Below are 165,945 nucleotides of genomic sequence, written 5' to 3'. Positions count from 1 at the left end.
CCCTACAGGGGAGGAAAGCGTGGATGCCCCTCTCTCCCCCCGAAGGGGGGAGTACCGCCGCAGGCGGGGAGGGGGGAGCCCAAACCCTACGAAGACCCCGCGACGCGATCCTCCACGATCGCCTTCCACGCGTGCTCCCCGATGTTTCCCCCGCTCACCACGACGACCGTCGGGCCGTCGAGGGGTAGTCGGCCCGTCAGGACGGCGGCGACGCCGACCGCTCCCCCGCCTTCGACCTTCAGGTCGTGGTCGCGGTGGAGCAGCCTGATCGCCTCCGCCATCTCGTCCTCGCTCACCAGGACCACGTCCTCTACCAACTGGCGGCATAGATCGAACGTGTAGTGGTTCTCCTCACCCAGGCCACCGGCGAGGGCATCGGCGAGCGTGTCCTCCTCGACCACGTCGACCAGCCGACCTGCTCGGAGGCTGTCGTGCATGGCCGGACCCCGATCCTGACTGGCGCCGAACACGCGGACGCCGCTCTCCTCGGGTTCGACGGCCAGGCCGATCCCCGCAATCAGCCCGCCGCCTGACAGCGGCACCACCACGCAGCGAGCGTCCGGCACCTGAATGAGGATCTCGAGACCGACCGTGCCCTGACCGGCGATCACCGACGGGTCGTCGAACGGGTGGACGAACACCAGACCCTCTGCCTCCACCAAGCGACGCGCCTCGGCCTCCGCGGACTCCTGGGTGGGCCCAGCCACCACGACGCGGGCGCCGAGATCGGCAATGGCGTCCCGCTTGTGAGCGGGAACCCTCTCGGACAGGCAGATGACAGCCGGGATCCCGAGCGATCGGGCCACATGGGCCACCGCACGCCCGTGGTTGCCGGACGACACGGCGACCACCCCCGGGACCGCGCCCCGTTCGCTCAGCAGGGTGAGCGCGTTCGCCGCCCCCCTCACCTTGAATGACCCGGTCACCTGAAGGCACTCCGCCTTCAGCCAGATCGGGACCCCGGCGGCCGCGGCCAGGGAGACGGACGGGATCACGGGGGTGACCTCGGCGATGCCGCGCACCCGACGCCGGGCGGCGGCCACGTCAACGGCCGTCGGAAGGGATCGATCCATGGGAGACGACGATACTCACCGACCTACCATGCACTCCCGTGACAACCCTGAGGGTGGCATGACCCAACTGCCGACCGGTACCGTCACGTTCTTTTTCAGTGACATCGAAGGCTCCACCGCCCTGCTGCAGCGCTTCGGAGCCGACGCGAGCGCGCTCCTCGACGCTCACGATGCCATCCTCGAGGCCGCCATCGACGCCCGCCGGGGGACGACCCTGCGGACCGAAGGGGACTCATTCTTCGCCGTGTTCGCTTCGGCGCCCGATGCCGTCGCCGCTGCCGTCGACGCCCAGCGCTCCCTGGCCGCCCACCCCTGGCCGGACGACGGCCAGGTTCGCGTCCGCATCGGTCTGCACACGGGGGCGGGCGAGCTCGGCGGGGCCGACTACCGCGGCATCGACGTGCATCGCGCCGCACGCATCGGCGCCGCCGCCCACGGCGGACAGATCATCATCTCTGAGAGCACCGCCGCCCTCCTGCCACTCTCCCCCGACGCACCGGAGCTGATCGAACTTGGCGCGCACCAGTTCAAGGACCTCCTGCAACCGATCGAGATCCACCAGGTCGTCGCCGATGGCCTCGACCGCGACTTCCCGCACATCCGTTCGCTCGACGCCACCACCCACAACCTTCCGGCGGAACTCACCAGCTTCGTCCCCCGCCCCGAGGTCGGCCGGATCACCGCACTGCTCGACAGCCGCCGTTTCGTGACGCTGACCGGGCCGGGAGGCACCGGCAAGACCCGCCTCGCCTTGCAGGTCGCTGCCGAAGCGTCTGATGACTTCGAAGCCGTCTACTACGTCCCCCTCGCCCCGGTGACCGACCCGGAGCTCGTCGCCGCCACCATCGCCTCGACACTCGGCCTCACCCGCAGCTCGGCGTCGGCCGAACGTCTCGTCATCGACTACTTCAAGGGGCATCGGACACTGCTGGTCCTCGACAACTTCGAGCAGATCCTCGACGCAGCACCGCTGGTCGCCCGGCTCATCGCCGCCGCCGACGGACTCAAGGTCCTGGTCACATCGCGCGCTGCCCTCCAGTTGAGCGGCGAGCAGGAGTTCCCCGTCCCACCCCTCGCCCTTCCCAACGGCGAGACGAGTGTCGAGGCCCTGAGCAAGAAGGCGGCGGTGGTGCTCTTCGTGGACCGGGCCGCCGCCTCCCTCCCCGACTTCACCCTGACCGACGACAACGCCAGCGCGGTCGCCGAGATCACCCGACGCCTCGACGGGCTTCCCCTGGCGATCGAACTCGCCGCCAGCCGGGTCAAGGTGCTCGCCCCCAGGGTCATGGCGGAACGCCTGCGCGCCAGCTTCGACGTGCTGTCCACTACCCGACGCGATCTTCCCGCCCGTCAGCAGACCCTGCGCAATGCGATCGCCTGGTCCTACGACCTGCTCTCGCCGACTGAACAGCGTCTGCTGCGGGGGATGTCGGTGTTTCGTGGCGGAGCCGTCTTCGAGGCGATCGACTCGGTGTGCGGTCGGGTACTCGGCGACGAGCATTCGGACGTCCTCGACCCGCTGGAGGTCCTGGTACACCACAGCCTGGTGCGGTACGACCCGACCCAGCCGACGCCGCGCTACGCGATGCTGGAGACGATCCGCGAGTTCGCCTGGCAACGACTCACCGAAACCGACGACTGCAGGGCCATCCAGGATGCCCACCTCGACACCCACGTCGAGCTCGCCGAGGAGGTCGGACCCCATCTGACCGGTCCCGAGCAGGCGTATTGGCTCGATGCCGTCCAGCGGGAGCGGGACAACTTCCGGGCCGCCTTCGCCTTCGCCGAAGAGTCGGGCCGCTTCGACGCCGCGGCACGGATCGTCTCCAGCCTGTGGCGCTACCTCCAGGCACGCGGCCTGATCCCCGAGGGGCGGGACTTCGCCAGCCGCGTCCTCGTCGCCGACGATCTAGACGACGCGCTCCGGCTCCGGGTGATCAGTGCCGCCGGAAGCCTCGCCTATTGGGCCGCCGACATGGATGATGCACTTCGACACTACGAGGCCGCGGTGGCGCTGGCACGCACCCTTGGGGAACCGAGAGCCCTCGCCGAAGCCCTCTACGACTTCGCCTTCCCCCACCTGCTCGGAGACCGTGACCATGACGCTGCCCACGGCGCCCTCGACGAGGCCGCACAGGTGTTCGCCGAGCTCGGAGACAGCCACGGCGCGGCTCGAGTCACCTGGGCGCGCGGGGTTGGTGCGATGTATGTCGACCAGCCGCACCTCGCGCTGGAGGCGACACTCGATGCGCTTCCCGACCTCGAGGCGGCCGGGGACATGACCATGGTGGCGTGGTCGCATCACATGGCGACCGTGGCCCTGCTCGCGATGGACCGGATCGATGAGGCCCTGCCTCACATCAAGGCGGCACTCGACCTTTTCGAGCCGGTACGCGACATCGCTGGCCTGACCCTCCAGCTCCAGAACCTCAACCAGCTCAGCCTGCGGACCGGCGACCAGGAACAAGCAGTCATCATGGCGGGGGCAGTCGCCAATCAGCAGCACGCCACCGGCATGAACCTCTCCGAAGTCGCCGCCAATGCCGTCTTGGGTCTCGAGGAAGCCTACGACGCTCTCGGCGAGCAGCGCGCTGGCGAGCTATTCGATCAGGGCATGAACACAAGCCTCGCCGAAGCGCTCGCCCTCGCCAGGGAGATCACCGGCTGAAGCCCCGACCCTGGGCTGTCGGCGCGGCGTAGCATCGGCGGCGATGGCAAAACCGATCATCATCACCATCGACGACGATCCGCAGGTCCTCGCCGCGGTCGAACGGGACCTGCGGACCCGCTACGGCAAGGACTATCGGATCGTCAAGGCGGAGTCGGGCGCCGCCGCCCTCGAGGCCATAAGCGAGTTCAAGCGACGCGGCGACACCGTGGCCCTCATGGTCGCCGATCAACGAATGCCAAAGATGACCGGAACCGAGTTCCTTCTCGAAGCGCTCCAGATCTACCCGATGGCGCGCCGGGTTCTCCTCACCGCCTACGCCGACACGACGGCTGCGATCCAGGCGATCAACGAAGTAGGACTCGACCACTATCTGATGAAGCCGTGGGACCCACCTGAGACCCACCTGTACCCCATCCTCGACGATCTCCTCGAGGACTGGCAGGCGGCCCACAACGCCGGCTTCGACGGCATCCGTGTCATCGGGACGACGTGGTCGCCGACCACGTTCGAGGCCAAGGACTTCCTCGCCCGCAACGAGATTCCCTACCGATTCATCGATATCGAGCGCGACGACGAGGCGACGAGCACGGCGAAGGCGCTCGACGGCCTGGAGCGGCTTCCTGTGGTGTTGTTCCCTGACGGCAGCCACCTGCTGGAGCCATCCCGCCGGGACCTCGCCGCCAAGCTCGGCATGCAGACCGAGGCAACCGGGTCGTTCTACGACGTGCTGGTGATCGGTGCCGGTCCGGCGGGGCTCGCCGCCGGCGTCTATGGCGCCTCGGAGGGCCTCAGCGTCGCCATCGTCGAACGGGAGGCGACCGGCGGCCAGGCTGGCACCAGCGCGCGGATCGAGAACTACCTGGGTTTCCCCAAGGGGATCGCCGGCGTGGACCTGGCCCGCAGGGCGGCAGCGCAGGCCACCCGATTCGGCGCAGAGATCGTCACCGCGGGGGATGCCCGCAAGGTGCGGGTGGAGGGACCGACCAAGGTGGCCAGCCTCGCCGACGGGACCGAGCTGCGGGCGAAGGCGCTCATCGTGGCCAGCGGGATGACGGTACGCCGCCTCGGCGCCGACGGCGTGGAGCGGCTCACCGGGGCCGGCGTGTACTACGGGGCGGCCATCGCCGAGGCACCCCTCTACACCGGAGCCGATGTGGTCGTCGTAGGAGGCGCCAACTCGGCCGGCCAGGCGGCGGTGATGCTGTCACGCTTCGCCAGCAAGGTGACGCTGGTGGTGCGGGCCGACTCGGTCCGCAAGGGCATGTCGAGTTACCTGGTCGATCAAATCGAAGCGATCCCATCCATCGAGATCGTCACCGAAGCCTCGGTGGCCGACATCCGAGGTGAGCGGCGCGTCGAGGGCGTCGTGCTCCGAACCGGCGACGGTGACGAGGAGCGGGCGGTGTCGGCGGTCTTCGTGTTCATCGGCGCCCTTCCCCACACTGACTTCATGGAGGGGGTCGTCGCCCTCAACAAGAGCGGGTTCGTGCTCACCGGTCCCGACCTCGGTGAGCACGGACGACGACCGAAGTGGCCATTGGAGCGCAACCCTTATCTCATGGAGACCAGCGAGCCCGGCATCTTTGCCGCCGGCGACGTACGCCACGGCGCGGTTCGCCGGGTCGCCTCCGCAGTAGGTCAGGGTTCGGTGTGCGTGTCATTCGTCCATCAATACCTGGAGACTGTGTGAGCGTCATCGATGCGCTGCGCACCGTCGACCTGTTCGCCGCACTCGACGACGCCGACCTCCAGGCCCTCGCCGACTCGGCGGAAACGGTGACCCTCGAGCCAGGAGAAGCGCTGTTCCAGGAGGGCGACTCGGGAGACACCGCCTTCGTGATCACCGGAGGCGCCGTCGAGGTCCTCAAGAGGGGGCCGTCGGGAAGCGAAGTGTTGCTGGCAGTGCGCGGCGAGGGCGAGGTGATCGGGGAGATGGCCCTCGTCGAGTCGGCCGCCCGCAGCGCCACGGTTCGGGCGCGCTCAGCGGCGACGCTCCTGCAGCTGCCCAAGGGGGAGTTCGACCGCAGGATCGAGGGCAGCGCCACTGCGGCGAAGGCCCTGTTCGCCGCCCTCTTGCGCCGGTGGCGCGAGACCGAGGCGCGCCTGCGGCAATCGGAACGAATGGCGCAGCTCGGCACCCTCAGCGCCGGAGTCGCCCACGAGATCAACAACCCCGCCGCCGCCGTGCAGCGCGCCGCCCGGGACCTGGAGGATGCGGTCGGCGCCTACGCCGCAGCGATGCGCACCGTCGCTGCGGCCGGGATCCCCGAGGAACTCGACACGGTGTTGCAGCGGATAACGCGCGGCGAGCCACCAAAGCGACTTGATGGGATCGCCCGAAGCGACGCCGAGGCAGTCTTCGAAGAGTGGCTCGACGGGCACGGCGTCAGCGAAGCGTGGTCCGTCGCCAGCGCACTCGTCGAAGCCGGCGTGTCCGTCGATGACCTCGACGCGATATCGGATCCCGCCGACGCCCTCCCCTCGCGTGTCGCCCTCCTCGCCAGTGCCGGCACCGTGCAGGGGTTGCTGTATCAGATCGGTGAAGGGTCGGCGCGCGTCTTCCAGATCGTGCGGGCGCTCAAGGGGTACTCCTACCTGGACGAGGCACCCATCCAGGACGTGATGGTCACCAAAGGGCTCGACGACACCCTCCTGCTGCTGCAGAGCAAGCTCTCCGGCCTGGAGGTCGTCCGGGAGTACCAGGACGACCTTCCCGAGATCGTGGCCCACGGCAGCGAACTAAACCAGGTGTGGACCAACCTCCTCGACAACGCCGTCGACGCGGTCAAGGACGGTGACGGTGGCCGCATCATCGTGCGGGCGTTCACCGAGGCCGACTGCCTCATCGTGGAGGTCGAGGACGACGGCCCAGGCATCCCCGATGAGGTGCTCCCCCGCGTGTTCGACTCGTTCTTCACCACCAAGGAGCCCGGCCGGGGCACCGGGTTGGGCCTCGACATAAGCTACGGCATCGTCACCCACCGCCACGGCGGCGAGATCACCGTCCATCGCACGGGACCCGAAGGCACCACCTTCCGCGTACGGCTGCCGTTGAGCGGAGTCACCTCGAGCCAATAGGCGGTCCCGACGCCCGGACCGCGCTGAGGTCCGCGGCACCGAGTACCCGCCGCCGACCCAGTCACCGACCGCTGATTTCACGATGGCGCACTCGGCCGGCGAGCGCAGTTAGGGCGCGCCTGCGGGCGGGCACCGGAGTGTCCGCCCGCGAGCGCTGAGTGGAGGCGACTCCTTACGCGGGTACCCCGGCTGCTGGGATATCCACCGGCCGTTCGCTGCGCAGCCACAGCCCGACGGTCGTCAGACCGGCGCCCATCAGACCGAGAGCGACGAGCAACGCCGGTACCACCCAGCCGAACAGCCCGTCATCGCCCGGGTCCAGCCGCACTTCGAACCACCAGAACAGGGCGGACGTCGCCACCGCACCGACGGCGATCATGGTCCCTGCGGCCCGCGGAACCAGCGACGCTCTGTTGAGCCCTATCAGGAGTGCCAGCCCGAGGGCGGCGAGGATCGTGGACCACACCACAACCGCCCATGCCGGTAGGGCTGAGAGCATCAGCAGGATCCCGAGCCAGGTGGCAACCCTTCCCGCAATACCCATCGTCCCCCCGTGGCGCCGGACCAGTCCCACCACGCCGACGAACAGCGTGGCTGCGGCGGCGATCAGCAGGCTCTGAAACACCAGGAACAGGTTTTGGGGGAGTCCCTCCCACGGCCTGGTGCGGTCGACGAGACTGCTGGCATACATGAATCCGAGTGCGGCGAGCCAGAGAGCGCTCGATACGATCATGAACACGCCACTGCGGCGTGTGAGGTTGGTAGGCACGGCGATTCCTCCTGTAGTCGTGGAGGCGAACGCACGCCCGACCAACCTGGGATCACCGAACTCGGCCAAACCGCGGGCCTCCGCGACCGGCCCGTCGAGGCCGGATCGGAGGTTGGCAGCGACGGCCTCGAGCAGGTGGTCGGTCACCTCATCGAGGATCGCCTCGGCTTGAGCAAGTCGTCCGATCTCGCGTCGGAGGGTGCCCAGGTAGGCGTCGATCATGGCGTAGTCGGCCATGGCACCCCCCTGAGAACGCTGCCAACGGCGATCGAGAACTCGTCCCATGAAACGCGCGCGGCGTCGAGTGCGGTGGTCCCCTTGCTGGTGAGCGAGTAGGTCCGCCTCTTTCTTCCCTGCACCTCGCTCCAGCCGCTCTCCAGGTAGCCGGCCTTCTCGAGCCGGTGGAGGGCCGGATATACGGTCCCCTCCGGATGGTCGAAGGCGCCGTCACTGCGGAGCCGAAGCTCCTCGATGACCGCGTACCCGTGCTTGGCGCCGTCCGCCAGGACGGCCAGCAGCAAGAGGTCGAGATGCCCTTTCATCGCCTGGCCACTCATACCTAGATACTCTAGGTTTATGACTCCTAGGTGTCAAGCACGACTCGACCCGCGCAGTCGTCCTCGCCGTAGAGTGACCCGAATGGACATGACCGCCGACCGCTGGGACTACATCTCCGACTACATCGACGAGGTGTTCGGAGGCGAGGATGACATCCTCCGCACCGCCACCGCGGAGGCGGATGCTGCGGGCCTTCCCCCCATCGCGATCTCGGCCTCGGTGGGACGCCTTCTGCTGATGCTGACTCGGGCATCCAGAGGGCGCCTCGCCGTCGAGTTGGGCACCCTCGGCGGCTACTCGGGAACCTGGATCGCCCGCGGCCTGCCTGAGAACGGGCGGCTGATCACCGTCGAGGCGGACCAGCACCATGCCGAGGTGGCCGGTCGCCAGTTCGACCGCGCTGGCCTCGCCGAGCAGGTCGAGATCCGCCGCGGCCGCGCCCTCGACGTCCTCGACGAGCTGGCTTCCGAGCTTGCGGACTTCAGCGTCGACCTCGCCTTCGTCGACGCCGAGAAGGTCGAGTACCCGGAGTACGCCCGGAGACTGCACCCGCTCATCGCTCCCGGCGGCTTCTATGTCGCCGACAACGTCCTCGGCACCGGGGGTACCTGGATCGGGGATCTCGACCACGAGGGGGTAGCCGCCATAGACACCCACAATCGGCTCGTGGCCTCGTGGCCCGACTTCGACTCGGTGATCGTGCCCCTCCGGCAGGGCGTCCTCGTGGCACGGCGCAAATGACTACTCCTCCCGGCGGGTTCCCAGTTCGTCGCAACACCCTGCTGCTGGCAGGAGGGATGGCGGTCAACTCTGCATCGCTCCAGCTGGTGGCGGCGATGGCGGCGATCACCTTCGGGCTCGTGACCGGCGTCACCGCTTTGCTCGGTCTCGGGCCGGCGATCTTTCTCACCAGCGGGGCGATGACCGCAGCGGTAGCCGGGCGGCTGATGGACCGCTTCGGCCGTATCCCGGTGCTCACCGTGGGCTTCGTCCTGGGTTCGATCGGCTCGGCACTCACCGCACTCTCACTGAGCACCCTGGAGCCGCTCCTCGCCATTGTCGGCTTCGCCCTGATCGGATCGTCGGGCGGCATCATCAACCTATCCCGCGCCGCCGCCGGCGACATGTACCCGCCGGAACGGCGCGCCCGCGGCATCGCCTGGGTGCTCTTCGGCTCTGTGTTCGGGGCGATCCTGGGACCTGCCGTCTTTGCTCCGCTCTTCGCGGGCCGCGAGGTGGCCGCCGAGGCGTTGGTGTTTCCTTGGCTCGTCGGCTCCGGGATCGCTCTGGTGGGGATGTCGATCGTGGTCTGGGTGCGACCCGACCCGAAGGTGATCGCCGAGTCGTTCCGCACTGCCGACGAACCGCCTCCGGGGCCAGCCGATCCGCTCGGAAAGATCCTGCGGCGCGAGGGCGTGGTGCCCGCCCTCCTGTCGGGACTCGTCTCGTACGCGGTCATGGTCGCGGTGATGACCCTCACCGCCTACGTGGTGGTCGGCCACCACCATCACGCTCAGCATCTGGTGTTCCCGATCATCGGCGCCCACGTGTTGGGCATGTTCGGGCTGGCGCCGGTGATCGGCAGCATCATCGATCGCACGGGCCGCCGTCCCGCCCTCGTCGGCGGCCTCCTCGTGGTCGCTGCGTCGTCTGCAGGCCTCATCTGGGTGAGTGGCGTGTGGGGCATAGCGATCCTGCTCTTCGGCCTGGGTGTCGGCTGGAACCTGTCGATCGTGGCGGCCACGGCATCCCTCGCCGACCTCGCCGCTCCCAGCGAGCGCGGCAAGCTGCTCGGGTTCCACGACATGATGGGGGGTCTCCTCGGCGCCACCCTCGTCCTGCTCGGCGGCTGGGTGCTCGACGCCGTCGGCGTCTACGCCCTGGCGTCGGGCGCCGCTTTCGTGGCACTGGTGCCGGTAGTGATCATCCTGTTCGGCTCACGCCGAGGAGGCTCTCCGCTACCGATTGCCGGCCTGCCGGCCGAGGAGCGCGTGTAGGCCCACCAGTAGTTGCAGTTCGATCAGGTTCCAGCGCTGATGACGGCGCTCGGAACCTCCAACCGGCCGACCCTCAGACGACGATGGTGACCGCCCCGATCCGCGGATTGAGCGGCTGCTCGTGGTTCACCACCACGGTGGTGACCCTCCAGGCGCCGCGAGTGTCGGCGTGGAGGGCGGCACCGTCGTACACCTTCGCGCTCTTCTTTCCCCGAGCCTCGGTCGCCTTCCGATAGTCCGCCTCGTACTCTTCGGGGCCGGCGAACTTCACGATCTCGATCTCGAGGTGTCGGTCGGGGGCATCGATCGCATCGAGCACTCCCTCGGCGCTGAGCACCCGCAGCGGGTCGTAAAGGAACGCCCTCCATGCTTCCGGCTCGAGGCCGGTGTCGAATTCGCCGTAGATCAGGGTCTTACCTCTGCCCCCGCACAGGTCAAGGGCCGACCGCGACATCGGAAGCGATGTCTGGAAGAAACGACCCGTCGAGCCGATGGGCTCCCAGCCCTGATGCTCGTCGCTGCCCATGTTGTTCACGTCCTCTCTCGATCCTTTGCGGCCGCGGCGACGCCACCAAGAGGCAACCTTGCGACGCCAGGAGCTGCGACCAGCCATTGCCACGAAACCTAGCCTGCTTCGACTCGCCGTGCCGGGTGGCGGCGGGTCGCCGAGTAGATTTGGCGCGGTGGAGGAGCGACGCGACCCCACCGCCGACACGGACGCCCATAGGCCCGCAGGCCAGTCGCGGGCGGATGCCGCCGAGTCTCTGTTCACCAGCGGGACCGTCACCTTCCTCTTCACCGACGTCGAGGGATCGACCCGCATGTGGGAGGAGGATCCGGTCGAGGCGGGGGTGGCGATGGCCCACCACGAGCGGCTGCTGCGCTCGCTGGTGTCGGCCCATCGAGGCAGAGTCGTCAAGGGCACTGGAGACGGAGTTCTCGCGGTGTTCGAGTCGGCGCACGACGCCCTCGCCGCCAGTGTCCGCATCCAGCTCGACCTGAACAGCGACAGCACCCTTCGGGTGCGAATCGGCATACACACCGGGGAGGCCCAGCTCCGCCGGGGCGACTACTACGGGACCACCCTCAATCGCTGCCAGCGGGTGATGGACGCCGGCCACGGCGGCCAGATCCTGCTCACCCTGGCCACCGAGGAGGTGCTGACCCGCCCGCTGCCCGAAGGGGTGACTCTCCTCGATCTCGGCCCCCACCGGCTGCGCGACCTCCCCGAGCCGATGCGGCTGTTCCAGGCGGTGCATGACCGCCTCCCCTCGAAGTTCCCCGCACTACGCGGCGGCGACGCCTTCGAGCACAACCTGCCGGTGCAGCTGACCACCTTCGTCGGGCGAGAGGAGGAGCTGGCCCGCTCCTCCGACCTCCTCGCCGACTCCCGAATCGCGACCCTCACCGGGATCGGCGGCTGCGGCAAGACCCGCCTGGCGCTCCGAGTGGCCGCCAACCACCTGACCGAGTTCCCCAGCGGCGTGTGGCTCGCCGAGTTCACCTACGTCAGCGACGCCGATCTGGTCCCGCGCATCATCGCCCAGGCGGTGGGGGTCCCCGACGAGCCGGGTCGTGACCTGCTCGACTCGGTGGCGATGCGGCTGCGGCAGGCTCCGGCGCTGCTGGTGTTCGACAACTGCGAGCACCTGCTCGGTCCCCTGGCTTCAGCAATCGACCATCTACTCCGCGCGGCTCCCGCGCTGAAGGTGTTGGCGACGAGTCGGGAACGACTGGGGGTCCCCGGTGAAGCCGTGTACGTGGTCCCTCCAATGTCGTCCCCGAGCCGGGAGGACTCCGAGTCCGCCGAACGAGCGATGGAGCACGATGCGGTCCGCCTGTTCGCCAGCCGCGCCAAGCTTGCCCGGGCCGGATTCGAGGTGGACGACTCGAACGCCCGCGATGTGGGCCGGATATGCCGAGCGGTCGACGGGATCCCCCTGGCCATCGAACTCGCCGCCGGACGGGTTGGCGCCCTCAGCGTCAGTCAGGTGGCGACTCTCCTCGAAGGCAGGCTCGAGATCCGGGGCAGCGGCACTCGCACCGGCGACCGCCGCCACCAGACCATGGAGACCACGCTCGACTGGAGCTACCAGTTGCTGACGCCCTTCGAGCGCGAGGTCCTCGCCCAGCTGGCGACCTTCGCGGGGAGCTTCGCCCTCGACCAAGTGGAGGCGGTGTGTGGCGTCGCCGACGGGGATGACGGGACCCTCCATGCGGTCATGGCGCTCCTCGAGAAGTCACTCGTGACCGGCGACACGACAACGGGCAGGTATCGCCTGCTCGAGCCGGTGCGTCGCTACGCCGGGGACAAGCTGGCCGCATCGGGTCGCCAGGCCGAACTGACGCGGCGCCATGCCCAATTCTTCAGGGACCTGGTCGAAACCGCGCAAGACGAGGCCAAGGGCGCCACCCAGGCCGAGTGGCTCCACCGCCTGGAGAAGGACCACGACAACATCCGAGCGGCGCTCCGCTGGGCGATCGAGGGGGGCGAGGCGGATCTCGCCCTGCGCATCGCCGTTGCCGTATGGAACTTCTGGAAGCTCCGCGGCAGTCTCGTGGAGGGGCGCGATTGGCTCGAGCAGGTGATCCATTTGGCTGAGGACGCCACACACCCGCTGCTCGCCCGGGCTCTCTACGCGGCGGGCGACCTCGACGCCGGCCTCGGGTATGTCGATGAGGCGCGCCGGCACCTCGAAGCCTCGCTCGCCCTCACCGAGGAGTTGGGCGACGATGGCGCCGCTGCTGCCTGCCTCACCAGGCTGGCCGGGCTCGCCTATCGCCAGGCAGACCTTCCGGCGGCGACCCGGCTGTTCGAGGAAGCCCTGGAACGCGCCCACCGGGCAGCCGATCCGCGCCGTGAGGGGCAGATCCTGACCAGTCTTGCGCTGCTGTCGGAGGAGCAGGGGCGTACTGCCGACGCCGACGAGTATGTGGCGGGGGCGCTCGACGCCTGCTCGCGGAAGGACGACCTGTACGTGGCACTCGACGCGCTGCTCGCCGACGGGGAGATCGCCATCAACCGTGAGGACTGGGGTCGGGCGCGCCGTGCCCTGACCGAGACGCTGGAGACCGCCCGGTCCGCCGGCTTCACCGATCTGATCGCCTGGTCGACCGCCTACCTGGGCAAGCTGGCGCTCGGCGAGGGGCGGGCCGAGGACGGCGAGCAGCGGCTGTCGGAGAGCCTGGCCATGTTCCAACGGCTCGAGATCCCACTCGGGCAGTCGTGGGCGATGCGCCACCTGGGGCGCACCGCGCTCGCCCAAGGGGACGATGCCCGTGCCTCGGCGCTCCTTACCGGAGCCTTGAGCATCTCGCTGGAGCAGGTGCGCCCCGATGCGCCGATGGTCCTCCAGGCTCTGGCCGAGTTGGGGGCGCGCCGCCCCGACCCCGAGCCGGCCGCGGTGCTGTTGGGAGCGGCCCAGGTGGCGCGCCAACGGATCGGCCTGACGTTGCCGGTCGGCGAGCAGCGGATCGCCGACGAGACGGAGGCGACGCTGCGCCACCGGATCGCCGACGCCAGGTTCACCGAGCTGGTCGCTCAGGGGGCGGCGCTGACCCTCGACGACGCTGCCGACTTCGCCGCCGCTCAGATCTAGGGAGCCGTCATGGCCCGGCCTCGGGCCCGAGGCCTCCGGCGACCACTCATCTATAGTGGCGCGATGGGCCCAATAACGCTGTCGCGCGCCAATCGGACGAGCCGAATCCCCGACCACCGCCTCCTGTTTACCCGGTCGGGTCCGCCAGCGACCTGCCACGGCTCGATCGGGTGCGACACCGCCGCACCAAGGGACGCACGCTTCGGAATAGGGTCTGGGTGATCGATCTCGGACCGACAGAGGTGATCGTCTTCGGCGTAGCGTCGATCCTGGTCCTGATCCTGATGTGGCTCGGCTTCCGCCTGCGGAGGCGAAAGCGATCACCGGCCCCGCCGATTGATGCGCCCGCCGAGGCCACGCCGAGCATTCCGTTGGAGGTCATGGCCAGCGTTCTCTTCCAGATGGTCGATCTGGTCTTCGAAGACGCCGAGCATCGCGATCGGGAGCTGCGCGAGCGGGTGGCCGAGGCGTCCTCCGAACACAGCCGCCTCCGGGAGCGCATGGAGAGGGCGCAGCAGGAGGCTGCCGAGGCGCGGGCGCTCGCCCGGGAAGCACTGCTACGCGCCAGTGAGGCACCGGACGACGACGCATGGACGAAGAAGGCGCAAGGAATCGGCCTGAGGATGCAGGCAGCGGAAAGCGACCTGGCATCGGTGCAGCGACAGTACGACTGGTTGTCCGCCAGGTTGGAGGAAGCCACCGGGGCCGTCGAGCAGAACGGCCGGCAGTTGCAGGACCTGGCCGCCAGGCGGATGCAGTTGGCCGCCCTGGTGGAGAAGACCACCGGCGGACCACCCGATGTTTCGCCCGAGCCGACGCCGAAATCGTCGGGCCTTCCAACGCTCACAGTGCCGCCGCCGCCGCCTGAGCCACCGCCCCGGGATGCTGTGCACGAGCCGGACGAGGGCGAACCGGAGGATCCTGCGTCCACCGAGCCGCCCCGATACGCCTGGTGATGAGCGAGATGGAAGGAGCGATGCACCCCGAGGGCACGGCCCACCGCACTTCGGACGCACGGACCGCCGACGACATCGTCGCCGAGGCACGTCGCCGCGCCCACGAGATCATCCGTCGGGCCGAGGAGCCCGGCGGCCCTCTGCAACCGTTGATCGGGTCCGGCGGCGGCATCAGCGGACTCTTCGCCTCCATCGACGCCCAGATCGATCGCCTTGCCACGACGGTGTCCTTCGAGGGCTTCCCCGCCGAGCCCGAAGCCGAGCCGGTGCCGGTGGTGGTCCCGACGGAGTTGTGGGGGAACGACGGGGAGAGCACAGAAGAACCAGACTCGGAGGCGACCCCAGACAGTCCGCCCGACGAGCCCGGACCCGTGGAGGACGGCCTGGAGCCACCGCCGCCGGGTCGCCGCATCATCCAAGTCGAGATGTTCCCGGTGCCGTCGGCGGCGGCTGTGGCCGACCTCGAGCGCGACCTGGTGGGCATCGCCGGAGTGTCCGGGGTGAGCATCCACCGGCGAGACGAAGAACGAGTGACCTTCCTCGTGGGGGTCGACGTCCCCGACACCGAACTCGACTTCTCGTCGCTTCTCGACCGGGGCGCCCAGCTCGAGTCCGCCGAGAGCGACCGCATCGTGCTTCGTCTCAAAGCCCCTTAGGCCGCCCGGTTACCCGCTCTTACCTCCCCCGCCGGAGCAGAGCGCAGGTTGGGGAGGTGCTGCGCCGAAGGCCACAGGGAGGGGGCCACCGCCCGAAGTCAGAAGCGCCCCGGCACCGGTGAGGGAACAAGGCCGCGGATTTTGCCGGCAGCCGGTAGCTGGCAGCCTGTGGCTCTCAGTAGCTGCACCCGCTGTCGGGCGCCCCGACCGGGCTGAGGGCGATGCCCAGCCACCAGGCCTCGAGCGGGCCCTGGGGACAGATGAGTCTGCCTCCGGGATCGCGAATCTGGAAGTGGAGGTGGGGGGCTGAGGAGCGGCCGGTGTTGCCGGAGAGCATGATGGTCTCCCCGGTGCCCACGACGACCCCGGGGTAGATGTGGGCCGCCAGCGCGCTGCCGTGGCAGTAGGTGTAGACGTGACCGTCCTGACCGGCGATGGTCACCCCCAGGCCGCATCGATCCTTGTCCGGGTCCTCGCTGGGGATGGAGATGCGCTCGACGACTCCGGCGTGCGCGGCGTAGATCGGGGTGCCCTCGGGAACGTTCATGTCGGAGGCGGGATAGGTGTGGTGGTTGCTGACAATCTGGCCGAGGCTCACCGCTTCGACGGGGAGGGGGAAGGCGTACAGCCCGTTGACGACGAGAGCGCCGATGCTCACCGTGACCTCACTGGCGGTGGCGACGATGGTCCCGTCGCGGGCCAGTACGGCTACCGCCGGACTCACCGAGAACGTCCGACCGGCGGCGAACCGGGACGGTGCGGCGGCGCCGAACCACTGGGACACGACACCGACGCTGCCGCTGACGGCGACGACACCATCACCGGCAAAGGCCGCGGCCCCGATCACTTCTACCCGGGCCCTGGCCGTCGCCGACCCGTTGCTCGCCACCACGCTGGGGAGGGCGGCGGCCACCGTCGCCGCCGCCAGCAGCCACAGCACGAGGATGCGGACCCGCGTCACACGCCTCACGACGGCGTCGCGCTCCGATAGTGGTACAGGTGGGGCTCCTGCAAGCGATAGCGATACAGGTCGGGGGCTGCAGCGCCCGCACCTCGAGGCGCCCGAGGATGCCCAGCCGGGCGAATTCGGAAAAAACCTCGGCCCTGGAGCGGCCGATGGCGACCGCCGCCCTGTCGGGCACTACCAGCGACCATTCGGCGTATGCCTGCTCCGCCAGGTAGTCGATCAGCGCCGCCGCCCGATCGGGCTCACGCAGGGTGGAGACGGTCCGGCCGAGGCGCTCGGTGACCGCCGCCAGGCTCTGCGAGGCGGCACTCATGGAGCGGAGAATCTCGGTGTGGCTGCGCAAGTGCTCGCCATACTCGCTGACGGCGCCGACCAGCTCCTCCAGACGCTCGCCGTTGCTGTGCGTCTCCTCGGCGAGATACTCCATCGCCACGCGGGGACTCTCCAACTCGGCCGCCTCCTGGCGGCGCTCGATGGCGGCGATGAGAAAGTACCCGATGACGGCGATGGCGAAGGCTGACAGGAAGATCAGGCCCTGCGACGAGCGGAAGAACAGCACCGGATACCCCAGGCCTGGGTAGTGGGCGATGACCTTCCCCCGGATGTTGTCGGGGAACACGCGGAACGGATCGGCCTGCGGGTTGTTGTCGCCCTTGGTGGTGAACTCGACGAATCCCCCGATGCGGGTGATGTCGATGACCCGGTGCACCACCTCCTGGGGGAAGCCCCTCTCCTCGACGAAATCGGCAGGGGTCAGGATGGCGACGACGTCGCCCACCTCGATCTCGTGGGTGGGCAGGGCCTTGATGACGACGAGGTCGCCCGGGCTGTGCGCCGGCCGCATCGACTGGCCGCTGACGACGGCGAACGGCGGCGTGGTGCCCAGCGCCACCGAGGCCGCGAGGTAGCCAGCCACCATCAGGATGGACACGGCGGGGATCGCCACCCAGAAGACGATCCCCAGCCCCGCGCGCAGCCGGGGCAGGAGCCCGCGCCGCCCGTCGCCGACCGGCGGCGCGTCCGCGTCGGAGATGTCGGCCCAGGTAGTCATCCCCTCGCCTCCAAATGGATCGAACACAGATTCGGAAGCAGGCCGATGGTATACGGGAATGGCCGGATCGACGCGGATTTCGGCCGGGCTATCCGCCGACGGACTGCGTCGACGCCTTGATGTGCAGGTCGAGTGTGATGTCGGGCTGCGAGCCCGGCGGCGGGACGTTGCCCGGGTTGAGCAGGCTGGCGATCACCCACAACTGGCGCTTGTCGGCGTTGCCGTCGAGGTAACAGGGGGTGGTGCCGATGGTGGTGCACGCCCCGGCCGCGCTCTGGTCGATCTGGGGCCGTAGGCTGGCCACGATACGGCTGACCGCCAGCAACTGGGTGCCCCGTAGATCGCGCGGGTTCTGTACCTGGGCGACGCCCGGCCCTATGGCGGTGATGTCCCGGTAGAAGCAGTGGTCCACGCTCGAGATGGCGACCGTTACCGCATGGGCCTCATCGGACCCCGAGCATGCCGTGGTCCGCACCGGGTAGTACAGGCCCACGGAGATCTGCCACCCGGCCACGTTGGTCTGCACCGAGAACTGCTTGCCGTTGGTCCAGCTCAACGAGATGCGCACCCGCTGGTGGTAGTTGGCGGCCACGTCGACGCGGGCGAACTGCACCCCGGCCTGCAGGTTGGCCGCTCCGGTGGGCACGGTGACGGTGTCTGGCGTCACCGGGGTGACCTCGGCCACCTGCCCGCTGCCCCCCAGGCCGGGGATGAGGCTGGCGCCTCCGCTTGCGCCGCCGCTGCCGGACCCGAAGAACGACGCCAGGCTCCAGGCGAAGGCCACCGTGACCACCCCGATCAGCAGCCCGCGCCGCTGCCGGGCCGCCCGACGGCGCAGGTCACGGGCGGGACCGGGCGCCGGCGACCGGGTGTGCGCCGGGGACACGCTCGGGGCCAGCGGCAGGCCAGGCGCCGGCGCCACCGGGGTCTTCAGGGCGGTCAAGGCTGCCTCCTCGACCTCACAGCTCGGAGGCTTGGACGAAGAACGCCGGCTGCAGGTCGGCCGGGTCGGAGGGGACGGCCACGGCGTAGCAGGCGCCCTCGTCCAGGGTCAGGTTGAGATAGTGGTTGCCGCCGGTGATGTCGACCACGAAGGTGGCGGAGCCCCGGTCCGACTGGATGCGCTGGCTGGCGACCGACGACGTCCACGGGCCGGTGAGGGAAGGCGCTTGATACACGTGCATCTCGAAGCTCCACGACGAGTAGTAGGCGGCGAGCACGTCGAGGTTGGTGACGAACACGCTGATCATCAGCTTGGTGGTGGTGGTGTCGCTGGCGTCGAGGAAGATGAGGTCGCCGGGGGCGTTGTTGGCGTCGCCCGGGGCGCTGAACGCGCAGGAGGCGCCCGCTCCCACCTGCCACTTGGGGACCTTCACCGCGGACCAGTTGCTGCTCCCGCCGGTGGAGGCGGAGCCCCACTTGAGCACCACGTCGTCCGCCGGTGAGACCACTCCCTGCGGGGCGGTGCCGGCAGAGCTGCTGACAGCGAAGGCGGACACCCCGGCCGGCAAGGCCACGCTGACCGTGGAGGTGCCGGCATCCTGGGCGAATCCAACGCCGAGGACGGCGAGGAGGGAGGCGAGCATGGCGACGCTGACAAGCATGAACCGCCGACGCAGCTTGGAGCGGCGCGCCAGACCGTTCCTATGGCCGACATGGCTCACCGGAAGGCCCGGCAACCCCGAAGGGCCTGCCTGGCGCGTCATCGGCGATCTCGTGTCCATCTAGGACTCCCCTGCCGTCATCCTCATCCAGGCAACCGAACAGATCCAGGCCGCTGCCCATGTACCGGCGGCACGCCCAGTGAGGAATTCATGAATACGCGTGTGATTCGCCGAAATGGTAGGGCAAAAGCGCGTGAACGGCAAGGACTATTCCCGCCCAAGCCTACGGACTAGTGCTCCCGTCGTATGCCATGGCGGAGGCATGTCGGGCACCGATCACATGCCGAACGGCGTCGGCACGCCCTTGTCTGCCCCGGCGAACCGCGGGATCCGGTAGCGGAGGAAGTCCGCTGACAGCGAACCCCGCACCTCGATGCGCCCGAGCAGGGCGAGCCGCAGGATCCCGGAGAGCACCTCGGACGGCGTCTGGCCGAAGTCGTCCGCTGCCCTGTGGGGCACCAGCGACCACTCGGCATAGGCCTCGTCCGACAGGTAGGAAATCAGCCCCGCGTCGTCCAGTTCCCTCGGCCCACCGTCGAGCGCCGGCTCCATGGCGACCGCGGCGGCGATCGGAAGGGCCGGCTGGGCGATAGCCGGCTCCGGTACGACCGACAGCCCCCGCCACAGCACCAGCACCAGGAGGGCGGCGGCGGCGAGGAGGGCCAACCACGCCAGCCATCCGATCCCGAACCCGCCACCTGGGGAGCCCGGGAGGCCGGCCGCTGCCACGCCGAACCCGATCTCCCAGGTCGAGGCCCGGGTGCTGAACACGGTGATCTCCAGGTCGTCACCCGAGGTCCCTCGGGAGGACACGCACGGATCCGGCGCGGCCGCGCCCGGTCCCCAGCAGTCCCTCGCCAACACCCCGTCGCGGAATACGGCCACCGTCTCGGCGCCGAAGCCCTCCGGCACCACCGAGGAGTCGACCAGAAACACCAGCACCAGCGGGTTGACCACCGTGGCGTCCGGGGCGGTGATGATCAGCCTGGTGCCCACCAGCGTGAAGCTCTCCGGGTCCCGCATCACCGGCTCATTCGATACGGAAACCGCGCCCCCGGTGGGTGTGGTGACCGACACCTCCAACGGGACGTCGGGGGTCGCCCCGTCGCCCGAATGGTCGGTGGAGACCGTCTCCCCCGGCTTCGCGTCCGGCCAGAACCCCTGACCGTCCGGCCCGGTGGTCGAGGCGGCGCACCGCCAGCCGAACGACACCTCACCGAACAGGCCCCAGGGGTCGGCGGCCCGAACCGTCACCGCGTAGGAGCCGGCGGCGCCGGACTCGATGGTCCCCGAGATCACCCCGGTGCTCGGGTCGATCGACAGGCCCGAAGGCAGCTCGAGCGCCGACCAGGTGAGAGCGGTGCCGGTGGAGCTCCACCCGGCGACCGGCAGAGAGACCGCGTCACCCTCGGTGCTGGACTGGTCTCCCGGGTCGATCACCGTCGGCGCCTGGTTGTCACCCGGGGCCGTGGTGGTCGTCGTGTCCGTCCCATCCGGGGCCGTGGTGGTCGTCGTCGTCGGCGGAACCGTCGGCGTGGTGCTACGCGGGATGGTCGTGGTGGTCGTCGGCGGGATGGTCGTGGTGGGTGCCGATACCGTCCAAGTGAAGGGCACCTCGTCGTCGAGGCCGCCGGGGTCGGTCGCCTTCACCATCACCGAGTAGGTGGCGGCAGCGCCCGACGAGATGGTTCCCGAGATGACCCCGGTCGAGAGCCCGATCGACAGGCCCGGAGGCAGTCCGTTCGCCGTCCAGGTGAGGTCGTCGCCGTTGGGGTCCGACCAGGCGACCGGCAGGGAGATCGTGTCGCCCTCGTTGTGGGACTGGTTCCCGGGGTTGGTCACCGTCGGTGTTCGGTTGACGGCCCAGGTGAAGGTGGTCTCGCCGAACAACTCGCCGGCATCCCGGGCCCGCACCGTGATGTCGTAGGAGACCTCGCCGCCCACCTCGATGTCGATTTTCCCGGAGATGACCCCGGTGACCGAGTCGATCGCCACTCCCGAAGGCAGGACTTCGGCCGACCAGATGAGGTCGTCGCCGTTGGGGTCCGACCCGGTGACCGGCACCGGGACGATCTCTTGGCCCTCGTTATCCGACTGGTCGGCCACGGGATCCACCACCGGGGTTCGGTTCACGGCCCAAGTGAAGGCGACCTCGTCGAACAGGCCGTCGGGGTCGGTGGCCTTCACCGTGACCGAGTAGGAAGCGTCTGCGCCCAACGAGATGGTCCCCGAGATCACCCCGGTGCCCGGGTTGATCGACAGAAGAGAAGGCAGCCCCGTCGCCGACCAGGTCAACGCATCCCCGTCGGGATCCGACCCGGCCACCGTGAGCGACACCGAGTCGCCCTCGTTGCTCGACTGGTTCCCCGGGTTGGTCACCACCGGTTTGTTGGCGAGCCGGATCTGGACGTTGTCCGCATACAGCACGTGCCCGCTGTTGCCCCCCTTGTTGTTGGTGAACCTGAGGCACGTCGTCGAGCTCATGGCAAACGCGTCCCCAAACGCGCTCCCCAGCTTGAACGTCGAGCTCCCGGCGTCGGCCGCAGTAAACGTCTTGAGCACGGTCCAGCCGGCCGTCTCCTCGCTCGAGATGTCACATCCGGTCGCCCGTATCTCGGCACGATGGGTGGCGCTCCCCGTTCCGACATACTTCCAGTCGAAGGTGAGGACCGCGCCATCCGCCCCGGAGAGGTCGGCGACTCGCTGCGCCCTCTTCACGCCACTGAAGTCGCCGATGAACAGGCACTTGCCCGAAGAACAGTTGACGTCCGAGACGACCTTGACCTGTCCGGCCGCCGGCCCGTCGCTCTCCGGCGCCTCCGACCAGGGTCCCGACCAGGCCTTGGTGCCGTTGCTGCCATCGAAGGTGCCCGACTCGAAACGGTCAAGGTAGATCCCGGCGGACGCCGCCTGCGCCGACGGGACGGCGACGAGCACGCTGGCGGCGGCCAGGGACAGGCCGACGAGGGCGGAGACGAGACGCCGCGAACGCAACCGCACCGCCCAGGCACCGGCGAAGGGACCGCGTAGTGAGGCTCGGGCGAACCGGATCATCCTCCACCCACCGTGGTGACCCGTCGACCGGGACCCCCGCAGGCGGGTGAGAACGCGGACGCGACGAAGACCATCGCCGCGTCGAACACGACAACGGTCGTCATGGAAAGCACAGACGGCGTGAGGCCGATGAGCGCGAACGCGCCCAAGCCTCGGCCCCGTCGTACGCCCTCGATCGGGGTCACCCCCGAGAGTGTACTTACCTCACTCGCCCTACACGAACTTTGCGAAGGGGAAGATATCGGTCCCGCTCGACGTCCCCTTGAGCGAGAATCGGTGCGCCGACACGCCCCGAGCCCGGCCCGCCCCAAGAACTCAGGGCAAGTGCAGATCGCGACTGGTAACTGGTAACTGTTAGCCGCGGCGCCGAAGGCGCCGCCCTGTGGGCCTAATAGGATGGAACGCGAACCAGCCCGGCCGATACCGCGATGAGGCGTCAGCCAAAGAGCCATGAGCGCTGCCTTAACTGGACAGAACGCGAACCAACTGTTGACGTTGGCGATGGCGCCTTGGTCGGTCAGGCGGCGCAGCAGCTGAGCATGCTGATGTCCTTGTTGAATCCCTGTGCGGCGAGTTTGAGAGCCTCGGCCATGGTGAGGTAGGGGTGGTAGGTCGAGGCGATCTCTTCGATGGTGGCTCGGTACTTGAGCGCCATGACTGCGGCCTGGATCACATCGCCGGCGCCGTCGGCGATGATATGGGCGCCCAGCAGTTGGCCCGATGTCTCGTCGGCGACGAGTTTCACCAGTCCGCCGGTTTCGTGGTCGACGATGGCACGAGGCACCACATCGATGGGCAGCACCGAGGTGATGACCTTCTTCCCTGCTTCACGTGCTTGTTCCTCGGTGAGTCCGACCGAGGCGATGGCCGGGGTGGTAAAGGTGACCCGGGGCATGGTGGTGAAGTCGATCTTGCGGCTGGTTCCCCGAATGGCGTTCTCGGCGGCGATGTTGCCTCCGAGGGCGGCCACGTAGACGAATTGGGGATGGTTGGTGACGTCTCCGACGGCGTAGATACGGTCGTTTGACGACTGCAGGCTGTCGTTGACCATGACCTGCCCGCGGGGGTCGGTTTCAACCCCGGCTAGGTCGAGCCCAAGGTCCGCGGTGCGAGCGCGACGACCGGTCGCCATCAAGACTCTGTCTGCTTCCAGCCGAACGGCACCGTCTCTTGAGCCGATATCGAGCCAAACCCGCCCATCCGCCACTCCCGCCCGGGTGATGCTGGCGCCGGTGTGAATCACCGCACCCTGTGACCGGAGATGGGTGTCGATGGCGGCGGAGATCTCCGGCTCCTCGAATGGTGCCACCCGCTCGAGGGCCTCGACGAAGGTGACCTTGGAACCGAGATGAACAAAGAGCTGCCCGAGTTCGAGGCCGATCGCATTGGCACCGACGACGATCAACTCGCCGGGCACCGCTTCGAGTTCGAGGGCCGAGGTCGACGTGAGGTAGTCGATCGTGTCGATCCCCTCGATCGGGGGAACCCATGGTGCCGCGCCGGTGGCGATCAAGAAGCGGAACCCCTTCAGGGACCTGCCCGCGACCGCGACAGTGTCCCGACCTACGAACGTTGCCGATCCGCGGATGAGGTCGATCTCATAGTGGGTGAGCAGGTCCTCGTACTTCTCCTTCCGCAGCTTCGCGACGATGGCGTTCTTCTGCGCGACCAGGGACCGAAGATCAACGTTGGTAGCCGTGGTCTCGACGCCGGCAAACGGACTGTGTCCGGCCTTCCAGAACAACTCGGCGGCGCGCAGCAGTGCCTTGGAGGGGACACAGCCGATGTTGACGCAGGTTCCGCCCACTAGATCTCGCTCGACCATGGCCACCCGGGCTCCGAGTTCACGGGCTTTGATGGCGGCGGCGAAGGCACCGGAGCCCGATCCGATGATCACGAGGTCATACTCGTCCGTGGCCGCCACTGGTCTCGCATCCTCGGCAGGTGCCTCGACCAGCTTGTAGCCGGTCGCCGCCACCTGCTCCGCTGCCGACTCGATCGTGAATCCGGCTGAAGGAAGGCCGGTTGCCGTACCGCGACGCCAGTCGACTCTCACTTCGGTGAGCCCGGCTCTGCTGAGCGCCGCTCCGACGGTGGTCTCGCAGCCGTCGCAGTGCATGCCCTCGATCTCCAATTCGGTCTTCGCGGTCATGCGCGCACCTTTCGTCGGGTCTTCTTTGGTGTGGTGCTCTCGGCTTCGACGATGTGGCACACGCAGTCGCCGCCGGGCCAATCGTCGGCGACCTGGTCGGCGAGCTTTCGGAGTCTGAGCAGCTCGTCTCGAAGGGCGTGCAATTCCTCGATACGAGACTCGATCATCGCCGCCTCACGGGCCATGGCGTTGCGCACCACGTCACATGGCGCCTGACCGCGGGTACGGAGCTCGACGATCTCGCGCACATCATCGAGGGGGATTCCCAGGCCCCGCGCCCTGCGGACAAACCGGAGCAGAGCGACGTCCGTCTCCGTGTAATCGCGGTAGCCCGAGTCGGTGCGTTCCGGCTCGGGGAGCACACCGTGCTTCTCGTAGAAACGAATCGCGGTTGGCTCCAAACCGGCTTCCGCCGCGGCTTCACCGATCCGCATGTTGAGGTCTTTGGTTGTTCATACCATCACACTAAACCTTAGAGTCACTCGAAGGTCAAGACCATTCGTGACGCGATCTCTCGTGCAACAGAGACACGACTGCACCACCGACTAGCGCGACGTGGGATACCTCGAGACGAATCCCACCGGCCTCACCAGCAGCACGGGTTCAGACATGGGGTGTCAGGTACCCGGATGGGCGCTCATGTGAGAACGCCAGATCACCCCTGAGAAACAAGGCGATCTACGCCCTGGCTTCTGGGGCGGCCGCCGCTGGCCGCGCTCGCCACCGCCAGGGAGGTGCCGACCTTGTCTACGAGGCCTACAGCGTTGACATCGGCGCGCGAGGATGAGCTCGCCGACGGGGCCTCCAATGGACCATTGGCCCTGTTCGGCTCGAGCCTTCGAAACTAGCCTCTCCTGATGACCGCCAACGCCCGGGTGCAGAGCACGATCGACGGGAACGAGGCGGCGGCCATGATCGCCCACCGCCTCAGTGAGGTGATCGCTATCTACCCGATCACGCCGGCGTCCCCCATGGGCGAGCTCGCCGATACCTGGTCCCATCACAATCGGCCCAACCTCTGGGGTGTGGTCCCCCGGGTCATCCAACTCCAGTCGGAGGCTGGTGCTGCCGGGACACTCCACGGCGCCCTTCAGACGGGGGCACTGGCGACGACCTTCACCTCATCGCAGGGCCTTCTCCTGATGCTCCCCAACATGTTCAAGATCGCCGGAGAGTTGACCCCGGCAGTGATCCACGTGGCGGCTCGAACGGTGGCCACCCATGCCCTCTCGATTTTCGGAGACCACTCCGACGTGATGGCAGCCCGTCAGACCGGGTTCGCCATGCTCTCCTCATCGTCGGTGCAGGAGGCCCACGATCTCGCCCTGGTAGCCCACCTCGCCACCCTGGAGTCCCGGGTGCCATTCCTCCACTTCTTCGACGGGTTCCGCACCTCGCACGAAGTCGCCAAGATCGGGTTGATCAGTGACGAAGCCCTCCGCGACCTGATCGATGAGGACCTGATCGCAGCCCACCGGGCGCGCTCGCTGAACCCCAACAGACCCGTTCTGCGAGGATCTGCCCAGAACCCCGATGTGTTCTTCCAGGCACGGGAGGCTGCCAACCGGTTCTACGAGGCGGTGCCAGGGATCGTGACCGCCGCCATGGACCGGGTCGCCGAGCACACCGGCCGCCAACACCGGTTGTTCGAGTACCACGGATCCCCGGAGCCCGAGCGCGTCATGGTCTTGATGGGCTCGGCCGCGGGGGCTGCCAAGGAGGCGGTCGACCGGTTGCTCGCAGACGGAGCCGAGGTGGGCCTCGTAGTGGTAAAGCTGTATCGCCCGTTCGACCCTGCAGCCCTAGCCGAGGCGATACCGGAGAGCGTGACCAAACTCATGGTCATGGACCGAACGAAGGAGCCCGGCGCTCCCGGCGAACCGCTCTACCTGGACGTTGTCGCCGCCCTTGCCGAACAGGGGAGGTCGGACATCTCCGTCTACGGATGTCGCTACGGCCTCTCCTCGAAGGAGTTCACCCCGGCCATGGTCGCCGGAGCCTTTGCCGAGATCGACCGCCAAGCCCCCAGAAGGCACAGCACCGTCGGAATAGTCGACGACGTCACCCACACATCGATCGATTACGACCCGGAGTGGTTCTCGGAGCCCGAGTATGTGACACGGGCCATGTTCTACGGTCTCGGATCCGATGGCACTGTCAGCGCCAACAAGGCGACGGTCAAGATCATCGGCCAGACGACCCCCATGCACGCCCAGGGGTACTTCGTGTACGACTCGAAAAAGGCCGGAGCGCGGACCGTCTCCCATCTTCGGGTCTCACCGCACCCGATCGAGTCCACCTACTTGATCGCCCGAGCGGACTTCGTCGGCCTCCACCACTTCGAGTTTCTCGACGGTACCGACGCCCTGGAGCGGATCGCACCCGGAGGCAAGCTGCTGCTGAACAGCCCGTACCCCAAAGGTGAGACCTGGGAGCGCATCCCGCCGACAGCCCAGCGTGTGATTCTCGACAAGGGCATCGACGTGTGGGCGGTGGACGCTCTCACCATCGCAGGCGACGCCGGCCTCGGGAACCGGATCAACACCGTCCTCCAGGCTTGCTTCTTCCATCTGAGCGACTTCCTACCGGCGGACCGGGCGATCGAGGCGATGAAGGAGCAGATCGAGAGCAGCTACGGCAAGGGTGGCCAAGGCATCATCCGCCGGAACATCGACGCTATCGAAGGTGCGTTTTCCGGCCTGTACCAGGTGACACCCGGCGCCGTCGGGACGATTGAGCAACCCCGCCCACTCGTGCCGGACATCGCCCCCGACTTTGTCCAGAGGGTGACGGCCATGATCATGGCCGACCAGGGCGACCGCCTGCCCGTGTCGGCCCTGCCCGTCGACGGCACCTTCCCGACAGGGACGACGAAATGGGAGAAGCGCTCTCTGGCAGCGGAGATCCCCATCTGGGATCCGAGCCTCTGCATCGACTGCGGCAGATGTGCCCTTGCCTGTCCCCATGCCGCCATACGGATGAAGGCATTCGATATCGGCGTCGAGGCCCCCGACGGGTTCGCCTCGAAGGACCCCACCGGCAAGGACTTCGAAGGCATGCGGGTGGTGGTCCAGGTCGCTCCCGACGACTGCACAGGGTGTGGAATCTGCGTCGACATCTGCCCGGCCAAGTCCAAAGAGATCGTCAAGCACAAGGCGATCAACATGGAGCCCAAGGGGCCCCACCTCGAGCGGGAGAGAGCCAACTTCAGCTTCTTCCTCGATCTTCCCGAGGTGGACAGGGGGCAGGTCAACGCCCCCACCGTCAAGGGCTCGCAGTTCCTGGAGCCCCTCTTCGAGTTCTCCAGCGCCTGTGTCGGGTGCGGCGAGACCCCCTACCTGAAGCTGATGACCCAGCTCCTGGGCGACCGGGTGATCGTCGCCAACGCCACCGGATGCTCCTCGATCTTCGGGGGCAACCTTCCGACCACACCATGGACGACCAACAGCCAGGGCCGCGGTCCCGCATGGTCCAACAGCCTGTTCGAGGACAACGCCGAGTTCGGCCTCGGAATGCGCCTCGGCCTCGAGTCACAGCGGGACGATGCCCTGCTCCTGGTGACAGCGTTGGCCCCGGAACTGGGAGACCTCGCCAGCCGCATACTGGAGACGGCAGAAGTGAAGGACAGAGCCAACCTGGACAAGCTCGTCGATGTGCAGCGCGAACAGGTGGCCGAACTCAGGGAGAAGCTGGCCGGTATGGAGGGGCGTCTCCCGCGACGTCTCGAAGGAGTCGTCGATGCACTGATCACCACCAGCATCTGGATCGTCGGGGGCGACGGTTGGGCCTACGACATCGGGTTCGGAGGGCTTGACCATATTTTCGGTTCGGGGCGCGATGTCAACATCCTGGTCCTCGACACCGAGGTCTACTCGAACACCGGAGGCCAGGCGTCGAAGGCAACCCCCAGGGCGGCCGTCGCCAAGTTCGCTTCCGGGGGCAAGACAACCGGGAAGAAGGACCTGGGCCAGATCGCCATGGCCTACGGGGATGTCTACGTGGCACAAGTGGCAATGGGGGCCAACCCGACCCAGACGGTGCGGGCCTTCGCCGAAGCGGAACAACATGAAGGCGTGTCCCTCATCATCGCCTACAGCCCCTGCATCGCCCACGGCTACGACCTGTCCAACCAGATCGAGCATCAGAAACTGGCGGGTGCGACGGGATACTGGCCGCTCTACAGGTACGACCCGGCCCGTGAGGTCCAGGGTGAGCCCGGTCTCCGCTTGGACAGCAGAAAGCCGACGGCCCCGTTCAAGGCTCTGGCCGAGTCAGAGGCCCGGTTTTCGATGCTGGCCAGGGTCAACCCGGAGCGGGCCGCCGAGCTGAGCGAACGAGCCCAACGTGACATCGACGACCGTTGGAATCTCTATGAGCAGATGGTCCACATCCATAGGACAGCTGAGTACGGGGAGGTAGAGGAGTGAGCGTCGACCTTTCGACCAGCTATTTGGGACTGAAACTCGCCCACCCCATAGTGCCTTCGGCGTCGCCGCTGACCGGCGACATCGACCGGATTCTCGCCCTCGCAGATGCCGGCGCTCCAGCCGTGGTGCTGGCGTCCATCTTCGAGGAGCAGATCGAACACGACCTCATCACGATGAGCGGCGGGGCCGACCCCGGCACCGGCGCCTCCGGCGAGGCACCCTCCGGCTACCTGCCCCGCCTCGACGCCCACAACCCCGGCACCGCGGGCTACCTCGACCTGATAGGGCGGGCCAAGGACGAGGCAGGGATCCCCGTGATCGCAAGCCTCAACGGGGTCAGTCTCGGGGGATGGACCAACTACGCACGAGACATCGCCGAGGTTGGAGTGGACGCCCTCGAGCTCAACATCTATCGGGTTGCCGCCGGTGTCGACGAGACTTCGGAGGCCGTGGAGTCCGACTACCTGCGGCTGGTTGAGGCTGTGCGCGGCTCGATCGACATACCACTGGCGATCAAGATCGGCCCCTACTTCACGGCGATGGCCTCGATGGCCCGTCGGTTTGCGGACGCCGGGGCCGACGGCCTGGTGTTGTTCAACCGCTTCTATCAGCCCGACATCGACCTCGACTCGTTGAGTGTTGTTCCCAACCTGGTCCTGTCGACCAGCGCCGAACTCCGTCTCATCCTGCGTTGGACCGCGATCCTCCATGGAAGGGTCGACATCGACCTGGCGGCCACCACCGGGATCCACCAACCCGACGACGCAGTGAAATCTCTCCTGGCCGGGGCAACAGCGATCATGATGGCCTCAGCCCTGCTCCGCCACGGGCCGGGCCATCTGGGAGTCGTCCGGGACGGGCTCGCCGACTGGCTCGCCGCCAACGACTACTCGTCGGTGAGCCAGGCCCGGGGCTCGCTGAGCCAACTGGCGGTGGACGACCCGGCTGCTTTCGAGCGGGCCAACTACATGAAGAGCCTCGCCTCGCACGTGCCCACCTGGTGATCACCCTCTACGGAGCCTGACAATCCCGAACCCTCGCTGAGAACCCCGGACCCCCCTTGGGCCGTCAGATCACCCACCACCCCATTACAAGGCAAGAACCGTCCGAACCGCTCGACGTGTCGGCGAGTTCGCCGCCTAAAAGGCGGCGAACGAAGGCGTGCTGTGGGCCCAACAGGACAGAACGCGAACCAATGCGTCGTCCTGCTCCAAGGGCTCTAAGACCACCTGGGGAGGTCTGAAGCACTGAGGGACTGGCCGGTTCGGTACCTGGTCCCGCAACTTCTTCGGGATGCCCTAGAGGCAGGCGCTCTTGGAGGCGGTCCATGCCTGCTACGGTCGGTGACCTGGTCGGCAGACGTCCCCCGCCTCCAGCACCGTCTGAAGCGGCCCGCCGGGTGCGGTGAATTCAACTAGCGGACGCCTCGCCCAAGGCGAAGTCGAGAGCGTTACCATCGTGAGACTGACGGCGATGGAGCTCGCCGAAACTGCCGAATTGGCTGATGGCTCCTACTGCATCAAGGAGGAGCCATACCGTTGGTTGCTGGGAGTCGTCCCGCATCGCTAGAGAGGGTTCTCGCGGTGCTGGCCGGGGGGCTGGTGGGCTCGGCGGCGCGGCTCGGGGTCGGGGCGGCGCTCGGGTGGGAACCCGGAGGATGGCCTGTGGCCACCCTGGCGGTGAATGTGGTGGGTGCGGGTGTGCTCGGCTGGTACCTGGCTCGACGTGCTCGGTCTGCGTCACCGTGGTGGTCCTTAGGCTTCTGGGCGATCGGGGTGCTCGGTTCATTCACCACGTTCTCGGCGCTAGGTGTCGAGGCGGTCGCTCTCCTCGAGGCAGGGCGCGTCGTGGCGGCCGGGTGCTACGTGGTGGTGTCGGCGCTGGCCGGGTTGGTGGTGGCGGGCGTCGGTTACCGCCTCGGGGAGGGGCGATGACGGAACTCGCTGTGGTGGTGGCCGGAGGGGTCGGGGCTGCCGGGCGCTACTGGGTTGCCGGGATGGTCCAGCGGAGCACCTCAGGACGCTTCCCGGTGGGCACCCTTGCCGTGAATCTCTCTGGGAGCTTGCTGGCGGGGTTCGTCCTGGCGGCTACCCCAGCAGGAAGCATCGCCAGGGTGTCCCTCATCGGCTTCGCCGCCGGGTTCACCACGTTCTCCACCTGGAGTACCGAGAGCCTCGCCATGCTTCAGACGGGGGAAAGGGTGAGGGCGGCAGTCAACCTGGCGGGGATGCTGGTGGCTGGGATAGGGCTCTGCGTACTTGGCTATGTGATGGCAGACTGAGACGACTCGGGAAAGGACGGCCAATGGATACTCCCATCATCGATGCGGAACGGTCGGTCCGCGGCTCCGACGACGAGCGGTTACTGCTGCGAATCTTCATCGGCGAGGACGACCGCCATGAGGGTCGCCCCTTGTACCAAGCCATAGTCGAGACTCTGCGAGCGAACGACCTGGCTGGCGCCACGGTACTCAAGGGCATCGAGGGGTTCGGCAAGTCGAGCCGGCTCCACACCTCCTCGGTGCTACGGCTGTCGGAGGACTTACCCATCCTCATCGAGTGCGTCTCACGCACCGACAAGATCGAGCAAATCCTCCCAGTGCTCGACGCGATGATCGGTGACGGTCTGATCACCACCCAGCCTGTCACAGTCCGTGTGTATCGAGCGGAAGGGCCCGCCCGCCCGGCCGACCGGTAGGGGGAGTTGCGCAGTAGGCAGAGTGAGTACGCGGCCAGAACCCGAGCGGCCTCGCTTGTCACCCTGGCGGTTTGTGGTCACCTTCGGCGTCGTCAGTCTGCTGGTGGACGTTGTCTATGAGGGTGCCCGCTCTGTCGCCGGGCCGTTCCTTGGCTCGCTGGGAGCATCGGCGCTGATGATTGGCGCCATCACGGGGGCTGGCGAGGCAACGGCTCTGATTCTCCGCGTGGTCAGTGGTCCGGCTGCCGATCGGTCCCGGCGGTACTGGGCTTGGGTGATTGCTGGCTACGTAATCACCGTCGTCGCTGTGCCTGCCCTGGCCTTACCGGTTGGTCTGTTTGGTGCGTCAGCCCTGATCATTATGGAGCGCGTCGGCAAGGCGGTCCGCAGCCCGGCCAAGGATGCTCTGATCGCCAACGCCGGAAGCAGCACTGGTCGCGGGAAGGCGTTTGCAGTTCACGAGGCACTGGATCAGGCGGGCGCCTTCATCGGCCCCCTAGTGGTAGCTGCCGCTCTGGCCGCAACGGGCGGCTACCGCTTGGGCTTCGGAGTACTCGCAGTCCCGGGATTGATGGCCGTCGTCATCCTTGTCTGGCTGGCGCGCAGAGTCCCCAACCCGGCCGTCTACGAAGAGCGCACTGCCGACATCCAGGCAGGCGATGCCCCAGCGGCGAAGCTACCGCCTGCCTTTTGGCGCTATGCGGTGTTCACCAGCCTGACCATGGCCGGGTACGCCACATTCGGCCTGATCGGGTACCACCTGTCATCTCGGGAACTGGTGCCTGCGGCCGCGGTGCCCCTGATCTACGCGCTGGCAATGGGAACAGACGCTCTGGCTGCCCTGGTAACCGGACACCTGTATGACCGATATGGCTTTCGAGTCCTGATTGTTCTGCCTGTCCTGGCAGGGTTGGGCACCGTGCTGGCCTTCAGCGGTACCGCCGCAGTCGCCATCTTCGGTGTTGTGGTCTGGGGAATGGCGATGGGGGTGCAAGAGAGCACGCTACGTGCCGGTGTGGCCGATCTGGTGCCCGCAGCAAGACGAGCGAGTGCCTACGGCGTCTTTGCAGCGGCCTATGGCGGGGCCTGGTTCGTCGGGAGCACTGTGCTGGGCTACCTGTACGGGAGAACGGCAACGGGTTTGATAGTCGCTTGTCTGGTACTGCAGCTTTCTGCACTTTTCGTGCTGCTGGCCACAAGAAGTTCAACGCCCGGTCCGAGCTGAGGAGCCAATACTCATAAGATACGCCCCACGGTCAGCCGGCTGACAGGGTCCCGTGATTTATGTCCATCCTGAGATCGATCGGACTGTTCGTCATCGCCGCCATCGCCGAGATCGGCGGCGCCTGGCTCGTCTGGCAAGGCTTCAGGGAGAAGCGAGGGCTCGCGTTCATCGGCGCGGGAGTGATCGCCCTCGGCCTCTACGGGTTCTTTGCCACCTTCCAACCGAGCCCCCATTTCGGACGCATCCTCGCCGCCTACGGCGGAGTCTTCGTTGCGGGTAGCCTCGCTTGGGGATTCGTCTTCGACGGGTTCCGACCCGACCGCTACGACATCATCGGAGCAGCCGTCTGCCTCCTCGGAGTAGCCGTCATCATGTACGCCTCACGGCCAGGGGGGTGAACCCACCACCCGTACCACTCCCTCGGGTCGTGAGCCGAATCCAGGGTAAAGGTCTGCTAGGTGAATGCCTGCTCAGAGCCACACAATTGGCGTCTCCCCCACAGTCGTGGTCGTGAGCAGAACGGCAGCCTCGTCGTTGTGAACTCGACAACGCTTGGTGGGCCTAACACGATGGAACGCGAACCACGCGATCACGGCCACCGCAGGGCTGGGTACCCGCTCGTGGAGGAGGGCCGACCGGCGTCTCTGGTGGGCCCACCAGGATGGAACGCGAACAAGGGCAACGGCGCGGCACCAATCCCTATGGACTTCCCCGTGGCGAGAGCCTCCCGGGAGCAGTGTCAAGAACAAGGACACGAGGATGGATGAGATCTAGCGACATCCGGTCCAATCCTCTAGTCCCCGCTTCGGCAACTGCCAGCGGAGCGCTAAGAGCCCGCGGCTTCCTGCTCAACACGGGCAATGAAATCGGCGACGACTGTGACATGAGCATCCTGGTTTTCCAGCAGCCAACGGCAGACCGTCCGGGCTCAGGGCCACGGTGTAAAGGAGCTCCATAGCTGCGTCAGGTAGGCGCTCGGCATTGGCGAGGATGACGTTCTGGATGGTCGACGGGAGGTCGCGGTCGGGATGACGCAGCACCTCCTCGACATAGAATGGGTTGCCGCCGGTCAGCTCGTAGGTCCGCAAGGGATCAACACCCCGACCCCGGGTCATCTCCTCGACTCCGGCGAGGCTCAACGAGGGGAGCTCGACCCGGAGCGCCGTCGGACCGAGGTCGGCGACCACCAGGCGAAGGGGAGGATTGAGCGCCAGCTCCTCCGGCCTGAAGGTGACAATGAGGGTGCTGTTGGTCGCTTGGATACGCCGCCCCAGATAGCGGATCAGACCGAGGGTGGCCTCGTCGGCCCAATGCACATCCTCGATAGCCAAGACCACCCGATCGTTCTTGATGAGGTCGAGCATCCCGGCGTACACCCCGGGGCGTCCGGTTCCAGAGCGCACGTCGGCTCTGAGATCGTCGGGAAGGTCGTCGAGAAGATCGAAGAGGGGGGCGAAGGCTGCTGGAATCCCCACCGGCTCGCATGCCGCCGTCAACAGCCGGTAACGGTGGTCCAGATCCTTCAGCACATGGTCGAGGAGTGAGGTCTTGCCGTGGCCAGCCTCGCCGGAGAGGAGCACCACCCGCCCAGCTTCCGCCGAGCCTTTCACAGCCTCCATGACGGCAGCGAGATACCCGTCTCTCTCGACGAGCGTCGGACTCGTAGCCATCATGAGCCGAGCATACAGAGGGTGACATCCGGACGCTGCTGGCCATCCGAGGGGAGCTTGTCATCGGGCTCAGCACCGACCAACGACAGGGCAGCAGCAAGGGTCCGGCATCTCGGTTGAGATCGCGGCGACTCGGAGTGGTCATCCCCGAAGACCAGCGGCCGCAAAGCCCCCGCACGGTGGGCCTAATAGGACAGCTTTCACACCTGAAGATTTCTGGAAGACTGACGCCAGAACCCGCCGAGTCGCTGTGCCAACGCGGAGTCGCCGTTAGTATGCCCATGAGCAACTCGCGAGTTCTCACCGGCTCCAGTGGCGACAAAGGCGCCGTGAGGGCTGGCATCCGAACCTCCACGCTTCGGGTTATGAGCCAGATGAGGTCGGTCCCGGGGCATGCCCTCCCTGCTTATTGCCTCCTGTCAGGCGCCACAATGGAATCCGAGGACTTTCGTCCCCTCACTTACTCTCCCGTGGCTGCTGGTCCCTCGGCGTTCGTGATCATTCTGTGATCCCACAGGACACCTTGAGGTCTCCGAATGCGCCGACTGCTGAGCCAAGCGAACGAAGCTCTGACGCCAGCCATACCGGATCAATGTTCCACTCCGTGGAACAGGCAGGTTATGCTCTGAACCACCCGACGTGAGCTTGACAGAACCTTGGCACAAACCATCACAGCTGTAGAACGAACCGCCGATATCCTCGCTGCATTCGTCCGCTCTGACAGCCCAACGCTGGGAGTCACGGAGATTGCTCAAGAGTTAGGACTATCCAAGGCAGTGGTACATCGCACGCTCAACAGTCTCAAGGAGAAGGGCTTTATCGAGATCGAGCTGGCGTCTCGACGCTATGCGCTCGGTCCTGCTGCGCTAAATGTCGGGCTGGCATTCCTACGCCACGTTGACGTGCGCTCTCTTGCTCGTCCGGTGATGAAAGAGTTGTCGGAGTCAACACGAGAGACTGCCACGCTCTCCATCCGGTCGGGGTGGGATCGCATCTATATCGACCAGATCACGCCGCTCCGCGAGGTCAAGATGACAGTCGAACTCGGCAAGCCTTTCCCTCTTCACGCCGGCAGCTCGTCCAAGTCGCTCCTCGCGTCCCTGCCAAGTGACGACATCGACGAGTACCTCAGCAGGCTCGACCTCCACCGATTCACCGACCTGACCATCACCGACCCGGACCTCTTGCGCCTGGAACTGGCAAAGGTGCGCGCTTCGGGTTTTGCCGTCTCCATGGGTGAACGACAAGCTGATGCGGCCTCCGTTGCCGCTCCTGTCTTCGACCACACAGGCCGACCCATCGCATCAATGAGCCTTTGCGGACCGGTGGAACGATTCGGCGGTCAGCTCCATGAGGCTGCCCCTCTCATCGTCGCAGCGACGCGACAACTCGCCGCGCGGTTAGGTTTTCGACCGGAGACCGGCTGATCTCACCTGGTCGGACGGGACAGGTACCGCCCAGTTGCTCCGCCGATAATCCGGCCGCTGTCAACGATCTGAGCTCCCCGCAAGAACACATGCTTGGTTCGACCGGTCAGCTCCTGCCCCTCAAGAGGCGAATACTCCTGAGTCGATTCAGAATCAGCAGCGCGCACTGTGAAGGTCTCGGTCGGATTCACCAGCACCAGATCGGCGTCGTATCCCTCAGCGATGGTGCCTTTCTGGAGCAGGCCATAACGCTGCGCTGGGTTCCACGAGACCAGCTCGGCGACACGATGGAGAGGTAGCCCGCGCTTGGTGCCTTCACTGAGCAAGCCCGAGAGGAGGAATTCAGTGCTTCCAAACCCCGACTTCGCCAACCACACATTGTCAGGGTCATCACCATCCAACTTCACTTCCTCGCGGCAGCAAGCGTGATCACTCACAACCCAGTCGACATTGCCCTCCAGAACCGCGTCCCACAGCGCGTCGACGTCCTCTCTCGAACGGATCGGAGGGTTGACCTTTCCGTAGTTACCGTTGGCAGTGTCGAAGTCGACCAGAAGGTGGTTGACCGTCACCTCTCGGCGAAAGTCAATTTGAGGAAACACCTGCGCCATACGCATCGCGGCATCCAACGCCTTGGCTGAGCTCAAATGAAGAAGATTGATGTTCGTGCAATCTGTTTCATGAGCGAGATAGGAAGCAATCGTGATCGCCAGACCCTCGGAATGAGGTGGCCTCGCCGCGTCATATGCCGCTAGACCTGACAGCTCACCTGCTTCCTCGACCATCGTGGTGTAGGCGCGCATGATCTCCGCTGTTTCGCAATGCAATGACACTGAGATGTAGGCGGCCTTGTCGGGGAATCGGTCCATGGCCGCTCGAACGCCACGCATGATGAACTCGAAGTGAGCGATGTCGTACCGCTCACCGGGCGGTGTCATGAGGAACGTGCTTTGCTCGTCCGACCGGCCGTGGAGGCCATGGCTTCCATAGAACATGAAGATCTTGTAGGACGAGACTCCAAAACATTCTATCAACTCGGGGATCTCGTCGATGTGCTCAGCCATCATCGGAGCCAGGTGATAGCCGTAGTCCACATACGAACGACCCTTGCTCATTTCGAGCACATCTGGAAAAAAGTCACCGTACGACCCGCCCTTGTTCAGGTAGTACTGACCGGTCCGCATGTAGCTCAGGCCGCTCGTGACCCCACCTGTGGCAGCCGCCCGGCTCTCTGACTCGATGTCCTCACTCAACGGGTGATAGATGCCGAAGTGCATATGGGCATCGACGACACCGGGGAACGCCAAGAGGTCGGAAGCATCCACGACCTCGGTCGCTTCTGACGGATCAACGTCCGGAGCCAAACGAGCAAAGGTTCCATCCTTGATGGCAATGTCGAGTGCCTCCACCTCGGGATGGTTGGGTCGAACGACCCTCGCGTTCTTTACAACGAGATCGAACATGTCATCTCCTCGCTCGAGCAGGCGTCAACCCACATGATGGTCTTCCTTCAGTCCTCATGTCCGCTGTGGCGTCCGGCGAGATATCCGAGCCCCAGAGCCGACAGCAAGCCGTTGCCGGCCAAGTAGCCAGCAGCACCATGGCCCGATATCCCAGCGGCTGCTCCGCCGGCTGCATACACCCCAGGGATCGGCGCACCGTCGCGCAACACGCGGGCGTTCTCATCAACTCGCAGACCGCCTTGCGTGTGGAAGAGGGCCCCCGTCACCTTGATCGAGCCAAAAGGTGGACGAAGAGGCTCCTCCCAAAAGCTCCGACCAAACGGGTCCTCACGCGTTCCAGCGGCGGCTTCGGCGGCAGCGGCCAGAGTGGCTTCAAGTTGCCCCGATGGTGCACCAATCATCCGGGCGAGTTCTCCCGCTCCGTCTGACCAGCGAACGGCTTCAGCCTCCAGAAGGTCTTGATAGTCCTTGAAGACCCGGCACGATTGATCAATACGCTCGTCCAGTATCACCCAGGCAACCCCATCGGACTGCCTCAACACAGGTACGGCGTACTCCGAGTATCCGGTTGTCTCGTCACCAAACCGGCTACCGGCGCTGTTGATCAACATGCCACCGTGCATCACGGTTGCCCACGTCACAAGTATCCCGTGGGGAGTGGCCACCGATCCGTGGCCCTGATATGCGTCGAGGTACCCCGAGTCGGCGCCAAGCGATTCACCAATAGCGAGTGCGTCGCCTGTGCTGCCATCACCGCCGTGGTATCGGGCCCCCCAAATTTCGGGGATATGGCGTGCCACCAGGTCGCTGCGGGCGCCAAACCCATTGGTGGCCAACACCACGCTACGGGGGGTGACCTCTTCGCTGCCCCCGTCGGGGGTTTCGAGGCGTACCGAGATGAGCTGCGTTTGATCATGGCTCACCTCCGCCAGCTTCATCGGTGCAATCAGTGTGACATCGGGCCGTCGTGCGATCTCCTCAAGAAGATATCGGTGGAGCGTGCTCCCTGCTCGATCAAAGACACCAAGGCACCGATCTCGAGAATGACCTGGATATTGAAAGTCGGTAACAAGCTCGAATGGGACGCCTGCACCGTCCGCCATCCACGCCACCAGATCTGGCGCCAGTCTGGTCAACGCTGCGGCGACCACGGGATCAGCCGCGCCCTTCGTTTTGTTCATGATGTCTTCGTAGAACAGCTCCGGAGAATCGTCGATGCCGGCATCGATCTGCCAGCGACTCCCCCCCGCCGGAACCATCGCAGTGCTCATGGCAGTGTTGGAGCCGACTCGGAACGTCTCCTTGGCCTCAACCACTACGACCTGCTGTCCGCGGTCAGCAGCTGCGAGAGCTGCGGCCAAACCAGCAGCGCCAGCCCCCGCCACGAGAACATCCAGCGACCCCTCGCTCACGCCCGATCTCCCGACAACACTTTGACCCGCATCCCGATCAGCCGGAGCGCAAGCCCAGTCGGGTCCACAAGTGGCGGTCCTTCAGTCGAGTGCACCTCAACTGCGGAGCACCCATTGATGATGGCGTCTACCCCGTCGAAATCGCCGGCTGTCGCCCGCTCCGCGACGATCCGGTTCCAGAGGCCGGTGTCGCCGATGTCCTCGAGTGCAAGGTCAAGAATGAGGACGCCTTCAAGGTGAGACGACCAGCCGTAGGCACTGATGCGGGCAGTCAATTCATCGGCTATCGCCTTGTTGCGGGCAACGGCTGCCATTCGCAGGTCGAGCGATCCAAGAAGCGTCGATACCAGTCGAGTAATCCCAAACACCGGAATTGGAGACTCCGCTTGAAGCTGCTCCAGCGCCGGATCGAGCACACAGTCCAAGAAGATGCCGTCGAAGTCGCTGTCGGTTCGCAGTGCCTCGCGATGGACGAGTCGCTCGGAGTCTCGGATCTGACCGGCGGTTTCGAGTCGCTCCGGACCGTCCAGAAGGTTGTCGAGATGGATCGTTACTCCGCTCGGAGCAAGTGCGTCATAGCGAACCTGCCGACGAGCGAGTTCTTGCTCAGGTACGACGATCGGGGTGATGGCGCGCAGCTTCATGTCATCTCCTTGTCACAGCCTGAAAGAGGGGGCCAACACCCTGGTCCTCCAGAAGACGAATCGAATCCTCGAGATCCACGGTTCGCTCGTGCCCGATGAGATCTTCGATCTTGGCGCGCACCTCCGGCCACCCAAATGAGCCTTCAGCGGCATCACCGACCGGCTGTTTGATCTCAGCGACTCGCCGAGAACCATCCTTCATCTGCACTGAGACTCGAGCACCACGCCGTTCCGGAAGTCGCTCCTCGAACTCGTCAGTGGCAACCACATTGACCCGCTCCGCGAGGTTCTTGACGATGAGACTGCTGCGATGAGATTCATCGGCTGAGGTCGGCCCGAACGCTCCTTCGAGCATCGTCACCGCAACAACGAAGGGCACTGAGAACATCGCAGCTAGACGGGTCGGTAGCTCGGTTCGGTTGAGCCTGGCGGCGATCTGATAGGTCTCCACCGTCACCGAATCGATCTCCTCTGCCGGAAGCGGCTCTTGTCCAAGCAGCTTGAGGACGGCATCGGCAGCGGCATGCGTATAGGCACACGCGGCGTGCCGTTTGAAGTAGCCACTCATGATCTCGAACGGTTCTTCGAGGTCAGCAACCAGTGGATCAGGGTCGAAACTGCCGAGGAGATCACCATAAGTAGTGGCAGCCGTCCCATCTACTTTGCCGAATCCGGATGCAGCCAAACGAGCTGCTGCCAAACCAGCGGCGTTGGCTGCTCCAACCCACAAGTTTCTCACTGGATGTCCGGTGAAGGCCGTCTCGAAGTGCGGAGCGAGGCTGAGGCCGGTCGCTGCGTCGATCGCCATAGCGACACCGTCGCCGTCGAGACCCAGAAGCCTGGCTGCCGCTGCGGCCGCGCCAGTCGCACCCCACGTTCCGTGGGGATGGACACCATCGTGAAGTCGAGTGGCCCGACCGAACCTCGCTGCAACCTCATACCCCACCAAGACCGCTTCGAGCCATAATATGCCGTCGTCGGCTCCGAGGGCCAACGCTGCGGGGATGACGTGCGCAGCCGGATGGCCGCGGGCGTATTTGCTACCTTCGTCGAGCTCGAGCGAACAGACGGAAGCTCCATTCACCCAACAGGAATCAACAGCCGTGCCCCATCTCTCGAGTCCGGCAAATGGCGCCGGACCATTCTCCGGGTGACGCTCGGCGAAGGCTTGGCTCTCGGGGGCGGCAGCTCCGGCCATCATGACGCCGAGGGTGTCGAAGACGACGAGCAGGGCGCGATCTCGCACCGATCCTGGCGCATCAGTCCATCTGAAGCCCGCGCACCGAGCGCCCAGCGTCGTGACCGCTTCAGCAACTGACGTCATCATGCCCGATACCGCAAAGTTCAGAGACCAAGGTAGGCCGACCGGACTCGATCATCTCCGAGCAGCTCCTTTCCGGTCCCCTCCAACACGATGTTGCCGCTCTCGAGTACGTACCCGCGGTCAGACAGCTGAAGGGCTTGAGCGGCGTTCTGTTCGACAAGCATCACTGTGACCCCCCGCTTTCCGATGTCGCGGATCACGTTGAAGATGTCGGCTACCAGCATCGGAGCCAGGCCAAGCGACGGTTCATCGAGCATGAGCAATCGAGGTCGCGCCATCAGAGCTCGGCCGATGGCCAGCATCTGCTGTTCTCCACCGCTCAGCGTCGAGACGGTCTGATCAAGGCGCTCCTCGAGGAGCGGGAACAGCTCAAAAACCTCGACAATGGTCCTGTCGGCCTCTTCTCGGCCGCGCCGGTAGGCACCGAGGTGCAGGTTCTCATTCACAGTGAGGTCCGGAAACAGCTTGCGGCCTTCCGGAACCTGCACGAGTCCACCCGCGACGACCCGGCGTGGCTGCCATTCGTGAATCAGAGAACCGTCATAGCTGATCGACCCGGCTGAGGAGCGTACGACACCGGATATGGTCTTCAGGGTTGTGGTCTTGCCAGCTCCGTTGGCGCCGATCAGGGCGACGACTTCCCCTTCCCTCACCTCGAGATCGATCCCGTGGAGGATCTCGAGATCTGCGTAGCCCGCACGGAGACCCTCAATCTCGAGCAATTTGGAACTCCTTTCCGAGGTAGGCCTCCACCACTTTCGGATCCTTAGCAATCTCGCTTGGCAATCCGACGGCCAGCAACTCGCCGTGATGAATCACAGCAATGCGGTCCGACAGAGCCATGATCGCCGCCATCACATGCTCGATCACTACGACCGTTACGCCTCCGTCACGAATCGCCTTGACCAGGGTCACCATCTCTGCACTCTCAGTGGGAGTCAGCCCTGCCAGAACCTCATCGAGAAGAAGAACCTTGGGGTCCGTCGCCAAGGTTCGGGCAAGCTCTAGGCGCTTGCGCCCAGCGAGCGTCAGGCCCTTCGACTGACGATCTGCGAACGCACCCAGCCCTACATACTCAAGTACCGAAGTGGCGTGAGCGGCCGCCTCGATTGGGTCGGACCGACGCAAAAACGCCGCCACCAAGACATTCTCGAAGACCGTCAACCCCCCGAATGGCTTGACGATCTGAAACGTTCGGACCAGACCGCGTTCAGCGATGATGTACGGCGCCAATTGATCGATTCTCTCGCCGTTGAAGACGACCTCACCTTCGTCAGGCGAGATCGCCCCCGAGATCAGGTTGAACAGCGTGGTCTTGCCGGCTCCGTTCGGTCCGATGATTCCGAGAATCTCGCCCTCGGCCACATCGACGCTGATGCCGTCGACCGCAGTGAGGCCACCGAAACGCTTGATGACCCCCTTGACTTCAAGAATCGTGCTCACTGCGCGCTCCTCGTTCTAAACCGATGGAACCAGCCGAGTACCCCGTCGGGAGCGCGGATAATCACCAGAACAAGAATCAGCCCGAATACGACCTGATCGAGCCCATTGGCCCCCTCGATAACTTGGAGGAAAGAAGGAGGATCTCGAACGAGGCTCCGTGTCACCTCTCCGAGCACCGAGAGGATGGCGGCACCCACGACCGGTCCCCATATGGTGCCGACTCCGCCCACAATCGGTCGCAGCAAAATAACGACGGAGACAAAGGGCCCGAACGCCAGGTCGGAGTCGACGAACATGAGAAACATGGCGTAGTAGCCACCGGCAACGGCAGTTATGAAACCACTCGCAGCGATTGCTACCAGCTTGGCTCGCAGCGGATTGATCCCCAGCGATGCCGCTGCATCTTCGTCCTCGCGCACCGCCAGCATCCTGCTCCCCACGCGCGATCTCTTGATGATGATCACTGCCAAAGTGCCAAGAGCAACGAGGCCAAGCGCCACGAAGTATCGAATGGCCGGAGTGTCCTCGAATTGCAGTGATCCCCAGGAATCCCCGCCAGCAAGCGGAATTGTGATTCCGATCCCAGCTCCGACGTAATCAAAGTTGTTGAAAGTCAGCCGAAGCAACTCTGCCAAGGCAAAAGTGGCGAGGGCGAAATAGGCACCCTTAAGCCCGAACCGGAAGGAAATCCAACCTGTCAAGAGCCCAAAGATCGCTGCGACCAGCCCCCCGAGCACAAGACCCAACCATGGAGATATCGAATACTTCGTAAAGATGACGGCGACGGTGTAGGCACCCAGACCAAAGTAAGCGGCGTGTCCGAACGAGAACTGCCCTGCAAACCCTGAAAGCACGTTCCACCCGATTCCGGCCAACGCAAATATGAGGGCTGTCGTGGCTACGGACAGGGTGAAGGTCGAGACCCCGAGCGGCACGAGAGCCAGGACCGTGACCACACCCAGCAGAATGATAAGGTCCTGGGACGAGGCCGCAACAAGCTTTAATAGCCTCGTCATCGCCGGACCCGTCCAAAGATGCCCTCAGGGCGGAACAACAACACCGCAAGGAAGACAACAAAGACTCCGAGGAACTTCGACCCCGGTACGAACAGCTGAGTTAGCTCCTGTGTCAAGCCAATCACGAGCCCACCGACAAGAGCGCCCGGAATCGAGCCCATCCCGCCTAACACCACCACGACGAACGCAATGATCGTAAAGGTCGCGCCGGCTGTCGGGGCGACGAAGAGGAACGGAAGAACCAACGATCCAGCTGCGCCCACACAAGCGGCGCCTATCCCGAACGTGATCATATAGATGCGGCGAACGTCGATCCCGACGAGCTCCGCCCCCTCGGGCTCCTGCGCCGAGGCTCTGATGGCAGTCCCGAGTTGGGTGCGTTGTATGAGCAGGTAGAGGACACCAGCGAGCACCAACGCCGCCAGGAACGCAACCAACTTCGGGAGGCTCACCACGGCGCCAAACACCTTGAGAGGAAAATCAAGAGTCACGACTCCTAGGTCGAACTCGTTCCTTGCGTATGCGAGTTCGATCGACCGAGGAGTGCCGGTGAACAACACAAGCGCAAGGTTCTCGATCATGATCGCAATCCCCAACGTCAACAGCAGTTGGTTGTGGACCGGTGCGTCCATCACCGGATTGATAGCGAATCGTTGAATACCGACACCCACGATGAACAACAGTGGGATGGTGATCAAGAGCGATACGTAGGGGTCCACCCCATAGTTCTGAAAGAGCAAGTAGCTGGCGTAGATGGCGATCGTCATCAGCGCCCCATGAGCGAAGTTGATGATGTCCAGGACACCGAACACCAGGCTCAAACCCATAGCCACCAGGCTGTAGACCCCACCGATCAACAGTCCCGACACGACCGCCTGGGCAAACACCGTGTGGTTCAGGTCCCACCACGCCGTCTGCGGGACGACGCCCGCCATAACGACTGCGAGGCCGGCCCAGACTACTTTGCTGGACCGACCTCGCATGTCGCTTCTTATCTCCTACCGGTTAAGTGCTCAGCTGCCCCACGAGGTGCCGGGGAACACCGGGTCGGTCTCCCTCAGTCCAATTGGGAGGACTTGCTGTACCTTGCCGTCGATCACCTGCATCAGCACCGGCTCGGCGTTTATGTTCTCGCCGGTGTCGTCGAATGTGATCGGGCCTGGATAAGCCAGGAAGTGATCCGCGATGTTCGTCGTGGCAAGTGCTGCCCGAACGTCGGCTGGATCAGAGGACCCAGCCCTCTCTAGGGCGTCGGCAACGACATAGATGGCCTGGTAGGCGAGCATCGCCTCTGTGTCCATCGCCTCGCCGAACCTCGCCTCGAACCTCTCCAAGATGCCAGCCACTGTTGGGTCCGACGAGTTGAAGTGGTAGTTCGAGTTGAAGAACAACTCAGCATCAGCACCGAAGTCCTCGACGAACTGTGGCGTGTGGAAGGCACCCTGAGCGATGCCAACAATGGCCTTTACATCAACTTCCAAATCGATGGCTGCACGAGCTGCCAGCAATCCGTCGTTGTAATACCCGGTAATCACGATCACATCCGGGGACCCGGCTGCGGCCTGGGCCATCTCCGTCGTAAGGTCTGTGACCGAGAACGGAGCATAAGTGATGTCGGTGATCACTTCGATCCCGAGGGCAGCCGCTGCAGTCGTAAAGGCTTCAGAAACTGACACACCGAATCCGGTGTCGTCATGAAGATAGGCCACGGTCTTGATCTCGTCACCGCCGAGCTCGCTAAGGAACTTGGCACCGTTGGTTCCCATACTGGTCGCATTCGGCTGAAGCCGGAACGTGTAGGTGTATCCCTGATCAAGGATCGAATCATCCACAGCAACATCAATCACAAGTGGAACACCCTCGCGCTCAGCGATGGCCGCCACATTGGTGGTCACTGCAGACTGATAGGTACCGATGATTGCTGAAACGCCGGCGCTGATGAGGCGTTCGGCCTCGGACTGGCCTACGTCGGGTGCTCCTGTCGAATCGGCGGAAATCAACTCCAGGGGGGCGCCCCCGAGCGACGTGATGCCGCCTGCAGCGTTGATCTCATCGACAGCCATCCTGGCCCCGTTGTCCATGCGGTTGCCGGCACCAGCCAGACCGCCCGTAAGTGGGTGGATCGCGCCGATTAACACCGGCGCTGGCGGCACCGTCGTTGTAGTCTCTTCTGCCGCGGGCTGTGTCGTCGTAGATGCCGCAGCAGTTGTCGTGGTCCCCGCATCATCGTCTCCGCAGGCCGCCGCGACCAGCACCAACGAGAGCAGCAGGGATAGGAGAATGTTCATTCTTTTCATGCCGACCCTTTCTAACGCTTTCCCCATCTGTTCCGTTCAGCGAAACAGCGTTTCGGAGAGGGATAGAGTGTAGCATAAGCCAAGAGCGGGTGCCAACGGAAAGGTAGGGCCCATGCCAACAAATCCGGTGGAACTCGTACGTGAGTATCTGCTCGCAATGGGGCGACGAGATACGGAGCAAGCTGCCACCTACCTATCCGTCGACCTTCTGCTGGTGTTCCCCCAGGGGCGGTTCGACGGACTCGAACAGCTGACGGCTGCGCTGGCGGACCGGTACCGCTCACTCAACAAGACCCATCACACCTGGGACGTATCCGACCTTGACCCGGAAACTTCGGTCGTGGTCACCACGGGTGATCTCGACGGGATCAACTGCCACGGTGTCGCCTTCAGCAGAATCCGCTTTTGTGACCGCTTCGTAGTCCGCCACGAACTCATCGTGGAACAGCATGTCTGGAATGACCTTGCCGAGTCCGGCGTCTTGTTGCAACACCCCTGAGGGGCACTCCGCGGCATTCGAACCGCAGAATGGAAGGGTTGGAGTCAGCACTTCTCGGTTCATCGCTGCGGAGCCAAAGGCTCACGGGATGGCAGTCCGGCGACCCCCATCCAAGAACAAGGTCGACCCGTTCATGACAGTGGCTGCATCGTCGAGCAGGAGCGAGACAGCCCAGGCCACATCTTGGGGAGTAGCGAAGCGCCCGACCGACGCCTCAGCCAAAAGACGGGAACGCGCTTCTTCAGAAGTCACGTCGGCGGAAATCGCCACGTGCTCGACTAGGCGGTCGACACGCGGGCTGTCAACCGGACCCGGCGCTACCGCGTGACAGGTGATTCCGCGCGGTCCATAGGCGCGGGCCAACTGGCGCACCAATGCGGCCAACGCCGCATTTGCGACGCCCGCGGTGACAGAAGCCGGGATGGGGTCATATCCCAGGTTTCCGGTCACAGCCACGATCCGGCTCCCAGGTACAAAGTGGCGGTCGACGGCTCGGACCAGCCGCAACAAGCCATTCACCTTGATGTCGACGGCGGCAAGCACCGACTGAGGATCGACGTCGGCGATGCCGCCCGCCAAAGGCGGTCCGGCTACATGGACCACGATGCGGACCGGGCCGCTGACGTGATCGCCCACGGCTGCGACAGACGTATCGTCCGTGAGATCAACCTCGATGAGACCCGCTCCTGGGTGGCGAGCCAGCCCAAGTACGCTGAACCCGCGTTCGCTCAGACTCTCCGAGATGACGGTTCCCAGCGCCCCGCTGGCACCCGCCACCACGGCCCACTCCTGATTCATAGCGTTCTCCTGTTTCAGTGCGTGAGTTGCATTAAGCTCGCGATCGACTCCGAGGTTTCGAGCGACCAGATGGCGGCCTCGAGACCGGCAGTCTGTTCGGCCGGAACGCTACGGCGGGCGTTCAGACGGAATTTGAGAGCCAGTTCTTCTGGTGAGAGGGGCCGGTCCGGACCCCCGCGGTTGTGCGTAACCCTCTCGGAGACCTCGGTTCCGTCTCGCAGTCCAAGGGTGAGCACCGCCGGGAACTGATGAGGGAACGCGGCCGTAGCCTCTTCGTCAGCAAAGCAGCGCACCAAACCCGCCAGACGGAGACGTTCTGGATCACGCAATGTCTCGTCGGTGAAGTCGTCGGAATACACCCCGAGGCCACCTCCTCCGATCAACGCAGTGGCCACGGTAAAGGGACCGCTGAACTTGGCGTGATACGGGGTCAGTGGATGAGCCTTCTGCTCGGGGGGTTCAGCGATGGTTCGCAGCACGGGCGCTGGCACGCCGAGGTGGATGGCCACGATATCTGCTGGGTCTACTCCTCGAGAGCGCAGCGCCAACGCAGCATCAATGCCAGCGTGGGTGAAGTGGTTGGTTGGATATGGCTTGTAGAAGATGCGGGGCAACTCCCAGGTTTCACCCAGGCCATTCAGAATCGCTCCTTGGTCAAAACGCCCATCTGAGTACGCCCGGAAGAACCCAAAACGGCCCTCCAGGACTGTCGGAGGCCCGGTCAATCCGTGACGGGCCATCATGGCCGCGTTTACACCAGCGTGAGCCGCCCAACCGCAGTGGACTCTCTTGACTGAGCCGCCGGTCCGGTTGGCCTCGAGCAAACCTGCTCCCATGCTGGACGCAATCCCGATGGCGTGGGCGATCTGTTCTGCATCCAAGCCAAGCAAGGTCGCCGCTGCTGAGGCAGCTCCGAGGGTTCCCACGATGGATGTTGCGTGAAGGCCCTTCTCGAAAAAGATCGAGTTCTTGATCTCGGGGTCATAGGCCGCCATTCCCAATCGCACACAGATTTCATCGCCAATAGCGACAGCCGTCAGAAGATCGCCCCCAGAAGAGCCCTCTGTCTCAGCGACCGCCAAAGCTGCCGGAATGATGGACGCAGACGGGTGCAGGACAGACGGGAGGTGTGTGTCGTCAAAGTCCAGGGCATGAGCCAGCGTCCCATTTACAAGAGCGGCATTCGCGGCGGGCAACCGATCGGCCTGACCCATCGCGGTGGCCTGCTCGGCTCCCCCAGCCTCACGGGCAACTGCGAGAACAATCTGGCTCGGTTGTTCGCTGGTCGCAGCCAACGCGTTGCCGATGATGTCCAGGAGCCGTTCCTTGGCGTCCTGCACAAGATCCGCACCAAGCCCAGCGGATCGGGTGCTCGCAGCGAAGTTACCGAGCGCATGGACGAGTCCGTCAGCCATCGATGATAGCCAGCGGTCGGATCGGAGACCCTGTTCCACCCACGAGTTTGAGAGGGGCGGCGACGAACAGAAACTCCTGCGTTCCCGCCGTTGCCAGCTCAATCAGATTCATGGCCTCCATTATGTGAATACCGAATTCAACCAAGAGAATGCGATGTACCGGCAAGGTGGTGTGTCCGGCACCGGGGCGAATGACCTCATAGGCGATCGTCTCGGCGCCGGTGACGCGAACTTGGCGATCGGCCAGCCACCGACCAGCAGAATCACCTGGTCCGGGAGCCCCGTGTGCTTGCCCACCAAACACCACTGGGTCTTCCCAGTGCACCGACCAACCTGTTCGGATCAGGACCGCGTCGCCCTTACCGACGACGGCTCCGGACGCCTTCTGGGCCGCCGCTAGATCATCAGCAGTGACCTCATACCCGGCGTCGAGGACAGCAACGTCATGGACCGCAGCCACATCCAACAGCACGCCGCGACACACGATCGGCTCGACCATATCGATTCCTAGGGCGCTCAACCCGTGGTTGGACTGCGAATCGGCAGCTGAGACACCTCCGTGCATGAGCCCGTCCTGGGAGACGTGACCGATCGCATCGATATGGGTACCGACATGACCGCCCATCAAGAACATCTCGTTTGCCGCCGATCCTCCATCAGAACGGACCATGTCACCGTGACGACGCATCATCGCCAATTCGAACGCAGGGTGATTGGGTGACACCGGCATGCCGCGCTCCCAGACATGGGCCAGGTCAATCACCCGAGACTTTGCAATGGTCTCCCATGTCAATCCCCAGGGTGCTGTCATATGACTCCCTTGTCTGCCAGTTCAAGTAGTTCACCATCGGTCAGGCCCAACTCATGGAGGTAGATGTCGCGGTTGTCTTCTCCCAGCTTGCGTCCGGCCCACCGGATCTCTCCCGGTGTCTCTGATAGTCGAAACATCACGTTCTGCATCTTGACACTGCCCAACTCAGCGTCGTCGACGGTTGCGATTGTTCCGAGCGCCTCATACTGAGGATCCTGCATGATCTGCTCGATGTCATAGATCGGAGCAACCGCAGCCTCGGCTGCTTCGAACGCCTCGACAACCTGGTCAAGGTTTCGCTCGGATATCCATCCTCCAACGTATCCATCGAGCTCTTCGGCGTGTTGGGCGCGCTCTGTGCCGCTTCGAAACCACGGCTGGTCGATCACCTCAGGATGCCCGACAAGCCTCATCACCCTCTCTGCGACCGACTGTGCACTTGTCGAGACAGCCACCCATTTGTGGTCAGAGGTGCGATAGGTGTTGCGCGGCGCATTGTTGACTGAACGATTCCCCGAACGTGCCTGCACGATGCCGAGCTGGTCGTAAACGATTGGCTGCGGCCCAAGGATCGTCAGGATCGGCTCAATGATTGCAAGGTCGATTACTTGGCCGTGACCGTCGTGAACATCCCGGTGATAGAGGGCTAGGAGTACAGCGTTTGCAGTGGCCTGAGCCGCAATTCCGTCTGCGAGGCCGAAAGGCGGCAGCGTTGGGGGTCCGTCAGGTTCGCCGGTGATGTGGGCAAAACCGCTCATTGCCTCCGCTAGCGTTCCAAACCCGGGCCGGGTCGCATATGGGCCGATCTGTCCGAAGCCGGTCACTCGGGCGACCACCAGCTTCGGATTGATTTCGTGGAGTCGTTTGGGAGCGAGATTCCATCGCTCGAGAGTGCCAGGGCGGAAATTCTCGATCAGAACGTCAGCAGATTCCACCAGTCTTTCCATGAGGGCTTGACCTTCGGCAAGCGAGAGATTCAGAGTGATCGCGCGCTTGTTGCGGCTCAGCATCTTCCACCACAGAGGTACGCCGTTCTTGCTGTGCCCGTGTCCTCGTAACGGATCGCCTCGCGGGTGCTCGATCTTGATCACCTCGGCGCCGAAATCGGCCAAGATTGTGGCGGCGAGGGGCCCTGCAAATAGGGTTGACGCATCAATGATGCGCAATCCCTGCAGTGCTTGAGAATTCGGAGTCATGTGTGTTCCGCTCACTGGAATAGCGTTTCGTTCTCAATATATCAGGGCTACGCTCGTCACTACCAGCCCAACCGAAAGAACCCGCAGGTGTCAGCGTCCATCCCCCCACCAAACTTCGCGGCGAGCCGGAGCTTCCTCTATGTCCCGGGTGATCGACTCGACATGCTCTCCAAGTCGACTGGCCGAGGCGCCGACGCCGTCATAGTGGATCTCGAAGACGGCGTCGCGGCCGGCTCCAAGGACCAAGCGCGGGAAATCGTCGGTTCTTGGCTGAGCGAACAGACTCGAGACGGAGCGGCCGCCCTCTGGGTGCGCGTCAACTCGCAACCCGACCTATCCCGCCACGATCTAGAGGTTGTGGTGCAACCCGCGCTCACGGGCGTGTACATCCCAAAAGTGAGTGCCCCCTCAGATGTCGAGACGGTGGCCGTTTGGCTCGATGAACTCGAGGCTTCGAGCAACCTCAGGCCTGGAAGGGTGCGAATCGCCCCCCTGTTGGAGACCGCGGCTGGGGTTCTCGCAGCTCAAGCCATAGCCACCGCACCCCGGGTCTCGCATTTGGCGATCGGAGAGGCCGATTTGGCTGCCGACCTTCGCATGCGCCCCTCTCTCGACGGACGGGAAATGAATTCAATCCGAATAGCCATCGTGCTGGCCTCGGCCGCAGTCAGACTCGGCCCGCCTATCGGACCAGTGCTCACATCATTCCGGGACCTCGATTTGCTGCGTACGACTTCCGAGGAACTTCGCCGAATGGGGTATGGAGGGCGTGCCGCCATCCATCCTGACCAGGTCCCGATCATCAACGGAACGTTCTCGCCGAGCGAGGCAGAGCTGACCATTGCTCGTGACGCGGTGGGTCGCTTCGAAGCAGCTCACGCGGCGGGCAGCGCCATCACAGTTGCGGAGGACGGATCGCTCATCGACGAAGCAGTGGTGCGCCTCGCCCGAATCACGCTGTCATACCGAAACTCAATAGCCGCGGAGGAATGATCCATGAGAAACACCGCCGTAAAGGCGATCCTCGGATACGACATCATCGACGGTGTGGATGTCGATGAGTATGAGCAGTGGCTGTGGGATGTACACGTCCCAGATCTTCTCTCCAATCCGTTCCTAGACAGTTTGGTATTCAATACCGTGATTCGGCCGATCACAGCTACCAGTTCGGGCTCAGCAACTGCCGAGGATCCACAGACGTTCTACCGGATCGCAGAGCTGCGATTCGAGGATCATGAGGCCTACGACGCCTATCTCCAATGGTTCAGGGACAACCCGATTCCGCCTGAGCGAGGACCTGCGGGAAGGACGAGCTTTCGGTTCTACGTTCTCACCGACAGCGTGGAGGCAAGACGTGCTGACTAGCCGAGGTTGAACGCGAGAAGCCCAAGGTGGACTCCTGCGGCTTCTTCGTTCGTCAGGTCTTCGCAAAAGGGTCTGACCTGGGGTTTCGCGGCGATTCTCGGTATATCACGATCCAAGGATCCGCGACGGTAGAACAGCGAGCAAGAAGGCCCACCCAGCCACACCGATGAGTGGTAGCCGCCCCACCTGCGGACAGTGAAGGCTCTCGCGGTGGTGGGGGCGCTGGTGTGAGTGGCAACCGGTCGTTCACCACGAGGCGCCTGATACTGATGATCCAAGGATCGATCCCGGTAGCAATCGGGGCACGATCACGAAGACCGTCTGACTCGAGCAAACGGACCCACAGATCGAGGTTCGAGTTTCGACATTTCCTAAGCAATAGGACAAGACCCGAAAACCGCGTCCTGACCAGGGGCGATATGGGGTTCGAGAATTCGTAGTGGGCCCACCAGGACTCGAATCTGGGACCCACGGATTGTGACCGTGGATCCTGAGCCGAATCACCCCCCCGGCGCCACCGGCTGCGGAGCCTCCAAGGGCACCCCCCCTTGGGCCAACAGTTCCCAGGCCCGTCCCCCGTCGGTGGTTCTCAGCAGCGTTTCTCCGAACGTGCCCACATACAAAACCTCGGGATCGGCCGGGTGGGGTGCGATGTGGGCCACCGCATCGTTCTGCAGGATCAGGGAAAGACTCGTCCAAGAGGCGCCGTGATCCAGGCTGACGACCAGCCCGCCGTCCGGATGGGCCAGGTAGGCGAGCAGTCCCCCATCTGGCGCCCAGGCGATCGACGTCACCGGGTATCCGGCCAGTAACGAGCGCCACGATCCGCCGGCGTCGAGGCTCTCGACGATCCCGACCTCGGTCCCGGCGAGGACCCGGTTCGGATCATCGGGATGCACCGCCACGGCGAAGACACCCCCGACCACCGCCGGATCCAAACCATCGAGCCGCTCCCAGGTCTGCCCTCCGTCCCCACTCCGGTAGAAGCCCGGGTCCCGGCCCACGTTCCACCCGTAGATCACCCGACCGTCCCGGTGATCGGCCGCCATGGCGTGGAAGTCGGCCACCCCCTCCAGGGAGAGCGACTCCCAGGTCCGACCTCCGTCCCTGCTCAACCTGAACCCCACCGGGTTGGCGACGCCACTGCCCGGTGCCGGATGCCCGGAGGCGTACAACACCCCCTCCTGACTCGGATGGGTCCGAAACCCCATCAGGTCGTGGGCCTCCTCGCTGACGACGGCCCATGCCCCGGCCTCGTCAATCACGATGAGGCCCAGGTGCGTCGCGAGGAACACTTGCCGAGGAGCCCACGGGGCGACCTCCAAGCCGTGAATGTGCGTGAAGGCCTCGACCGGCTGCCCCGCGGTTCCCCGCTGAGGGCTTCGGACGGCGGACAGCCCCACACCGATCGCCGCGGCCACGACCAGCGCCATGGCAACGAGGAGGAGCGGCTTCCCTCGCGAGGAGCGCTTCCCTGGCGAGGAGCCGGGGCGTCTCCGACTCACGGCCAGACCCTCCTGGTGGTTCCCACTACTGACACAGCCGGTCGGTGATCTCGGCCTGGAACTCCCGCTGCTCCTCGGTCCACCAGGTCTTGATATAGGTGAGTATGGCGGCCACCTCGTCGACGGTGAGCTGCCCCTCGAAGGAAGGCATCGGACCCACGCCCTCGGGAAGCCCGGGACGGGGCGGGGAACCCTCCAGGATGATCTCGGTGAGCAGGCAGTCCGAATGGTGCCAGGTGTGGCCGTCGGCGTTGTGCGGCGGGGGGATGTCGGTCACACTGCCTCCGGTGGCGCCCCCATGACATGCCTGGCAGTTCGCCTGATAGAGCTCCCCGCCCAGGGAGATCACCGGATCACTGTCGGACTCGACCGGTGTGACCTGCGGGGCGCACGCAGCGAGCAGAAAGACGGCCGCCAGCGACAGCAGCACCAGTCTCTTCAGAACCATCAGCATCACCGGACCCCGGTCTTGCTCGCAATCGACTCGAACACAAAACTCCTAGCTGACCAGGGGTTTTGCCAGTGGGCCCGCCAGGACTCGAACCTGGGACCGACGGATTATGAGTCCGCTGCTCTAACCGGCTGAGCTACGGGCCCGACGCCGCCATGGTACGGCCGCCCGACTCACCTAGCGTCGTACCCCGGCCCTTTTGAGGACCTGCGCGGGGACGCCGGACTGCCTCCATGCCGCATAGGAGATCCCCTTGCGGACCGAGTAGGAGGCTGCGTACTCGACGAAACCCTTCTCGAGCTCGTCGACGCTCGCCGCGGTGTCGGCCTCGGCAAGGGCCCTTTCGGCGTCGATGATCTGCTGGCGGAGTTCCACCGCCCGGAGCGCATTCTGCTCGCTTGAGAGCCGACCGGAGAGGTCGGCGACTCGCTTCTTGAGCGACTCCGGGGTCACCGGGCGTCCCGGGCGGCGCCGACCGAGGGCTCCGAGATACTTCTTGATCGCACACCGCCCCAGGATGCTGTGCACGAGCCGGACGAGGGCGAACCGGAGGATCCTGCGTCCACCGAGCCGCCCCGATACGCCTGGTGATGAGCGAGATGGAAGGAGCGATGCACCCCGAGGGCACGGCCCACCGCACTTCGGACGCACGGACCGCCGACGACATCGTCGCCGAGGCACGTCGCCGCGCCCACGAGATCATCCGTCGGGCCGAGGAGCCCGGCGGCCCTCTGCAACCGTTGATCGGGTCCGGCGGCGGCATCAGCGGACTCTTCGCCTCCATCGACGCCCAGATCGATCGCCTTGCCACGACGGTGTCCTTCGAGGGCTTCCCCGCCGAGCCCGAAGCCGAGCCGGTGCCGGTGGTGGTCCCGACGGAGTTGTGGGGGAACGACGGGGAGAGCACAGAAGAACCAGACTCGGAGGCGACCCCAGACAGTCCGCCCGACGAGCCCGGACCCGTGGAGGACGGCCTGGAGCCACCGCCGCCGGGTCGCCGCATCATCCAAGTCGAGATGTTCCCGGTGCCGTCGGCGGCGGCTGTGGCCGACCTCGAGCGCGACCTGGTGGGCATCGCCGGAGTGTCCGGGGTGAGCATCCACCGGCGAGACGAAGAACGAGTGACCTTCCTCGTGGGGGTCGACGTCCCCGACACCGAACTCGACTTCTCGTCGCTTCTCGACCGGGGCGCCCAGCTCGAGTCCGCCGAGAGCGACCGCATCGTGCTTCGTCTCAAAGCCCCTTAGGCCGCCCGGTTACCCGCTCTTACCTCCCCCGCCGGAGCAGAGCGCAGGTTGGGGAGGTGCTGCGCCGAAGGCCACAGGGAGGGGGCCACCGCCCGAAGTCAGAAGCGCCCCGGCACCGGTGAGGGAACAAGGCCGCGGATTTTGCCGGCAGCCGGTAGCTGGCAGCCTGTGGCTCTCAGTAGCTGCACCCGCTGTCGGGCGCCCCGACCGGGCTGAGGGCGATGCCCAGCCACCAGGCCTCGAGCGGGCCCTGGGGACAGATGAGTCTGCCTCCGGGATCGCGAATCTGGAAGTGGAGGTGGGGGGCTGAGGAGCGGCCGGTGTTGCCGGAGAGCATGATGGTCTCCCCGGTGCCCACGACGACCCCGGGGTAGATGTGGGCCGCCAGCGCGCTGCCGTGGCAGTAGGTGTAGACGTGACCGTCCTGACCGGCGATGGTCACCCCCAGGCCGCATCGATCCTTGTCCGGGTCCTCGCTGGGGATGGAGATGCGCTCGACGACTCCGGCGTGCGCGGCGTAGATCGGGGTGCCCTCGGGAACGTTCATGTCGGAGGCGGGATAGGTGTGGTGGTTGCTGACAATCTGGCCGAGGCTCACCGCTTCGACGGGGAGGGGGAAGGCGTACAGCCCGTTGACGACGAGAGCGCCGATGCTCACCGTGACCTCACTGGCGGTGGCGACGATGGTCCCGTCGCGGGCCAGTACGGCTACCGCCGGACTCACCGAGAACGTCCGACCGGCGGCGAACCGGGACGGTGCGGCGGCGCCGAACCACTGGGACACGACACCGACGCTGCCGCTGACGGCGACGACACCATCACCGGCAAAGGCCGCGGCCCCGATCACTTCTACCCGGGCCCTGGCCGTCGCCGACCCGTTGCTCGCCACCACGCTGGGGAGGGCGGCGGCCACCGTCGCCGCCGCCAGCAGCCACAGCACGAGGATGCGATATGGGCCACTATCGAGACCGAAAACGCTACCGGCGCGATCTGCTTCCGCTGGTAGCCCCCGGTTTCGCCCGGTTCGGCCTTCCTGCCGACCACGGAATCACCATGCGAGTGAGCCGAGACGGGCAACGCTGGTACGCAGCCCGCGAGTCAGTCACAGGGTGGTGGCTCGCGATTGGCGCATCGGGTCCTCCTCCGGACGAATGGCTCTATGACGGGCCGGCAGCGCCCACCACGTTTCCGACAGAGGCCTCATGGGATCGCTTTGGTAGCAGCGGCGAGTTCTCGAAGAACTGGGACTGAAGCCGCTCGCGGGGAAGGACAAGCGAAGGTCTGACCTCCGCCGGCCACACGCTTCACTACTGCCACGAAGGACCGGAGCCCATGAGCGGGCCTGATCGATGAGCGCGCGACGTATCCTCTCGCGATGGCCGACGGCATCCGCCCAGAACTAGTGCGGTGGGCGAGGCAGCATCCTGCTGTTTCCCTCTCCATCGTCGGGATAGCCTCGTTTGCCTGGATAGGAACGCATCACGCGATCTACTACGGCCTTCTTGGGGTGACCCCGAGTGAGGTCGGCATCGGGTACGCCGAAACCCTCTCACGGGGGGCCATCGGCTTCGCTGTAATCGGCATCCTGGCCGCGGCGTGCGGTGCTCTAGCCCTTCCCGTGATAGCACTCGCGACCAAGGCCGCCGTCTTACTGCGGGCGCGGCTCCCGCTAACCGGCCGATACCTCATCTCTATCGCGTTGGGAAGCCCTGTGTACATGCTCGCGGTCCTTGTTGGGATCTCTCTCTGGCAGGCCACCAGCTCGTGGTTCCTCAGATCCCTCCTGGCACTCCCCGCGCTGGTGATCATGACGGCCGGTAACGCATTTTCGGAGACTCTGTCGGTAGGACCTCGTGGAGTACCTGCAGGCGATGCGGAGAGGGAAGACCATCCATCTGATGATCACAGGAGGATGCAGCGTGACGCTCTCGTCGCTCTCGGGCTGCTCCTTCTGCTGTTGCCCTACGCGTCTACAGTGGGCGCCGTCTTCGATACCAGGGCTCAACGCCCTGTCCCTCCTGTCTTTTCCGCGCTGACCGGTCTGCGCGCGGACCGCGTGACGGTGACCTTGCTTACTACGGACAAGGACCTCTTTGGCCGTCCGGTCATGCTCCTCGGCGGCACGGACCAGTACCTCGTGCTGCTCGAGTCCGACCGTTCAATTAGGAGGGTTCCGCCGTCGGCCGTGATGCTCGCGACCGCTAACGACTGATGCGTTGCTCGTCCTCGCGGCGCAGTCCGCGCACCCCTCGGCGGGTGCAGCGACCCGCGCGCTACGTGGTCTAGGTCAGCGAGATCGCCCAGCCCGCAACGACAGGTCCCAGGTTGGTAGCCGAGGCATTTTCTCGGACTGAATCGCGTCGTGCGCGCCCTCGGCTCGTAGTCGACCTTCTCCAAACGGACACAGCCCCTAGCTGACCAGGGGTCTGTCTGTGGGCCTGATAGGACAGAACGCGAACCGGTGCAACGCTTTGATACAGAACATGTTGGAGTTCTCGGCAGGAATTGAGCGCAACTCGGCAACCAGATCTGTCAACTTCGCAGGGTGTCTGCAGGTTTGAGACGCGAGACGCGTCGCACCGACACGACGCTCACGACGGTGGCCACAGAGACCGCCGTCGTCACCGCGACCAAGACTGCAGGCCACGACAGGCTTGCGGCGATCGTGTATGAATCAGCAGACACGACCTCACTGAGATTGGGCGTCGAGCCCGAGAGCGATGGGAGGCCGATTGGAACTTGGGCGAATGCCACGATCGTCAGCCACGCGAGAAAGATGCCGAGCGCCGCACCCAGAGAGCTCAACGCGATTCCCTCGACGGTGAAGAGGCGTACGACGTCGCGAGTTTGCCATCCGGTTGCCTTCATCACTCCGACATCTCTGGAGCGCAAGTTGATGCCGGCGTGCAGCGTGACGCCGGTGAGAACCAGCCCACCCATCAGTGCAACTACTGCCGCTATCGCGGCGAATCGGTCCGATATCTGGGTGATCCCACCCATCACCGACACGATGCTCTGGTCTGTTACGGCTGAGATATCACCGAGCTGTGCTTCTGCATCAGCGATAACTGTGCCCACCCCGGTCGCCTTGTCAACGCGCACGTACACCTGGTTAACCTGGTCGTTGGACAGACCTGCCAGCGACTGTGCATCAGATATCGGCAGGTAGAAGTCGGCTCCGAGACCCTGATTCGAGCCGCCTGTCTCGACGATGCCAACGACCTCGAAAGACTGCTCACCGATCTCAACGACTGCCCCGGGCTTCAAGCTGAAGAACGCCGCGTAATGCTGGTCAACCACGACGACCTCTGTCTCCGTCTCCGAGAAGAACCTCCCAGCAACGATCGACTCGACCAGCCTCTGCGGCCCAACCACCTCTGATGATCTGCCAGTCTCGGAAGCGGGTGCCTCCGGAACCCCTCCAGCGAGATCTACGCCCAGCAAGGTCTGGTAGGTACTGGCCGAAAAATCCCAAAGCAGGAGGCCCCCTGTCGCTCCACCGACTCCCCATAGCCGCTGCACCTGATCGACCTCTGCAGTCGTGAGCAGCGCCAAGCCGAACGGCTGACGCACGCCGCGGGTTGTCTGTGCACCCGCTGCGTTTTGCCCATCGGGGCGGCTGAAGACGATGTCGGCGCCGATATCGGCCAACGGCTGGTGAGCGGCCTCGCGAAAGCCGTCGGCGACGGAGACGAGCGAAACGAACAACGCCACGCCGAGGGCGACACCAGCGAGGCTTCCCAACGCCCGGTTGGGACGGTGTCGTCCCTCCGCCAGCAGGTACGTCAGCATCAGCCGGTTGCGCGGTCGAGCACTACTCGCAGGTCGTCGATCGTCCAGCTTCCATCGGCCACGACGTCGGTACCTTCGCCCTGCGGAAAGCCTTCGAGTTTCACTGTGCGGCTCTCGACGATGAACTCGGACACACCGTTGATATAGATCGCTAGCGGGACGTGCTCGGTAATGCCCTTCTCCGCGGCGAAGTCCTCACCCTCTGGAGAGTCGAAGAAGTATGCCTCCACAGCGATGTCGTCGCCGTATTCCGCCGCAAGGCGCAACACGTCCTCCACGGCCGGGCGGATCGGTGCGTGATCGAGCGAGATGATCTCTATCAGCACCTGATCGCCCAGCAACGAACCGTCACTCCCACTGCTATCCGAGCTGCATGCCGCGGCCACCAACGCTAAAGCAAGCAACAGCAACATCACCGCCTGCCATTGCCTCGCCTGGCGCCGGGTTTGCAAGATTTTCAGGCCGGTTGTTCTAGCCATCGACTCTCTCACCGTCTCTCATCTCGATTATCCGGTCTGCAGAAGCGGCCACCTCGTCGTCGTGGGTGACGATGAGCATTGCCACGCCAGCCTTATCGCGAAGATCGTGGAATAGCTCGAGAATCTCGCTGCCCGTATCGGTGTCCAGATTGCCGGTCGGCTCGTCGGCGAGGATCAGGCCTGGGCCGTTGATAAGGGCTCGAGCAACGGCCACCCGCTGCTGCTCTCCCCCCGACAGTTGGGATGGGCGGTGGTCGGCACGGTCAGAGAGCCCCACCGCCTCGAGACCGGCCGACGCGCGATCGCGGCGCTCAGAAGTCGGCACCTTCTCGGGATAAAGGGGGAAGGCGACGTTTTCGAGCGCGGTCAGCGTGGGGATGAGGTGGAAAGCTTGGAAGATGAGCCCGATGTTGGCGCGCCGCCACAGCGCAAGCTCATCCTCATCGAGACCGGCTAGGTCGCGGTCCTCGTAATAGACATGGCCGCCGGTCGGTTGCTCAAGGCCGGCCAGAAGATGCATGGCGGTGCTCTTCCCAGATCCGGAACGACCCATCATGGCGACGATCTCTCCACGGTCGATACGCATCGAGAGGTTGCGCACAGCTCTCACGTTCCCGAAGGACTTGCCCAACGACTCAGTCCGCAACAGATCACTCACTTCTCAGTACCTCCGCTGGTTTGATGTTGGCAAGTCGACGCGGTAGCCAGACTCCGACGATCGTCGCTGCAACAAGCGCCAGTAGGAGGGCGGCCAAGGCCGTGGCAGGTGTCAAGCGGGCCATCAGAGGCACAACGACCGCCACGTCTTCTGCCCCACCAGGCAGGAAGTGTGGTGACGGACTCAGCTCCCACGGGACCGGCACGACGACTATCGACCTGCTCATCACCGCGGTGATGACCGAGGCGAAGGCCACCCCCACCGCTGCACCGAGGAAGGTGATGACGAGTGTCTCAGACAGAAGCTGACGCGTGATGTCACGACGACGCCAACCGACCGCACGCATCATCGCGATCTCGCGGCGTCGTTCCCACACCCCAACAGCGATGGTCCGCAACAAGATGGCGACAGCGAACAGGAACGCCATCAGCCCAACGACGACCCCGAACCGGTCGATTAGGTCGAACAGCACCCCGAGTTGCTCACCGAAAGACTCCGCCGACGAGACGAGCGCATCGGGGCCCAAGATGGCCTCCGCTGCGGCGACAACGCCCTCAGACTGCGTCTGTTCCGCTTTGAGGAACAGCAGGTTGGCGTCATCGGCTCCCATGTCGTGTACAGAGAGGACGTTCGGGGCCTCTGCGGCCATCTCCTGTGCATCGACCAGCGGTATGTATACGTTGGCGTTGGCTACCTGGCCCACGCGAGTTGTGTCGACGAGGCCGACAATGGTGAAGGATCGACCTGCAATGGTGGTGAAGTCGTTGACGCCCAGCCCGCTCTGGTGGGCGTAGCTGGTGTCGGCAACGGCGATCCCGCGCTCGTCGGGCTCCAGGAAACGGCCATCGACAAGAGCTGTCCTCAGGCGCCCCGGGCCAAAATCCACGGAAGGATCAATACCCAGACCAGCGACGAAACCGTCATCCTCGAAGGACCAAAAAAAGAGGCTCTCGGCCACCTCTTCAACACCATCGATAGCAGCAATCGCCTCGATCTCGTCCGGGTGGAGCGGGCCAACGGAGTGCGGGAACACGATACCTTCGAAGACCTCGGGCACATCACCCTGTCGCTGAGCGGTGATGGCAGCACCCACCTCGGATAGCGGTGCACGGGCAGCTTCACGGAAACCGCCTGCGTAGGCCTGGAGGCTGAGGAACAACGCTATGCCGATGCCGATGCTGACGAGCGCGGCAAGGGTGCGCGACGGCCGCCGCCGTAGCTCGGAGGCGATGTACGAGATCACGTGGTGGCCGCGGTGATCTGCTGAGCGACGGTTCTAGTCACCGTCTGCCCATGTCGGTGGCATGGGCAGCATCCTGCAGCACCCGCAGCACCTCAACGACTTCATCGCGCTGGCTAGGTGGGACCTGGTCGAGGAGCGCCTGCATACGCAAGGCGCGTGCGCGGCTCAGTCGGTTGGCAGCGTCGCGTCCATCATCGGTCAGCGACAAAGTCACGCCACGTCCGTCACTCTCAGATGACTCACGAGCAACCCAACCGCGCTCGACCATGACAGATACGACCCGGCTCACAGTGCTCTTGGCGAGACCCAGAAGATCCACGAGCTCCATCTGACGTAGCGGACCATGCTCGAGCTCGATGAGCGCATGTGCTTCAGCGACACCGGCGTCAAAGCCACACGACGTTTGTTCAGGGCGATGAAGCCCGAAGCAGCGAACGAACGACACAACGGCGTCAGCAAGATCCTCCGCACTCGACATGGTTCGACTCTACAACTAGTTAGTCCGGACACACAACAGCCGCGCCGCTGGCCACCGATCCGACGCAGCTTGAACACGAGCCGCGCGAGCGACCGCAACCTCTGACTCCCCACGATCTGGCTGCAGTGCACCACCGACCGCGAACGTAGTCACAACGACAACACTGGTGGGCCCGCCAGGACTCGAACCTGGGACCTACGGATTATGAGTCCGCTGCTCTAACCGGCTGAGCTACGGGCCCGACGGCGCCATGGTACGGCCGCCCGACTCGCCTAGCGTCGAACTCCGGCCTTCTTGAGGACCTGCGCGGGAACGCCGGACTGCCTCCATGCCGCATAGGAGATCCTCTTGCGGTCGGAGTAGGAGGCCGCGTGCTCGACGAACCCCTTTTCGAGCTCGTCGACGCTCGCCGCGGTGTCGGCCTCGGCAAGGGTCTTTTCTGCTTCGATGATCTGCTGGCGGAGTTCCACCGCTCGGAGCGCATCCTGTTCGCTTGAAAGCCGGCCGGAGAGGTCGGCGACTCGCTTCTTTAGGGACTCGGGGGTCACCGGGCGTCCCGGGCGGCGCCTGCCGAGGGCTCCGAGATACTTCTTGATCGCGCTGGCTTCTCTGCGGCCTTGCGCCAATGCCTCTTTGTGCTTCGCCGACATTGCCATGTTGTGTGAACTCCTCTTTATGTGAAATGGGCTCGAGTCTCTTCGAGCTTCTCCCCGAACCAGTCTCGCACCATTTGCGCGGTGCGCAACCCCTTCGGCCACCAGAGATACGGATTGAATCCCCAGCCGACGGCCTGGACATGCCCAGTGCCACTGGGCGAAGTGTCCTGGCAGATCCCGATCCCCGTTTGTCCGGCGTCGGTAGCACGCAATAGAGTGCTTCTGGGGTGCGACCCGTCGTGCCCCGGAGGGAAGGAGATCCCAATCATGAAACGAGTGACCGTACTGTTGCTCAGCCTCGCCCTGGTGGCGAGCGCCTGTGGCGGCGACGGTGACGATGCCGGTGGAGGAGAAAGCCTCCTCGACGCGGTCCTGGATCGTGGCACCGTACGTTGCGGTGTCAACGACACGGTCCCCGGGTTCGGCATCGTCGACGACGCCGGCAACTACAGCGGCTTCGACATCGACTTCTGCCGCGTGGTGGCAGCGGGTGTCCTCGGTGACGCCAACGCCGTCGAGTTCGTGCCGCTGGCCGCGGCCGAGCGCTTCACGGCACTGCAGTCGGGCGAGATCGATGTCCTGATCCGGAACACGACCTGGACCGCCACCCGTGACGGGCAGGAGGGCAGCACCTTCTTGTTCACCACGTTCTATGACGGCCAGGGCCTGATGGTGCCCGACGCTTCGGGCATCACGAGCCTCGATGACCTCGCCGACGCCAACATCTGTGTGCTGTCGGGCACGACGACCGAGCTGAACCTCACCGCGGTGTTCAACACCCGTGGTGTGCCGTTCAACCCGGTGGTGTTCGCCGACAACACCGCGCTGCGTCCCGCCTATGAGCAGGGCCAGTGCGATGCGTGGACGTCGGACGTGTCTCAGCTCACCGGCATCAAGTCGGACATCGAGGGCGAGGGCGGAGCCGCTCAGCGGATCCTGCCCGACGTCATCTCGAAGGAGCCCCTCGCTCCCGTCGTCCTCGACGGTGACTCGGCGTGGGCGCAGGCCGTCGAGTGGTCGGTTCTGGCCACGGTCATCGCGTGGGAGTTCGGCATCACGAGCAGCAACGTCGGGTCGTTCCCGACCGACGATGCCAACGTGAGGAACTTCCTCAACGCCGGAGATGAGGACTTTGCGGTGGGTCTGGGGCTCAACCCCGACTTCGCCGTGAACATCATCTCGCAGGTGGGCAACTACGAGGAGATCTACAACAGCCACCTGGTCCCGATCGGGCTGCCCCTGGCGGGCACGCCGAACGATCTGTGGACCAAGGGCGGGCTGATGTACGCTCCGCCGTACCGGTAACCCTGTAGTAGAGACGACGCGCAGACGGGCGGTCGGCATCCGCCGACCGCCCGTCTGCCATATCTGGAGTTCCTCAGAGGGTGACGACGACCGCACAGCGACCGACCGACGAGCCGCGCATCGCGTGGTACCGCAACGTTCGGGTGCTGCGCGTCATCGCCCAGGTGCTGTTCGTGGTGGCGGTGTTCAGCCTCTTCTTCTGGCTGTTCAACAACCTGGTCAACAACCTCAACCGCCTCCGCATCGGCACCGACTTCGGTTTCCTGAGTCGACCCACCCGCTTCCAGATCCCCTACGACGACGGCTTCGACCCATCGAGTCCGGTGTGGGACATGGTGCTCGTCGGCGTCAAGAACACCCTGCTCGCCGGCTTCTTCGGGATCCTGTTGGCCACGGTCCTCGGCGTCCTCATCGGCATCGCCCGACTGTCCTCCAACTGGCTGGTGGCGCGTCTGGCGGCGGTCTACGTCGAAACGCTGCGCAATATCCCGCCCCTGATCATCATTATCTTCTTCGGATTCGCCGTCTTCACCTTCGGGCCGTTACCGGTGCTGTCGGAGGCGCACCAATTCCAGATACCCGGCACCCACAACAACGGCCTCATCCTGTCGAACACGCTGTGGGCGGTGCCGTCGTTCGTCGCTGGGCCCAGCCTGGGACTCTTCTGGCTGGTGATCGCTCTTGGCATTGCGGCGGCCGTCGCGGTCTTCGTGTGGAGAACCAGACTGCATGAACGCACCGGTGCTCCCGATCGTCGGATGCGGTGGTCCCTCGGGGTACTCGGCCTCGTCACCGTGGCCGCGATACTGCTCATCGGTGACGCCTTCGACGCGTCCTACCCGGCGCTGGCCGAATCGGGACGACGGATCGACGGCGGTTACCGACTCAACAACGGGTTCATCTCGGTCACCGTCGCTCTCGGGCTGTACACGGCGAGCCACATCGCCGAGATCGTGCGCGGCAGCATCCTCGCCGTCCCCAAGGGCCAGTCCGAGGCGGCCAACGCCATCGCCCTCACCGGGTTCCAACGGTACCGCTATGTGCTCCTGCCTCAGGCGATGCGCATCGCCGTGCCTCCGATCATCAGCCAGTACCTCAACCTGGTGAAGAACACGTCGCTGGGCGTCGTCGTCGCCTACGCCGAGATCACCGCGCTCACCCAGACCTCGATCGGGAATGGACGCCCGGCGCCCCAGTCGATCCTGGTGCTCATGGGGGTCTACCTCACCTTCTCACTGACGATCTCGTTTGTCCTCAACATCTACAACCGACGCATCCAGCTGGTGGAACGATGACTGCCCCGACAGTCCCACGCCATGGCATCATCACCTCACCTGGCCATTGGGTGCGAAAGCGGCTGTTCAACAGCGGGCTGAACACCGTCCTCACCGTCGTCCTCGTACCACTGGTGGCCTACCTCATCTGGCGCGGCGTCACATTCGTGTTTGTAACCGCCCGATGGGAGCCCGTGCGCAACAACCTCACTCTGTTCATGATCGGCCGGTTCCCTCGTGCCGAGATCTGGCGTGTTGTCGCTCAGGTCGTCATCTGGTCGTCGGCCATAGGCCTGGCTTGGGGCGCGGCCGTCGCCGGCGCCAAGGCCCGCGCTCTGCGCGCCGGGCTCCCCTACAAGGAAGACTCGGCCATTGCCAAGGCCCGACGCAACGGCGCCATCCTCGCTGCGCTGGCCCTGCTGCTCGCCATGGCACAAACCTGGGGCCCACTGATCCTCTTCGGGGTGTCCTTCGTTGCTGCCCTCCTCCTCCAGCGGGTGGCCGCCCGCACACCGGCGCCGCAGGTCCCCTACGTCTGGGCAGCCGTGGCGGTGCTGGCGGTGGGCGGCTTCCAGATCGTCAGTGGATTCCACGGCACTGGTTGGCTGTGGATTGGCATCCCCATCGCCCTCGCCGCTTCACGACTTCTCGGCAGACGCGACTGGCGGACCCACCGGATTCGACGGCTGGCCAGCCTGAGCGCTGTCGTCGGCGTGCTCGGTGTCGCCTATGCGGTCTATGCGGTCGTCGACAGTCCCGGCGTCGGCTGGGAACGCTGGGAGGGGCTCCGGCTCAACCTCCTGGCGGCACCGATCGCGCTCACCCTCGCCTTCCCGATCGGCATGGGGCTCGCCCTGGCCCGGCGCTCCTCCTTCCCGGCCCTGCGCATGGTCGCCACCGGCTACATCGAACTCATCCGCGGCGTGCCGCTGATCTCTCTGCTTCTCATGGGCCAGTTCTTCATCGGCTTCTTCCTCAACACGGCGACGCCCCTGTCCTCACTCACCCGCGCCTTTATCGTGCTCACCATGTTCGCCTCGGCGTACATCGCCGAGATCATCCGGGGCGGCCTGCAATCGGTGCCCACGGGCCAGATCGAGGCCGGGCAGTCGGTCGGCCTCAGCCCGTGGAAGGTGACCCGGTTCATCGTGCTCCCCCAGGCGCTGCGTAACGTCATCCCACCGATGGTGGGCCAGTTCATCTCCCTCACCAAGGACACCACGCTGCTCTACATCATCTCGATCGCCGAGATCCTGTACATCCGCAACATCGTCCACGCCCAGGCGGAGTTCCGGGCCTTCGGGATCGCCGAGACCCTGGTCTTCGTCGCATTCATCTTCTGGTCGATCACATTCAGCATGTCGAGAGAGAGCCAGCGCATCGAGCGTAGGCTCGGAGTGGGAGTGAGATGACGGATACCACACGAACCAACAGCATGTTCTCTGACGCCACCGAGGTAACGGGGACCGGCGACGTCATCATCGACATCGACGACCTCGACAAGTTCTTCGGGGACTTTCAGGCGCTGAGCAACATCAACATGAACGTCGGGCGCCAGGAGGTGGTCGTCGTGTGCGGTCCCTCCGGCTCTGGGAAGTCCACGCTGATCCGCTGCATCAACCGCCTGGAGAAACACGACCGGGGGCGCATCGTCGTCGACGGGATCGAACTCTCCGACGACATCCGCAACATCCAGGAGGTTCGCCTGGAGACGGGAATGGTGTTCCAGCAGTTCAATCTGTTCCCGCACCTGACGGTGATGGACAACATCACTCTCGGTCCGCGCCAGGCGCGGCACCTCCCCCGCAAGGAGGCCGAGGAGTTGGCGATGCAGTTGCTCACCCGGGTCAAGATCCCCGAGCAGGCCCGCAAGTATCCCGGGCAGCTGTCGGGTGGTCAGCAGCAGCGGGTCGCCATCGCCAGGTCGCTGGCGATGAACCCCAAGGTGATGCTGTTCGACGAGCCCACGTCGGCTCTCGACCCGGAAATGATCAAGGAAGTGCTCGACGTCATGAAGGACCTCGCCCGCTCCGGCATGACCATGATCGTGGTCACCCACGAGATGGGCTTCGCACGGGAAGTGGCCGACCGGGTGGTGTTCATGGCCGATGGGGAGATCGTCGAGGTCGGCACCCCGGAGCACTTCTTCACCGACCCACAGGAGGAGCGGACCAAGCTGTTCCTGTCGCAGATCCTGTAAGGGGATGCGCGCTTTGCGAGTGAGCCCTACCCGGTCAAGTCGAGCACTGCCCGGGCGATCAGGAAGTAGATGATCAGCCCGGTGGCGTCGACCAGCGTGGTGATCAGCGGCGCCGACACGACCGTGGGATCCACGCCGAACCGCTGAGCCAGCAAGGGCAGCATCGATCCGGCCAGTGTCGCCCACGTGCAGATGGCGACCAGGGTGAGCCCCACCACAGTCGCCATGTCGCTTCCGAAGAACAGCCCGACCGGGATCAGGCTGGCGGCGCCGAGCATGAGGCCGAGCATGAGGCCGACGCGTGCCTCCCGCCAGATGACCCGTGGCAGGTCGGGGAACCGCACCTCGCCGAGCGCCATGGCCCGGATCACTGCGACCGCGGCCTGTGAACCCGAGTTCCCGCCCGTACCGCTGAGCAGCGGGATGAACAGGGCCAGCGTGACCACGGTCGCCAACTCGACTTCGAAGTGCTGGAGCACCTGGACGGTGAGCCCGGCGGCGACGATGAGGACGAGCAGCCAGGTGGCGCGGGCACGGGCCAGTCCGAATGCCGATGCCGACATATAGGGGCGACCCAGCGGCGTCGTGGCGCTCTGGCGGGCGATGTCTTCGGTCTCCTCACGCTCGATGACCTCCATGGCGTCGTCGAAGGTGAACACGCCGACGATGCGCTCATCCCCGTCGACCACCGGCAACGCCAACAGGTCGGCCTCCTGGATGAGCCGGGCTGCGTACTCCTGGTCATCGGTCACCCGGACCGAGTGCACGTCGGTCGCCATCAGGTCGCCGACCACCGCATCCGTGTCCTCCAAGACCAGCTTCTTGAGTGACACGACGCCGACGAGACGGCGGTGCCCGTCGGTTACGGGCAGGGCGTAGATGGTCTCGGCGGCCCGCCCCGCCTGACGGACTTTCGCCAGTGCCTCCTCCACCGTCATGTCGGCGTGCAGGCTGACGAACTCCGGGCTCATCACCCGGCCTGCCGACTCGGGCGGATAGCCGAGCAGCACGTTGGTCAGCTCACGCTCGTGGGGGCTCAGCTGGCCGATGAGGCGATGGGCGACCATTGCCGGCATCTCGTCGAGCAGCCGGGCCCGGTCGTCAGGATCCATCGACTCGACGATGTGACGGACCCGGTCGGCACGAAGGCCCTCGAGCACCTGCTGCTGGTCCGGCGGGTCGAGCAATTCGAAGACTTCCAGGGCGCGGTCGCGCGGCAGCAGGCGAAACGCCAGGCCCTTGTCGTCGGGATCGAGCCGGGCGAGCTCTTCGGAGGTCTCGAGGACTCCCGTCTCGCCCAACCACTCGTGCAGGGCATCGACGTCCCCGGCTTCGATGAGTTCGGCAAGCGACGCCATCAGGCTCCTCCCGGGACCGCCAGCAGGCTACCCGATGCCTGAGAGGCGAGAATTGGCCCTACGGCAGCGGTTGGCCAAGGCAGACGTCAGCCAGCAAGGATCGGGCCACCGGGCCAGACGGGTTCTGGTCGGGCCGCGCACCGATCCTGGCACTCACTTGTCCGGTGGCGCTGCGCTTATCTCGCCGAGTACCGAATCGGGATCCCTGTCTTCGGCGACCTCGCACCCGGAGTGGCCGCAGCCACAGTGTGCGCTCTGTCGACCGCCGATACGGCACGCCTCACTACAGAAGTCCGCTCGATCGGCGACGAGGCAGGTACACGCATCGTGCTGGCACTGCATCCCCGTGCCAGTGTTCTCAGGAACCGTCATGGACGAGCTCCCCTCGGAGACGCGGGTACCGCGGGACGGCATGGACGCAGCAGTCGCTGCCGAGATTGTAGCGGCTGAGCACGGTGCTACACCCCGTGGTGCTGCACACTGCGGTTTCCTCGCGCAGCCGTGGCTTTCGGCCGAGGGAACTCCCCATTAGCCGGCCTCGGACCGCTTCTCGCTGGTCGATGCTCATGTCGTGACCTCCTCGACATGGTGGGACCGCGCACCTACCCAGAAAAACGGCTGCTCAAACGCATGTGAGCAGCATTCGCGTCGGCCCGGTCCGGCGTCTACCACCGCCGTCGCAGGCGTGACCGTCGCCTGGTCTGTGTTTCCTACCCGTGGCGTCGGGGTATGAGCGTGGCCCGAGCGGATGTCCGAGCGGATTGGAGTGCAATGACGATCCGAGAAGACGCACAACTCGATCCCGGCCAGGTTCGCGATCGCCGCGGCAAGGGCGCCGGCATCGCGGTCGGCGGCCTGGGCGGAATCCTCGCCTTGGTGCTATTCCTGGTGCTCGGCGGAGACCCGGCGCAGTTGCCTGCCGGCCTCGATGGCGAAACGGTGGGCAGCGACCAGGACACCGAGCTCACCGACGAGTGCCGGACCGGCGCCGACGCCGCCACCCGCGAAGACTGTCGCATCGTCGGCTACGTGAACAGCATCCAGGCGTACTGGGGCGGTGCGCTCGATGGGTACCAATTGGCCACCACGACGTTCTTCGAAGAGGGGGTCAATACCGGATGCGGCCACGCGACGAGTGCGGTAGGCCCCTTCTACTGCCCGGTCGACGCCGGGATCTATATCGACCTGGGGTTCTTCGAAGTGCTGCGCACGCGCCTCGGTGCCGAGGGCGGCCCATTCGCCGAGGCCTACATCATCGCCCACGAGTACGGCCATCACGTGCAAAACCTGATGGGCACCCTGACTGCCGGAGGCGGTGCAGGCGCCGAGGGCCACTCGGTGCGGACCGAGCTGCAGGCCGATTGCTTCGCCGGAGTCTGGGCAAGTCACGCGGTGGCGACCGGGTTCCTCGAGCCCATCACCGACGCCCGACTCGCCCAGGCACTCGACGCCGCCGCCGCCGTGGGAGACGACCGGATTCAGGAGCAGACGCAGGGCCAGGTGAACCCCGAAACGTGGACGCACGGATCATCCGAGCAGCGCCAGGAGTGGTTCCTCGTGGGCATGAACAGCGGCGGTCCCGACGCCTGCAACACCTTCGACGCGGAACTCTGATGCGACGGCGATCGTTCGCCAGGGCAGACGCCGCACCTCGACCTGGAAGGAGAGTCGTGTGGCTGAGCGGTGGCTCCGGGGGAGTTTCGAACTCCCAACCAGACAAGGAGGGGGAAGAGAAAACTATCGGCGTACGCTCCGTCTCACATGCGGCCTAGTTCTGGCGTCATCGGCGTAGACGGCACCGATCTCTACTACGAGACCGGCGGTTCGGGTCCGCCCGTCGTGCTCCTCCACGGAGGTTGGCTGCACCTGAGGCAATGGGACGAGCAGGCTGAGGCGCTTTTCGCCGACCACTTCGTGGTTCGCTACGACGTCCGCGGGTATGGCCGTACCCCGCTGGGGGACCGTCCGTATCGACATAACGAAGACCTCGCGGCACTCCTACACGCCCTCGGCGTCGATGCCGCCCACTTTGTGGCGTTGTCGATGGGGAGTGAGGTGGCCCTGGACCACGCACTCACCAATCCCGGCGCGGTGCGCAGCCTCTTCATCGGCGCACATCCGATGCCTGGGTACGACCTCGGTCCCACGTTCAACGAGCCCTTCCGAGCCATCGCGCGTGCCGGAGCCGCAGGCGACAAGGCTCTCCTGCGGAGGCTGCTCTGGGATTTCCCACCGTTGCGGGTTGCCGGCGGGATTCCGGAGGTGCGACGCCGGCTCGAGCGTATGTTCGTAAACGAGTACACGTGGGCGCATGTCCGGTCTGACGTCCCGCCGCGCCTGCCGGTGGAACCGTTAGCCAGCGGTCGGCTTCACGAGATCGTCCCACCCACGGCGGTCGTCGTCGGCAACGGCGAGATGGACGTGCTGCTCGGCCAGGCCGACTACATGCTCGCCCGCATCCCCGGCTCCCGGAAGCTGGTCGTGGAAGGCGCGGGGCACATCGTGAACATGGAACGGCCGGAGACTTACACCGAGTTACTCCTCCGGTGGCTGCAAGAGCATTAGGTCCGACGGGTCCAGCCGCAGATTCGGCTCCGCGCCTCGGGCTGGTCCCTCATCGTTGGGTGGCGTGCTGGCCCCCCATCGACTGACGGATACTTCTCATCGGTTGTGACGGCCGCCCGGAGGAGGGGTTTGTCTTGCCGGTCAGGGCAGAGGTTGTCCGGCTCGCCGGCGTACGTCACACGACCGCACGTAGTACCAGCAGTCGTGAGGAAACGACCCGTCGAACATGCTGTCGACCGTGTCACTAGTGCGCTGACCTCCATCCAAGAGCAGGGCTCGTGACCCCGGCCCTACTGACGGAGACCATGGAGGATCTCGCGCGAAAGTGGAGCGAACCCTTCGTGCCCGTCGGCCATATCCTCCCCGGTTTCCCTCCCGACATCTGAGCGAAGACCCTCCGAGGTGGTTCAGAGGGCCGGGACCACGAACTCCTTGTGCGCCTCCTCGATGAGTCGGGCCGGGTCCGGCGATAGCCGGCCCCGGTCGGCCGACTCGTAGTAGGTACGGTCCACCGCCTCGAAGTCCCCTTCGTGGGCCAGCAGCCACACGAAGCGGTCGGTCTCCGGGTTCGACCAGGCACCGATGATCTCGAAACCGAACTCCGCTCGCAACGGCACCACCCCCGCACGCCATTGGTCGACGAACTCCTCCAGGGCCCCTGACCTGATCCGAAAGTCACGTAGCTGATACCTCACCTTCCGCCTCCTTCGCCCTCGCAGCGGCGGCACGGCCCGTCGTCCTGGGATCGCATGCCGTGGCGAAGTGTCGCACGGGGCGGCGCGTGCCGTCCGGGTGGCTAGGCGCGTGGCGGTGATGGAGGCCAGGCCGTCGGCCGCCTGCCCCGATCAGCGGATGATCTCGCCGTCCGGTGCGACAGCAGCTCGGGCACCGCAACGCGACCGTGACCCTCAACACCTACACCCACCTTTTTGAGGGCGATCTCAGCGAGGTGATGGACCGCCTGGAAGTTCACTCCGCGACCCAATCGCGTCCTGAGCGCGTCCTGGGAGCAGTTGTGCCACTGCCCGAGAGGAGACAAAACCCCCGCTGACCAGGGGTTTTCTGGCTCCGGGGGGGAGATTCGAACTCCCAACCAACGGATTAACAGTCCGCTGCTCTGCCGTTGAGCTACCCCGGAATGGATCACACCGATCGGCCGGGAAGGGTACCACCGGTCGCAAGGCCTCCTCCCCCGCCGCACCGTCGCACCAGGTTTGCCGCCACCCACCGTTGGGTACCTGAGCCTGGCACCCAACAGGGAGAGAGACCTGTGGACCAGGAAACAAAGCTGAAGTGGCAGGGCCGCTGGGATCAGGTCAAGGGCCACGCCAAGAAGACATGGGGCCAGCTCACCGATGACGACCTCACGGTTGCAGAAGGTGACTTCGAGGCTCTGGTCGGCCGGATCAAGGAGCGGACCGGTGAGACCGTCGAGGCGATTCAGAAGCGATTCGAATCGGCCTTCGGTGACGACGAGAACGACGACACCTGATGGGGATCGCAATATTGATCCTCCTACTGGCGTTGGTGGTCGGCGGTGTGGGACTGTTCGTCGGAGCCCTCAAGTGGCTCCTGATCGTGAGCCTGGTGCTCCTGATCGTGGGCGCCCTGCTCGGAAGACGCGCACGCGTCTAGGAGGCACCGAGACACCTCCCGTGAGGGAATAGACCGGTCGGCAACGGCCGGTCTATTCCGCGCGTCGGGTCTACTCGCGCAAGGCTCGTCTGCCCGGCCGGACGCTACCCGTCCCCCAGATACCCCCGGAGACGATCCGCCCTGGCGGGCTGTCTGAGCTTTGCCAGGGCCTTCGTCTCGAGCTGACGCACCCGTTCCCGGGTGACCTTGAAGTGGCGACCAACCTCCTCGAGGGTGCGCACCTGGCCGTCGGCGATCCCGAAACGCATGACGAGCACCTGCCGCTCGCGTTCGCTCAGCTCTTCGAGGGCCATCCGCAGGTAATCCTGGAGGAGCCGGAACGATGCTGCCGCCACCGGTGCCTCGGCGTCGTAGTCCTCGACGAAGTCGCCGAGCGTTGCCGAATCGTCATCGCCCCCCAATGGCGTCTCCAGGGACAACGGGTCCTGAGCAATGCGACGCAGCTCGCTGACCTTGGACGGCTCCAGTTCGAGATCCTCGGCGATCTCCTCGATCGTCGGCTCGCGGTGCAGGGCCTGGCTCAGGTTGCGCTGAGCGGCAGCGAGCTTGTTGATCGCCTCCACCATGTGCACCGGGACCCGAATGGTGCGGCCCTGATCGGCGAGGGCCCGGGTCACCGACTGGCGAATCCACCACGAGGCGTAGGTGGAGAACTTGAAGCCACGGCGGTAGTCGAACTTCTGCACCGCCCGCATCAGGCCAAGGTTGCCTTCCTGGATGAGATCGAGCAGCGGCATCCCCCGCCCCACGTACTTCTTGGCGATCGACACGACCAGCCGCAGATTCGATTCGACGAGGTGCTGCTGGGCGCGCGCTCCCTGGCGAACCGAACGCTCCAGGATCACCCGCTCGGCGGTGGCGAGATCGTCGGGTGCGGTGGCCAGCTTCTCGACCGCCCTGATCCCCGACTCCATCTGCATCGACAGCTCGACCTCGGCCTGAGTGTCGAGCAGCGGCACCCGCCCGATCTCCTGGAGGTACATGCGCACCGCGTCGCTGACCTCGATGCCTTCGCTGTCCGGGGTCGTCCCGTAGTGGTCCTCCGGGGAGTCTTCGCGGACCTCCACCGACTGCGACTGGAGCGCGTCGAAAACCCGATCGAACGCCTCGGGCGACACCTCGGCGTCCTCGAGCTCCTGGAGGATCTCGGCCATCATCAGGAACCCGCGCTGACGGGCCCGTTGGCTCAGCGTTTCGAGGACCTCGTCTTCGGTGATCAGGAGGAACTCCACAGTTCGCGGCGCCGACGCTCCAACGCTATCAACTCGCCGAAGACAGTGGAATGTGCCTCGGGTTCGCGGTCGGCGTCGACCCCGGCGAGCCTCACCTTGAGCGAGTGGATCTCGCGGTCGAGGGCCCCTACCCGGACCCGGCGAATGACCTCGTCGGCCTGTGGCAGTGGCACGTCGAGCAGGGCGAGGGCACGCAGGGTGGCGGCACTCGGGGACTCGTCGGAACCGAGCAGCGACCCCAGGTCGGGAGGCTCGCCCGGCTCCAGCCCGGTGAGGGCAGGGGCGATGAGCTCGAAGGCGGCGGCGTGGTCCGGTAGACCGAACCATCCGGCGGCGTCGATGTCCCGCACCCCGGGATCGTTCGCCAGCAGCAGCCGGAGCAGTTCGCGCTCGGCCTTCTCGATCCCGGTCAACTCCCGCTCCGGCTTCGGTGCGCCCTCACCCGGCACACTCGACCGTGCCCGGGTGGCGTGCAGCGACTCGACCAGCTCCACGACCTCGTCGACCGACCGGGTCACCAGGCGATTCGCCAGGAAACGCGCATACTCGGTCCGAGCGGTCCGGTCCGGGTGGGTGGCGACGATCGCCGCCGCTGCCCGCAGCGCTCTCGCCGCCGCCTCGTGGTCGTGTTGGTAGTCGAACCGCGCCAGTTCGGCCTCGATCCGGGTCTGCATCAGCGGGGTGGAATCCCGCACCGCCGATGCCAGCAGCTCGACCTCACCCGCCGCAACCACGTCAGCCGGATCCCTGCCGACGGGCAGGGAGGCGACCCTCAGGTCGAGGTCACCGGGAACACTGCGGTCGAAGCCCCGGATGCTGGCGCCCTCACCGGCGGCGTCGGCGTCGAACATGAGCACCACCCGTTCGGTGAACCGTCGGAGCAGATCCAGGTGCTCCTCGCCGAGAGCGGTGCCACAGGTGGCCACCGCCACCGGCATGTCGGCCAGGTGCAAGGCGATGACGTCGGTGTAGCCCTCGACGACGACCGCGTTACCGGCACGGACCATCTCACCCTTCGCCCAGTTGAGTCCGTAGAGCAGCTGCGACTTGCGGTAGATGGGCGTCTCCGGCGAGTTCAGGTACTTGGGACCGTCGCCGTCGAGGAGACGCGCCCCGAATCCGACGGCATCGCCCCGGACGTCGAAGATCGGGAACATGATCCTTCCGCGGAATCGATCGAACACCCGGCCCGTGCCCGCCCGGATCGCCAGGCCCGCCGTGACCATCACGTCTTCGGGCACCTTGTGCGCCCGGAGATGGCCCACCAGGGCGTCTCCGCTCTGCGGGCTGTAGCCGAGTCGGAACCGGTCGACCACGTCGGCGTCGTACCCACGCCCCCGCAGGTAGCCACGGGCTCCCCCGGCGTCCCTGCCCTCTCGGAGCCGCTCCACGTAGAACGACACCGCCTTCTCGGTGGCATCGACCAGCAGCTCGCGCCGATCACGGCGCTTGGCCGCCTCGGGATCGCGCTGGAGGGTGACGTTGGCCCGGCGTGCCAGCAGTTCCAGCGAGTCGGAGAAGTCGAGTCCCTGCGTCTCCTGCACCCAGGTGAAGAGATCCCCGCTCTTGCCGCAGCCGAAGCAGTGGTAGAGGCCGCGAGCGGCATCCACCGACATCGAGGGCGTCTTCTCCTGATGGAACGGGCACACCGCCATGACGCTGCGGCCGCTTCGCTTGACCTTGGTGATCTCGGCGACCAGTTCGACCAGATCGGTGGCATCGCGGACGCGTTCGATGTCTTCCCGCCGATAGGCCATGAAGCGAGGTTACCGGCTGCCCATCACCTCACACGGGGCCGCTCAGGCGTCGAGCACGGTGGTGAAGTGATCGACCAGCCCATCGATCGGGATCCGCACCTGCTCGGTGGTGTCCCGGTCGCGGATGGTCACCGCGTCGTCGTCGAGGGTGTCGAAGTCCACGGTGACGCAGTACGGAGTGCCGATCTCATCCTGCCGGCGGTACCGACGGCCGATCGACTGGGTCACATCCACCTCGATCGCCCACCGGCGTCGCAGCAGGGATGCCACGCGTGAGGTCACCCCAACGAGGTCGTCCTTCTTCGAGAGGGGCAAGATGGCGATTTTGATCGGGGCCAGCCGCCGGTGCAGCCGCAGCACTACCCGGGCCTCCCCACCCACCTCGTCCTCGTCGTAGGCATCCATGAGGAAGGCGAAAGCGGAGCGGGTCACGCCCACCGCCGGCTCGATCACATGCGGGAAGAAATGCTCGTCGTTCTCCTGGTCGTAGTACCGAAGGTCGGCCCCGCTGTGCTCGCTGTGGGCGCGCAGGTCGAAGTCACCGCGATGGGCGATGCCCTCCAGCTCGTCCCATCCCCACGGGAACCGGTACTCGAGGTCGCTGGTGGCGCTGGAGTAGTGCGACAACTCGTCGTCGTCGTGGGCCCGCAGGCGCAGGTTGTCGGCGGTCATGCCCAGGTCGACGAACCACTGCATCCGGGCCTCCAGCCAGTACTCGTGCCACTGCTGGGACTCCTCGGGTCGGCAGAAGTACTCCATCTCCATCTGCTCGAACTCCCGGGTGCGAAACACGAACTGCCCCGGGGTGATCTCGTTGCGGAACGCCTTGCCGATCTGGGCGATCCCGAATGGGAGCCTCAGGCGCGCCGTTCGGCGCACGTTCTCGTAGTTGATGAAGATGCCCTGAGCGGTCTCGGGGCGCAGGTACACCACCGCCGCGTCCTCCTCCACCGGACCGAGGAAGGTCTTGAGCATCAAGTGAAAGGCACGGGGCTCGGTGAAGGCGCCACGGGTGCCGCAGTTGGGGCAAAGGTCCGGCTCCTCCAGCTTGTCGAGCCGAAACCGGTGATTGCATGACGTGCACTCGACGAGGGGGTCGGTGAACGACGCCTCGTGGCCCGAAGCCACCCACACCTGTCGACTCTGCAGGATCGCCGAATCGAGGCCGACGACGTCGTCGCGGTCACGCACCATCGTGGTCCACCAGGCGTCGCGGATATTGCGCAGCAGCTCGGCCCCGAGCGGGCCGTAGTCCCAGGCCGAGCGAAGACCGCCGTAGATCTCCGACGACGGGAAGACGAAGCCACGGCGCTTCGACAGGTTGACGATGGTCTCGAGGGACGGGGCAGGCATGGGTGCGGAGGATAAACCGGTGGCGTACGGCAGGGGCTAGTCGTCTCGGGCCGAGAGGCCCAGAGTACCTGGTACTTGGGGGCGCGCGGATGGGGGGCGACCCGTTCTGACTTTGCTCCCCCGAAGGGGGAGGTGGCAGCGGCCGAAGGCCGCTGACGGAGGGGGAGGCCAGACCCGTCGCGAGGCCCACGTAGCGTTCGCCCTCCCCCCTCCCCTCCGGTCGCTGCGCTCCCTACGGGACTCCCCCCTTCGGGGGGAGGAACCGCAAAAAAAACCCCATCACGCGGTCCCCTCCCCCGCAGGTTGCTCCTATGTCAAGCGGCTTCGGCGAGGCTGGTTATAGCGTGGTGGGCGTGATGGTCGGTGAGGAGGCTTTTGTAGACGACGTCGGATAGTCGGCGTCGCAGGATTCGTAGGGCGTCTCGTTTGGTTTTGCCTGAGGCGGTGACGCGTTCGATGAGGTCTCGTGCGGGTCCGGGGGTTCGGAGTTGGGTGATGGCGATGCGATGCAACGCGGCGTTGAGTTGCCGGTTGCCGCCTCGGTTGAGTCGATGGTGGTTGGTGTTGCCTGACCACACGGGTATTGGGGCGGTGCCGTTGTGGCGGGCGTAGGCGTTGCGGTCCCGGAACCGGGTTACCGAGGCTGTCTCTGCGACGATCTTGGCTGCGGTGAGTGGCCCGCAGCCATGCAGGGCCAGCAGGGATGGTGCCAGCGGTTTGATCCGGGTGGTGATCTGCTTTTCGAGGGCCGTTCCGGCCGCGGTGAGTTCCTGGCATCGGGCAACGAGGTCGGAGGCGATCTCGGCTCTCACCCCACTCATAGTCGTGAGGGCTTGGGCGACCGTGTCGAGGGCCCGCAGCGACGTCAGGTTCTTGCAGGTGTCCTCGAGGGTCGGGTCCAGGTCGTAGAGGTGCCAACGCAGCCGGTTGATGATCGCGGTGCGTTGCGCCACAAGGTCTTCGCGGTGATCGACGAGCAGACGGATCTCTAACTCGTCTTGATCCAACCGTGCTACCGGCAGCCCCGGTTCGCGCAGCACCGCCCGGGCCACCGCGAGCGCGTCGATGGGATCCGACTTGCCTCGTGCCCTGACGCTACGCCTAGTCCCGGCCATCAGCTTGGGAGGAACCCGAACCACCTGCGCGTCGGCACGCACCAAGTCAGCTTCGAGCCGTCGAGTGACATGACGGCAGTCCTCTGCCCCGAACCGAACCTGTTCACCCCACCTGCGAGCCCAACGCACCAGCTCCAGATGCCCCACCGAGTTAGCCGCCACCGTCTTGGTTCCAAGCTCAACCCCGTTGTGATCCACTGCCACTGCCGTATGGGTGCGCTTGTGCGCGTCGATTCCGATGACCACCATGATCCCGTCTCCTTTCAGTAGGGATGACCGCCAGAACCGGCCGGTGGGCAAGCCTCAGTTGAGGCGGGAAGCCAAGCTCCTATCAAGCCTCGCCTGCCGGTTCGGCGCGTCCGGTGGGCCGGCACAACCTACGAAAGCCACAACCCACAACGAGAGGGCAGGGAGGTGGAGAGCCAGACCCACCAGACACCCCCCAACTATGACACTGAGGGGAGGTGGCAGCGGCCGAAGGCCGATGACGGAGGGGGAGGCCAGACCCGTCGCGAGGCCCACGTAGCGTTCGCCCTCCCCCCTCCCCTCCGGTCGCTGCGCTCCCTACGGGACTCCCCCCTACGGGGGGAGAGAGTTCCTGTCGTCAGCTGGTTAGCCGTCGGTGACCTTGCCGAATCGGCGGTCCCGGCGTCGGTACTCCTCCACGCAGGCGACGAGATGCTCGGTTCGGAAGTCGGGCCACAGCGTCGGGGTGAACACCAGCTCGCTGTAGGCGGCCTGCCACAGGAGGAAGTTGCTGAGGCGATGCTCCCCGCTGGTGCGGATCACGAGGTCCGGATCGGGCATCTCCGGGATCTCGAAACGAGCGAGCAGGGCTGCCTCGTCGATCTCCTCGGCGGCGAGCTTCCCCTCGGCCACATCGACCGAGAGGCGGCGAGCCGCTTCGACGATCTCCGCACGACCACCGTGGTTGAAGGCGAACACCATGGTCATCGCCGTGTTGCCGGCGGTCAGCGTCTCGGCGGCCGCGATGTTCTCCCGGAGGCGATCACCCACGCGCGGGTCGTTCCGGTCTCCGAGGAAGCGCACCCGTATGCCGAGTTCGTGCAGCTCGTCTCGGCGTCGAGTCAGGAGATTCTCCTTGAAGCCCATGAGGAAGGCCACTTCGTCGTCAGGGCGGGACCAGTTCTCCGTGGAGAACGTGAACACGGTGAGCCACTCGATGCCGAGCCCGAGCGCACCGTGGACCACTTCGAACAGCGCCTCCTCTCCGGCGGCGTGTCCCGCTGTCCTCGGTAGCCCACGCGCCTCCGCCCAGCGGCCGTTGCCATCCATCACGATGGCGACGTGGCGAGGATCAGACATCGACACTGAGAGAGGTGAGCCGGCGATCCAGGTGGTACTCCAGGAAGCGCCTGGTCACTCCCATCGCCTCGCCGACGAACCCGGGGTCGGCCTCGGGCAGATCGGCCAGATCGGCCGAAGCGATCCGTTGCAGGTAGGCGGTGAGCCCGGCCCGCAGCGGCACCGCGCCCTCTGCGGCCTCGTCCTCGCACAGGATGCCGCCACCGGCGAACGAGAACCGGGAGAGACGATCCGGCCGACCGCACCCGGCGCATCGATCGAACGATGGCGCCACGCCGACCACGTCGGCAACTTTGAGGAGGAACGACGCCACCAGGTCGGGGTGCCGTGGGCCGGCCTCGAGCGCCCGCAGCCCGCGTTGCAGGAGGAGAAACGCCCGCAACGCAGACTCCTTCTCCTGGATCACCGCATCGATCGCTTCGACCATGGTGCCCGCCGCCAGCACGCGCTCCAGGTCGGCTCGAAGGGCAGGGAATCCTTCGATCACCGAGACCTGGGTGATCGTGTCCAGGTTGCGACCCTCATAGAGGACCAGATCGACGTGGGTAAACGGCTCGAGGCGCCCGCCGAACCGACTCTTCGTCTTACGGACCCCCTTCGCCACGGCCCGAACCTTGCCCGAATTGGGGCTGGCGATCACGACGACCCGATCGGCCTCACCGAACGGATATCCGCGCAGCACGATCCCCTGGTCGGAACGGAGGCCCATGGAGACAGGCTAGAGCCAAAGGGATGAGGGACGAGGGACGAGGGAGCAGGCACCGGACAGCAGAGCAGGCGGCTCCTCGCCCCTCGCTCCTGGCCCCTCCCTAGCCGCTCACCACGAGCGTGCCGGTCATCCCCAACTCGACGTGGCCGGAGGTCGTGCAGATGACCTGGTAGATGCCTGGCTCGGGTGCCACGAACGAACCCACGGCCGACGATCCGGGCGTCCCGTACACCTGGAACAGGATCCTCTCCTCGGGAAGCCCGACCGCGGTCGACACCTCGTCCCCGGCGGTGAGCACCGTCCAGGTGTGATCGGTACCGGATGGGTTGTCACCGGTCACGTTCACCGTGGCCCCGGCGGTCACCGTCACCGACTCTGGAGCGAAGAAGTAGTCCTCCAGCGTCACGGTCACGGATTGGGGGCCCGTCGCGCCCTGCGTGGTCGTCGTCCCTCCTGAGCCGCCACACCCGGCGACGAGCAATACGGCACACAGGACAAGCAGGCGGCGCATGTGGAGAGTTCCTTCGTCTCGGTCCCGCGCACGCTAGCGCGGTCGTGCGGAGATGCCATTCGGCCGGGAATCGGCCAGAATGCCGGGCTATGGCAACACCACTCGACAAGGCCAGCAGGGCACGGCTCACCGACACCCATCCCGATTGGGAGCTGCGCGGCGAGGAGATGACTCGAACCCTGACCTTCGACGACTTCGCCGAGGCCGTCGGCTTCGTCGTGCGCGTCGCCATCGCCGCCGAGGCGGCCGACCATCATCCGGACATCGACATCAGGTGGAACCGGGTCACCCTGACCCTGTCCACGCACTCGGCGAAGGCTCTCACCGACCGCGACATCGGACTCGCGTCGACCATCGACGCCATGGTGACGGACGCATGACCCCCGTCCGCGACCGGTCCGAACTGACCTGGTCAAGCCCCCGCACCTGACGCGCCGGTCCGGACCGACAGGTCTCAGGCGCTCATCGCCCGCAGCATCCACGCCGTCTTCTCGTGTATCTCGACCCGATTGGTGGCGAGATCGGCCGTCGCCACGTCGACGGCCTTCTCGGCTTCCTCGACTGCCGTCCGGGCGGTCTCCGCCAGGGTCTCATGACCCTCGGCAAGGGTTCGGACCATGTCCCCGGCCGGGGTGATGCCGTCGGTCGCCTCGCCGATGCTGGTCAGCTCTGCAAACGACGCAAAGCTTCCGGGGGCGAGGAATCCCAGCGCCCGAATGCGTTCGGCGATCCGGTCGACGGCCTCGCGTAGCTCGACGTACTGCTCCTCGAACATGTTGTGCAGGGCGTGAAACTGCGGTCCTTCGACGTTCCAGTGATAGTTCTGAGTCTTCAGGTACAGCGTGTAGCTGTCGGCCAGCAGCGTCGACAGCGCCGCTGCGATCCCGGCGCGGGCCTTTCTGCCCGCCTCGGTACGGATGCTCATCGAGTAACCCTTTCGATCGCTCACCACCAACCTACGGCACCAGCGGGCCTAGGCGGAACCGACCAAAGACCCTTCCTTTCGCGAACACCGCGTAGGGGGTGCGCGAATAGGCTCGCCCCGGGATCAGGTTTCGGCTTGTGGTAAGCCGAAACCTGATGAAGCCAGCGACCTATTCGCGCACCCCCTTAGGACCGCTACCGCGGCACCAGCGCCAACTGGCGGGACTGTGCCACCAGGCGTCCGCTCTCGTCCCAGAGTTCGCCGTCCTCCTCCAGCATCCCGTCGGTGATGAAGTGACTGGTGAAGACGCCGCGCAACCATCCCCGTACCGGACGCCGCCGCACGTGCACGGTGAGTTCGACCGTCGGCACCCATCCGACCGACGCGTCGGTGAAGAAGACGGCCGGGGGGAAACTGTCCGCCAGCATCAGCAGCGCCACCTCGTCGATGGGCTCGCCGTCCCGCAGCCGCACCCACCCCGACACCCGCGGCCGACCCGTACCGCCGAAGGCGGCGTTGTCCGGATGGATACGCATCTCGATTCGTCCGACGAACGGCGGCGGGAACGTCTCCGTGGGCAGAACCTCGATGCAGTCGTCGGGCTCGGGCAGATCCGGTGGCCCGCCGTCGATCCGCTCGTAACCTTCATAGACCCCGTCACCGTCTCCGAACGTCCCCAGCGCCTCGAGGATGGTCCGATCCCCGGCGACTGCGGCCCGAACCGTGGAGAACCGCTTTCCCGCCTTCAGGACCTCGGCGGTCACCGCCACCGGACCCGCAACCGCAGGGGCGAGGAAGTGGGCGGTCATGGTCACCGGCGCCGGCCGTCCGCTGAGCGCAGCAGAGGCGCGCGCCGCGACCGCCATCAGGTAGCCGCCATTGACCCTGCCGACGATGTCCCAGCCGGGCGGAATCACCGCGGCGAAAGACCGCTCCCCGCTCGATGTGATCGCGGTCGCTCGGGAGAACTCTCCCATCACAGGCCCAGGCGCTCGATGATCCCGGGGCGCTCCTGCCAGTCCTTCTCGACCACCACCTTCAGATCGAGGTGAACCGGGCGTCCCAGCTTCGCCTCGAGCTCGACCCGAGCCTCGGTACCGGCGTCCCGGAGCAGCCCGGCACCCTTGCCGATGACGATGCCCTTCTGACTGTCCCGCTCCACCACCACCCTGGCGGAGACCGCGAGCAACCCGTCATCACGGTGCTCCAGGTCATCGACCACGACGGCGAGAGAGTGCGGAAGCTCGTCACGCAGTCTCGACAGGAACTTCTCCCGGATGGCCTCGGAGATGAGGAACTCGTCGCGCTGGTCGGTGGGCATGCCCGTCGGGAAGTAGCGCGGCCCCTCGGGGAGCAGCTGAGCCAGTTCCTCAACGACCGCCTCTACCTGCTCACCGGTGAGCCCGCTCACCGGCACATAGGCGGCGAAGTCCCACTCTGCCGCCTCGGCGAGTCGCTCCAGGGTCCTGGCGGGGCCGGCGGCATCGGTCTTGTTGACCACGCACACCACCGGCGTACCCGTGTGCCGGAGTCGCTCTGCGATGAGTCGATCGCCGGGTCCCACCGAACCGGTCCCGTCGATGACGAATACCACGGCGTCGGCGTCGGCCAGGGACCCGGTCACGATGCTGTTGAGCCGGGACCCGAGGGCGGTCCGGGGACGGTGGAAGCCCGGCGTGTCGACGAACACGATCTGCAGGTCTTCTCGATCGAGGATGCCGCGGATGGCGGCTCGCGTCGTCTGCGGCCGATCCGAGGTGATCGACACCTTGGTGCCCACGATGGTGTTGATGAGGGTCGACTTGCCGACGTTCGGCCTCCCCACGACCGGCACGAATCCGGATCTCACGAGGGAGCGATCCGCACCCTCGACACCCGCCGTCCCTGCATCCCGTCGACGGTGAGGGTCAGGCCCTTGACGTCGAATGACTCCCCCTCCTCGGGTACCCGGCCGGCCAGGGCGAGGACCAGGCCGCCGACGGTGTCCCAGTCGCCGGTGGGGATGGGATGACCGATCGCGTCGGATAGCTCGTCGACCGAGAGGCGCGCATCGACGGCATAGGTTCCATCGCTCAGCGCCTCCACCATCGGCGCCTCCTCGTCGTACTCGTCGACGATCTCGCCCACGATCTCCTCGACGAGGTCCTCGAAGGTCACCAATCCTGCGGTGCTGCCGAACTCGTCGATCACGATGCACAGATGGTTCTTGGCCGCCTGCATCTCACGAAGCAGTTCGGAGACCCGTTTCGTCTCAGGGACGAAGGACGGCTGGCGCATGATCTCCGTGACGGGACGCGGGCCGGTACCGGCATCCATGAGGGTGAGCAGGTCGCGGGCGAACAGGATCCCGACCACATCGTCCACCCCGTTGCCGAGGATCGGAACGCGCGATCGGCCGTACTCCAGGACGACGTCGAGTGCCCGGTCGGTGTCGTCGGTGGTGGAGACGGTGATCATGTCGGACCGCGGCACCATCACCTCACGGACGATGGCGTCGCCGAAGTCGAGAACCGACTCGATCAGCTCGATCTCCTCGCTCTCCTGGTCTTCCGGACTCTCGGACGAGGGTTCCTCTCCGTCATCGGCTACGAGGAGGTCAGCGGCGAGTCTCCCCACCGCGGCAGCGGGCATGGTGAGCCACCAGGTGCGATAGGCGGGCCTGCCGGGGCGTCGACGGCCGAGCGACCGCGGTATCACATCGCCGAAAGCGACGAGGAAGGCGCCGAGTCCGAGGAACGCGCCGGCGAGGGCCGCCCCCGACGCCACGGTTGTCACCGCCCAGGTCAGCGGTATCGCCGCCGTCACGAGCAGGGCCGAGTGCACCGCTCCGATCGATGGCTGCAGTATCAACGGCGGACGCTCGAGCATTTCGGCGACCCGGGCGGCACCACGGTCACCGTCGGCGGCGTCACGCAGGGCGTCGGCCCGCGGGGTGTGGAGCAGCGAGGACCCGGCGAAGCGCAGGACGGCCGCGGTGACGGCGACGACGACACCGAGAGCGAAGGCGGTCTCGCTCACGATACCGACCTGCCGATGCTGCCGAGCAGCTCGTCCTCGCGCCGCTCCATCCGATCGGCATCCTCGTCCGACTCGTGGTCGTAGCCCATCAAGTGAAGGATGCCGTGGGCGAGGAGCAGGTGCAGAAAGTCGTCGAACGGGATGTTCTGTGCACGAGCGCGTCGCTCCACTTCGGGTGGGCACAGGAAGACGTCCCCGAGCGCCACCGGCGGATCACCGGGCAGCCACTTCGGCGGGGACCCCGGGATGAGGTCCTCCAGTGGGAAGGCGAGTACGTCGGTGGCGCCGCTGCGGCCCATGTGATGCTGGTTGTACTCGCTCATCTGCGTTTCGTCCACGAGGAGTACCGACAACTCGGTGTTCGCCGGGTACCCCTCGGCCGCGGTGACCACATCGGCGAACCGAAGAAGCGAGTCCCCATCGACCGGCATCGTCTGCTCATCGCTGAAGAACACGCTCATGCCGGTTGGGGGGCTCCCGGGAAGCCCGGATACGGGATGCGCGTGTGATAGTGGCTGATGAGGGCGTCGACGAACGCCTCCTTGACCCTCGTCAGCTCGCCGAAGGTGACGTCGGACTCCTCGAGCTGACCGTCCTCCACCTTCTCGGTGATGATCGACTCGACCTTGCGCCGGATGCCCTCGGATGTCGGGTCCTCCTCCTGGGCCAGAGAGCGAGCCGCGGCCTCGGTGGCGTCGGCGAGCATGACGATCACCATCTCTTTGGTCTTCGGTTTGCGACCCCGGTGACGGAAGTCGGCGGGATTGATCTGATCCCCGTCCACGTCGCGGGCCTTGTGATAGAAGTACCGCATCAGGCTGGTGCCGTGGTGGGTGAGGATGCCCTGGGCGACGTCCGCCGGAATCCGATACTCGCGGGCCAGCTTGAGGCCATCCGACACATGACGACGGATGATCCTGGCCGATTCGATCGGGGGTAGCCGATCGTGGGGATTGGTGACCCCGAACTGGTTCTCAACGAAGAACCGCGGCTGCTCGGTCTTGCCGAGGTCGTGGTAGTAGGCCATCGCCCTCGCCAGGAGCGGGTTGGCGCCGATGGCGCGAGCAGCCCGATCGGCCAGACTCCCGACCAGGATCGAGTGGTTGAAGGTGCCCGGCGCCGCCTCCTCGATCCGCCGCAGGGCGGGATGGTTGCGGTCGGTGAGATCGAGGAGGGTTTGGGTGGTGGTGATGGCGAACACGGTGGCGAGCACGGGAAGGATTCCGAGAGCGACCACACCGGCGACGATTCCCCCGATGAATCCCCAGACCACCGACAGCCATATCGCATCCTCGCCATAGAACCTCCAGGCCAGGGCCGCCGCCATGGGCACCTGCATGGCCGCCGAGAACACGACGGCCATGTTGAGCTGGGAACGCGACGCCACCGCCGACACCAGAGGGATCGGTGCGAGCGTGGCGAGCCCGGCGAACACGGTGAGGGCGAGATCGGCCGTGACCAGGCCGGTGAACGCACTCACCGGCACCGCCATGAAGGCAGCGACCCGCGTGTCGAACAGGTTGGCCGCCAGGTAGCCGAACAGCGCGGCGGGTAGCAAGAAGCCGAGCTCGATGCGGTCTCGGGCGACCAAAGCGGGAACCCGGCTGGCGACCGCGGCGAGCACGATGAGGAGCGAGAACAACCCGATGAGACGGGGGTGACGCCAGTACTCCCCGGCGACCCGTGCCAGGAAGACGGCCCCCAGGAGCACCACGATGGCGGCGATAACGCTCGTGGCCCGCAGTCCCTCCGACACTTCGGGAGGCACCAGCAGGCCCAACTCCTGGATCGCAGCCAGGTGCACCGGCTGCACCAGGTCGCCCACCCGGACGACCACGCGCCCCGGTTGGTACTCGACCTCGGCATCGGGCACCGCGGCTGCGGCGGCTTCCCGTGCCTCCCGGGTCGCCTCGGTGTCGAGCTCTTCGTTGGCCCTGAGGAAGTTGGCGACCAGATCGGCGACCGCAGGGCGAGCGGTCTCGTGGAGGTCGTCCGGTACCAGCGGCAACAGGGGCGGGTTGTTGACGATGGCGGCGCGCGAGTCGTTCAACTCCACGACGGTGATGCCCTCGGTGAGTAGATCCTGCGCCGTGTTGATCGTGTACTGGCGGATGATCGGCAGGACGGCCTCGTCGCCAGCTGCTTCCCGAGCCGGGTCGTCGTTGACGATGCCGACGATGGTGTCGATGGTCTCCTCGCGGATAAGGACGTAGAGGGCTCGGAGCTCGGCAGCCTGTTCGCTCCGGGGCGGCGGTTCGGGTGCCGCCGTGGTCGTCGTCTCCTCGTCGCCGGTGTCCTCCGCGGGTTGAGTGGTGTCGGTGGGCTCCTCGTCGTCCCCCGGATCTTCCTCTTCGACCGGCAACCGAGCCACCCGCCGCGCCTCGTTGAAGAACCGGCTGATGTCGCTGAGGGCGAGCTGCGTGGCCTCCTCGTTGAAGGAGTAGATGTCGGCGACCGCCGCCGCGGCGGCCTGACGCTGTCGGGCGGTCTCCTCCTCGTCGATGACGGTGACCATGCGGGTGGCCACGAACGTCTGTGGCGCCGGTTCGCCGATGCGCAGCACCGGCACGTCGGGGGTCGTTTCCCGGCCGATGGTCAGGCCGAGGGCGGTGAACACCACCGCCATGACCAGGATGCCGAACTTGGCGGCTCCGGAGAGCCGCGTCTGGATCCTCATCGCTCTCCGGGTTGCTCTTCGTGTCGCCGATACGCCTCGACGATCGTGGCGACGATCCGATTCCTCACCACGTCGTCGGCAGTCAGGGTCACGAAGGCGACCTCCGGGATGTCGGCGAGGATGTCGCGAACCTGGCGGAGACCCGATGCCTTGCCGGCGGGCAGGTCCACCTGGGTGACGTCGCCGGTGATCACCATCTGCGAGTTGAAGCCGAGTCGGGTGAGGAACATCTTCATCTGCTCGGGAGAGGTGTTCTGCGCCTCGTCGAGCACGATGAAGGCGTCGTTGATGGTGCGGCCGCGCATGTATGCCAGCGGGGCGACCTCGATGGTTCCGCGGTCCATGAGCCGGTGGGTCTCCTCGGGACCGAGCATCTCGTACAGGGCGTCGTAGAGCGGCCGCAGGTACGGATCGACCTTGGCCGCCATGTCGCCGGGCAGGAAACCGAGACGCTCCCCCGCCTCGACGGCGGGCCGGGTCAGCACCAACCGGTTGACCGAGCCGGCCTGCAGGGCGGCCACGGCGAGCGCCATGCCCAGATACGTCTTACCGGTACCGGCGGGACCAATGCCGAACACCATCGTGTTGCGTCGAATCGCGTCCACGTAGTGTTTCTGATTGAGCGTCTTCGGGCGGATCACCTTCCCCCGGCCCACGGCGACTCCGTCCCCGAAGACGTCAGTGGGACGAGCCGCATCGGCGACGACGAGGTGGATGGCGCGCCGCACCCCGTCCTCGTCGAGCGCATGGCCAGCCGTCACCAGCGCGATCAGCTCCTCGATCACGATGCGCGCATCGCGCACCCCGACCTCGGTTCCCGAGAGCCGCACCTCGTCTCCGCGGGCCACGATGCGCGCGTCGGGGAACGCCTCTTCGATGAGACGGATGTGGGCGTCGCGCTCACCGAGCAGAGCCAGCGTGTGGTGGTCGCTCGGAAGGCGCAGCGTCACCTCGTTGAGGGAGGCCTGCGTCACGTGGATGAGGTTACCTGGTACGGGCCGCTGTCCTGCGACCGTCGGCGAAGCGGATCAGTCGGCGGCGAGGCCGAGTTCTTCCATCCGCTCGGCGAACGCCTCTTCGCTGTGCTCGATGAGCAACGCGAGTAGCCGCAGGTCGTCGCGACGGATGGTGAGGACGCTGCCGCTGAAGTCCTGACGCATGCGCTGGATCGAAGTGAGGAACCGCTGGACGATGACCGACTCGGTCCCCGACGTGCGTTCGACCCGGTTCAGGTCGATGTTGACTCCGGCGTTGGACATCGTGGCCGCGTCCCGGCCGGAGCCGTCCTCGGCAGGGAAGAAGCGCCCCACGGGGACCTGGAAGAACTGCGCCAGCCGATGGAGCCGCGGCACCGAGAGGCTCCGCTCGCCGCGTTCGTAGGCGCCGAGCACGGCGGCCTTGAACTCGCCACCCGAGAGCCGCTGTACGTCTTGCAGCGACAGCCCGCGCTGGCGCCTGATGATGCGCAGCCGAGCGCCGGTCGTTTCATTGAAATCAGCGTTCGCCACGGCCCCTCCACAGGAAACGAACACTCAGAGCCTATCACATGAACGCTCTGAGTACACAGGCATTCATCGTCCCTGTCGGGACCTTGGGGGGACTAGCGGCGGCGACGCTTGGGCGGTTTCGGCTGCTCCCCCGTGGCGTCGGCGAACACCCGCAGCGCCTTCTCCTGCTCGGCGGTCAGCGCCGCTGGAACGCTCACGGTGACCTCGACGAGCAGGTCTCCGGAACCCCGGGATCCGAGCCGTGGAAGACCCTTGCGTGAGAGGCGAAGCACCGTTCCCGACTGCGTCCCCGCAGCGACGTCGACCTCCTCAGGCGCGTCTCGGTCGACGAGGGGCACCTGCAGTGTCGTTCCGAGCGCAGCCTCGGCGATACCGATCGACACCCGATGGACGAGGTCGGCGCCATGCCGTTCGAATCGCTCGTCGGGTTCGACCCGGACGTCGACGTACAAGTCTCCAGGTCCCTCTCCCGGGCCCCCTGCGTGGCCCGAGCCGCTGACCCGGAGGCGATCTCGGTCGCCGATGCCAGGAGGGATCTCGACGGCTACGGTGCGCTCCCCATCGACCCACGCCCGACCCCGGCAGGTGACGCACGGATCGGTGACCACCGAGCCGCGGCCGTTGCATCGGTCGCAGGCGGCGACCGACATCGCCGCGCCGAACAGCGTCTGGCTGGCCACCCTGAGCCTCCCCGAACCCCCGCAGCGCTCACACCGCAGCGGCTCCGACCCGGGAGCGCCGCCACTTCCCCCGCAGCTCTCACAGCCGACGGCGGCCGCGAACTTGACGGTGCGCTCCGTTCCGGTGGCGACCTCGGCGAGGCTCACCGAGACCGACGCCACCAGGTCGGCGCCTCTCGGCCGACGCTCACCGCCGCCGGTGGTGCCGAAACCACCGCCGAAGAACCGCTGTAGGAGATCCTCGACTCCGGCGAACGACGAGAACAGAGTGCCGAAGTCGATGGCGTCGCCGCGGTCGTAGGCAGCTCTCCGTTGCGGGTCCGACAACACCTCGTATGCCTCCGCCGCCTCACGGAAGCGCTCGGCTGCCGCGCTCTCGCCGGGATTGGCGTCCGGATGACTCTCGCGGGCGATGCGACGAAAGGCACGCTTGATGTCCTGCTCGGAAGCGTCGCGCGGTACCCCCAGGGTCGTGTAGTAGTCGCTCATCGGGATCAACCGCTCAGCGTCTCGCCGAGCGCCTCCGACACTTCCTCGACCACCCGAATCGTCCGGCGGTAGTCCATGCGGAGCGGCCCGAGGACGCCGATACGGCTCTTGCTGCCCTCCACCGCGTAGGGCGTCGAGACGACTGCCAGATCGTCCTGGGCGACACCGGTCTCGGGACCGATGCGGACCGTCGTCCCTTCCTCCTGGTCGTCGAGCAGCAGCGCCACGGCCGCCTCTCGATCCACCAGGGAGAGGATGCCGTGAAGCTTCGCCAGGTCCGCCCACAACTCGACCATGCGGCTGGTCCCACCCACGTAGATGTCGCGGCCCCCGGCCGCCGCCGCTGCCAGGGCCGACATCGCATCCGTGACCAGCCCGACGGCAGGGGCAGGAAGGCCGTCCGTCTCCGGCGCCGGTGGATCGTCGGCGATGGGACCGCCGACGAGGTGATCGCGCAGCAGCTCCTCGACCGACGCCAGCTCGGAGGGCGTGCAGGCGATTCCACCCTTGAGGACGGCCTGGTGAACTCGTCCCGTGTCGGTGACCAGGATCAACAGCGCCGTCCCGGGCTCGACGCCGAGGAGATGCAGGTCGCGCAGATGGAGTCCCCGCAGCCCGGGGCCGAGGACGATGGCGGGGTACCGGGTGATGTCGGAGAGCAGGTCGCTCGTTTCCCGAAGGATGCGACCGAGCTCGGCCTGGACCGTCGAGAAGAACGACTCGATCTGCGACTGGGTTGCGCCACGGAGCCGACCCGGCGATAGGTGGTCGACGTAATAGCGGTAGCCCCGCTCCGTGGGCACTCGCCCTGCCGACGTGTGCGGTTGCGCGACGTAACCGTCGGACTCCAGCACGACCAGGTCGTTGCGGACGGTGGCGCTGGAACACTCGAGGCCGGAACGCTCCAGCACGGTGTGCGACGAAACGGGAGCCCCGGTGTCGATGTAGTCCTCGACCAGGGCAGCCAGGATGGTCGCCTTGCGGTCATCGAGCATGTGGCGGCGCATCGTAGCAGGAGGGGGCCTCCGCCTTAGCAGTCGCGGGGCGCGAGTGCCAGGAGGGCTCGCACCGCCGCGTCGCCCAGGAGGGGCCGCGTCACGGCGATCCGGTCGTCGCGGCGGGCGAGCACTTTCGCCTCCAGCAACGCGGCACCGGCCTCCGACTCGAGCAACGCCCGGCCAGCCACCCCGGGCACGACGCCAGCCGCTCGCCGCAACCCCAGCATGACCCGCTCGACCTCGCGGCTCCACCCCGTGTGATGCTCCTCTCCAGCAACCGCGCTCCGCCCCTCCGTCACCGCCGCCACGTACCGTTCCACCCCCCGCAGGTTCCAGGACCGAACACCATCGACATGCCGGTGGGCCCCGTTGCCGAACCCCAGATACTCGCCCTGCGCCCAGGTGATGAGGTTGTATCGGCACACCCGACCGGGAGCGGCGAAGTTCGATGTCTCATATCGGACGAGGCCGGCGGAGTCGGTGAGGGCGAGCACGACCTCATAGCGGTCCGCCCCGACGTCGTCGTCGGGCCCAGGACTCCCGCCAGCAACCTCGCGACCGAGCGGTGTTCCCGGCTCGACGGTGAGCGCGTACGCCGACAGGTGAGCGATGCCCAAACGGAGCGCGGTGTCCACCGAACGCTGCCAGGCCGACGCTTCCTCAGGCGGGCTGCCGAAGATCAGATCCACGCTGACCGACGGCATCGCCTCGACGGCGAGGAGCACCGCACGCTCGGCCTCCGCCGACGAGTGTCGCCTGCCCAGGTACTGCAGCACGGTGTCGTCGAACGACTGCACACCCACGGAGAGCCGGGTGGCCCCGGCGGCCCGCAGGCCCTCGATCTGGGCGTCGTCGAGGTCTTCCGGGTTCGCCTCCACGGTGACCTCGGCCCCGTGAGCGAGGCCGACCCGGTCACGCACCGCGTCGACGACCTCGCCGATCCGCCGGGGAGGAAGGGCACTCGGCGTGCCGCCACCGATGAACAGTGCGTCCACCGGATCCCGACGCGGCGCCGCCCCGATCTCCATCAGGAGTGCGGTCAGGTACCGATCGACCGCCGCCGCCTCCGCCCCTTCGGTGACGGCGAAGTCGCAGTAGGGGCACACCCGATGGCAGAACGGGAGATGCACGTAGGCGCCGAGTAACCCCCCGGCGGCGTCTGCCACCTCGGGGGAATCCGGTGCCGGCGTGCCCTCAGTCGGCATCGACGCGGAGGACCGCGATGAACGCCTCCTGGGGCACCTCGACGGACCCGAGCATCTTCATGCGCTTCTTGCCTTCTTTCTGGCGTTCCAGCAGCTTTCGCTTGCGGGTGATGTCACCGCCGTAGCATTTGGCGATGACGTCCTTACGCTTCGCCTTGACCGTCTCGCGGGCGATGATCCTCGACCCGGCGGCCGCCTGGATGGGGACGTCGAACATCTGCCTGGGGATGATCTGGCGCAGGCTCTCGACGAGCCGACGGCCGTAGTCATACGCCTTGTCCCTGTGCACGATCGACGAGAAGGCATCCACCGGTGTCCCGTTGAGCAGGATGTCCACCCGGAGCAGGTCGGCCACCTCGTAGCCGTCGGGCTCGTAGTCGAGTGAGGCGTACCCGCGCGTCCTCGACTTGAGCTGATCGAAGAACCCGAAGATGATCTCGGCCAACGGAACCCGGTAGACGAGTTCGACCCGCTCGGGAGAAAGGTACTGCATGGTCCCGAGGGTCCCCCGATGCTCTTGCAACAGTTCCATCACCGTACCGACGTACTCCGACGGCGTGAGGACCATCACGCGCAGCATCGGCTCTCGAATCCCCGAGCGGTGGGTGGACTCGGGAAGATCCTGCGGGCTGCGAATCTCGATCTCCCTGCCATCGGTGAGCGACACGCTGTAGGCCACGGACGGCGCGGTAGCCACCAGATCCAGGTCGTACTCACGCTCCAGCCGCTCACGGACGATCTCCATGTGGAGCAGTCCGAGGAACCCGCACCGGAACCCGAACCCGAGCGCATGCGAGGTCTCCGGTTCGAAGACGAGGGCCGCGTCGTTGAGGCGCAGTTTCTCCAGGGCCTCGCGCAGCCGCTCGAAGTCGTCGCCGTCCGTGGGGAACAGACCGCTGAACACCATCGGCTTGGGCTCGCGATACCCGGGGAGCGGGGCGGAGGCGGGCCGATCCCGACGGGTGACGGTGTCGCCCACCCTGATCCGGTCGACCTCCTTGACGCCGGTGATCACGTATCCGACCTCCCCTTCGCCGAGCCTCGAGACCGGCACCGCCTTGGGGGTGAGCACCCCGACCTCGTCGGCGGGAAGGTCTTCGCCCGAGATCATGAAGCGCAGCGGATCCCCGGTGGCGAGGACGCCATCGGTCACCCGCAGGTAGCAGACCACCCCCCGGTAAGGGTCGTAGTACGAGTCGAACACGAGGGCCCGCAGGGTGTCGACCTCTGCGGGCGCTGGTGCCGGCAAGCGTTCGACGATGGCCTCGAGGAGTTCATCGACGCCCTCTCCGGTCTTCGCCGACACCCTCAGCACCTCGTCGACCGACACACCGAGGACTCCGGCCACTTCGGCGGCGACCCGGTCGGGGTCGGCCGCGGGAAGGTCCACCTTGTTGACCACCGGGACGACCTCGAGGCCCCCTTCGATGGCGAGGTAGGCGTTGGCCAGGGTCTGCGCCTCCACTCCCTGGGCGGCATCCACGAGGAGGATCGCCCCTTCGCAGGCCGCCAGGCTGCGCGACACCTCGTACGAGAAGTCGACGTGACCGGGGGTATCGATGAGGTTGAGAATGAACTCGTCACCGTCGGGGCGCCGATAGTTCAGACGAACCGCCTGGGCCTTGATGGTGATGCCGCGCTCACGCTCGAGGTCCATGGAATCGAGCACCTGCTCGCGCATCTCGCGCTCGGTCAGGGCACCGGTGCGCTCGAGCAGACGGTCGGCGAGGGTCGATTTGCCGTGGTCGATATGCGCGATGATGCAGAAGTTGCGGATGCGTGAGCGGTCCGGCACGATTCTCCGGAGGGACGGCGGCGCATTGTACCGTCACTCCCGGGCCTGCTATCGTGCCGCATTCCCCCACCCCGATGGGCGTTTCACCATGGCCAACATCGAGTCACAGATCAAGCGCAACCGTCAGACGGTCAAGCGCCACGCCCGTAATCAGACGGTTCGCACCGAACTGAAGACGCGGGTGAAAGCCGTCCTCACCGCCGCTGACGCCGGCGACGCCGAGGCCACCGAGACGGCCCTGCGCCGAGCCCAGAAGCGCATCGACACCGCCGCCGCCATGGGAGTCCTGCACCCCAACACGGCGAACCGGAAGAAGTCGCGGCTCGCCAAGCGCGCCAAGCAGTCGCGCGCCTGACCACCACGCCAACCCCATGGCTGACGATCCGATCTGGCTGACGCCTTCGGCACACCACAAGCTGGTCGAGGAGCTCGAGGAGCTGACGACCGAGGGACGCCGACTCATCTCCGAGCGCATCGCCGAGGCGCGCTCGCACGGCGACATCCGCGAGAACGCCGACTACGACGCCGCCAAGAACGAACAAGGGCTGATGGAAGCGCGGATCCGCAAGCTCCAGTCGATCCTGGACACCGCCTTCGTACAGGAAGTGGAGGACGGCGACACCGTGACGGTGGGATCGGTGGTCGAACTCAAGCGCGAGGACGGAGGCGAGATGCGGGTCTTCGTCGCCACCCAGGAGAACCGGGTCGAGGGCTACACACTCGCATCGCCGTCGAGCCCCCTCGGCGCTGCCCTGCTCGACGCCCGGGTCGGCGACACCGTCTCGTACGAGGCCCCCAGCGGCGTCTTCAGCGTCGAGATCGTGTCGATAACGCCCTACGAGGCGTAGGGCGCGATTCGCAATTCGCAATTCGCAATTCGCAAGACCCGCCCCTCGCTACTCGCCCCTCGCCCCTCGCTACTCGCCCCTCGCCCCTCGGCCCTCGCCCCTCCGTCAGCCGTACCAGCGGGCCAGTGCGACCGTGAGGCGTTCCAGCGTCGGGCGGTGGGTGGTCTCGGGCTCCGTCTTGAGGGTGATGTCGGCTCGGGCGAGTGCGTGAAACGCCCGGTGGAGATCGTCCTCGGACACCGACGACCGGGCCTGCCACGCCTTCTTGTTCGGGTAGTAGTCGGGGCCACCACCCGCCCAACCGGCGAACTCGTCGAGTGACCCGGCGGTAGCGGCCAGCGCCTTGCGCTTCAGGTCGGCCTCGACGGCGGAGAGCAGCACCAGCGGGTGGCCATGGGTGAGAAACGCCGACAGCCTCCTGAGGGCGGTGCCCACGTCCCCGCTCGACAGCGCATCGACGTACAGGTACGCCGGCTCCTCGGGACGGTTCTTGAACCGACCGACCACGTCGTCGGCGGTGATCGGTCCCGACACCGCAGCGAGCTGATCGAGAGCACCGGCGAGCGCGCCGACGTCACTGCCGAACCCCTGGAGGAGCGCTGCCGCTGCCGCCGGTTCGAGACGCATCCGTCGCTCTCGGGCCATCTCGCCCAGACGCGAGGTCATGTCGCGCTCGGTCAGCGCCTTGACGGTGTGCACCTCGCCTTCGGCCTTCGCCAGCCGCAGGATCGGTGACGGCGTGGCGCCGATCGCAACCAGGACGACCGCCACCTGCTCCGGATCCACGGTCGTCAGGAGCTCGGCGATCACCTCACCCTCGTGCTTGAGCAGGTTCTGCGCGTCGACCACGACGACGCCGACGATGCCACCGAACAGTGATCCACTCTGCAGGGTTGGCACCAGCCGCTCAACCTCGGGCCGCAGCCCGGATTCCTCAGCCTGCTCCCCGGAGGCGCGGCCGGGAATGTCGAAGCGGTCGATCGACGACGCATCGGCAGCGGCGAGGATCCGATGAGCCCGCTCGACCATGTCATGTCGTTCGCCGGCCGATGCCTCTTTGCGACCCTGAACGAGATGAAACCGCTTCACGGCACCGACGCTAGCGCCGGTGATCGGTCGAGCAGGATCGTGATCGTTCCCTCCAGGTCGGTGCGCCGGACCACCGCGCCGGCACCCTCGAGTACGCCGATCACGTCCTGGCTCGGATGCCCGAAGGTGTTGGGACCGACACTGATCACCGCCACCGCCGGGCGGCTCGCCTTCAGCCACTCCAGGGACGAGGTCGCCGCACCCTGATGGGGAACCTTCATCACATCGGCGGAGATCGGGCCCAGCTCGGCCTGGGCGATCGCCTCGATGTCCCCCGTCATGAGGACGCGGTGCCCGCGCGCTTCTACCAGCAGCACGATCGATCCATCGTTGGGAGAGGCGTAGCGACGGAGCGGGCCGAGCACGGTGATCTCGAACTCGCCGACACCGACCCGATCCCCCACCGACGGCACCTCGGCGAGCGCCCCCGAGCCCACGACCTCGTCGACCACCACATCCAGTGGCGACGACTCGCCGAGTTGCGGGGGATGCCAGACCCGGGCGACCGGGACGGTACGGGTGATACCCACGAGGCCGGCCGAGTGGTCGGCATGACGGTGGGTGATCACGAGCAGATCGATCCGGCGGACACCTCGCTGGCGCAGGTGGGATCGGAGGATCCGCGGATCCAACCCACCATCGAGGAGGATCGTCTCGCCGCCGGGGCCTTGGAACAGCGTCGCGTCACCCTGCCCGACGTCGAGGAACCGGACCACCGGTCGGTCCGGGGGTCCCGCCGGTACCAACGACAGCCCCACCGCCACCACCGAGATCAAGGCGACCGGACCGCGTAGGCCCCGGTGACGCCACGCCACCCCCAGGACGGCCAACGACAGGAGGAAACCCACCCAGCCGATCTGGCCCACCTCGGCCCCGGCGCGGGCGACCACCAGGACGACACCGGCCACCGCCGCGGCGATCTCCACGAGAGGCCATGCGCCCGCAACGGCGCCGACCCCACCCGTCATGGTGGCCACGGCGACAAGGGGAGCCGACACGAGATTGGTCAGGGGACTCACAATCGGGATCGAGCCGAAGTGACCAAGCAGGATGGGAGCCACGGCCACCTGTGCGGAGAGCGACGCCCCGAGCGAAGCCCACAGCCAGAGCGGACGGCGCCCCACCCACAGGGACGCGCCGAGGACGATGCCGGCGGTGGCCGCCACCGACAACTGAAAGCCCACGTCGTACACGATGCTCCCCGTGGCGACGACCAGCGTCGTGACCGCCAGAGACAGCGCCCGGAGCGCGCTGACATGCCATCCGACCAGGCGGGCGCCAAGCACGGCAACGGCCATGGCCGAGGCGCGCAGGACGGACGGCTCCCATCGGGTGACGACGGCGAACACGACGACCCCGACGAGACCTACCACGATCCTTCGATGTGGCGACCACCCGAGCGGCCCTGTGGCCAGCCAGAGCGCTGCGAGGAACAAGGCGACGTTGCTCCCCGACACGACCACGAAGTGGCTCAAGCCGGCCAGACGGAGCGCCTCGTAGTCGTCGGGTGGCAATCGGCGGACATCACCGATGAGGAACCCCGACACAAGGGCCCCCTCGGGGCGATGCACCACCGGGCGCAGCCCGGACTCGACCCGCGACCTCAGCGCATTCGCCGCCACCACGACCGGATTGGCCGAAGGGGCGAGTCGCCACCCATCCAGCACCCGGAGGTCGCCGGCGACCGGGCCCCCGAGTTGCACTCGGGGCCGACGACGGAGGTCGCCGGAGAGGACGAAGCGGTCACCGACGTCCGCTGCCTCCAGCCCGGCGACCTGCACCCTGGGTCCACGCCACGGCTCCCAACCCGACGGACCGAGCAGGTGATCCGGGGCGATCACGACCCGCGCCGGTGCCGACACGATGGTCCCCACGATGCGAACCGGGCCTTCTGGCAGCGGCGCCTCCAGGGTCCCGGCGATTCGCCCGTGGGCCGCCACTGCCGACATCGCCCCGGCGAGGAAGGCGGCGGCACCCAGAGCGACCAGCCGCTGGCGTGCCTTCACGCACCACACCAGCGTGATGACCCCGACGATCGATACCCCGAGTGCCGACACCGGAGCCGCCAACGCCCCGGTCACCGATCCGCAGGCGGCGACCACCGCGGGAAGATCCTGCACCGCCGCGACCCGGCGAGTCACGGCACGGTGATGTGGTCGCGGATCGCGGCCAGCTTCGCCTCCCCGATTCCGGTGACGTCGAGCAGGTCCTCGACGACCCCGAACGGTCCGTACCGCTCCCGATGCTCGACGATCCGCTGGGCCAGCACGGGGCCGACGCCTGGCAGTCCCTCCAGCTCGTCTGCAGTGGCGAGGTTCACCGAGATCGGTCCTCCGGTTCCACCGGCGGCGCCGGGGGACGTTCCCTCCTCCGGCACGACGACCCGATGGCCACCGGCCACCGGAGCAGCAAGGTTGAGTGCCGTCAGCGACGCCGACGGCAGGGCACCCCCTGCTGCGGCGATGGCATCGGCGACCCGCGCTCCTTCCGGCAGCGCGATTAGCCCGGGCCGTGCCACGGCGCCCGACACATGGACGACGATCGTCCCCGGCGTCGCCGTGCGAGCCGGTGTCGTGAGCCGTTCGACCACCGGTGGGGCCTGCGGTGACGGCCAGAGGATCAACGCCCCGACGACGGCGAGCGAGGCGAGGGAGGCTCCGGCGAGCCAGGACCGATCCATGTCCCAGCTTGTATCAGCGCTCCGGCCCGTACGGAAGGGGGACCGTACGGGTCAGTCGACGATGAGCCCCACCAGGGCCAGGAAGTTGAAGCCGGCGTGGATGGCGACGACGCGCCCCAGTCGACCGGTCCGAAGCACCTCGTACCCGAGGACGACGCCGAGAACGAACAGGCTCGGGAGCATGAGCCACGCCGCGGAATCGAGCGCGTGTGCTGAGGCGAACAGCAGGGCGCTGCCATACACCGCGACGAACCTGGAGCGCCGCTCCAGTGCGCCCAACAACACCCCGCGGAAGAGCACCTCCTCCACGAGCGGTCCCAGGACGACGATGCCGACGGCCACCAGGGTCCACTCGAACCAGGTGGCGGCGGCCGCCGCCGAGTCGATGACCTCCTGTGTCGGTATCTCGATGTCCACGGAACGGGCGATCGACGCCACCACGAGAGCGAGCACCACCTGGATCCCGAGGCCGATGGGCAGTCCGACGAGGTCGCTCCAGTGGGCCGACCAGCGAAAGGACTGCCGCCACGGCTGCCGGCGCGGGGCAAGCGCGGCGAGGGCCAGGACGATGCCGACCAGTTGTGCGGGAATGATCACGCCGAAGACGGCGAGCACCGTGGCGTCACCGACCGCCAGGTAGGCGGCGGTCGCCGCGGCCGTACCGGCTACGAACACCGCCACCGCGTCCCTCACCCGCCACGGGCGAGGCTCATCCATGGCGATCGGCGATGTCGCGCGCCTCCACCTCGAGGGGGATGGCACGGTACGCCTCCTGGCGCGACAGCCCGCGGCGCCGGCCGCGCCGGTACCCACCGAGGTACTCCCTCGACCAGCCGATGGGACCGAGACGGCGCCATTGGTCGATGTGGGTGAGCTCGTGGACCATCAATCGCCCCAGCCGCTCGGGCTCGTCGGAGAGTCGGTTCGGATGGAGGTAGATGCCCCACGGGAGCGCCATGGCCGTCACCCACGGCGCCCAGAACACCCGAAACCAGCGGCGTGCAGCCCGCACCGGAACCCGTTCCGGATCCACCCGGGTCAGCACACCGGCGAGCGAGCGAGGATCGATGCCGCCGGCCCGAATCAGGTCAGCGGCGGACCTCCTCACGCCACGACCACGTTCACCAGCTTCGGAGGTCGTGCGATCACCCGCGATGGCTCGGCGCCCCCGAGCGCGGCGGCGACCTTCTCCGATGCGAGGGCGAGTCGGGTCGCTTCGTCCTCGTCGATCCCGGCATCGACCTCGATGCGATCGCGCACCTTGCCGTTGACCTGAACGACGAGGGTCACGGTCTCGTCCATGGCGAGATCGGGGTCGAAGGTCGGCCACGACGCGGCGAGGATCGACCCGTCGTGACCGAGCCGCTCCCACAACTCTTCGGCCACGTGCGGGGCGATCGGGCTGAGCAGCAGCACGAACGCTTCGGCCACCGTCCGCGGTACGCGGTCCAGGGCGACCAGCTCGTTGTTCAGCTCGAACAGCCTGGCGATGGCGGTGTTGAAGCGCAGGTGCTCCATGTCCTCGGTCACCGCCCGGATGGTCCGGTGCATCGACCGGGCGAGACCGTCGTCCGGCTCGGCATCGACGACCAGGAGCTCGCCGGTGTCGGCGTCGATAAAGTTGCGCCACACCCGCTGCAGGAACCTCGTCACGCCGACGATGTCCCGCGTCGTCCACGGCTTCGCCTGATCGAGTGGGCCCATGAACATCTCGTAGAGGCGCAGAGTGTCGATGCCGTAGACGTAGAAGAACTCGTCGGGTGAGACCGAGTTCTTCTTCGACTTGCCCATCCGCCCCTCGACCCGGGTCACCTCGCGACCCTCGTACAGGTACACCCCGTCGCCGAGCTCGACCTTCTCCGCCGGCACCCACATGCCGCGTTCGTCCATGAAGGCGTCGGCCTGGATGATCCCCTGGTTGAACAGGCGCCGGAAGGGCTCCACCGTGGAGACATACCCGAGGTCGAACAGCAGCTTGTGCCAGAAGCGGACATACAGCAGGTGGAGGACGCCGTGCTCGACGCCGCCGACGTACAGGTCGACGCCGGTCTCCCCCATCCAGTACCGCTCCGCATCCTCGCCAACGAACCGCTCGGCATTGTGCGGGTCGGCGAATCGCAAGTAGTACCAGCACGACCCCGCCCACTGCGGCATCGTGTTGAGCTCCCGCTCGTACCGAACCCCATCGATCTCCACCACGCGCCATGCCTCGGGAACGCGCGCCAATGCCGGCACCGGGTCGGCATCCTCCTCATCGGACGCCGACGGACGGAAGTCGTCGATCTCGGGAAGGGTCAGCGGCAGATCCTCGTCGGCGAGGGGGCGGAGTTCGCCGTCGGGCCCGTGCAGGATGGGGATCGGCTCGCCCCAGTACCGCTGCCGGCTGAACAGCCAGTCACGCAGCTTGTACGAGACGGCGGGCTCACCATGACCCTCCGAAACGAGCCACCGGGCCGTCTCCGCCTTCGCCTCCTCCACGCCCAATCCGTCGAGGAATCCGCTGTTGATGGCCGGGCCGTCGCCCAGGTAGGCGTCCCCATCGAAGTCGTCCGGGGGCTGCACGGTGCGAACGATCGCCAGATCGAAGAGCCTGGCGAATTCCCAGTCGCGTTCGTCCTGACCCGGCACCGCCATGATCGCCCCGGTGCCGTATCCCATGAGCACGTAGTCGGCGATGAACACGGGGATCCGCTCACCCGTGGCGGGGTTGATGCAGTAGGAGCCGGTGAACACACCGGTCTTCTCGCGCTGGTCGGCGAGCCGATCCCGGTCGGGGGTCGCCTCGGCCCGGGTGCGATAGCCCTCGACGGCTTCGATCGGGGTGGCGTGGCCGCCGGTCCACCGCTCCGGGGTGCCCGTCGGCCATGTGTCCACGGTGAGCTCGTCGACCATGGGGTGCTCCGGAGCCAGCACCATGTAGGTGGCACCGAAGACCGTGTCGTGGCGGGTGGTGAAGACCTCAACCGCCGAGCCGGAATCCTCCACCGGGAACCAGATGCGGGCTCCTTCACTCCTCCCGATCCAATTGGTCTGCATCGTCTTGACCGATTCGGGCCAGTCGAGCAGCGCCAGGTCCTCCACGAGGCGGTCGGCATAGGCGGTGATCCGCAGCATCCACTGCCGGAGCGGTCTGCGGTAGACCGGAAAGTTGCCCCGGTCGGACCGCCCGTCCCGGGTCACCTCCTCGTTGGCCAGCACCGTCCCCAGGCCCGGGCACCAGTTGACCATCACCTCGTCGATGTAGGCGAGGCGCCGGTCGTCGAGATAGCGACGACGCGCCCCCTCGTCGAACTCGGACCAGGGCTGGCCATCGGCGTCACGGTCATCCGCCTCGAGGGCGGCGACCAACTCGGCAATGGGACGAGCCTTGCCGGCGTCGGGGTCGAACCACGAGTCGAACAGCCGCAGGAAGATCCACTGGGTCCACCGGTAGTAGTCGGGGTCGGTGGTGGAGAAGCAGCGCTCCCAGTCGTACGACAGGGCGAAGGACGTCAACTGACGGACGTAATTCGACTCGTTGCGTTGCGAGGTGAGGCGTGGATGCACGCCAGTCTCGACCGCGTACTGCTCGGCGGGAAGGCCAAAGGAGTCGAACCCCATCGGGTGCAGGACCGCGTAGCCACGCATCCGCTTGTAGCGCGAGAAGATGTCGGTCCCGATGTAGCCGACCGCGTGGCCGACATGGAGCCCCTCGCCGGAGGGGTACGGGAACATGTCGAGCACGTACATCTTTGGTCGAGCCGGGTCGAAGTCGTCGTCGCCTGGGTTCGGCGTGCGATGGACGCGCTCGTCGGCCCAGCGTGCCTGCCACTTCTGCTCGATCGCCTGGTGGTCGTACCCGTACATGGGAAGGGCGGAGGATAGGGCGTTGCTCCCCACGCTTCGCCTGGAGGAACGCGTAACGCTCAACGCTCAACGCAAGAAGCGTCCTGCGTTGAGCGTTGGACCTGACTCCCTCGCTACTCGCTACTCGCTACTCGCTACTCGCTACTCGCTACTCCCTCACCGTGCAGGTCTGCCCCAGGGCCTTCTACGTGGATGCTGCGGTCGCGGTGCACGTGCCTCCCGGGTACCGGGCGGTGCCCGGGGTCGTCGATGAGCAGGCCAAATGCCTCGACATGCAGGAGGCTGGGGCCGTATGCGGCGGTCAGGTGCTCGGCGGTGAGCACCGCCTCGGGAGGCCCCGAGGCGACGACTCGGCCCGACAGCAGCAGTACGTGATCGGCGACCCTCGCTTCGGCGAGATCATGGGTACTCACGACCACCGTCCGGCCCAGTCGGTATTCGTCGTGGATGACGGCATCGATCCGTTCGGCCGACGGCATGTCCAGGCCGGACAGCGGTTCGTCGAGCAGCAGGATGTCGTGGTCCTGGGCGAGACCCTGCGCCACCAGCACCCGCTGACGCTGACCACCCGACAGACGGCCGTAGTGCCGGCCTGCGAGATCTCCCAGGGCCATCGCCGAAGTGGCCTGATCGATGGCGTGCCGATCGGCCGCAGCGAACCGTCGCCACATCCCTTTGCCGGGGTAACGACCCATCGCCACCACCTCGCCGGCGGTGACCGGTAGGGCTTCGTTCACTTTGGTGGCCTGCATCACATAGGCGACGCCGGGTGCCCGCCCATTCCTCCGGACCAATTCAAGCCGCCCAGACGCCGGCTTCATCAGGCCGGCGACCGCGTTTAACACCGTCGACTTGCCCGACCCGTTCGGCCCGATCACGGCCGTGACCGCGCCCGAGGGGATGACGAAGGACGACTCGGTGAGGGCAACCGTCCGGCCGTATGCGAGGACGAGCCGCTCGGCGACGACGGCAGAGGTCACTGACACGCCGGACACGTTCCCTCCACCTCGAGCGAGTGCCCATCATGGATGAAGCCCGACTGAGAGGCCACGGCCCCGACCACGGTCACCAGCGACGCCTCCAGCTCCTCGAGAAGGACCACATCGGAGACCGCCCCGCACTCACCGCACACGACGTGGTGGTGGTGGCCAGCCAGCCAGTCGGCGATCTCGTATCGCGTGACTCCGCTGGTGTGGTGCGGCGCCACCACACCAGCCTCGTGGAGCACGGTCAGAGTCCGGTAGATCGACGACAGCGGGACGCTCTCGAGCAGTCGATGGATCTCAGCCGCGGCGAGGGGTCCGTCGGCCCGGCCGAGGAGACGAACGACTGCTCGCCGACCCGAAGTCAGGCGTTCGCCGCGAACGCCGAGGCGTTCGGCCACCTGTCTCTCGGTGTGTGTCGTTTGCGTAGTCACGCGCCCCGCGTTACCTTCCTACCTGGTCTTGATACTGGTTCTCATTCTAGACGGGGAGATGAGATGAGGTCAATCGCGCGAGTCGCCGTGTCACTAGCGCTGATCGCCAGCGCCTGTGGCGGCTCCACCACCACGCCGACGGATGCCCCCGCCGGCCGGGTGAGCGTGGTGGCCACGACCACCATCGCCGCCGACCTGGCGCGCATGGTGGTGGGCGATGCCGGCGAGGTCGTGTCGATCATGCCTCCGGGCGCCGACCCACACGACTTCAGCCCGTCCGCCCGGCAGCTCGAGATCCTGCAAGAGGCCGATCTGGTGGTGGCATTCGGTCTCGGACTGGAAGAGGGCCTCGAGGCCGCGCTCGAGTCGGTAGAGGGCCAGGGCGTCCCCATCGTGTGGCTGGCCCCGGCGCTGGACCCACTCCCCTTCGAGCCGAGCGATGAAGTGGAGGGCCATGAGCCCGATCAAGAGGAAGAGGACGACAGCCACGACCCCGATCACGACGAGCTGGACCCTCACATGTGGATGGACCCGGTGCGCGTCGCCGATGCGCTCATGATCATCGCCCTGCCTCTCGAGGGTTTCGTCCCGTCGGGTGGCTGGGAGGCCCGTGCCTCCGACGCGGCCGCCGAGTTCCTGACCCTCGACCAGGAGATTCGGGACATAGTCGCTGCGGTGCCGGCAGATCGTCGGCTTCTGGTGACCAACCACCACTCGCTCGGATACTTCTCCGATCGCTACGGCTTTCTCGTGCTGGGAACGGTGATCCCGGGAGGGGACACCCACGGCGCTCCCAGTTCGGCAGACATCGCCGGGCTGGTGGCCCTGATCACCAGCACCGGGGTTCCTGCCATCTTCACCGAGGCCGGAGACACGACCGACCTCGCCGAAGCCATCGCCGCCGAAGTACCCCACGAGGTTCGCGTGATCTCGCTCACCACAGATTCCCTTGGTGAACCCGGGAGCGAGACCGGGACGCTGCTCGGACTCCTCCGGTTCGCGGCGACGACGATCGTGGAGGCCCTTTCGTGAGCGGAACTTCTACGGCGGCGCGTACCCTGACGGCCGAATGGACTGGCTGACCGACCCGTTCCGCCTCGCCCTGCAGCAGAAGGCGCTGCTTGGCGGCATCCTCGCGGCCGTAGGCTCTGCCCTGGTGGGCACCTGGGTGGTGATCCGGGGCATGACGTTTCTCGGCGACGCCCTGGTACACGGCGTGATCCCGGGGATCGCCCTCGCCGTCCTCTTGGGGTTCGACCCCACGCTCGGGGCCATCGGTGCCGCCGTGGTCATGATCGCCGGTATCAATCTGGTGCACCGCCAGACGACGTTCTCGGAGGACACCAGCATCGGCCTGCTGTTCGTCGGGATGCTGGCGTTGGGGGTGATCATCATCTCGAGGTCGGCGTCGTATCGGGGAAGCCTGACGGCGATCCTGTTCGGCGACGCCCTCGGGGTGTCCGATGGTGACATCCGGCTCCTGGCGATCACCGTCGGTGTCGTCCTCGCCGCATCGATCGCGTTCTATCGGCCCTTCCTCGTCCTCTCGTTCAACGAGGCCAAGGCGCGCCTCTTCGGACTGCGCCCCGGACTCGCCCACTTCGTCCTGCTCGGACTGATCACCCTGGTGATCGTCACCTCGTTTCGGGCGGTCGGCACCCTCCTCGTCCTCGGCTTGATCGTGGGGCCCCCGGCGACGGCAGCGCTATTGGTGAGGCGCGTTCCGGCGATGATGGCGACGGCGGCCATCATCGGCCTGGTTTCGGTGGTGTCCGGTCTCATCATCTCCTACCACCTGGACACCGCGGCCTCGGCGACGATGGCCCTGATGCCGATCGTGTTCTTCTTCGCCGTGCTCACCGGCAAGACGCTGATCCAGCGCCGCCCCCGCCGAGCGCGCCACGAACAGATCCCGTCGTAGCCAGATCAGGGGTACCCGGGAACCGCGTAGGGCTACAGAAGCTCTGCCAGGCGGACGGCGGCGCGCTCGGCCCCGCCGTCAGCGACCGGTCCGGTAAACGTGAAGCGTTCTGCCGCCCATGTCCGGATTTCCGGCAGATCGGCGCCGAACGTCACAGGCGGTATATCTTCGGGCGTGCCAATGAACAAGGCGCGGTCGCGGATACGCGGGTAGCGCTCCACCTGCTCGAGCATCTCGACGTTGGCATCGGTCATCAGGTAGCGCCGCCGCCCGTCGGCCTCTGGTTCGGGCACCCAGCCGACGCTGTCCGTCAGCCACCCATAGGCGAAGCGCTTGAGCTCGGGGTTCTCGTGGAGATGATGGTCGATCCCCCAGGCGCCGTCCGCAACCACGAGGTCGAGCGGCTCCTCGTCGGCCAGATCGTTGAGGATCATGAAGCTCAGGAAGTGATCCTCGTCGTTCTCGCGCCACGCACGGAACGCGTCCGTGCCACGGTCCGCCGGGTCAGGCAGGTTGGCGCTGGCCGGAAGGACTGCTTCGCCGTGGTCGGTCAGCACCGTCCGTGCCGGCTCGGCGGCCAGCCAGTCGATGCGGACATCAGGTCGACGGGAGCGCAGAGCGTGCGCGATCAGCAGGTCGCGACCAGCCGCGTCGGGCCCGCCCGGCACGAACAGCACCCTGCGCTGCCGGTGGGGAGCTCGTGTCCAGATCCGCCGCCGGGAGCGCCATGGCAGGATCTCGTCGGTGAACTCGCGGATCAGCAGGTTGAAGCGGACCGGGTCCCGGTTCGCAGAGCAGTGGCCAGCGCCGGCCAGCGTCACCAGGCTGGCGTTGGCCTCCGCCGCCAGGCGCTGACCGCGCGCGTGCGGCTGCAGCGCGTCCCCGTCACCATGGACCACCAACCACGGGCAACGCGTGCGACGGATGAGGTCGATCGCCTCCGCGTCGGTCATCGGGTTGGCGCCGATGGTATCGATCAGCGTCTCCGGCGTCGTCTGCAGACCGTTGGCCACGCACGCATCGATGATCCCCTCCGAGTGCGCTTCGGTCCACACCTGCGAGAAAAAGAATCGGAGGAAGTCTTCGTAGTCCGTTCGCCAGTAGTCGGCGTTGAACTTCGCCCAGCCCTGGGTGGACTGGTACGGCTCCAGAAAGGGGCCCAACTCAGGGGGATCGTGACCCGGCGCCAAGGGCAGGCCGGTGCCGCTGGCTACAGCCCCCAGCACCCGGTCCGGATGGTCGGCGGCGAGGCGCAGCAGCCAGTTGGTGGCGAGCGAACAGGCGACGATCACCGCCCGGTCGGTCCCCGTAGCGTCCAGCACCGCCACCGCGTCGGCGACGAACTCCCCGCCCGCATACGCGGAGCCGCCGGTGGGCCGATCGGAACGGCCGTTACCGCGTGGGTCGAAGGTGACCACCCGATAGTGGCGCGACAGATCGATCAACTGAAAACGGCCGTGCGCCGAGTCGAGGACCGACCACGTCGGGAGCATGAGGATCGTTGCCGGACCACGCCCGTAGGTCTCCCAGTAAATGCGGACACCATCTCGCAGCACATAGCCGGATTCGTCTGGCCCCCGAGCTCCCATCACTCCCTCATATTACGGACCGAGGGAGTGCGGCACGCTCGGTCGTCACGCCGGGCGCGACACCAGCGCCCGGCGGGAGGGCCCGCGTGCCTCGACGGTCAATCGTCACCACTGAGGACGGAGCCAACAGTCCGCTCGTCACCGCCAACTGCGCAGTGAACCGTGCGGTCGCCCAGAGCCCAGGTCGCCTCCGTCGGCGTCAATAGACCCACCCACAGTTCCGAACCTGAGCCGAACAGCAGGTCAAAGACATCCAAACAACGGCCCCAGGCGGCTTCCTCCAGAGCGAACTCTCCGGGGTAGGGCCCGTCGGCCAGGTCGAAGGCGAAGTAGACCTCGCGGTCGTGTGGATCGGCGCACGAAACCTTGACCACCGAAGTTTTCGAAAACGGCCTGTCGTTCAGGCAGTCACCGACCCGCAGGCCGCGTACGTTCGTGGCATCGGTCGAGGTGGCTTGCTCCGCCGCCCAGCCCACCAGCCAGCTACCCCACGCCTCGAGGTCCTGTGCATCGGAGAACCCGAAGTCCGTGGGGGAATAGTCGAGGAGGACACTCCGGGCGACACGGATGTAGGCGTCCGAGGTCGGATACTGGACCGCGCCGACGAGGGACCCCAGCACCGCGTCGAGGAACTCGTACTGGCGGAAGATCGGGATAGCGTCGTAGTCCAGGCGCCGATAGGCCTCTATCGCCGTCCGGCTGGGGTCGCCATCATAGAACCGACTCACCACCTCGGAAAGGTGGGGCACCGAGGCCGGGCCGAACAACGCCGTCATGGCGCCGATCAAAGCCACGTCGAAGGCGTCGTCGAACGGCGCGTCCACGGCATCGCTCCCGCACTCGTGCTCATAGATGAGGCCGGGGGTGGGCATGTTGCCATCGATCGACGCTCGCAGGTCGGGCAACCCTCCGGCGGTCAGGTGGGCGGTGCCGCGCAGCCGGGCCCCGGTGTAGCAACGGCCCACGTTGGTGTACTGAGCCGATATCCCCGTCCCCTCGAGGTCGAAGCTGAGTTCGGCGTCAGCATCTCGGCCGGGGGTCAGTCCGATCTGTCGCAGCGCCCGGTCCACAACGCTGTGGAGCTCCGCGGAATGCTCCGGATAGTTGAACTCGATCTCCACCGAGACCGTCCGGACACCTTCGATGTCCCACCCCACCACCGGGATCACCGGCGGGAGCGTGGTCGTCGTCGTCGGCGGCAGCGTCGTAGTCGTCGTCGTGGTGGTGGTCGAGGTCGTGCTGGTAGTGGCAGAGGAGGAGGTGGTCGTGGTGTCCTCGGCGGAACCGGGCCCGCCGCAGGCGGCGATGAGTCCGAGAGCGACAGCGACTCCCCATAACCGCCCGGTTGGCGTGGTCGGTCTCACATCCACCTCCGGTGAGACCCAACCTACAGAACGCTGTCGCCGCGTGTCGCGTCGCCCATCTGCGGCCGGAACACATCCATCCTTCGGGTGGTACAGCTCGAGAGATCGGACGACCGACCAGAGCTCGTGTTCGACAGGGGCTGCGGCGAGCCGGGGTCGTAGGCGAGCTTCGTCCCCGTCGCATCGAGGCCGACGTAGTTCCCAGCGACACGGTTACCGCTTGTCACGGCCAGCGTGAGATCGAAGACGTTGCCGCCGATCACGTTGCCCTCGATCGTGTGGCCGCCGCCCCCGCTGACGAAGAGGCCCATCTGGAATCCTCGGATCTGTAGCCCACGGATGGTCACCCCCGTCGTTCCGCCGTCTGTGACGAACGTGAAGCTCGTGCCAGCGGTCCCGCCACCGTCGAGGACGACGCCGCCTGCGCCGTCGACGGTGACGCCGCTGTCGAGCGGCAGCGCGCCCTGGAGGCGGATCATCCCGGGTTGGTTACGCGAGAACAGGGCCGGGTCGAAGCCCACGGCATCCCCGGATCCCGCGCCGACGAGGCACTGGCGCAGCGACCCGGCACCGGAGTGCGCCGTCGAGGTGACCACGCAGTCCGGCGGCCCTGTTTGCTCCGGGATGGCGGGCGGCGCAATCACCAGGGGCGGCCGCTCCAACGGCGCGGCGATCCCGCTCCAGAGCGTTCCGGCGAACCCGCTCGGCGGTGACGGGGCGGGCGCGCCGCCCATCATTGCACCGCGCGCAAGCTGCAACACCTGCATGTGACGGGCGGCCGAGGCGTTGCGACCGGCCAGCTCAAAGAGGCTCGAACCACCCCTCTACTGCTGGCTCGAGGGCAGGGGTGTAGGGTCGTGTCATGACCGGGATTCACGGTCCGCCTCGCCCACCTGAGGCGACGGGTCGGCTGATGCGGTGCGCCCTGAGGGTATTGGTCACGGTCGGCTTGGTCGCTGCTGCCTGTGTCGAGGCACCGCCGCCGGACACGCCGGGGTCGGATCCGCTGCCACCGACGTCGAGCAGTTCGCCGCCCCGGGGTTCCGCCGAACCCGAGCCGACGGAGTCGGGTCCATGGTCCGCGGCGCTCGACCCGGATTACTACCTCGAGGACTTCGAGGATGGTTGGGCCGACGATTGGGTGCTGCCCTCCACTTTCGTGGTGGAGAACGACTCCCTGTCCGCCGGGGGACCAGGGCGGGCCCGCTATCGCTTCGGCGACTACTGGCGAGACTCCACGCTGCGACTCCGTGTGCTGCTCCTGGCCGGTGAGGCTCGCATTCACTATCGCGCCCACTGGTTTGGTTACGCTGACGGTCACGAGGTACGCGCCTATGAGGTGGCGCTCACCGGCGACCAGCTACAGCTCCGGCGCCTCGAGGCTTCGCCCGACGGACGCTCTGCCGAGGTGCTGGCCAGCGCGCCGCTAGCCCGGTCGGCGGACTGGCGCGTCTTGGAGGTGACGGGAAAGGGGCCGCGGCTCACCGTGACCGTCGACGGGCAGACCCTGATAGAGCACAGCGACCCTGCCCCCGACGCCCGCCTGGAGGGCTCGATCGGCCTGGACCTACCGGAAGGCGGACAAGCCTTGTTCGACGACGTCGAGGTCACGGCGCTGCTCCACCCGGAGCAGACCTGGACCAGGACCAACGGGCCGGAGGGCGCGATGGTCACGACGATCGTGGTGGATCCGACCGACCCGTCCAACGTCTACGCGGGGACCGGCCACTCCGGCCTCTACGTCTCGCGGGATCGGGGCGTCAACTGGGAGCAGCTCGGTCACGCCGGTGGGCTCATCAAGAACAAGGTCTCCTGGGTCGAGATCGCTCCCTCTGATGGTCGGGTGCTCTATCTCGGCCACCTCGAGGATGGAGGTGGCTCGCGCAGCAGCGACGGCGGTGAGCACTGGTCGGCGATGCGGCCGGGTGGGTCCGGGCATGTGAACGCCTTCGCCGTCCACCCGCAGGACTCGCACACCGCGTACGTCGCCATCGGGTCATCAGAGGCGCCGCAACACTCCAACGCCGAGGACGGTGTCTACCTGACCATCGATGACGGTGCCACCTGGGAGCAGCTCAGCCTGGGCAATCGCTCGGTCTTCGCGGTGCGCATCGCTGCCAGTCAGCCGCACGTCGTGTACGCCGGCGGTGCCGGGGGTGTCTGGCGCAGTGACGATGCCGGCGCGACCTGGGCCGAGGCCAGCGGGGGCCTGGGTGACGTGCTGATCAAGGTGCTGATCGTCGACCCTGTCGACCCTCTGGTCGTGTACGCCCGCGAGCATTACTGGGGCGGGCCGCTCTTCAAGACCACGGACGGAGGGCGCAACTGGGGACCCATCCTAGACGGGGTGGAGGGCGTGGTCATGTCACCCGCCGACCGGCTGGTTCTGTACGCGTCGAGCTTTGGCAGCATCCAGCGTACCCGCGACGGCGGCGCCCACTGGGAGGAAATCAGCGACCTTCCTGGCTCGGTGGATGCTCTGGCCATCGACCCTGAGGACCCGGACCGGATCTACGCCGGCCTGCGAGGTGAGGGCATCCTCATCTCGACCGACGGGGGTAGGTCCTGGGCACAGCCCCACATGCATTTCGTGGGTGATCTCTCCACGGCGGTGGCGGTTCACCCCGGCGACCCCGAGATCGTGTACGTAGGGCACGGTCACGGCTATGTATCCAGCACGACTGATGGTGGGGATACGTGGAGCGTGCTGACGCGCCTCGGCGTCGGTGGCTCGCCGGATGAGATCACGGACATCGCCATCCGACCGGACAGGCCCGACACGGTCTTCGTTTCGAACCTCACCGGTGTGTACCGGTCGACCGATGCTGGCCAGAGCTGGGAACTCTCGAGCGTCGGAATGGACGACCGGCAGATCATCAGCCTTGCCATTGACCCGGATGACCCGGATCGCATGTATGCGGGGACCGGCAGCAGCAGATTTTACTACGTCTACCACGGCACCGGTCTGTACCGCTCGACGGATGGCGGAGCGTCGTGGCTACACGTAGACGGCCTTCCCGACGCGCCGATCCCGTCAATCTCGCTGAGCGCGGCCGATCCGCGCGTCATCTACCTCGCAGTGATGGGCCACGGCGTGTACCGATCAGTCGACGGCGGTCTGAGCTGGGCGGCGAGCGCGCCTCTGGACAACCCGTACGTGTATGTGGTCGCTGCCCATCCGACCGATCCGAACGTCGTCTACGCCGGCACCTTGTCGTTCTACGGGAGGGGCGACTGGGACGAGACCGACGGCCTGTACCGCAGCGACGACGGCGGTGAAAGCTGGCGGCGCCTCCGCCGCGACGTCTGGATCGAGAATCTAATCATCGATCCCACCCGGCCGGAGCACGTCTATTTCACCGAGCACAGTGAGAGTATCTGGCACTCGCCCGATGGTGGTCAGAGCTGGGAGCTAGCCACGAAGGGCCTGGTGGCGTGGCGAGCCCACCTTTACACCTACGCCATGGCGATGGACCCACAAGGCACCGTCCTGTACATGGTCAACTGCGGCATGGGCATGTACAGCAACTTCGTGGGCGAGGTGGAACGGTAAGGCCCGATACGAGCCCCGACTGGCTGGATTGGAGCGGGTGCTGACCTAGCACCCGACACGGCGACGAACCGAGACAGCGTTCGATGCCGGGAAGGCAGCGAACGCTGTGAAAGGTCAGACGAAGTGGAGCTGAGGGGATTTGAACCCCTGACCTCTTGCATGCCATGCACAATCAGGGGGTTTCGCCGACCTGGAGGATTTCGAGAAATCCCTTGTGCTGTAAGGGATTTCAGTGTTCGGAGCTTGTGGTCAGATTCCCTCGTTTTCGGTTGTCTCGCGGACACCTCGCGGACACCTCCGCCCTTGCGGGACCGTCCCGAGGAGCCGAATCGAGCGGGCAAGCCTTTGCGCTCCTCCAAGTGACCGATCAGGAGCTGGAGCTCATCGCCGTCGACCCGGAGGTACTGCACGGCCAAGCGCCCATCCGGGGTACGCGAATCCCTGTGAGCCTCGTGCTCGGGTGCCTGGCTGAGGGGGATAACCGAGGCAGAGATCCTCGACGAGTATCCGACGTTGACGGTCGAGGGCATCCGGGCGGCGGCCACCTTGCAGCACTCGCCAGTGAGGACGTGCTCCCGCTCCCCCTTTGGTGAAGCTCAAAGCCGACGAGAACATCCCGACCCGGGCTGTCGAGCTGCTCCGGGAGCGCGGACACGATGTGAGCACGGTGCCTGAGGAGAGCCTGGTCGGTGTCCCCGACGCCCGACTGGCCCTCTTAGCCGCTTCCGACGACCGGATGCTCGTGACCCTCGATCGAGGCCTCGCAGACGTCGGGCGCTACTCGCCGGGAACCCACCCCGGCATCGCCGTGATCCATGCCCGAGAGCTACGGCCCAGCGTCTTCCACACGCTCGTAGTGACGTTCCTCGAAAGCCACAGCTCTCGACGCTTCAATCGACATGGTACCGAGAGCCGACCCGCTCCCGCCTCTCCTCTCGGCGCAAGCGGATTTGTCGTCACAAGGGCACCGGAGGCTGAACGAACATTACAAATCAGCTGCGGCGATCCTGAGAACTGGGTGGTCTTGCGACATTCCCCCATGATCACTGGGGTTTTCGCTATGAACCACTTGCGTCCTCTGGGGGTGTTTTCTGATCTCTCGCGGACCAAATCCGGACCAGACCTATTGGCGGCGTGAAGCTCAGCGCCTCTTCGGCCATCGCTCGCAGCCACAGCATCCTCCTCAGCTACAGGGAGGGACTCAACCTAGAGCTTGAGCGTCCCGCCGTCGCCGTCCAAGGTGCTGAGCGAGTCACCTCGGTGGCGATCGGCAGGACCCGAAGACTTCGGCAGGACGCTGAGCGAGGTTGCCCCCCGGCTAGGGGACGGAGGAGGGAGGCCCCTGATGGCAGTCAACGGTATCGGCTCGGCCGAGGTTCAAGGCGCTCGTGGGTTTAGAGGGGTTCCGGGTGCTTGATGTGGCTGAGTCGGACGGTGAGGTGACTGGTCTACCCGCCCACCCGCCTGCCGACCGGGCCGTCTGTATGCTCAACGAGAACACGGCCATCGGGGTCGAGATCAGCGAGGGCTTGCGTCTCATCTGGCGTGAAGGAGTCGCTTTGCACGACAACTCGGCACAAGGACAACTCGACAAAAGCTCCGAATGCCACCTCGTTGGGACGGGAGGTCCATCCTCTATCGGTGACTCGGCGAAGAAGGTCCTCAAGCGCAGCCTCGGTACACTGGTGTGAGGGCGGAGGCGGGTCGGGCTTGGTCCGTTCGGCTACGGTTCCTGTGCTCTCGTCACTGTTGTCGACGGCTCCGTCGATGGCCGTCACACGGTCAGGTTCAGTCTCGTTGGTACCACAGGCTGTCAGCAGGATCGTAGCCAGCACCATGGCGACCAAGACGCGCACAAACACTCCTGTGGCGGCGCGAGGTGATCTTAGTGCATCAATGAAGTACCCGCTGCGCGACCAGTTCGGGCGTGGTGGTTCCGGTGAGCGCACCACTCGACGTCCCCGCCGCGACTCGTTCCGCTCCGTGCACAGGCCGATCGGCGCCATCGAACTGTGGGGCGAACGCTGAAACGACAACCCAGACCGTTGGTCTGGCACAAGACCGCCGAAGAGATCATCGCCATGGTCCGCCGCCGCCGAGCCTCCTAACCTCGGTCCCCGATTCCGCGACGTACGACGGACCACTAGGAGTGTGCCACGCTCATCCCCAAGATGCTCTCCATCCGGGAGATTTTGTGGAAGTAGACGTTTGTTGGTGCGGTTCCACCGATCTCCATGCCGTGAATCTGCGCTCGGTTGTTGGACCATCTGGTGTAGATGGGCGCCCCGGAGTCGCCGCCCTGACCTACCGTGCGTCCTGCTGGGTCCTCAGCAATTCCCAGGTTCGGTGTGCATCCGAGTGCGTCGCACAGCTCGCCGCTCATCGAGACAACCCTGAGTCCGCACACGGCACGGGTAACCATGCCGCTGACGCATACGTAGTTGTCAACTTGCGTATCAGCGTCGCTCACAACTGTACGAACGGACGGGCAACAGGGATCGACGTGGATCTTGTTGGCATACGTTTCCACGCTCGAGGCGATTCGGATCATGTCGTACGTAGGGAAGCTCGCCTTGCCGGTGCTGTATCCGTAGTACTGCGGACCCGAGTAAACGCTCGTGCCGTTGCTGTAGCAGTGCCCTGCAGTCACCGAGCCCCGAGCGCCGCTCTTCACGATGGTGAAGCCTGATGTGCAGAAGTTGTTGTTCAACGTCCCGATTCCGGCACCACCGTAGTGAGGTTCGCCGTCGTTGAGGCGTCCGCGACGCGACGGCTCGCCGTACTCGATAGTAACCAACTCTCCAAGCGTTTCGCCGAGCGCATCGCCTAGTGCCCGGTTCTCAGGGGAGAGGGTGACGTTGAACGTAGCTGTCGCGGGATCCACATAAAACCCGTACGTAGCTTTGCTGGCGTCGGCGTGCCACGCACGGCCGCGCAGCACGGTTTCGGCGCGGGCAAGGTCGTCGATACTGTGGCAGCCCGGTCGGATCTGAATGTCGATATCGAGCTCACTTTCGAGGACCGCCAAGTCGGTCTTCAGGCCCTCCATGTCAATCACGGTCGCATCGACCACAATGATGAACTGCTGCGTCACGTTGTCGTGGGTAACCCCAACCACCCCCTGTGACAGCCGCGATGCAAGGGTTTCTTCTTCGGGTGTGGTGTTGCCGTCCAGGCTCTTGCTTCGCGGGAGATTCGCCAATATGCCGTGAACCCGATTCACGTCTTCCTGAGCCCGTTCGTTAGCTATCCAATCCTCGTGCGAGAAGTGGCCAGCCTCGGTCTCCGTAGCACCGGCTAGCAGGTGGGAGTCGTCGGACACGCCGCACAGCGGCTCGGCGCCTACCTCAACCCGAGGTTGACTCTCGATGTAGTAGTCAATAGCGGCAGTATCAGAAGCCTGCGCATCGTGCGTACTCACTAGCGCGAGCGAGAGCAGGGTCAGAGCGGCTGCGGCGAGGGGCATCCGGCTGGATGAGAGCGAACGCCAGGGTATCGACATCACATGACCTCCTCCACGTGCAGCGGCATGACGCCTTCCTCCCGTCACGGCCCTCACGTCAGCGCCTTCGGAGAGGGCCCAATCAATGCCTTTCCAATACGAGCTGTGCACGACGGCGTCGACAACTCCCTGCTCGGCACCCTCGAGAGCCTCTCCCGTGCCTTTGGCTTCGGCAAGCCTGAATATCGCAGTGGGCGTCGGGGCATCACCTTCGGGTCTCCGATTGGCATTTAAGCACCGCATCAACCCTAAGCCAACCCTGGGTCGCGGCGATGAAGCTGTACGCGTCGGCGGCAGGATCGGGCGGCTCCGAACAGCTCGCGAACACGCTTGCTAGGGTTTCGATGGTCGCCTCGGACGACGGCACGTCGGTAGCCGTCGTGCCCGTATCCAGGCCGTCGATCGGCTGCCCGCAGCCTCCGAGGACGAGCGAGATCGCCAAGACGCGACATGCGGTTCCAAGCTGCCTCACGTCCCCTTCCCTCCTCACATTGTCGAAGCGGATGGAAACCGTCCCACCCGAGCTGTTCAGAGAGCGTCCGCCACCTCAGACGGACAGTAGACGGACAGCCCGGCGCTCGGCGGCGCACTCACAAGACCGAGAACCCTTGCAGCGCAAGGGTTCTTGTAAGTGGAGCTGAGGGGATTTGAACCCCTGACCTCTTGCATGCCATGCAAGCGCTCTGCCAACTGAGCTACAGCCCCGAGTCAGCGATTGTATCCCCCGATTGCCCGGTGCCGACCGCCCCGAGGAAAGGCGACGGGCCTATTCCGCTACCACTCCGAGGGGAAACTCCACCCGCGGGGCATCCGACCACAGCCGTGCCAGGGCGTAGTACTCCCTGGTGTCCTGATCGAAGAGATGGACCACGAAGTCGCCGTAGTCGAGGAGGACCCAGCGAGTCTCGTCCGCGCCCTCGCGACGGAGGGGGCGGCGGTCGACCGCTCGAAGTGCCTCTTCTACGCCCTCGGCAAGCGATTGGATGTGGGGTCGGGAAGTGCCACTGACGATGACAAAGGCATCCGTGACCACGATCAGCGTTGACACGTCGAGGACGAGGACGTCGATGCCCTTCTTGTCGTCCAGTGCGGCGACCGCTCTGGCGACGAAATCTGAGGTCTCCTCGTGGAGCGCTATGGGCAATCCTCCGCGTGACGGGTCCAAGCCAATCCTAGAGAAGTGGCGGCGCAGTGCTAGGAGGCTCGGTACAACCCGTGCTCCTCGATGTAGGCGAACACCGCCTCGGGCACGAGGAACCGGACGCTTCTCCCCTCGCCGCGAATGGCACGAAGCAGCGTCCCCGACAGGGCCAGCTCGGGGGCCTCCAGCCACACGACCCGTCCGCCTGGAATGTCCACGGCCGCTCGCTCGACTCCGGGCCGAGGCATCACTGCGATGGTGGCCCGCTGCGCCACCTCGTCGGCCCGGTTCCAGGTGGGGAGGCCGGCGGCGGCGTCGGCGCCGAGGATGAGCACCACGTCATCGTCGGCGAACTCGAGCAGGGTATCGATGGTGAACGTCCAGCCATCGCGGCGGATCTCGCGGTCGTCCGCCTCGAAGTAGTCGATGCCCTCGACGGCCCGCAGCGTCATCTCCCACCGATGACGCGGCTCCGTCACCGCCCGCGCCGCCTTCTGCCACGGTGCACCCGCCGGCATGAAGGTGACGACGTCGAGGGACAGCTGCTGGCGCGCCGTCTCCCCGGCCACCAGGTGAGCCATGTGTGGCGGGTCGAATGTCCCACCGAGAATGCCGCGGCGCATCCGGAGCAGGTTACTGACCGCGGGGCGCGATCTGAGACACCCGGACCCCCTGGAATCGTCGGTGCCGTCGGTATACGGTCGGTGGATGACGGCACTCGTCGCCGGTCTCGCCCTGTCGTGGTGCCTGTTCACCCCGCCGGTGGACGGCCCGATGATCAGACCCTTTGCTCCCGTCGGCGCCTACGGAGGTCACTGGGGCATAGACCTGGCGGTGCCCGAAGGGACGCCGGTTCGGCCGATCGCTCCCGGTGTGGTCAGTTTCGCCGGCATGGTCGCCGGCCGTGCGAGTGTGACCGTCGATCACGGCGGGGCGGTACGGAGCTCCTACTCCTATCTGTCGTCACTCCTGACGACGGCTGGGCAGCGGGTCGACCGAGCGACGGTCGTAGGAGCAACGGGAGTGGACCGCGGGATTCCCGCACTTCATCTGTCGGTGCGGGTGGGAGGGCTCTACGTCGATCCGACGCGGGTGTGCGCTCGGCTGGCTCCGGCGAAGGGGCTTGCCCTGGTCGCCTGAGGTGGTGTCAGCCGGTCGTGACGAGGTCGCTGAGAAGGTCGAGAGCCACGCCTCGGAGATCGTCGGGGCGGAATGGCTTGGTGAGGAAAGCGTCGGCACCGCCACGATCGGCGCGCTCGCGGGTCTCTTCCTGAGCATGCGCGGTGAGGACGAGGACCTTGATCGACTTGGTGCGCTCGTCGGCGCGGATCCGCTCGAGGACTTCCCAGCCGTCCATCCGCGGAAGACCGACATCGAGAATGATCAAGTCGGGCAGGTGTTCGATGGCTGCCTCGAGTCCGGTGGGTCCGTCGTCGCGCGTCTCGACCTCGACCCCGGCCGGCCGCAGGCAAACCGTGATCAGCCTCTGAATGACGGCTGAGTCTTCTACGACGAGCACACGCTGGGTCACGGTGTCGTTCCTTTCGCGACGAGACCCTTTCATCGTCATGCCCCAACGATACCTTGAGTCTTACGCGACCACGCGGGCCGGGTCCCGCCGCAGCACCGAGATCGTCTCGACGAAGCGTTCCAACTGCCTCAGGTTGCGCACCTCGTACACGGCCTCACACAGCGGCGCATAGAGCCCGATGACGGAGTCCCCGGTGTCCCAGTAGCGCCGATCCTCGGGGTTGAGCCAGTAGACGGCCCGCGCTCGTGAGGCAATCGTCGCCAGCGCCTCGGTGTGGGGGTCGTGATAGTTGGTGCGGGCATCGCCGGTGATGATCACCGTGGTGGTCGGAGTCACCGCCCCGAGATGCTGTTCGACGAACTGGGCGAAGGCATGGCCGTAGTTGGAGTGGCCGTCCACCCACACCACCCTGGCCTCGGTGCCGACCCGGGCCATCGCCGCGGCGAGGTCGGTCCCGGGACGAAAGTGACCGGTGACTTCGTCGATGGCGTCGATGAAAGCGAAAGCGCGTACCCGCCGTAGCTGCGACGACACCGCGTGAACCAGCTGCATGGTGAAGCGGGCGAACGTGGCCACCGAACCGCTCACATCGGCGAGGACGACTATGTCGGGTCTGCCCGGCCGCGGCTTTCGGAACCGGGGCTCGGCGAGCGCCCCACCGGTGGAGAGGGATCGTCGGACGGTTCGCCTCACGTCGAGGCGGCCCTCGAGGCCGGTACGCCGGCGCCTGGCCACCCGGGCCGCCAGCTTTCTGGTCAGTGGCTGAACGGCGCGTTCGATGCGCTGCAGGTCGTCACGCGTCGCCGTGGTCAGGTCGATGTCCTCGGCCAGCGGGCGACGCATGGTCTTCGCCACCGGCAGATGGCCGCGGTCGGCGACCAGCCGGCGGGTGATCTCCCGGCGGATCATGTCGCGCAGCCGTTCGACGACCCGCCCGACCTCCTGAAGGCGGAGTCGCCGATCGAGGGCCGACTCGCCATCCGACTCACCCACCGCCTCGAGCCGACGACGCAAGGCGTCGAGATCGAGGCCCCTGGCCACCCGATATGCGTAGTAGGTGCCACCCACCGGGCGACCCGACTCCATGCCCCCGAAGCGCCCGACCGCCGCCCGAACCACCGCTTGCAGCAAGTCGTCGTTGGCGGCGTCCACGGCCCGGAACAGCGCCTCCATCAGGTCGGTGTCGTCATCGGTGCCCCCACCACCGATGCCACCCGATCCCGCTGATCCACCGGCCGGGGGTTCGGCACCCTGTGACTCGGGACCGTCGAAGGGTCGAGGTCGCGTGGCGAAGAAGGCATCGAAAGCGATGTCGAACGCCTCCAGGTGTCTGGAGGACTTGATCAGCGTTGCGGCGAGCGTCGCCCGAACCTGATCCCGGTCGAGAAGGTCGATGTGGTCGAGAGCAGCGGCCGCGTCGACCGCCTCCACCATCGACACGCCGATCCCCACCTCGCGCAGCTCGCCGATGAAGTCGACGAGAAAACGCATCAGGTCTCGGTGAGGTCGGCGCCGAGCTCCTTGGCGACGATGTCGATGTCGGACTGGTGCTTGAGCAGCACGTTGAGGGTGTCGGCGGCCACCGAGTCGTCCAGCACAGCCACGCCCAGAGCGAGCAGTGCGGCAGCCCAGTCGAGGCTCTCGCTCACCGACGGGGGCTTGCGCAGCGGCATGGAGCGGAGCCCGGCGACGAACCGGGCCACCTGCTCGGCGAGACGCTCATCGAGCCCGGGCAGCCTGGCGTGCAGGATCTCCTGCTCGCGCTCGATCGTGGGATACCCGATGTGCAGGTATAGGCATCGCCGCTTGAGCGCCTCCGACAACTCACGGGTGTTGTTCGAGGTGAGGAACACCGCCGGTCTGGTCGTCGCCGTCATCGTGCCCAGTTCGGGGATCGACACCTGAAAGTCGGCGAGCAGCTCCAGCATGAGGGCCTCGGTCTCCACCTCGACGCGATCGACCTCGTCGATGAGCAGAACGACGGACTCCGGCGATCGGATGGCCTCGAGCAGCGGTCGGGCGAGCAGGAAGTCCTCGCCGAAGATGTCGGACTCGGTCTCGCTCCACGCCTCCCCCGGTGCAGCCTGGAGGCGCAGCAGCTGCTTGCGGTAGTTCCACTCGTAGAGCGCCTTCGCCTCGTCGAGGCCCTCGTAGCACTGGAGCCTGATGAGCCGTCGCCCGGTCGCTGCGGCGACGGACTTCGCCAGCTCGGTCTTGCCTACCCCTGCGGGACCCTCGACGAGCACCGGCTTGTCGAGCCGCTCTGCGAGGAACACCACCTGCGCGACGGCGAGGTCGGCGAGGTACTTCTGGGCGGCGAGGGCATCGAGCGCAGCTTGCGGATTCGCGAAAACCATGAGTGGAGGATAGGTCAGTGGCCAACAGCCAACAGCCGTACTTGGTACTTGGTATTCGGTACTTGGTACTTGGTACTCGCTACTCGCTACTCGCCTCTTCTTCAGTGAACTCGAAGATCACTTCGCCGATGCGCACCTCGTCGCCGTCGACGGCGCCCTGGGACCGGAGAACGGCGTCGATGCCCGCCGAGCGCAGCCGCCTCGCCGCCGCCTCGGCGGCTCCGGGCACGGTCAGATCGTCGAAGGCCACCGCGCGCTCGGCGGCGAGGCCGGTCACCACCCACCGCTCGCCGTCGTGGTGGACGTCGAACGCCGGCATCACGGGCCGGTGCAGGATGTAGCCCTCCCCGTCGGGCAGGTCGGCTTCGACCCGCGCCACGGCATCGGCTACCCGGTGCATCAGCTCCTCGACCCCGGCACCGGTGGCCGCGGACACGAGATGGATGCCCGCATCACTCCCACCCAGCCGCTCATGAGCCTCCGCGGCCTCACTCAGGTCGGCCTTGGTGACCGCCACCACACGCTCCCGGGCGGCCAGGGCCGGATCGTGTGCCTCCAGCTCCGAGAGAAGGACCACCAGCTGCTGCTCGCACGACGCCTCCTGAAGTGGCGAGGGATCGAGCAGGATCACCAGAACCCGCGCTCGCTCCACGTGCCTCAGGAACGAGTGGCCGAGCCCACGACCCTCTGCCGCCCCTTCGATGAGCCCGGGAACGTCCGCAAGGACGAACTGACGCCCATCGACGTCGACGACGCCGAGGTTCGGTTCCAGAGTCGTGAACGGGTAGTCGGCGATCCGGGGGCGGGCCGCCGACACCACGGACACGAGGGTGCTCTTCCCGGCGTTGGGGAACCCCACCAGGGCAGCGTCGGCGATCAGCTTGAGTTCGAGGATCACGTCGGCACTGGCCCCGTACTCGCCTTGCTCGGCGAACGCAGGTGCGAGATGCCGACGCCCGGAGAGCGCTTGGTTGCCCTTGCCGCCGCGGCCTCCGGTGAGCACCGTCACCCTTTGCCCGGGTCTGGCCAGATCGGCGAGCACGGTCCCCGCGATGTCCTTCACCACCGTCCCCGGCGGCACCGGAAGGACGAGATCGTCGCCGGACTTCCCGCTCTGGAGGTCGCCGCTGCCATGGGTACCTGAGCCCGCTCGGCGATGGGGCCGGCGCATGTAGTCGAGCAGCGTCGACATGGCGGTCGAGGCCTCGATGATCACGTCGCCGCCTCGGCCACCCGAGCCACCGAGCGGTCTGCCCCGCGGCCGACCCTTGATCTTCTCGAATGAGACCACACCGGCACCGCCGTCACCGGCGCGTAGGTGGACCACCACCTCGTCTACGAACACGAGGCCTCCGGTCGGCAGGGATCAGTTGTCGGTGAGAATGCTCACCTGGCGGCGACCACGACGGGTTCCGTATGAGACCACGCCGGGTGCCATGGCGAACAGCGTGTCGTCACGGCCGCGGCCGACATTGTCGCCGGGATGGATGCGCGTCCCGCGCTGTCGCACCAGGATCGATCCAGCGCTGACCGTCTGGCCATCGAAGGCCTTCGCTCCGAGTCGCTGCGCCCTCGAGTCGCGCCCGTTCTTGGTGGAACCGCCACCCTTCGTCTTGGACATCGCTCAGCCCTCCTCGTCCTTCTTGGCCGCCGGCTTCTTGGCCGCCGGCTTCTTGGCCGCGGGCTTCTTCGGAGCCTCATCGGACTTCTTGCTCGTCGCTGCCTTGGGCTTGGCTGCAGCGGTCTTCGTCGGCGCCTTCGCAGGCGCCGCCTTCGCAGGTGCCTTCTTGGCGGGAGCCGCCTTCTTGGCGGGGGCAGCGTCGGCTTGGTCGCCGGCATCGACCTTCGGTTGTGCCGCAGCCGCCTTGGCCGCCTTTGGCGGTTGGATCTGGACGACCTCGATCAGCGTGTACTTCTGGCGATGGCCGCCGCGCTTGCGGTATCCGGTCTTCGCCTTGTACTTGAAGATGTCGATCTTCTCGCCCGCGCTCTCTCCGATGACGCGCGCCGTGACCGTGGCCGTGGAGAGTTCCTCGCGACCCGAGAACACCTTGCCCTTGCCATCGACGACGAGCACCGGGGTGAAGGTCACCTCGCCTTCGGCGCGCAAACGCTCGACGTCGATGACGTCGCCTTCGCGAACCTTGGCCTGCTTGCCGCCTGTGCGGATGATCGCGTACATGCTCCGGGCACCTTCGAGAGGGGGGACGGAGGCATATTAGCCACAGGGCGCAATTCGCAAGTCGTCAGAGGATCGCATCCCCGAGCGCGCCCACCGGGCCTGGCTGGAGACTGGTAACTGGTAACTGGTAACTGCCTGGCTACGCGTCCTCGGCGCTTGGCATCGCCTTGCCGGCGGTTGCCGCCTCCTCGTAGAGCACGACACCACGCCCGGCGCAGGTCGGACACACATGGGAGAACGACTCGAGGAGTCCCTCGGTCTCGTTCTTGCGGGTCATCTCGACGAGGCCCAGGTTCGACACCTCGAACACCTGGGTACGGGTCTTATCTCGGGCGAGTGCCTCCCGAAGCTTTCGAAGCACCATCTCACGGTTCTTGGATACTTCCATGTCGATGAAGTCGATCACGATGATCCCACCGATGTCGCGCAGCCTCAACTGGTGAGCGATCTCCTCGGCCGCCTCCACGTTGTTCTGCAGGACGGTCTCCTCGAGGTTGGAGTGGCCGACGAACCTGCCCGTGTTCACGTCGATGACGGTCAGGGCCTCGGTCCGATCGACCACGATGTGCCCGCCCGACGGCAGCCACACCTTGCGATCCAGTGCCTTGCGCAGCTGGTCTTCGACATGGAATCGCTCGAAGACAGGAAGCTCCTCGTCGTAGAGGGATACCCGTTCCACCAGGTCCGGGTCGGTGACCTTGAGGTAGTCGAGGACCTGTTCGTAGATCCCCCGGTCGTCGATCAGGAGCCTGCGGAACTCCTTGGTGAAGTGCTCCCGGATGACCCGGATCACCAGGGGAAGGTCCTCGTGGATGAGACGGGGCGCACCACCGCGGGGCACGGCCTCGTTGATCTCCTCCCAGACGCCGAGCAGCCGCTCGATGTCGGCCTGGATCTCCTCGCCAGTGGCACCCTCGGCCGCGGTCCGCACGATGATCCCGAAGCCCGGGGGCACCACATCGGCAGCGATGGCGCGCAGCCGATCCCTCTCGGCATCGGGGAGCCGACGGCTCACCGATGGCTTCTCGACGTTGGGGTCCAGCACCACATAGCGCCCCGACAGGTTGATCTCGTTGGTGAGGCGCGCCCCCTTCTGGCCCATGGCGTCCTTGACCACCTGCACCAGGATCTCATCGCCCACCTTGAGCGCCTTCTCGATGCGGGGACGCCGCTTGCCGTTGGCCGGATCGATCTGGATGTCTCCGGCGTAGAGGACGCCGTTCTTCGACTCGCCGAAGTCCACGAAGGCAGCCTCCATGCCCGGCAGCACGTTGCGCACCTTGCCGAGGTAGATGTTGTGGGTGAGTGCGGGACGATCGAGTCGGGCTACGTAGTGCTCGACGAGGAGCGCCCCCTCGAGCACGACGATCTGGGTCTGGTGCGGCGTGCGACGCACCAGCATCTGCTTGCGCTCGGTCGACGGGGGCGCAACGACGATGTCCGGCTCCTGGCGCGGCCGACGCCGATCGCCACGCGGATCGCGGCGCTTGCGCTCCGGCAGCTTCTTCTGCGCCGGAGCGGTCGACCGGACCGTCCGGATCTCGACGACGCTACCGCCGACGCGGCGCTTGACCGTCTCCTCGACCGCGGTGTCGCCTACCCCGCGCCGTACCACTTCGGCGCGCTTCTTGCCAAACAATCCCATGGAAAAACCCTTTCGGCGCCCGCGTCCGCGGGCGACTCTCACTGACTGGGGAATCCACCGGAGTCGAACGTTCTACCCCGACGCGATGCGGTCGCCGACGGGATGCCGGACGCTGAGCGATCTGGCCAAGTGTGTGCACTCGAACGTGCTCCAGTGTCAAACGGATCGGGCCGCTGTGCGCGGGCCCGAGACCATCAGCGTACCACGGGGTCGGAGACAGTCCGGGGAATGGGTGGGGCGAGGGGCGAGGGGCCAGTGGTCAGTGGCGAGCGGTCGGCGGTAGTCTCGCTCCCATGGACCGAAGGGATGACCGTGGCTGGATCGAGGTCATCTGTGGGCCCATGTTCTCGGGTAAGAGCGAGGAGCTCATTCGTCGGATCACCCGCTACAACATCGCTCGGGTCCCCACCCAGACATTCAAGCCCCGCATCGACGACCGGTACGCCTCCGAGGAAGTCGTCTCTCACTCGTCTCTGTCCACCGCGGCGCAGCCGGTCGCGGACAGCGGGGAGCTGATGAGCAGCGTGACGGATCGTACGGTCGTCGTCGGGGTCGACGAAGGCCAATTCTTCGACCTCGGGCTCGTCGAGGTCTGCGCCCTACTGGCGCGGGCGGGCAAGAAGGTGATCGTCGCCGGCCTCGACCTCGACTATCTCGGCCGTCCTTTCGAACCCATTCCGACGCTCATGACGCGAGCCGAGTACGTGACCAAGAGCCTCGCCGTGTGCCACCGATGCGGGGGAGCCGGGATGTTCACGCAGCGGGTGATCGAGTCGGACGAGCTTGTCGTGATCGGGGCGACCGACGCCTACGAGGCCCGGTGCCGGCGTTGCTATGACCCGACCGAAGCACAACAAGCCCGCATCGACATCGCCGAAGCCTGACCCTAGGGCCCCTCGCCCCTCGCCTCTCGCCCCTACAGGCTTGCCAGCCGGCGATCTCCGGGTACCGGGCTGCGGTTCATCCAGATGGCGTTGACGATGCCCACGGAGATCGCAGTCCCCAGGTAGAACGAACCCCCGAAAGACACGAACGGCAGCGGAAGCCCGGTCACCGGGAGCAACCCAAGCGTCATGCCCACGTTGACGAACACGTGGAAGGCGAACATGGCAGCGATCCCCCCGGCCACCAACTGCGCGAACTTGTCGCGTGCGGCCACCGAAACGGCGAGCATCCGCCAGATCAGAACCGTGTACAGCGCCAACACCACGGCCGCCCCCAGAAACCCGAGTTGCTCGGCAAGGGCAGTGAAGATGAAGTCGGTGGACTGAGCCGGGACGAACGCCAGGTTGGTCTGCGCGCCCTGGAACAGCCCGCTCCCGAAGAGACCACCGTTGCCGATGGTGATCTGACTCTGGATCTGGTTGTAATTCACCGACAGAGGATCACTGCCCGGGTTGAGGAACCCGATGACGCGGGCGAGCTGATAGTCGCGCATCAGGTCGAGTTCGATGATGGCCACCATGACCAGCAGCCCACCGACGAGCAGGATCATGAGCTGGCGGGTGGTGGTGCCGGCCATGAACAGCATCACCACGGTGATGAACCCGAACACCAACATGGTGCCGAAGTCAGGCTGCATGAAGATCAGCGCCGCCGGAAGCGCGACGAGAGCCGCCACCTTGCCGATCCGGCGCCAGGTCACTCCGATCTCGTTCTCCGGGGTGAGCAGCACCGCCAGCGCGAGAACCACCGCCGGCTTGGCCAGCTCCGAGGGCTGCAGGTCCATGATCCCGAAGGGGATCCAGCGCTGTGCGCCCTGCCGCTCCACGCCGAGCGGGCTGATCGTGGCCAGGAGCAGCAGGATCACACCGGCGTAGGTGAGCGGAGTGAGCATCCGCCACGACCGGTCGGTGACCAGCGAGGTGCCGATCATGGCGGCGATCCCGATCGCCACGAAGATCAGCTGACGGACCATCTGGCCATTGGGGTTCTCCCCCACCAGTCGCAGCCTCGGCGCCGACGCGCTGTAGATGAGGATCGACCCGAGTGCGGTCAGCACGGCGACGATGCCCACCATCACCACGTCGGGGCGGCCGCGTCTCGGGTCGTCGCGGAGATCGACCACACCCAGCCCGGTCATCGTTCGGTGTCGTCGCCGCGACGCAGCGGATCGGGGGTCTCGCCCATGAGGTACTGGAAGATCCGCCGGGCCGCTGGTGCCGCCACCAGGCCCCCCGAACCCCCTTGATCGATGACGACGGCGACAACGTATCTGGGTGAGCTGAGGGGAGCCACACCCACGAACCACGCGGTGTCGATGTCCGAATCGTCCGCCTCGATCGCCTGACGGATCTCGGCGGTGCCCGTCTTGCCCCCGACTTCACGCAGCGCGACGCACGCGCTATCGGGGACCCCGGCGTCACAGAACCCCTCGAAAGCGCGACGAGCCGTCCCGAAGGTGCTGTTGACTACGCCATTGAGGTCGCGCTTGAGGTCCTCGATCGTGTCCTCGGAGATCTCGATCGTCCCGGCGACACTGGGGACGTTGGCGTAAGTGACGTTGTTCTGTGAGTCGCGGACCGACTGGACGACCCGCGGCTCCCACACGGTTCCGCCGTTGACGAGGGCGGCGTAGGCCACCGCCATCTGAAGCGGGGTGACGATCAACGCGCCCTGACCGGTGGCAATGTTCATCACGTCACCGGCGGCCCACCCACCCTCCGGTCGGACCACGCCGGTCTGCTGCTGCTGGTGGCGCTGGAACCAGGGCCGGTCCGGGACCAGGCCTTCGCTCTCGAAGGGCAGGTCGATGCCGGTCCGGCTGCCGAAGCCCAGGGATCGGGCCCACTGCTGGAGCAGGTCCTCGGGCCACTCGGTGCGTCGCTCCCAGATCTGCAGCGCGATCGACCAGTAGTAGAGGTTGCAGGACTGTTGGAGCGACTGTCCCAGATTCACCAGGCCATGACCGCCGGGCTTCCAGTCGTTGAGCAGAGGCGTTGCCTCGAACTCAAGCTGGCCGTCGCAGAAGAACGACGTGGGATCACTGGGGTCGACGTGGTCCACGTGCTCCTCCTCGCTCACCGGAAAGATCGGGTACTGGCGGGCGAGGGCGTAGACGATGGTCTTGAAGGACGACCCCGGCGGATAGGAGCCCTGGATGGCGAAGTTGTTCTGGACGGCCTTCTCCCGCATCGCCTCCCAGTCCTCCACCGAGATGCGGCCGGTCGAGAACAGGCTCGGATCGAATGCGGGAACCGACGCCATCGCCAGCACCGACCCATCGGTGACGTCGAGCACGACCGCGGCCGCCCTGATCACATCTTCCTCGCCTTCCTGCCGGGCGAGTTGGATGGCTTGCATGAGGGTCTCCTCGGTGACCCGTTGCAGGGTGAGATCCAGCGTGGTGATGAGGCTGCCTCCCGGCTGCGGCGGCCGCTCCTCGAGAACACCGAGGATGTCCCCGCGGGCGTTCACCCGGTAGGTGATGGCACCGGGGGTACCGGCGAGGTACTCCTCGTACGATCGCTCGATGCCGAACTTCCCGACGCGATCGGTGGGGGATGCCCCCGCCTCCAGATCGCTGACGCCGGGAGCGCCGATGTAGCCGATCACATGAGCCGCCGTCTCGGTGAGCGGATACACGCGGATGGGTACGGGCTCGACGCTCACGCCCGGAAAGTGATCGATGTTCTCGAGGACGAACAGGGCCGTCGAGTTCGACACTTCGCCGCCGATGGGAAACCGAGCCCCGGACCCGCGCAAGTCGAACTCGGCGACGATCTCGGCGGCGGGAATGGCGAGCAGCGTAGCCAGATTGGGGATGAGAACGGCCTCTTCCTGCTCCAGGTTGACCAGTTGGCGATCGACCACCACCCGCATGCTGGCGATCGTGCCCGCCATCAGGAATCGCCCGTCGCGGTCGAAGATGTCCCCCCGCGGCGCTTCGATCGGGACGATCCGGATCTGCTGGGCGGCGGCGACCTCCAGGGAGTCGTCGACGTCGGTGACCTGCAGGTACCACAGCCGTAGCAGGAGGATCACCATCATGGCGGTCACCAGGGCGCCGACGGTCGTCTGCCGCCACGAAGCGATCACAACCTGAACTCCGTACCCGGCCGCCGCGACGCCCCGATCGTCCAGGCGGTGAAGGGGAGAACGGCCAGAGAGAGCACGGCGTTGTAGATGGCGGGCATCAGGAGCTTCTTCACCGCGCCTCCATCGGCAAGTGTCTTCTCCCCGAAGATCGTACCGAGGACCGCAAACAAGAAGAGACCACCAAACGTGACCGCAAACACGAAGGGCGTCATCAGCTTGAAGTCCTCCTCGATCCGCCCTCGGAAGCGGACGGTCGCATAGGCGACGGCGGTCATCACCAAGGCCCACAGTCCAAGCGGTGACACGGCGAGCAGGTCCTGCAAGAGACCTGCACCGAAACCGAGAAGCATCGCCGTCTCGGGCGGGAAGTGACGCGCATATCCCACGAGGACCAGGGCGGTCAGCGCCGGCGCCACGTCGAACGGGCGGATACGGGCGAACAGGCTGGTCTGAAGAATGACGGCGACCAGCAACACCGCGGCCGCGATGAGTACGTGGCGGGTCCTCACGGCGTGGGGTCGTCGGGGACGGAGGTCGTGGTGGTGGTGACCGGTTCCTCCTCCGACTCCCCGGAAGTCCGGTCTCCCGGATCTTCGGGGACCACGACCGGAATGCGGCCCGACCCATCGTCGACCGTGATCCCCGGCGAGTCCTGCGTGTACACGAGCACGTAAACCAGGTCGATGCGGCTCAGTGCGGCCGACGGCGTCGCCTCGGTGCGGAGGGAGAACCCCACCTCCGAGCGCGCCGCCCGAACCACGGTCGCCACGGGTATGCCAGAGGGGTACTTGCCGTCTGCGGTGACCAGGATGTCGCCGGCGAGGACCGCGGCGTCGGTGTTGAGCAGCTCGAGGATCATCGGACCCGAGCCGCGACCCGACAACCAGCCCGTCTCCCCGGTGCGCTCCACCCGCACGGCGACAGTCTCGATGGGGTCGACGACGAGCCGGACGTGAGCCGTCGTCGCCGTGACCGACACCACACGGCCGACCAGACCACCTTCGTCGATGACCGGCATGCCGACGCCGATCCCGTCGTTGCGGCCCTTGCTGATGACCCGGATGTGATCGAACTCCGAGATACCGACGGCTAGGACCTCGGCCGTAATGGTGTCGAGACCGGCAGGGGTGACCACCCCGAGCAGGACCTCGAACTCTCGAACCCGGTTCTCCAGGCTCCGCAGCCGGTCCACCTCCTGCTCGAGTTCGAGGACGCGCTCGCGGAGTCGATTGTTGTCGGCGTTGACACTGAACAGATCCGAGAGGCTCTCCACGAAGCCGGCGAAGGGCTTGGTGGCAGTCGACACGGCCCGCTGTACGGGCGAGAGAACACCCTGGACACCCTCACGCAGGGTGGCACCGACTCCGGCACCCGACGCTCGCAAATCCACGGTGAGAAGCGTCAATGAGAGAACGATCAGCCCTATGAGGAGGGACGTGCTGCGGTCGATGCCGCCGGGCCGCCACATCGGCCGGCCCGCTAGATCCCGCTGCCGGCCGTGGTCGTCAGGATGTCCTGGAGTGTGTCGAACTCCTCGAGGCACCGACCTGAGCCGATGACCACGGAGTGGAGCGGGTTGTCCGCGGTGATCACTGGTGTACCAGTCTCGTTGGCGATCCTGACGTCGAGGCCGCGCAGAAGCGCCCCGCCGCCGGTGAGCACGATGCCGCGGTCCATCACGTCTGCGGCGAGCTCCGGTGGCGTCTTGTCCAGGCAGAACTTGATGGCGTCGATGACCCCCTGCACCCCTTCCTCGATGGCCTCTCGCACCTCGGCCGCGGTGATCACCACCGTCTTGGGTAGGCCGGTCACCAGGTCGCGTCCGCGGACCTCGGCATTGGGTTCGTCCGAGAAGGGCCAGGCCGAACCGATGGCGATCTTCAGCTGTTCGGCGGTGCGGTCACCCATGAGGAGGTTGTACTCCTTCTTGACCCAGCTCACGATCGCCTCGTCGAGCTCGTCGCCGCCGACCCGGGCCGACCGCGACACGACGATCCCCCCCATCGAGATGACGGCGACCTCGGAGGTACCGCCGCCAATGTCGACGATGACGGAGCCAACAGGCTCGTTGACAGGCAGATCCACACCGATCGCCGCCGCCATCGGTTCCTCGATCGTGTAGGCACGGCGGGCGCCGGCGTGGTAGGCCGCTTCCTCTACGGCGCGACGCTCGACCCCCGTGATACCCGAGGGAACACAGATGATGATGCGCGGTCGAGCCCAGCGCCGTGGCTGCACCTTCTTGATGAAGTACCGCAGCATCTTCTCGGTGATGTCGAAGTCGGCGATGACGCCGTCGCGCAGGGGCCGGATCGCCTGGATGTGGCTCGGCGTCCGTCCGATCATCCGCTTGGCCTCGAGCCCGACGGCGAGGGCGCGGTTGTCGCGGGTATTGATCGCGACCACTGAGGGCTCGTTGAGGACGATGCCAACGCCGCGCACGTAGACGAGGGTGTTGGCGGTCCCCAGGTCGATGGCCATGTCGCGCGTGGCCATCGACATCAGATTCATGCTCGAAGCCATGTGAATACCCCTACCGGGTGAATACCCCTACCAGCTGCCTGGCGAGTGTACCCCCCGGCAACCGTTATGAAAGAGGGAAAGACGCGATCCGCAATTCGCGATTCGCAATTCGCAATTCGCCCGCCAGGAGAGTCCTCGCGGGCAGGAGACTGTTGTCGGTCGCTGGTGGCTGGTAGCGGGTAGCCGGTCGCTACTCCCCGAAGAACAGGCCGAGTTCGCGCGCAGCGCTCTCGGGCGAGTCACTCCCGTGTACCAGGTTCTCCCCTATCTCGGTGGCGAAGTCGGACCGCAGCGTCCCCGGCGCAGCATCCAGGGGGTTGGTCGCGCCCATCAGCCTGCGTACCACCTCGATGGCGTTGGGGCCGGACCACTCCATCGCAACGACCGGACCGCTGGTGATGAACGACACCAGATCGGCGAAGAACGCCTTCCCCTCGTGTTCTCCGTAGTGCTGTTCGGCCATGCCCCGGTCGATCGTCAGCAGGCGCATCTTCTCGAGGGTGAGGCCCTTTCGTTCGAGGCGCCCGATCACCTCGCCGACGAGGCGACGCTGGACCCCGTCGGGTTTGACCATCACGAAAGTGTGTTCCATAAGCCCGGGATGGTAGGGGCCCCGCACCGCTGACCCGCGAGCCGCGAGCGTGGTAAGCCCCTCGCCCCTCGCTACTCGCTACTCGCTACTCGCTACTCGCCCGGAGCGCTCGCCGGGCCTCGCCCACCAGAGCGATCGACCCGGTCACCAGAATCGGCGTCCCGGCGCCGACGGCGATGGCCAGGGCTTCGACAACCGAGGGGGCAACAACCACGGGCACCCGCAGGGCGGTGCGTACCTCGGCGGCAACGGTTTCGGGCGCCTCGGCCCGTGGTGACGACGACGCCGTCGCCACGACCGACAGGACGACGGGCTCCAGAACCGATGCCATCGCCGCCATGTCCTTGTCGCCCATCGCCCCGAAGACCACCGTCCACCGTGTCGCAGGGTGCTCCTCGCGTAGGGCCGCCACCAGAGCTGCCATCCCGCCCGGGTTGTGAGCGCCATCGACGAGGATCGGCGGATCCTCGCCAACCAGCTCCAGGCGCCCGGGAACGGTGATCGTCGCCGCCACCTCTCGTATTGCTGCCTCGTCGAGCGCCCGACCGAGCAGCGCCTCGGTAGCGGCGACCGCTACGGCGAGGTTGTGCACCTGATGGCGCCCGCGGAGGCGGGTCCCGATGTCCGTGTACCGCTCATGGACGCCCTCGACGTCGAAGACCCATCCGGGGTCGACGAACCGGACGTCCTCGGTGCCGAAGTCGATGCCATAGCGGAGCAAGTGTCCGCCGCGGTCGCGAGTGACGCGCTCCGCCACCTCCACCACCGGACCCTCTAGATGGCCGGCCACGAGGGTCGCTCCCTCGTCGAGAATGCCCACCTTGTGCTCGGCGATTTCCTCGACGGTCTCGCCGAGGATCGCGGTGTGATCGCGAGACACGCCGGTGAGCACCGTCACCTCGCTCCGACCGACGTTGGTGCTGTCGTCGCGACCGCCGAGACCCGCTTCCATCACGGCCACATCGACCGCACGGTCGGCGAACCACGAGCAGGCGAGGGCGGTCAGCACCTCGAACTCCGTCGCCGGATCACCGGTCCGCTCGGCGACCACATCGGCGATGGACACCACCTCGCCGGTCACGGCAGCGAAGTCCTTGGGACGCATTCCGATCGTACCGAACAGGAACTGGTCCTCGACCACCTCGAGCTGAGGGGAGGTGAACGCCCCCGCCTTGAGCCCCTGGGCGCCGATGAGTGCTGCGACCATGCGCGCCGTCGACGTCTTCCCATTGGTGCCGACGACCCTGACGATGGGGTACCCCAGGTGTGGATCGGCGAGGGCGTCGAGGAGCGCCAGCACCCGCTCGCGTCCCGGTTTGATGCCGTGGCTCTGCCGGGCCATCACGGCAGCCACCGCCTCGTCGTAGGAGAGTGTCACCCGAGGTCGGCGATCTGGCCCGTCAGCGCATCGACCATCGCCTCCATCTCGGCTACCTTCCGGCGCTCCTTGGCGACGATCGCCTCGGGTGCCTTGGCAATGAAGTCACCGTTGCCCAGCTTGGCGCGACTCCGCTCCAGGACGGCGGTGAGGTCGGCGAGCTCCTTCGACAGCCGTGCACGCTCGGCGTCGACGTCGACGAGGCCGTCGAGCGAGATGAATCCCTGCACCTCGCCGGCGACGATGCGGGCGTGCCCCTGTTCGGCCGGCGCATCCAGTGCCTCCATCGAGACGGCGGCGATCGAGGCGAGCTGCTGCACCCACCAGTCGGTGACCCGACCGGCCGGGTCGTGGATCCCGACGGCGAGCTCGCGGCGCGGAGCCAAGCCGTGGTCGGCCCGGAAGCGGCGCACTCCGACGACGAGATCCCGAAACATGTCGAATCCCGGCGGCTCGTCGACGGCCGGTGGGGTCGGCCAGGCAGCGGTGGCGATGAACCCCTCGCCCACCAGGTGCGACCACAGCTCTTCGGTCACGAACGGCATCACCGGGTGGAACAGTTTCAGGATGTCGCGCAGCACCACCCCGAGGGTGGCCAGGGTGCCACCGTCTCGCCCGTCGCGCAGCGGGGCCTTCGCCAACTCGAGGTACCAGTCGAACGCCTCCGACCAGGCGAAGGCGTAGGCCGCGTCGTAGGCCTCGCTGAACTTGTAGGCGTCGAGTAGCTCGTCGACCCGCCGGACGGTGGCGGCGAGCCGGGCGAGGATCCAGCGCGCCTCGGGGCGGGCCTCCTCGGGATAGCCGCCGTCCGGCGCAACCGCCCCCTCCCCCACATGGCCGATGACGAACCTGGTGGCGTTCCACAGTTTGTTGCCGAAGCGACGCGCCGCCTCCACCCACTCGTCCTGGTAGGGCACGTCCTGACCGGCGGCGGCTGCCTGGATCAGGGCCAGCCGCAGCGCATCCGCCCCCTGCTGCTCGGCTACCTCCAGCGGATCGACTGTGTTGTTGAGCGACTTGGACATCTTGCGGCCGTCCGGGGCCCGCACCAGACCGTGAATCACCACGTCGGGGAACGGCTTCTCCCCGGTGAGATGCAACCCGAGCTTGATCATTCGAGCCACCCAGAAGAAGATGATGTCGTACCCGGTGACCAGGGCAGAGTTCGGATAGAAGGTCCGGAAGTCGTCGGTCTCCTCCGGCCACCCGAGGGTCGAGAACGGGAACAGGCCCGCCGAGAACCAGGTGTCGAGCACGTCCTCGTCCTGATGGAGGTCGGTCGAACCACAGCCGCAGCGCGCCGGCGCTTCCATGGCCACGATCACCTCGTCGCAGGCGTCGCAGTACCAGGCGGGGATCCGATGCCCCCACCAGATCTGGCGCGAGATGGTCCAATCGCGCAGGTTCTCCATCCAGTTGCGGTAGAAGTTCTCCCAGCGGGCGGGCACGAAGCGGATGTCGCCCCGGTCGACGGCTTCGAGCGCCGGCCCGACGAGCGGCTTCACGCTTACGAACCACTGCAGCGACAGATAGGGCTCGACGACGGTGCCACAGCGATAACAGTGACCGACCGAGTGTGCGTGCTCGGTGACCGAGACCAGGACGCCTGCGGCAGCCAACGCCTCCTTGACCGCGGCCCGGGCATCGTCGCGATCCAGACCGGCGAAGCTCCCGGCCAACTCCGTCATCAGGCCGGCCTCGTCGATGGCGACGAGGGGATCGAATCCGTGGCGCTCTCCGATCTCGAAGTCGAGAGGATCGTGCGCCGGGGTCACCTTGACCGCTCCGGTCCCGAACTCGGAGTCGACGGCGTCGTCGGCGACGATCGGGATCTCACGACCGGCAAGGGGCAGCACCACGGTTCGACCCACGAGGTCCCGGTACCGGTCGTCGTCCGGATGGACGGCGACCCCGGTGTCGCCGAACATCGTCTCGGGCCTGGTGGTCGCCACCTCGATGCCGCCCTTGCCATCGGCGAACGGGTACCGGATGCGCACCAGCTCACCGACCGAGTCCTCGTGCTCGACCTCGATGTCGCTCAGCGCCGTCCGGCAGCGAGGGCACCAGTTGATGATGCGGTTGCCGCGGTAGATCAAACCCTCGTCATACAACTGCACGAACACGGTGCGGACCGCGTGGGACAGGCCGTCGTCCATCGTGAATCGTTCCCTGGTCCAGTCGGTGGAGAACCCCATCCGCCGGATCTGCTCGGTGATGCGGCCGCCGGATGCCGCCTTCCACTGCCACACCTGCTCGATGAACGCCTCCCGGCCGAGGTCGTCACGGGTGAGTCCCTCTGCGGCGAGCTCCCGCTCGACGACGTTCTGGGTCGCGATCCCCGCATGGTCGGTGCCGGGGAGCCACAGGGCGGCGTAGCCCTGCATGCGCTTTCGACGGATGATCAAGTCCTGGATCGACTGGTCGAGTGCGTGCCCCATGTGCAGGGACCCGGTGACGTTGGGGGGAGGGATGACGATGCAGAACGGCTCGCCGTCCGGGTTGACCTCAGGCCGGAAGACGCCAGCGTCTTCCCAGAGCGCGTACCAGCGCGATTCCACCTTCTGCGGGTCGTACGCCGGGTCCATCGCTGCCTCGGGATGACATCTCCGAGGATGATAGGCAGGTCCGCGGCCCAGATCTCTTTGCCGAACCCGTATGGATTCGCGGCACGGTGACGGTTACGGGGGTGGAATGCCTGTTTCAAAGCACATCACTGAGTCCGCCATCCACGACTTCCTGGAAGGGGCAGGAACTGGGGAAGATCGTCTCGATGTCGTACTCGAGGCCATGGCTGCAGTGCCTCCCGCTCCGGCCCGGGATGACTTGATCGCCCGGATGACGGCGGTGACAGGCGAAAACGCCTCGATCCTCCCGACCGGTGCTAGGGGATCGCATTCCAAGCCCCTGCCCCCTCGTTGGAGGAGAAGAACCGTGTTGACCACAATCCTGTCATCCATCGTCGGCAAGATCGCCATTGCTGGCGTCGCCCTGGCGACCACCACTGGAGGCCTCGCCGCCGCCGACGTTCTGCCCGCGCCCGCGCAACAGGCTGTCTCAAACGCCGCCGCTCGCATCGGAATCAGCCTGCCTGCTCCCGACGACACACCCGAGAGCGACGAGGGCGTTGCTCCAGACCTCGCTGAGGTCGCTCCGGACCTCCCTGAGGATGCTTCGGACAACGCCAAGTCTGTGACCGAGATCGTGTTCGGCGGAGATCCTCAGACCGAAAGGTTCGACTTCGGCCGCGCAGTCTCCGGTGCCTCCGAGGAAGACGACGTCGACACCGACGAGGGCCCACCCGACACCATCCCCGGCCCACCCGACACCATCCCCGGCCCACCCGACCAGATTCCGGCCGGACCTCCGAGCAACACGGAGGGACACCTGCCTAGCCCCAGCAGCCCACGTCCCTGACACCCTCCGCCAACTCGAAGCCAGCGGAATGATTATGCGCCCCCCGTTACGGGGGGCGCATAATCATTCCGCGTACGCACAGCCTACAGAGACGATCCCACATGAGCGCCAGCGACTCCCAAGGCTTGACAGACGAGACATTCCCGTCGGCGCTCGTCGCGGCCCAGGCGGGCGCCGGCTGGGCGTGGAACGCCCTGATGGCCGAAGTGGGCGACAAGCTGCATGCGTACGTTCGTCGCCAGGGTGCTCGCGACGCCGACGACCTCGTCGGCGAGACCTGGCTGCACGTGGCCCGCGGGGTCGGGTCGTTCGCCGGCAGCTACACCCAGTTCCGGTCGTGGGTCTTCATGGTCGCCCACCATCGGATCATTGACGAACGCCGCCGAAACCGACGGAAGCCTTCCGATCCTGCCGACACCGGAACACTCGAGTTAGCGGCCTCAGCCGAACCGTCGGCAGAGAGCGAGGCCATCGAGGCTCTCGGCGAGGAGGAGGTGGTGCGCATCCTCGCCACGCTTCCAGAGGCACAGCGCGAGGTCATGTTGCTGCGCATCGTCGCCGGATTCGGTATCACCGAGATCGCCGAGATCGTTGGGAAGCGGCCAGGGGCCGTGCAAGCCCTTCAGCATCGCGCCGTCAACCGGCTCCGGGGAGCCGTCGAGCGATCCGGCTGGAGCTAACGGGCTGTGACCCGCGGGTGACGGGCGACGGGAGACGGGCGACCGGCTTACGCGCTGCGCTCTTCGGGCAAGTCCTTGCCGATGTCCTGCATCGGGATGAGCGTCGGGTTGACCCGCTCGCGGACCACTTCACCGTCAATCACGACGCGGGCGACGTCCTGGCGCGAGGGAAGCTCATACATGGTGTCGAGGAGTACCTCTTCGAGGATGGCGCGCAACCCCCGGGCCCCGGTGGACCGCAGGAGCGCCTGGTCGGCGACGGCGTCGAGGGCATCGGCGGTGAAGACGAGCTCCACACCGTCCATCTCGAAGAACTTGGCGTACTGCTTGACCAGGGCGTTCTTGGGCTCCAGCAGCACCCGGATCATCTGCGCCTTGTCCAGGTCGTGAACCGTGGTGACCACGGGCAGGCGTCCGATGAACTCGGGGATGAGGCCGAATGACATCAGGTCCTCGGGGAGCACCTGCGAGAGCGTGGCGACGTCACGCGTCGTGACTGCACGCAGGTGGGCGTCGAAGCCAATGGCTCGCCTGCCGATGCGCCCCTCGATGATGTGCTCGAGCCCGGAGAATGCTCCACCGCAGATGAACAGCATGTTGGTCGTGTCGATCTGCAGGAACTCCTGGTGGGGGTGCTTGCGACCACCCTGCGGTGGCACCGACGCCACCGTGCCTTCGAGGATCTTGAGGAGGGCCTGCTGCACTCCTTCACCCGAGACGTCCCTGGTGATCGACGGGTTCTCGGCCTTGCGGGCGATCTTGTCGATCTCGTCGATGTAGATGATCCCGGTCTCGGCCTTCTTGATGTCGTAGTCGGCCGCCTGGATCAGCTTGAGCAGGATGTTCTCGACGTCCTCGCCCACGTACCCGGCCTCGGTGAGCGCGGTGGCGTCGGCGATGGCGAAAGGCACGTTGAGCATCCGGGCCAGTGTCTGGGCAAGCAGCGTCTTGCCAGAACCGGTCGGCCCGATGAGCAAGATGTTCGACTTCTGGAGTTCGACGTCGTCCTTGGCTCGGGTCCCGGACCGCACCCGCTTGTAGTGGTTGTACACGGCGACCGACAACACCCGCTTGGCAAGGTCCTGGCCGACGACGTACTCCTCGAGGAAGTGATGGATCTCGGACGGCTTGGGGAGCTCGGAGAAGGCGGTCTCCTCGGTGGTGGCGAACTCCTCTTCGACGATCTCGTTGCACAACTCGATGCACTCGGTGCAGATGTAGACGCCGGGGCCGGCGATCAGCTTCTTGACCTGCTTCTGCGACTTGCCACAGAAGGAACACTTGAGGAGGTCACTGCCCTCACCGATTTTGGTCATCGAATCATCTCCCTGAGGTGACCGGGGTCAGCCGGTCACGGCCTTGAGTTCGCGGGGCTCGAGGACGGTGTCCACCACGCCGTACCCCTTGGCCTCCTTCGACGACATCCAGAAGTTGCGATCGGTGTCGCGCTGGACGGTCTCGAGGTCCTGACCCGTGTGCGAGGCGAGAATCTCGTTCATCTCCTCCTTGACCCTGATCAGCTCCCGAGCCTCGATCTCGATGTCGGTCACCTGGCCCTGGATGCCGCCCCCGTATATGTGGGGCTGGTGGAGCATGATCCGGGCGTGGGGCAGGGCGTACCGCTTGCCGGCGGTACCGGCAGCGAGCAGGACGGCCGCAGCCGACGCCGCCTGACCCATGCAGTAGGTGGCGATATCGGGCTTGACGAAGTGCATCGTGTCGTAGATGGCCATGAGGGAGGTCATGACACCGCCCGGTGAGTTGATGTACAGGGAGATGTCCTTGTCCGCATCGTCACCTTCGAGGTGGAGCAGCTGGGCCATGATGAGGTTGGCGACGTCGTCGTTGATCGGGGTGCCGAGGAAGATGATCCGCTCCTTGAGGAGGCGGCTGTAGATGTCGAACGCGCGCTCCCCCCGACTCGTCTGCTCGATCACCGTCGGGACCAGATAGCTCATTCGTCGACCTCCTCGGGCGTTGGCCCTGCGTCGTCGCCGACAGGATCCGCGGGTCCCGTGTCGGCGGCGGTCGTTCTCTCAGGCATCTCGATGGCCTTCCCGTCGGCTCCGACCGGGACCACGAGCTCCAGCAGCCTGCCGACCGCCTTGCCTCGCAATATATCACCGGTCAGTGCCGATTCATGACCACCTTCGGCGAGGGCCGTGCGGTACTCCCCCGCGTCCATCTCGCTCGCCGCGGCGAGCGCGGTGATCTCACGGTCCAACTCCTCGGGAGTCACGTCTATGCCCTCGTGCTCGGCGATGGCGTCGAGCAGGATACGGGTGCGGAGGTTCGCTTCCGCCTGGGAGCGCAGATCGGCACTGAAGGCCTCGAAGGTCTGACCGGTCAGCTGCAGGTACTGCTCCACGGTCACCCCCTGCCGCTCCAGCCGGTGAGCGAAGCGGTGGAACACCGACTCCATCTCGGCGGTCGCCAGCGCGTCCGGCAGATCCACCTTGAGATCCTCGGTGAGATCGGCGACGGCCCGCTCGGAGAGGCGCTGCCAGGCGTTGCGGTCATAGATCTTCTGGATGTCCTCGGCGAGTCTTCCCCGCATCGCCGCCACGGTCTCGAATTCCGTGACATCGTCCACCCACTCGTCGGTGAGCTCCGGAAGCCGACGGGCGTGCACCTTCTTGACCAGCAGCCGGACGGCAGCCTGCTTGCCTCCGTCGGATCCCATCGCCTCGGGGAGCACGGTGTCAAAGGACACGATGCCCCCGGCGCCGACCCCGCGCAGCGCATCGTCCATGCCGTCGAACAGGAGACCGGAGCCGATCTCGTAGAGCAAATCCTTGGTCGAGCCCGCCGCTACCTCCTGGCCGTCAGAGGAGGTGGCGATGTCGACCAGCACGTGGTCGCCGTCGAAGCCCTCGCGCTGCACCTCGTCGAGTTCGGCGAACTGCTCGCGCATCGAGTCGATCTGGGCATCGACATCGGCGTCGGTCACCACCGGGCGCTCCACCGTCACTTTTCGCCCCTTGTACTTGGGCAGCTTGGACACGGTCGGCCACAGGGTGATGACGACATCGGCCTCTGCGCCGCCGCCCGCAAAGCGAACGTCCAGGAGACGGGGGTATACGACCGGATGCAGGTCGGTACCGGCGATCGCCGCAGCCAGAACCTTCGGCAGCGCCTCGTCGACCGCTTCACGGTCGACGGCCTCGGCGCCAACCATCGACTCGACGATCTTGAGCGGGGCCTTGCCCTCCCTGAAGCCCTTGATCTTGCGATCCTTGGACAAATTCGCCGCCGCCCTCTTGCGGGCCGCGGCGAACGACTCCGGATCGATCGTGACGGTGAGCATCCGCTCGAACGGTCCGACCTCAGTGACTTTGGGCACACGCCTCCTCGACAGCGTCGTGGGACGACGCCGGCCGTCCCACCTTCGGGGTGACCGAGGGGATTCGAACCCCCGACTTCCAGGACCACAACCTGGCGCTCTAACCTGGCTGAGCTACGGCCACCATGAACCGATGCGGAATGCATCGGAGACCCAATCCTACCGGCGCCCGGGAGGCATCAGGCACCGGGCGGTCGTGCGGGTGGTGGGACTCGAACCCACATGGGCGAACCCACCGGATCCTAAGTCCGGCGCCTGTACCAATTCGGCTACACCCGCGTATGACCAATGCGAGCCGGCTGTGTAAAGGCTACCTCTGGTGTAACGACGACGGGGACGACAGCGACGATGGTCGGTCGTGGGTCGCCCGGGACTCGAACCCGGAACCTTGAGCTTAAGAGGCTCCTGCTGCTGCCAATTGAGCTAGCGACCCGGGGCGAGTTTAGTGGTCGCCCGTCGTCACCCGAACCCGGCGGACCGGGCCGCTGTGCTCTGGTTGACGTGTCAGTGGCAACCGTCACGATGCCCTGTATGACTGCCACGCGCCAATGCCCGCGATGCCATGCGCAACTCCCGCTATCGGCGTTTGCGTTTCGCGATCGTGCCCACACGAAGATTCAGTCGTACTGCCGCGCTTGCTCGGCCGCTGCATGGCGCGACTGGTACGGCACCGAAGCGAACCGTGCTCGCCACCTCCGACTGGTGGCGAGTCGGCGTCGGAGGAGGATCGAACACGTGCGGGCGTGGCTCGTGGACCTGAAGGACACGCCCTGCGCTGACTGTGGACGGCGGTTCCCGCCGGAAGCCATGGACTTTGATCATCTCGAAGGCAAGCGCGGGAATGTCTCGCGCATGGCTCACTCGGTGGGTATGGACGCGTTGAGGAAGGAGGTTGACAAGTGCGAGGTCGTGTGCGCCACTTGTCACCGCATTCGGACCGCGGCAAGAAGGGCGTGATCGAGTCAGCGCAGCGGACTGTCGCCGGTACTGTTCGGCTCCGAGAAGCGGGCTGTAGCGCAGCTTGGTTAGCGCGCGGCGTTTGGGACGCCGAGGTCGCCGGTTCGAATCCGGCCAGCCCGACGAGGACGGAAAACTGTGCGTTTCAGGACATGACGGTTCGCGAAGGGCGCGCAACTATCCTGTGCTCAGCGCGGGTGTAGCTCAATGGTAGAGCCCCAGCCTTCCAAGCTGGTTGTGAGGGTTCGATTCCCTTCACCCGCTCGCAGGCCCCGCCCCTGTAGCTCAGAGGACAGAGCAGGAGCCTTCTAAGCTCTTGGTCGGGGGTTCGAATCCTCCCAGGGGCACAAGCCGCCTATCGGCGGCGGTCGTCCGTCTCCCGTCGCCCGCCTCGTGCCTCATAGTTCATGGCTTTTAGCTCGACAGTCAAGGCATCCCGACTACGTCCGGAAGGGCCGAACGGGTGACGGGCGACGGGAAACGGGTGACTTCTCCTAGCTGCACGCCCCGCTTCCGGTGCAGGTCAACCGGAACGCCCCCGTCACCTCCACGCTGTCGCCACCCCCGCTGAACCGCTCCTCGGCGGTGAACGCGAAAGTCCCGGTGATCTCGTCAGCCGTCCATGAGTCGATCACCAGCTCACCCACCCCGACCTGCGCCCACTGGGTCTTTGACCACGGGACGTAGGTCGCTTCGAACTCTCCGGCCGGCGTGTGACCGGGAAGGTGCTCGCCTCCGGTAATCGCATGGCTGGCCGATTCCAGCGGAATGCCCTCGGCGACCGTCAGCTCCGAGACCGAGATGGCCACCACGTCGCCCTCGGGGCCGATGCAGCGCAGCAAGAAGAAGGTGAGCACCGGGTATCCCTCGGCGCGAAGCTCCTCGAACGTGGGGTCTCCCTGGATGGCGATCTCGGCATAGGCATCCCGGAGGTCCTCCTCGGACCACCAGTGGTCAGAGGTGAACGTGCCCGGCTCGTCGGCTCCGTCCCAGGTGCGCTCCTCGTACCCCGAAACGGCTACCCGACACCCGGGATCGTCGGGCACGGCGACGGTCGTCGATGGGATGACGGAGGGTCCGGTCGTCTCCGTCGCACCCGGAGTCGAGGTGTCGGAGGTACCTCCCGAGCACCCGGCGGCGATCACGAACAGGAGCGCGGCCCCCAGCCGGCTCATCGTGTGTCCTCACCGAGCGCGACGGCGAGCGCCTCGAGGGCGGCGCAGCGGTGGCTGAGGGCGTTCTTTTGGTCGTCGGTCATCTCGGCCAGCGTACGGCCTTCTACCGCGAACACGCGGTCGTAGCCGAACCCACCGTGGCCGCGCTCCTCCGAGGTGATGATGCCTTCCAGCACCCCCTCACCCACGGTCTCGGACCCGTTCGGGTGAGCCAGGATCACAACGGTCCGGAAGCGGGCACGGCGATCGTCCACGCCTTCGAGGCGCCGCAGCAACAGTTCCCGGTTGGCGGCATGGTCGGCATCGGCGCCGGCGAACCGGGCGGCATGGACGCCCGGAGCGCCGCCGAGCGCGTCCACCTCCAGCCCGGTGTCGTCGGCGAGCGCAAGGAGTCCGGTCGCCACCGACACAGAGCGCGCCTTCAGCCTGGCGTTGTCCTCGAGGGTGGTTCCCGTCTCATCGACCTCCGGCCAGTCGAGCCCGTCGACGATCTCGGCCTGCGGGAGTACACGGCCGAGGATGGCCGTCATCTCCTCCACCTTGTGCGGGTTCTTCGTCGCCAGGACGAAGCGGAGGGTCATGCCTCGAGAGCGGCGCGCTGCGCGTCGATCAGGCGCGCGATGCCGCCGGCGGCCAGGTCGAGCATCTCGGTGAGTTGGGCGCGGCTGAAGGTGCGACCCTCCGCCGTTCCCTGGACTTCGACGATGCCGCCGGCGCCGGTCATCACCACGTTCATGTCGACCTCGGCGTTGGCGTCCTGCTGGTACTCGAGGTCCAGCACGACTCCACCGTCGACGATGCCGACACTGACCGCAGCGCAGTGGTCGGTCACCGGATCCTGCTGGAGCAAGCCCGAGGCGAGCCCGGCCGCCACCGCGTCTTTGACGGCGACCCAGGCGCCGGTGATGGACGCCGTCCGGGTGCCGCCGTCGGCCTGGAGGACGTCGCAGTCGATGCGCAGGGTGGTCTCACCCATCCGGCTCAGGTCGACCACCGACCGCAGGGAGCGCCCGATGAGCCGCTGGATCTCCTTGGTCCGGCCCCCGCTGATCGAGCCGCGGGACACCCGCTGCGGACTCGAGCCCGGCAGCATCGAGTACTCGGCGGTGAGCCAGCCCTTGCCGGCGTCTCGCATCCACCCCGGCACGTCGGTGTCGAACGATGCGGTGCACAGCACCCGCGTCCTCCCGACCTCGATGAGGACCGAGCCAGGGGTCATCTCGGTGTATCCGCGTGTGATCGCGATCGGGCGCAGTTCGTCGGCTTGCCGGTCGGTCACCACTCGATCTCCAATCCGGGGACGGCATGTTCGATCGGGCCGGAGTAAGCGGCTGCCGCTTCGCCGACCGCGACCGTCGCGTCGAGGTTAGGGGGCACATGAGTCACGATCAGCCGGCCGACCTCCGCGCCGGCTGCGGCCTCGCCGGCCTCGACGGCGAACAGGTGATACGGGTACCTGCCCTCGGCGGGCACCCCCACCATGCTCGCCTCGCATAGCAGCAGGTCGACGCCGGCGGCCAGTGCTTCCAGGTCGCTTCCCGGCCCGGTGTCGCCGCTGTACACCAGGGACCGCCCGGCGGCTTCGAGACGGGTGATCAGCGCGGGCACGGGGTGCACGGATGCCCCGAACCGCAGCAGGAACGGCCCCACCGTGCGTTCGTCCCCTGGGCCGACCGGGTCGAAGGCGAACACCCGGTGCAGGTCGTGAGCGCGGTCGGCTTCGAGGAAGCCCGTGATCTTGTCGATGACGCTTTGCGGGCACATGACCGGGATGCCGGGTGGCTCCGGGAGTTCGAACCGCAGCGCGCTGAACAGTGCAAAGAGGTCGACGCAGTGGTCGGGATGCTCATGGCTGAGCACGATGGCCGATGGGACGCTCGGGCGTCGTCGGAGTGCCGGGAAGACGCCGAACCCGAGATCGAGTACTACCTCCGTGTCGCCCACCGAGACCACGTACCCCGAGGCCGGCAGGTCGGGTACGGCGTAGGTGCCACTGGATCCGAGAACGGTGAGCCGCATGAGGAGAAGTTACCCGTTACCCGTTGCCCGTTACCTGCGGTCAGTTAACGGCGAGCAGGGTGAGGGCGAGTGCGGTGAGACCGATCATGAGGATGAGCATCGCGTATTGGCTTCTGACGGCGCGCGGGCCGGAGAACACCGCCAGTGCCCGATCATGGGCGAGCACCACCCCGATGACGTGCCCGCCGACGACGGTGGCGAGCTGCAGCCACCCACCGTCGTCGGAGCCAGCCAGGTGTAGTCGATGCGGTAGTCGGCGGTGCCGAACAGGTCCCATCCCTGACCGAACGGATCGCTGAGCACCGGCACGATCACCGATCAACCTTCCGGAGTGCGCCACAATCGACGCCGTGACCCGACGCATGCTCCGAGCCCTGCGTCGACGCTGCCCCCGCTGTGGCAGCGTCGACATCTTCGACGGCTGGTGGCGGCTGCGGTCGAACTGCCCGCGATGCGCCCTCCTGTTCGAGCGCGAGGAGGGCTACTGGCTCGGCGCCATCGCCATCAACACCGGGGCGACGATCGCCGCCTTCGCCGTCGTCTTCGTCGGCACCATCGTTGCCACCTGGCCCACCCCGCCCTGGGGACGGGTGTCGGCGGCGACGATCGCGGTCACCGCCATCGTGCCGATCCTGTTCTATCCCCTGTCGAAGACCGTGTGGATGGCCATCGACCTCACCCTGCGGGCCGATCCCCACCACTGACCACAGCACTCTGGCCATGAGCCATGAGCCAGAGCTATGAGCCAATGAGCCGCAGAGCCACGAACCGCCGGCGACCCCTCAGGCTCTCATGTGCTCTTTCAGGAGCCGGAGGCTGGGTGACCCGACCTCGAGCATGCGGGCGTGGAACGCCCTCGGGTCGAATCCCGAGCCATCACGATGCTGGGCCTCGGCGCGGAGGTCACGGATCGTCTGCTGACCGATCTTGTAGGCGATCGCCTGCGCCGGATAACCGAAGTAGCGGTTGGCCTCGGAGAGGGCCAACTCGGACCCCTGTGCCGCCCAGTCCCGCAGCATCTCGACGGCGGCGTCGAAGGACCACCGCTCGCCGGGATGGAACGGCTGATCACCCGGGATGAGCAGGTCGAGGTGGACCCCGATGTCGATGACGATGCGGCACGCCCGCAGCATCTCGGAGGCGAGCTTGCCCATCAGGTAGTCCGGCTTCTCCAGGTAGCCCAGCTCCTCCATCAGATCCTCGGCGTAAAGCGCCCACCCTTCCCCCGACCCGGAGTACCACACCAGGAGCTTCTGGAAGCGGGTCACCCGGTCCCCGGCGGTCATCTGCAGACCCCCCTGGAGGTGGTGGCCGGGGAAGCCCTCGTGATAGGCGGTACTCACCTCGTCGAACAGGGGGATAACGGTGAGATCGCCCTTCGACCACCACACGGTCCCGGGGCGCTTGAAGTCTTCGCTGGGTCCCATGTAGTAGGCACCCAAGGCACCTCCGGGTGGCGTCATCCGCACGTCGACCCGGCGGATCGGCTCGGGCACGTCGAAGTGCACGCCCTCGAGGTCGGTGAGGGCACTTTCGAGGCGCTCCTGCATGAGATCGCGGAACTCCTCCTGGCTGTGTGCCGCTCGATCCGGATCGGTGGCGAGCACCTCGAGCACCTCGGACAGCGTCGCCCCGGGGAGGATCTCCTGGGCCACCGCCTGCATCCGGCGCCGCAGACGGGAGATCTCGTACCACCCCCACCGGTAGGTCGTGTCGGGGTGGAGGTCGTCGCCGAGGTAGTGACTGGCCAGGGTCACGTACCGGTCGCGCCCGACGCCGTCCGCCTCGACCGCCGACGGCAAGTAGGTCGACTCCAAGTACTCGGAGAACTCCCCGTAAGCCGCCCGCGCCGCCACCGCGCCATCGGCCACCCGGGCGGTGAGTCGGTCGTCGCCGACGCCCTCCGCCTCGGCTGCGAGGGCCGTGTAGGGCGACAGATCACCGGCGAAGTTGCGCGCCTGGCGGATGCACTCGACCACTTGCCGTCGGGCGACTGCCATCCCCCGGCGCCGTCCCTCCTCGAGGGTCTCCCGGTATCCCGACATGGCCCCGGCGAGGCCCTCGAGGCGTCCAGCGATGTCGTGCCATGCCGCGGCGTCGTCCCGAGACATGTGGTCGAAGATCTCCCGCATCGACTGCAAGGGGCAATCGATGCTGTTGAGCTGGCGCAATGGTTCGTCGGCGTCGTACCAGACGAGTTCGTCCTTCAGGTACTCGGCGGCGACGCGGGCGCTCAGTGCGGCCCAGCGGTCGTCCCCGGGGTCCACCGCCTCGACCCGGCGCAGTTGGTCGCGGCGCAGATCCGCCTGAGCCTGTCGACCCTCGAGCGAGAAGTCGTCCCACAGGTGATCGTGGCCCCGGATCCCGAGATAGGTGGCGAGGAGCGGACGCTGCGCCGCCTGCTCGTCGACGAAGGCGCTGCCCAGCGCGTAGATGTCGTTCATGAGGTCATCGTCCCCGGTCCGGAGCGGCGGGTCAATCCGGCTCACGCGGGCGAGCAGGCTCGCGCCGGACCCCCGTAGTCTCCGGCAGATGTCCGCCGATGCCTCCCCGTCGACCCGCGCCGCCTTCGCCGACGGTGCCCGGGCGATCGCCCCCATCGTCATCGGTGTGTTCCCGTTCGGCCTGATCGCCGGAGTCGCCGCGGTCGAGGCGGGTCTGACCACCGTGCAGGCGCTGGCTGCCTCACCGATGATCTTCGCCGGGGCGTCGCAACTGGCTGCGATGGACCTGATCGGGCGCGGCAGCCCGGTCCTGGTGATCGTGCTCACCGCGTTGGTGATCAACGCCCGCTTCGCCATGTACAGCGCTGCGCTGGCCCCGCCATTCGCCAGCCTGCCGCTGCGGCACCGAGCCGTCGCCGCCTACCTGCTCACCGATCAGGCATTCGCCGTGAGCACGATCCGGTTCGCCCGCACCGACGAACCAGCGCTCGCCCGCTTCGCCTTCTACCTCGGATCCGCCCTCGTGCTGGCCCTCACCTGGCACACGGCGACGATCGTCGGCGTCGTGGTCGGGAGCGGCGTTCCCCCGGAGTGGTCGCTCGACTTCGCCGTCCCGCTGGTGTTCATCGCCCTGGTGTTCCCGGCCATCACCGACCGCGCCACCCGGGTGGCGGCGATCGTCGCAGCCATCGCCTCGGCGTCGCTCCGGGGGATGCCGCTCAATCTGGGGCTGCTCACTGCGGCCCTCATCGGCATCGTCGCCGGCCTCATCGCTCGGGGTCGGCAGTGACGAGCCACTCGACCCTGGCCATCTGGGGTACCCTCGCCGCCATCGGGATCGGGACGTTCCTGACCCGCTTCTCGTTCCTGGCGGCCCTCGCTCGCGTCGATGCCATCCCGCCCCTGGTGACCCGAATCCTGCGTCTGATACCGGCCGCCGTCATTGCCGCCATAGCCGTGCCCGCCCTCACCCACGCCACTGGGACCTTCGACCTGGCGACCGACCGCTTCTTCGCCGGCACCGTCGCCGCCTTCGTGGCGTGGCGCACTCGCAACGTGGTGGCGACCATCGCCGTCGGGATGGGCTTGCTGTGGGCCGTCGACGCCCTCGGCTGGTTCGGAGGCTGACCGGTCGGCGGTATCCTCGGGAGCACCGCTCGACCGCCCCGGAGGCCACCATGCTCGTCGCCGCCATCGACCCAGACGTCTACCTCAAGTCGACGCGCACCCAGAACCGGATGATCCGGATCCTCGTTCAGAACCTGGCCGCGGCGCTCGGCGGTGGAGCGACGATCAAGCGAATCGCCGGACATCGCCTCCAGATAGACAGTGAGCGCCCGGACGCCGCCGAGCGCGCCGCTCGGGTCTTCGGGGTGGCCGCCATCGAACACGTCGAGGCCATCCCCGTCGCCGATATCGACACCCTCGCCGACGCCATCGCCGAGCAGACCGCCCCGGTGGTCGACGGGCACACCTTCGCCGTTCGTCCGCGGCGCATCGGCACCCACGACTGGACGTCGCAGGACCTGGCGATCGCCGTCGGTAGCCGGCTGGTGGCCCGAGGCAACCGCGTCGACCTGTCCCATCCCCAGGTCACGGTCAAGGTCCGGATCGTCGATCAGACCGCCTACCTGACCCAGAGCGTCACCCCCGCCGTCGGCGGACTGCCGCTGCGGACCCAGGGAAAGGCGCTGGTCCTGTTCAGCGGCGGCATCGACTCGCCGGTCGCCGCCTTCGAGGTGGCGCGTCGCGGCGTCGAGGTCGACTACCTCCACTTCTCATTCGGGTGCGGTCAGGCCGATCACGCCGCCGGCATCGCTCACAGCGTGTGGGAGCAGTACGGAGCCGGGTCTCAGGCCGATCTCATCGTCGTCGAGTTCGAGCATGCCGCGAGCGAGATCCCCCACCGGGTTCAACCCCGTGACCGCCAGATGGCCCTGAAGGCGGCGATGTACCGCACCGCGGAGCGCATCGCCGGAGACGACCCGGGCATCCGGGCGCTCGTCACCGGAGAGGCCCTCGGACAGGTGTCGACACAGACCCTCGACAATCTGGTCGCCCTCGACCGTGTCGTGACCATCCCGGTACTACGCCCGTTACTCACCTACGACAAGACGGCCATCCGGCAGCGCGCCGAAGCGATCGGGACCTATGACCTCTCGGCCCGCACTCGCGAGTTGTGTGACATCTCCGGCGGCGTCAGGGTCGCCACCTCCATGCGGCATGGTCACCTGCAGGGTGTGAGTGAGGGACTCGAAGACCTGATCGCCGATGCCGTCGCCTCCGCCAAGCGGACCCGGCTGGCCGACTGGATGCCCGGCACCCACTACGGCCACGATCACTGAGAGCGCGCGGCAATAGGCTCGCCCCGGGATGAGGTTTCTGCTTGTGACAAGCAGAAACCTCACTGGACCGGCGACCTATTGCCGCGCGCTCTGACGACCCAGACGCTCCCCCAGGACCCGGAGCGCAGCGGCCCCACACAGCGCGGCAACACACAGGGCGGCGAGTCCGACGATCGAGAACCGAAGGCCACTGGCGTAGATGCCCCCATCGAAGGTCGCCTCCGGCAGAAGTTGTGACTGGGTCATCACGATGCCGATCCCGCGCAGCGCCACCGCACCCACCCAGAAGCCCCACCACACCGCGGCCACACGGAGCGTGGGACGCTCCCGCCACCCGTCGATTGAGCCGTCCTCGGCGGTGAACGACACTCGATCTACCTCGTCGAGCACCCGCTTGGGGATCACCAGGTTGGCGAACGGGATGAACCAACCTCCGATAGCCCAACCCGGGCTCCACCGCAGGCCGGACGGCTCGAGGCGCTGGATCGCCAGGTACGCCTGGTACCACCACACGACGACCAGGACGATGATGGTAAGGCTGGCGAGAGTGAGGATGCCGTCGATACCCAGGGTCGCTTCCTCGGCGGCAGTGAGGCGCTCCAGCGAGCCCGTGCCATTCCACCAGGCTTCGAACGCCTGGGCTTCGCTGTAGACCGTAAACACGGCGGCCAGAGAGATCGCTGCGGCGGCATACAGGAACCCGCGCAGGGTGCCGGTGAGGCCGCGGCTCACCGTGCGGTGGGTGGTGGGCGACGATGTCATGCAACGAGAGGCTACCTATACAGGTGGCAGATGGCAGATGGCAGATAGCAGCCGACACCCGGCAGACGGACAACCGGCAGACGGGCAACCGGTAACCGGCAACGCACCAGGCGACCGGCATGTCACTCCGCGCCACTAGCGTTGCGGCCCGATGTCCGAACCACTCGTAGAAGCACGCGGCCTCACCAAGACCTTCGGCGACTTCACCGCGGTCGCCGGCATCGACTTCGAGGTGCAGGCGGGGGAGGCGTTCGGGTTCCTGGGGCCCAACGGAGCCGGCAAAAGTTCCACCATGCGGATGATCGGCACGGTGTCGCCGGTCACCTCCGGTCATCTGTCGGTGCTCGGCCTGGACCCGGCCGCCGACGGGCCCACGATCAGGGCCCGCCTGGGCGTGGTGCCGCAGGAGAACAACCTCGACATGGAACTCTCGGTGTACGAGAACCTCCTCATCTACGGGAGGTACTTCGGGCTTCCCCGCAAGGAGATCGACACGCGGATCAAGGAGTTGCTCGCCTTCGCCCAGCTGGAAGAGCGAGCGAAGGACCGGGTCGAACCGCTGTCCGGCGGCATGAAGCAGCGACTGCTCATCGCCCGCGGGCTGATCAATCGCCCGGACCTGCTGCTCCTCGACGAGCCCACCACCGGGCTCGACCCCCAGGCCCGGCACCTGCTGTGGGACCGCCTGTACCGACTCAAGCGCGAGGGCGTCACGCTCATCATCACCACGCACTACATGGACGAAGCCGAACAGCTCTGCGACCGGCTGGTGATCATGGACAAGGGAGCGATCGTCGCCGAGGGCTCCCCGCGAGAGCTGATCGCCGCCCACTCCACCCGAGAAGTGCTCGAGCTGCGGTTCCCTCCGGGGGATGAAGAAGACCGGGCCGCCGAGAGGCTCCAGGGAATCGGTTCCCGGATCGAGGTGCTCCCCGACCGGGTGCTGGTGTACGCCGACGACGCCGACGACGCCGAGGCGCAGGTGAGGGCGCTGGGCATCACGCCCGAGGCGACGGTGAGCCGGCGTTCCACCCTCGAGGACGTGTTCCTCCACTTGACCGGCCGGTCGCTGGTCGACTGATGGCCGCCCCGTCGTTGCGCGTGGTGGAGGCCGGGGCGAGGACCTACCGGCGCACCTTCCGGGCGAGCATCTTCTCGGCGTTCGTCAACCCGGCGCTCTATCTGGTGGCGATGGGGATCGGCCTGGGGCGGCTGGTGGACACCTCGACCAGCGGCCCGAGCCTCGGCCTGCCGTACCTGACGTTCCTGGCACCCGGCTTGTTGGCGGCAACCGCCATGCAGATCGGGGCCGGCGACGCCTCGTATCCGGTGATGGCGGGGATCAAGTGGCGCAAGAGCTACCAGGCCATCCTGGCGACCCCGATCACGGTGCGCGATCTGATCGTCGGCCACCTGGGATGGGTAACCATCCGAATCACCCTGGTCACCGCGATCTTCGCCATGTTCATGGTCGTGTTCGGAGCGACCTCCGCCATGCAGGCGGCGACGGCGGTCCCGGCGGCGATGCTGACCGGACTCACCTTCGCCGCGTTGGTCACCGGCTACACGGCGAGGCTCAAGGACGAGTCGGGTCTCGCCGGCCTGTTCCGCTTCGGGATCGTGCCGTTGTTCCTCTTCTCGGGGACCTTCTTCCCGGTCGAACAGCTGCCTGCCCTCATCCGCCCCATCGCCTACGTGACACCGCTGTGGCACGGAGTGTCGCTCTCCCGTGGCTTCGCCCTCCCGGAAGTCGGTTTCGTGGCGAACCCGGTGGTGAGCATCGCCTACCTGGTGGGGCTGACCATCCTCGGCGGCTACTTCGCCATGCGGATGTTCCGCAAGAGGCTGATCCTGTGACCGGGTCGCGCACCCTCACCGCCCGGGTGATCCCTCCGCCGCTGGCCGGCGCCGGTGGCGCCTCGAAGATGCTCGAGCGCAACTGGATCGTCTACAAGCACATGTGGTCGGTGATCATCTCGGGCTTCTTCGAGCCGCTCTTCTACCTGTTCAGCATCGGTGTCGGTATCGGCGTGCTCGTCGGTGACGGTGTCACCTATCAGGGAACGACCATCTCCTACATCGCCTTTCTCGCCCCGGCGCTGATGGCGGCGACCGCCATGAACGGCGCCATCTACGAGTCCACCTTCAACATCTTCTTCAAGCTGCACTACGGCAAGGTATACGACGGGATCCTGGCGACACCGATGATGCCGCGCCACATCGCCATCGGAGAGATCGCCTGGTCCCTGGGCCGGGGAGTCATTTACGCGGTGGGCTTCATCGTGGTGATGCTGTTCATGGGGCTGATCGAGTCGCCGTGGGCGATTCTCGCCATACCGGGCGCGGTCCTCATCGGTTTCGCCTTCGCCTCGTGTGGGATGGCGGCGACCACCTTCATGAAGTCGTGGCAGGACTTCGACCTGGTGGGCATGGTGACCCTGCCGCTGTTCCTGTTCTCCGGCACCTTCTACCCGACCGAGAGCCTTCCCCCCACCATGCAGACCGTGGTCCAGTTCTCACCGCTCTATCACGCAGCAGAGTTGTTGCGGTCCCTCATCCTCGGCAGCGTCGGCGTGGGCGACCTCGGCCATGTCGCCTTCCTGGTCGGCATGGGCGCGGTGGGGACGCTGATCACCGGTCGTCGGCTCCAACGCCTCCTGCTGTCCTGAGTCGGCTCAGCCGGCGTCGACCACCACTTCGCCGGTCATTCCGGGGTGGATCTGGCACACGTACTCGAAGATGCCGGCGGTGTCCATCTGAGCCTGGAAGGTGGCTCCGGCGGCCAGGTTCCCGTTGAAAGAGCCGTCAGAGGCCGACACCGTGTGATCGGTGGCGTCCTCATTGGTCCACTCCACCGTGGTGCCGACGAGCACGGTGATGCTGTCGGGACGGAAGGCGAGTCCTCTGATCGCGACCGCGACCGTCTCGCCGGGCCCCCCGACCGGGTCGGTGGTCGTGACTTCCGTCGTCGTCGGCTGTTCCGCCACGGTCGTGGCGGGCGCCGCCGTCGTCGTGGCGGGCGCCGCCGTCGTCGTGGACGACCCGTCTCCCCCACAGGCGGCGGCCACCAGGGCCACGACGGCAATCAGCATCATCGTCTTGCGCATTGGCGAGCCTCTTGGTCGGCGTGTGCGCGCACTGTACCGATCGAGCGGCCCTACACCCGGCATGGTGCACAGCCCCGTGGCGGTACGACAATGGCGGCGACCCGCATGAGGAGGGACATGAGACGCTCGAGAACACTCCTGCTGATTGGAGTCATGGCGGTCACCGCAGCCGCGTGCGGCGGCGACGCCGCCGACACCAGCACGACGACCGGTGCGCCGACCACGACCGTCACGACGGCCGCCGAGACCACCACCACCGTGGCGTCACCGACCACCACCACCGATGCGCCGATGACGACGGCGGCGCTGGAGCCCCCGTACTTGACCTTCGGAGAGACCGACCTGGGTGCCGTACTCACCGACGACACCGGGCGGACGCTGTACCTGTTCACCCCGGACGCTCAGGGAGACAGCACGTGCACCGGCGGATGCGCCACCACCTGGCCACCGTTCACCGGTGACGTCTCCGCGGGGTCCGGAGTCGACGCGTCATTGCTCGGCTCGATCACCCGAGGCGACGGGTCGACACAGGCCACCTACAACGGATGGCCGCTCTACTTCTACAGCGTTGACACCGAGCCCGGGAACACCCGCGGCCAGGGCATCGGTGGCGTGTGGTTCGCCGTCGACGCCGACGGCGAACCGGCCGAGTAGGGCTCAGCCGGCACCACCGGCCGGGCCCCATCGGTCCTGCGCCAGTCTCAGAAGCGCGCTCACGGCCTCGAACGAACAACGAGTCAGGCGTCGCCACGCCGGGCACAGACACCCGCAGCCCGATGAAGATCGCCCGTCCCGACGACCTCCTGGGGGTTAGTCTCAGCGAGTATGACGGTCACCCGACTCGGGAGCTCATCGCCCGTCGCGCGCCTCCCTACCGGGTTGCCCGTGGCCGATCCTCGCTTGCCCGCGGTGCCGGGGGGTGACAGCGACGATCGACACGCAGCGGCGACACTCCGAGCGGCTCCGATGCCCGATCTCGTCGGGATGAGAGTCGGGTGATGTGGAAGATCGTCGCCGCGTCGGTGGCGGGAACAGGGCACGATCGCGCCGGCAATCAGGACGCGGTCGGTTTCGTGCCCGACGATGGAGTTGGTGAGCTGGTCAGGGTGGCGGTGGCCGACGGCCACGGCGCGGCGATGTACGAGCGCAGCGCCCGGGGTGCCCGCATGGCCGTCGAGGCGGCCCTGGCCGATCCGCTCGGTTCCGCAGCCGATGCGAGCCTCCAGGGGATGATGCGCGGCGCATTGCTGCGCTGGGAGGAGGCCGTGGACGCCGACCTCAGGGCCAACCCGCATGAAATGGAACGGGACGTGTACGGAACCACCCTGCTCGTCGTCTCCGCGGACGCCACCACCGTCGCCTGCGCCCAGTTGGGCGACTGCCAGGTGCTCACGGTCGACGGCGCCGGCAAGGTGACAAGCCCGATTCCCGACGATCCTCGCCTCACCGGCAACCTGACCACCAGCCTCACCGGGGCCTATCCGATCGGGAACACGCGATACGCCCGTCTCGCCGCCGACGGCATCCGCCTGCTGCTCGTCTGCACCGACGGCTACGAGAACTCGTTCGCTGACCAGCGCTCGTTCTTCCAGGCAGCGTCGGACTTCGCCGACATCATCGACCGACACGGTCTCGGCGTGGTGCGCAAAGAGCTGCGAGGATGGTTGGTCGAGACGATGTCGGGTGGATCGGGCGATGACACTACGGTCGCCCTCGTCATCAAAGGGCACGACTGAGGAGTCCCCAGCACCATGGACGAGACGATGACGGGGAACGGAGGCTCGGAAGGCATCTCCGTTCCCGAGGCCCTACCGCTGCTCTGAGGGCCCCGCGGATCGCTCGGAGCGATCAGGCGCACCCCTCTGCTTCGATCTCGATCTCGACCCGGCGGTTGAGCGCACCGGCTTCGGCGAGGAATGCACCGTCGGCGTCTGTGTCCGCCGTCTTCAACTCCGTGGCGCCGCGTCCGTCGATCAGCAGCACCCACCCATCTACCCCGTTTACCGACGCCCACGCCTCGAACCAGTCGCCGACGGAGGCCGCCCGGGCAACCGAGAGCTGCTGATTCACCTCGGCCGAGCCCCGACTGTCGGTGTGCCCGACGAAGGTCAGCGTCGCCACGGGGAACCGTGCGGCGAGTGACTCAGCCAGTTCGGTGAGGACCGCATCGGCTTCGGCCCTCAGCTCCGAGCTGCCGGTATCGAAGAGAACATCACCGGGCAGAGGCAGCGGCTCGCACTCTTCACGCTCCGGCGCAACCAGGGGTTCGGCTCCGGGGAGTCGCCACAGCTCCAGCATGTTGTCGGCCCTCGCGATCACCACATGCCCTCCGTCGAGCGTGAAGGTGGCGGCGACGGGCTGCTGGGACGCGGTGGCATCGAAGGTCTCGTCGAACTCGTAGAGCAGGACACCCTCGGTGAGGTCCCAGATCGTCGTACCCAGCCGCGATGCCACCACCAGCATGGTCCCATCGGGAGAGAAGGCCAGGTCCCTGACCCTCGGGAGGACCTCGAGGTCCATCACCGGTACGCCGCCCGCCCCCCAGAACCGGACTAGCTGGCTGCCGTCTTCGCTGATGACACCGGCCAGTAGCTGACCATCCGGCGAGAAGCGCAACAGCCGGTTGGAGAGCCAGCACGAACCCTCCCCCGTCTCGAGTTCGAGCGTGCTCACGATCTCTCGGGTACCGACATCCCACACGTTGGCCACGCAGTCGAAGTGGACGACGGCCAGGAGATCACCCGGCGGGTCGTATTCGAGGGATACGACGGAAAGCCCCACCGGGCTTCCACCCCGGCCCGCGGCACCGGCATCCTCCAGCACGGCGACTTCGCTCCCGGTGTCGAGGCTCCAGATCCGAACGACTCCTGAGCGGTCACCCGTCGCCACGTGATCACCGGCCGGAGAGAAAGCGACGGCGCTCTCGAAACCGCTGTCGAGCTCAAGGACGACCTCGCCGGTAGTTGTGTCGGTGATCACCACGCCGTACAGCCCGAGACCGGCACTGAGGTAGGCACCCGTCGGGTCGATGTCGACGGACAGTGGAAAGTGGCGCTCATACACGACGGCATCGAGCAGAAGGCCGTCGGCAAGCTGGTGAACGTAGGTGGCGCGCTCGGCGACCCAGACCGTCTCGTTGTCGGGGGCGACGACGAGATCATCGATGGAGTTGGCGTACTGGGTACTCCATACGATCTGAGGCGAGCCGATTGGCTCGGGTGGCGTCGTGGTCGTGCTCGGGACCGGCTCCGTCGTCGACGGCGCTGCTTGGGTAGTGGTCGGTGCCGGGGTCGTGGTGACGTCTTCGGCACCGTTCCCACCGCACGCGGCCACCGCCAGAGCGAACACGACGGCAAGGCGGCGGCTCCGATGCGGTCGCGCCCTCAGACGATTCATGGAAACCACCCTCTCAGCGAAAGAAGTCATCGGCAGTTCACCCTGCCCTGTCCTCTCCACCCTCACGCCACAGCCCATGTGCGGCTAGGGGCGAAGGTCACGAAAGGTGGTCGGAGCGCCGCAGTGCGCCGATGGCGTCCTACATTCTCCTGCTGGAGGACAAATCGTGACTCTGAAGCTGTTCTTGATCGCCTTGCCGGTGTTCTTCGCCATCGACATGGTGTGGCTGGGCGTCGTCGCCCGGAATCTCTACCGGGACCAGCTGGGGGGCCTGATGCGTACCGAGGTGAACTGGGTGCCGGCCTTGGTCTTCTACCTGCTGTTCATCGTCGGGCTGGTGGTGTTCGTGATCGCCCCGGCAGTCGATGTGCGTTCGTGGACGCAGGCCCTCTGGCGGGGAGCGCTGTTCGGCCTCGTCACCTACGCCACCTACGACCTCACCAACCTCGCCACGCTCCGCGATTTGCCGCTGACGATGACCCTGGTCGACCTGGTGTGGGGAGCCGTCCTGGCGGCGTCGGTGGCGACGGCGACCTATGCCATCGCCACCCACTGGGTGGTGTAGGCGCTCTAAGGCGGCGCCCGGTCCTCGCGTACGGCCGCAGCGCCAGCCCGCCGGTCGTCGGCGGTCTTCCGGCGATGGCATCGTCCGCAGCGATGCATGGTGTTGGGGAGCGACGTGGGTCCCCCAGCGGCCATGGGCACCACATGGTCGACTTCGAGGCCCCAACGGTTGCCGCAGTCGGTGCACCGGGCACCGTCGAACTCTGGCGGCTCGCCCAGCGATAGAGCCAGCCTGACCTCCACCGGGATGGAGCGAGTCCACCGACGGATATGCCGAAGGTCGGTGCCGTCGTAGAACACTCCGGTGAGAAACGCATTCTGAGCGATCCGCTTGGCGACCTGGGGGTCGATCGGCCCGACTCCCGGGATAGCGCACACTTCGCCGTCCTCGACGCCTGACCAGTTCCGCTGAGTGACCCCGTGGCTGACAACCACGACGAGCTCGGGCCTCGCGGACCTACCTGACCCTCCAGCCCAAAGCTCGGCGAAGGCGTCAGCCAGATGCGCCGCCCAGCCCTCGCCCTGTCCGACCTCCGCGCGCAGTCGCCGTGCCCCTGCCTCGATGCGCTCGATGATCGGCGCACCAACATGGGGCTCGAGGTCGGCCTCGATATGGATCATCCCGAGGTCGGTGATGCGGTGGGAGGCCCGGCGAGCGGCGCGCTGACGAGCACCGAGCGACGCACGGTCGACCTCAAGGGCGGCCGCCCGGGCCCGCTCTTTCAGGACGTGGAAGGCTTCGTGCCGTGCGACATCGACAAGGGCCTCCGCCGACCCCGGTGCCGCAGTCTCGGCCTTGGCGATCTCCGTAGCCTGGTCGAGTGAAACCTCGGCGCCCCGAACTGCCGACGCCAGGGCTGGCGTGTCGCGGAGGCGCTCGGATAGACCGATGAGGGCGCGGGCCCTCCCGACCGAGGTGCCGGTGGTGCGGGCAACAAGCGACGCATCGTCGACACGCCGGGCGAGTAGAGCGGTCCCGGCAGCACAGATGCGCTCTCCGCGCGAAAACAAGGCGACGAGGCGAGTCGCTCCCCCGCGATCGACGATGTCGGCCTGGAGCGAACTGACCTCGTCCTCGAGGATGGCGAGTGCCGCTTCGATGCGCTGCGAGTCCATACGCGCACTATCTCAAACGCCTGAGACAGATTCTGACGCGGTGTCGGCGGTACCCGACCCGATCCCGCAGACCCGCGACCAAACCCGTGAGACCCCTCCATAGACTCCGCCGGTGCCCGCCCAACCACCTCCGCAACGACGCGCCTTCTTCGGATGGCGGATCGTTGCTTTGGCCGTTGTCACCGGGGCACTGACCGGGCCTGGCCAGACCATCGGTGTCAGCGTCTTCGTCGACTCGCTCATCGAAGACCTGGACCTGACCCGCTCGTCCGTGTCGAGCGCCTACCTGGTGGGCACCCTGCTTGCCGCCCTGGGCCTCCCGATCGTCGGCAAGCAGATCGACCGTCTCGGCGCCCGACGAGCCATGACCTTGATCGGCATTGGGTTCGGTACCGCCCTGGTCGCCATGGCTGGCGTGCGCGGGTTTGTCTCGCTGATCGTCGGGTTCGCCGCCATCCGCTTACTCGGCCAGGGTGCGCTCTCGCTGGTGAGTTCGGTGGCCGTGACCCACTGGTTCGATCGGCGCCGCGGCACCGCGATCGGGATTCTCAGTACCGGGATGAGGGGGCTGATGAGCCTGATCCCGATCGGGCTGAGCGTCGTGATCCTCAGCCAGGGCTGGAGAACGGCGTGGCTAGTGGCCGCGGCGGCGGTCTGGCTGATCGTGATCCCGATCGCTCGGTTCGGCATCGTCGACCGACCGTCGGACGTCGGGCAGCACCCCGACGGCATCGAGCCTACCCCTACGGACCACGACGCCCCCACGGCGCTTGCCGCTTCTGCCACGAGGGGACAGGCGTTTCGGACTGCTCGCTTCTGGGTGCTGATGAGCGCCTCGACGTCGGTGGGGATGCTGTCGACCGCCTTGGTCTTCCATCAGATCTCCCTGATGGGAGATGCGGGCCTCACCCCCACCCAGGCGGCCGCCATGTTCCTGCCCCAGGTGCTCGGCGCCGCGATCGCCGGCACGGTGTTCGGCCTGCTGGCGGACCGCCTCACCAGCCGCATCCTCATCCCCATGGTGATGGCCCTGTTGATGACGGCGCTGCTACTCGCCGCCAACCTGACCCCCGGCGTCATGATCGTCGTCTACGCCATCGCACTGGGAGCCTCGGGTGGTGCGCTCGGCGCGGTGAACGCCACGCTGCTCGCCCGCTGGTTCGGACTGGGCCACATCGGGGCCATCCAGGGAGCGGCGGCGCTGCTCAACGTGGCATCGACCGCGATTGGACCGCTCGCCTTCTCGATCGCTCGGGACCTGGCCGGCAACTACCGGGGCGCCGCCCTCTGGTTCACCGTGCTCCCCACAGCGGCCGGGATCGCCGCCATGTTCCTCAAGTCGGCTCGGGTAGTCGGGATCCGATCAGGCAGTTGATCGACGCCTCAGATGATCCGTCCGGCATGCTCGGCGTAGGGTTCGTTGCGCATGATGCGTTCGGGGCCGAGGCGGCTCAGGTCGAGGAACGGCGTGATGCCGAGCATGGACTCGGCGATGTAGCGGCCGACGGCGTGGCACTGCTGGAAGCCATGGCCGGAGAACCCGTTGGCCAGCCATAGGCCTTGCATCTCGGGCCACTCACCGAGGATGGCGTTAGCGTCGAGGGTGTTGACCTCGTAGAGCCCGGTCCAGCCGCCGGCGAGGTGGAGGGTCTCGAAGGCCGGCATTTCCTTTGACAGGGTCGGCCAGATCACCGACTCGAAGCGGTCACGCTTGAAGGTGAAGTCGAAGCCGACCGGGTCGTCGGGGAGCGACCAAGCGGTGGCAAAGGTTCCCTCGTGCTCCGGGATCACATAGAGGCCGTTGGGGAGGAACACGCTGGGCAGCTTCGGGTCGCGGATACGTGTCTCCACGGTGAAGACGGTGCGCATCACCGGCAGCACCGGCAGCTCGACGCCGACGGTGCCGGCGAGATCGGCGCACCAGGCACCCGCGGCGTTCATGACGATCGGCGCGTCGATCCGGGTGCCGTCGGCGAGTTCTACCCCGGTCATGGCGCCGTCGCCGGCGATCAGCCTGGAGACCTCGCCGGTCAGGTACTCGACATCCAGGGACACCGCTTTGCGGCGGTATCCGTGGAGGACGGCGTTGGGGTCGACGGACCCGTCGAATTGCGAAAAGGTGCCGCCGACGTAGCCGGGGCCGGCGTATGCCGGATACCGTCGGGCGACCTCGTCGGCGTCGAGCCACTCGACCTCGCAGCCCAGGGCCTGCTGACGCTCCATCCCATGACGGGCGGCGGCCTCGTCCTCGGCGGTTGCGAGGAACAGGTTGCCCTGGTGCCGGGGTGACGGATCGGGCCGGAACTCCCCCACCGCCATCTCGTCGGCAAAGGTCTCCAACACATCGAAGGCGTACCGGGAGATACGGATGTTCTCCTCGAGGCTGAACTGGATGCGGACGTTCCCGTCAGAGAGCAGGGTCGACGAGTAGCGGTAGGTGGGGTCCTTCTCGACGACGATCACCGACAAGGATCGGTCGAGGCGGGCGAGGTGGTAGGCGGTCGCCGAGCCCATCGCTCCGCCACCGACGATGACAACGTCGGCGTTCACACGGACCTCGTCAGGCCACCGTCGACCCGGAGGTTCTGACCGGTGATGTAGGCGCCGCCGGGTGACAGCAGAAACGCCACGGTTGCGGCCAGCTCATCGACCCTGCCGTACCGGCCGGCCGGGATGCGGGCCAGGTTCTCGTCGGACTCGGGGTACGAGTCCATGAAGCCGGGGAGCACGTTGTTCATGCGGATCCCATCGGGTCCGTACCGATCGGCATAGAGCCGAGCAAAGGAGCCGAGCCCAGCGCGCAGGGCGCTCGACACCGGGAACGACAGGCTCGGTTCGAATGCGCTGAAGGTGGAGATATTGACAATGGCGCCGCCGCCTTGCTCCTGCATGGCCGGTGTGACCAGCCGGGCCATGCGAACCACATTGAGCAGCACCAGGTCGAGCCCGTGATGCCAGTCGTCGTCGGTGATGTCGAGCAGGTCGCCCTTCGGCGGATGCCCGGTGTTGTTGACCACGGCGTCGATGCGCCCGAACCGGTCGAGGGCGGTGTCGACGAGGCGGGCGAGGTCGTCGGGTTCGGTCACCGAGCCGGTCAGCCCGACCGCGCCGAGATCGCCAGCGAGGCGCTCGGCGCCGCCACCTGTCGACATCAACACGAGGTCGTAGCCATCGGCGGCCAGCCGCCGGGCGATGGCCGCACCAATGCCCTTACCGGCAGCGGTGACGATGGCAACAGGGGCGCCGGTCACCGGGGCCTCTCCGTTCGGTCGGGAAGGTGGCACTGTAGGGGGAGGGACCTGAGCCGTGAGCTGTGGGGGGCCTCAAGGCAGGAGTGCCGGGGTCCGGGGGCGGCGCGCCGATCCGGCGGGCGGTTGAGTTGACTCGGGTCTCGGGAGCTGAGGAGATCACTCCTCCCGATGCACCACGAAGGTAAGCAGCGCCCAGTGCTCCCTTCCCTGGACCTCGCCGAATACGACCATCACGCTGCCTCCTACGACGACCTCGTATGCGATTCCGGGACCATCGCGCCACGGGGCCTCTATCTCGCTCCACGAACCGTCGCTCGAGTATGACCAGGCCCGGGGGCGGGTGGTGTTGAACTCGGCGCCCTCTGGGACGAAGTTCTCGCCCCCTACCAGCACCAGCCTTCCCTCTAAGACCCCCCATCCGGCCGGCCACACGGTGCCTTGGGGCAGATTCGATTCGGGCACGCCGCCGATCGATGACCATGCGATCCCGTCTCGCGAGGCATACACGGTCGAGTCGGACCCGACGGTGGCGTACCCGAATTCACCGCCCGTCAGCAAAGTCGGATCGATCGCGCTGATGTGGAGGCCAGAGGCCTCAACACGCGACCAAGTCGTGCCATCCTGGCTGCGGAAGACACCGGTCAACCGGCTGAAGAAGTCCTCCGAGTCGGTCGCAAACCCGAGGAGGAGCAGTCCTGACGGCCCCGCCACCAGATCCGATACCCAGGTCGTCTCCCCGAACACCTCGTCAGCCGCAACTCGAACCCAATGCTCGCCATCTCCGGAAGACCAGACGGATGGCTTGCTGTTCACCACCTCAGGTACCGCCGGATCGAAGGGAGAGGCCACCTGGGCGATGAGTTGGCCCTCGTGGCTCACCAGGCTCATCACGGCACCCTCACCCACATCCACGCTCCGCCAGGGCGACGACCCGTCGTCGATCCACGCCGTAGCCCGACCGTTGGCATTTCCGGCGGCGATGAGTCTCCCGTTGAACGAGATCAGTTCGGTCGGCCCGCTGTGGACGCCGATAATCCCGAGCTCGCCCACCTGGGCGATCGTTCGATGGCGCGCCCATTCCAAACCGTCAGTGGACCGCCAGATGACGTGGTCGCCGAACCCCAGCCTCGTCAGGATGTAGAACGCGGCGCCATCCCAGATCATGTCGTTGACCACGACGAGCAGCTCACCGGTGTCGGGATGCGTGAGATGCCACTCCCCTCGCAGGGGTGACGTGATGAGGGCGGGCACAGGCGAGACCGATGTCGTGGTCGGAGCCTGCAGCGACGTCGTCGTCCCCGATGCCTGGTCGTCGCCATCCCGGGCGAGGAGCACGACCGTGAGACCGACCAGGGCGGCTACCCCTGCCACGGAGACGAGGAGACGACCCACTCTCCCGATCGGCAAGGCCGGCGCGTGGGCAGTGATCTGGCGCAGGTCGGTAGGCGGAGCGACCGTCTCCAAGGCGCGACGCAATTCCCGGCCGAGTTCACTCATCGCTCACTCCCAGGGACGCCCGCAATCGCTCCAAACCACGGGCCAGGTGAGTCTGAACGGACGCTGGTCAAGCGGGCGGTGAAGTAGGCGAGCCGAGTGCCCGCCCACGGCCGGCGGCGGGCACAGGAGTCCCGCCAGCCAGTGACATTCGACCCTATGCCTCATGATCCTGTTCGGAATACGTTCTCAGGGACATCCGGGATTGGCCGCCTCTGTCTGGCGGCGGCTCCGATATATCGAGGCACTCATGAGCAACATCAACGTTCGAAGGTCGGGTGCGAAGCTCCTCACGGTTCTCCTGGTATCGGTGGTGGTCGGTGCCTCCGCGGCGCCTCAGGCAGCAGGGACTGTCCCAGGAGACAACGGCAAGATCGTCTTTGTCTCCGACTGGGACGGCAGCCGAGACGTTTTCGTGATGAACTCCGATGGTTCCGGCCTGGTCAACCTGACCGCCGCCCCTGGTTCAGAAGACTACGACCCGGCCTGGTCCCCAGACGGTCGCCAGATCGCCTTCACCTCACATCGGGATGGCAATCCGGAGATCTACCGCATGAAGGCCGATGGGTCCAACGTCGTCCGCATCACCACTGATCAGGGCGATGATTGGGAGCCCGCCTGGTCGCCCGATGGACAGAGGATCGCCTTCGTCGGTGAGGACGGCATCTACGTTGTCGATGCGGATGGCTCCGGTCGGACGAGGATCACCGATCCTGCGGCGGTTCCTCTCCCCACCGGCATCACGAGCATTCGCGATAGCCACCCCGCTTGGTCACCCGACGGATCCCGCATCGCCTTCCTACGCAGCTACCAGTCCCCGTCACACATGAGCCACTATGACGTTTTGATGATGCTCGTGGTGAGCGGCGGGAGCCAACCGGTCGATCTGCCGAGCACTTCCTGGATCCTGACTCCGCCGGATTGGTCGCCGGACGGGACCAGGATCGTCCTTCTCGAACGCGAACGGGTCGATCTGAATACGATCACCACGATTGCGGTTCTCGTCCATGTCGCCAATTCGACCCGGACAGAAATCGCGGGTTCGAGCTGGCTATCCACGTCTATCAGTTGGTCGCCCGACGGCATGCGCTTCATCGGAGCGAACGGGGACATCCACCTGGTCGGCCTCGATGGCGCCGACCAGGGGAATCTGACCAATGACCCGGCGACCGACGACCATCCCGATTGGCAAGCCTTGAACCCCTATCCCGTGGGAGCAGTCGACCCACAGACCGGGCTCTGGCACCTCCGGCACGCCGATGCATCGATCACCAGCTTCTATTACGGCAACCCCGGCGACACCCCGGTGCTGGGGGATTGGAACTGTGACGGTGTCGACACCCCCGGCCTGTATCGGCCGTCCGACGGCTTCGCCTATCTGCGGAACTCGAACACTCAGGGGGTCGCAGATGTCACCTTCTTCTTCGGGAACCCTGGAGACATGCCCATCGCCGGGGACTTCAACGACGACGGGTGTGACACGGTGTCGATCTACCGCCCGTCGGAGCAGAGGTTCTACATCATCAACAAGCTGGGCTCGGCGGAGACAGGGCTCGGTGCGGCCGACTACTCCTTCCTGTTCGGCAACCCGGGCGACAAGCCGTTTGTCGGCGACTTCGACGGTGACGGAATCGACGAGGTCGCATTGCACAGGGAATCGACTGGCCGGGTGTATTTCCGTTTCACCCTGACCACGGGTGTCGCCGATCTCGACTTCATTTTCGGCAACCCGGGTGACCGACTGGTCGCCTACGACTGGAATGGGGATGGCAAGGCGTCGCCGGCGGTGTTCCGTCCCGGCAATCAGACCTTCTACTTCCGGTTCACCAACACCCAAGGAAACGCGAACGCCCGGTACATCTGGGGAGAGCCCCACTGGCTACCCGTCGCTGGGGACTTCGACTGACTCCGGTCGCGGTGCGCCGCTGACGCTCGGATCCGGCGCGAAGGGAAGCCCTTGGAGGGCCTTCAGATAGTCAGTGTCAGTCAGTCAGTCAGTCAGTGGAGGTGCGGGGAGTCGAACCCCGGTCCTCTGCGATTTTGGTGCCGGCATCTCCGAGCGCATCCGACAGTGATTGTCGAGCAGTCGGACCCTGTCGGCAGGCGATCCAATGCCGTATCCGGAAGTGTCTCAGCCCGCCGGTCCCGGAATCCCGGCGGGAGCCTCCCCCATGGTGACGCTCGGATCCGGCGAGGGGGGCACCCCCCGGGCGAACGGACTGCTTAGTTAGGCAGCCAGTGCGAAGTTGTCTTCGGCACGTATTTGTTTCCCGGCTCTTTAACGAGGACTCCGGGGACCTCGGCTCGCTTCCGGCGCCTCGACCGTCAGAGTCGAAACCACGTCACCCCCGTATGGGTTGCGCGTGAAGGCGCGCACACAAGAGTACAACGCGATTCGCCGTCCGTTATTCGCGGTGGTCGCCTAGCCGCGCCCCTTGTGGCGGATGGCGCGCTGCATCTCGCGGTCGGCCTCGCGGCGCTTGATGGTCTCGCGCTTGTCGTACTTGCTCTTGCCTCGGGCCAGGCCCAACTCGACCTTTGCCTTGCCGTCCTTGAAGTAGAGCTTGATCGGCACCAGGGTGAGGCCCTTCTCGGCGAGGCTGCTGGCGATCCGGTCGATCTCCACCCGGTGCAGCAGCAGCCTCCGGTCGCGCTCGGGCTCGTGGCCACCGTCACGGGCGAACTGGTACGGCGAGATGTGCAGCCCGTACAGCCACATCTCGCCGTCGCGTACTGCGGCGTAGGAGTCCTTGAGATCGGCCTTGCCCTCGCGGAGGCTCTTCACCTCGGAGCCGAGCAGCGCCATGCCTGCCTCGAAGGTCTCGACGAACTCGTAGTCGAAGCGGGCGCGCCGGTTGGTGGCGATGGTCTTGGTGGCCATGGTCGGGAGGTTAGGGAAATGCCCCGCAACTCCCCCACCAGACGGCCGCTGCGCGTTAGCCCTCCCCCCTCCCCTGACGGCTCCGCCATCAGGTACTCCCCCCTACGGGGGGAGAGAGTCGAGTGCGCATTAGCCCTCCCCCCTCCCCCCTCCCCGCCTTCGGCGGTACTCCCCCCTACGGGGGGAGAGAGTCGAGTGCGCATTAGCCCTCCCCCCTCCCCGCCTTCGGCGGTACTCCCCCTATATGTCACGCTTGGTGGGT

Annotated in this window: 157 protein-coding genes, 10 tRNA genes, 1 other RNA gene and 1 riboswitch; of the genes, 56 read left to right on the top strand and 112 right to left on the bottom strand. The window is 66.4% G+C overall.

From position 1 onward, the window contains the following. Positions 1 to 86: 86 nt before the first annotated feature. A complete protein-coding gene (locus WEA29_08325; GenBank protein MEX2323756.1) occupies positions 87 to 1,073 on the bottom strand; it encodes a pyridoxal-phosphate dependent enzyme in 987 nt (328 codons plus the stop codon). 58 nt (positions 1,074 to 1,131) lie between these two features. Between WEA29_08325 and WEA29_08320 the strand changes: the two genes are divergently transcribed. Genes WEA29_08320 through WEA29_08310 form a run of 3 tightly spaced genes read left to right on the top strand, consistent with a single transcriptional unit; the run spans position 1,132 to position 6,822 of the window. Next, positions 1,132 to 3,741: an adenylate/guanylate cyclase domain-containing protein gene (locus tag WEA29_08320; GenBank protein ID MEX2323755.1), complete on the top strand. Its 2,610-nt coding sequence runs from the start codon at positions 1,132 to 1,134 to the stop codon at positions 3,739 to 3,741. Positions 3,742 to 3,784: 43 nt separating this feature from the next. Continuing rightward, positions 3,785 to 5,434 carry an FAD-dependent oxidoreductase gene (locus WEA29_08315; protein MEX2323754.1) on the top strand — a complete coding sequence of 550 codons (1,650 nt, stop codon included), beginning with the start codon at positions 3,785 to 3,787 and terminating at the stop codon, positions 5,432 to 5,434. Then, complete coding sequence (locus WEA29_08310) at positions 5,431 to 6,822, top strand: ATP-binding protein (protein MEX2323753.1); 1,392 nt, start codon at positions 5,431 to 5,433, stop codon at positions 6,820 to 6,822. Before WEA29_08315 ends, WEA29_08310 begins: the two co-directional genes overlap by 4 nt. Before the next feature lie 172 nt (positions 6,823 to 6,994). On the opposite strand, the gene WEA29_08305 is transcribed toward WEA29_08310, so the two are convergent. Together WEA29_08305 and WEA29_08300 are read right to left on the bottom strand one after the other, a co-directional pair. Continuing rightward, a complete protein-coding gene (locus WEA29_08305) occupies positions 6,995 to 7,828 on the bottom strand; it encodes a hypothetical protein (GenBank protein ID MEX2323752.1) in 834 nt (277 codons plus the stop codon). Further along, positions 7,810 to 8,148 carry a helix-turn-helix transcriptional regulator gene (locus WEA29_08300; protein ID MEX2323751.1) on the bottom strand — a complete coding sequence of 113 codons (339 nt, stop codon included), beginning with the start codon at positions 8,146 to 8,148 and terminating at the stop codon, positions 7,810 to 7,812. The genes WEA29_08305 and WEA29_08300 overlap by 19 nt, the downstream gene beginning before the upstream one ends. An 82-nt stretch (positions 8,149 to 8,230) precedes the next feature. On the opposite strand from WEA29_08300, the gene WEA29_08295 reads away from it, so the two are divergent. Both WEA29_08295 and WEA29_08290 read left to right on the top strand, forming a co-directional pair. Continuing rightward, on the top strand, positions 8,231 to 8,890 hold the full coding sequence (locus WEA29_08295) for an O-methyltransferase (protein ID MEX2323750.1): 660 nt from the start codon (positions 8,231 to 8,233) through the stop codon (positions 8,888 to 8,890). 56 nt (positions 8,891 to 8,946) lie between these two features. Then, positions 8,947 to 10,146 carry an MFS transporter gene (locus WEA29_08290; protein ID MEX2323749.1) on the top strand — a complete coding sequence of 400 codons (1,200 nt, stop codon included), beginning with the start codon at positions 8,947 to 8,949 and terminating at the stop codon, positions 10,144 to 10,146. Positions 10,147 to 10,219: 73 nt separating this feature from the next. Here the strand turns inward: WEA29_08290 and WEA29_08285 are convergent, their stop codons facing one another. Beyond that, entirely contained in the window at positions 10,220 to 10,681 is a 462-nt protein-coding gene (locus WEA29_08285; GenBank protein MEX2323748.1) for a hypothetical protein, read from the bottom strand. Positions 10,682 to 10,829: 148 nt separating this feature from the next. Here WEA29_08285 and WEA29_08280 point away from each other — a divergent pair, with 148 nt between their 5' ends. The 3 genes from WEA29_08280 to WEA29_08270 all read left to right on the top strand — a co-directional run bounded on the left by WEA29_08280 (position 10,830) and on the right by WEA29_08270 (position 15,357). Beyond that, positions 10,830 to 13,745: an adenylate/guanylate cyclase domain-containing protein gene (locus tag WEA29_08280; GenBank protein MEX2323747.1), complete on the top strand. Its 2,916-nt coding sequence runs from the start codon at positions 10,830 to 10,832 to the stop codon at positions 13,743 to 13,745. 218 nt (positions 13,746 to 13,963) lie between these two features. Beyond that, positions 13,964 to 14,701 carry a hypothetical protein gene (locus tag WEA29_08275; GenBank protein ID MEX2323746.1) on the top strand — a complete coding sequence of 246 codons (738 nt, stop codon included), beginning with the start codon at positions 13,964 to 13,966 and terminating at the stop codon, positions 14,699 to 14,701. Then, positions 14,701 to 15,357, top strand: coding sequence for a hypothetical protein (locus tag WEA29_08270; GenBank protein ID MEX2323745.1), 657 nt, complete (start codon positions 14,701 to 14,703; stop codon positions 15,355 to 15,357). Before WEA29_08275 ends, WEA29_08270 begins: the two co-directional genes overlap by 1 nt. Before the next feature lie 175 nt (positions 15,358 to 15,532). Here WEA29_08270 and WEA29_08265 read toward each other — a convergent pair whose 3' ends face one another. The 8 genes from WEA29_08265 to WEA29_08230 form a co-directional block, all read right to left on the bottom strand. Further along, a complete protein-coding gene (locus tag WEA29_08265; GenBank protein MEX2323744.1) occupies positions 15,533 to 16,204 on the bottom strand; it encodes a M23 family metallopeptidase in 672 nt (223 codons plus the stop codon). After that, entirely contained in the window at positions 16,176 to 17,375 is a 1,200-nt protein-coding gene (locus WEA29_08260) for a signal peptidase I (protein MEX2323743.1), read from the bottom strand. Before WEA29_08260 ends, WEA29_08265 begins: the two co-directional genes overlap by 29 nt. 88 nt (positions 17,376 to 17,463) lie before the next feature. Then, positions 17,464 to 18,318, bottom strand: a complete 855-nt coding sequence (locus tag WEA29_08255) for a hypothetical protein (GenBank protein ID MEX2323742.1) — start codon at positions 18,316 to 18,318, stop codon at positions 17,464 to 17,466. A 16-nt stretch (positions 18,319 to 18,334) separates the two neighbouring features. Continuing rightward, positions 18,335 to 19,099: a hypothetical protein gene (locus WEA29_08250; protein ID MEX2323741.1), complete on the bottom strand. Its 765-nt coding sequence runs from the start codon at positions 19,097 to 19,099 to the stop codon at positions 18,335 to 18,337. 216 nt (positions 19,100 to 19,315) lie between these two features. Beyond that, positions 19,316 to 22,093 (bottom strand): putative Ig domain-containing protein, encoded by a 2,778-nt coding sequence (locus WEA29_08245; GenBank protein MEX2323740.1) that lies wholly within the window; start codon positions 22,091 to 22,093, stop codon positions 19,316 to 19,318. Next, positions 22,090 to 22,278, bottom strand: a complete 189-nt coding sequence (locus WEA29_08240; protein MEX2323739.1) for a hypothetical protein — start codon at positions 22,276 to 22,278, stop codon at positions 22,090 to 22,092. The genes WEA29_08245 and WEA29_08240 overlap by 4 nt, the downstream gene beginning before the upstream one ends. 332 nt (positions 22,279 to 22,610) lie before the next feature. Further along, positions 22,611 to 24,245: a mercury(II) reductase gene (gene merA, locus WEA29_08235; protein ID MEX2323738.1), complete on the bottom strand. Its 1,635-nt coding sequence runs from the start codon at positions 24,243 to 24,245 to the stop codon at positions 22,611 to 22,613. After that, positions 24,242 to 24,679: a MerR family transcriptional regulator gene (locus WEA29_08230; protein ID MEX2323737.1), complete on the bottom strand. Its 438-nt coding sequence runs from the start codon at positions 24,677 to 24,679 to the stop codon at positions 24,242 to 24,244. The genes merA and WEA29_08230 overlap by 4 nt, the downstream gene beginning before the upstream one ends. A 423-nt stretch (positions 24,680 to 25,102) precedes the next feature. Here WEA29_08230 and nifJ point away from each other — a divergent pair, with 423 nt between their 5' ends. The 7 genes from nifJ (at position 25,103) to WEA29_08195 (ending at position 32,992) form a co-directional block, all read left to right on the top strand. Next, the gene (nifJ, locus tag WEA29_08225) at positions 25,103 to 28,672 is read left to right on the top strand and encodes a pyruvate:ferredoxin (flavodoxin) oxidoreductase (protein ID MEX2323736.1); all 3,570 of its coding nucleotides are present in this window, start codon (positions 25,103 to 25,105) and stop codon (positions 28,670 to 28,672) included. Continuing rightward, positions 28,669 to 29,676, top strand: coding sequence for a dihydroorotate dehydrogenase-like protein (locus WEA29_08220; protein ID MEX2323735.1), 1,008 nt, complete (start codon positions 28,669 to 28,671; stop codon positions 29,674 to 29,676). The genes nifJ and WEA29_08220 overlap by 4 nt, the downstream gene beginning before the upstream one ends. Positions 29,677 to 30,132: 456 nt before the next feature. Continuing rightward, a riboswitch (Fluoride riboswitch) is annotated at positions 30,133 to 30,193 on the top strand. A 62-nt stretch (positions 30,194 to 30,255) separates the two neighbouring features. Then, entirely contained in the window at positions 30,256 to 30,606 is a 351-nt protein-coding gene (locus WEA29_08215) for a CrcB family protein (GenBank protein MEX2323734.1), read from the top strand. After that, complete coding sequence (locus tag WEA29_08210) at positions 30,603 to 30,953, top strand: CrcB family protein (protein MEX2323733.1); 351 nt, start codon at positions 30,603 to 30,605, stop codon at positions 30,951 to 30,953. The genes WEA29_08215 and WEA29_08210 overlap by 4 nt, the downstream gene beginning before the upstream one ends. A gap of 23 nt (positions 30,954 to 30,976) precedes the next feature. Beyond that, positions 30,977 to 31,369, top strand: coding sequence for a DUF190 domain-containing protein (locus WEA29_08205; GenBank protein ID MEX2323732.1), 393 nt, complete (start codon positions 30,977 to 30,979; stop codon positions 31,367 to 31,369). A gap of 73 nt (positions 31,370 to 31,442) precedes the next feature. Continuing rightward, positions 31,443 to 32,594: an MFS transporter gene (locus tag WEA29_08200; protein MEX2323731.1), complete on the top strand. Its 1,152-nt coding sequence runs from the start codon at positions 31,443 to 31,445 to the stop codon at positions 32,592 to 32,594. A gap of 59 nt (positions 32,595 to 32,653) precedes the next feature. Further along, the gene (locus WEA29_08195; GenBank protein ID MEX2323730.1) at positions 32,654 to 32,992 is read left to right on the top strand and encodes a YnfA family protein; all 339 of its coding nucleotides are present in this window, start codon (positions 32,654 to 32,656) and stop codon (positions 32,990 to 32,992) included. Positions 32,993 to 33,442: 450 nt separating this feature from the next. Here the strand turns inward: WEA29_08195 and WEA29_08190 are convergent, their stop codons facing one another. Continuing rightward, positions 33,443 to 34,267 (bottom strand): AAA family ATPase, encoded by an 825-nt coding sequence (locus WEA29_08190; protein ID MEX2323729.1) that lies wholly within the window; start codon positions 34,265 to 34,267, stop codon positions 33,443 to 33,445. A 653-nt stretch (positions 34,268 to 34,920) separates the two neighbouring features. Between WEA29_08190 and WEA29_08185 the strand changes: the two genes are divergently transcribed. After that, positions 34,921 to 35,691, top strand: a complete 771-nt coding sequence (locus tag WEA29_08185; protein MEX2323728.1) for an IclR family transcriptional regulator — start codon at positions 34,921 to 34,923, stop codon at positions 35,689 to 35,691. A gap of 2 nt (positions 35,692 to 35,693) precedes the next feature. Here the strand turns inward: WEA29_08185 and WEA29_08180 are convergent, their stop codons facing one another. Genes WEA29_08180 through WEA29_08140 form a run of 9 tightly spaced genes read right to left on the bottom strand, consistent with a single transcriptional unit; the run spans position 35,694 to position 45,290 of the window. Next, positions 35,694 to 37,154, bottom strand: a complete 1,461-nt coding sequence (locus WEA29_08180; GenBank protein MEX2323727.1) for a dihydroorotase family protein — start codon at positions 37,152 to 37,154, stop codon at positions 35,694 to 35,696. A 47-nt stretch (positions 37,155 to 37,201) separates the two neighbouring features. Further along, complete coding sequence (locus tag WEA29_08175) at positions 37,202 to 38,566, bottom strand: FAD-dependent oxidoreductase (protein MEX2323726.1); 1,365 nt, start codon at positions 38,564 to 38,566, stop codon at positions 37,202 to 37,204. Continuing rightward, entirely contained in the window at positions 38,563 to 39,210 is a 648-nt protein-coding gene (locus WEA29_08170; protein ID MEX2323725.1) for an aspartate/glutamate racemase family protein, read from the bottom strand. Before WEA29_08170 ends, WEA29_08175 begins: the two co-directional genes overlap by 4 nt. Position 39,211: 1 nt before the next feature. Beyond that, entirely contained in the window at positions 39,212 to 40,534 is a 1,323-nt protein-coding gene (locus WEA29_08165; GenBank protein ID MEX2323724.1) for an MmgE/PrpD family protein, read from the bottom strand. Between the two features lie 20 nt (positions 40,535 to 40,554). Beyond that, the gene (locus tag WEA29_08160) at positions 40,555 to 41,256 is read right to left on the bottom strand and encodes an ABC transporter ATP-binding protein (protein MEX2323723.1); all 702 of its coding nucleotides are present in this window, start codon (positions 41,254 to 41,256) and stop codon (positions 40,555 to 40,557) included. After that, on the bottom strand, positions 41,243 to 41,968 hold the full coding sequence (locus WEA29_08155) for an ABC transporter ATP-binding protein (GenBank protein ID MEX2323722.1): 726 nt from the start codon (positions 41,966 to 41,968) through the stop codon (positions 41,243 to 41,245). The genes WEA29_08160 and WEA29_08155 overlap by 14 nt, the downstream gene beginning before the upstream one ends. A gap of 5 nt (positions 41,969 to 41,973) precedes the next feature. Further along, positions 41,974 to 42,933, bottom strand: a complete 960-nt coding sequence (locus WEA29_08150) for a branched-chain amino acid ABC transporter permease (protein MEX2323721.1) — start codon at positions 42,931 to 42,933, stop codon at positions 41,974 to 41,976. Positions 42,934 to 42,989: 56 nt separating this feature from the next. Beyond that, positions 42,990 to 43,976, bottom strand: coding sequence for a branched-chain amino acid ABC transporter permease (locus tag WEA29_08145; protein MEX2323720.1), 987 nt, complete (start codon positions 43,974 to 43,976; stop codon positions 42,990 to 42,992). Between the two features lie 30 nt (positions 43,977 to 44,006). Next, the gene (locus tag WEA29_08140) at positions 44,007 to 45,290 is read right to left on the bottom strand and encodes an ABC transporter substrate-binding protein (protein ID MEX2323719.1); all 1,284 of its coding nucleotides are present in this window, start codon (positions 45,288 to 45,290) and stop codon (positions 44,007 to 44,009) included. A 112-nt stretch (positions 45,291 to 45,402) separates the two neighbouring features. Between WEA29_08140 and WEA29_08135 the strand changes: the two genes are divergently transcribed. Continuing rightward, positions 45,403 to 45,789, top strand: a complete 387-nt coding sequence (locus tag WEA29_08135) for a nuclear transport factor 2 family protein (GenBank protein ID MEX2323718.1) — start codon at positions 45,403 to 45,405, stop codon at positions 45,787 to 45,789. A gap of 81 nt (positions 45,790 to 45,870) precedes the next feature. Here WEA29_08135 and WEA29_08130 read toward each other — a convergent pair whose 3' ends face one another. From WEA29_08130 to WEA29_08115, 4 genes are read right to left on the bottom strand one after another with little or no spacing between them, the layout of a single operon-like run. Continuing rightward, positions 45,871 to 46,587: an SDR family oxidoreductase gene (locus WEA29_08130; GenBank protein MEX2323717.1), complete on the bottom strand. Its 717-nt coding sequence runs from the start codon at positions 46,585 to 46,587 to the stop codon at positions 45,871 to 45,873. A gap of 14 nt (positions 46,588 to 46,601) precedes the next feature. Continuing rightward, the gene (locus WEA29_08125) at positions 46,602 to 48,002 is read right to left on the bottom strand and encodes an MmgE/PrpD family protein (GenBank protein ID MEX2323716.1); all 1,401 of its coding nucleotides are present in this window, start codon (positions 48,000 to 48,002) and stop codon (positions 46,602 to 46,604) included. Beyond that, on the bottom strand, positions 47,995 to 48,813 hold the full coding sequence (locus WEA29_08120) for a cyclase family protein (protein MEX2323715.1): 819 nt from the start codon (positions 48,811 to 48,813) through the stop codon (positions 47,995 to 47,997). Before WEA29_08120 ends, WEA29_08125 begins: the two co-directional genes overlap by 8 nt. Then, a complete protein-coding gene (locus WEA29_08115) occupies positions 48,810 to 50,009 on the bottom strand; it encodes a CoA transferase (protein ID MEX2323714.1) in 1,200 nt (399 codons plus the stop codon). The genes WEA29_08120 and WEA29_08115 overlap by 4 nt, the downstream gene beginning before the upstream one ends. Between WEA29_08115 and WEA29_08110 the strand changes: the two genes are divergently transcribed. Both WEA29_08110 and WEA29_08105 read left to right on the top strand, forming a co-directional pair. Further along, on the top strand, positions 50,010 to 51,002 hold the full coding sequence (locus WEA29_08110; GenBank protein MEX2323713.1) for a CoA ester lyase: 993 nt from the start codon (positions 50,010 to 50,012) through the stop codon (positions 51,000 to 51,002). It abuts the gene before it with no gap. A gap of 3 nt (positions 51,003 to 51,005) precedes the next feature. Then, positions 51,006 to 51,374, top strand: a complete 369-nt coding sequence (locus tag WEA29_08105; protein MEX2323712.1) for a hypothetical protein — start codon at positions 51,006 to 51,008, stop codon at positions 51,372 to 51,374. Positions 51,375 to 51,874: 500 nt separating this feature from the next. On the opposite strand, the gene WEA29_08100 is transcribed toward WEA29_08105, so the two are convergent. The 4 genes from WEA29_08100 to WEA29_08085 all read right to left on the bottom strand — a co-directional run bounded on the left by WEA29_08100 (position 51,875) and on the right by WEA29_08085 (position 53,858). Then, complete coding sequence (locus tag WEA29_08100) at positions 51,875 to 52,807, bottom strand: hypothetical protein (GenBank protein MEX2323711.1); 933 nt, start codon at positions 52,805 to 52,807, stop codon at positions 51,875 to 51,877. Between the two features lie 97 nt (positions 52,808 to 52,904). After that, positions 52,905 to 53,327, bottom strand: coding sequence for a cytochrome c (locus tag WEA29_08095; GenBank protein MEX2323710.1), 423 nt, complete (start codon positions 53,325 to 53,327; stop codon positions 52,905 to 52,907). 75 nt (positions 53,328 to 53,402) lie between these two features. Beyond that, positions 53,403 to 53,476: transfer RNA gene (locus tag WEA29_08090), tRNA-Ile, on the bottom strand. A 31-nt stretch (positions 53,477 to 53,507) separates the two neighbouring features. Then, on the bottom strand, positions 53,508 to 53,858 hold the full coding sequence (locus WEA29_08085) for a hypothetical protein (GenBank protein MEX2323709.1): 351 nt from the start codon (positions 53,856 to 53,858) through the stop codon (positions 53,508 to 53,510). Positions 53,859 to 53,920: 62 nt separating this feature from the next. Between WEA29_08085 and WEA29_08080 the strand changes: the two genes are divergently transcribed. Next, positions 53,921 to 54,577, top strand: a complete 657-nt coding sequence (locus tag WEA29_08080) for a hypothetical protein (GenBank protein MEX2323708.1) — start codon at positions 53,921 to 53,923, stop codon at positions 54,575 to 54,577. Between the two features lie 175 nt (positions 54,578 to 54,752). Here the strand turns inward: WEA29_08080 and WEA29_08075 are convergent, their stop codons facing one another. Further along, a complete protein-coding gene (locus WEA29_08075; GenBank protein MEX2323707.1) occupies positions 54,753 to 55,517 on the bottom strand; it encodes a M23 family metallopeptidase in 765 nt (254 codons plus the stop codon). 435 nt (positions 55,518 to 55,952) lie between these two features. On the opposite strand from WEA29_08075, the gene WEA29_08070 reads away from it, so the two are divergent. Further along, on the top strand, positions 55,953 to 56,789 hold the full coding sequence (locus tag WEA29_08070) for a hypothetical protein (protein MEX2323706.1): 837 nt from the start codon (positions 55,953 to 55,955) through the stop codon (positions 56,787 to 56,789). Positions 56,790 to 57,109: 320 nt separating this feature from the next. On the opposite strand, the gene WEA29_08065 is transcribed toward WEA29_08070, so the two are convergent. From WEA29_08065 to WEA29_08035, 7 genes are all read right to left on the bottom strand, one after another. Further along, positions 57,110 to 58,369 carry an ABC transporter permease gene (locus WEA29_08065; GenBank protein MEX2323705.1) on the bottom strand — a complete coding sequence of 420 codons (1,260 nt, stop codon included), beginning with the start codon at positions 58,367 to 58,369 and terminating at the stop codon, positions 57,110 to 57,112. Beyond that, positions 58,369 to 58,848: a hypothetical protein gene (locus WEA29_08060; protein MEX2323704.1), complete on the bottom strand. Its 480-nt coding sequence runs from the start codon at positions 58,846 to 58,848 to the stop codon at positions 58,369 to 58,371. The genes WEA29_08065 and WEA29_08060 overlap by 1 nt, the downstream gene beginning before the upstream one ends. After that, positions 58,841 to 59,506, bottom strand: coding sequence for an ABC transporter ATP-binding protein (locus WEA29_08055; protein ID MEX2323703.1), 666 nt, complete (start codon positions 59,504 to 59,506; stop codon positions 58,841 to 58,843). The genes WEA29_08060 and WEA29_08055 overlap by 8 nt, the downstream gene beginning before the upstream one ends. Beyond that, positions 59,499 to 60,749, bottom strand: coding sequence for an FtsX-like permease family protein (locus WEA29_08050; protein MEX2323702.1), 1,251 nt, complete (start codon positions 60,747 to 60,749; stop codon positions 59,499 to 59,501). Before WEA29_08050 ends, WEA29_08055 begins: the two co-directional genes overlap by 8 nt. Before the next feature lie 37 nt (positions 60,750 to 60,786). Continuing rightward, positions 60,787 to 61,227, bottom strand: coding sequence for a MarR family transcriptional regulator (locus tag WEA29_08045; protein MEX2323701.1), 441 nt, complete (start codon positions 61,225 to 61,227; stop codon positions 60,787 to 60,789). Positions 61,228 to 61,391: 164 nt separating this feature from the next. Further along, positions 61,392 to 61,468, bottom strand: a tRNA-Ile gene (locus WEA29_08040). 31 nt (positions 61,469 to 61,499) lie between these two features. Further along, entirely contained in the window at positions 61,500 to 61,883 is a 384-nt protein-coding gene (locus WEA29_08035; protein ID MEX2323700.1) for a hypothetical protein, read from the bottom strand. Between the two features lie 267 nt (positions 61,884 to 62,150). Between WEA29_08035 and WEA29_08030 the strand changes: the two genes are divergently transcribed. From WEA29_08030 to WEA29_08015, 4 genes are all read left to right on the top strand, one after another. Next, complete coding sequence (locus tag WEA29_08030) at positions 62,151 to 63,188, top strand: amino acid ABC transporter substrate-binding protein (protein MEX2323699.1); 1,038 nt, start codon at positions 62,151 to 62,153, stop codon at positions 63,186 to 63,188. Positions 63,189 to 63,268: 80 nt separating this feature from the next. Continuing rightward, positions 63,269 to 64,483 carry an ABC transporter permease subunit gene (locus WEA29_08025; GenBank protein MEX2323698.1) on the top strand — a complete coding sequence of 405 codons (1,215 nt, stop codon included), beginning with the start codon at positions 63,269 to 63,271 and terminating at the stop codon, positions 64,481 to 64,483. Then, a complete protein-coding gene (locus WEA29_08020) occupies positions 64,480 to 65,874 on the top strand; it encodes an amino acid ABC transporter permease (protein MEX2323697.1) in 1,395 nt (464 codons plus the stop codon). Before WEA29_08025 ends, WEA29_08020 begins: the two co-directional genes overlap by 4 nt. A 23-nt stretch (positions 65,875 to 65,897) precedes the next feature. Then, positions 65,898 to 66,662, top strand: coding sequence for an amino acid ABC transporter ATP-binding protein (locus WEA29_08015; GenBank protein MEX2323696.1), 765 nt, complete (start codon positions 65,898 to 65,900; stop codon positions 66,660 to 66,662). Between the two features lie 26 nt (positions 66,663 to 66,688). Here the strand turns inward: WEA29_08015 and mgtE are convergent, their stop codons facing one another. Beyond that, on the bottom strand, positions 66,689 to 68,020 hold the full coding sequence (gene mgtE, locus WEA29_08010; protein ID MEX2323695.1) for a magnesium transporter: 1,332 nt from the start codon (positions 68,018 to 68,020) through the stop codon (positions 66,689 to 66,691). 771 nt (positions 68,021 to 68,791) lie between these two features. Between mgtE and WEA29_08005 the strand changes: the two genes are divergently transcribed. Both WEA29_08005 and WEA29_08000 read left to right on the top strand, forming a co-directional pair. After that, positions 68,792 to 69,634: a neutral zinc metallopeptidase gene (locus tag WEA29_08005; protein ID MEX2323694.1), complete on the top strand. Its 843-nt coding sequence runs from the start codon at positions 68,792 to 68,794 to the stop codon at positions 69,632 to 69,634. 147 nt (positions 69,635 to 69,781) lie between these two features. Continuing rightward, positions 69,782 to 70,585: an alpha/beta hydrolase gene (locus WEA29_08000; GenBank protein MEX2323693.1), complete on the top strand. Its 804-nt coding sequence runs from the start codon at positions 69,782 to 69,784 to the stop codon at positions 70,583 to 70,585. A gap of 407 nt (positions 70,586 to 70,992) precedes the next feature. Here WEA29_08000 and WEA29_07995 read toward each other — a convergent pair whose 3' ends face one another. Both WEA29_07995 and WEA29_07990 read right to left on the bottom strand, forming a co-directional pair. Continuing rightward, complete coding sequence (locus WEA29_07995) at positions 70,993 to 71,280, bottom strand: NIPSNAP family protein (protein MEX2323692.1); 288 nt, start codon at positions 71,278 to 71,280, stop codon at positions 70,993 to 70,995. 368 nt (positions 71,281 to 71,648) lie between these two features. Further along, positions 71,649 to 71,723: transfer RNA gene (locus WEA29_07990), tRNA-Asn, on the bottom strand. Positions 71,724 to 71,855: 132 nt separating this feature from the next. Here WEA29_07990 and WEA29_07985 point away from each other — a divergent pair. Both WEA29_07985 and WEA29_07980 read left to right on the top strand, forming a co-directional pair. After that, the gene (locus WEA29_07985; protein ID MEX2323691.1) at positions 71,856 to 72,077 is read left to right on the top strand and encodes a CsbD family protein; all 222 of its coding nucleotides are present in this window, start codon (positions 71,856 to 71,858) and stop codon (positions 72,075 to 72,077) included. Then, on the top strand, positions 72,077 to 72,220 hold the full coding sequence (locus WEA29_07980) for a hypothetical protein (protein ID MEX2323690.1): 144 nt from the start codon (positions 72,077 to 72,079) through the stop codon (positions 72,218 to 72,220). The genes WEA29_07985 and WEA29_07980 overlap by 1 nt, the downstream gene beginning before the upstream one ends. Positions 72,221 to 72,324: 104 nt before the next feature. Here the strand turns inward: WEA29_07980 and WEA29_07975 are convergent, their stop codons facing one another. The 7 genes from WEA29_07975 to WEA29_07945 all read right to left on the bottom strand — a co-directional run bounded on the left by WEA29_07975 (position 72,325) and on the right by WEA29_07945 (position 80,244). Further along, positions 72,325 to 73,473 (bottom strand): RNA polymerase sigma factor, encoded by a 1,149-nt coding sequence (locus WEA29_07975; GenBank protein MEX2323689.1) that lies wholly within the window; start codon positions 73,471 to 73,473, stop codon positions 72,325 to 72,327. Continuing rightward, positions 73,458 to 75,230 (bottom strand): DNA primase, encoded by a 1,773-nt coding sequence (dnaG, locus tag WEA29_07970; protein ID MEX2323688.1) that lies wholly within the window; start codon positions 75,228 to 75,230, stop codon positions 73,458 to 73,460. Before dnaG ends, WEA29_07975 begins: the two co-directional genes overlap by 16 nt. 42 nt (positions 75,231 to 75,272) lie before the next feature. Continuing rightward, the gene (locus WEA29_07965) at positions 75,273 to 76,583 is read right to left on the bottom strand and encodes a glycine--tRNA ligase (protein ID MEX2323687.1); all 1,311 of its coding nucleotides are present in this window, start codon (positions 76,581 to 76,583) and stop codon (positions 75,273 to 75,275) included. A gap of 314 nt (positions 76,584 to 76,897) precedes the next feature. Continuing rightward, positions 76,898 to 77,947, bottom strand: coding sequence for an IS110 family transposase (locus WEA29_07960; GenBank protein MEX2323686.1), 1,050 nt, complete (start codon positions 77,945 to 77,947; stop codon positions 76,898 to 76,900). Positions 77,948 to 78,310: 363 nt separating this feature from the next. Further along, entirely contained in the window at positions 78,311 to 79,024 is a 714-nt protein-coding gene (gene uppS / locus WEA29_07955; protein MEX2323685.1) for a polyprenyl diphosphate synthase, read from the bottom strand. Continuing rightward, positions 79,017 to 79,733 carry a DNA repair protein RecO gene (recO, locus tag WEA29_07950; protein ID MEX2323684.1) on the bottom strand — a complete coding sequence of 239 codons (717 nt, stop codon included), beginning with the start codon at positions 79,731 to 79,733 and terminating at the stop codon, positions 79,017 to 79,019. Before recO ends, uppS begins: the two co-directional genes overlap by 8 nt. 100 nt (positions 79,734 to 79,833) lie before the next feature. Continuing rightward, positions 79,834 to 80,244 carry a plastocyanin/azurin family copper-binding protein gene (locus WEA29_07945; protein MEX2323683.1) on the bottom strand — a complete coding sequence of 137 codons (411 nt, stop codon included), beginning with the start codon at positions 80,242 to 80,244 and terminating at the stop codon, positions 79,834 to 79,836. 89 nt (positions 80,245 to 80,333) lie between these two features. Between WEA29_07945 and WEA29_07940 the strand changes: the two genes are divergently transcribed. Continuing rightward, positions 80,334 to 80,624, top strand: coding sequence for a 4a-hydroxytetrahydrobiopterin dehydratase (locus tag WEA29_07940; protein ID MEX2323682.1), 291 nt, complete (start codon positions 80,334 to 80,336; stop codon positions 80,622 to 80,624). A 74-nt stretch (positions 80,625 to 80,698) separates the two neighbouring features. Here the strand turns inward: WEA29_07940 and WEA29_07935 are convergent, their stop codons facing one another. From WEA29_07935 to lepA, 12 genes are all read right to left on the bottom strand, one after another. Continuing rightward, entirely contained in the window at positions 80,699 to 81,169 is a 471-nt protein-coding gene (locus WEA29_07935; GenBank protein MEX2323681.1) for a DNA starvation/stationary phase protection protein, read from the bottom strand. 194 nt (positions 81,170 to 81,363) lie between these two features. Beyond that, positions 81,364 to 82,146: a thioesterase family protein gene (locus tag WEA29_07930; GenBank protein ID MEX2323680.1), complete on the bottom strand. Its 783-nt coding sequence runs from the start codon at positions 82,144 to 82,146 to the stop codon at positions 81,364 to 81,366. After that, positions 82,146 to 83,018, bottom strand: a complete 873-nt coding sequence (era, locus tag WEA29_07925; protein ID MEX2323679.1) for a GTPase Era — start codon at positions 83,016 to 83,018, stop codon at positions 82,146 to 82,148. The genes WEA29_07930 and era overlap by 1 nt, the downstream gene beginning before the upstream one ends. Beyond that, a complete protein-coding gene (locus WEA29_07920; GenBank protein MEX2323678.1) occupies positions 83,015 to 84,187 on the bottom strand; it encodes a hemolysin family protein in 1,173 nt (390 codons plus the stop codon). The genes era and WEA29_07920 overlap by 4 nt, the downstream gene beginning before the upstream one ends. Continuing rightward, a complete protein-coding gene (gene ybeY / locus WEA29_07915; GenBank protein ID MEX2323677.1) occupies positions 84,184 to 84,648 on the bottom strand; it encodes an rRNA maturation RNase YbeY in 465 nt (154 codons plus the stop codon). Before ybeY ends, WEA29_07920 begins: the two co-directional genes overlap by 4 nt. Next, a complete protein-coding gene (locus WEA29_07910) occupies positions 84,645 to 86,864 on the bottom strand; it encodes an HDIG domain-containing metalloprotein (GenBank protein MEX2323676.1) in 2,220 nt (739 codons plus the stop codon). Before WEA29_07910 ends, ybeY begins: the two co-directional genes overlap by 4 nt. Then, positions 86,861 to 87,838, bottom strand: a complete 978-nt coding sequence (locus tag WEA29_07905; GenBank protein MEX2323675.1) for a PhoH family protein — start codon at positions 87,836 to 87,838, stop codon at positions 86,861 to 86,863. The genes WEA29_07910 and WEA29_07905 overlap by 4 nt, the downstream gene beginning before the upstream one ends. 54 nt (positions 87,839 to 87,892) lie before the next feature. Beyond that, positions 87,893 to 88,372 (bottom strand): helix-turn-helix domain-containing protein, encoded by a 480-nt coding sequence (locus tag WEA29_07900; protein ID MEX2323674.1) that lies wholly within the window; start codon positions 88,370 to 88,372, stop codon positions 87,893 to 87,895. 92 nt (positions 88,373 to 88,464) lie between these two features. Beyond that, positions 88,465 to 89,541, bottom strand: coding sequence for a DnaJ C-terminal domain-containing protein (locus tag WEA29_07895; protein ID MEX2323673.1), 1,077 nt, complete (start codon positions 89,539 to 89,541; stop codon positions 88,465 to 88,467). A 5-nt stretch (positions 89,542 to 89,546) separates the two neighbouring features. Further along, the gene (hrcA, locus tag WEA29_07890; protein ID MEX2323672.1) at positions 89,547 to 90,536 is read right to left on the bottom strand and encodes a heat-inducible transcriptional repressor HrcA; all 990 of its coding nucleotides are present in this window, start codon (positions 90,534 to 90,536) and stop codon (positions 89,547 to 89,549) included. Between the two features lie 35 nt (positions 90,537 to 90,571). Then, positions 90,572 to 91,744, bottom strand: coding sequence for a radical SAM family heme chaperone HemW (hemW, locus tag WEA29_07885; protein ID MEX2323671.1), 1,173 nt, complete (start codon positions 91,742 to 91,744; stop codon positions 90,572 to 90,574). Then, complete coding sequence (gene lepA, locus WEA29_07880) at positions 91,734 to 93,542, bottom strand: translation elongation factor 4 (GenBank protein MEX2323670.1); 1,809 nt, start codon at positions 93,540 to 93,542, stop codon at positions 91,734 to 91,736. The genes hemW and lepA overlap by 11 nt, the downstream gene beginning before the upstream one ends. A gap of 85 nt (positions 93,543 to 93,627) precedes the next feature. On the opposite strand from lepA, the gene rpsT reads away from it, so the two are divergent. Together rpsT and greA are read left to right on the top strand one after the other, a co-directional pair. Continuing rightward, entirely contained in the window at positions 93,628 to 93,894 is a 267-nt protein-coding gene (gene rpsT / locus WEA29_07875; protein MEX2323669.1) for a 30S ribosomal protein S20, read from the top strand. 16 nt (positions 93,895 to 93,910) lie between these two features. Next, on the top strand, positions 93,911 to 94,387 hold the full coding sequence (greA, locus tag WEA29_07870) for a transcription elongation factor GreA (protein MEX2323668.1): 477 nt from the start codon (positions 93,911 to 93,913) through the stop codon (positions 94,385 to 94,387). Positions 94,388 to 94,492: 105 nt separating this feature from the next. On the opposite strand, the gene WEA29_07865 is transcribed toward greA, so the two are convergent. The 8 genes from WEA29_07865 to WEA29_07830 form a co-directional block, all read right to left on the bottom strand. Further along, positions 94,493 to 95,476: a hypothetical protein gene (locus tag WEA29_07865; GenBank protein ID MEX2323667.1), complete on the bottom strand. Its 984-nt coding sequence runs from the start codon at positions 95,474 to 95,476 to the stop codon at positions 94,493 to 94,495. Continuing rightward, positions 95,473 to 97,617, bottom strand: a complete 2,145-nt coding sequence (locus WEA29_07860; protein MEX2323666.1) for a ComEC/Rec2 family competence protein — start codon at positions 97,615 to 97,617, stop codon at positions 95,473 to 95,475. Before WEA29_07860 ends, WEA29_07865 begins: the two co-directional genes overlap by 4 nt. Beyond that, positions 97,614 to 98,156 carry a ComEA family DNA-binding protein gene (locus tag WEA29_07855; protein ID MEX2323665.1) on the bottom strand — a complete coding sequence of 181 codons (543 nt, stop codon included), beginning with the start codon at positions 98,154 to 98,156 and terminating at the stop codon, positions 97,614 to 97,616. The genes WEA29_07860 and WEA29_07855 overlap by 4 nt, the downstream gene beginning before the upstream one ends. Before the next feature lie 51 nt (positions 98,157 to 98,207). Then, entirely contained in the window at positions 98,208 to 98,873 is a 666-nt protein-coding gene (locus WEA29_07850; GenBank protein MEX2323664.1) for a type II CAAX endopeptidase family protein, read from the bottom strand. Beyond that, positions 98,866 to 99,264 (bottom strand): hypothetical protein, encoded by a 399-nt coding sequence (locus WEA29_07845; GenBank protein ID MEX2323663.1) that lies wholly within the window; start codon positions 99,262 to 99,264, stop codon positions 98,866 to 98,868. Before WEA29_07845 ends, WEA29_07850 begins: the two co-directional genes overlap by 8 nt. Beyond that, positions 99,261 to 102,002, bottom strand: a complete 2,742-nt coding sequence (gene leuS, locus WEA29_07840; GenBank protein ID MEX2323662.1) for a leucine--tRNA ligase — start codon at positions 102,000 to 102,002, stop codon at positions 99,261 to 99,263. Before leuS ends, WEA29_07845 begins: the two co-directional genes overlap by 4 nt. Positions 102,003 to 102,136: 134 nt before the next feature. Beyond that, positions 102,137 to 102,988 (bottom strand): metal ABC transporter ATP-binding protein, encoded by an 852-nt coding sequence (locus tag WEA29_07835; GenBank protein MEX2323661.1) that lies wholly within the window; start codon positions 102,986 to 102,988, stop codon positions 102,137 to 102,139. Beyond that, positions 102,979 to 103,386, bottom strand: coding sequence for a Fur family transcriptional regulator (locus WEA29_07830; protein MEX2323660.1), 408 nt, complete (start codon positions 103,384 to 103,386; stop codon positions 102,979 to 102,981). The genes WEA29_07835 and WEA29_07830 overlap by 10 nt, the downstream gene beginning before the upstream one ends. 96 nt (positions 103,387 to 103,482) lie before the next feature. Between WEA29_07830 and WEA29_07825 the strand changes: the two genes are divergently transcribed. Both WEA29_07825 and aztB read left to right on the top strand, forming a co-directional pair. Further along, complete coding sequence (locus WEA29_07825) at positions 103,483 to 104,451, top strand: metal ABC transporter substrate-binding protein (GenBank protein MEX2323659.1); 969 nt, start codon at positions 103,483 to 103,485, stop codon at positions 104,449 to 104,451. Between the two features lie 37 nt (positions 104,452 to 104,488). Next, entirely contained in the window at positions 104,489 to 105,340 is an 852-nt protein-coding gene (gene aztB / locus WEA29_07820) for a zinc ABC transporter permease AztB (protein MEX2323658.1), read from the top strand. Between the two features lie 32 nt (positions 105,341 to 105,372). Here the strand turns inward: aztB and WEA29_07815 are convergent, their stop codons facing one another. The 3 genes from WEA29_07815 to WEA29_07805 form a co-directional block, all read right to left on the bottom strand. Then, positions 105,373 to 106,833: an alpha/beta hydrolase gene (locus WEA29_07815; GenBank protein ID MEX2323657.1), complete on the bottom strand. Its 1,461-nt coding sequence runs from the start codon at positions 106,831 to 106,833 to the stop codon at positions 105,373 to 105,375. A 194-nt stretch (positions 106,834 to 107,027) separates the two neighbouring features. Further along, positions 107,028 to 108,293: a septum formation family protein gene (locus WEA29_07810; protein MEX2323656.1), complete on the bottom strand. Its 1,266-nt coding sequence runs from the start codon at positions 108,291 to 108,293 to the stop codon at positions 107,028 to 107,030. A gap of 23 nt (positions 108,294 to 108,316) precedes the next feature. Further along, positions 108,317 to 109,027, bottom strand: coding sequence for a hypothetical protein (locus tag WEA29_07805; GenBank protein MEX2323655.1), 711 nt, complete (start codon positions 109,025 to 109,027; stop codon positions 108,317 to 108,319). A gap of 128 nt (positions 109,028 to 109,155) precedes the next feature. Here WEA29_07805 and WEA29_07800 point away from each other — a divergent pair, with 128 nt between their 5' ends. From WEA29_07800 to WEA29_07790, 3 genes are all read left to right on the top strand, one after another. Continuing rightward, the gene (locus WEA29_07800) at positions 109,156 to 111,846 is read left to right on the top strand and encodes a family 16 glycoside hydrolase (GenBank protein MEX2323654.1); all 2,691 of its coding nucleotides are present in this window, start codon (positions 109,156 to 109,158) and stop codon (positions 111,844 to 111,846) included. Between the two features lie 589 nt (positions 111,847 to 112,435). Beyond that, complete coding sequence (locus WEA29_07795; GenBank protein ID MEX2323653.1) at positions 112,436 to 112,984, top strand: DUF5615 family PIN-like protein; 549 nt, start codon at positions 112,436 to 112,438, stop codon at positions 112,982 to 112,984. A gap of 758 nt (positions 112,985 to 113,742) precedes the next feature. Then, positions 113,743 to 113,874: a hypothetical protein gene (locus WEA29_07790; protein ID MEX2323652.1), complete on the top strand. Its 132-nt coding sequence runs from the start codon at positions 113,743 to 113,745 to the stop codon at positions 113,872 to 113,874. Between the two features lie 115 nt (positions 113,875 to 113,989). Here the strand turns inward: WEA29_07790 and WEA29_07785 are convergent, their stop codons facing one another. From WEA29_07785 to nadD, 5 genes are all read right to left on the bottom strand, one after another. Continuing rightward, positions 113,990 to 115,348, bottom strand: coding sequence for a hypothetical protein (locus tag WEA29_07785; GenBank protein MEX2323651.1), 1,359 nt, complete (start codon positions 115,346 to 115,348; stop codon positions 113,990 to 113,992). Between the two features lie 205 nt (positions 115,349 to 115,553). Beyond that, positions 115,554 to 115,790, bottom strand: coding sequence for a hypothetical protein (locus tag WEA29_07780; protein MEX2323650.1), 237 nt, complete (start codon positions 115,788 to 115,790; stop codon positions 115,554 to 115,556). Positions 115,791 to 115,980: 190 nt separating this feature from the next. Continuing rightward, a tRNA-Ala gene (locus WEA29_07775) sits at positions 115,981 to 116,053 on the bottom strand. A gap of 61 nt (positions 116,054 to 116,114) precedes the next feature. Beyond that, positions 116,115 to 116,492: a ribosome silencing factor gene (gene rsfS, locus WEA29_07770; protein MEX2323649.1), complete on the bottom strand. Its 378-nt coding sequence runs from the start codon at positions 116,490 to 116,492 to the stop codon at positions 116,115 to 116,117. Between the two features lie 50 nt (positions 116,493 to 116,542). Next, on the bottom strand, positions 116,543 to 117,112 hold the full coding sequence (nadD, locus tag WEA29_07765; protein MEX2323648.1) for a nicotinate-nucleotide adenylyltransferase: 570 nt from the start codon (positions 117,110 to 117,112) through the stop codon (positions 116,543 to 116,545). An 85-nt stretch (positions 117,113 to 117,197) separates the two neighbouring features. Here nadD and WEA29_07760 point away from each other — a divergent pair, with 85 nt between their 5' ends. After that, entirely contained in the window at positions 117,198 to 117,629 is a 432-nt protein-coding gene (locus WEA29_07760; protein MEX2323647.1) for a M23 family metallopeptidase, read from the top strand. A gap of 7 nt (positions 117,630 to 117,636) precedes the next feature. Here WEA29_07760 and WEA29_07755 read toward each other — a convergent pair whose 3' ends face one another. The 7 genes from WEA29_07755 to WEA29_07725 form a co-directional block, all read right to left on the bottom strand. Beyond that, positions 117,637 to 118,059, bottom strand: coding sequence for a response regulator (locus WEA29_07755; protein ID MEX2323646.1), 423 nt, complete (start codon positions 118,057 to 118,059; stop codon positions 117,637 to 117,639). A gap of 21 nt (positions 118,060 to 118,080) precedes the next feature. After that, the gene (locus tag WEA29_07750; protein MEX2323645.1) at positions 118,081 to 119,511 is read right to left on the bottom strand and encodes a VWA domain-containing protein; all 1,431 of its coding nucleotides are present in this window, start codon (positions 119,509 to 119,511) and stop codon (positions 118,081 to 118,083) included. Further along, positions 119,511 to 120,377 (bottom strand): MoxR family ATPase, encoded by an 867-nt coding sequence (locus WEA29_07745; protein ID MEX2323644.1) that lies wholly within the window; start codon positions 120,375 to 120,377, stop codon positions 119,511 to 119,513. The genes WEA29_07750 and WEA29_07745 overlap by 1 nt, the downstream gene beginning before the upstream one ends. Positions 120,378 to 120,456: 79 nt before the next feature. Further along, positions 120,457 to 121,722: a GTPase ObgE gene (gene obgE / locus WEA29_07740; GenBank protein MEX2323643.1), complete on the bottom strand. Its 1,266-nt coding sequence runs from the start codon at positions 121,720 to 121,722 to the stop codon at positions 120,457 to 120,459. Positions 121,723 to 121,743: 21 nt separating this feature from the next. Continuing rightward, a complete protein-coding gene (gene rpmA / locus WEA29_07735) occupies positions 121,744 to 121,998 on the bottom strand; it encodes a 50S ribosomal protein L27 (protein MEX2323642.1) in 255 nt (84 codons plus the stop codon). A gap of 3 nt (positions 121,999 to 122,001) precedes the next feature. Next, entirely contained in the window at positions 122,002 to 122,559 is a 558-nt protein-coding gene (gene rplU / locus WEA29_07730) for a 50S ribosomal protein L21 (GenBank protein ID MEX2323641.1), read from the bottom strand. A gap of 139 nt (positions 122,560 to 122,698) precedes the next feature. Then, a complete protein-coding gene (locus WEA29_07725) occupies positions 122,699 to 124,204 on the bottom strand; it encodes an Rne/Rng family ribonuclease (protein ID MEX2323640.1) in 1,506 nt (501 codons plus the stop codon). Positions 124,205 to 124,497: 293 nt separating this feature from the next. Here WEA29_07725 and WEA29_07720 point away from each other — a divergent pair, with 293 nt between their 5' ends. After that, positions 124,498 to 125,088: a thymidine kinase gene (locus WEA29_07720; protein MEX2323639.1), complete on the top strand. Its 591-nt coding sequence runs from the start codon at positions 124,498 to 124,500 to the stop codon at positions 125,086 to 125,088. A 32-nt stretch (positions 125,089 to 125,120) separates the two neighbouring features. On the opposite strand, the gene rodA is transcribed toward WEA29_07720, so the two are convergent. The 8 genes from rodA to WEA29_07680 form a co-directional block, all read right to left on the bottom strand. Beyond that, entirely contained in the window at positions 125,121 to 126,287 is a 1,167-nt protein-coding gene (gene rodA, locus WEA29_07715; GenBank protein ID MEX2323638.1) for a rod shape-determining protein RodA, read from the bottom strand. Beyond that, complete coding sequence (gene mrdA, locus WEA29_07710; GenBank protein MEX2323637.1) at positions 126,284 to 128,242, bottom strand: penicillin-binding protein 2; 1,959 nt, start codon at positions 128,240 to 128,242, stop codon at positions 126,284 to 126,286. Before mrdA ends, rodA begins: the two co-directional genes overlap by 4 nt. Then, positions 128,239 to 128,751 carry a rod shape-determining protein MreD gene (gene mreD, locus WEA29_07705; protein MEX2323636.1) on the bottom strand — a complete coding sequence of 171 codons (513 nt, stop codon included), beginning with the start codon at positions 128,749 to 128,751 and terminating at the stop codon, positions 128,239 to 128,241. The genes mrdA and mreD overlap by 4 nt, the downstream gene beginning before the upstream one ends. Beyond that, positions 128,748 to 129,710, bottom strand: a complete 963-nt coding sequence (gene mreC / locus WEA29_07700; GenBank protein MEX2323635.1) for a rod shape-determining protein MreC — start codon at positions 129,708 to 129,710, stop codon at positions 128,748 to 128,750. The genes mreD and mreC overlap by 4 nt, the downstream gene beginning before the upstream one ends. Positions 129,711 to 129,721: 11 nt before the next feature. Further along, complete coding sequence (locus WEA29_07695) at positions 129,722 to 130,765, bottom strand: rod shape-determining protein (GenBank protein MEX2323634.1); 1,044 nt, start codon at positions 130,763 to 130,765, stop codon at positions 129,722 to 129,724. A gap of 190 nt (positions 130,766 to 130,955) precedes the next feature. After that, entirely contained in the window at positions 130,956 to 131,357 is a 402-nt protein-coding gene (ndk, locus tag WEA29_07690; protein MEX2323633.1) for a nucleoside-diphosphate kinase, read from the bottom strand. 85 nt (positions 131,358 to 131,442) lie between these two features. Continuing rightward, entirely contained in the window at positions 131,443 to 132,735 is a 1,293-nt protein-coding gene (locus WEA29_07685) for a cyanophycin synthetase (protein ID MEX2323632.1), read from the bottom strand. Beyond that, positions 132,732 to 135,320, bottom strand: a complete 2,589-nt coding sequence (locus WEA29_07680) for a valine--tRNA ligase (protein ID MEX2323631.1) — start codon at positions 135,318 to 135,320, stop codon at positions 132,732 to 132,734. The genes WEA29_07685 and WEA29_07680 overlap by 4 nt, the downstream gene beginning before the upstream one ends. A 346-nt stretch (positions 135,321 to 135,666) precedes the next feature. Here WEA29_07680 and WEA29_07675 point away from each other — a divergent pair, with 346 nt between their 5' ends. Then, positions 135,667 to 136,149, top strand: a complete 483-nt coding sequence (locus WEA29_07675; protein MEX2323630.1) for a hypothetical protein — start codon at positions 135,667 to 135,669, stop codon at positions 136,147 to 136,149. Between the two features lie 101 nt (positions 136,150 to 136,250). Further along, a complete protein-coding gene (locus WEA29_07670; protein MEX2323629.1) occupies positions 136,251 to 136,829 on the top strand; it encodes an RNA polymerase sigma factor in 579 nt (192 codons plus the stop codon). Positions 136,830 to 136,876: 47 nt separating this feature from the next. On the opposite strand, the gene clpX is transcribed toward WEA29_07670, so the two are convergent. The 6 genes from clpX to WEA29_07640 form a co-directional block, all read right to left on the bottom strand. Then, entirely contained in the window at positions 136,877 to 138,145 is a 1,269-nt protein-coding gene (clpX, locus tag WEA29_07665) for an ATP-dependent Clp protease ATP-binding subunit ClpX (protein MEX2323628.1), read from the bottom strand. A 27-nt stretch (positions 138,146 to 138,172) separates the two neighbouring features. After that, positions 138,173 to 138,787: an ATP-dependent Clp protease proteolytic subunit gene (locus WEA29_07660; GenBank protein ID MEX2323627.1), complete on the bottom strand. Its 615-nt coding sequence runs from the start codon at positions 138,785 to 138,787 to the stop codon at positions 138,173 to 138,175. Beyond that, positions 138,784 to 140,172, bottom strand: a complete 1,389-nt coding sequence (tig, locus tag WEA29_07655) for a trigger factor (GenBank protein ID MEX2323626.1) — start codon at positions 140,170 to 140,172, stop codon at positions 138,784 to 138,786. The genes WEA29_07660 and tig overlap by 4 nt, the downstream gene beginning before the upstream one ends. A 49-nt stretch (positions 140,173 to 140,221) precedes the next feature. Further along, a tRNA-His gene (locus WEA29_07650) sits at positions 140,222 to 140,296 on the bottom strand. Between the two features lie 73 nt (positions 140,297 to 140,369). Then, a tRNA-Leu gene (locus WEA29_07645) sits at positions 140,370 to 140,451 on the bottom strand. An 80-nt stretch (positions 140,452 to 140,531) separates the two neighbouring features. After that, positions 140,532 to 140,605: transfer RNA gene (locus WEA29_07640), tRNA-Lys, on the bottom strand. A 572-nt stretch (positions 140,606 to 141,177) separates the two neighbouring features. On the opposite strand from WEA29_07640, the gene WEA29_07635 reads away from it, so the two are divergent. The 3 genes from WEA29_07635 to WEA29_07625 all read left to right on the top strand — a co-directional run bounded on the left by WEA29_07635 (position 141,178) and on the right by WEA29_07625 (position 141,476). Beyond that, a tRNA-Pro gene (locus WEA29_07635) sits at positions 141,178 to 141,252 on the top strand. Positions 141,253 to 141,322: 70 nt separating this feature from the next. Beyond that, positions 141,323 to 141,393, top strand: a tRNA-Gly gene (locus tag WEA29_07630). A gap of 10 nt (positions 141,394 to 141,403) precedes the next feature. Next, positions 141,404 to 141,476, top strand: a tRNA-Arg gene (locus WEA29_07625). 147 nt (positions 141,477 to 141,623) lie between these two features. Here WEA29_07625 and WEA29_07620 read toward each other — a convergent pair. Genes WEA29_07620 through WEA29_07600 form a run of 5 tightly spaced genes read right to left on the bottom strand, consistent with a single transcriptional unit; the run spans position 141,624 to position 144,600 of the window. After that, positions 141,624 to 142,304 carry a hypothetical protein gene (locus WEA29_07620; protein ID MEX2323625.1) on the bottom strand — a complete coding sequence of 227 codons (681 nt, stop codon included), beginning with the start codon at positions 142,302 to 142,304 and terminating at the stop codon, positions 141,624 to 141,626. After that, complete coding sequence (rdgB, locus tag WEA29_07615; protein MEX2323624.1) at positions 142,301 to 142,885, bottom strand: RdgB/HAM1 family non-canonical purine NTP pyrophosphatase; 585 nt, start codon at positions 142,883 to 142,885, stop codon at positions 142,301 to 142,303. The genes WEA29_07620 and rdgB overlap by 4 nt, the downstream gene beginning before the upstream one ends. After that, positions 142,882 to 143,583, bottom strand: coding sequence for a ribonuclease PH (gene rph / locus WEA29_07610; protein MEX2323623.1), 702 nt, complete (start codon positions 143,581 to 143,583; stop codon positions 142,882 to 142,884). The genes rdgB and rph overlap by 4 nt, the downstream gene beginning before the upstream one ends. Beyond that, the gene (locus WEA29_07605; protein MEX2323622.1) at positions 143,580 to 144,323 is read right to left on the bottom strand and encodes an MBL fold metallo-hydrolase; all 744 of its coding nucleotides are present in this window, start codon (positions 144,321 to 144,323) and stop codon (positions 143,580 to 143,582) included. The genes rph and WEA29_07605 overlap by 4 nt, the downstream gene beginning before the upstream one ends. 40 nt (positions 144,324 to 144,363) lie before the next feature. Further along, complete coding sequence (locus WEA29_07600) at positions 144,364 to 144,600, bottom strand: hypothetical protein (protein ID MEX2323621.1); 237 nt, start codon at positions 144,598 to 144,600, stop codon at positions 144,364 to 144,366. A gap of 73 nt (positions 144,601 to 144,673) precedes the next feature. Between WEA29_07600 and WEA29_07595 the strand changes: the two genes are divergently transcribed. After that, positions 144,674 to 145,027 carry a DUF983 domain-containing protein gene (locus tag WEA29_07595; GenBank protein MEX2323620.1) on the top strand — a complete coding sequence of 118 codons (354 nt, stop codon included), beginning with the start codon at positions 144,674 to 144,676 and terminating at the stop codon, positions 145,025 to 145,027. A 78-nt stretch (positions 145,028 to 145,105) separates the two neighbouring features. Here the strand turns inward: WEA29_07595 and WEA29_07590 are convergent, their stop codons facing one another. Continuing rightward, on the bottom strand, positions 145,106 to 146,812 hold the full coding sequence (locus WEA29_07590) for a DUF885 domain-containing protein (protein ID MEX2323619.1): 1,707 nt from the start codon (positions 146,810 to 146,812) through the stop codon (positions 145,106 to 145,108). Positions 146,813 to 146,855: 43 nt separating this feature from the next. Between WEA29_07590 and WEA29_07585 the strand changes: the two genes are divergently transcribed. The 3 genes from WEA29_07585 to WEA29_07575 are packed head-to-tail and all read left to right on the top strand — an operon-like array spanning position 146,856 to position 149,112. Beyond that, entirely contained in the window at positions 146,856 to 147,557 is a 702-nt protein-coding gene (locus WEA29_07585; protein ID MEX2323618.1) for an AzlC family ABC transporter permease, read from the top strand. After that, positions 147,554 to 147,895 carry an AzlD domain-containing protein gene (locus WEA29_07580; GenBank protein MEX2323617.1) on the top strand — a complete coding sequence of 114 codons (342 nt, stop codon included), beginning with the start codon at positions 147,554 to 147,556 and terminating at the stop codon, positions 147,893 to 147,895. Before WEA29_07585 ends, WEA29_07580 begins: the two co-directional genes overlap by 4 nt. Positions 147,896 to 147,945: 50 nt before the next feature. After that, entirely contained in the window at positions 147,946 to 149,112 is a 1,167-nt protein-coding gene (locus WEA29_07575) for a THUMP domain-containing protein (protein MEX2323616.1), read from the top strand. Between the two features lie 75 nt (positions 149,113 to 149,187). On the opposite strand, the gene WEA29_07570 is transcribed toward WEA29_07575, so the two are convergent. Then, entirely contained in the window at positions 149,188 to 149,874 is a 687-nt protein-coding gene (locus tag WEA29_07570; protein ID MEX2323615.1) for a DUF4328 domain-containing protein, read from the bottom strand. Between the two features lie 151 nt (positions 149,875 to 150,025). Here WEA29_07570 and WEA29_07565 point away from each other — a divergent pair, with 151 nt between their 5' ends. Genes WEA29_07565 through WEA29_07555 form a run of 3 tightly spaced genes read left to right on the top strand, consistent with a single transcriptional unit; the run spans position 150,026 to position 152,543 of the window. Then, positions 150,026 to 150,955, top strand: coding sequence for an ABC transporter ATP-binding protein (locus tag WEA29_07565; GenBank protein ID MEX2323614.1), 930 nt, complete (start codon positions 150,026 to 150,028; stop codon positions 150,953 to 150,955). Then, the gene (locus WEA29_07560; GenBank protein MEX2323613.1) at positions 150,955 to 151,731 is read left to right on the top strand and encodes an ABC transporter permease; all 777 of its coding nucleotides are present in this window, start codon (positions 150,955 to 150,957) and stop codon (positions 151,729 to 151,731) included. The genes WEA29_07565 and WEA29_07560 overlap by 1 nt, the downstream gene beginning before the upstream one ends. Beyond that, the gene (locus WEA29_07555) at positions 151,728 to 152,543 is read left to right on the top strand and encodes an ABC transporter permease (GenBank protein MEX2323612.1); all 816 of its coding nucleotides are present in this window, start codon (positions 151,728 to 151,730) and stop codon (positions 152,541 to 152,543) included. The genes WEA29_07560 and WEA29_07555 overlap by 4 nt, the downstream gene beginning before the upstream one ends. 6 nt (positions 152,544 to 152,549) lie before the next feature. Here WEA29_07555 and WEA29_07550 read toward each other — a convergent pair whose 3' ends face one another. Next, on the bottom strand, positions 152,550 to 152,981 hold the full coding sequence (locus WEA29_07550) for a cupredoxin domain-containing protein (GenBank protein MEX2323611.1): 432 nt from the start codon (positions 152,979 to 152,981) through the stop codon (positions 152,550 to 152,552). Positions 152,982 to 153,098: 117 nt separating this feature from the next. Between WEA29_07550 and WEA29_07545 the strand changes: the two genes are divergently transcribed. After that, positions 153,099 to 153,635: a hypothetical protein gene (locus WEA29_07545; protein MEX2323610.1), complete on the top strand. Its 537-nt coding sequence runs from the start codon at positions 153,099 to 153,101 to the stop codon at positions 153,633 to 153,635. A 344-nt stretch (positions 153,636 to 153,979) separates the two neighbouring features. Continuing rightward, entirely contained in the window at positions 153,980 to 154,717 is a 738-nt protein-coding gene (locus WEA29_07540) for a protein phosphatase 2C domain-containing protein (protein ID MEX2323609.1), read from the top strand. Positions 154,718 to 154,829: 112 nt separating this feature from the next. Here WEA29_07540 and WEA29_07535 read toward each other — a convergent pair whose 3' ends face one another. Next, entirely contained in the window at positions 154,830 to 156,377 is a 1,548-nt protein-coding gene (locus WEA29_07535; GenBank protein ID MEX2323608.1) for an OmpA family protein, read from the bottom strand. 166 nt (positions 156,378 to 156,543) lie between these two features. Here WEA29_07535 and WEA29_07530 point away from each other — a divergent pair, with 166 nt between their 5' ends. Next, positions 156,544 to 156,942, top strand: a complete 399-nt coding sequence (locus WEA29_07530; protein ID MEX2323607.1) for a DUF2177 family protein — start codon at positions 156,544 to 156,546, stop codon at positions 156,940 to 156,942. A 5-nt stretch (positions 156,943 to 156,947) separates the two neighbouring features. On the opposite strand, the gene WEA29_07525 is transcribed toward WEA29_07530, so the two are convergent. Next, the gene (locus WEA29_07525) at positions 156,948 to 158,057 is read right to left on the bottom strand and encodes an HNH endonuclease signature motif containing protein (protein ID MEX2323606.1); all 1,110 of its coding nucleotides are present in this window, start codon (positions 158,055 to 158,057) and stop codon (positions 156,948 to 156,950) included. A gap of 112 nt (positions 158,058 to 158,169) precedes the next feature. Between WEA29_07525 and WEA29_07520 the strand changes: the two genes are divergently transcribed. Continuing rightward, a complete protein-coding gene (locus WEA29_07520) occupies positions 158,170 to 159,432 on the top strand; it encodes an MFS transporter (GenBank protein MEX2323605.1) in 1,263 nt (420 codons plus the stop codon). Between the two features lie 8 nt (positions 159,433 to 159,440). On the opposite strand, the gene WEA29_07515 is transcribed toward WEA29_07520, so the two are convergent. The 3 genes from WEA29_07515 to WEA29_07505 form a co-directional block, all read right to left on the bottom strand. Continuing rightward, positions 159,441 to 160,607: an FAD-dependent oxidoreductase gene (locus WEA29_07515; GenBank protein ID MEX2323604.1), complete on the bottom strand. Its 1,167-nt coding sequence runs from the start codon at positions 160,605 to 160,607 to the stop codon at positions 159,441 to 159,443. Then, positions 160,604 to 161,308: an SDR family oxidoreductase gene (locus WEA29_07510; protein ID MEX2323603.1), complete on the bottom strand. Its 705-nt coding sequence runs from the start codon at positions 161,306 to 161,308 to the stop codon at positions 160,604 to 160,606. Before WEA29_07510 ends, WEA29_07515 begins: the two co-directional genes overlap by 4 nt. Before the next feature lie 156 nt (positions 161,309 to 161,464). Further along, the gene (locus WEA29_07505) at positions 161,465 to 162,805 is read right to left on the bottom strand and encodes a hypothetical protein (GenBank protein MEX2323602.1); all 1,341 of its coding nucleotides are present in this window, start codon (positions 162,803 to 162,805) and stop codon (positions 161,465 to 161,467) included. A gap of 247 nt (positions 162,806 to 163,052) precedes the next feature. Here WEA29_07505 and WEA29_07500 point away from each other — a divergent pair, with 247 nt between their 5' ends. Then, complete coding sequence (locus WEA29_07500; GenBank protein ID MEX2323601.1) at positions 163,053 to 164,708, top strand: DPP IV N-terminal domain-containing protein; 1,656 nt, start codon at positions 163,053 to 163,055, stop codon at positions 164,706 to 164,708. Between the two features lie 93 nt (positions 164,709 to 164,801). On the opposite strand, the gene ssrA is transcribed toward WEA29_07500, so the two are convergent. After that, positions 164,802 to 165,152, bottom strand: a transfer-messenger RNA (tmRNA) gene (gene ssrA / locus WEA29_07495). A 72-nt stretch (positions 165,153 to 165,224) separates the two neighbouring features. Continuing rightward, entirely contained in the window at positions 165,225 to 165,683 is a 459-nt protein-coding gene (gene smpB, locus WEA29_07490; GenBank protein ID MEX2323600.1) for an SsrA-binding protein SmpB, read from the bottom strand. Positions 165,684 to 165,945: the final 262 nt, after the last annotated feature.

This window comes from Acidimicrobiia bacterium (assembly GCA_040902765.1).
Classification (GTDB): Bacteria; Actinomycetota; Acidimicrobiia; order Spongiisociales; family UBA11373; genus DATKBG01.
The sequence above is the reverse complement of the archived record's forward strand: the minus strand, read 5'-3'. Positions and strand labels throughout refer to the sequence as shown.

Bases quoted from the DNA above. Each gene is read 5' to 3' on its own strand.
- WEA29_08325 (MEX2323756.1), bottom strand. From the start codon at position 1,073: ATGGATCGATCCCTTCCGACGGCCGTTGACGTGGCCGCCGCCCGGCGT.
- WEA29_08320 (MEX2323755.1), top strand. From the start codon at position 1,132: ATGACCCAACTGCCGACCGGTACCGTCACGTTCTTTTTCAGTGACATC.
- WEA29_08315 (MEX2323754.1), top strand. From the start codon at position 3,785: ATGGCAAAACCGATCATCATCACCATCGACGACGATCCGCAGGTCCTC.
- WEA29_08305 (MEX2323752.1), bottom strand. From the start codon at position 7,828: ATGGCCGACTACGCCATGATCGACGCCTACCTGGGCACCCTCCGACGC.
- WEA29_08300 (MEX2323751.1), bottom strand. From the start codon at position 8,148: ATGAGTGGCCAGGCGATGAAAGGGCATCTCGACCTCTTGCTGCTGGCC.
- WEA29_08295 (MEX2323750.1), top strand. From the start codon at position 8,231: ATGGACATGACCGCCGACCGCTGGGACTACATCTCCGACTACATCGAC.
- WEA29_08290 (MEX2323749.1), top strand. From the start codon at position 8,947: ATGGCGGTCAACTCTGCATCGCTCCAGCTGGTGGCGGCGATGGCGGCG.
- WEA29_08270 (MEX2323745.1), top strand. From the start codon at position 14,701: ATGAGCGAGATGGAAGGAGCGATGCACCCCGAGGGCACGGCCCACCGC.
- WEA29_08260 (MEX2323743.1), bottom strand. From the start codon at position 17,375: ATGACTACCTGGGCCGACATCTCCGACGCGGACGCGCCGCCGGTCGGC.
- WEA29_08250 (MEX2323741.1), bottom strand. From the start codon at position 19,099: ATGGACACGAGATCGCCGATGACGCGCCAGGCAGGCCCTTCGGGGTTG.
- WEA29_08245 (MEX2323740.1), bottom strand. From the start codon at position 22,093: ATGATCCGGTTCGCCCGAGCCTCACTACGCGGTCCCTTCGCCGGTGCC.
- merA (MEX2323738.1), bottom strand. From the start codon at position 24,245: ATGACCGCGAAGACCGAATTGGAGATCGAGGGCATGCACTGCGACGGC.
- WEA29_08230 (MEX2323737.1), bottom strand. From the start codon at position 24,679: ATGCGGATCGGTGAAGCCGCGGCGGAAGCCGGTTTGGAGCCAACCGCG.
- nifJ (MEX2323736.1), top strand. From the start codon at position 25,103: ATGACCGCCAACGCCCGGGTGCAGAGCACGATCGACGGGAACGAGGCG.
- WEA29_08210 (MEX2323733.1), top strand. From the start codon at position 30,603: ATGACGGAACTCGCTGTGGTGGTGGCCGGAGGGGTCGGGGCTGCCGGG.
- WEA29_08205 (MEX2323732.1), top strand. From the start codon at position 30,977: ATGGATACTCCCATCATCGATGCGGAACGGTCGGTCCGCGGCTCCGAC.
- WEA29_08195 (MEX2323730.1), top strand. From the start codon at position 32,654: ATGTCCATCCTGAGATCGATCGGACTGTTCGTCATCGCCGCCATCGCC.
- WEA29_08190 (MEX2323729.1), bottom strand. From the start codon at position 34,267: ATGATGGCTACGAGTCCGACGCTCGTCGAGAGAGACGGGTATCTCGCT.
- WEA29_08180 (MEX2323727.1), bottom strand. From the start codon at position 37,154: ATGTTCGATCTCGTTGTAAAGAACGCGAGGGTCGTTCGACCCAACCAT.
- WEA29_08170 (MEX2323725.1), bottom strand. From the start codon at position 39,210: ATGAAGCTGCGCGCCATCACCCCGATCGTCGTACCTGAGCAAGAACTC.
- WEA29_08165 (MEX2323724.1), bottom strand. From the start codon at position 40,534: ATGACGTCAGTTGCTGAAGCGGTCACGACGCTGGGCGCTCGGTGCGCG.
- WEA29_08145 (MEX2323720.1), bottom strand. From the start codon at position 43,976: ATGCGAGGTCGGTCCAGCAAAGTAGTCTGGGCCGGCCTCGCAGTCGTT.
- WEA29_08140 (MEX2323719.1), bottom strand. From the start codon at position 45,290: ATGAAAAGAATGAACATTCTCCTATCCCTGCTGCTCTCGTTGGTGCTG.
- WEA29_08135 (MEX2323718.1), top strand. From the start codon at position 45,403: ATGCCAACAAATCCGGTGGAACTCGTACGTGAGTATCTGCTCGCAATG.
- WEA29_08130 (MEX2323717.1), bottom strand. From the start codon at position 46,587: ATGAATCAGGAGTGGGCCGTGGTGGCGGGTGCCAGCGGGGCGCTGGGA.
- WEA29_08125 (MEX2323716.1), bottom strand. From the start codon at position 48,002: ATGGCTGACGGACTCGTCCATGCGCTCGGTAACTTCGCTGCGAGCACC.
- WEA29_08120 (MEX2323715.1), bottom strand. From the start codon at position 48,813: ATGACAGCACCCTGGGGATTGACATGGGAGACCATTGCAAAGTCTCGG.
- WEA29_08115 (MEX2323714.1), bottom strand. From the start codon at position 50,009: ATGACTCCGAATTCTCAAGCACTGCAGGGATTGCGCATCATTGATGCG.
- WEA29_08105 (MEX2323712.1), top strand. From the start codon at position 51,006: ATGAGAAACACCGCCGTAAAGGCGATCCTCGGATACGACATCATCGAC.
- WEA29_08100 (MEX2323711.1), bottom strand. From the start codon at position 52,807: ATGGCGCTGGTCGTGGCCGCGGCGATCGGTGTGGGGCTGTCCGCCGTC.
- WEA29_08095 (MEX2323710.1), bottom strand. From the start codon at position 53,327: ATGGTTCTGAAGAGACTGGTGCTGCTGTCGCTGGCGGCCGTCTTTCTG.
- WEA29_08080 (MEX2323708.1), top strand. From the start codon at position 53,921: ATGAGCGAGATGGAAGGAGCGATGCACCCCGAGGGCACGGCCCACCGC.
- WEA29_08070 (MEX2323706.1), top strand. From the start codon at position 55,953: ATGGCCGACGGCATCCGCCCAGAACTAGTGCGGTGGGCGAGGCAGCAT.
- WEA29_08065 (MEX2323705.1), bottom strand. From the start codon at position 58,369: ATGCTGACGTACCTGCTGGCGGAGGGACGACACCGTCCCAACCGGGCG.
- WEA29_08060 (MEX2323704.1), bottom strand. From the start codon at position 58,848: ATGGCTAGAACAACCGGCCTGAAAATCTTGCAAACCCGGCGCCAGGCG.
- WEA29_08045 (MEX2323701.1), bottom strand. From the start codon at position 61,227: ATGTCGAGTGCGGAGGATCTTGCTGACGCCGTTGTGTCGTTCGTTCGC.
- WEA29_08035 (MEX2323700.1), bottom strand. From the start codon at position 61,883: ATGGCAATGTCGGCGAAGCACAAAGAGGCATTGGCGCAAGGCCGCAGA.
- WEA29_08030 (MEX2323699.1), top strand. From the start codon at position 62,151: ATGAAACGAGTGACCGTACTGTTGCTCAGCCTCGCCCTGGTGGCGAGC.
- WEA29_08020 (MEX2323697.1), top strand. From the start codon at position 64,480: ATGACTGCCCCGACAGTCCCACGCCATGGCATCATCACCTCACCTGGC.
- WEA29_08015 (MEX2323696.1), top strand. From the start codon at position 65,898: ATGTTCTCTGACGCCACCGAGGTAACGGGGACCGGCGACGTCATCATC.
- mgtE (MEX2323695.1), bottom strand. From the start codon at position 68,020: ATGGCGTCGCTTGCCGAACTCATCGAAGCCGGGGACGTCGATGCCCTG.
- WEA29_08005 (MEX2323694.1), top strand. From the start codon at position 68,792: ATGACGATCCGAGAAGACGCACAACTCGATCCCGGCCAGGTTCGCGAT.
- WEA29_08000 (MEX2323693.1), top strand. From the start codon at position 69,782: ATGCGGCCTAGTTCTGGCGTCATCGGCGTAGACGGCACCGATCTCTAC.
- WEA29_07980 (MEX2323690.1), top strand. From the start codon at position 72,077: ATGGGGATCGCAATATTGATCCTCCTACTGGCGTTGGTGGTCGGCGGT.
- dnaG (MEX2323688.1), bottom strand. From the start codon at position 75,230: ATGGCCTATCGGCGGGAAGACATCGAACGCGTCCGCGATGCCACCGAT.
- WEA29_07965 (MEX2323687.1), bottom strand. From the start codon at position 76,583: ATGCCTGCCCCGTCCCTCGAGACCATCGTCAACCTGTCGAAGCGCCGT.
- WEA29_07960 (MEX2323686.1), bottom strand. From the start codon at position 77,947: ATGGTGGTCATCGGAATCGACGCGCACAAGCGCACCCATACGGCAGTG.
- uppS (MEX2323685.1), bottom strand. From the start codon at position 79,024: ATGTCTGATCCTCGCCACGTCGCCATCGTGATGGATGGCAACGGCCGC.
- recO (MEX2323684.1), bottom strand. From the start codon at position 79,733: ATGGGCCTCCGTTCCGACCAGGGGATCGTGCTGCGCGGATATCCGTTC.
- WEA29_07945 (MEX2323683.1), bottom strand. From the start codon at position 80,244: ATGCGCCGCCTGCTTGTCCTGTGTGCCGTATTGCTCGTCGCCGGGTGT.
- WEA29_07940 (MEX2323682.1), top strand. From the start codon at position 80,334: ATGGCAACACCACTCGACAAGGCCAGCAGGGCACGGCTCACCGACACC.
- WEA29_07935 (MEX2323681.1), bottom strand. From the start codon at position 81,169: ATGAGCATCCGTACCGAGGCGGGCAGAAAGGCCCGCGCCGGGATCGCA.
- WEA29_07930 (MEX2323680.1), bottom strand. From the start codon at position 82,146: ATGGGAGAGTTCTCCCGAGCGACCGCGATCACATCGAGCGGGGAGCGG.
- ybeY (MEX2323677.1), bottom strand. From the start codon at position 84,648: ATGAGCGTGTTCTTCAGCGATGAGCAGACGATGCCGGTCGATGGGGAC.
- WEA29_07910 (MEX2323676.1), bottom strand. From the start codon at position 86,864: ATGAGGATCCAGACGCGGCTCTCCGGAGCCGCCAAGTTCGGCATCCTG.
- WEA29_07895 (MEX2323673.1), bottom strand. From the start codon at position 89,541: ATGAGCGACTACTACACGACCCTGGGGGTACCGCGCGACGCTTCCGAG.
- hrcA (MEX2323672.1), bottom strand. From the start codon at position 90,536: ATGCTCGATGACCGCAAGGCGACCATCCTGGCTGCCCTGGTCGAGGAC.
- hemW (MEX2323671.1), bottom strand. From the start codon at position 91,744: ATGCCGACTGAGGGCACGCCGGCACCGGATTCCCCCGAGGTGGCAGAC.
- rpsT (MEX2323669.1), top strand. From the start codon at position 93,628: ATGGCCAACATCGAGTCACAGATCAAGCGCAACCGTCAGACGGTCAAG.
- greA (MEX2323668.1), top strand. From the start codon at position 93,911: ATGGCTGACGATCCGATCTGGCTGACGCCTTCGGCACACCACAAGCTG.
- WEA29_07855 (MEX2323665.1), bottom strand. From the start codon at position 98,156: ATGGATCGGTCCTGGCTCGCCGGAGCCTCCCTCGCCTCGCTCGCCGTC.
- WEA29_07850 (MEX2323664.1), bottom strand. From the start codon at position 98,873: ATGGATGAGCCTCGCCCGTGGCGGGTGAGGGACGCGGTGGCGGTGTTC.
- leuS (MEX2323662.1), bottom strand. From the start codon at position 102,002: ATGTACGGGTACGACCACCAGGCGATCGAGCAGAAGTGGCAGGCACGC.
- WEA29_07825 (MEX2323659.1), top strand. From the start codon at position 103,483: ATGAGGTCAATCGCGCGAGTCGCCGTGTCACTAGCGCTGATCGCCAGC.
- aztB (MEX2323658.1), top strand. From the start codon at position 104,489: ATGGACTGGCTGACCGACCCGTTCCGCCTCGCCCTGCAGCAGAAGGCG.
- WEA29_07815 (MEX2323657.1), bottom strand. From the start codon at position 106,833: ATGCTCCCGACGTGGTCGGTCCTCGACTCGGCGCACGGCCGTTTTCAG.
- WEA29_07805 (MEX2323655.1), bottom strand. From the start codon at position 109,027: ATGGGCGGCGCGCCCGCCCCGTCACCGCCGAGCGGGTTCGCCGGAACG.
- WEA29_07800 (MEX2323654.1), top strand. From the start codon at position 109,156: ATGACCGGGATTCACGGTCCGCCTCGCCCACCTGAGGCGACGGGTCGG.
- WEA29_07790 (MEX2323652.1), top strand. From the start codon at position 113,743: ATGAAGTACCCGCTGCGCGACCAGTTCGGGCGTGGTGGTTCCGGTGAG.
- WEA29_07785 (MEX2323651.1), bottom strand. From the start codon at position 115,348: ATGTCGATACCCTGGCGTTCGCTCTCATCCAGCCGGATGCCCCTCGCC.
- nadD (MEX2323648.1), bottom strand. From the start codon at position 117,112: ATGCGCCGCGGCATTCTCGGTGGGACATTCGACCCGCCACACATGGCT.
- WEA29_07760 (MEX2323647.1), top strand. From the start codon at position 117,198: ATGACGGCACTCGTCGCCGGTCTCGCCCTGTCGTGGTGCCTGTTCACC.
- WEA29_07755 (MEX2323646.1), bottom strand. From the start codon at position 118,059: ATGACGATGAAAGGGTCTCGTCGCGAAAGGAACGACACCGTGACCCAG.
- WEA29_07750 (MEX2323645.1), bottom strand. From the start codon at position 119,511: ATGCGTTTTCTCGTCGACTTCATCGGCGAGCTGCGCGAGGTGGGGATC.
- WEA29_07745 (MEX2323644.1), bottom strand. From the start codon at position 120,377: ATGGTTTTCGCGAATCCGCAAGCTGCGCTCGATGCCCTCGCCGCCCAG.
- rpmA (MEX2323642.1), bottom strand. From the start codon at position 121,998: ATGTCCAAGACGAAGGGTGGCGGTTCCACCAAGAACGGGCGCGACTCG.
- rplU (MEX2323641.1), bottom strand. From the start codon at position 122,559: ATGTACGCGATCATCCGCACAGGCGGCAAGCAGGCCAAGGTTCGCGAA.
- WEA29_07725 (MEX2323640.1), bottom strand. From the start codon at position 124,204: ATGGGATTGTTTGGCAAGAAGCGCGCCGAAGTGGTACGGCGCGGGGTA.
- WEA29_07720 (MEX2323639.1), top strand. From the start codon at position 124,498: ATGGACCGAAGGGATGACCGTGGCTGGATCGAGGTCATCTGTGGGCCC.
- rodA (MEX2323638.1), bottom strand. From the start codon at position 126,287: ATGACCGGGCTGGGTGTGGTCGATCTCCGCGACGACCCGAGACGCGGC.
- mreC (MEX2323635.1), bottom strand. From the start codon at position 129,710: ATGTGGCGGCCCGGCGGCATCGACCGCAGCACGTCCCTCCTCATAGGG.
- WEA29_07695 (MEX2323634.1), bottom strand. From the start codon at position 130,765: ATGGCTTCGAGCATGAATCTGATGTCGATGGCCACGCGCGACATGGCC.
- ndk (MEX2323633.1), bottom strand. From the start codon at position 131,357: ATGGAACACACTTTCGTGATGGTCAAACCCGACGGGGTCCAGCGTCGC.
- WEA29_07680 (MEX2323631.1), bottom strand. From the start codon at position 135,320: ATGGACCCGGCGTACGACCCGCAGAAGGTGGAATCGCGCTGGTACGCG.
- WEA29_07670 (MEX2323629.1), top strand. From the start codon at position 136,251: ATGAGCGCCAGCGACTCCCAAGGCTTGACAGACGAGACATTCCCGTCG.
- clpX (MEX2323628.1), bottom strand. From the start codon at position 138,145: ATGACCAAAATCGGTGAGGGCAGTGACCTCCTCAAGTGTTCCTTCTGT.
- WEA29_07660 (MEX2323627.1), bottom strand. From the start codon at position 138,787: ATGAGCTATCTGGTCCCGACGGTGATCGAGCAGACGAGTCGGGGGGAG.
- WEA29_07620 (MEX2323625.1), bottom strand. From the start codon at position 142,304: ATGAGCCGGCTGGGGGCCGCGCTCCTGTTCGTGATCGCCGCCGGGTGC.
- rdgB (MEX2323624.1), bottom strand. From the start codon at position 142,885: ATGACCCTCCGCTTCGTCCTGGCGACGAAGAACCCGCACAAGGTGGAG.
- WEA29_07605 (MEX2323622.1), bottom strand. From the start codon at position 144,323: ATGCGGCTCACCGTTCTCGGATCCAGTGGCACCTACGCCGTACCCGAC.
- WEA29_07600 (MEX2323621.1), bottom strand. From the start codon at position 144,600: ATGGGACCTGTTCGGCACCGCCGACTACCGCATCGACTACACCTGGCT.
- WEA29_07585 (MEX2323618.1), top strand. From the start codon at position 146,856: ATGTCCGCCGATGCCTCCCCGTCGACCCGCGCCGCCTTCGCCGACGGT.
- WEA29_07575 (MEX2323616.1), top strand. From the start codon at position 147,946: ATGCTCGTCGCCGCCATCGACCCAGACGTCTACCTCAAGTCGACGCGC.
- WEA29_07570 (MEX2323615.1), bottom strand. From the start codon at position 149,874: ATGACATCGTCGCCCACCACCCACCGCACGGTGAGCCGCGGCCTCACC.
- WEA29_07565 (MEX2323614.1), top strand. From the start codon at position 150,026: ATGTCCGAACCACTCGTAGAAGCACGCGGCCTCACCAAGACCTTCGGC.
- WEA29_07560 (MEX2323613.1), top strand. From the start codon at position 150,955: ATGGCCGCCCCGTCGTTGCGCGTGGTGGAGGCCGGGGCGAGGACCTAC.
- WEA29_07550 (MEX2323611.1), bottom strand. From the start codon at position 152,981: ATGCGCAAGACGATGATGCTGATTGCCGTCGTGGCCCTGGTGGCCGCC.
- WEA29_07545 (MEX2323610.1), top strand. From the start codon at position 153,099: ATGAGACGCTCGAGAACACTCCTGCTGATTGGAGTCATGGCGGTCACC.
- WEA29_07540 (MEX2323609.1), top strand. From the start codon at position 153,980: ATGTGGAAGATCGTCGCCGCGTCGGTGGCGGGAACAGGGCACGATCGC.
- WEA29_07535 (MEX2323608.1), bottom strand. From the start codon at position 156,377: ATGAATCGTCTGAGGGCGCGACCGCATCGGAGCCGCCGCCTTGCCGTC.
- WEA29_07525 (MEX2323606.1), bottom strand. From the start codon at position 158,057: ATGGACTCGCAGCGCATCGAAGCGGCACTCGCCATCCTCGAGGACGAG.
- WEA29_07505 (MEX2323602.1), bottom strand. From the start codon at position 162,805: ATGAGTGAACTCGGCCGGGAATTGCGTCGCGCCTTGGAGACGGTCGCT.
- WEA29_07500 (MEX2323601.1), top strand. From the start codon at position 163,053: ATGAGCAACATCAACGTTCGAAGGTCGGGTGCGAAGCTCCTCACGGTT.
- smpB (MEX2323600.1), bottom strand. From the start codon at position 165,683: ATGGCCACCAAGACCATCGCCACCAACCGGCGCGCCCGCTTCGACTAC.